The 215,891-nt window shown below is 56.1% G+C and carries 216 protein-coding genes, 3 tRNA genes and 2 pseudogenes (1 of these 221 cut by a window edge); 120 read left to right on the forward strand and 101 right to left on the reverse strand.

Translation table 11 applies throughout. The annotated features are described in order from the left end of the window. A protein-coding gene (locus tag D6851_RS07305) for a winged helix-turn-helix domain-containing protein (protein ID WP_120324226.1) crosses the window boundary here: on the forward strand, positions 1 to 34 show its end. Its footprint begins 344 nt before the window's first position; 34 of the gene's 378 nt are visible here — the last part of the coding sequence; its start codon lies off the left edge, out of view; the stop codon is at positions 32 to 34. A 2-nt stretch (positions 35 to 36) separates the two neighbouring features. Here D6851_RS07305 and D6851_RS07310 read toward each other — a convergent pair whose 3' ends face one another. Further along, positions 37 to 576 (reverse strand): hypothetical protein, encoded by a 540-nt coding sequence (locus tag D6851_RS07310; RefSeq protein ID WP_147395443.1) that lies wholly within the window; start codon positions 574 to 576, stop codon positions 37 to 39. Between the two features lie 92 nt (positions 577 to 668). Here D6851_RS07310 and D6851_RS07315 point away from each other — a divergent pair, with 92 nt between their 5' ends. Beyond that, the gene (locus tag D6851_RS07315; protein WP_120324228.1) at positions 669 to 2,714 is read left to right on the forward strand and encodes a TonB-dependent receptor plug domain-containing protein; all 2,046 of its coding nucleotides are present in this window, start codon (positions 669 to 671) and stop codon (positions 2,712 to 2,714) included. On the opposite strand, the gene D6851_RS07320 is transcribed toward D6851_RS07315, so the two are convergent. The 7 genes from D6851_RS07320 to mgtE all read right to left on the reverse strand — a co-directional run bounded on the left by D6851_RS07320 (position 2,689) and on the right by mgtE (position 11,238). Next, a complete protein-coding gene (locus tag D6851_RS07320; protein ID WP_120324229.1) occupies positions 2,689 to 4,197 on the reverse strand; it encodes a PepSY-associated TM helix domain-containing protein in 1,509 nt (502 codons plus the stop codon). The two genes, D6851_RS07315 and D6851_RS07320, sit on opposite strands and share 26 nt — an antisense overlap. Continuing rightward, a complete protein-coding gene (locus tag D6851_RS07325) occupies positions 4,194 to 4,757 on the reverse strand; it encodes a hypothetical protein (protein WP_338014742.1) in 564 nt (187 codons plus the stop codon). Before D6851_RS07325 ends, D6851_RS07320 begins: the two co-directional genes overlap by 4 nt. Further along, complete coding sequence (locus D6851_RS07330; RefSeq protein ID WP_120324231.1) at positions 4,754 to 7,039, reverse strand: TonB-dependent receptor; 2,286 nt, start codon at positions 7,037 to 7,039, stop codon at positions 4,754 to 4,756. Before D6851_RS07330 ends, D6851_RS07325 begins: the two co-directional genes overlap by 4 nt. A gap of 108 nt (positions 7,040 to 7,147) precedes the next feature. Beyond that, positions 7,148 to 8,452, reverse strand: a complete 1,305-nt coding sequence (gene pncB, locus D6851_RS07335) for a nicotinate phosphoribosyltransferase (protein ID WP_120324232.1) — start codon at positions 8,450 to 8,452, stop codon at positions 7,148 to 7,150. A gap of 50 nt (positions 8,453 to 8,502) precedes the next feature. Further along, positions 8,503 to 9,129 carry an ATP-binding cassette domain-containing protein gene (locus D6851_RS07340; protein ID WP_120324233.1) on the reverse strand — a complete coding sequence of 209 codons (627 nt, stop codon included), beginning with the start codon at positions 9,127 to 9,129 and terminating at the stop codon, positions 8,503 to 8,505. After that, positions 9,119 to 9,817, reverse strand: a complete 699-nt coding sequence (gene modB, locus D6851_RS07345; RefSeq protein WP_120324234.1) for a molybdate ABC transporter permease subunit — start codon at positions 9,815 to 9,817, stop codon at positions 9,119 to 9,121. Before modB ends, D6851_RS07340 begins: the two co-directional genes overlap by 11 nt. Then, positions 9,817 to 11,238, reverse strand: coding sequence for a magnesium transporter (gene mgtE / locus D6851_RS07350; RefSeq protein ID WP_120324235.1), 1,422 nt, complete (start codon positions 11,236 to 11,238; stop codon positions 9,817 to 9,819). The genes modB and mgtE overlap by 1 nt, the downstream gene beginning before the upstream one ends. 116 nt (positions 11,239 to 11,354) lie before the next feature. Between mgtE and D6851_RS07355 the strand changes: the two genes are divergently transcribed. Then, entirely contained in the window at positions 11,355 to 11,819 is a 465-nt protein-coding gene (locus D6851_RS07355) for a peptidylprolyl isomerase (protein ID WP_120324236.1), read from the forward strand. Positions 11,820 to 11,881: 62 nt separating this feature from the next. Here the strand turns inward: D6851_RS07355 and D6851_RS07360 are convergent, their stop codons facing one another. The 4 genes from D6851_RS07360 to D6851_RS07375 form a co-directional block, all read right to left on the reverse strand. Continuing rightward, positions 11,882 to 12,760: a LysR family transcriptional regulator gene (locus tag D6851_RS07360; protein WP_120324237.1), complete on the reverse strand. Its 879-nt coding sequence runs from the start codon at positions 12,758 to 12,760 to the stop codon at positions 11,882 to 11,884. Between the two features lie 145 nt (positions 12,761 to 12,905). Next, a complete protein-coding gene (locus D6851_RS07365) occupies positions 12,906 to 13,841 on the reverse strand; it encodes a hemolysin family protein (protein ID WP_120324238.1) in 936 nt (311 codons plus the stop codon). Positions 13,842 to 13,860: 19 nt separating this feature from the next. Next, a complete protein-coding gene (ybeY, locus tag D6851_RS07370; protein ID WP_120324239.1) occupies positions 13,861 to 14,352 on the reverse strand; it encodes an rRNA maturation RNase YbeY in 492 nt (163 codons plus the stop codon). A 33-nt stretch (positions 14,353 to 14,385) separates the two neighbouring features. Further along, the gene (locus D6851_RS07375) at positions 14,386 to 15,420 is read right to left on the reverse strand and encodes a PhoH family protein (protein ID WP_120324240.1); all 1,035 of its coding nucleotides are present in this window, start codon (positions 15,418 to 15,420) and stop codon (positions 14,386 to 14,388) included. A 210-nt stretch (positions 15,421 to 15,630) separates the two neighbouring features. Between D6851_RS07375 and D6851_RS07380 the strand changes: the two genes are divergently transcribed. Next, positions 15,631 to 18,102, forward strand: a complete 2,472-nt coding sequence (locus D6851_RS07380; protein WP_120324241.1) for a plasma-membrane proton-efflux P-type ATPase — start codon at positions 15,631 to 15,633, stop codon at positions 18,100 to 18,102. 183 nt (positions 18,103 to 18,285) lie between these two features. On the opposite strand, the gene miaB is transcribed toward D6851_RS07380, so the two are convergent. The 8 genes from miaB to D6851_RS07420 all read right to left on the reverse strand — a co-directional run bounded on the left by miaB (position 18,286) and on the right by D6851_RS07420 (position 23,999). Beyond that, the gene (gene miaB, locus D6851_RS07385; RefSeq protein ID WP_120324242.1) at positions 18,286 to 19,617 is read right to left on the reverse strand and encodes a tRNA (N6-isopentenyl adenosine(37)-C2)-methylthiotransferase MiaB; all 1,332 of its coding nucleotides are present in this window, start codon (positions 19,615 to 19,617) and stop codon (positions 18,286 to 18,288) included. A 74-nt stretch (positions 19,618 to 19,691) separates the two neighbouring features. Further along, positions 19,692 to 20,345 (reverse strand): lysophospholipid acyltransferase family protein, encoded by a 654-nt coding sequence (locus tag D6851_RS07390; RefSeq protein WP_183030023.1) that lies wholly within the window; start codon positions 20,343 to 20,345, stop codon positions 19,692 to 19,694. Positions 20,346 to 20,450: 105 nt separating this feature from the next. Then, positions 20,451 to 20,873: a Fur family transcriptional regulator gene (locus D6851_RS07395; protein ID WP_120324244.1), complete on the reverse strand. Its 423-nt coding sequence runs from the start codon at positions 20,871 to 20,873 to the stop codon at positions 20,451 to 20,453. 77 nt (positions 20,874 to 20,950) lie between these two features. Continuing rightward, a complete protein-coding gene (locus tag D6851_RS07400; RefSeq protein ID WP_120324245.1) occupies positions 20,951 to 21,388 on the reverse strand; it encodes a Ros/MucR family transcriptional regulator in 438 nt (145 codons plus the stop codon). 146 nt (positions 21,389 to 21,534) lie between these two features. Beyond that, positions 21,535 to 21,996 (reverse strand): GNAT family N-acetyltransferase, encoded by a 462-nt coding sequence (locus D6851_RS07405; RefSeq protein WP_238473984.1) that lies wholly within the window; start codon positions 21,994 to 21,996, stop codon positions 21,535 to 21,537. Beyond that, the gene (gene tsaB, locus D6851_RS07410; protein WP_120324247.1) at positions 21,993 to 22,631 is read right to left on the reverse strand and encodes a tRNA (adenosine(37)-N6)-threonylcarbamoyltransferase complex dimerization subunit type 1 TsaB; all 639 of its coding nucleotides are present in this window, start codon (positions 22,629 to 22,631) and stop codon (positions 21,993 to 21,995) included. Before tsaB ends, D6851_RS07405 begins: the two co-directional genes overlap by 4 nt. 182 nt (positions 22,632 to 22,813) lie before the next feature. Next, positions 22,814 to 23,407 (reverse strand): malonic semialdehyde reductase, encoded by a 594-nt coding sequence (locus tag D6851_RS07415; RefSeq protein WP_120324248.1) that lies wholly within the window; start codon positions 23,405 to 23,407, stop codon positions 22,814 to 22,816. A gap of 13 nt (positions 23,408 to 23,420) precedes the next feature. After that, positions 23,421 to 23,999 (reverse strand): NifU family protein, encoded by a 579-nt coding sequence (locus D6851_RS07420; RefSeq protein WP_120324440.1) that lies wholly within the window; start codon positions 23,997 to 23,999, stop codon positions 23,421 to 23,423. A gap of 117 nt (positions 24,000 to 24,116) precedes the next feature. Here D6851_RS07420 and D6851_RS07425 point away from each other — a divergent pair, with 117 nt between their 5' ends. The 8 genes from D6851_RS07425 (at position 24,117) to D6851_RS07460 (ending at position 36,588) form a co-directional block, all read left to right on the forward strand. Beyond that, complete coding sequence (locus D6851_RS07425; protein ID WP_120324441.1) at positions 24,117 to 27,053, forward strand: M16 family metallopeptidase; 2,937 nt, start codon at positions 24,117 to 24,119, stop codon at positions 27,051 to 27,053. A gap of 89 nt (positions 27,054 to 27,142) precedes the next feature. Continuing rightward, positions 27,143 to 28,516 carry a class II 3-deoxy-7-phosphoheptulonate synthase gene (locus D6851_RS07430; RefSeq protein ID WP_120324249.1) on the forward strand — a complete coding sequence of 458 codons (1,374 nt, stop codon included), beginning with the start codon at positions 27,143 to 27,145 and terminating at the stop codon, positions 28,514 to 28,516. A 96-nt stretch (positions 28,517 to 28,612) separates the two neighbouring features. Then, the gene (locus D6851_RS07435; protein WP_120324250.1) at positions 28,613 to 30,427 is read left to right on the forward strand and encodes a sensor domain-containing diguanylate cyclase; all 1,815 of its coding nucleotides are present in this window, start codon (positions 28,613 to 28,615) and stop codon (positions 30,425 to 30,427) included. A 98-nt stretch (positions 30,428 to 30,525) separates the two neighbouring features. Further along, positions 30,526 to 31,776 (forward strand): ergothioneine biosynthesis protein EgtB, encoded by a 1,251-nt coding sequence (gene egtB / locus D6851_RS07440; protein ID WP_183030024.1) that lies wholly within the window; start codon positions 30,526 to 30,528, stop codon positions 31,774 to 31,776. Positions 31,777 to 31,779: 3 nt separating this feature from the next. After that, positions 31,780 to 32,766: an L-histidine N(alpha)-methyltransferase gene (gene egtD, locus D6851_RS07445; RefSeq protein ID WP_120324252.1), complete on the forward strand. Its 987-nt coding sequence runs from the start codon at positions 31,780 to 31,782 to the stop codon at positions 32,764 to 32,766. 39 nt (positions 32,767 to 32,805) lie between these two features. Then, positions 32,806 to 33,519: a retropepsin-like aspartic protease family protein gene (locus D6851_RS07450; protein WP_238473985.1), complete on the forward strand. Its 714-nt coding sequence runs from the start codon at positions 32,806 to 32,808 to the stop codon at positions 33,517 to 33,519. Positions 33,520 to 33,658: 139 nt separating this feature from the next. After that, positions 33,659 to 36,070, forward strand: a complete 2,412-nt coding sequence (locus tag D6851_RS07455; protein WP_120324253.1) for a TonB-dependent receptor — start codon at positions 33,659 to 33,661, stop codon at positions 36,068 to 36,070. 170 nt (positions 36,071 to 36,240) lie between these two features. Continuing rightward, the gene (locus D6851_RS07460; protein ID WP_120324254.1) at positions 36,241 to 36,588 is read left to right on the forward strand and encodes a hypothetical protein; all 348 of its coding nucleotides are present in this window, start codon (positions 36,241 to 36,243) and stop codon (positions 36,586 to 36,588) included. Between the two features lie 52 nt (positions 36,589 to 36,640). On the opposite strand, the gene D6851_RS07465 is transcribed toward D6851_RS07460, so the two are convergent. Beyond that, positions 36,641 to 38,050, reverse strand: coding sequence for a sulfatase family protein (locus D6851_RS07465; RefSeq protein WP_120324255.1), 1,410 nt, complete (start codon positions 38,048 to 38,050; stop codon positions 36,641 to 36,643). A 60-nt stretch (positions 38,051 to 38,110) separates the two neighbouring features. Continuing rightward, entirely contained in the window at positions 38,111 to 40,663 is a 2,553-nt protein-coding gene (locus D6851_RS07470) for a TonB-dependent receptor (RefSeq protein WP_120324256.1), read from the reverse strand. A 117-nt stretch (positions 40,664 to 40,780) separates the two neighbouring features. On the opposite strand from D6851_RS07470, the gene D6851_RS07475 reads away from it, so the two are divergent. Beyond that, positions 40,781 to 41,725 (forward strand): LysR family transcriptional regulator, encoded by a 945-nt coding sequence (locus D6851_RS07475; protein WP_120324257.1) that lies wholly within the window; start codon positions 40,781 to 40,783, stop codon positions 41,723 to 41,725. Between the two features lie 12 nt (positions 41,726 to 41,737). Here the strand turns inward: D6851_RS07475 and D6851_RS07480 are convergent, their stop codons facing one another. Next, positions 41,738 to 42,142: a VOC family protein gene (locus D6851_RS07480; RefSeq protein ID WP_183030025.1), complete on the reverse strand. Its 405-nt coding sequence runs from the start codon at positions 42,140 to 42,142 to the stop codon at positions 41,738 to 41,740. Between the two features lie 148 nt (positions 42,143 to 42,290). Here D6851_RS07480 and D6851_RS07485 point away from each other — a divergent pair, with 148 nt between their 5' ends. After that, positions 42,291 to 42,725: a DUF2231 domain-containing protein gene (locus D6851_RS07485; protein ID WP_120324259.1), complete on the forward strand. Its 435-nt coding sequence runs from the start codon at positions 42,291 to 42,293 to the stop codon at positions 42,723 to 42,725. Beyond that, the gene (locus D6851_RS07490; protein WP_120324260.1) at positions 42,722 to 44,065 is read left to right on the forward strand and encodes a PQQ-dependent sugar dehydrogenase; all 1,344 of its coding nucleotides are present in this window, start codon (positions 42,722 to 42,724) and stop codon (positions 44,063 to 44,065) included. The genes D6851_RS07485 and D6851_RS07490 overlap by 4 nt, the downstream gene beginning before the upstream one ends. 51 nt (positions 44,066 to 44,116) lie before the next feature. On the opposite strand, the gene D6851_RS07495 is transcribed toward D6851_RS07490, so the two are convergent. Both D6851_RS07495 and yghU read right to left on the reverse strand, forming a co-directional pair. Next, a tRNA-Gln gene (locus D6851_RS07495) sits at positions 44,117 to 44,191 on the reverse strand. A gap of 119 nt (positions 44,192 to 44,310) precedes the next feature. Beyond that, complete coding sequence (yghU, locus tag D6851_RS07500; RefSeq protein ID WP_120324443.1) at positions 44,311 to 45,180, reverse strand: glutathione-dependent disulfide-bond oxidoreductase; 870 nt, start codon at positions 45,178 to 45,180, stop codon at positions 44,311 to 44,313. A gap of 232 nt (positions 45,181 to 45,412) precedes the next feature. Here yghU and D6851_RS07505 point away from each other — a divergent pair, with 232 nt between their 5' ends. Next, the gene (locus D6851_RS07505; RefSeq protein WP_120324261.1) at positions 45,413 to 46,402 is read left to right on the forward strand and encodes a glutathione S-transferase family protein; all 990 of its coding nucleotides are present in this window, start codon (positions 45,413 to 45,415) and stop codon (positions 46,400 to 46,402) included. An 80-nt stretch (positions 46,403 to 46,482) separates the two neighbouring features. Here D6851_RS07505 and D6851_RS07510 read toward each other — a convergent pair whose 3' ends face one another. Further along, on the reverse strand, positions 46,483 to 47,352 hold the full coding sequence (locus D6851_RS07510) for a hypothetical protein (protein WP_120324262.1): 870 nt from the start codon (positions 47,350 to 47,352) through the stop codon (positions 46,483 to 46,485). Positions 47,353 to 47,633: 281 nt separating this feature from the next. Here D6851_RS07510 and D6851_RS07515 point away from each other — a divergent pair, with 281 nt between their 5' ends. Next, a complete protein-coding gene (locus D6851_RS07515) occupies positions 47,634 to 49,259 on the forward strand; it encodes a GMC family oxidoreductase (RefSeq protein WP_120324263.1) in 1,626 nt (541 codons plus the stop codon). Positions 49,260 to 49,508: 249 nt separating this feature from the next. Here the strand turns inward: D6851_RS07515 and D6851_RS07520 are convergent, their stop codons facing one another. Next, a complete protein-coding gene (locus D6851_RS07520; RefSeq protein WP_120324264.1) occupies positions 49,509 to 50,612 on the reverse strand; it encodes a branched-chain amino acid aminotransferase in 1,104 nt (367 codons plus the stop codon). A gap of 816 nt (positions 50,613 to 51,428) precedes the next feature. Next, the gene (locus D6851_RS07525) at positions 51,429 to 51,989 is read right to left on the reverse strand and encodes a hypothetical protein (protein ID WP_120324265.1); all 561 of its coding nucleotides are present in this window, start codon (positions 51,987 to 51,989) and stop codon (positions 51,429 to 51,431) included. A gap of 65 nt (positions 51,990 to 52,054) precedes the next feature. Here D6851_RS07525 and D6851_RS07530 point away from each other — a divergent pair, with 65 nt between their 5' ends. From D6851_RS07530 to D6851_RS07560, 7 genes are all read left to right on the forward strand, one after another. Next, positions 52,055 to 52,792 (forward strand): TlyA family RNA methyltransferase, encoded by a 738-nt coding sequence (locus D6851_RS07530; protein ID WP_120324444.1) that lies wholly within the window; start codon positions 52,055 to 52,057, stop codon positions 52,790 to 52,792. A gap of 251 nt (positions 52,793 to 53,043) precedes the next feature. Then, on the forward strand, positions 53,044 to 53,601 hold the full coding sequence (locus tag D6851_RS07535; RefSeq protein WP_120324266.1) for a TspO/MBR family protein: 558 nt from the start codon (positions 53,044 to 53,046) through the stop codon (positions 53,599 to 53,601). A 144-nt stretch (positions 53,602 to 53,745) separates the two neighbouring features. Further along, on the forward strand, positions 53,746 to 54,000 hold the full coding sequence (locus tag D6851_RS07540; RefSeq protein WP_120324267.1) for an accessory factor UbiK family protein: 255 nt from the start codon (positions 53,746 to 53,748) through the stop codon (positions 53,998 to 54,000). Between the two features lie 383 nt (positions 54,001 to 54,383). Further along, positions 54,384 to 54,863, forward strand: coding sequence for a nuclear transport factor 2 family protein (locus tag D6851_RS07545; protein ID WP_120324268.1), 480 nt, complete (start codon positions 54,384 to 54,386; stop codon positions 54,861 to 54,863). A 107-nt stretch (positions 54,864 to 54,970) separates the two neighbouring features. Next, complete coding sequence (recO, locus tag D6851_RS07550) at positions 54,971 to 55,570, forward strand: DNA repair protein RecO (protein ID WP_120324269.1); 600 nt, start codon at positions 54,971 to 54,973, stop codon at positions 55,568 to 55,570. A gap of 2 nt (positions 55,571 to 55,572) precedes the next feature. Then, positions 55,573 to 56,631 carry a 3-isopropylmalate dehydrogenase gene (leuB, locus tag D6851_RS07555; protein WP_120324270.1) on the forward strand — a complete coding sequence of 353 codons (1,059 nt, stop codon included), beginning with the start codon at positions 55,573 to 55,575 and terminating at the stop codon, positions 56,629 to 56,631. 72 nt (positions 56,632 to 56,703) lie between these two features. Beyond that, a complete protein-coding gene (locus D6851_RS07560; protein WP_120324271.1) occupies positions 56,704 to 57,870 on the forward strand; it encodes a glycosyltransferase family 2 protein in 1,167 nt (388 codons plus the stop codon). 16 nt (positions 57,871 to 57,886) lie between these two features. Here the strand turns inward: D6851_RS07560 and D6851_RS07565 are convergent, their stop codons facing one another. Together D6851_RS07565 and D6851_RS07570 are read right to left on the reverse strand one after the other, a co-directional pair. Next, positions 57,887 to 59,164 (reverse strand): phospholipid carrier-dependent glycosyltransferase, encoded by a 1,278-nt coding sequence (locus D6851_RS07565; RefSeq protein WP_120324272.1) that lies wholly within the window; start codon positions 59,162 to 59,164, stop codon positions 57,887 to 57,889. 249 nt (positions 59,165 to 59,413) lie between these two features. After that, positions 59,414 to 60,001, reverse strand: coding sequence for a hypothetical protein (locus D6851_RS07570; RefSeq protein WP_120324445.1), 588 nt, complete (start codon positions 59,999 to 60,001; stop codon positions 59,414 to 59,416). Between the two features lie 149 nt (positions 60,002 to 60,150). Between D6851_RS07570 and metZ the strand changes: the two genes are divergently transcribed. The 34 genes from metZ to D6851_RS07740 all read left to right on the forward strand — a co-directional run bounded on the left by metZ (position 60,151) and on the right by D6851_RS07740 (position 84,120). Beyond that, positions 60,151 to 61,356: an O-succinylhomoserine sulfhydrylase gene (gene metZ / locus D6851_RS07575; RefSeq protein WP_120324273.1), complete on the forward strand. Its 1,206-nt coding sequence runs from the start codon at positions 60,151 to 60,153 to the stop codon at positions 61,354 to 61,356. Between the two features lie 48 nt (positions 61,357 to 61,404). Next, entirely contained in the window at positions 61,405 to 62,739 is a 1,335-nt protein-coding gene (locus tag D6851_RS07580; RefSeq protein WP_120324274.1) for a sensor histidine kinase, read from the forward strand. Between the two features lie 72 nt (positions 62,740 to 62,811). Beyond that, complete coding sequence (gene apaG / locus D6851_RS07585; protein ID WP_120324446.1) at positions 62,812 to 63,213, forward strand: Co2+/Mg2+ efflux protein ApaG; 402 nt, start codon at positions 62,812 to 62,814, stop codon at positions 63,211 to 63,213. Positions 63,214 to 63,316: 103 nt separating this feature from the next. Continuing rightward, complete coding sequence (locus tag D6851_RS07590) at positions 63,317 to 64,108, forward strand: LysR family transcriptional regulator (RefSeq protein WP_120324275.1); 792 nt, start codon at positions 63,317 to 63,319, stop codon at positions 64,106 to 64,108. Next, complete coding sequence (locus D6851_RS07595; protein ID WP_120324276.1) at positions 64,105 to 64,674, forward strand: GNAT family N-acetyltransferase; 570 nt, start codon at positions 64,105 to 64,107, stop codon at positions 64,672 to 64,674. The genes D6851_RS07590 and D6851_RS07595 overlap by 4 nt, the downstream gene beginning before the upstream one ends. Positions 64,675 to 64,922: 248 nt before the next feature. Then, complete coding sequence (locus tag D6851_RS07600) at positions 64,923 to 65,627, forward strand: PilZ domain-containing protein (protein ID WP_120324277.1); 705 nt, start codon at positions 64,923 to 64,925, stop codon at positions 65,625 to 65,627. A gap of 806 nt (positions 65,628 to 66,433) precedes the next feature. Continuing rightward, positions 66,434 to 66,805 (forward strand): 30S ribosomal protein S12, encoded by a 372-nt coding sequence (gene rpsL / locus D6851_RS07605; RefSeq protein WP_047820267.1) that lies wholly within the window; start codon positions 66,434 to 66,436, stop codon positions 66,803 to 66,805. Positions 66,806 to 66,930: 125 nt separating this feature from the next. Beyond that, positions 66,931 to 67,401, forward strand: a complete 471-nt coding sequence (rpsG, locus tag D6851_RS07610; protein WP_120324278.1) for a 30S ribosomal protein S7 — start codon at positions 66,931 to 66,933, stop codon at positions 67,399 to 67,401. 169 nt (positions 67,402 to 67,570) lie between these two features. Then, on the forward strand, positions 67,571 to 69,664 hold the full coding sequence (fusA, locus tag D6851_RS07615; protein WP_120324279.1) for an elongation factor G: 2,094 nt from the start codon (positions 67,571 to 67,573) through the stop codon (positions 69,662 to 69,664). A 95-nt stretch (positions 69,665 to 69,759) separates the two neighbouring features. Continuing rightward, positions 69,760 to 70,950, forward strand: a complete 1,191-nt coding sequence (tuf, locus tag D6851_RS07620; RefSeq protein WP_120324280.1) for an elongation factor Tu — start codon at positions 69,760 to 69,762, stop codon at positions 70,948 to 70,950. A gap of 167 nt (positions 70,951 to 71,117) precedes the next feature. After that, positions 71,118 to 71,429: a 30S ribosomal protein S10 gene (gene rpsJ / locus D6851_RS07625; RefSeq protein ID WP_034905023.1), complete on the forward strand. Its 312-nt coding sequence runs from the start codon at positions 71,118 to 71,120 to the stop codon at positions 71,427 to 71,429. A gap of 263 nt (positions 71,430 to 71,692) precedes the next feature. Next, positions 71,693 to 72,472: a 50S ribosomal protein L3 gene (rplC, locus tag D6851_RS07630; RefSeq protein ID WP_120324281.1), complete on the forward strand. Its 780-nt coding sequence runs from the start codon at positions 71,693 to 71,695 to the stop codon at positions 72,470 to 72,472. A 3-nt stretch (positions 72,473 to 72,475) separates the two neighbouring features. After that, positions 72,476 to 73,099: a 50S ribosomal protein L4 gene (rplD, locus tag D6851_RS07635; protein ID WP_120324282.1), complete on the forward strand. Its 624-nt coding sequence runs from the start codon at positions 72,476 to 72,478 to the stop codon at positions 73,097 to 73,099. Beyond that, positions 73,092 to 73,400, forward strand: a complete 309-nt coding sequence (locus D6851_RS07640; protein WP_120324283.1) for a 50S ribosomal protein L23 — start codon at positions 73,092 to 73,094, stop codon at positions 73,398 to 73,400. The genes rplD and D6851_RS07640 overlap by 8 nt, the downstream gene beginning before the upstream one ends. A 12-nt stretch (positions 73,401 to 73,412) precedes the next feature. Continuing rightward, positions 73,413 to 74,249 carry a 50S ribosomal protein L2 gene (rplB, locus tag D6851_RS07645; RefSeq protein WP_120324284.1) on the forward strand — a complete coding sequence of 279 codons (837 nt, stop codon included), beginning with the start codon at positions 73,413 to 73,415 and terminating at the stop codon, positions 74,247 to 74,249. A gap of 6 nt (positions 74,250 to 74,255) precedes the next feature. After that, complete coding sequence (gene rpsS / locus D6851_RS07650; protein WP_120324285.1) at positions 74,256 to 74,531, forward strand: 30S ribosomal protein S19; 276 nt, start codon at positions 74,256 to 74,258, stop codon at positions 74,529 to 74,531. After that, positions 74,531 to 74,908, forward strand: a complete 378-nt coding sequence (gene rplV / locus D6851_RS07655) for a 50S ribosomal protein L22 (RefSeq protein WP_120324286.1) — start codon at positions 74,531 to 74,533, stop codon at positions 74,906 to 74,908. The genes rpsS and rplV overlap by 1 nt, the downstream gene beginning before the upstream one ends. A gap of 3 nt (positions 74,909 to 74,911) precedes the next feature. Further along, a complete protein-coding gene (gene rpsC / locus D6851_RS07660; RefSeq protein ID WP_120324287.1) occupies positions 74,912 to 75,607 on the forward strand; it encodes a 30S ribosomal protein S3 in 696 nt (231 codons plus the stop codon). A 20-nt stretch (positions 75,608 to 75,627) separates the two neighbouring features. Continuing rightward, entirely contained in the window at positions 75,628 to 76,062 is a 435-nt protein-coding gene (gene rplP, locus D6851_RS07665) for a 50S ribosomal protein L16 (protein ID WP_120324288.1), read from the forward strand. Continuing rightward, positions 76,062 to 76,262, forward strand: coding sequence for a 50S ribosomal protein L29 (gene rpmC, locus D6851_RS07670; protein ID WP_183030026.1), 201 nt, complete (start codon positions 76,062 to 76,064; stop codon positions 76,260 to 76,262). Before rplP ends, rpmC begins: the two co-directional genes overlap by 1 nt. Positions 76,263 to 76,272: 10 nt before the next feature. Further along, positions 76,273 to 76,542 (forward strand): 30S ribosomal protein S17, encoded by a 270-nt coding sequence (rpsQ, locus tag D6851_RS07675; protein WP_120324290.1) that lies wholly within the window; start codon positions 76,273 to 76,275, stop codon positions 76,540 to 76,542. A 167-nt stretch (positions 76,543 to 76,709) separates the two neighbouring features. Further along, complete coding sequence (rplN, locus tag D6851_RS07680) at positions 76,710 to 77,078, forward strand: 50S ribosomal protein L14 (RefSeq protein ID WP_120324291.1); 369 nt, start codon at positions 76,710 to 76,712, stop codon at positions 77,076 to 77,078. After that, positions 77,078 to 77,398 (forward strand): 50S ribosomal protein L24, encoded by a 321-nt coding sequence (rplX, locus tag D6851_RS07685; protein ID WP_120324292.1) that lies wholly within the window; start codon positions 77,078 to 77,080, stop codon positions 77,396 to 77,398. The genes rplN and rplX overlap by 1 nt, the downstream gene beginning before the upstream one ends. Then, complete coding sequence (rplE, locus tag D6851_RS07690) at positions 77,391 to 77,972, forward strand: 50S ribosomal protein L5 (RefSeq protein ID WP_120324293.1); 582 nt, start codon at positions 77,391 to 77,393, stop codon at positions 77,970 to 77,972. The genes rplX and rplE overlap by 8 nt, the downstream gene beginning before the upstream one ends. Positions 77,973 to 77,998: 26 nt before the next feature. After that, positions 77,999 to 78,304, forward strand: coding sequence for a 30S ribosomal protein S14 (gene rpsN, locus D6851_RS07695; protein ID WP_120324294.1), 306 nt, complete (start codon positions 77,999 to 78,001; stop codon positions 78,302 to 78,304). A gap of 11 nt (positions 78,305 to 78,315) precedes the next feature. Beyond that, positions 78,316 to 78,711: a 30S ribosomal protein S8 gene (rpsH, locus tag D6851_RS07700; protein ID WP_120324295.1), complete on the forward strand. Its 396-nt coding sequence runs from the start codon at positions 78,316 to 78,318 to the stop codon at positions 78,709 to 78,711. Further along, on the forward strand, positions 78,711 to 79,244 hold the full coding sequence (rplF, locus tag D6851_RS07705) for a 50S ribosomal protein L6 (protein ID WP_120324296.1): 534 nt from the start codon (positions 78,711 to 78,713) through the stop codon (positions 79,242 to 79,244). Before rpsH ends, rplF begins: the two co-directional genes overlap by 1 nt. Before the next feature lies 1 nt (position 79,245). After that, positions 79,246 to 79,590, forward strand: a complete 345-nt coding sequence (gene rplR / locus D6851_RS07710) for a 50S ribosomal protein L18 (RefSeq protein ID WP_120324297.1) — start codon at positions 79,246 to 79,248, stop codon at positions 79,588 to 79,590. A gap of 2 nt (positions 79,591 to 79,592) precedes the next feature. After that, positions 79,593 to 80,366: a 30S ribosomal protein S5 gene (gene rpsE, locus D6851_RS07715; RefSeq protein ID WP_420797102.1), complete on the forward strand. Its 774-nt coding sequence runs from the start codon at positions 79,593 to 79,595 to the stop codon at positions 80,364 to 80,366. Positions 80,367 to 80,372: 6 nt separating this feature from the next. Beyond that, positions 80,373 to 80,549: a 50S ribosomal protein L30 gene (gene rpmD / locus D6851_RS07720; protein ID WP_120324299.1), complete on the forward strand. Its 177-nt coding sequence runs from the start codon at positions 80,373 to 80,375 to the stop codon at positions 80,547 to 80,549. A gap of 173 nt (positions 80,550 to 80,722) precedes the next feature. Further along, positions 80,723 to 81,205 (forward strand): 50S ribosomal protein L15, encoded by a 483-nt coding sequence (rplO, locus tag D6851_RS07725; RefSeq protein WP_120324447.1) that lies wholly within the window; start codon positions 80,723 to 80,725, stop codon positions 81,203 to 81,205. Positions 81,206 to 81,324: 119 nt separating this feature from the next. Beyond that, positions 81,325 to 82,689 (forward strand): preprotein translocase subunit SecY, encoded by a 1,365-nt coding sequence (gene secY, locus D6851_RS07730; protein ID WP_120324300.1) that lies wholly within the window; start codon positions 81,325 to 81,327, stop codon positions 82,687 to 82,689. 24 nt (positions 82,690 to 82,713) lie between these two features. Further along, entirely contained in the window at positions 82,714 to 83,361 is a 648-nt protein-coding gene (locus tag D6851_RS07735) for an adenylate kinase (protein ID WP_120324301.1), read from the forward strand. A 123-nt stretch (positions 83,362 to 83,484) separates the two neighbouring features. Further along, positions 83,485 to 84,120, forward strand: a complete 636-nt coding sequence (locus D6851_RS07740; RefSeq protein ID WP_120324302.1) for a trimeric intracellular cation channel family protein — start codon at positions 83,485 to 83,487, stop codon at positions 84,118 to 84,120. 51 nt (positions 84,121 to 84,171) lie between these two features. Here the strand turns inward: D6851_RS07740 and D6851_RS07745 are convergent, their stop codons facing one another. The 15 genes from D6851_RS07745 to D6851_RS07815 form a co-directional block, all read right to left on the reverse strand. Then, complete coding sequence (locus tag D6851_RS07745; protein ID WP_238473986.1) at positions 84,172 to 84,696, reverse strand: hypothetical protein; 525 nt, start codon at positions 84,694 to 84,696, stop codon at positions 84,172 to 84,174. Between the two features lie 138 nt (positions 84,697 to 84,834). After that, a complete protein-coding gene (locus D6851_RS07750; RefSeq protein WP_120324304.1) occupies positions 84,835 to 86,997 on the reverse strand; it encodes a prolyl oligopeptidase family serine peptidase in 2,163 nt (720 codons plus the stop codon). A 154-nt stretch (positions 86,998 to 87,151) separates the two neighbouring features. Continuing rightward, complete coding sequence (gene rplQ, locus D6851_RS07755) at positions 87,152 to 87,574, reverse strand: 50S ribosomal protein L17 (protein WP_120324305.1); 423 nt, start codon at positions 87,572 to 87,574, stop codon at positions 87,152 to 87,154. 148 nt (positions 87,575 to 87,722) lie between these two features. Further along, entirely contained in the window at positions 87,723 to 88,778 is a 1,056-nt protein-coding gene (locus D6851_RS07760) for a DNA-directed RNA polymerase subunit alpha (RefSeq protein WP_120324306.1), read from the reverse strand. A 105-nt stretch (positions 88,779 to 88,883) separates the two neighbouring features. Then, on the reverse strand, positions 88,884 to 89,273 hold the full coding sequence (rpsK, locus tag D6851_RS07765; RefSeq protein WP_046902269.1) for a 30S ribosomal protein S11: 390 nt from the start codon (positions 89,271 to 89,273) through the stop codon (positions 88,884 to 88,886). Between the two features lie 58 nt (positions 89,274 to 89,331). Next, positions 89,332 to 89,700, reverse strand: coding sequence for a 30S ribosomal protein S13 (gene rpsM / locus D6851_RS07770; RefSeq protein ID WP_120324307.1), 369 nt, complete (start codon positions 89,698 to 89,700; stop codon positions 89,332 to 89,334). Positions 89,701 to 90,100: 400 nt separating this feature from the next. Continuing rightward, positions 90,101 to 91,510, reverse strand: a complete 1,410-nt coding sequence (gene lpdA / locus D6851_RS07775; protein WP_120324308.1) for a dihydrolipoyl dehydrogenase — start codon at positions 91,508 to 91,510, stop codon at positions 90,101 to 90,103. A gap of 84 nt (positions 91,511 to 91,594) precedes the next feature. Further along, on the reverse strand, positions 91,595 to 92,851 hold the full coding sequence (gene odhB / locus D6851_RS07780) for a 2-oxoglutarate dehydrogenase complex dihydrolipoyllysine-residue succinyltransferase (RefSeq protein ID WP_120324309.1): 1,257 nt from the start codon (positions 92,849 to 92,851) through the stop codon (positions 91,595 to 91,597). An 11-nt stretch (positions 92,852 to 92,862) separates the two neighbouring features. Then, the gene (locus tag D6851_RS07785; protein WP_120324310.1) at positions 92,863 to 95,718 is read right to left on the reverse strand and encodes a 2-oxoglutarate dehydrogenase E1 component; all 2,856 of its coding nucleotides are present in this window, start codon (positions 95,716 to 95,718) and stop codon (positions 92,863 to 92,865) included. Positions 95,719 to 95,808: 90 nt separating this feature from the next. Beyond that, complete coding sequence (gene sucD / locus D6851_RS07790; RefSeq protein WP_120324311.1) at positions 95,809 to 96,699, reverse strand: succinate--CoA ligase subunit alpha; 891 nt, start codon at positions 96,697 to 96,699, stop codon at positions 95,809 to 95,811. Then, positions 96,696 to 97,292 carry a hypothetical protein gene (locus D6851_RS07795; protein ID WP_120324312.1) on the reverse strand — a complete coding sequence of 199 codons (597 nt, stop codon included), beginning with the start codon at positions 97,290 to 97,292 and terminating at the stop codon, positions 96,696 to 96,698. The genes sucD and D6851_RS07795 overlap by 4 nt, the downstream gene beginning before the upstream one ends. Positions 97,293 to 97,321: 29 nt before the next feature. Further along, positions 97,322 to 98,284, reverse strand: coding sequence for a malate dehydrogenase (gene mdh, locus D6851_RS07800; RefSeq protein ID WP_120324313.1), 963 nt, complete (start codon positions 98,282 to 98,284; stop codon positions 97,322 to 97,324). Positions 98,285 to 98,566: 282 nt separating this feature from the next. Then, positions 98,567 to 100,528: a putative bifunctional diguanylate cyclase/phosphodiesterase gene (locus D6851_RS07805; protein WP_238473987.1), complete on the reverse strand. Its 1,962-nt coding sequence runs from the start codon at positions 100,526 to 100,528 to the stop codon at positions 98,567 to 98,569. A gap of 70 nt (positions 100,529 to 100,598) precedes the next feature. Further along, positions 100,599 to 100,916, reverse strand: a complete 318-nt coding sequence (locus tag D6851_RS07810; RefSeq protein ID WP_147395444.1) for a hypothetical protein — start codon at positions 100,914 to 100,916, stop codon at positions 100,599 to 100,601. A gap of 123 nt (positions 100,917 to 101,039) precedes the next feature. Further along, the gene (locus D6851_RS07815) at positions 101,040 to 102,212 is read right to left on the reverse strand and encodes a cell wall hydrolase (protein WP_238473988.1); all 1,173 of its coding nucleotides are present in this window, start codon (positions 102,210 to 102,212) and stop codon (positions 101,040 to 101,042) included. Between the two features lie 247 nt (positions 102,213 to 102,459). Between D6851_RS07815 and D6851_RS07820 the strand changes: the two genes are divergently transcribed. Both D6851_RS07820 and D6851_RS07825 read left to right on the forward strand, forming a co-directional pair. After that, entirely contained in the window at positions 102,460 to 103,875 is a 1,416-nt protein-coding gene (locus D6851_RS07820) for a DNA recombination protein RmuC (RefSeq protein WP_120324316.1), read from the forward strand. Positions 103,876 to 103,885: 10 nt separating this feature from the next. Beyond that, the gene (locus D6851_RS07825) at positions 103,886 to 104,590 is read left to right on the forward strand and encodes a hypothetical protein (RefSeq protein ID WP_120324317.1); all 705 of its coding nucleotides are present in this window, start codon (positions 103,886 to 103,888) and stop codon (positions 104,588 to 104,590) included. On the opposite strand, the gene D6851_RS07830 is transcribed toward D6851_RS07825, so the two are convergent. From D6851_RS07830 to D6851_RS07865, 8 genes are all read right to left on the reverse strand, one after another. Then, on the reverse strand, positions 104,574 to 104,981 hold the full coding sequence (locus D6851_RS07830; protein ID WP_120324318.1) for an META domain-containing protein: 408 nt from the start codon (positions 104,979 to 104,981) through the stop codon (positions 104,574 to 104,576). The two genes, D6851_RS07825 and D6851_RS07830, sit on opposite strands and share 17 nt — an antisense overlap. A gap of 109 nt (positions 104,982 to 105,090) precedes the next feature. Further along, entirely contained in the window at positions 105,091 to 105,894 is an 804-nt protein-coding gene (locus D6851_RS07835) for a TrmH family RNA methyltransferase (protein WP_183030027.1), read from the reverse strand. 8 nt (positions 105,895 to 105,902) lie between these two features. After that, a complete protein-coding gene (locus D6851_RS07840) occupies positions 105,903 to 106,178 on the reverse strand; it encodes an HPr family phosphocarrier protein (protein WP_120324320.1) in 276 nt (91 codons plus the stop codon). A 35-nt stretch (positions 106,179 to 106,213) separates the two neighbouring features. Then, positions 106,214 to 106,618, reverse strand: a complete 405-nt coding sequence (locus D6851_RS07845; RefSeq protein WP_120324321.1) for a PTS sugar transporter subunit IIA — start codon at positions 106,616 to 106,618, stop codon at positions 106,214 to 106,216. Positions 106,619 to 106,685: 67 nt separating this feature from the next. Further along, positions 106,686 to 107,642, reverse strand: a complete 957-nt coding sequence (gene rapZ, locus D6851_RS07850) for an RNase adapter RapZ (RefSeq protein ID WP_120324322.1) — start codon at positions 107,640 to 107,642, stop codon at positions 106,686 to 106,688. 80 nt (positions 107,643 to 107,722) lie between these two features. Then, on the reverse strand, positions 107,723 to 108,145 hold the full coding sequence (locus tag D6851_RS07855) for an HPr kinase/phosphorylase (RefSeq protein ID WP_120324449.1): 423 nt from the start codon (positions 108,143 to 108,145) through the stop codon (positions 107,723 to 107,725). Beyond that, a complete protein-coding gene (locus D6851_RS07860) occupies positions 108,145 to 109,701 on the reverse strand; it encodes a sensor histidine kinase (RefSeq protein ID WP_120324323.1) in 1,557 nt (518 codons plus the stop codon). Before D6851_RS07860 ends, D6851_RS07855 begins: the two co-directional genes overlap by 1 nt. Beyond that, on the reverse strand, positions 109,694 to 110,470 hold the full coding sequence (locus tag D6851_RS07865) for a response regulator transcription factor (protein WP_120324324.1): 777 nt from the start codon (positions 110,468 to 110,470) through the stop codon (positions 109,694 to 109,696). Before D6851_RS07865 ends, D6851_RS07860 begins: the two co-directional genes overlap by 8 nt. A gap of 294 nt (positions 110,471 to 110,764) precedes the next feature. On the opposite strand from D6851_RS07865, the gene D6851_RS07870 reads away from it, so the two are divergent. Together D6851_RS07870 and D6851_RS07875 are read left to right on the forward strand one after the other, a co-directional pair. Next, positions 110,765 to 112,360 (forward strand): phosphoenolpyruvate carboxykinase, encoded by a 1,596-nt coding sequence (locus tag D6851_RS07870; RefSeq protein ID WP_120324325.1) that lies wholly within the window; start codon positions 110,765 to 110,767, stop codon positions 112,358 to 112,360. 82 nt (positions 112,361 to 112,442) lie between these two features. Beyond that, positions 112,443 to 112,766 (forward strand): hypothetical protein, encoded by a 324-nt coding sequence (locus D6851_RS07875; protein ID WP_120324326.1) that lies wholly within the window; start codon positions 112,443 to 112,445, stop codon positions 112,764 to 112,766. 138 nt (positions 112,767 to 112,904) lie between these two features. Here the strand turns inward: D6851_RS07875 and D6851_RS07880 are convergent, their stop codons facing one another. Then, positions 112,905 to 114,743 carry a DUF885 domain-containing protein gene (locus D6851_RS07880; RefSeq protein ID WP_120324327.1) on the reverse strand — a complete coding sequence of 613 codons (1,839 nt, stop codon included), beginning with the start codon at positions 114,741 to 114,743 and terminating at the stop codon, positions 112,905 to 112,907. Positions 114,744 to 114,821: 78 nt separating this feature from the next. On the opposite strand from D6851_RS07880, the gene D6851_RS07885 reads away from it, so the two are divergent. Then, positions 114,822 to 115,022 carry a hypothetical protein gene (locus tag D6851_RS07885; RefSeq protein WP_120324328.1) on the forward strand — a complete coding sequence of 67 codons (201 nt, stop codon included), beginning with the start codon at positions 114,822 to 114,824 and terminating at the stop codon, positions 115,020 to 115,022. A gap of 142 nt (positions 115,023 to 115,164) precedes the next feature. On the opposite strand, the gene D6851_RS07890 is transcribed toward D6851_RS07885, so the two are convergent. Beyond that, positions 115,165 to 115,821: an alpha/beta hydrolase gene (locus D6851_RS07890; RefSeq protein WP_120324329.1), complete on the reverse strand. Its 657-nt coding sequence runs from the start codon at positions 115,819 to 115,821 to the stop codon at positions 115,165 to 115,167. Between the two features lie 128 nt (positions 115,822 to 115,949). On the opposite strand from D6851_RS07890, the gene D6851_RS07895 reads away from it, so the two are divergent. The 3 genes from D6851_RS07895 to D6851_RS07905 are packed head-to-tail and all read left to right on the forward strand — an operon-like array spanning position 115,950 to position 118,452. After that, complete coding sequence (locus D6851_RS07895; RefSeq protein WP_120324330.1) at positions 115,950 to 117,035, forward strand: cysteine desulfurase family protein; 1,086 nt, start codon at positions 115,950 to 115,952, stop codon at positions 117,033 to 117,035. Continuing rightward, the gene (locus D6851_RS07900; protein ID WP_120324331.1) at positions 117,032 to 118,117 is read left to right on the forward strand and encodes a cysteine desulfurase family protein; all 1,086 of its coding nucleotides are present in this window, start codon (positions 117,032 to 117,034) and stop codon (positions 118,115 to 118,117) included. The genes D6851_RS07895 and D6851_RS07900 overlap by 4 nt, the downstream gene beginning before the upstream one ends. Before the next feature lie 5 nt (positions 118,118 to 118,122). After that, on the forward strand, positions 118,123 to 118,452 hold the full coding sequence (locus tag D6851_RS07905; RefSeq protein ID WP_120324332.1) for a 2Fe-2S iron-sulfur cluster-binding protein: 330 nt from the start codon (positions 118,123 to 118,125) through the stop codon (positions 118,450 to 118,452). Positions 118,453 to 118,536: 84 nt separating this feature from the next. Here D6851_RS07905 and D6851_RS07910 read toward each other — a convergent pair whose 3' ends face one another. Further along, complete coding sequence (locus D6851_RS07910; RefSeq protein WP_120324333.1) at positions 118,537 to 119,082, reverse strand: type 1 glutamine amidotransferase domain-containing protein; 546 nt, start codon at positions 119,080 to 119,082, stop codon at positions 118,537 to 118,539. Positions 119,083 to 119,181: 99 nt separating this feature from the next. On the opposite strand from D6851_RS07910, the gene parC reads away from it, so the two are divergent. Next, positions 119,182 to 121,470 (forward strand): DNA topoisomerase IV subunit A, encoded by a 2,289-nt coding sequence (parC, locus tag D6851_RS07915; protein ID WP_120324334.1) that lies wholly within the window; start codon positions 119,182 to 119,184, stop codon positions 121,468 to 121,470. 63 nt (positions 121,471 to 121,533) lie between these two features. Here the strand turns inward: parC and D6851_RS07920 are convergent, their stop codons facing one another. From D6851_RS07920 to D6851_RS07950, 7 genes are all read right to left on the reverse strand, one after another. Further along, complete coding sequence (locus D6851_RS07920) at positions 121,534 to 122,124, reverse strand: hypothetical protein (protein ID WP_120324335.1); 591 nt, start codon at positions 122,122 to 122,124, stop codon at positions 121,534 to 121,536. Positions 122,125 to 122,370: 246 nt separating this feature from the next. Continuing rightward, positions 122,371 to 123,774 carry a DEAD/DEAH box helicase gene (locus D6851_RS07925; protein ID WP_120324336.1) on the reverse strand — a complete coding sequence of 468 codons (1,404 nt, stop codon included), beginning with the start codon at positions 123,772 to 123,774 and terminating at the stop codon, positions 122,371 to 122,373. Positions 123,775 to 124,075: 301 nt separating this feature from the next. Further along, on the reverse strand, positions 124,076 to 125,245 hold the full coding sequence (locus D6851_RS07930; protein ID WP_120324337.1) for a CCA tRNA nucleotidyltransferase: 1,170 nt from the start codon (positions 125,243 to 125,245) through the stop codon (positions 124,076 to 124,078). After that, positions 125,238 to 125,840, reverse strand: coding sequence for a CoA pyrophosphatase (locus D6851_RS07935; protein WP_120324338.1), 603 nt, complete (start codon positions 125,838 to 125,840; stop codon positions 125,238 to 125,240). The genes D6851_RS07930 and D6851_RS07935 overlap by 8 nt, the downstream gene beginning before the upstream one ends. Further along, entirely contained in the window at positions 125,837 to 126,388 is a 552-nt protein-coding gene (locus D6851_RS07940; RefSeq protein WP_120324339.1) for a DUF1285 domain-containing protein, read from the reverse strand. Before D6851_RS07940 ends, D6851_RS07935 begins: the two co-directional genes overlap by 4 nt. Before the next feature lie 25 nt (positions 126,389 to 126,413). Continuing rightward, positions 126,414 to 126,935, reverse strand: coding sequence for a GNAT family N-acetyltransferase (locus tag D6851_RS07945; RefSeq protein ID WP_120324340.1), 522 nt, complete (start codon positions 126,933 to 126,935; stop codon positions 126,414 to 126,416). 81 nt (positions 126,936 to 127,016) lie between these two features. Beyond that, on the reverse strand, positions 127,017 to 128,177 hold the full coding sequence (locus D6851_RS07950) for a PQQ-dependent sugar dehydrogenase (protein ID WP_120324341.1): 1,161 nt from the start codon (positions 128,175 to 128,177) through the stop codon (positions 127,017 to 127,019). On the opposite strand from D6851_RS07950, the gene D6851_RS07955 reads away from it, so the two are divergent. From D6851_RS07955 to folP, 3 genes are all read left to right on the forward strand, one after another. Next, the gene (locus D6851_RS07955; RefSeq protein ID WP_120324342.1) at positions 128,176 to 128,814 is read left to right on the forward strand and encodes a ribonuclease HII; all 639 of its coding nucleotides are present in this window, start codon (positions 128,176 to 128,178) and stop codon (positions 128,812 to 128,814) included. The two genes, D6851_RS07950 and D6851_RS07955, sit on opposite strands and share 2 nt — an antisense overlap. Positions 128,815 to 129,008: 194 nt before the next feature. After that, positions 129,009 to 130,127, forward strand: coding sequence for a site-specific DNA-methyltransferase (locus tag D6851_RS07960; RefSeq protein ID WP_120324343.1), 1,119 nt, complete (start codon positions 129,009 to 129,011; stop codon positions 130,125 to 130,127). Further along, positions 130,127 to 131,236, forward strand: a complete 1,110-nt coding sequence (gene folP, locus D6851_RS07965) for a dihydropteroate synthase (RefSeq protein ID WP_120324344.1) — start codon at positions 130,127 to 130,129, stop codon at positions 131,234 to 131,236. The genes D6851_RS07960 and folP overlap by 1 nt, the downstream gene beginning before the upstream one ends. Before the next feature lie 16 nt (positions 131,237 to 131,252). Here the strand turns inward: folP and D6851_RS07970 are convergent, their stop codons facing one another. Together D6851_RS07970 and D6851_RS07975 are read right to left on the reverse strand one after the other, a co-directional pair. After that, positions 131,253 to 131,879, reverse strand: a complete 627-nt coding sequence (locus tag D6851_RS07970) for a hypothetical protein (protein WP_120324345.1) — start codon at positions 131,877 to 131,879, stop codon at positions 131,253 to 131,255. A gap of 87 nt (positions 131,880 to 131,966) precedes the next feature. After that, positions 131,967 to 133,388 carry a sigma-54-dependent transcriptional regulator gene (locus D6851_RS07975; protein WP_120324346.1) on the reverse strand — a complete coding sequence of 474 codons (1,422 nt, stop codon included), beginning with the start codon at positions 133,386 to 133,388 and terminating at the stop codon, positions 131,967 to 131,969. 139 nt (positions 133,389 to 133,527) lie between these two features. On the opposite strand from D6851_RS07975, the gene D6851_RS18195 reads away from it, so the two are divergent. The 5 genes from D6851_RS18195 (at position 133,528) to D6851_RS07995 (ending at position 137,159) form a co-directional block, all read left to right on the forward strand. After that, on the forward strand, positions 133,528 to 133,650 hold the full coding sequence (locus D6851_RS18195) for a hypothetical protein (protein WP_274379049.1): 123 nt from the start codon (positions 133,528 to 133,530) through the stop codon (positions 133,648 to 133,650). A 283-nt stretch (positions 133,651 to 133,933) separates the two neighbouring features. Further along, the gene (locus D6851_RS07980; RefSeq protein ID WP_120324347.1) at positions 133,934 to 134,629 is read left to right on the forward strand and encodes an aspartate/glutamate racemase family protein; all 696 of its coding nucleotides are present in this window, start codon (positions 133,934 to 133,936) and stop codon (positions 134,627 to 134,629) included. A 79-nt stretch (positions 134,630 to 134,708) separates the two neighbouring features. Further along, positions 134,709 to 135,869 (forward strand): deoxyguanosinetriphosphate triphosphohydrolase, encoded by a 1,161-nt coding sequence (locus D6851_RS07985; RefSeq protein WP_120324348.1) that lies wholly within the window; start codon positions 134,709 to 134,711, stop codon positions 135,867 to 135,869. Further along, entirely contained in the window at positions 135,862 to 136,545 is a 684-nt protein-coding gene (locus tag D6851_RS07990; RefSeq protein ID WP_120324349.1) for an NAD(P)H-binding protein, read from the forward strand. Before D6851_RS07985 ends, D6851_RS07990 begins: the two co-directional genes overlap by 8 nt. 11 nt (positions 136,546 to 136,556) lie before the next feature. After that, on the forward strand, positions 136,557 to 137,159 hold the full coding sequence (locus tag D6851_RS07995; protein WP_120324350.1) for a DUF938 domain-containing protein: 603 nt from the start codon (positions 136,557 to 136,559) through the stop codon (positions 137,157 to 137,159). Positions 137,160 to 137,221: 62 nt separating this feature from the next. On the opposite strand, the gene D6851_RS18200 is transcribed toward D6851_RS07995, so the two are convergent. Both D6851_RS18200 and D6851_RS08000 read right to left on the reverse strand, forming a co-directional pair. Beyond that, entirely contained in the window at positions 137,222 to 137,350 is a 129-nt protein-coding gene (locus D6851_RS18200) for a hypothetical protein (protein ID WP_274379050.1), read from the reverse strand. 63 nt (positions 137,351 to 137,413) lie between these two features. Next, positions 137,414 to 138,319, reverse strand: coding sequence for a DMT family transporter (locus tag D6851_RS08000; protein WP_120324351.1), 906 nt, complete (start codon positions 138,317 to 138,319; stop codon positions 137,414 to 137,416). Positions 138,320 to 138,422: 103 nt separating this feature from the next. Between D6851_RS08000 and D6851_RS08005 the strand changes: the two genes are divergently transcribed. After that, entirely contained in the window at positions 138,423 to 138,656 is a 234-nt protein-coding gene (locus tag D6851_RS08005) for a hypothetical protein (RefSeq protein ID WP_120324352.1), read from the forward strand. 5 nt (positions 138,657 to 138,661) lie between these two features. On the opposite strand, the gene D6851_RS08010 is transcribed toward D6851_RS08005, so the two are convergent. Further along, on the reverse strand, positions 138,662 to 140,179 hold the full coding sequence (locus D6851_RS08010) for a TadA family conjugal transfer-associated ATPase (protein ID WP_120324353.1): 1,518 nt from the start codon (positions 140,177 to 140,179) through the stop codon (positions 138,662 to 138,664). A 244-nt stretch (positions 140,180 to 140,423) separates the two neighbouring features. Here D6851_RS08010 and D6851_RS08015 point away from each other — a divergent pair, with 244 nt between their 5' ends. Next, the gene (locus tag D6851_RS08015; RefSeq protein ID WP_238473989.1) at positions 140,424 to 141,323 is read left to right on the forward strand and encodes a DMT family transporter; all 900 of its coding nucleotides are present in this window, start codon (positions 140,424 to 140,426) and stop codon (positions 141,321 to 141,323) included. 36 nt (positions 141,324 to 141,359) lie between these two features. Here the strand turns inward: D6851_RS08015 and D6851_RS18275 are convergent, their stop codons facing one another. From D6851_RS18275 to D6851_RS08060, 9 genes are all read right to left on the reverse strand, one after another. After that, on the reverse strand, positions 141,360 to 141,587 hold the full coding sequence (locus D6851_RS18275; RefSeq protein ID WP_183030028.1) for a hypothetical protein: 228 nt from the start codon (positions 141,585 to 141,587) through the stop codon (positions 141,360 to 141,362). A gap of 452 nt (positions 141,588 to 142,039) precedes the next feature. Beyond that, positions 142,040 to 142,615, reverse strand: a complete 576-nt coding sequence (locus D6851_RS08025; protein ID WP_120324354.1) for a hypothetical protein — start codon at positions 142,613 to 142,615, stop codon at positions 142,040 to 142,042. A gap of 118 nt (positions 142,616 to 142,733) precedes the next feature. After that, positions 142,734 to 142,991 (reverse strand): ATP synthase F1 subunit epsilon, encoded by a 258-nt coding sequence (locus D6851_RS08030; RefSeq protein WP_120324355.1) that lies wholly within the window; start codon positions 142,989 to 142,991, stop codon positions 142,734 to 142,736. 5 nt (positions 142,992 to 142,996) lie between these two features. After that, on the reverse strand, positions 142,997 to 144,454 hold the full coding sequence (gene atpD / locus D6851_RS08035; protein ID WP_120324356.1) for a F0F1 ATP synthase subunit beta: 1,458 nt from the start codon (positions 144,452 to 144,454) through the stop codon (positions 142,997 to 142,999). 23 nt (positions 144,455 to 144,477) lie between these two features. Then, positions 144,478 to 145,353: a F0F1 ATP synthase subunit gamma gene (locus D6851_RS08040; RefSeq protein WP_120324357.1), complete on the reverse strand. Its 876-nt coding sequence runs from the start codon at positions 145,351 to 145,353 to the stop codon at positions 144,478 to 144,480. 1 nt (position 145,354) lies between these two features. Then, positions 145,355 to 145,648, reverse strand: coding sequence for a putative quinol monooxygenase (locus D6851_RS08045; RefSeq protein WP_120324358.1), 294 nt, complete (start codon positions 145,646 to 145,648; stop codon positions 145,355 to 145,357). Then, a complete protein-coding gene (gene atpA, locus D6851_RS08050) occupies positions 145,648 to 147,177 on the reverse strand; it encodes a F0F1 ATP synthase subunit alpha (RefSeq protein ID WP_120324359.1) in 1,530 nt (509 codons plus the stop codon). Before atpA ends, D6851_RS08045 begins: the two co-directional genes overlap by 1 nt. A 13-nt stretch (positions 147,178 to 147,190) precedes the next feature. Continuing rightward, on the reverse strand, positions 147,191 to 147,745 hold the full coding sequence (locus tag D6851_RS08055; protein WP_120324360.1) for a F0F1 ATP synthase subunit delta: 555 nt from the start codon (positions 147,743 to 147,745) through the stop codon (positions 147,191 to 147,193). Positions 147,746 to 147,930: 185 nt separating this feature from the next. Then, entirely contained in the window at positions 147,931 to 149,511 is a 1,581-nt protein-coding gene (locus D6851_RS08060) for a S1C family serine protease (RefSeq protein ID WP_238473991.1), read from the reverse strand. 113 nt (positions 149,512 to 149,624) lie between these two features. Between D6851_RS08060 and D6851_RS18280 the strand changes: the two are divergent. Beyond that, positions 149,625 to 149,804, forward strand: a pseudogene (locus tag D6851_RS18280) (Ada metal-binding domain-containing protein); the annotation flags it as partial. An 18-nt stretch (positions 149,805 to 149,822) separates the two neighbouring features. Beyond that, a complete protein-coding gene (locus tag D6851_RS08065; protein ID WP_338014743.1) occupies positions 149,823 to 150,626 on the forward strand; it encodes a bifunctional transcriptional activator/DNA repair enzyme AdaA in 804 nt (267 codons plus the stop codon). A gap of 29 nt (positions 150,627 to 150,655) precedes the next feature. Here the strand turns inward: D6851_RS08065 and D6851_RS08070 are convergent, their stop codons facing one another. Continuing rightward, positions 150,656 to 152,359: an amidohydrolase gene (locus D6851_RS08070; RefSeq protein ID WP_120324362.1), complete on the reverse strand. Its 1,704-nt coding sequence runs from the start codon at positions 152,357 to 152,359 to the stop codon at positions 150,656 to 150,658. Next, positions 152,359 to 153,258 (reverse strand): NAD(P)-dependent oxidoreductase, encoded by a 900-nt coding sequence (locus D6851_RS08075; RefSeq protein ID WP_120324363.1) that lies wholly within the window; start codon positions 153,256 to 153,258, stop codon positions 152,359 to 152,361. The genes D6851_RS08070 and D6851_RS08075 overlap by 1 nt, the downstream gene beginning before the upstream one ends. A 94-nt stretch (positions 153,259 to 153,352) precedes the next feature. Between D6851_RS08075 and D6851_RS08080 the strand changes: the two genes are divergently transcribed. From D6851_RS08080 to D6851_RS08095, 4 genes are all read left to right on the forward strand, one after another. After that, positions 153,353 to 154,588, forward strand: a complete 1,236-nt coding sequence (locus D6851_RS08080; RefSeq protein WP_120324453.1) for a threonine ammonia-lyase — start codon at positions 153,353 to 153,355, stop codon at positions 154,586 to 154,588. Positions 154,589 to 154,738: 150 nt separating this feature from the next. Continuing rightward, positions 154,739 to 155,590, forward strand: a complete 852-nt coding sequence (locus D6851_RS08085) for an arginyltransferase (protein ID WP_120324454.1) — start codon at positions 154,739 to 154,741, stop codon at positions 155,588 to 155,590. Positions 155,591 to 155,597: 7 nt separating this feature from the next. After that, on the forward strand, positions 155,598 to 157,733 hold the full coding sequence (locus D6851_RS08090; protein ID WP_183030035.1) for an autotransporter assembly complex protein TamA: 2,136 nt from the start codon (positions 155,598 to 155,600) through the stop codon (positions 157,731 to 157,733). Continuing rightward, complete coding sequence (locus D6851_RS08095; RefSeq protein WP_120324365.1) at positions 157,733 to 161,959, forward strand: translocation/assembly module TamB domain-containing protein; 4,227 nt, start codon at positions 157,733 to 157,735, stop codon at positions 161,957 to 161,959. Before D6851_RS08090 ends, D6851_RS08095 begins: the two co-directional genes overlap by 1 nt. 78 nt (positions 161,960 to 162,037) lie before the next feature. On the opposite strand, the gene D6851_RS08100 is transcribed toward D6851_RS08095, so the two are convergent. The 8 genes from D6851_RS08100 to D6851_RS08135 form a co-directional block, all read right to left on the reverse strand. Next, positions 162,038 to 162,604, reverse strand: coding sequence for a fasciclin domain-containing protein (locus tag D6851_RS08100; RefSeq protein ID WP_120324366.1), 567 nt, complete (start codon positions 162,602 to 162,604; stop codon positions 162,038 to 162,040). Positions 162,605 to 162,617: 13 nt separating this feature from the next. Next, the gene (locus D6851_RS08105; RefSeq protein WP_120324367.1) at positions 162,618 to 163,733 is read right to left on the reverse strand and encodes a hypothetical protein; all 1,116 of its coding nucleotides are present in this window, start codon (positions 163,731 to 163,733) and stop codon (positions 162,618 to 162,620) included. Between the two features lie 112 nt (positions 163,734 to 163,845). Continuing rightward, a complete protein-coding gene (locus D6851_RS08110; protein WP_120324368.1) occupies positions 163,846 to 164,436 on the reverse strand; it encodes a lysozyme in 591 nt (196 codons plus the stop codon). Positions 164,437 to 164,586: 150 nt separating this feature from the next. Next, entirely contained in the window at positions 164,587 to 165,996 is a 1,410-nt protein-coding gene (gene glnA, locus D6851_RS08115) for a type I glutamate--ammonia ligase (protein ID WP_120324369.1), read from the reverse strand. An 83-nt stretch (positions 165,997 to 166,079) separates the two neighbouring features. Then, positions 166,080 to 166,418, reverse strand: a complete 339-nt coding sequence (locus tag D6851_RS08120; RefSeq protein ID WP_120324370.1) for a P-II family nitrogen regulator — start codon at positions 166,416 to 166,418, stop codon at positions 166,080 to 166,082. Positions 166,419 to 166,673: 255 nt separating this feature from the next. Beyond that, positions 166,674 to 167,606, reverse strand: coding sequence for an N-acetyl-gamma-glutamyl-phosphate reductase (argC, locus tag D6851_RS08125; RefSeq protein WP_120324371.1), 933 nt, complete (start codon positions 167,604 to 167,606; stop codon positions 166,674 to 166,676). Further along, positions 167,606 to 167,965: a hypothetical protein gene (locus tag D6851_RS08130; protein ID WP_120324372.1), complete on the reverse strand. Its 360-nt coding sequence runs from the start codon at positions 167,963 to 167,965 to the stop codon at positions 167,606 to 167,608. The genes argC and D6851_RS08130 overlap by 1 nt, the downstream gene beginning before the upstream one ends. 92 nt (positions 167,966 to 168,057) lie before the next feature. After that, positions 168,058 to 169,434, reverse strand: a complete 1,377-nt coding sequence (locus tag D6851_RS08135; protein ID WP_120324373.1) for a leucyl aminopeptidase family protein — start codon at positions 169,432 to 169,434, stop codon at positions 168,058 to 168,060. A 70-nt stretch (positions 169,435 to 169,504) separates the two neighbouring features. Here D6851_RS08135 and D6851_RS08140 point away from each other — a divergent pair, with 70 nt between their 5' ends. The 5 genes from D6851_RS08140 (at position 169,505) to D6851_RS08160 (ending at position 174,075) form a co-directional block, all read left to right on the forward strand. Then, the gene (locus tag D6851_RS08140) at positions 169,505 to 170,341 is read left to right on the forward strand and encodes a DUF4163 domain-containing protein (RefSeq protein ID WP_120324374.1); all 837 of its coding nucleotides are present in this window, start codon (positions 169,505 to 169,507) and stop codon (positions 170,339 to 170,341) included. A 38-nt stretch (positions 170,342 to 170,379) separates the two neighbouring features. Then, on the forward strand, positions 170,380 to 171,207 hold the full coding sequence (map, locus tag D6851_RS08145; protein WP_120324375.1) for a type I methionyl aminopeptidase: 828 nt from the start codon (positions 170,380 to 170,382) through the stop codon (positions 171,205 to 171,207). Positions 171,208 to 171,301: 94 nt separating this feature from the next. Next, on the forward strand, positions 171,302 to 172,375 hold the full coding sequence (locus D6851_RS08150) for an alpha/beta fold hydrolase (protein ID WP_120324376.1): 1,074 nt from the start codon (positions 171,302 to 171,304) through the stop codon (positions 172,373 to 172,375). A 111-nt stretch (positions 172,376 to 172,486) separates the two neighbouring features. Next, the gene (locus tag D6851_RS08155) at positions 172,487 to 173,239 is read left to right on the forward strand and encodes a phosphatidylserine decarboxylase (RefSeq protein ID WP_120324455.1); all 753 of its coding nucleotides are present in this window, start codon (positions 172,487 to 172,489) and stop codon (positions 173,237 to 173,239) included. 23 nt (positions 173,240 to 173,262) lie between these two features. Then, positions 173,263 to 174,075 carry a CDP-alcohol phosphatidyltransferase family protein gene (locus tag D6851_RS08160; protein WP_120324456.1) on the forward strand — a complete coding sequence of 271 codons (813 nt, stop codon included), beginning with the start codon at positions 173,263 to 173,265 and terminating at the stop codon, positions 174,073 to 174,075. On the opposite strand, the gene D6851_RS17545 is transcribed toward D6851_RS08160, so the two are convergent. Further along, entirely contained in the window at positions 174,032 to 174,331 is a 300-nt protein-coding gene (locus D6851_RS17545; protein ID WP_147395445.1) for a hypothetical protein, read from the reverse strand. The two genes, D6851_RS08160 and D6851_RS17545, sit on opposite strands and share 44 nt — an antisense overlap. 395 nt (positions 174,332 to 174,726) lie before the next feature. Between D6851_RS17545 and rpsB the strand changes: the two genes are divergently transcribed. The 3 genes from rpsB (at position 174,727) to D6851_RS08175 (ending at position 177,767) form a co-directional block, all read left to right on the forward strand. Further along, a complete protein-coding gene (gene rpsB, locus D6851_RS08165; protein ID WP_120324377.1) occupies positions 174,727 to 175,500 on the forward strand; it encodes a 30S ribosomal protein S2 in 774 nt (257 codons plus the stop codon). Positions 175,501 to 175,591: 91 nt separating this feature from the next. Continuing rightward, positions 175,592 to 176,518 (forward strand): translation elongation factor Ts, encoded by a 927-nt coding sequence (tsf, locus tag D6851_RS08170; protein WP_120324378.1) that lies wholly within the window; start codon positions 175,592 to 175,594, stop codon positions 176,516 to 176,518. Between the two features lie 169 nt (positions 176,519 to 176,687). Then, positions 176,688 to 177,767 (forward strand): glycoside hydrolase family 43 protein, encoded by a 1,080-nt coding sequence (locus tag D6851_RS08175; RefSeq protein WP_120324379.1) that lies wholly within the window; start codon positions 176,688 to 176,690, stop codon positions 177,765 to 177,767. Positions 177,768 to 177,840: 73 nt separating this feature from the next. Here the strand turns inward: D6851_RS08175 and D6851_RS08180 are convergent, their stop codons facing one another. Further along, entirely contained in the window at positions 177,841 to 178,248 is a 408-nt protein-coding gene (locus D6851_RS08180) for a putative quinol monooxygenase (RefSeq protein WP_238473992.1), read from the reverse strand. A gap of 86 nt (positions 178,249 to 178,334) precedes the next feature. On the opposite strand from D6851_RS08180, the gene pyrH reads away from it, so the two are divergent. From pyrH to D6851_RS08235, 11 genes are all read left to right on the forward strand, one after another. Beyond that, positions 178,335 to 179,060 carry a UMP kinase gene (gene pyrH, locus D6851_RS08185; protein ID WP_120324381.1) on the forward strand — a complete coding sequence of 242 codons (726 nt, stop codon included), beginning with the start codon at positions 178,335 to 178,337 and terminating at the stop codon, positions 179,058 to 179,060. Then, positions 179,060 to 179,617, forward strand: coding sequence for a ribosome recycling factor (gene frr / locus D6851_RS08190; protein WP_120324382.1), 558 nt, complete (start codon positions 179,060 to 179,062; stop codon positions 179,615 to 179,617). Before pyrH ends, frr begins: the two co-directional genes overlap by 1 nt. An 83-nt stretch (positions 179,618 to 179,700) precedes the next feature. Beyond that, positions 179,701 to 180,387, forward strand: coding sequence for a polyprenyl diphosphate synthase (gene uppS, locus D6851_RS08195; protein WP_120324457.1), 687 nt, complete (start codon positions 179,701 to 179,703; stop codon positions 180,385 to 180,387). 139 nt (positions 180,388 to 180,526) lie between these two features. Beyond that, a complete protein-coding gene (locus D6851_RS08200; protein WP_238473993.1) occupies positions 180,527 to 181,147 on the forward strand; it encodes a phosphatidate cytidylyltransferase in 621 nt (206 codons plus the stop codon). A 2-nt stretch (positions 181,148 to 181,149) separates the two neighbouring features. Beyond that, entirely contained in the window at positions 181,150 to 182,301 is a 1,152-nt protein-coding gene (locus D6851_RS08205) for a 1-deoxy-D-xylulose-5-phosphate reductoisomerase (protein WP_120324383.1), read from the forward strand. Then, a complete protein-coding gene (rseP, locus tag D6851_RS08210) occupies positions 182,273 to 183,418 on the forward strand; it encodes an RIP metalloprotease RseP (protein ID WP_238473994.1) in 1,146 nt (381 codons plus the stop codon). The genes D6851_RS08205 and rseP overlap by 29 nt, the downstream gene beginning before the upstream one ends. Before the next feature lie 193 nt (positions 183,419 to 183,611). Continuing rightward, positions 183,612 to 186,317, forward strand: coding sequence for an outer membrane protein assembly factor BamA (gene bamA / locus D6851_RS08215; RefSeq protein ID WP_120324384.1), 2,706 nt, complete (start codon positions 183,612 to 183,614; stop codon positions 186,315 to 186,317). After that, the gene (locus D6851_RS08220; RefSeq protein ID WP_120324385.1) at positions 186,317 to 186,991 is read left to right on the forward strand and encodes an OmpH family outer membrane protein; all 675 of its coding nucleotides are present in this window, start codon (positions 186,317 to 186,319) and stop codon (positions 186,989 to 186,991) included. Before bamA ends, D6851_RS08220 begins: the two co-directional genes overlap by 1 nt. Before the next feature lie 44 nt (positions 186,992 to 187,035). Beyond that, positions 187,036 to 187,506: a 3-hydroxyacyl-ACP dehydratase FabZ gene (gene fabZ, locus D6851_RS08225; protein WP_120324386.1), complete on the forward strand. Its 471-nt coding sequence runs from the start codon at positions 187,036 to 187,038 to the stop codon at positions 187,504 to 187,506. A gap of 98 nt (positions 187,507 to 187,604) precedes the next feature. Further along, a complete protein-coding gene (gene rpmE, locus D6851_RS08230) occupies positions 187,605 to 187,835 on the forward strand; it encodes a 50S ribosomal protein L31 (protein ID WP_120324387.1) in 231 nt (76 codons plus the stop codon). Between the two features lie 407 nt (positions 187,836 to 188,242). Continuing rightward, positions 188,243 to 188,905 carry a PAS domain-containing protein gene (locus tag D6851_RS08235; protein WP_120324388.1) on the forward strand — a complete coding sequence of 221 codons (663 nt, stop codon included), beginning with the start codon at positions 188,243 to 188,245 and terminating at the stop codon, positions 188,903 to 188,905. Between the two features lie 81 nt (positions 188,906 to 188,986). Here D6851_RS08235 and D6851_RS08240 read toward each other — a convergent pair whose 3' ends face one another. Further along, positions 188,987 to 189,406 carry a GFA family protein gene (locus D6851_RS08240; RefSeq protein ID WP_120324389.1) on the reverse strand — a complete coding sequence of 140 codons (420 nt, stop codon included), beginning with the start codon at positions 189,404 to 189,406 and terminating at the stop codon, positions 188,987 to 188,989. A gap of 3 nt (positions 189,407 to 189,409) precedes the next feature. Continuing rightward, entirely contained in the window at positions 189,410 to 190,042 is a 633-nt protein-coding gene (locus D6851_RS08245) for a prolyl hydroxylase family protein (RefSeq protein ID WP_120324390.1), read from the reverse strand. A gap of 203 nt (positions 190,043 to 190,245) precedes the next feature. Here D6851_RS08245 and D6851_RS08250 point away from each other — a divergent pair. The 10 genes from D6851_RS08250 to D6851_RS08290 all read left to right on the forward strand — a co-directional run bounded on the left by D6851_RS08250 (position 190,246) and on the right by D6851_RS08290 (position 198,436). After that, a tRNA-His gene (locus D6851_RS08250) sits at positions 190,246 to 190,322 on the forward strand. 52 nt (positions 190,323 to 190,374) lie between these two features. Continuing rightward, on the forward strand, positions 190,375 to 191,439 hold the full coding sequence (locus D6851_RS08255; protein WP_120324460.1) for a Glu/Leu/Phe/Val family dehydrogenase: 1,065 nt from the start codon (positions 190,375 to 190,377) through the stop codon (positions 191,437 to 191,439). 101 nt (positions 191,440 to 191,540) lie between these two features. Then, positions 191,541 to 192,260 carry a heme ABC transporter permease CcmC gene (ccmC, locus tag D6851_RS08260; RefSeq protein WP_120324391.1) on the forward strand — a complete coding sequence of 240 codons (720 nt, stop codon included), beginning with the start codon at positions 191,541 to 191,543 and terminating at the stop codon, positions 192,258 to 192,260. Between the two features lie 9 nt (positions 192,261 to 192,269). Further along, positions 192,270 to 192,410: a hypothetical protein gene (locus tag D6851_RS17745; protein WP_183030029.1), complete on the forward strand. Its 141-nt coding sequence runs from the start codon at positions 192,270 to 192,272 to the stop codon at positions 192,408 to 192,410. A 5-nt stretch (positions 192,411 to 192,415) separates the two neighbouring features. Beyond that, a complete protein-coding gene (gene ccmE, locus D6851_RS08265) occupies positions 192,416 to 192,865 on the forward strand; it encodes a cytochrome c maturation protein CcmE (protein ID WP_183030034.1) in 450 nt (149 codons plus the stop codon). After that, on the forward strand, positions 192,862 to 194,808 hold the full coding sequence (locus tag D6851_RS08270) for a heme lyase CcmF/NrfE family subunit (RefSeq protein ID WP_120324393.1): 1,947 nt from the start codon (positions 192,862 to 192,864) through the stop codon (positions 194,806 to 194,808). The genes ccmE and D6851_RS08270 overlap by 4 nt, the downstream gene beginning before the upstream one ends. Beyond that, complete coding sequence (locus D6851_RS08275; RefSeq protein ID WP_120324394.1) at positions 194,805 to 195,341, forward strand: DsbE family thiol:disulfide interchange protein; 537 nt, start codon at positions 194,805 to 194,807, stop codon at positions 195,339 to 195,341. The genes D6851_RS08270 and D6851_RS08275 overlap by 4 nt, the downstream gene beginning before the upstream one ends. A gap of 29 nt (positions 195,342 to 195,370) precedes the next feature. After that, the gene (locus D6851_RS08280) at positions 195,371 to 195,775 is read left to right on the forward strand and encodes a cytochrome c-type biogenesis protein (protein ID WP_420797103.1); all 405 of its coding nucleotides are present in this window, start codon (positions 195,371 to 195,373) and stop codon (positions 195,773 to 195,775) included. Next, complete coding sequence (locus tag D6851_RS08285; protein ID WP_120324395.1) at positions 195,772 to 196,425, forward strand: tetratricopeptide repeat protein; 654 nt, start codon at positions 195,772 to 195,774, stop codon at positions 196,423 to 196,425. The genes D6851_RS08280 and D6851_RS08285 overlap by 4 nt, the downstream gene beginning before the upstream one ends. Positions 196,426 to 196,516: 91 nt before the next feature. Then, entirely contained in the window at positions 196,517 to 198,436 is a 1,920-nt protein-coding gene (locus D6851_RS08290; RefSeq protein WP_120324396.1) for a potassium transporter Kup, read from the forward strand. A 424-nt stretch (positions 198,437 to 198,860) separates the two neighbouring features. On the opposite strand, the gene D6851_RS08295 is transcribed toward D6851_RS08290, so the two are convergent. From D6851_RS08295 to D6851_RS17550, 5 genes are all read right to left on the reverse strand, one after another. Then, entirely contained in the window at positions 198,861 to 199,511 is a 651-nt protein-coding gene (locus D6851_RS08295) for an inner membrane-spanning protein YciB (RefSeq protein WP_120324397.1), read from the reverse strand. Between the two features lies 1 nt (position 199,512). Then, positions 199,513 to 200,436: a signal recognition particle-docking protein FtsY gene (gene ftsY, locus D6851_RS08300; RefSeq protein ID WP_120324398.1), complete on the reverse strand. Its 924-nt coding sequence runs from the start codon at positions 200,434 to 200,436 to the stop codon at positions 199,513 to 199,515. Then, entirely contained in the window at positions 200,433 to 201,626 is a 1,194-nt protein-coding gene (gene mtaB, locus D6851_RS08305; RefSeq protein WP_120324399.1) for a tRNA (N(6)-L-threonylcarbamoyladenosine(37)-C(2))-methylthiotransferase MtaB, read from the reverse strand. The genes ftsY and mtaB overlap by 4 nt, the downstream gene beginning before the upstream one ends. Then, entirely contained in the window at positions 201,623 to 202,432 is an 810-nt protein-coding gene (dapF, locus tag D6851_RS08310) for a diaminopimelate epimerase (protein WP_120324400.1), read from the reverse strand. Before dapF ends, mtaB begins: the two co-directional genes overlap by 4 nt. Positions 202,433 to 202,753: 321 nt before the next feature. Then, positions 202,754 to 203,062, reverse strand: a complete 309-nt coding sequence (locus tag D6851_RS17550; RefSeq protein WP_147395446.1) for an EAL domain-containing protein — start codon at positions 203,060 to 203,062, stop codon at positions 202,754 to 202,756. Between D6851_RS17550 and D6851_RS18030 the strand changes: the two are divergent. Further along, positions 203,049 to 203,932, forward strand: a pseudogene (locus tag D6851_RS18030) (IS3 family transposase); the annotation flags it as partial. The gene D6851_RS17550 and the pseudogene D6851_RS18030 overlap by 14 nt on opposite strands. Before the next feature lie 49 nt (positions 203,933 to 203,981). Here D6851_RS18030 and D6851_RS08330 read toward each other — a convergent pair. Then, complete coding sequence (locus tag D6851_RS08330; protein ID WP_120324404.1) at positions 203,982 to 205,292, reverse strand: MFS transporter; 1,311 nt, start codon at positions 205,290 to 205,292, stop codon at positions 203,982 to 203,984. 113 nt (positions 205,293 to 205,405) lie between these two features. Between D6851_RS08330 and pgsA the strand changes: the two genes are divergently transcribed. After that, positions 205,406 to 205,957, forward strand: coding sequence for a CDP-diacylglycerol--glycerol-3-phosphate 3-phosphatidyltransferase (gene pgsA, locus D6851_RS08335; protein WP_120324462.1), 552 nt, complete (start codon positions 205,406 to 205,408; stop codon positions 205,955 to 205,957). 13 nt (positions 205,958 to 205,970) lie between these two features. Here the strand turns inward: pgsA and D6851_RS08340 are convergent, their stop codons facing one another. Then, positions 205,971 to 206,384: a DUF983 domain-containing protein gene (locus D6851_RS08340; RefSeq protein WP_238473996.1), complete on the reverse strand. Its 414-nt coding sequence runs from the start codon at positions 206,382 to 206,384 to the stop codon at positions 205,971 to 205,973. 100 nt (positions 206,385 to 206,484) lie between these two features. Between D6851_RS08340 and D6851_RS08345 the strand changes: the two genes are divergently transcribed. Continuing rightward, positions 206,485 to 207,807: a GGDEF domain-containing protein gene (locus D6851_RS08345; RefSeq protein WP_147395447.1), complete on the forward strand. Its 1,323-nt coding sequence runs from the start codon at positions 206,485 to 206,487 to the stop codon at positions 207,805 to 207,807. Here the strand turns inward: D6851_RS08345 and D6851_RS08350 are convergent, their stop codons facing one another. Together D6851_RS08350 and rnd are read right to left on the reverse strand one after the other, a co-directional pair. Further along, positions 207,808 to 208,722 carry a hydrogen peroxide-inducible genes activator gene (locus D6851_RS08350; protein ID WP_120324406.1) on the reverse strand — a complete coding sequence of 305 codons (915 nt, stop codon included), beginning with the start codon at positions 208,720 to 208,722 and terminating at the stop codon, positions 207,808 to 207,810. It lies immediately after the preceding gene. Further along, the gene (gene rnd, locus D6851_RS08355) at positions 208,719 to 209,933 is read right to left on the reverse strand and encodes a ribonuclease D (protein ID WP_120324407.1); all 1,215 of its coding nucleotides are present in this window, start codon (positions 209,931 to 209,933) and stop codon (positions 208,719 to 208,721) included. The genes D6851_RS08350 and rnd overlap by 4 nt, the downstream gene beginning before the upstream one ends. Before the next feature lie 121 nt (positions 209,934 to 210,054). On the opposite strand from rnd, the gene aspS reads away from it, so the two are divergent. The 5 genes from aspS (at position 210,055) to D6851_RS08380 (ending at position 215,271) form a co-directional block, all read left to right on the forward strand. Then, complete coding sequence (gene aspS / locus D6851_RS08360) at positions 210,055 to 211,872, forward strand: aspartate--tRNA ligase (protein WP_120324408.1); 1,818 nt, start codon at positions 210,055 to 210,057, stop codon at positions 211,870 to 211,872. Positions 211,873 to 211,983: 111 nt separating this feature from the next. Further along, the gene (locus D6851_RS08365; protein ID WP_120324409.1) at positions 211,984 to 212,220 is read left to right on the forward strand and encodes an acyl carrier protein; all 237 of its coding nucleotides are present in this window, start codon (positions 211,984 to 211,986) and stop codon (positions 212,218 to 212,220) included. Positions 212,221 to 212,331: 111 nt separating this feature from the next. Beyond that, positions 212,332 to 213,591 carry a beta-ketoacyl-ACP synthase II gene (gene fabF, locus D6851_RS08370; protein WP_120324410.1) on the forward strand — a complete coding sequence of 420 codons (1,260 nt, stop codon included), beginning with the start codon at positions 212,332 to 212,334 and terminating at the stop codon, positions 213,589 to 213,591. A 10-nt stretch (positions 213,592 to 213,601) separates the two neighbouring features. After that, positions 213,602 to 214,573, forward strand: a complete 972-nt coding sequence (mltG, locus tag D6851_RS08375) for an endolytic transglycosylase MltG (protein WP_120324411.1) — start codon at positions 213,602 to 213,604, stop codon at positions 214,571 to 214,573. A 621-nt stretch (positions 214,574 to 215,194) separates the two neighbouring features. Next, positions 215,195 to 215,271, forward strand: a tRNA-Met gene (locus tag D6851_RS08380). Positions 215,272 to 215,328: 57 nt separating this feature from the next. Here D6851_RS08380 and D6851_RS17910 read toward each other — a convergent pair. After that, the gene (locus D6851_RS17910) at positions 215,329 to 215,631 is read right to left on the reverse strand and encodes a hypothetical protein (RefSeq protein ID WP_210210337.1); all 303 of its coding nucleotides are present in this window, start codon (positions 215,629 to 215,631) and stop codon (positions 215,329 to 215,331) included. Positions 215,632 to 215,891: the final 260 nt, after the last annotated feature.

Below are 215,891 nucleotides of genomic sequence, written 5' to 3' on the forward strand. Positions count from 1 at the left end.
GCGAAGCCTGCCGCTTCCCAGCCAGCGCGACTGACCCTAAGGAAGGCGCGTAACAAGCACGGGCATCTTGTCTGTCGGGCTGCCAGCAAGCTGAAGAATATAGTGCCCGGGCACGAGTTGGAAATCGACCATTTTGTGGATCGTCGAGCAGGCCGGCCCATGTGCGTGCGCGCTGGAAGGAAGCGCTTTGCCTTCGCTGATAATATCAATCCATGCATCGTCACCCAGTGCGACACGATAGGTGCCGGCTTTTTTGACCGTTATCTTGGCCAGTCCGCCAAAATCCTCATTCGTTCCAGGCTTTTCTGCCGCCACCGGGAAATCCATTTCCGGAGTCGGATGGAGCGTTGCATCCGCTGTCTGACCTAGCGTTACAGGCACATCCTGTGCGTTCGACAGGTCTGTGGCGCTGGTCCATGCATTACCCTGATAAGTCCAGGCAGCGAGTTCCGAAGGCAGGGCAGACATGGTGTCGCCGCAATTCTCGGTGGTTTCCCGTGCGGTGGCGGTTTCTGTTTCATGGCAGGCGCTGAGCGTGACTAATGCAAGAATGCTGCAGGCAAGGGCTGGTCGCAAGTTCGATATCCTTTTGTTCTCAGCGAATCACTATATACGACTGAATATAGTGATTCGCTGAGGTTGGCGATGCCATAAATAAGGGGAAATGAATGCGTCTGGGATTGGTGTACGGAGCGGCTATCGGGAGCATTGTGACATTGCCAGCTCATGCCCGGGCCGATGAGGACGTGTCGCGGGATCAGGATGCGTTCACTCTTGGCCAGATTGTCGTCAGCGCGTCTCCTGATGCTGAGCCTCTGATTGGCAGTTCTACCCTCAGCTCGAAAGCTATCCGGTTGTTTCAGCGTGATCGACTGGACGATGCGGTCAACCTTATTCCGGGTGTGACTTCGTCGAACAGTGGCGGGTCGCGTAATGAGAAGCTCGTCGATATACGAGGTTTCGGGCGATATCAGGTGCCGCTCTCCATCGATGGTATTCGGGTCTATCTCCCGGCTGACGGCCGGCTGGATTACGGCCGGTTTCTGACCGGAGATATTGCACAGATTCAGGTGGCCAAGGGCTATGCTTCCGTCCTTGACGGACCGGGGGCCATGGGTGGAGCCATCAATCTGGTGACTCGCAAGCCTGCTCAGCCATTGGAAGCGGAAGCCAGCGCATCACTCAATCTCGACAGGGACGGCGATTATGCGGGTTATAATGGTTTTGCCCTGCTCGGAACGCGACAGGATAACTGGTACGCGCAACTCAGCTATACGCGCAACTTTCAGAACCACTGGGATTTGCCGGGGAGCTATGAGCCCGCAGAAGGGTCCGCCGAAGACGGTGGAAAGCGCGACTTCTCGCGCAGCACCGACTGGCGGCTCAATACCAAGATCGGCTTTACGCCTCGTGAAGGCGATGAATATTCGCTTAGCTATACCAGACAGGAAGGATCGAAGAATGCGCCGCTTCATGTTACCGATCCGGCTTCACGCCAGCGCAACTGGACCTGGCCCTACTGGAATATAGACAGTCTGTATTTTCTATCGACGACATCGCTGAATGACAGACTGACGCTCAAGACCCGGCTTTACCGCAATGGTTTCGATAATCTCCTGCGTGCGTTCGACGATGCGACCCAAACCAGCCAGACACGTGGGCGGGCGTTTAATAGCTATTATGCGGACACAGCATGGGGTGGTTCGGCTGAACTTGCTGCGCAGGTAAGCAGTGCGGATAGGTTCAGTGTCGCCATGCATTACCGGCGCGATAAGCATAAGGAATGGCAGCAGGGGTTCCCCTCGGGAGAGACTGAGCCGAAGCAGACGAGTATCGAGGATGTCTACAGTCTTGCGGCGGAGAACCGTCTGACCATTTCTCCTGCTTTGCAACTGACCGCCGGCCTTAGCTATAACTGGCGAGATTTGCGCCGGGCTGAGGATTATGCGGATAATGCGGTTCTCGAATACCGGCTGGCAGATGATCATGCACTGGGTGGGCAGGCCCGGCTGGTATGGTCACCCGATAGCAAAACGCATTTACACGCCAGTATCTCTTCCCGCTCTCGTTTCCCGACCCTGTTCGAGCGGTTCAGTTCTCGCTTCGGCGGTGCTGTTTCCAACCCGGATCTGCAGGCCGAACGTGCAGTAAATTACGAAATAGGAGGTGCCCGCGATTTCAATACGCTTCATCTGGAGGGAGCTGTCTTCTATTCCGATATTTCGGATGCCATCGAGTCTTTCCCGTTTTTATATGATGGCCAGACGGTCAGCCAGAGCCGGAACGTGGGAGACGGCCATTATTACGGAGCCGAACTGTCTCTATCCGCGCGTATCGATGACAGGCTAAGTATTGGCGGTAATTACACCTATACGCATAGGCATTTGAACGATCCGTCAGACCAGGCATTCGAGCCCACCGGGGTGCCAACCCATAAGGCATTCATCTGGGCGGACTGGCAGCCGGTAAAGGCGATGCATATCCTGCCTAATCTCGACATTGCGTCGAACCGGTGGACCGTAAACACTGCCGGTACGGAGTATTATCGCATCGGCAATTACGTGCTTGCCAATCTGACAATGAGTTATGAGCTGAGCGATGGTGTCGAACTCTCGGCCGGTGCGCGCAACCTGTTCGATGAATATTATCTTCTGACCGATGGTTTCCCGGAAAGAGGCCGCAGCTTCTTCACGCGGCTGCGCTTTCGCTATTGAAGAATTTCTGCCTGAGGAACGGCCAGAAAAGAACAATGGCCGTTCCCAGTAAAATGGCATCCACTAGTGTCACACTCGGCTGACCCTGGCTGAAAGTAGCCACGGCGTGGGCAATCAGCAGCGCCGCACTGAGTATAGCCAGCGTAACGCGCAGGCCACGCGCCAATATGCTTCCGGAGAAGCGCCGAAGCATCGCTGCCAGCAGAATTGAAAGCGCAGTGAGTATGAACCACAGTAACGGTAGTTTTTCTCCGAGCCGGGCGGGAAACAGGAAAGCGGCCCATAAGGTCGCCAAAAAGATGACAGGCTGGCCCCAGGCAATCATGGCCCATATCCGTTCCCAGTGCGGCACGGCGCGGCCCTTATCGCGCCGGCGTGCCATCCAGATAGTCACACCAGTCGAAGTAACGAGGCAAAGCGCCAGACCGAGCAGACCGTAAACGATCCGCACAGGAACACCGCCGAACCAGCCAAAATGGAGCTGGCCGATACCGTTCAATATACGCATGCCGGTGACGAGACTGTCCGGATGCTCGTCTTTGAGCACTGCCCCCTTCGCGTCGAACTTGGTTTGGTCCTGCATGGCGATCATATTATCGCGCCCCGAAGACACAGAGATACGCATATCCGCGCGACCGGGATGCTCGATCATGATCGCTTGCGGCGTGGCGCCGGGAGCATGCTGGCGTGCTTCAGCTATAAGGGTTTCGAGATCGGGCATTTCAACCTGCTGCGTATTTTCGGGCAGCGGCGTGTCTAGAAACAGGTCATAAACCTTATTCATGTCGCCCTGATAGAGAAGCAGGGACAATACGGCGACGATGATCGTGCTGAGGCCCAGTAGCGCACCGGTCAATGCGAGCGTGAAATGGAACGGCAGAGCCCAGACGCCCAGACGGTTGTGAATATCCGCTTCCTGCAAGCGCCGAGAACCACCCAATCGAAGATGGAAAGCGTCGCGAATAATTCGAGGATGGGCAAGAATACCTGACAGCAGAGACGATAGCAGCGCGACACCGCTCATGCCGACAATGAAGTCTCCCCAACTGCGCGGCAAATGGAGATTGATATGCAGGTGGATCAGGAACTCAGACCACACGGCGGTCATCTCGGTGAGTGCGCCCTGAGCATTTACTGCCCATTCCCGGTCGAAAGTGGTGTTATAGGCATGCAGTGTGGCACCCTGACGGGCCTCGGTGGGCAGGCTGAGATAGATAGTAATGTCCTGCGGAACCTGCGGCAAAGCAGTCTGTACAGCCCGGGCTGCCGCTTTGTCGGAAAGCTCTTTCGCAACCGGTGCGGCGGGTTGCTCCCACTGTTCGATATCCGGCACAAAAACCGCTAAAGTGCCTGTCAGACAGACAAGATAGATGATCGCTGCGAAAGCCAGTCCAAGAATGGAATGCCCGCTCAGAACGGCACGGACAGTGGCAGGAGAAAGTGGCCAACGATTGTTTTTAGGAGATGTGCGGTTGCTGCTCATGCGCTTCCTGCCAGTGCTGCGAGAGTGAAACTGATCAGTGCGGTGCCGGTCAACACGGCCGTTGCACGCAGCAGTTTCTGATCCGCCAGTGTCCACGTCATGGCGAGACCCCAGAGAATCGGCAAAAGCAAGCCGCCGATCACGATCCGGGTTTGCGGGGCACCTGGAGACAGTGCTGTGTAACAAAAGGCCAGCCCCATCGCGGCAACCATGCCCAGCGGCCCGGCCAGCAGAGTCTTGAGGATTCCACGCCAGATTTTGGAAGGTCCGGCCAGCGGCTCGGGAGCAGCATCGAATTCACGTTTTGTTACGGCCCGGCGCCGGACATGGCCGGTAATAATCACTGCAATTGCGCCCAGCGCTTCCATGGCCAGGGCTGTGGCCAGCCCTTTGACCGGGCCGATGAGCCACATGCTTGCCAGAGCAAGACCTGTCGCCACCGCCCAGCCAAAAATGACAAATGCTGTTCCATCGCTTTTCCTGTCTTGCCAGGAGCGGCGCAACAGGGAAGCGGCAAACGCTCCCCCGCTCAGCAGAAAAGGCGTGAGAAGCGCAATCACCAGTGCATTTCCATACCAATACCGAATGTTTGCGGTTTCCCGAGAATGGACTGATTGCGGGAAGCGAATGTATATTGTTTGTATTCTTCGTCGAAGAGGTTGCGGGCAAAGCCGAAGATCGACCAGTGTTCCATTTCATAGCCGATTTTGGCATTGACGACAGTGCGGCCGCCGACGGCAAAATTGCTCTGATCGGAACCAATGCCGGTGAAGACCTTGCTGCGATAACTGGCGTTGAGATTGGCGATGATACCATTGTCGAAATGCGCATTCATGCCGCCTGCAAGTGTCCAGCGCGGTGCATAAGGAAATTGTGTATCGGTCAGATCATCTGTTGTGGTTGAGTTGTCAGGCAGGATGAAATCGTCGAATTTGGTGCGGACATGACCAACCGAAGCATATAGGTCGAACACCGAATTCAATTCACCCGTAGCCTCCACTTCGAAACCATAAAGGTGAGATTCGCCTGCATTAACGGTGTTGTAGTCATATTGCCCACCGCTGAAATAGGCCGTAACCTGCTGATCTTTCCACTCCATATAAAAAGCGTTGGCGTTGAGCGTCAGTCGGCCATCGAGCCACTGAGAGCGCAGCGACGCTTCATAATTCCAGCTATATTCCGGATCGTAAGGAATAAGCTCGGCGCGAGCCGGATTCTGACTCGATCCACCGGAGCGGTAAGCTCGCTGAACGGTAAAAGAGGTTGTCAGGTCTGGAGTCCAGTCCATGCTGATGCCCATTTTAGGCAGAAAGGCATCGAACGTACGACTGTTACTAGCTCTCGCAGATGAGGCATCGGCTACCAGACCCAACACGCCCTGATTGATGACGCTGACGACAGGTGCATAAGCATCCCCAAGGGCATTCGGGGCAGGTAAAGTGCCGGTAAAGGCAGCCAGAGTTTCTGCTGTGTACCGGTTCTTTTCATGATCGAAACGGAATCCGCCAAGAATTGAGAAACGGTCGGTCACATGGAAGCGACCATCGGCAAATATCGCCATTGTTTCGACTTTTTCAGGTGCATCGGATTCATAATGCAGCGGTATAGCAGGCAATTGTGCAGCATAAGCATTGCTGAGTTGCTGCGCTGCTTCCTCGCTCATCAGGCCACTATTGAATAACAGGTTGCTGATTGTGCCTGTAGGGGTGTTCATGGTGAGATTGCTATTTGCTTCGGTGTCGCCTTTTCGGCGGTAATACCATGCCCCAAGAACACCGCTCAGGCGATCGCCGTCATAATTGAGGCGGACTTCCTGTGTCAGCGTTTTGTAATGATAGAAGTTGGCGATATTCTGGAGATCTTCAGGTGTGCCGTCCGTGTCGACAACTGACCGCACATCTACCTTATTCCATGAGGTGACGCTGGAGAGCGTCAGCGGGCCGGAAAGGTCATAGGAAAGATTCAGGACGGCAATATCGCTGTCGATATTGCCTTCGCTTTCCCGGTTACCTTTCGCAATACGATTGTCGTAAAAATCTTCAGTGTCGGTGCGGGTATATTCATAAACATAGCCGCCATCGCGACGCACACGATTATAGCTCAGCACTGCCGTCAGATCCGGCACGGCTTGCGGTGTCCACTTCAGCTTGCCGCGCAGATTGAGTGCTTTCAGTTCGTCATTATATTCGTCGCGCGTGACGTTTTTAATAATTCCGCGATCGGCCCGGCGTTCAGCGGACAGGCGCAGACCCAGTTCATCCTGAATCAGCGGGCCGCCAATAGCAGCTGAGAAAGTCCGGTCATTATGCTCGGTCCACTGAACCCGTGCATCGCCGCCCCATGTCGTGGTGGAAGGGTCTTTCGTGGTGATGACGACGCCGCCGGCCAGAGCGTTAAGGCCCTGAATGGTGGATTGCGGACCACGCAGAACTTCCACCTGCTGCACATCCCAAAGGTCTGTCGGTCCGCCATAAAGTGCGCGGCTGGGAATGGGCGCGCCATCGATATAGACTGTTGCTGTGGCCGCATTTCCTCCAGACCCGACACCGTTATTGTTAATGCCGCGAATGGTGAAGCCTGTGGAACCATAGGTTTCCGAGAGGTTGGCCGTGCGGTTATAGACATCCTGAATTGTGATCAGATTTTCGTCTTTGATCCGCTGTGTCGTAACCACTGCTACACTGGTTACGGTCTCCTGAAGCGTACGGCTGGATTTTTCGCCGGTAACGATGATTTCTTCGGCAGGACTGCCAGCATTTGCCGGCGCAGCTTCTTCGGCCAGAGCCGGTGCAGACAGGGCTGTAACGGCCGCTCCGGCCATGAGCATGGTAGTACGTTTCATAAATTCCCCTTTTGACGGGGCCTCTAGGGAAGCGCGCTACTGCAAGTCAATCGCATTATTGCGAATTTGGGCAAGTTTTTATTCTGCGAAATCCGTTTCGCATCCGCCTCAGACCGAGAGGGGTGAAAGAACATGCCCCGTTTCGCCAAAGATTCGCAGATAACGGGCAATTTCCTGCGGATCTCCGGTTGCTTTGGCCGGGTTGTCGGATAATTTGACAGCAGGCCTGCCATTAGCCTCGGTCACCTTGCAGACGAGCGAAATCGGTTCAAGCCCGGCTTCACCATCTGGTTCGCAATCCCGAAAATCATTGGTGAGATTGGTCCCCCAGCCGAAGCTCATCCGCACGCGGCCATGGAAATGGTGATAAATTCGCTCGATCGTGTCTACATCGAGTCCATCGGAGAAGATCAGCAATTTTTGTTTGGGGTCACGACCCTGTTCCTCCCACCAGCGCATAATTTGTTCTCCCGCTTCGACAGGCGGCGCGCTGTCAGGCCGGAATCCAGTCCAGTTTGCCAGCCAGGACGGTGCGTGTTCGAGAAAGGCCGCCGTGCCATAGGCATCAGGCAGAGCGATCAGGAGATTGCCGCCATAATGCTGGCGCCATTCTTCAAGCACGCGATAGGGCGCTTCTGCCAGTTCTGCATCGTTGTCCGACAGGGCCGCCTCGACCATAGGCAATTCATGTGCGTTGGTCCCTATGGCTTCAAGATCGGCATCCATGGCCAGCAGCACATTGGATGTGCCGATGAAGCGCTCCCCCAGGCCCTCTTTCAGGGCTTCCACACACCAGCGCTGCCACAGAAAGCCATGGCGGCGGCGTGTGCCGAAATCGCTGATGACCAGATCGGGAAAGGCGCGCAGCCTTTCCACCTTTTCCCATAATTTTGCCTTGGCACGAGCATAGAGCACATCGAGTGCAAAACGCCCTTTATTCTGCAAGGAAGCACGGGATCGCAGCTCGTTAATGATGGCGAGGGCAGGAATTTCCCACATGGTCGTGTGCGTCCATGGCCCATCGAAATGCAGTTCGTATTGTCCGTCGGCCTTGCGCAATTCATATTCCGGCAGGCGGAAATCGGCGAGCCAGGCCATGAAATCGGGTTTGAACATCTGCTGTTTGCCGTAAAAACTGTTCCCGGCCAGCCAGATCAGCTCCTTATTGGTGAAGCGCAATGTACGAGCATAGTCGAGTTGCGTCCGGAGTTCTTCTTCGTCGATAATATCGGCCAGCCGCACCGTCTGCGAACGGTTGATAAGCGAGAAAGTGGCACGCACGTCAGCATGCTCGCGCCAGATCATTTGCAGCATCAGCAGCTTATAGAAATCGGTATCCAGCAAGCTGCGCACGATCGGATCGAGCCGGAAATTGTGATTATAAGCGCGTGTTGCAATATCGGTAACAGCCATGGCGATACTCTATCGTCTGATTAGGCAAAAGGAACATGCAGTTCGGCGTATCAGTGTTCCAATTCGATGATCCGTCCGGCCAGCCGGTCCATTTCGCTTCTGTCATGTGAGACATAGAGGATTGGCAAATGCAGTTCGTCGCGAATCCGTTCAATTACGGCCATGATTTCCTGTCGCCGGTTGCTGTCCAGAGAAGAAAGCGGCTCATCCATCAGCAGAAAGCGCGGGGCAGACAGCAAGGCACGACCAATGGCGACACGCTGAGCTTCACCGCCCGATAATGTGCGTGGCTGACGATCGAGCAGATGGGCAATATCGAGAAAGTCTGTCGCTTCTTCGAGCCTCATCCAGCGCTTCTTTACCGGGGCGAGATGATAGCCGAACAGAAGATTGTCCCGCACATTGCGATGCGGAAACAAGCGGATGTCCTGAAAGACATAGCCGCAGGAACGGGCTTCGGGAGGCAGGTCGATATTCTTCTCGGCGTCGAACAGCATTTTGTCTGATACGTTGATATGACCTCTGACAGGACGCAGCAGGCCGGCTATCGCATCGAGCAGACTGGTTTTTCCCACACCCGAAGGTCCGAACAGGCCGGTTAGTCCGGCCTCGCTGGAGAAGCATATGTCTATACGCCGGGAGGCGCGTTCGAGCGACACGTCCACGTTAAAGGACATGGCTTTTCCCTCCGCTCATGCGGCGAGCGAGCCATTCGGAGATCACCAGCGCACCGAGCGACAGAATTACCGAAACGCAGGCCAGACGAAAAACTTCCGCGTCCTGTCCCGGAATTTGCAAAGAGGAATAGATGGCGAGCGGTAAAGTACGGGTCTGGCCCGGAATATTGGAAGCGAAGGTAATCGTTGCGCCGAACTCTCCGATAGACCGGGCGAAGCCAAGCATAGCTCCGGCCAGAATGCCGGGGGTTACAAGAGGCAGGGTGATGGTGCGAAAGGTACGCCAGCGGTTTGCACCCAGGGTTCTTGCGGCCTGTTCCAGCCGGGGGTCGACCGTTTCGAAGGACAGCCGCATAGCCCGGACCATCAGGGGAAGCGCCATGATGGCGGAAGCCAGCGCCGCCCCTGTCCAGTGGAATACGAAACCCAGTCCGATCGTTCGTTCGAAGAAACGTCCTATCGGGCCATTTGCACCAAACGCCATTAGCAGCAGCCAGCCGGTAACCACGGGTGGCAGAACAAGGGGCAGATGAACCAGTGCATCGACCAGCAATTTGCCAGGGAATTGTCGCCTTGCAAGCAACCAGGCGAGTGCGAGCGCAAGAGGCAATACAGCGCAAATGGCCACAAGACTGACTCTGAGCGACAGGGTGACAATCGCCCATTCGCTTGCCGAAAGCGGTTGCATCAACCGGTGAGGCCGCTCGCCACAGCGAGGCCCAGAAAAGCGAAAAAGCCCATGGAATCGGTAATCATCGTTACGAAGACCGAACTGGCAACAGCCGGGTCCTGGCCCATCCGGTCGAATAGAACAGGCACAGCAACGCCTGCCAGGCCGGCTGTACAGATATTGATGATGACTGCGCTTGCTATGACGATCCCGAGTAAAGGCGAAAAAATCACTGCTGTGGCGAGGCCTATCAAGGTGGCCACGGTTACGCCGTTGAGCAGGGCAACGCGCATTTCGCGCCAGAGAATACGCCGGGTGTTGGACCGGGTGAGCTGATTAGTCGCCAGCGCGCGGACAGAGACGGCCATGGTTTGCGTGCCTGCATTACCGCCGATCGAAGCAACGATCGGCATGAGGACAGCCAGTGCCACCAGCTTTTCGATCGCTGCGCCGAATGCGGCAATGATAAGGCTTGCCACGAGTGCAGTGCCCAGATTGGCGACCAGCCAGCGCACACGCGCGGAATAGGCATCGCGGATCGGTTCGTTAATATCGCCTTCGCCGGCCCCCGACATGAGCAGAGCATCTTCACCGGCTTCTTCGGAAATGATGTGGACGATATCGTCGACCGTGAGCTGACCGACCAGCCGGCCATTCTCATCGACGACCGCGGCCGAGATCAATGCGTATTTCTGGAAGCGCAACGCCACTTCTTCCTGATCCATGATAACCGGGATCAGTGTCTGATCGCGCTGCATCACATCGGTCAGCGCAATATGGCGAGGACAGCGCAGAATCCAGGAAAGACGGCATGTGCCGAGCGGACGATGCCGGTGATCGACGATGAAGACTTCCCAGAAGTCGGTCGGCAGATCATCCTGCTCGCGCATATAGTCGATAAGGTCGCCTACCGTCAGATGTTCGGGCACCGCGATCAGTTCGCGCTGCATCAGGCGGCCGGCGGTTTCTTCCGGGTAAGAAAGCGCACTTTCGATGACCGCGCGATTTTCCGGGTCGAGCTCGTCCAGAATCGCTCGCTGATCTTTCGGATCGAGATCCTCGATCAGCTGGACTGCGTCGTCGGTTTCGAGCTGTTCGGCTATCACCGCCACGGCAGCGGCGGGCAGCGCTTCGATCATGTGGTCGCGCACATAATCGTTCAGTTCGGAAATGACTTCGCCGCTCATCAGGTCAGTGATGGCGGCGGCCAGTTCCCCGCGCCGGTCAGGTTCGAGCAATTCGAAAAGGTCGGCAATATCGGCCGGATGCAGCGGTTCGACCAGATCGTAGGTCCGTCCTTCATCACCTTCTTCAAGTGACTCGCGGACCGCATCGATAAATTCGGGTTTCAGTCGATTCTCTTCGTCGAGTTGCTCGCCTTCTTCCGCTTCACTGGCGGGGAAGGGCACTTTCGCCTCGTCGAGTTCTGTATCGGCCATGCGGCTCGTCCTATGCGTGTGCGCTGCAAAATCAAGCGCCTGATAGTGCGGCAGAGGGTGACATTGCGCAGAGCATCCCTATACCGGCGGTCAGAACGCAATATGGAGATACCCGCATGGCGGACGAGAAACTTACCTTCACAATCGACACAGGCAATGGTGAAACGAATGATGTCGTCATCAAATTGCGCCCCGATCTGGCGCCCGGCCATGTTGAACGCATTACCGGCCTTGCCAAAGATGGCTTTTATGACGGGGTCGTTTTCCATCGCGTGATTCCCGGCTTCATGGCGCAGGGCGGCGATCCGACCGGCACCGGCATGGGCGGTTCCGACAAGCCCGATCTCAAGGCTGAGTTCAATTCCGAACCGCATGTGCGCGGCACGTGCTCGATGGCTCGCACGCAGGTTCCCGACAGTGCGAACAGCCAGTTTTTCATCTGCTTCGATGATGCCCATTTCCTTGACGGTCAGTATACCGTCTGGGGTCAGGTCGAAAGCGGTATGGACCATATCGATGCGCTGCCTAAAGGTGAGCCGCCGGCAAACCCGGGCAAGATCGTGAAGGCTACCGTAGCCTAAGCGTCAGCGGGACGAATGACAAAAAGGGAGCGAATGGGTCTCAGGCCGATTCGCTCCCTTTGTTATAGGCCCGCTTCGACTACCCAATCATGGAATATGCGGACCGCACGCTGATCCAGATCGGCACGGCGGCACATGAACCAGTAACTGTACGGGCTTTCCACTTCGATATCGTAAAGTTTGGCCAGACGCTGGTCATTGGCGCGCTTCAGATGGTCGTCATGCATTACCGCTATGCCCAGACCCTGCGCTGCTGCTTCGAGAATAAGCTGACCGGAATCGTAATGGTCGATGGCATTGGGCTGCAAGTCGGGAAAGCCGATGGCTTTGCGCCAGGCATCGAAGCTGAGCGGAACATCGCTATTGATGAGAAAAGTCTGCTGACTCAGTGCTTCCTCGCTCGGATTTTCGCCGATTTCAGCGGCGAGTTCACGACTGCAAATGGCGTGAATCCGGTTCTGATCGAGCTGGAAGGAGTGAAATTGCGGGCCCGGCTTGGTGGTGAGCAGAATCGCTGCATCGAGCGTTTCGCCTACCCGGTCTTTAAGATTGGACCCTGTATCGATGTCGATATGAAGGCGGGGATATTTTTTGCGCAATTCAGGGAGGCGAGGGAACAGTCTTTGCGTGCCGAACAAAGGCAAAACCCCCAGGCGCAGGCGCAAAAGCTGGATATTTTCCGACTGCCCTTCCACCGCCACTGCAAGGGCTTCGAGATGGGGGGCCACGGCATCGTAGAAGCTGCGCCCTTCATCGGTGAGCTTCATTGCCTGCTGTGAGCGCGAAAACAATTTCTTGCCGGCAAAATCCTCCAGATTCGTAACCCGGCGGGATAAAGCCGAAGGGCTGAGGCCCAGCTCATTGGCTGCCGCGCGAGCAGATCCAAGCCGTACAATGCGGACAAAAGCTTCAAGAGCACGGAGAGGAGGAAGGCGGCGCATAGTCTTTTTTGTTCACATTTTTGCAATTAAGTCGAGGATTGATTGCAAAAAAATGCATGATCACAGGGAGGAGAGCAACAAATTCCCATCAGGAAGACAAAATGCCTTTCCTGTCTGTAGCGCTAGGGCAAGCGGTCGGAGGTTTCTAGTCTGAATTCGACCTTATGTCCCGTTCCGGTTCATGCAGGCGCAGCCGCGTGACATGGGTTTCGTCACCATCCGTCACTTCGATGCGCCAGCCACTCGGATGAGTGAGAATAGCGCCCACTTCGGGAACCTGTTCGGCCAGAACAAAAGCAAGGCCGCCCAGCGTATCGACCGATTCTTCGATTTCGGCGATTCGCGGATCGTCGAGCCTTTCGGCCACATCGTCCAGTTCGGCGCGGGCATCGGCATCCCACATACCATCACCGATAGGAACCAGTAGTTCCTCCGGCGTTTCGTCATGCTCATCTTCGATCTCGCCGACAATTTCCTCGACCAGATCTTCAATCGTGATGATTCCGTCTACGCCTGAATATTCATCCAGAACGACCGCCAGATGAACATGCCGTAGCCGCATATCGGCCAGCACGTCCAGTGCGCTGCGGGCTTGCGGCACGAAAAGGGGCTGGCGCATCAATGTCGTCCAGTCGCGCGGGGCTTCCTTACCATTGGCGAGAAAAGGAAACACATCCTTGATATGGATCATGCCGATCACCTGATCGAGCGTGTCCCGATAGACCGGCAGGCGCGAATGGCCGTGTTCGGAAAAAGCTTCTATCAGTTCATCCCATTCTGCCTCAGCAGAAATCGCAATGATTTCACCGCGGGGAATGGCTACATCATCGGCATCGTGTTCGCTGAAATGAAGCAGGTTGCGCACCATGGCGACTTCGACGCTGGAGAGGTCTCCATTGATCGATGAATGCCGCCCGTCGCCGCTTTCCTCTTCATGCTCGTCAATAGCTTCTTCGAGTTGGGCACGAAGGGAGGTTTCACTTTCCCCGGCATCGAACAGTTTGCGAATTATGCTCCACAATCCGCTGCTACTGTCTGCGTCTCCCTGACTGGAGTCGCTCAATCTGGAACTGTCGGGCATCGCCCTTTTGCCTTCTCCCTTAAAGAATCCGATCCCCATATGGGTCTGCAATGGCCAGAATCGCAAGCGTCTTTATTTCGAGCGCTTCCATGGCCTCAGCATCGGCTTCGGAAATTTCGTGATCATGCCCGGCCAGATGGAGCAGGCCATGCACGATCAGATGTGTCGCATGATCTTGAAGAGAAACACTTTTTTCTTCCGCTTCGCGAGCGCAGGTTTCAAAAGCGAGAGCAATGTCGCCGAGCATTTCAGGAGGGCCATCCGTATCCAGTGCAAGCAATTCCTCGCGCTTGAGCATAGGAAAAGACAGCACATTGGTAGGCTTGTCCCGTTCCCGCCATTCGCGATTCAGCGCATGGACTTCCGCATCCGAGGTGAAAAGCAGGCTGGTGGAAAGGCGCTCATTGTTCAGCTCGGGAACAAAACGCTGCAAGGCACCCAGTGCCTTTTCAGCAAGATGCTCCCAGTCACCTTCTGGCCAGGGTTCTTCCACGGCGATATCGAGTTCCACAATTTTCCTTCAAAATCTGGCTGTTTTGCCGTGTCAGGCAGAAGTGCCTTCATAAGCTTCGACAATCCGTCCGACGATCGGATGGCGCACGACGTCGGCCGCCGAAAAGCGGGTAACACCGATACCTTCCACACCTTCCAGCCGTCCGACGGCATCCGCGAGCCCGCTGAAACTGTCGCCGCCGGGTATGTCGACCTGCTTCGGATCTCCGCAAATCACCATACGGCTGTTTTGCCCGAAACGCGTGAGGAACATCTTCATTTGCTCACGCGTGGTGTTCTGCGCTTCGTCGAGAATCACGAACGCATCGGACAAGGTCCGTCCGCGCATGAAAGCGATGGGGGCGATTTCGATTTCGCCGCTCGCAATGCGCCGGTCCACCTGTTCGGGCGGCATACAGTCATAGAGCGCATCGTAAAGCGGGCGCAGATAAGGATCGACCTTCTCTTTCATATCTCCGGGCAGAAAGCCGAGCCGTTCGCCCGCTTCGACAGCCGGACGAGACAGGATCAGGCGTTGTACGGAGCCGGTAATAAGCTGGCTGACAGCCTGTGCGACAGCCAGATAGGTCTTGCCGGTGCCAGCCGGGCCAAGCGCGAAGATGATATCTTCACGCTGTAATTGCTGCATATATTCCGCCTGCATGGCCGAGCGCGGAACGATTGTTTTGCGGCGCGTCCGGATCATCACCGAAGGCGCATTGGGCTTGCCGGTGATGATACCTTCCAGCGTGGGTTCATTCGACATGGCAATGAGGGATTCGATCACACCGGCGTCCATGGCCTGCCCGGTCAGCAGTTTTTCATGCATCGATTTGAGCACGTCGCGTGCCCGTGCGACATTATCTTCCGGCCCTTCGATTGCCACACGGTTGCCGCGTGCGCCGATATAGACGCCAAGGCGGTTTTCGATCTGAACAAGATTGGCGTCAAACTCTCCGAACAACGCACCGAGAACGGCCTGTTCGTCAAATTCGACTTCGGTTCTGGCCCGCCTTGCATGATTGTGGCGGTCTTCGGGATGGGTCAACGCGGCTTGTGCGTCGGCGCGATCGGGTTTGCGTGCCATGCGCTCCTTTCAGCAAATGATGGCTGTGCGGCCATGCGATTCGAAAGATAGGCGCCTTGTAGCCGGAGACAAGCACGCGTTTTCATCTGGCAGTGGATAGTTGGGTTCTTTTTCATTTCAGCCGTTTGCCGGGTTTGTTCATTTCGCATTTGCACAATCGGCAATAAAGTATCATGCATAGGACCCCACCAACGGTACCGGAGTGTTTCGATGTCGGAAACAACCGCGATCTCGCAGGATTTGGGCGCCAATAAACAGCCGGGCGGTAATCGACCGGAGACAGCCTTATCGCCTCACGGACTGAGTAGTGACGACGCTGCGAACCTTCTTGCGCAATATGGTGAGAATGTTCTTGCCGAAAAGCAGACCAGTCTGCTGAAAAAGCTGGCCGGCTTCTTCTGGGGGCCGATCCCGTGGATGATCGAGGTTGCTGCGCTGCTGAGCGCCATTGTCGGTCATTGGGAAGATTTTGCCGTTATTGTTACCATGTTGCTGGTGAATGCCGGGGTGGGTTTCTGGCAGGAATATAAAGCGGATAATGCTATTGCATTGCTGCGCCAGCGCCTTGCGCCCTCCGCGCGCGTACTGCGTGACGGGACCTGGCAGGACATCGCTGCCCGATTGCTGGTGCCCGGTGATGTCGTTGCTCTCAAGCTCGGCAGTATCGTTCCTGCCGATGTGGAGCTGGCGGGTGGGGACTATCTCAGCGTCGACCAGTCGGCGCTGACCGGGGAATCGCTGCCTGTCGATAAAGCACCCGGAGACAGCGCCTATTCGGGTTCTATTGTTAAACTCGGGGAAATGACCGGGCAGGTCACGGCTACCGGGATGAATACCTATTTCGGCAAAACCGCCCGGTTGGTGGATGAGGCGAAGAGCCAGTCCCATTTCCAGCGCGCTGTCTTGCGGATCGGTAATTTTCTGATTTTGCTGACGGTCGGGCTGGTTACGCTGATCGCCATGGTGGCGCTTTTCCGGCAGGACCCGTTGATGGAAACGGCGCAATTTGCGTTGATTCTGACGGTGGCATCTATCCCCGTCGCTTTGCCGGCAGTGCTTTCGGTGACCATGGCCGTCGGGGCTGAGCGTCTGGCGCGGATGAAGGCGATTGTCTCCCGGCTTGTGGCGATCGAGGAAATGGCAGGCATGGACCTGCTCTGCACCGACAAGACCGGTACGCTCACACAAAATCGCCTGTCGCTTGGCGAGCCATGGCTGGCGAAAGGCGTTACCGGAGACCAGCTCGTTCTGATGGCGGCGCTCGCCTGCCGGCGCGATGCGCCTGATGCTATCGATGCGGCTGTGCTCGAAAAAGCCGATAAAACGCGTTTGAACCGCTGGACAGTCGGCCATTTCCAGCCCTTCGATCCGGTCATTAAACGTGCCGAAGCTCAGGCGTCGCAGAGTGGCGATATCGTCATGGCGACAAAGGGCGCACCGCAGGTTGTCGCCGATCTGTGCGCTTTGCAGGGAGGCGCCCGCGAAGCCATGGAGCGGGAAGTGATCGCTCATGCGGATAAAGGATTTCGCACGCTCGCCGTGGCGCGGAAGAGCGGGGAGGAGCCATGGCAGTTTCTGGGCCTTCTTTCTCTCTCCGATCCTCCGCGTGAAGACAGTGCCGAAACGATAGCTGAAGCGCGCTCCATGGGGCTCGACTTCAAGATGGTCACCGGAGATCATGAAGCGATAGGCCGGCATATTGCCGGGCAACTGGGCATGGGGTCCAACATTGTCGTGGCGGATTCGGTGTTCGGCAAAGATGCACCGCCGGACCGGTTGGCGGCTATCGAAAGTGCCGATGGCTTCGCACGCGTTTTCCCCGAGCATAAATTCGAAATCGTCAAAACATTGCAGGGCGCCGGGCATATTGTTGGCATGACCGGCGATGGTGTGAATGATGCTCCGGCGTTGAAACAGGCCGATGTCGGCATCGCAGTGAGCGGTGCGACCGATGCAGCGGCTGCGGCCGCCGATCTGGTCCTGACGGCGCCGGGCCTGTCGGTTATCAATCGGGCGATCGAAGAAGCGCGGCAGATTTTCGAACGAATGACAGCTTATGCGATCTTCCGCATCGCTGAAACCACCCGTATTTTGCTGTTTATGACGGCCAGCATTCTGGCATTCGACTTTTATCCCGTCACAGCGATCATGGTAGTCTTACTGGCATTGCTCAATGACATACCGATTATGGCGATTGCCTATGACAATGCAGCCATAGCCCGCAAACCGTTGCGATGGGACATGCGGCGGGTGTTGATGGTGGCGACGACTCTCGGTGTCTATGGTGTTTTCACCAGCTTCGGACTGTTCTGGTTTGTGCGCGAATATCTGCAACTGCCGTCCGAGCAGGTGCAATCGCTCGTCTTCCTTAAACTGCTCGTGGCCGGGCATATGACGATCTATGTCACGCGCAATAAAGGTGGCGTGTGGACACGGCCATGGCCAAGCTGGAAACTGATCCTGCCTTGCGAGCTGACCCAGCTTCTGGGCACGCTTGGCGTGGTCTATGGTGTCTTTATGGCCCCCGTAGGCTGGGCTATGGCCCTGTTCGTCTGGGCTTATGCGCTGGTGGCTTTTATCGTGGCAAGCCTGATCGTTGTCGGGCTTTACCGGTTGCTCGAACACCGTGTCGCACATCAGCAGCGTCATCTGACCCGGGTGGAAACGAGCCAGCATAGCTAACGCCCGGTACAATATGAAAAGCGCCGCTGCGCTGACTTGCTTTGTACTCAGCGATGAGGAGTCTTCGCCCCTGGACCCATTATCAGGCAAATGGCGGATAACAGGCCTGGGAGAGATCTTCGCATATGGCCACCTTGCGTTTATAATAAACGTAGGTGGCCATTTCGATGTATAAGATACCGATCAGGCCGCGATTTTTTCGAGCAATCGTCCGCGAATGGAATTGGGGCCGGCTTCGGCCAGTTCTACCTGCACCAGATCGCCAATCTGCGCCTCACCTTCGAAGAAGACCGATTGCAGCCAGGGCGATTTGCCCAGCCACTGACCGGGATGTTTGCCCTTGCGCTCTACCAGTACATCGCAGATTTTGCCTTCGCTGGCTCTGTTGAAGGCGAGCTGGTCCCGATTAAGGGCGGCCTGCAGGCGCTGCAGGCGCTCATCCATCACTTCGCGGGCAATCTGGCCTTCCATACCTGCCGCCGGTGTGCCGGGGCGCGGAGAATATTTGAAGCTGAAAGCCTGCGCATAACGCACTTCGTCGACCAGTTTCAGCGTGTCTTCAAACTCGGCATCGCTTTCGCCCGGGAAACCAACGATGAAATCGCCCGAAAGGGCAATATCGGGGCGAACTTCGCGGAAGCGTTCCAGCAGTTTGAGATAGCTTTCTGCCGTATGGCTCCGGTTCATGGCTTTCAGCACACGGTCGGACCCGCTTTGAACCGGCAAATGCAGATAGGGCATCAGCTTTTCGACTTCGCCATGTGCCGCGATCAGAGCATCGGACATATCGTTCGGATGGCTTGTCGTATAACGAATGCGCTGAAGGTCGGGCAGCGCGGCGAGCGCTTTGATAAGGCCTTCCAGCCCGGTGCTGTTGCCTTTGGCATCTTCACCCGACCAGGCATTCACATTCTGTCCGAGCAGAGTAATCTCGCGTGCACCACTTGCCACGAGCCGTTCGGCTTCGGTCACCAGATCTGCAAAGGGGCGGGAGATTTCCGCGCCGCGTGTATAAGGCACTACGCAATAGGTGCAGAATTTGTCGCAGCCTTCCTGAATAGTCAGAAAGGCGCTCGGGCCGACTTTGCGGCGGCGGGGCAAGGCGTCGAATTTGGTCTCTGCGGGCATATCCGTGTCGGTGGCCCGTTCGCCTCTGGCTGCCTTGTCGATCATGTCGGGCAGGCGGTGATATGCCTGCGGACCGACAACCATGCCAACCGCCGGAGAGCGCTTCATAATCTCCTCGCCCTCAGCCTGCGCTACACAGCCGGCCACGGCGATCATCGGTTGTTTGCCATTCTTGGTCAGACGGCCAATATCCGAATAGACCTTTTCGGCGGCTTTTTCGCGAATATGGCAGGTGTTGAGCACGATGAGATCGGCATCTTCGCCTTCGGCAGCCGGTGTCATGCCTTTATCGCCCAGCAATTCGCCCATGCGTTCACCGTCATAGACATTCATCTGGCAACCGAAGCTCTTGACCCGATAGGTCTTGGGAGGGGCACTTTGTCGCATAGGGCGCCTTTACGGGATTTGGCCTGAAATTCCTAGGCCTTCAATGGAGAGCAGAATGTGCGAATTTGTTGCGGTCAGCTGGTAAGGCTCTGTGCAATCGCGCGTTGCGCCGCCGCTGCCATGGATTTCCGATCCGCACAGTCAGGTCCTTCAAGCGGGGGCAGGAAATGAATCGTCAGATGAACGGATTTGCGGCGGGATAGTACCATGCGGACATTGGTGGCGCCCTCTCCGACCCAGGCAATATCTGTCGCTTCCTCATAGAGCAGGGCAACCGGTTGAACACGGGTAGTCTGGCTTTTGAGCGGATCGATGGCGGCCAGCAAGGCGCTTTTGAAGGGCAGAATGCCTGTTCCGTCGCTGGTTGTGCCTTCGGGAAAGATCGTTAGCGGCCGTTTACCCAGCGCTTGCCTGATAGCGCCGGTTTGTTCGGTGAGAGTGGAACGGTGATGGCGGGCAATGAAAATCGTCTCATTCTGTTCGCATAGCCATTTAAGCAACTTCTGCCCTGCAAGGCCATCATGCGCGACAAAGGCACTCCGAGCGGCCCCGGCCAGCGCCAGAATATCCAGCCAGCTCACATGATTGGCGAGCAGGAGCGCATTCTTTTCCGGCTGTCCTCTAACCTGCACACGCAACCCAGCAATATGGCCGACGACATGCAGGAAGAAGGGTGGGATAAGCCGTGGCTTGCCCAGTAATCTACAGATCAGATGCAATGGAATCATGCAAACGGACCACGCCAGTATCAGGGCGATCCGAAGGATAAGGCGTAAGTGGGGCATCATGCTTCAGGCCCGGTACGAACCACCGGTAGCAGGCATGCAGGGCAATCAGTCTTCCCGGTCAAGCCGGACGCCATACAGCTCCATCCTGTGATCGACCAGGCGATAGCCCAGCTTCTCGGCAATCTGGCGCTGCAACGCTTCCAGCTCGGGATCGACGAATTCAACGACCTTGCCGGTTTCCACGTCAATCAGGTGATCGTGATGGGCTTCGGGGGCAGCTTCGTAGCGGGCGCGGCCGTCGCCGAAATCGTGGCGGTCAAGAATGCCGGCTTCTTCGAACAGGCGAACCGTGCGGTACACGGTAGCAATCGAGATTTTCGGATCCACGGCAGAAGCGCGCTGATGCAACAGCTCCACATCGGGGTGATCATCGCTTTCGGACAAGACCTTGGCAATGATACGCCGTTGTTCCGTAATTCTCAGCCCACGCTCTGCACAGAGCTGCTCAAGATCGATACCTTGCTGCAAAACTATCCCCGCAAATCAAAATGCCCCGCTACTATGGGAGCGGCGGGGCACTTTTTCAACATAATGAAGCAAACAACTCAGGCGGTTTTTTTCTTCCGTCCGCGGCGCTGGCCGGGCTGGCGGCCAAGGCCGATCTTTTTTGCCAGTTCGCGGCGCTTTTCCGCATAGTTGGGGGCAACCATGGGATAGTCGGCGGGCAGATCCCAGCGCGCACGATATTCTTCCGGTGTCATACCGTGATCGGTCATCAGGTGGCGTTTGAGCATCTTCATTTTCTTGCCATCTTCCAGGCAAACGAGATGATCGGGCTTCACCGATGCGCGAACAGATACGGCTGGTTCGGGGCGTTCTTCTTCAACTTCCTGAGTTCCGAGGCCCGAAAGAGCGCCGAATACATTCTGAATAAGCGAAGGGACATCCTCAACCGCAACATTATTGTTGCTGACATGGGCAGCGACGATGTCGGACGTCAGTGTAATAAGCGTTTCCGACATATCCGTTTCAAAATTATCCATTTAAACCTCAATTTTTGCGACATTGTTCTAAGGAATTATTGGAGCATTACGCTCTGTCACGAATGAAGCGCCTATTGGAACAATTGCAGATTGATTACAAGCAAACTCTTTCAGTAAATGCAATACGGGTAAAACTACAGATCAAATCAATCGATACAGTTAAGGCTGAATGTCAGGGCATCGATAGGTCCGGCCGATGTATTTCTGTAGTAATTGATACGTCTGCCGATTTGAGTGAAGCCGCAGGCTCTGTATAATTTTTCCGCAGGGTTGCCGTCACGCATTTCAAGAAAAACACGATTTATACCACGTTCGCGGCAGTTTATAATAAATCTGCCGAGTAATGCTCTGCCGATTCCGCAGCGACGAAAGTCAGGATGAACGGCAAGTAACAGCAATTCTTCTTCATCCACCGCGCATCGGCTCATGGCAAAACCGGTTATCGGATCGCTGTCTCCCGGTTCCCGGCCGTCGGGGCCGGCGATCCAGTAATATGTATTTGGCATAAGCAGCGAATCCGAAACCTGCCGGCGAGTCCACGCTTCGCCGAAAGCCGGGTCGAAAGCGACTTCCATCACGTCCATGATTTGATCGATGTGATCTCTCAAGCCGCGCCTTTCCTGTTGGTTTTTTGCGGCAATTTGGCATCCGGTCCACGCCCGTAAAGAGGGGACAGGCGGTCGCTCAGCAAGCTCCGGGGCAAAAGTAACGCGCAACGCGCATCGGGCCGCAGTGGCAAAGCCTTGCCATTACCGCGCAGGGATACGAGCGCATCTGCCTGAGATCCGGCGACATAAGCATGGCGGGCTGCCTGTGCGGCTTCTTCCGGGCCAAGCGAAACCAGTTCGCTTTCCGGCAGTCCATCCCTGGCAAAATCCTGCACGAACCATTCGCCATGGCCGCCGGTCACAGCAACGCTGACCGGTTTGTCGACGCCCGCTTCGGTGCGGGCCATGGCGGCGATCAAAGCCAGTGTTGGATAGCCCGCCACCGGCACTTGCCAGGCAAGGCCGAGTGCGCGGGCTGCGGCCAGCCCTATCCGAACGCCGGTAAAACTGCCGGGGCCGAGCGAGACGAGAATGCGATCCGCGCGCCCTCTGTCGGGCAACTCGCCAATCATCGGTACAAGTCTTTCGGCATGGCCACGGCCGAGTATTTCGAAAAAGCCGTCCACCACCTTGCCGCCGTCAAACAAGGCAGCGGAACAGGCTTCGCTGGCGCTGTCTATTGCGAGTATTCGCAAGATTTCCGTCCTGTTTTAAGCTGAAGTTTCATAAAGCGAGTGGCTGATGCATCCCGAAAGATGCGCGTGCCAACAGACTGCCGTGGCGTCAAGAAGGCAGGCAATAAAGGCCTGTTTCTTGACTGCTTCTTCGCAAATGATGAAAGGAGGCAGCCGCACATCTGTCTATGCTGCCCGATTGTTTAAAGAATGCTGTTGAAGGTATCGAAATCGGGGCGCGGGCTGCGCTGAAAGATGCTGCTCCTGTCGCCATAGCCGATCGTGCAGAGAAAATTGGATTTCCATCGCGGATGGTCGGCAAGAAAGTCTTTATCTACCGCTTCATTGTCAAAACCGGACATGGGGCCGCAATCGAGACCCAGAGCCCGTGCGGCAAGAATTAAATAAGCGCCCTGCAAAGTGGAATTTCGTAATGCGGAAAGCTTGCGCAGTTCTTCGTCATTGGCGAACCAGCTTTTTGCATCGGCATGCGGAAAGAGCCAGGGCAATTGCTCGTGGAAGTCGATATCCATGGCAACGATTGCACAAACCGGGGCGCTGTGCAGCTTGGGTTTATTGCTGGCCGAAACATGCGCGGCCAGCCTTTCCCTCGCTTCCGGCGATGTGCACCAGATGATCCGGGCAGGAAGCTGGTTGGCCGATGTCGGCCCCATTTTTAGCAAATCCCACAGCTGATGAAGCTGCTCTTCGTTCACCGGACGGTCGAGATATCCGTTATAGGTACGTGCTTCGCGAAAGAGCTGATCGAGAGCTGCGTCGGAAAGAGGCGTGGACACGGGATGGCTCCTGTCAGGCGGCGCGGACTTCGCTGACTTCCGGCACGTAATGTTTCAGCAGGCTTTCAATACCATGTTTGAGCGTTGCCGTGGAGCTGGGGCAGCCCGCGCAGGCGCCCTGCATGATAAGATAAACGACACCGTCCCGGAAGCCGCGATAACGGATATCGCCGCCATCGCCTGCCACGGCCGGGCGCACGCGGGTTTCGATCAGATCCTTGATCTGTGCCACCACATCGGCATCGGCGGGATCATCCTCGACATCGCCTTCATCTTCTGCCGGAACCGCGAAGCCCGAAGCATCGCCACCGGTAAAGAGCGGAGCCTGACTGACGAAATGATCCAGCAGGATGGCCACGACCTGCGGTTTAAGAGCCGACCAGTCGACACCCGGTGCGGCTGTGACCGAAACGAAGTCCCCGCCGAAAAAGACGCCGGTAACTTCACCCGTATCGAACAAGGTCGCCGCCAGTGGCGAGGCTTCGGCTTCTTCCGGCGATGCGAAGTCGCGTGTGCCTGCCGGCATCACTGCCTGACCGGGCAGGAATTTCAGTGTTGCAGGGTTGGGCGTGGTTTCGGTCTCTATAAACATAGGCCGGATGTAGGAAGTTGCTGCCATCGCGACAAGCATTGCTGCGGCTAGATTTTCTCGTCGCCCACGTAATTTATTCACTATTGCTTCATGATCACAGCCCCTATGACCGGGTGCATGACGATTTTCTCGCGTATAGCCCGTAATCTTGCTTCCGTTGCTACGCTCGGCCTGCTTCTTTCTTCTCCGACAGCGGTGCAGGCGCAGGATGCTGCCGCTGCATCGGCAGCGAAACAAAGCGTCCCGACAGCGCCACAGCCGCGCTATCTCAAGCCCGATGATCCGTGGATTTATCGCAAGACGGACATTCCGGTCGACAAGGAATGGCTCTTCGGGGAAATGCCTAATGGTTTGCGCTATGCGGTGCGGCGCAATGGCGTTCCGCCGGGGCAGGTTTCTATCCGTATCCGGATCGATGCGGGCTCTCTTTACGAAAAAGCCGATGAGCGCGGTTATGCGCATCTGATCGAGCATCTCACATTTCGGCAATCGAAATATCTCGAATCGGGTGCTGCCATTCCCACCTGGCAGCGGCTGGGTGCGACTTTCGGCAGCGATACCAATGCGGAAACCACGCCGACGCAGACAGTCTACAAGCTCGATCTGCCCAATGCGACGCCCGATCATCTGGCCGAAAGCATGAAATTGCTGTCCGGTATGATCCGCGAGCCGGCTCTCAGTCAGGCCAATCTCAATGCCGACCTTCCGATCGTTCTGGCTGAAAGGCGTGAGAATGCCGGGCCCAATATGCGCGTGGCCGAAGCGACACGCTCCGTCCTGTTCGATGGCCAGCCTTTGTCCGACCGTTCCCCCATCGGCACGGTGAAAACCTTGAAAGCGGCGACCCCGCAAAAGGTGAGAGCGTTCCATGATCGCTGGTACCGGCCGGAAAATACGGTGATTGTGGCGGTTGGCGATGCCGACCCGAAATTGCTCGCCAAGCTGATCGAAGATCGCTTCGCTGACTGGAAAGGCAAGGGTAAGCCTCAGCCTCAGCCCGATTTCGGTACGCCCAAAGCACCTGCGGACGGGAAAGACCCCAATCCGGTCGGCAAGACAGACATTCTGGTCGAACCCAGTCTGCCTCGCGGTATTACCTATGCGATTTTGCGGCCCTGGGAACAGGTCAATGACAATATCGAATATAATCGCGGCCTTCTGATCGATGCTATCGCTCAGGCAATTATCAATCGGCGGCTGGAAGCCAGAGCGCGCGCCGGCGGCAGTTATCTGTTTGCCGGTGTCGAGCAGCAGGATGTCAGCCGCAGTGCCGATGCCACTTTTGTAACGGTGACGCCGTTGGGCGATGACTGGAAAGCCGCTTTGGATGATGTCCGCTCAGTGATCGCCGATGCGCTTGCCGAACCGCCGACCAAAGAAGAAATCCAGCGCGAAGTGGATGAATATCGCGTCGTGTTTGCCAATCAGGTCGAGCAGCGCGATTTGCAGGCGGGCGCTCAACTTGCCGATACGATCGTCAATGCAGTTGATATCCGTGAAGCCGTGGCAGCGCCTGAAGTAGTGCAGCAGGTTTTCACTGGCATGCAGGATCGCTTGACACCTGAAGCTGTGTTCGAAAGCACCAAACGCCTGTTTAGCGGCACTGTGACACGCGCATTGATGCTGACACCCAAGGCGCAGGAAGCAACAGCGGAAGATCTGCGATCTGCCATGAAGGAGAAGGTCGAAGCTTCCGGGGATTCGCGGATTGCTGCGCAGACGATTTCCTTTGCTGATCTGCCGCCCATCGGGACGCCGCAACAGCCGGAAATCCGCGCACCGATGGGCGTTTTCAATATTGAAGGGGTTAAATTCCCCAACGGGGTCACCGGCATGGTCTGGCGTACCACCAATGAGCCGGGGCGTGTGACTGTGCGGGTGCGTTTTGGTAGCGGATATCGCGCTTTTACGGCCAAGGATGCGCCCTATATTCCGCTTGGCGAAATGGCGCTGGTAGGATCGGGCCTGGGCGATCTGGGCGAAGAGGAGCTTGACCGTATTTCGACCGGGCGCAAGCTGGGTTTCGATTTCCGGATCGAAGACGGCACTTTCGTTCTGGAAGGCCGGACCCGCCCGCAGGATGTGGCGGATCAGCTTTATCTGTTCGCCGCCAAGCTTGCCATGCCGCGCTGGAATCCCAATCCGGTCAATCGCGCCAAAGCGGCTATCAGCATGCAATATAATGGCTTCGATGCGAATCCGACCGGGATCATCAATCGTGATCTCGAATGGCTGCTGCATGACAAAGACCCGCGTTTTGCGACGCCAACCCCTGAACAAATCGATCAGACTACGCCGGAAGGCTTTCGCAAAGTGTGGGAACCGCTGCTGAAGCAGGGGCCGGTAGAAGTCATGGTGTTCGGTGATATCGATCCCGACCAAACTGTGGCAGCATTGTCGCGTACCTTCGGGGCTCTCGATCCGCGCGACCCGATTCCGGCAGCGGCCGAGCAGCGGACAACCTCATTCCCGGCGTCCAATGACAAGCCGCTGGTTATCACTCACCAGGGCGAAGCCGATCAGGCGGCGGCCGTCATGGCCTGGCCGACAGGTGGCGGATCGGCCGGTCTGCCCGAATCGCGCAAGCTGGAAGTGTTGAGCCAGCTTTTCTCGAACCGTCTGCTCGACGCAGTGCGTGAAGGCACAGGGTCAAGCTATGCGCCATCGGTCAGTTCCAACTGGCCGCTCGATACCGATAGCGGTGGCTATATTTTGGCCATGGCACAATTGCCGCCCGAAGCTGTGCCGGTCTTCTTTATCGAAGCGCAGAAGATTGCCGAGGATCTGGCTGCGAATGGCCCGGATGCGGATGAACTGGCCCGCGTGACAGAGCCTTTCCGCCAGTTGCTGATGCGCGTTCAGACCGGCCATGCTTTCTGGATGGACGAGCTGGAAGGGGCCACACGCGACCCTAATCGTCTGTCCAATCTGAACAGCATGATGACGGATTACACCAAGGTTACGCCTGAGGAGATCAAAGCGCTCGCAGCGAAATATCTGACCTCGCATGGGGGGTGGCGTCTGGCAATTATGCCGGAAAAGCGATCACAGTGAACAAAAAGATAACCGATGTAACCTTTGCATCTCACCATTCGAGACAGTAAGGCTCCACGGTTTTCCAGAGAAATGTAAAGAGTTTTGTTGTGGCTAGGAATTGGACACCCGAGAGTTGGAAGCAGCAGGAAGCAAAGCACCTGCCGCATTATGAAGATGCTGCGGAGCTTGCCGCGGCTGAGGAGACGCTCGCCCATTTTCCGCCGCTGGTCTTTGCAGGGGAAGCGCGTGAGCTGAAGCGGCAGCTTGCCGGCGTTTCCGACGGAAACGGTTTTCTGCTCCAGGGTGGCGATTGCGCGGAAAGTTTCGCTGAATTCCATCCCAACAATATTCGCGATACATTCCGCGTCATTCTGCAAATGGCGGTGGTGCTCACTTTCGCCAGCAAACAACCCGTGGTGAAGGTTGGCCGGATGGCTGGCCAGTTCGCCAAGCCGCGCAGCGCGCCTACCGAGAAAAAGGGCGATATGGAGCTGCCGAGCTATTTCGGCGATATTATCAACGGGATTGAATTCGATCCGGCCACCCGGCGCAACGATCCGCAGCGCATGATCCGTGCTTACAGTCAGGCGGCGGCCACACTTAATCTGCTGCGCGCCTTTGCCGGAGGCGGTTATGCCAATCTGCGGCAGGTTCATCAGTGGACGCTGGATTTCATGGGACGCAGCCCCTGGGCGGACCGTTTCTCCGACGTGGCCGACCGGATCAGCGAAGCGCTGGATTTCATGGAAGCCTGCGGTGTCGATCCGCAGTCGGTGCCGCGTCTTCAGAGTACTGATTTCTTCACCAGCCATGAAGCGCTGCTGCTGCCTTACGAACAGGCGCTCACCCGCCAGGATTCGCTGACGGGTGACTGGTTCGATACCAGCGCGCACATGTTGTGGATCGGGGATCGCACCCGTTTCGAAGGTAGTGCGCATGTCGAATATCTGCGCGGCGTCGGCAACCCGATCGGGATGAAATGCGGCCCCAGCCTTGAGCCCGATGCTTTGCTGCGTCTGCTCGATGTACTCAATCCTTCCCGTGAGGCGGGTCGGATGACGCTTATCAGCCGCTTTGGTCATGAAAAGGTCGAAGCGGGTCTGGCGCCGCTGGTTCGTGCCGTGAAGCGTGAAGGCCACCCGGTCGTATGGAGCTGCGACCCGATGCATGGCAATGTCATTAAGTCGGATAGTGGTTACAAGACCCGTCCGTTCGACCGTATTCTGGCCGAAGTGGAAGGCTTCTTCCAGGTTCATCGCGCCGAAGGCACCCATGCGGGTGGCATTCATATCGAGATGACCGGGCAGGATGTGACCGAATGCACCGGTGGGGCCGTGGCGATTACCGATGCCGGGCTGGCCGATCGCTACCATACCCATTGCGATCCGCGTCTCAATGCAGCGCAATCGCTGGAACTGGCTTTCATGCTGGCCGAAAGGCTCAATCAGGAAACCGGGCAGCAACACAGGGACGCTGCCTGATAAGAGTGGTGCCGGGCCGGTTTGATGGCCCGGTCCACATGATCCCATCTATTTGTTAAGGTTTGGCTTTTACACTCACTCCGTTCGGGAGGGAATGTGGTGCTGAAACTTATCGATCTGCGTTGGCCGCTTTTGTGGTCACTGGCGTGGCTCATCTGGGTTACTGCGTCCCTCTTTGTTTCTCGTTCGGCAGAGGTGATCATGATCATCTGGCCGGGCGCGGGCATTATGGTGGCGGCTTTTCATGCCACGCCCTTTCGGAAATGGCCGCCATTGGCACTGGCGATGATCGGCGCCAATATTCTGGCCTTTTCGACTGCCCAGATCCTGCCCCTGACGATTATCGGATTTACCACGGCCAATATGGCGCAGGCTTTTTTATGCGCCGGGATGGGCAAGTTGGTGCTCGGCGATCCACGCAAGAAAGGACGCGCCAGTGATATTGTCGGTCTGTTTTTCGCGGCATTTTTGGGCAGCGTTACAGCAGCGCTGATTGCCTTACCGTTCCGCTATTCGAGCGGGATTACGCCGTTTCTGTGGTGGGGGCTGGGTAGTATTCTGGGTATTTTCGGCGTCGCTCCGATTATTCTCGCGGCTATCGATAGGTTGAGAGGGCCCGATAAAGATCGGGTATTTATCGAGATGCCGCACGGGCACCCCTGGCTCCTATGGCCGGTCTTTCTTGCTGCTTCATGGTTGGTGCTTACGATCCACCAGGTGCCATTATTCTGGGTACTGGTGGTGGCGCTGGTTTTCGCCATTCTTTATTATGGGTTGCTGAGTGTCTCGGTGGCGCTGACCAGCTTTGCACTGGCGATAATCATGCGCGGGGTGGCCGGCAGCCCGATTGAACCTTTCCCCGGCATGAACAATCTGGAAACAGCCGTTGTTCTGCAGTTTTTCCTGCTCTCTATGCTGGCCTGCATCTTTCCGCTGGCAGCTATTCTGCTTAATCGCGAACAGCTTCAGAAACAGATCGGGGAGCAGAACGAAAAGCTCAAAGCCAGTCTGACCATTCTCAATCTGGCCGAAACGCTCGGCGGAATCGGGCGGTGGTCCTATAACTGGCGTACCGGGGAGCAGGAATGGTCGAAGCAGATGTTTGTGATGCATGGCCTCGATCCGGCGCTGGGGCCGGATCCCGGCAATCAGCGCCATCTGATTTTCAATAATGGCAATGACGTGTTTGCAGAGCTGAATCGTCGCAGGGAAGAACATGCACCCTTCCGGATCGAATATCGCATCCGCCGGGCCGATGGGGAAATGCGCACGCTATATATGGATGCGATGAATCAGTTCGACGATAACGGAGAAAGGGTCAGCACTTTCGCTGTGACGATCGACGTGACCGAATATCGCCAGCGTGAAGAATTGCTCGAAATCGAACGCAGGCGTGCAGTCGAACTGGCTGCCGAGGCGCAGCGTCTGGCTAATACCGATCCGCTAACCGGCCTCGCCAATCGGCGCCGGATTATGCAAAGGTTGCGTGAAACGGTGAGTGAGGCGCGAAGGGAGCGGCGCGTAATGGCGCTGGTGATTTTCGATATCGATCACTTCAAACGCATCAATGATAATTTCGGCCATCAGATGGGTGACGATGTGCTGGTGAGGGTGGCACAGATTGCGTCGGGTCAGGTGCGCGCATCCGATATTGTCGGCCGGATCGGCGGGGAAGAGTTCGTCTGGCTGATTTGCGGCGCGCTGGAAAGCGAAGTGGATATGCTGGCCGAAAGGCTGCGCCGGTCGATCGAGGAGTGCAGTTTCCTGAATAATATGCCGCCTGTAACGGTGAGTGTGGGCGTGGCACTGTTTCGGGAAAACGACAATGCAGAGAGCATGTTCGCCCGTGCAGATCGGGCTCTTTATGCCGCCAAGGCCGATGGACGAAACTGCATTCAACACGCTGCCTGAGCGGCACTTTTTGCGCCGCCGCGCATTGAAAGGGAAAGCCCGAATTCTGGCAGACGATCCGTTTCGACCATTCGGACCGGACGAAGAGGGAGACGATCTTGGCCGAAGCGATTGCCCGTGTGCCCAGCGATACCGCCGACACTCTGGCGGAGAATTATCATAAAACCCGAGGACTGACTGTTGCTCTGGCAGAGCCTTTATCCGAAGCGGATGCCACGATTCAGTCGATGGAGGATGCGTCCCCCGCCAAATGGCATCTGGGGCATACGACATGGTTTTTCGAAAGTTTTCTGCTGCGCGATCACCTGCCGGACTATCGGCTCTATGATGAGCGATGGCCGTTCCTGTTCAATTCCTATTACGAAGCCGAAGGGGACAGATTGCTGCGTGCGCGCCGGGGTATGCTGTCGCGTCCTTCGGTCAGCGAAATTCTTGACTGGCGGGCGCATGTCGATGCGGCGATCGAGCCCTTATTCGACGATCCGGCCTGCCGCGATCTGCTGGCGCTGGGCCTGGCGCATGAACAGCAGCATCAGGAGCTGCTGCTGACCGATATCAAACATGCGCTGGCGCTCAATCCGCTGGGCGCGGCGATGTGGAGCAATGCAGCGCCGCAGCCTGAAGAACCGGCCGCACCTGTCGGCTGGCACGATCATCCGGGTGGCATCGCGATGATCGGCCATCAGGAGCAGGGCTTTGCCTTCGACAATGAAGGGCCCGCGCATCGCGCTTTGCTCGAACCCTTCGCTCTGGCCGACCGGCTGGTGACGAATGCCGAGTGGGACGCTTTCATTGCCGATGGCGGCTATCGCGATCCGGCCCTGTGGCTTTCCGATGGATGGGCCTGGGTGCAGCGAGAGGGAATCGATAAACCGTTATACTGGCGCGAGGGCGACAGCTTTACCCATTCGGGCTGGCAGCCGCGCCATCCCGATGCACCGGTTACGCATATCTCTTATTACGAAGCCGATGCTTATGCGAGCTGGGCGGGGTGTCGTTTGCCGACCGAATTCGAATGGGAAGCCATCGCCAGAACGGATAATCCGTCACTCGATTCCGATGGCGGCAATCAGCTGGACGCTGCCGTGTCGCCCTTGCCGCGCGGCGGGCAGTCCCTTTTTGGCGATTGCTGGCAGTTTACCCGTTCGGCCTATCTGCCCTATCCTCGCTTCCGGCCGGCTGAAGGTGCGGTGGGCGAATATAACGGCAAATTCATGTCCGGGCAGGTCGTGCTGAAGGGGGCCAGCTGTGCGACAGTGCGCGGCCATTCGCGTGCCAGTTACCGTAATTTTTTCTATCCCCATCAGCGCTGGCAATTCACCGGCCTCCGGCTTGCGAAGGATCTTTGAACCATGGCTTCACAGGATATGATGGCGCTGGTCGATCTGGACGATGAGGGTGTGAACCGTGCGTTTCGAAGCGATGTGCTCGATGGCATGTCGGGCGACCCGAAAGCCATTCCCGCCCGCTGGCTTTATGACGATGCCGGGTCGCAGCTTTTCGAAGATATCACGCAGGTGGAGGAGTATTATCCGACACGCTGCGAAAGAGAAATTCTCGAAACACGCGGGGACGAATTTGCCGAGCTGATCGGCCCGGGCCGGGCCGTCGTCGAATTCGGTTCCGGTTCTTCGGTCAAGACGCCCCTCCTGCTGCAGGCGATCGATCCGGCAGCCTATGTTCCGCTCGATATTGCGGGGGACTTCCTGCGTGCAGCCGCTGCAGATCTGAGCCGGAAATTTCCCGATTTGCCGGTCTATCCGGTGGAAGCCGATTTCATGAAGACCGTGCAGCTTCCCAAAGACGTGACGGCGATGCCCAAACTCGGTTTCTTTCCCGGTTCGACCATCGGCAATATGGTTGCGCGCAGTGCGGTGGATTTGCTGCGTTCCATGCGGGAGACACTGGGGCCGGATTCGCAGCTTCTGATCGGCATGGATCTTATCAAGAATGTGGCAGTGCTCGAAGCGGCTTATGACGATGCGGCGGGGGTGACGGCGCAGTTCAATCTCAATCTTGCGCGGCGGATCAACCGGGAGCTGGGCGGCACCATCCCGGTCGATAAATTGCAGCATTCAGCACGGTGGAACGATGTTTTTGCGCGGGTCGAGATGCATCTCGAAGCGGTCGAGGATATCGCTTTCGATGTCGCAGGCCGGTCCTTCACTATGCGCAAAGGAGAAACCATTCATACCGAAAACAGCCATAAATTCGACCTTCGCAGCCAGTCCACTTTGCTGCTGGCAGGGGGCTGGACACCGGTAAAGCGCTGGACCGACCGGGAAGAGTGTTTCTCACTGATCCTCGCCGATGCGACAATCCCGCGTAAGGCGCCCTGACGCGGGCGTTCCGTCTGCCTTGCATTTGGGGCAGGGGCAATGTTCATCGCAATACAGGAAAGCGTGCCCTATATAAGGTTTATGGAAATCGCGCCTGTCTGGGACCAACTGACCCATATCATTTCGCAACTTCCCCAATCCGGCCTGCTGATGGCTGCTGTGGGGGCGATGCTGCTGGGCGTTTTCGGTACAATGCTGCTGCGCCCTGCGCCGGTGTTCGGGCGATTGCTGCGCACGTTGAGCACTTTTGCGCTGATGGGGATTCTGGTTCTCGTGGTGTTGCAGATCTCGCGAATGGACCCGCGTTTCGAGATCGCTGTTCCTGAAATCGGCCTGCCCGAACAGGTGGTGGAAGGCGGGGAAACCCGGATTCCGCTCTCTGCCGACGGCCATTTCTGGCTGACAGCCAATGTGAATGGTGAACCGGCCCGTTTTCTGGTCGATACCGGTGCCACGCTGACGGCGGTTTCGGAAGAGACTGCGCAGCGTGCCGGGCTGGAGCCTCGTCAGGGAGGCATTCCTGTGCGGATGCAGACGGCTAACGGCGCTATCGGGGCGCAGCTCACTTCGATCGAGGATTTGCGTTTCGGCAATGTCAGGGCGCATGGCATCGATGCGCTGATCGCGCCGGGTCTGGGCAAGACCAATGTTCTGGGCATGAATCTCCTGTCCCGTCTCGCTTCCTGGAGAGTGGAGGACAACACCCTCATCATCGTCCCGCAAACGCCGGAAAAGCTCGAAAATATCACCTGAGCGAGTGTGGCGTGACAGTCACGTTCGTTATTGTTTTGTCACGATCGTTACGATTAGTCTTGCATCTGCCTGCGGTCACTCGCTAAAGCGGGCTCGTTTCGCGCCCCGCAAATAGGGGGTGGTCCAAGGGAGAGGTTTGATGGGATTTCGCAATTCTGCGAATTATTTACGCTATTCATGTTTCCTTGCAGCTTCGAGTGCGCTGACGCTGGGCGTTGCCGCGCCGGCTTTCGCTCAGGACGCTGAAAGCACGACTGCACAGGCTGAGACGGCACCGACGCATGGCGGCAATGAAATTGTCGTGACCGCGCAGTTCCGCGAGCAGAATCTGCAGGAAACACCGATTGCGATTACCGCAGTCGATGCCGGTACACTGGAGGCGCGCAGTCAGGAAAGCGTGGCCGATCTGGGCAATTATGCACCCAATGTCAGCCTGTCTCAGGCGAGCAGCATTCAGGGTAACGCTGTCGCGGCCTTCATTCGCGGTGTCGGTCAGTCCGATTCCAGCTTCGCGCTCGAACCGGGCGTGGGGATCTATATCGATGATATCTATTACGGCACCACTTTCGGTGCGGTGATGGATCTGACCGACCTGGAACGGGTCGAAGTGCTGCGCGGTCCGCAGGGCACGCTGTCGGGCAAGAACTCGGTCGGCGGTGCGGTGAAGCTCTACACCAAGGAGCCCGACGGCGATGGTGGCGGCTTTATCGATGCCAAATATGGCAGTTTCGACCGGGTCGAACTGCGCGGCAGTGCCGGTTTCACCATCACAGACGGTCTGTATGCGCGCGTTTCCGGCGTTTCGAAAACTTCCGACGGTTATTTCACGCGGCTCGATTATGGCTGTATGAACCCCGGTTCGGGCATTCCTGCCAATGTTAGCACGACCGATAATTGCAAGATCGGCACCGAAGGCGGGCAGGACATGCAGGCAGTACGCCTTGCCCTGCGCTATGCTCCTTATGGTTCGCCGGTCGAGGTCAATCTGCGGGCCGATTATTCGACCGACAAATCGGAAACGGTGCCGACCAAGCTGATTTATGCCGATAATCCGCAGGCCCGTTCCTATGTGGCGGATAATCCTGCCGGCGGCATTCCGTTCGACAGCCGCTTCCTCACCGGACCGGAAAGCTATTCAAGCTATGCCACCTATGCACAGGGCGGCAATTATACGACCGATTTCGGTACGCTGAAACAGTATCAGCCAGGCGGTTTCCAGGCCGATCCGCATAACTCCATCGAAAGCTGGGGCGTGTCGGGCAAGGTCGATGTCGATCTGGCGGATAATCTGTCCATGACTTCGATCACCGGCTATCGCGTAGCCGACGGTACCAGCGGCATCGATTATGACGGATCGCCGATTTCTCTGATTCAGGCCGAATTCGGCTATCGCCATGAACAGTTCACACAGGAACTGCGCCTGTCTGCGCAATTATTCGACGGGCTGATCGACACCACTGTGGGCGGTTTCTATTACCACGCCAAGGACCGGCTCAACGGCCGCCAGCATATCCCGACTCTGCTGTTCGATTTCATTCAGGACGACCACGTCAAGAATCGCAGCATTTCGGGTTTCGCTCATCTGGAAATGCACCTTACCGACCGTCTGAACCTGATCGGCGGTCTGCGTTATACCGATGACAAGAAGACCTATAATTACGACCGTTACAATATTGACGGCACCGTGCCGAGCGGTGTTCCGCTGACCGACAACTTCCTGCTGGCCGGGCTGAACGGCATGTCCGATACATTCTCGGGCAGTCAGGTCGATTATCGTATCGGGGCGAATTACGATCTGACCGACGATCTGATGCTCTATGCGCAGGTCTCCACCGGCTTCAAGGGCGGCGGCGTCAATCCGACTCCCTCCGTGCCCGACCAGATCCAGACATTCGGCCCGGAAAAGGTCACTACCTATGAAGGCGGCTTCAAGAGCGAGTTGCTCGATCGCCGCGTGACGCTGAACGGCGCTGTCTTCCTCAACGACTACAACGATATTCAGCTCGTTCGCTATCAATGCCCGGAAAGCGCAGTGCTGGCCTGCACTGTGCCCTCCAATGCAGGTGATGCGAAGATTTTCGGCTTCGAGCTGGAAGGTATGCTGGAACCGGTTGATGGTTTCACCATCGACAGTTCGCTCGGCTATCTCGATTTCGATTATAAGTCGATCAAGAACCCGGCCACCATGGTGACCAAGGATATGATCGCGCCTTACATTTCGAAATGGCAGCTTTCGGCGGGTATGCAGTATGTTGCCGAATTCGAGAGCGGTGCCAAGCTGACGCCGCGGATCGACTGGAATAACCGCTCCAGCTTTTACACCATGTCGATCAACAATCCGGGCAACAAGATCGATGGGTATAGCCTCGTCAATGCCCGCCTGACCTTCGACAGCGCCGATGGCGACTGGTCGGTCAGCGGCGGGGTGACCAATCTGTTCGACAAGTTCTATTACATGGCGCTGGCCGAAAATGTGAACAGCTATGGCGTCATCACAGGCAATCCGGGGCGTCCGCGCGAATGGACGGTATCGGTTCGCCGCCGTTTCTGATTTTTCACTGGAGAGTGAAGGGGCGCCTGTTGAAAGGCAGGCGTCCCTTTTCTGTTTGTAAATCAAACTATTGCAGTAGTTAATATAACTATTTTGCCAGATATAGAATTCATGTAAAATTCATGGTTAATATTCGATAATTGTTCTATGGAATCATCATGGAGAGCTGCATGTATAAATATTCGCTAGCCCTGTTGATGGTTCTGACTGCTCCTGTCCATGCGCAAACGGTCTCGACGGATTCTGTCGGGACAAGTGAAGAGGACAGAGCCACTTCGGTCGTATATTCTACAAATGACGCTCGGGACGAAATCGAGAAAGGTCGCGATACGGGTACTTTGTCGAAAGAACAGGCGCGGGTTCTGAAAAAACAGGCGACGCGCATCGACAATGTCAGAGATCGTTATGCGGTGGATGGCCTGTCCGATTCCGAACGGCGCGATCTTGATTTTCAAAGCCGGGCGCTGGAAAGCATCACGAAGGCGCAGCGTTTCCAGATTCCGGACAAGCGCCCCTGAACGGTGAAGCACGGGTGAAGCGCGGCAGCGCTTCACCCGTTTCCCGTCTTAGTCAGCTGTCGACGCCGAAATGATCGGCCAGTGCCTTCCCGGTAAAGCCATAGCTGGGTGCTGTGGGATCGTGCAGCATGGTTTCGTCCCATGCCGCCCAGGCTTTTTTGAGATTGTCGTAGCGGGCAGGGTCCCGGTCTTTGAGATTGGCCCGCTCCAGCGGATCGGCGACCACATCGAACAGGAAACTGTTGCCGGCAATCTGAAGATATTTATAGCGCCCGTGCCGCGCAGCCTGCTGCCCGTGATTGGAAAACCGCCAGAACAGCGTGCGGTCCGGCAATGATGCACCGCGGAGCGCCGGGCGAATATCGATGCCGTCTGTCGGATAAGCGGGATCGGGCGCTCCGCCTGCTGCAGCGAGGAAGGTCGGCAGCCAGTCCATCGATATGACCGGGACATCGCTTTCGCTACCCGGTGTCGTCAGGCCCGGCCAGCGCACGATCAGAGGAATACGCAAGCCGCCCTCCAGCAATTCTGTCTTTTTGCCGGTAAAGGGCCATGTATCGGAAAAACGCTCCCCGCCATTGTCGCTGGTAAAGACGACAACCGTATTGTCGGCCAGCCCGAGCTGCTCCAGACGGTCGAGCACCCGGCCAATCTGTCGGTCCATTGAAGTGACCATGGCGGCATAGGTATCCATATCGCCGCCATCATAATCCATCATGGCTGCAGGGTTTTCACTTCGGGCCAGACGGTCGGATTCGGCTTTGTCCTCCGGCCCCTCCCAGGGCCAGTGCGGCGCGGTGAGATGCAGGCTGATGAAGAAGGGCTGGTGATCTTCGGCCCGCCGGTCGAGCGTGTCCATCGTCCGTTCGGCCAGCAATTCGGTGAGATAGCCGGTTTCTTCTATCGGCGTGGTGCCGTCCCACAGATCGGGGCGCCCGAAAGAGGCATGGGTGAAATAATCGACCCCGCCGCTGCGAATGCCCCAGAATTCGTCATAGCCCGATTTCAGAGGGCCGTATTTGGGCAGACTGCCCATATGCCATTTGCCGATCAGGCTGGTGCGATAGCCCTGATTGCGCAACAATGAAGCGATGGTAGGGTGACCGGGTTCGAGCCCGACATCGCGCAGCCCGAGCGGTTCTTCGAGCCCGATCGGCGTACGATACTGATAACGCCCTGTTATCAGCGCTACGCGGGTAGCGGTGCAGACAGCGCTATTGGCATAGGCATGAGTGCATTTCATGCCGTCGCGGGCCAGCCCGTCCAGCACCGGCGTTTCATATTCTGCGCGGCCATAGCAGGACAGGTCGGCATAGCCGAGATCGTCAGCCATGATGAACAGGATATTGGGCCTGTTGCCGGGGCGGGCTGAAAAGACCGGCGATGCAGCGGCGAGGGCGGCTGTACTCAATGCGCCGGAAACCGCATGGCGGCGAGTTATCGAAAAGGGGCCTGAGGCCATTATTGTCTCCTGAAAATAGCCCGGAGAAGAGCATGCGCTTTCGCCGGGCTCGGTGGGAAATCAGAATGTCTTTTTGAGCGTTACCGCCCATTCGCGCGGCCGTGCCGGAGCGCCGGTAATCACCCCCGATCCTGCACCGGTCAGGTCGAATATCTGGTAATAGTAATATTCATCGAACAGGTTGGTCACTTCGAAGGCCGCTTCCAGATCCTCTGCCCTGTTGCGCCAGGTAAGGCGCAGATTGGTCAGCGTGTAGGACGGGACGGTACCGAATTGGGCAGAGGGCGTGCCGGGCTGGGGGGCGGTATTATTCCCGGCCATTTCTCCCTGATGGGAGACATCGACACGCGGTGTCAGCGAACCGAGACGATCAAGTCCGATGCGATATTGCGCACCGATGCTCCACTGAACTTTCGCACTGCCGCGCGGCGGAGCGGATAATTTCCCGGTATATTGCTTGTCGGCCGAACAGCCGAGATCGGAAGGGGCGGTCGAATCCACCACGGTCGGCACCACGCAGTCCCAGCTCCAGTCGAGGTAAGAGAGCGATCCGTTGAGCGTGAAACCCTCTGCCGGCTCGGCATTCATCTCGACTTCGAATCCCTTGATCGTGGCGTCGCCCGCATTTTGCGGCAGTGCGCAGGGGCCGGGGCCGCCAAATTGCGGGCAGGACAGCAAAGTGAGCTGGGCGTCCTTGAAGTCGTTGATATAGCCCGACAGGTTGAGCCGCAAACGGCGGTCGAAGAAATCGGTTTTCAGGCCGATTTCATAAGCGGTCAGCTCTTCCGGGCCGAAAGGCTGGACCTGTGCGGCGTTGAAAGGCCGCGGGCCGATACCACCGCCCTTGAAGCCGGTCGAAACCGTGGCATAGACAAGGATATTCTCGCTAAAGCGGTAATCGGCGCTGGCCCGGTAATCGAGCCGGTCGCCCGCATAAGACCCGACCAGACCGTTCAGCGCGGTGACGGTTTCGCTGGTATTTCCGTCCCCATCCGTATCGAGCGTATCCGGCCCCGAATAGCCCGCACCATAGGCCGCCCCGACCGGATCGACGAAAGGATTGACCGTGCCGTCATAGCTCAGGCGGCCCAGCGTCACCGATTTGCTTTCATCTGTATAGCGTAAACCCAGCGTCAGGGTCAGCGCTTCGGCCGGGCTGAGAATGAGGGTGCCGAACGCTGCTTTGCTCTCGGTCGAGACCGGATTGAAGCCGCGGGTCTGCAAGGGATAGATCGGCAGATCGCCCGCCGCGATATAGCGGATATCGATCTGTGAATTATTATGCGTCATTTCGTCGGAATAATATCCGCCGAGAGTCAGTTCCGCCCAGTCTGCAAGATCGGCATTGAGGCGAATTTCCTGACTGAAAAAGTCGCTGTTCATGAAGCTTTTGGTCAGATTGGTCCGCGTCGGAGAGGCATCGGCATCGTTCTGAAAGTCGGATTTGAATTCGCGATAGGCGGTGATGGAGGTCAGGATCAGCGAATCCGACAAGCCTATTTCCGCATTCAGCGCGAGGCCCCAGCCGCGATAATAGGATGCGTTGGCAATGCTGGTGCCCGCCAGCGGCAGACCCTGCAACGCGGGTATCAGCCCGGCTTCCCATGTATCGGCGGCATAGCCGAAATCGGTATAGCTGCAGTAACGCCCGCAAATAAAATCATTGCTCAGCGGCAGACCGTTGGGAGTGGCGACATTGGGATTGTCATTATCGCCATAGAGCAACACTTCGCCGGTCTGGTTCTTGTCATCGACATTATAGTCGGCGCTCAGGCTGATATCGATCCGCTCGCTCGGGTTCCAGCGCAGCGTACCGCGCAAAGCGTGGTAATGGACATCGCTGAAATCGAGTGTCTTGCATTCGCTGTCGCCGATCGTGACCGGCACGCCGCTTTCCGGGAACAGGCAGCCGTAATCGTAACCCTGCACATAGCCGTCCTGTTGTCCATATGTGCCCGAGACGCGGCCCGCCAGCGTATCGGTGAGCGGGAAGCTCAGTGCGCCGCGCAGGTTGATGCGATCCCGGCTGCCATAGGTGCCCGAAACGAAGCCGCCCCACTGGCCGTCGGGTTTCTTGGAGATGAAGCGAATAGCGCCGCCTTCGGAATTGCGGCCGGTCAGCGTGCCTTGCGGACCGCGCAGAATCTCCACTCGCTGGACATCGAGCAGTTCGAAATTCGCTCCGGTCAGGCGTGGATAATAGACGTCGTCAATATAAAGGCCGACCCCTGGCTCGACGAGCGGATTGAAATCATATTGCCCCATACCGCGGATCGAGGCGCTGATAGACGGGCCGAACGAAGCGGTCTGTGGCCGCAGGGTTACGCTGGGTGCCTGATTGGTGACTTCGGAGAGATTGGTCTGGCTGCGCGCTTCGAGCAGCGCATCGTCCACCGCGGTGATGGCGATGGGCGTATCCTGTAAATTCTGTTCCCGAAACTGCGCGGTGACGACGATTTCGCGCAATGCCGGAGCCGGTTCGGTCCGCTGCGCACTGCTTTGTGCTGCATTTTCCTGTGCCGGTTTATCCTGTGCGATAGCCGGGCTGGCCATGCTCCCCAAAGAGATCGCGAACAGGCTGACGCTCCGGGCTTTTACCCTGGTATAGTCCATCAGACATTCTCCCCTTTTTTATCAGGGAGGGATTGTCATGCGGAAAAACCTCGCAGGCAAGACATGCCGGGGTTATGGATAAGATAATCATAAGATTATGTTTGGGAGAGCGTAATCATGCAAAATATGCCTTTTACCTTGCGGCAATTGCAGGTTTTTTCGAGCCTGTGCGACACGCTGAGTTTCCGCAAAAGCGCTGAATCCATGGGGATTTCGCAAGCTTCCATCAGCGCGCAGCTCAAAACGCTGGAGCAGCAGCTCGGGGTGATGCTGTTCCACCGCACACCCGGAAAACGGCCGGAATTAACCGGCGAAGGGGAAGCCTTTCTGCTCGATTTCCGCCGCTTCGCGCAATCTGCCGAGGCGCTGGCCGGGCATCGCCGCCGGACGGCGGGAACGTGCGGGCTGCAATGCAATATCTATATCGGGCGTTCGCTGTTCGACGATTATGTGCGGCCCAAAATGGACGGCTTTCTGATCGAGCATCCGGAGATCGGCCTGTCTTTCGAGGTAGGGCTGCCGGGTGAATGCCATGCCGATTATATAGAGAACGGGCGGTTCGATTTCGCTCTGTTCCATCAGCGGGATGACTGGCGGCCCTCTACCCATATGGATGTGCTGGCCTGCATGAAGAGCGGGATTTACGGCCATCGCAAATTCCTGCCGGCCAATGGTGCCGCGCCCGATACCCGGGCGCTGGAAACGATGCCTTTCATCCTGCCCGAGGCTGGCAGCGCGCCGGAACGAATGCAATTGCGGGTCCTGCGCAACCGGGGCATTCGCCCGCGCCGCATCGTTTGCCGTACGCCCTATTTCGATGTGATGGCATCGATGGTGGAACGCGGGCTGGGCATTGCCTGTCTGGTCGAAAACCAGATCAGTCATCTCTCCCGGCAGGAAATCTGCCTGTTATACGAGATGGGGCGCTGGAACCTTATCGCCTATCGCAAGCCTTGCCCGCCCGACGCCCGGCTCGACCGGGTGCGTGACTTTCTGCTGGCCAGCGTGCTGGACGATCCCGGCTACCCTGTCACCCGGGCCATGGTGCAGAACATGATGTAACGACCGCTGATTCTAGCGGACATCTTCGGCCGGTACGGGCTGAACCAGCTCGATTTCATGACCTTCCGGATCCTGCAATGTGGCGACGCGTGTGCCGTCCATCACAAAGGGTTCGAGCAGCGCGGTGCCGCCCGCTTCGAGAGCGGCCTGATAGGTGGCGTCCATATCCTCCACCATAAAGCCGACCGGCCCGTAGGCATTTCCGGGTATGGTGTGGCGACCATCCTTATACTGGAGCAGCAACAGGTTGGGCCCGGCTTCCTGTCCCGGCAAAGCCATAATATGTTCGATAAAGTCAGGCTCATCGAAAGTCATTTTTACCGAAAAGCCGAAAGCTTCCTGATAAAAGGCGAGCGCCTTTTCCATATTGCTGACGCCAAGCTTGAAGAAAGCGAGCCGGATGGCAGGTGCGGACATGATATTCTCTCCCTCGTAACAGCTCCGGCAGACTATCCTTCCATCCGCCCTTTGGCGAGGTGCTGCGCGGTTTCGGGAAACAAAAGCCATCCCGGACAATTGCAAAAGAAAGCCTGCCCCACGATCTGCCCGCAGGAGGAGAGACCCAATGGCTATTCCGCCCGCTCATGCACGGCCGATGCTGCATCCGCTGCATGCGATTTTGCTCGCCTTTCCGCTGGCCCTTTTTACCGCCGCCTTGCTGAGCGATATCACCTATCTCAACACCGCGCAGATTCAGTGGACCAACTTTTCCTCCTGGCTGATCGCCGGGGCGGAGCTGACGGGCGCTCTGGTCGTGCTGTGGGCGCTGATTGCCTTGATCCGACATAGAAAGGGCGCCGCCAGTCTGCGTTATCTGCTCTATCTGGCGGTAGTGGCGGTGATGTGGATTGCCGGCCTTATCAATGCGTTCCAGCATAGTCACGATGCCTGGAGTTCGGTGGGTACTTTCGGGCTGATCCTGTCCATACTCAGTGCGATACTGGCCTGGTGTGCCGGGCTGATCGGCTATTCCAGCTATCCGCTCCGGGAGGTTTCATGATGCGCCTGCATTTTTGCACTCTTGTCGCAGCCAGCCTGACGCTCACTGCCTGCGGGATGGATCAGGGCGATCCTGACCAGAACGGCCCCGATCCTGCCTTGCCCGAACAGAATGAGACATTGTTGCCGCCGATGCATATTGCCACGCCTGCAGGGTGGGGCGATGCGCGGCCTGCGGTGCCCGAAGGATTTACCGTTCAGCCGATTGCGACCGGGCTGAAAATCCCCCGGCAGACTCTTGTCCTGCCCAATGGCGACATATTGGTGGCCGAAGGTTCAGGCGGAAATCGTCCGACGGTACGCCCCAAGGATCTGGTGGCGGATTTCATTAAAAGCCTGGGCAAGAGCGATGTGAAAGGCGGAGATCGGATCACCTTGCTGCGCGATGAGGATGGCGATGGCCTGCCCGATTTGCGCAAGGTTTTTATCGGCAATCTCAATGCGCCTTACGGGCTCGCTTATTATGACGGCAATCTTTATGTCGCCGATCAGGATGCCTTGCTGCGTTTCCCTTATGAGGACGGGCAGACGCAGATCACGGCTAAAGGGGAGGCGCTCACCCCGCTGCCTTCGAAGATCAATCATCACTGGACCAAGTCGCTGACCATCAGCCCCGATGGCTCGACGCTGTATGTCGGGATCGGCTCGAACAGCAATGTCGGGGAACGCGGTATGGCGGTGGAAGAAGACCGTGCCCGGATATGGGCTGTCGACCGCGAAACCGGCGCCCATCGCACCTATGCCAGCGGCATTCGCAATCCCACGGCGCTGGCGATGAATCCGGCCAGCGGCGATGTGTGGGCGGTGGCCAATGAACGCGACGAGCTGGGTGCGCGGCTGGTCCCCGATTACCTCACCTCGGTTCGCGAAGGTGCGTTTTACGGCTGGCCCTATTCCTATTGGGGCGATCATGTGGACCCGAGGGTCCGCCCGCAGAAACCGGAAAAAGTGGCTGAGGCTATCGCTCCCGATTATTCGCTCGGCTCGCATAAGGCGCCGCTCGGCCTCAGCTTCACCACCGGCAAGGGCTTTGGCGGCTCCTTTGCCAATGGCGCCTTTGTCGGCGAGCATGGGAGCTGGAACAGGCAGGATCTGGCAGGGTACAAGGTTGTCTATATACCGTTTCGCAACGGCCATCCGGCAGGCGATCCGGTGGATTTCGTCTCGGGCTTTCTCGATGGCGATGGCCATGCTCGCGGTCGCCCGGTCGGTGTGACCTTCGATTCGGTCAATGGTGCTTTGCTGGTGGCAGACGATCTGTCCAACACGCTCTGGCGGATAGCGCCGGCGAACGGCATGCCGCAGAGCGATGCGGAAGATGGCAGCGAGGCAGAAGGCTGATAATCCGGCGAAAGCGGATGTTTTGCGATTGCAATCGTCAATCGGGAAAAATGGCTGGGGTGGCAGGATTCGAACCTGCGCATGCCGATACCAAAAACCGGTGCCTTACCGCTTGGCTACACCCCAGCAACTCTGTGCGCGCCCATATAGCGTGACAGACACAGAAGGGAAGGGGGTGCTTTACGGATTATGACAAATTCTGTCCGGCCTGCCGTATGAAGCACCCCTCAAAATCTATGCGGGGCTCAGAAACCCTTGGTTACACCTTCGAGCAACTCTTTGGGTAGCGTATCGAAATCCTTTGCCGAATGGCGTTCTTCGAGCCCTATTTGCGAATTGACCAGCTTGCCGCGCCGCGCAGCGGGACGGGAATCGATTTCACCGACCCAGCGGCCGACATTTTCATATTCGTGCAGGCTCAGGAATTCGGCTGCATTGCCGTAAGCTTCGCCGCGATAAAGATTGCCGAGCCAGGTATAGGAGGCGATGTCGGCGATCGTGTAATCGTCCCCGGCCAGAAAGCGGGTTTTGGCAAGCTGCCGGTCCGCCACGTCGAACAGGCGTTTGGTTTCCATCGAATAACGGTCGATCGGATATTTATAGCGTTCGGGAGCGTAATTGTAGAAATGGCCGAAACCGCCGCCAATCGCCGGGGCTGAGCCGACCTGCCACATCAGCCAGCTAAAGCATTCGGCGCGGGCCGGGTTTTCTTTGGGCAGCAGATAATCGAATTTTTCCGCCAGATGAAGCAGGATCGCCCCGCTTTCGAAAACCCGGAAAGGCCTGGCACCGGAACGGTCGAGCAAAGCCGGAATCTTGGAATTGGGGTTCAGTTCGACGAAGCCCGATCCGAACTGGTCGCCATTGAAAATCTTGATGATCCAGGCGTCATATTCAGCATCGGAATAGCCCGCTTCGAGCAATTCCTCGAACATGATGGTGGCTTTCACGCCATTGGGCGTGCCCAGCGAATAAAGCTGGAAGGGATGTTCGCCCAGCGGCAGCTCTTTTTCTTCGCGCGCACCGGCGGTCGGGCGATTGATGCCGGCAAACTGGCCGCCATTTTCAGGGTCGAAGGTCCAGACCTTCGGTGGCGTGTAGCTGTCATCGGCCATTTGCATGTCTCCCTTATTGGTTGTGTCTGCAATTTCGCAATGCAAATGGGTCATTCCTGACACAAGCGCAAGAGCATGTTCGAGGAACTCCCTTTCGGTCAGGATGGTTTGTTGACCATCATGGCCTCTGTCTGCGGCAGCGATGGTTCGAAACCGGCAAAATCGCGTTTCAGCGTTTCCGGTATCGTATCGCCGGGGACTTGCGGAGAATCACTTACAGGAGACGCATGGAATGCCCGGATTGCTCAATGGACAATGGGTCGAAAATCTGCCCGAGCCCGATCAGACGGGGGAAGGTGCTTATGACCGTCCGGACAGTATTTTCCGTTCGACCATTTCGGCCGATCCCGATGCTCAATTTCCCGCCGAGCCGGGACGGTATCATTTGTGGGTGGCATGGCCATGCCCCTGGGCGGGCCGTACGCTGGCTCTGCGCGCTCTGAAGGATCTGGGCGATATTCTGTCCGTCTCGATTGCCATTCCCGAACGCGGGGAAGAAGGCTGGGCCTATGCTGAAGGACCGGGAGGAGAGGAAGGGCCTTACCCGCTTCACCAACTCTATACGCTGGCCGATCCGGGGTATACCGGCCGGGTCACTGTGCCGGTGCTGTGGGACAAGGTTACGCAGCAGATCGTCAATAATGAAAGCGCGGATATTATCCGCATTCTCAATCACGCTTTCGACGATGTTACCGGCAACCGGCTGGACCTTTATCCCGAGCCTTTACGGCCCGAGATCGAACGCTGGAACGAGACGCTTTATTCCGGCCTCAATAACGGTGTCTATCGCGCCGGCTTCGCAACTTCGCAGACCGCTTATGAAGAAGCGGCGCGCGGGGTGTTCGAAACGCTCGATCTGATGGAAGCTCATCTGGCGCAGCATCGCTATCTCACCGGTGAATATTGTACCGAGGCCGACTGGCGGGCCTTCGTGTCGCTCGTCCGGTTCGACATCGCCTATCACGGCGCCTTCAAATGCAATTTGCGGCGGATCGAGGATTATCCGGCGCTGCGCAATTATCTGCGCGAATTGTATCAGTGGCCGGGGATCGCTGCGACGATCCGGCGCGATGTTATCAAGGCGGATTATTATTCGATCCCGCGTGTTCCTTCGAACGGTCTTGTGCCGATCGGGCCGGCGCTGGATCTTTCGATACCCCATGATCGCGACAAGCTGGAAGGCAAAGGGATCTGGCATAAGGACCGGCAGGACCCAGCGTAAAGCGGTGAAAGTCTGCGAACCCCGATGCCGGATCGGGCGAGATACCCGGTCTGGATCCGCTCTTCGTCTTTCTGGCCCTGTTAGGGGCGCTTCTGGCCCTCTTCAGGGCTGTTCTGGCCCCCGTGTTTCTCGAGCTGCGGCATCAGGAAAATCTGTTTCGCCGGGCTGTCGATTGACAGCGTGAAGCCTCGCAAAATTCCCATGCCGATAATCCCGTCATAATCGGGAAAATCCTTGAATTCCGTGGAGATAGGTATGTGAAGCGTCATTTTGTCGAGCGTGACCGGTAGGTTTTCCGACCATTGCTTCGTGCCCAGATTGCCCATCGGATCGACTTGCGGAATAGCTTGCTCTTTCGCTTTGTCGGGGATCGCTTTGTCCCAGGAATCGGCGGATAATCTGACGGTCGAACTATTGGCGAGGCCGATCTTCAGCCGCATGGTTTTGCCATTGACGTCCGCTTCGATCACATCGCCTGCGGCAAGTGGCAGAGTATAAGAATTCCGGCCTTGTTTCGGACGGATGGCTCCGCTCAGGGCAAAGCCGATTTTCTCATGTTTTCGGTCTATGAAGTAGCTGATTTTGCTAAGATAATTCTTCCCGAGGACCATGCCGATATTCCGGCCCAGCATCTTCGAGTAACGGTCCAGACTGATGCTCAGCATTCCCCCTGTAGATGTAAACTGATGGTTTACTTTTAACGGAACATCAGTCACCAGTGTAATTTCAGAGCTTTCATAAGTTTTTGTTTCAGAACGAAAGTTTTTATCAAATGGCAAATCCAGCTCCCGGGCCAGACCCGTATCGATGAGTGAACTGCTTTGATTGTCGAGCAGAACCCAGATATCGCGATCCCCGACCTTTGCCTGAAACAGAACCAGTCCGTTGACACTTTCAAAAGCGATCGGTGCATAATCTTTTTTATAAAATGTCAGCTGAAAACGCCCCAATCCCTTCGCGCTCTCTGCCTGGGAAGGCGCTGCAAAGCACAATATTACTGGTACACAGAAAAGGGCTGTAAGCCGCATAAATCCATGCTTTGCCAGTAATCCCGTCATCTTTCGTGCTTTCTTGCTCAGTATGGTCGCAGAAATATGCAGGGAGCATATCCGGAGCCAAATGTCATCGGTGAAGCGCTGCTGACATCGCCTTTTCGTCATGTCTCAGAGCAACCAAATATTGCCACCTGCTCTCAGCGCTTTATAACGTGCGTTACTAATATATGGAGAGGATGATGGCTCAGCGACCCGATATTATCGTGATTGGCGGTGGAAGCGCAGGTGCGGCTTGCGCCAGCCGTCTGGCTGATGCGGGGCAGAAAGTGTTGCTGGTGGAAGCGGGTAAGTCCGACAAGGATATCCGTTCCCGTGTACCAGCTCTGATGGCCAATATTGTCCAGACCCCTGACTTTGACTGGTGCTACCGGGCCGAACCCGATCCATCTGTGGGCGGCCGCCCTGATGTCTGGCCGGCGGGCAAGCGGCTCGGTGGCGGCAGCGCAATCAACGGCATGATGTTTATTCGAGGCCATCAATGGGATTACGACCACTGGGCGGAGCTGGGCGCTACAGGGTGGGATTACGAATCCTGCCTCCCTTACTTCCGCCGGATGGAGGATAATGAGCGCGGACCGGACAAATGGCGAGGAACTGGCGGTCCGATTGCCGTATCCGAAATCCGCTCGCGTTACAGCGTAACCGAAGACTGGGTTTCAGCGGTGCAGGAAGCGGGCTTTCCGCGCTCCCCGGATCTTAACGGGGAGAAGGCTGAAGGGGTTGATTTTATCCAGCTTTCGCAGCGTTCCGGGCTGCGCTGGTCGGCGGCGCGTGGTTATCTGGAAAAGGCTTCTCCCAATCTGGAGATTATGCTGGAAGCGCAGGTTCAGCGGATCGTTATCGAAAATGGCCGGGCCACAGGCGTAAAGCTGCGCCATAACGGTCAGATTCGTACTCTTACCGCCCGGCATGGTGTGGTGTTAAGTGCCGGCGCCCTTAATACGCCGCGCTTGCTGATGCTGTCGGGTATCGGGCCGGGCGATGAGCTCAGGAAGCATGGAATCGATACGGTCATTGCATTGCCGGGTGTGGGCCAGAATTTGCAGGAACATTCCGCTACCCATCTGGTCAATGCTGTCGATACACATACGCTGAACGATGATTCTCGCGGTTTGTCCGCTGTGAAGCAATTGCTGGCGCTTGCGGTAAAACGATCCGGGGCGCTGACCACCGGAATTGGCCATGCTCAGGCCTTTGTGCGCAGCCGGGAAGGGCTTTCGGCTCCCAATATTCAACTTGCTTTTTCAGCCTTCGCCTTTGATGTCACCGAGAAGGGTAATCTGGCCTTACGCGGAGAAAGCTCCGTGTCCACATTGGTCGGTTTGATGCGGCCATCCTCGCGCGGAAGCGTAACATTGCGTTCCGGCAATCCTGATGCCGCACCCAAAATCGAGCATATCCTGCTTGGTGATGAGGATGATGTGCTGCAACTGGTCGAAGGATTGCAAATTGCCCGCGCAGTCATGGCGCAGCCCGCTATTGCGAAGGATGTTAGCGGAGAAGTGCGTCCCGGTGAGGAGCTTGAAAGCGCTGAAGCACTCTCCCATTATGTGCGTGCAGCGACTATTCCGATGTACCATCCGGTCGGTACCGCCAAGATTGGGTCAAAGGCCGATCCTATGGCAGTGGTCGATGCAGATCTGAAACTGTACGGTCTGGAAGGATTATGGGTGGCCGATGCTTCGGTGATGCCGACTATTCCTGCCGGGAACACTAATGCCACCGCTATTATGATCGGGGACAAGGCCAGCGACCATATCCTGAAAGCGGTCAAAGGGCGGGATATATCGCAGGCAGCATAAGCATCAGGCTGGTCATTATAGTATCGCACTTTAGAAGCGTGCCTTATCCGTTACGACAAATTGGCTCGTAGCAGCTGAGATTCAAGAGGTTCTGAGCAAGTCATCCACAGCGTTTTGCGCAAGCTTTCCACAAGTTTCACCACCTGTTGGCGTCCAATGGCATGACCGTTGTGAACTCGATATAAAACAGCCCGGTAGCGGCGAGCTACCGGGCTGTTTTATATAAGGTTGTGCCGATGAATGCGTGGATCAGTCGACCCGCTGGACCCATCCATGCGTATCTTCAACCGTACCGCGCTGAATGCCAACGAGCTTCTCCCGCAACTTTGTGGTGAGCTGACCCGGTCCGCCGGAACCGATGGTGAACTCTCCGTCGCGGCTCGCTACCCGGCCAACGGCGGTCACGACGGCTGCTGTGCCGCAGGCAAAGGTTTCGAGCAACCTGCCGCTTGCCGCATCGTCACGCCATTGATCGATGCTGTAGCGTTCTTCGCGAATGGTCAGTCCCTCCTCGCGGGCGAGGGTGATGAGGCTGTTGCGAGTGATACCCGGCAGAATTGTGCCGCCCAGCGGCGGAGTGATGATGGTGCCGTCATCCATGACGAAGAACAGGTTCATACCGCCTAGCTCCTCGATCCATTTATGTTCGGCAGCATCGAGGAACACCACCTGATCGTGCCCCCGTTCGATAGCTTCGGCCTGCGGGACGAGGCTGGCAGCATAATTGCCGCCGCATTTGGCCGCGCCCGTACCGCCTGGAGCAGCGCGCGTATAATCGCTGCTCACCCAGATCGAGACAGCCGGTGCGCCGGATTTGAAATAATTGCCCGCAGGGCTGGCAATGACGAGAAACTTGTATTGCTTGGCGGGCCGGACGCCGAGAAAAGGTTCGGAGGCGAACATGAAGGGCCGCAGATAGAGTGAGCCGCCTGCAAGGCTGGGGAACCAGTCACGGTCGGTTTTGACCAGTTCGAGGCAGGCTGCGATAAAGGTTTCTTCCGGCAGTTCGGGCATGGCGAGACGGCGGGCTGACTGATTGAACCGCCGGGCATTTTCCTCAGGACGGAACAGCGCCATGCTGCCATCGGCCAGCCGGTAGGCTTTCAGGCCTTCGAAGATCTCCTGCGCATAATGGAGCACCGCTGTCGCCGGATCGAGCGCCAGCGGTTCGCGCGGGCCGATCCGGGCATCGTGCCAGCCGGTTCCTTCATCCCAGTCGATTACCACCATGTGATCGGAGAAGACCGTTCCGAAACCGGGATCGGCCAGAGCCTGTTCGCGGGCGTCTTCAGGGACGGGTGCTGGGTGGGGCAGTCGGGTGAAAGTCAGCTTCGAATCGGCGGCGGTCGCCATGGGTCTATCCTCAATTAACTTCGGTTCGCCTGACGGAATATTTCGCATAAGGCAAGAGAAATGAAATAAATGGCAAGGCAACCTCGCGGTTTGCCACTAATTATGGGGGAGTAGCGCCCAAAAGGGGGCTGAGGCAAATATTTGATGGGGTCTATGGGGCGCTGAGCGCGACATAAAGGGGCCATAAAAGCGCTGAAGAGGGCCATAAAGACGAAGCCGGTGGCCAGACTCGCCGAAAATCGCGTATTTCGGCGCTGTTTTGCCTTCGCGCCGGCACGACCCGTTTCGCGGCAATATTGGCAAGCCGCTCTCGCTCTTTTCGCTCCCGGCCCTGCGCTGCCTCTCCGGCAAACGCGCCCTTTCAAAGCCAAAAGCCGGATATGAGAAAGGCCGCCCCCGGCCCGTAGCGGGGAACGGCCTTTCGCATGGTCAGCGGCCGGAAGTGCCGCTCACAAAGCCTTTATCGCCTCAATCACTTTTGACGATAATGCCTTGTGCGGAAACTAGCCGACCTCCCTGCTGAACCATGAGACATCGGATCACCTCCTTTCGCGCTTATGTGCCAAGATCCGCCGTTTCACCGGCGGCCAAGACCGCGTTCACCGCTGGCCCTGAAACGAATGTCCGCTTTCTGGAGCGCGAAGACAAGGCTTGAATTATTGTTTTTCCACGTCACAATCGTCGCTTCCGGCCAAATGATCGGCTGCCCTCCGGGAAATTACCTGTCATCCGCCCGCAAGATCACGAAGCGGACTCCGTAAGAGGCCGGAGCGCAGGAACCGCAAGGGGCCCCTGCTCTCAGCGGACCCGCTCTCTCTAGCGGCAATCCTCGATCACCCGCGTCACTTCGGGCCAGGCGGGGATGAAGAGCTGCGGCAAGCCGCTCACGCCCACGGCAAACCGTCCCTTGCTGAATGCCATCGCATCGAGAAACGGATCGCGCGCGGCCAGCCGGGCCTGCAGGCCATCGGCCACCGGCGCAGCGCGGAAGGACTTTTGCGCGGTTTCCGTCTGAATCTGCATCGGCACAGCCGTTCCCGCCTGCCCGGCACGGATCAGGCTGACCGTTTCGCTGGCCCGGTCGCAGCGCAGGGAGAAGACGGGCGCGGACGGATTTTCGCCGAAGGATGCCACACTGCCAGTGCCGCTCTGGCGATAGGACCAGTCGCCCGGCGTCTGCGGTGCATCCATCCAGTTATCATAGGTCGTTTGCCGCGGCGGTGGCTGCGGAATCGGCGTGCTGGAGGGCGGAGGGGGAGCCGGCGCGGGGGCGGGCGTCGGCGCCGGCGCCGGCGGCTCCACTTGCGGCACACAGGCGCCGAGCATGAGAAGCGGCAGTGCCAGCGGGAGAGTGAGGGAAAAGCTGCGTTTGTTCATGGGCTCCGTCTTTGCCGTTTCCTGGGTGCTGGCTCAAGCGCGCATTCATCGCTATGCGCATCGCCATGGCCAAACAACGTCTCGATCAGCTTCTTGTGTCCCGCGGTCTCGTCGAAAGCCGTTCGCGCGCGCAGGCGCTGGTGATGGCCGGGCTGGTCTATATCGGTGAAAAGAAGGCGGAAAAGCCGGGGCAGCAGGTGGCCGATGATGTGGCGCTGGATGTGCGCGGACGCGACCATCCGTGGGTTTCGCGCGGCGGAATCAAGCTCGCCCATGCGCTCGAAACCTTCGATCTCGATCCTGCGGGGGCTGTGGCGATGGATATCGGCAGCTCGACCGGCGGCTTCACCGACGTTTTGCTCCAGAACGGGGCGGACCATGTTTTCGCCGTGGATTCGGGCACCAATCAGCTTGCCTGGAAATTGCGGCAGGACCCGCGCGTGACGGTGCTGGAAAAGACCAGCGCCCGCATTCTCACGGCGGAGCAGATTGACCGGAGCTGCAACTGGGTGGTCTGCGATGCGAGCTTTATCTCGCTCGCCAAAGTGCTCGACACGCCTTTGCGGCTGGCGGCGCGCGCCTGTCGCCTCGTCGCGCTGATAAAACCGCAATTCGAAGTGGGCCGCGCCGAGGTGGGCAAAGGCGGCGTGGTGCGCGACCCTGCTCTGCATGAGCGGGTTTGCAATGAAACCCGCCAGTGGCTTGCGGATCTCGGCGGCTGGACCGTTCAGGGCATCACCCAAAGCCCGATCACCGGCCCGGAAGGCAATATCGAATTTCTGATTTCCGCTCACAGAGACTGAGCGGGGACACCGGGCAGCCCCAGGGTGCCGGGCATATTTCAGCGCGGGCGAGTGGCAATCATGTCCGGCCGGTGACAGGATGATCCATAATGGAACGGGATCGGAGCTAGTGGCCGTTGCGCGCTAGCTTGCCGGTCGCCAATATGCTCCAGTCCATGCGGACAGATCATATTACCGCCAACATCATATCGCAGCCAACACCATTTGCAGCCAACATCATATCGCAGCCAACAGGGGCAACAGGGATAGCCATGAATCGAATAGCTTCACCGGCGCAGCTTCGCGCCAGTTTCCTGCGCTGGGCTTTGTTTCTGGTGCCTGCCATCACGCTGGCGGGCTTCCTGTCCGGCCGGGCGGCAGGCAGCGGCCCCGGCAATCCGTGGTTTGACGGTCTGGTCAAGCCGGCCATTTTTCCGCCCCCGGCCACTTTCGGCATCGTCTGGACGGTTCTCTATATCATGATGGGTCTGTCGCTGGCGCTGATCTGCGCGGCGCGCGGTGCACGCGGGCGCGGCCTCGCCATCCTGCTCTTTATCCTGCAACTGGCGCTTAATCTTGCATGGTCGCCGGTCTTTTTCGGGGCGCATCAGATCACTTACGGGCTGGTGATTATCGGCCTGCTCGATGTGATGGTGCTGCTCACGATCTTCGCCGTATGGCGCGTGCGGCGTGCGGCGGCGGTGCTATTGCTGCCTTATCTGGCATGGGTGCTTTTCGCCACGGTGCTGAATTATCAGTTTCTTATCGCCAATCCCGATGCAGACGGGGCCGAAGGATCGCATAATGCCGTCCAGCGCATTACGCTGTAAGCGGCAGGAGGCGGCGCATCGGCCCCGGCGGGGCAGCGCCGTCTTTCGCCGGCACCCGCTTATGACTATATAGAGCGGGACAAGAGCGCGGGCCTGCCCATCGGGGGCTTGCCGGGCCGCTCATGAGAGACCAGAGAGAATTTCATGCAAAGCCAGAATCCCCGCATCGCCGATTTCGTCAAACTTGCCAACAGCGCCGCCGGTACATTCGCCGGCATGACCCGCGAAGCCCGTGAGGCCGCCCGCGAACGCATGAAGGAAACCTTCGGCGGCTTCGACTTCGTCAGCCGCGAAGAATTCGATGCGGTGAAGGAAATGGCTGCCAAAGCCCGCGAAGAAAACGAGAAGCTGTCAGAACGACTGGCTGCACTGGAAGCGAAACTGGCCGGGAAGGAGTAAGGCCACCCGGCGACATAAACTTCGCGGTTTCGAGCCCGGTTTTCTCCCCCGATAACAGCGTTTGGCAGCGCGGAAGACGGGCTCAAAATCCAGAACGTTCGGTACACGTAGTGATCGAGCGGTATAGTATTGTCGGAATGATCGAAAGAGAGCCTCTAAAGTTTAGGCTGGCAGCGGAAATGTCCGCAATGCTGGCGAGGACGGAAGGTCCATTTTCGGTACAAAGATCTCAAAAGCGAGCGTTCCGGGGACGAAATTTCCCCTGCGGTCTCATGATTCTTTTCGCCATTTTGGCATCCTTCCCGCATTTCCGCCCGTCCCAATAGACAAAACCCATCACACCCCGTCAGAATAGCTTTTCCGATCTGCATCGGGAGGCATGAATGCGTATGGGTCAACTTGGGACACAATGGCTGCTCACCGGGCTGCTGGCTCTGGCACCGGTGGCCGGGGTTTCGGCAGCTTCCGATGGCGCAGCGCAGGCGGATGAGGCGGCGGTTTTGCAGGTAGAGGCAGTTCGGCTCGAAGCCATGCGGGAGGGGGATATCGCCACGCTGGATCGTATTACCGGCGCGGATTACGTCCATATCGAAAGCACCGGGCAGCGCCGCAATAAGGCGGAATTTCTCGACGGATTCAGGAACCGCGAATATCGCTTCAAAAGCTTTGTGATCGAGGCCAATCATGTCCGGATGCTCGGCAATGTGGCAGTGGTCACAGGGCGCTACAGCAATATTATCGAAACGCCCGAAGGGGTGCAGCCGGTCAAACATGCGCGGCATATGCGCGTCTATGCTTTGCGCGAGGGCCGGTGGATCAATATCGCCCATCAGGCGACGGCGATTGCGGATGACACGCCCTGATCCAGCACGGGGATAGCTCTGCGCGGGCAAAGCGGGGCAGGTTTTAAGAGCGGCGCGGGGCAACGAAGCATCTTGCCCAAAGCTCTCCCGCAGGCCACATCGCGGCCATGCATATTCGCGCACCCGCTTTGCTGCTTGCGGCCCGTCCCCATGGGGAGACGGCGGCCATCGCGCGGGTGCTGACCGAGCGTTACGGGCTGGTCGCGGCTTATGTCGCCGGGGCGCGGGGGCGGCATTTGCGCCCGGTGATGATTCCCGGCAATGCGGTGGAGCTGCAACTGAGCGTGCGCTCCGAACATCAGCTTCCTTTCGCCAGGCTCGAACTGACCGAAAGCCGGGGGCCGTGGATGGTCGAACCGCTGCCCGCCGCGGCGATCGGCTGGGTATGCGCGCTCACCGCTACGGCGCTGCCCGAACGCCATCCCTATCCGGCGCTTTTCTCCGCGCTCGAGGCGCTGTTGCGGGCGATTTGCCATGCCCCCTCCGCTCGCGGCTGGGCGGGGGCACTGGTCGCCTATGAAACATTATTGTTGCGTGAACTGGGCTATGGCGAAAATCTCCGCCCGCCCGATGGCGATCTGCCGGAAATTATCGCTGCCATGGAGCGGATCGGGCCGATTCTCGACCACTACCTCCTTGCCGAGCGGCGCGGCGATGTTATGGCGGCGCGAATCCGCTTGAAAGAACGTCTGGAAAGAATGGTATAGCTATGAAAATTGCAATTCTGGCAGGGGACGGCATCGGCCCCGAAATCATGGGTGAAGCGCGCAAGGTGATGAATGCGCTCGACCTGCCCGATTGCACGATTATGGAAGGCGATGTCGGCGGGGCAGGGTATAAGAAACACGGCCACCCGCTGCCGCCCGAAACGCTGGATATGGCCAAAGCCGCCGATGCGGTGCTGTTCGGTGCCGTGGGCGATCCCGATTGCGACAATCTCGAACGCCATTTGCGGCCCGAACAGGCTATTCTCGGCCTGAGGCAGGCGCTCGGCCTGTTCGCCAATCTGCGCCCGGCGACTATGTTTCCGGGACTGGAAGATCTCTCCGCCCTGCGCCCCGAAGTCGCCCGCGCGATCGATCTGCTGATCGTGCGCGAGCTGAACGGGGATGTTTATTTCGGCGAAAAGGCTATCCGCACGCTGGAGGACGGGCGCCGTCAGGGGTACGATTTCATGTCCTATGCCGAGGATGAAGTGCGCCGCATCGCCCATGCCGGTTTCCGCGCCGCGCAGACCCGCAAGAAGCGTCTCACCAGCGTGGACAAGGCCAATGTGCTCGAAACCAGCCAGCTCTGGCGCGATGTGGTAATCGAAGTCGCCCGCGACTATCCCGATGTCGAGCTGAGCCATATGTATGTCGATAATGCCGCCATGCAGCTGGTGCGCGATCCGGGCCAGTTCGATGTGATCGTGACCGGCAATCTGTTCGGCGATATCCTGTCGGATCAGGCGAGCATGTGCGTCGGTTCCATCGGTTTGCTCGCTTCCGCGTCGCTGGGCGAAGAGCGGACCGAATGGGGCACAAAGGGCCTCTATGAGCCGATTCACGGCAGCGCGCCCGATATTGCCGGTCAGGGCAAGGCCAATCCGATGGCCACCATCCTCAGCCTCGCCATGATGCTGCGGCATAGTTTCGGGCGCGAAGCCGACGCTGCACGCGTGGAAAAAGCCGTGGCCAGAGTGCTGGAACAGGGCATCAAGGGCGCCGATCTCGGCGGAAGTGCCGGCACTGCGGAAATTGGCGATGCGGTTCTCGCCAGTCTGTAAAGCGCCCTTCGGCGAAGACTCTCGGGAACCGGGCAGGCATTTGGCAATATCTGTCCTGTAGGGCCGGATGCCATGGAGACCGTTACGCAGATTTTACCAGATCCCGATGCGGATAGCTGCCCGGCCGGGGAGAACCCTCCGGCCGGGGCGCTGCAACTGGCGGTTATCCTGCCCACACTCAATGAACGGGCCAATATCGCCCCGATGGTCGCCCGGCTCGATCAAGCGCTGGGTGCGGAAGGCTGGGAAGCGATTTTCGTCGACGATAACAGCCGCGACGGCACGGCGGACGAAATCCGCCGGATCGCCCGAACGGACCCGCGTATCCGGGTGATCCAGCGGATCGGCCGGCGCGGTCTGTCCGGCGCTGCGATAGAGGGAATGTGTGCCACTGCCGCCCCCTTCGTGGCGGTGATGGATGCGGACCATCAGCACGATCCGGCACTGCTGCGGCCCATGCTTCAGGCGGTGCGCAGCGGTGAGGCCGATATCGCCATCGCGTCGCGCTTTGCACAGGGCGGCACGGCGGCAGGTCTCGCCAGCGAAAGCCGGGAAGCAGGCTCACGCATTGCCAATGCGCTGGCCCGCAAGCTGACCGGCACCGAACTGAGCGATGCGATGAGCGGTTATTTCCTGCTGCGCACCGAGCAGTTGCGTGCGCAGGCGGGGCGCCTGTCGGGTATCGGTTTCAAAATCCTGCTCGATATTCTGGGAAGTGCGCCGAAGAGCTTGAAGGTGAAGGAATTTCCGCTGACATTCGCGGCAAGAGCCGCCGGAGAAAGCAAATTGGATAATGGTGTCGCACTGGATTTTCTGGCCGGATTGTATGAACGCTATCTCGGGCGGATCGTCCCCACGCGGTTTGCCCTGTTCGGCACGGTCGGGGCCATCGGGATCGGCGTGCATATGGCGGTGCTGTCGTTGCTTTATCTCGTTTTCGGCAGTGTTTTCGCGCTCGCCCAGAGCTGCGCCACGCTGGCGGCGATGACCTTCAATTTCTGGCTCAACAATTTCCTTACCTATCGCGATCAGAAGCTCAGCGGCTGGAAGCAATTGCTCACCGGCTGGGCCGGATTTTGCCTGACCTGCCTGATCGGTGCTGCCGCCAATATCGGCGTCGCCACGCTTTTGCAGGAGCGCGGCTTTCACTGGTGGGCTGCGGCGCTGATCGGCATTCTGCTGGGCTCGGTCTGGAATTACGCGCTGTCGAGCCGCTTTATTTGGGGACGTTACAAATAGAGTTTAATCTTCAGTGTCAGACCCAGCCGGGCAACCAGTTCCACAGGCGGAAGGATTGCTCGCCCGCCAGCGGCGCAGCGCTGAGAATCGGGTAAAAGAAGGCGAAAAGCGCCGCCGAGGCGGCTAGCACCGCCAGCGACACTTTGCGCCATCCCGCCTGCCACAGACGATCGAGCGCAATTGCGAGCGCGGCCAGCAGAAAACAGCCGGGTAACAGATAATGGAAATAAAACTGCACCGGCTTGGGGGCGATAACCCACAGGCCCAGACTGGCCGCATAGAGAATGCTGACGGCCAGCGCGGCACGATGATCGCGGAACAGGCCGGCCCATACGCACCAGAGCAGCGCCGGCAGGCCGATCAGCATGGTTAGCGGATTACCGACCATGAAAATACCGCGCTGGGCGCCGTCGGCTTCGCGGTAGAGATACCAGATTGGCTTCAGATTGAGCACCCATTGATACCACTCGCTGCGATAGGGGTGGGAGAGTTTGCCGGTGCTTTCCTGCAAAGCGATCATATGGCGATGCGTGCCGATGAAACCCCAGGGAGACACCGGATCGTAGGCCATCAGGAAAGCGGGCCAATAGGTGAGCCAGTAGACAGCAAGAGGCAGCAGGCCGAGCCACAGTGTGGCTTCGGCCAGGCTTATGCCCGGTATCGGTGCGCCGCGTGTGCTGAACAGGACACGCCATCCGGCATGTTTTGCGCGGATCGCCAGGAAAGCCACCCCCGGCAGAATGGCGACAGGGACGGCATTCCATTTCGACCCCATCGCGCAGCCAAGCGCGATCCCTGCAATGATGAGGCGCCAGCGGGCACGCTCGGCTTCGCGCATAGCCGCTGCGCACATCCACAAGGCGATCATCACGAAACAGACCATGAAGATATCGAGCATGGCGATACGCGACTGAACGAAGAGCATGAAACCGGTCGCCAGCAACCAGCCTCCGGCCAGTGTGGCAAACCGGGAAAGCGTAGCGAACCACAAGGCACGCATGGCTGCAAACAGGGCCAGCGTTCCGAACAAGGCGGGGAAGAAACGCCAGCCAAAGGCATTATTGCCGTAAAGCGCAATGCCTGCTGCGATCAGTTCCTTGCCGACCATGGGGTGTTCGGGATTGAGCTGGCGCGAAAGGTGAAGAATCGCCCGGGCCGCCGCGGGATAATAGGTCTCATCGAAATAGATCGTTGAGGGGGTGGCGAGGCGGACGAAGCATAAAAGGCCGAAGGCCAGAGTGAGGAGGAGGCTGGCGAGGACAGGGCCTCTTTCCCGCAGGGCTGATCGGTTCATGAGGTTGGGTCTGGACTCGGTGAGGGCGCCATCGGGGCGTTTCGCGGGGATCGGGCAGAAATGGCTGGCCGATATTTAGGAAGATATTGAAATATCGTCATATTTCTGTGCCTTCCCTTCCGGCGTTGTACCATTTTTCTGCCCCTTTCAAAAGCGCGGGCAACGGGCTCTGATGCCAGCGATAAGCGGCGCTGCGGGGCGAGGCAAGCCAATGGATCGACTGGCCTGTAACCGGTGCTCGCTCCCGGATCAGCCGTTTTGCCGGATATGGTGAAAGGCCGTTCCCATCAGGCGGTTTATCTCCTCGCTGCTCAGGACATATTGTGGTTCATAATCGAAACCGGTTTTGCCGGTTCGCGGCCAGCGATCGACATAAAGGGCTTTGTCGGGGCCGAAAGTGGCCAGCACATGCTGCGTCAGCCGCGCCGGGGCGGTGTCCGAACCGGCGATGCGAAACAAAGCGGCATCGACGATATAAGGGCCGGTCATGACCCATATATGGCCGTTCCATTCAGGCTGGTCTTTGCTGAAGATGGCCGGTCCGTCGAAGGTATCGTCTTGTTCGAAAACCGGTTCGCCATTCAGCCGGAGCGTGCCTGCCACCACATGAACGGGCGCATCCAGCTTGCTTTCGAGCCGCACCGCCAGGGCCGCGCTTATCAGCGCCGCCGTATCGGGCGTTTCGGGAAAGATTTTGAGCAACTCGACCGCGTGGTGCGCCAATATTGCACCGTCGCGATCTTCCATCCGATAGGATTTAAAGGTTTTGGCCGCTGGCCAGCCATGTCGGGCGGCAATCAATTGCCCCAACCGGGTCAGATTCTTGATGCTTGGCATGGGGGCCGCTTTAATCGGCCTGCCTTGCGGGCGCCAGTGAGAAGCACAGCGATTTTTGAACCCTGCCTGCGGGGTTGTCGCAAGATGGCATTTTTGCGCTTTCAACATGGCTTGCTCCCGGCGCAACGCAGTCGTAAGTGCAGCGCATCATGAAAAAGACTACCGGAACCGATCGCTCTATCACTGCCAACTGGCGCCCGCAGACCAAAGCTGTTCGTGCAGGCACGTGGCGCTCCGAACATGGGGAAACCAGCGAAGCGCTGTTTCTTACCTCGGGCTACACCTATGACGAAGCTGCGGTCGCCGCCGCACGCTTTGCCGGGGAAGCGGAAGGCATGACCTATTCGCGCCTGCAAAATCCTACGGTGCAGATGCTTGAAGAGCGGATTGCCGTGATGGAAGGGGCCGAGGCATGCCGCGTGCAGGCTTCGGGCATGGCGGCGATGACCGCCGCGCTGCTGTCTCAGCTTTCGGCGGGCGATCATATCGTTGCCGCACGTGCCGCTTTCGGTTCGTGCCGCTGGCTGGTGGATAGTTTGCTGCCGCGTTTCGGAGTCGAAACCACCGTGGTCGATGCGCGCGACAATGCGGCATGGGAAGCGGCGATCCGCCCGAACACCAAAGTCTTCTTTTTCGAAACGCCCGCCAATCCGACCATGGATGTGGCCGATCTCGAATATATTTGCGGACTGGCCCGCGCGCATGGCATCCGCACGGTGGTGGATAACGCCTTTTGCACGGCAGCGCTTCAGCGGCCGATGGAATTCGGCGCCGATGTCGTCGCCTATTCGGCAACCAAGCTGATGGACGGGCAGGGCCGTGTGCTGGCCGGGGCAGTCTGCGGCACGGAAGAATTCATCAACGATGTGCTGCTGCCTTTCCAGCGCAATACCGGGCCGAATTTGTCGCCCTTCAATGCCTGGGTGGTCCATAAGGGGCTGGAAACGCTGAGTCTGCGGGTCGAGCGGCAGAGTGCCAATTGCCTCGAAGTGGCCCGGATGCTGGAAGGCCGTGTAAAGCGCGTGCTGCACCCCTTTCTGGACAGCCATCCGCAGCAGGCGCTGGCGAAGAAACAGATGGATAATTGCGGCGCGATTTTCAGTTTTGAGGTGAATGATCGTGCGCAGGCGCACGCTTTGCTTGACGCGCTGCAACTTATTGATATTTCCAATAATATTGGTGATGCGCGATCGCTGATGTGCCATCCGGCCAGCACCACTCATGCCAATATGGGCGATGAAGGGCGGGCCGAGATGGGCATTTCGGAAGGGATGCTGCGTCTTAATGTGGGGCTGGAAGATGTTCGCGATCTCAAAGAGGATCTCGATCAGGCCCTGCATTCTATAGGTCTCTGACGATCCGGTCAGCCAGCCGAAAGGTGCGGCAGGCCAATGGGAAGAAATATGCTTGAACCCTTTGACCATTATGCTGCGCTGATTAACGGAACTGACGATGCGATTATTGCCAAAGACCTGACGGGCCGGGTTCTCGCCTGGAATCCGGCGGCCGAAAAGATGTTTGGGTATATGGCAGAGGAAATGGTCGGTCAGCCGGTCCATATTCTTCTGCCGCCCGAAGTCATGGATGAAGAAGACCGGATGATCGAGCGCGTCCGCACGGGCGAGAAAGTCGGGCATTTCTTCACCCGGCGGCTGCATAAGTCGGGCCGGCTGCTGCATATTTCCATGACCGCCGCGCCGATCCGCAATAGTGCCGGAGAGATTACCGGTGTCACCTCGATTATGCGCGATGCCACCGAATATCTGGCGCGCGACAATCGTTTGCGCGAGAGCGAAGCGCGGTTCCGCATGATGGCGGAAAATATCTCCCAACTCGCCTGGATCGCCGAAGCCGATGGCAACATCATCTGGTATAACCGGCGCTGGTACGATTATACCGGCACCAATATGTTCGAGATGCAGGGTGAAGAAAGCTGGGGGCCGTTCCTGCATCCCGATCATGCGCAGCGTGTGCGTGACGGGCTGAAAAATTGCTGGAAGAGCGGGGAGGAATGGGAAGACACATTCCCTATGCGCGGCGTGGCCGGGCATTACAGCTGGTTCCTGACCCGTGCCAAACCGATCCGCGATGGCGAAGACCGTGTGATCTACTGGTTCGGTACGCATACCGATATTACCGAGCAGCGCGAGCAGGAAGAGCAGATCCGCCTGCTTCTGATGGAAGTGAACCATCGCTCCAAGAATATGCTCACCACGGTGCAGGCGCTCGCACGGCGCAGTGCGAAAGACGATAAGGGCTTTATCGCCCGCTTCGAAGACCGGGTGCGGAGTCTTGCGGTTAATCAGGATATTCTGGTGCGCCGCGAATGGCGCGAAGTGCCGGTGGCCGAACTGGTGCGGCTGCAACTGAGCTTTATCGAAGGGGCGGCAGGCGAATTTACGTTCGACGGGCCGGAATGCGCGCTGTCTCCGCGTTCTGCCGAGGTGATCGGTATGGCGCTGCACGAACTGGCGACCAATTCGCTCAAATATGGCGCGTTGAGCGCTGATGGCGGGCATGTCACGATCCACTGGGAATGCGTGGACGGGGAGCCCGATTTCCTGATCCGCTGGGAAGAAAGCGGCGGTCCGCCGGTCACCATGCCGGAGCATCACGGTTTCGGAACCACGCTGATCTGCGATGTTCCGCGACATAATCTCGGCGCTGAAGTGGAACTGGATTACAGGCGTGAGGGCCTGTGCTGGTCGCTCAAGGGAAAATGCTGCCGGATCGACTGAGGATTTCCCCGAGGAGGGCAGGCAGGGGGTTGCAGGGCCGGTGAATAAGGCTAGGTTCGGAGCATGATCGATATGGTCCGCAGCCTCTTTCAGCATACTGCCATCACCCATGGCGTCGCCGTGCATGTCGCCGTCAATTTCATGCCGGAGCAGTCACGGATAGAGCAGGGCAAGTGGTTCTGGGTCTATCATATCCGGATCGAAAATAAGCGTGACGATGTCGTCCAGCTTCTCTCGCGCCACTGGCGGATTACCGATGCGCATGGCCTGGTGCATATCGTCGATGGTGAAGGCGTGGTTGGTGAAACGCCGGTGCTCGAACCCGGTGAGACGCATGATTATGTGTCGGGTTGCCCGCTCGGCACGCCGCACGGCTCGATGGAAGGGCATTACACATTCGGCCAGGAAGGCGGCGGCACATTCGAAGCGGCCATTCCCTTCTTCCCGCTTGCCGCACCGGCAACGGCTGGCTGACATCACCGGCGAGGTTTCCGCCAGCGAGGTTTCAGGCACTGTAACGCACGGATGACCCGTCCAGCCTCTTGCGCAGCGGTCCCCCCTTCCATAAGCAGACCGCATGAAGCGCACCCATCTTCCGCTCAACGCCCTGCGCGTTTTCGACGCTGCCGCCCGGCATTTGTCCTTCACCCGCGCTGCGGATGAGCTGGCGGTAACACCTGCCGCGGTCGGCCAGCAGATCAGAGCGCTTGAAGATGTGCTGGGAGTCGTGCTGTTCCGTCGTACCAGTAAAGGGCTGGAACTCACCGATGAAGCGATGATGGGGCTCGATTCGCTGCGCGAAGGGTTCCTCCGTTTCGAAGAAAGCGTGCAGGCCATGCAGGCCGGACAATCGAGCCATCGCTACACCATCGCCGCGCCTTCCGAATTCTATGCCCAGTGGCTGGCCCCGCGCCTGGCGCAGTTCCGCGCGACCAATCCGGAAATCCGTTACCAGCTCGTCGGTGGAGAAGAAGTGGATTTCACCGAAGCCAATCTGGATCTCGCCTTCCGCCTCACGGAAGGGCCGGGCGATCTGGAAGGTGTGCGGCTGGCCGAGCCGCGCAAGGTCACGGTCGCGATCGAGGGGGCGCCCGATGACTGGATCGTATGGCCCGGTGCGCCTTTACCCGAGGGGGCCGAACCCATGTTGCAGGTCAGCGATGCGGGCCATGCGCTCAATTCGGTGCTGGCGGGACTGGGCAAGGCCGTGCTGCCGCTGTTGCTGGTCGAAAAAGCGATCGGGGAAGGTCGGCTGACAGTGCTTGACGGTCCGACAGACGGGCAGCGCGCTTACTGGCTGGTCGCCCCCCGGCCGCAATGGCGCTCGGCCAAAGTCAGGGCGCTGCGCAGCTTTCTGGGCTTCGAATGAGCGGGGCCGGGGCGCCGCAGGATACGCCGACCATCCGGACGGACCGCTACATTCTGCGCAAGCTCGTCCGGGAAGATGCCGCGGCGCTATTTCCCAGTTTTTCCGACGATGCCATGATGCGCTGGTGGAGTTGCCCTCCTTTTGTCAGTCTTCAGGCGCTGGCCGACTGGCTGGTGCCGGCAAGCGGCTGGGAAGAGGGGCGAAGCTGGGCGATTATCGATGCCGACGATCCGGAGGGTCTTGCTATTGGACGTCTGGCGGCGATGGACCGGGGAGACGGGGTGAGCGAAATCGCTTATCTTGTGGCTGCTGAGCGGCAGGGAAGCGGTGTGGCGCGGGAGACGCTTGGCGCGCTGATTACCCATCTGTTCGCAGCGGAGCGGCGTCGCCGGCTCTATGCCGATGTCGATCCCGACAATGCGCCGTCCAACCGCCTGCTCGAAACGCTGGGCTTCACACTGGAGGGGCGGCTGCGCGAAGCCTGGACGACGCATCTGGGGCGGCGCGACAGCCTGATATGGGGGCTGCTCGATCATGAATGGCCGATAAGTCGAAATCAGGAATAGTCCTTAATTTCTCATTAAATGAATTTCAGGTCTACAAAGCTGATTTAAGAAAACAGCTATTCAGCGACTTTTTCGTGCAACGAATTGCCTTTTGACGTAGTATGTAAACGATTATCGGGTGTATACTCGATATTGTGGGTTGCGTATTTTGTCGGGAGAAAGCCGCATCAGGCTCCTCGGCAAGACAAGAGAATGATCGGCCGGGCAGTTCCGGCCGGTGTGGAGCGCAGCACGCAGGGGCATGTGTGATGGGGCAAGATGAAACGGGCGGGAAAGCAAGGCTTTCCCCGAATAACCGGCTTACCGGGCAGCCAGCCAACAGGCGGCCGGTTCTGGCAGGTGTTTCCGCGCCGGTGAGTACGGCGGGGAGTGTTGTCCCGGCGCCTCCAGCCAATGAACGGCGCGAACAACCGCGCCATGTTTCAATCTATCGTCCCTGCTGCGTGCAGACGGCCAGCGGCGCCTGTATCGGTATCATCCGCAATATTTCGGAAAGTGGTGCGCAGGTTGAAACGCCCTGTCATGCTGCAGTGGGTAGTGAAATCACTTATTATTGGGATGGCGGCCCGGTCATACGGGCTGAAGTTGTCTGGATGAAAAACGGACGGCTGGGGCTGCGCCACATTGCGGAAGAGCGTCAGGAAAATGGGCAGCCTTTTCCTCCGCGTGCTATTCGCATCCCAACCGATCTGCCGGCAATATTGTGGCAGGGTTATCGGCGTTGTACGGTTCGGGTGGCCAATATTTCGCAAAAAGGCGTGATGGTTACCGGTGTGCCTTCCAGTATGGATGATACGCTGCTGACCGTGGAAGTCGGTGACATGTCCTTTGCCAACGCCTCGATCCGCTGGCGTGACGGGTATTCGGCCGGAATCGGCTTCGACAAGGCAATTCCTCTGAAAGATCTGATGGTATTGCTCTCGGGCGATGGGCGCATCGCCTGTGCGGGGTGAGTGTGCGGACAGGCTTGCGGGGCAGGCATTCTCCCCGGAGGCAGGTGGCGTGGTGTATAGCGGGAGCCGGTCTGACTCCCTCCGGCAGAACAAAGCAGTCTCGCAAGCCGCGCCGCCTGCCTCGCTCCCCTCGCGATGAAAAGGCCGTCGGCAGTCTGCGACTCTGATCGATAAAGCCAGACAGGGTCTGTGGCCGGGGCGAAGACAATGCTGCATGGCATGTAAACCATTGTAACGCATCGGTAGCGGATCGCCTCTTCGCTTGACCGCGCGTGCCAAAAACCGTAAAGGCCCGCCAATCCGCAGCCAGTACGCTGATTGCGGTCAGATAGAGCTGAACATTGCCGGTATGTCCCGAAAGGGTTGCCCGCTCAGGCGGTGCGAACCCTTTTTACATTGGTAATCCATGGTTTTCTGCGGATTTGCCAATGTCTCTATTGGTCGGGTGAAGTATCATCCGGATGGGGCCGCCGTCAAAGTAACCCGGTGCCGCAAGGTCTGGGTGGAGTGATTCGGTTCGTTTCTTCTGGTGCATCTGTTTGTCCGGTGCTGCGCCTGACCGGGGCCTCGCTCCGGATTTCCGCCGAGGTGGAAGGGCGAAGGGAGGAAACGGCTTCGCCTTGTGAAAAAGGCGTCTTCTCCATCCATTGCTGACACGACACTGAACCGAAACGCGCTTTTTCCGGCATGTTTGCGAGCCTTGCTCGCCAGCGCGAGGGAGAAAGCGAATTTCGGTTTCCACCCGAACAGGGTGACACGGGCATGGCAATCCCGCCATGCCGGAACAACCAGGTGAAGAGTACTTCATGCCGACTATTAACCAGCTGGTCCGCAAGGGCCGCGTTCCGCAGAAGGCCAAAAGCAAGGTCCCTGCCATGGAACAGAACCCGCAGAAGCGCGGTGTTTGCACCCGCGTTTACACGACGACGCCGAAGAAGCCGAACTCGGCTCTGCGTAAAGTGGCCAAGGTGCGTCTCACCAATGGCCGCGAAGTCATTTCCTACATTCCCGGCGAAGGCCACAATCTTCAGGAACACTCCGTTGTTCTGATCCGTGGCGGCCGTGTGCGCGACCTTCCCGGTGTGCGTTACCACGTGCTTCGCGGCGTGCTCGATACGCAGGGCGTGAAGGACCGCAAGCAGAGCCGTTCCAAATACGGGGCGAAGCGTCCCAAGTAAGGTTTCAGAGGTCATGCCCGTTACATGGCCTGCCTCTCCGCCCGGTTGCCTCTCAAAAGGCGCTTTGCAGCGGTTGAGCGGGAAAACGGGCCGGATCGCTATGTTTTCCGGAAGGAAATTCGAAAATGTCACGTCGTCGTCGTCCCGAAAAGCGGGTCATCCTGCCCGATCCCAAATTTGGTGATCAGGTTCTGTCCAAGTTCATGAACAACCTCATGCTTGACGGTAAGAAATCCACTGCCGAACGTATCGTTTACGGCGCTCTCGACGCAGTCGAAGCCCGCGCCAAGGCCGATCCGGTGCAGATGTTCCACGAAGCGCTGAACAATGTGAAGCCGCAGGTGGAAGTCCGCAGCCGCCGCGTTGGCGGTGCGACCTATCAGGTTCCGGTCGAAGTTCGCCCCGAACGCGCTCAGGCGCTGGCCATTCGCTGGCTGATCGGTGCTGCTCGCGGCCGCGCCGAAACCACCATGGCTGCGCGCCTTTCGGGTGAACTGCTCGATGCTGCGAACAACCGTGGCAATGCGGTCAAGAAGCGTGAAGATACGCACCGTATGGCCGACGCCAACCGCGCCTTCTCGCATTACCGCTGGTAAGCTGGTAAAAGCGCCACAGAAGGCGTGGGCGCGACAAGGCTGCCCCTGCCGCTGGTCTGTGTATTTGCACGGGGCAGGGCAGGGCGGTCTTTAAGCGGTCATATTTTTCATTATATGGGGTCGGCTTCCACAGAACTGCTCCCCATTTCCATTTTTCGAGGAATTCATCATGGCCCGCAGCCATCCGATCGAACGCTATCGCAATATCGGTATTATGGCGCATATTGACGCCGGTAAGACCACCACGACCGAGCGTATCCTCTACTACACCGGCAAGTCCTACAAGATCGGCGAAGTGCACGATGGTGCCGCGACGATGGACTGGATGGAGCAGGAGCAGGAACGCGGCATCACCATCACCTCGGCTGCCACCACCACCTTCTGGAAGGCGGAAGACGGCCAGGGCGAAGAACACCGCGTCAACATCATCGACACTCCCGGACACGTCGACTTCACCATTGAAGTCGAACGTTCGCTCCGCGTGCTCGACGGCGCCGTTGCCGTGTTTGACGGTGTGGCCGGTGTGGAACCGCAGTCTGAAACCGTTTGGCGTCAGGCTGACAAGTACAAGGTTCCGCGCATGTGCTTCGTCAACAAGCTGGACCGTACCGGTGCCGATTTCTACTATTGCGTAGACAGCATTGTCGAACGTCTCGGTGCAACCCCGCTGGTGCTTTACCTGCCGATCGGCGCGGAAAGCAATCTTCAGGGTGTCGTCGATCTCGTGAACAATCGAGGCATCGTGTGGGAATCCGAAGGTCTGGGCGCCGAATTCAACTATGTCGACATTCCCGACGAGTTGAAGGACCGCGCTGCCGAATATCGTGAAAAGCTCATCGAAACCGTCGTCGAACAGGATGACGATGTGATGGAAGCCTATCTCGAAGGCAATGAGCCGGATGCCGCCACCCTCAAGCGTCTGATCCGCAAGGGCACGCTGGCGCGCGATTTCGTGCCGGTATTGTGCGGCTCGGCCTTCAAGAACAAGGGCGTTCAGCCGCTGCTCGACGCTGTTGTGGATTACATGCCGAGCCCGATCGACGTGCCGGCTATCCGCGGCGTGCTGCCCGACAGTGACGAAGAGCAGAGCCGTCCGTCTTCGGATGACGAACCGTTCTCCGCGCTGGCATTCAAGATCATGAACGACCCCTTCGTGGGCACGCTCACCTTCACCCGTATCTATTCGGGCAAGCTCTCCAAGGGTTCGGTTCTGAACTCGGTGAAGAACAAGAAGGAAAAGATCGGCCGTATGCTGCTGATGCACTCCAACAATCGTGAGGACATCGAAGAAGCATTTGCCGGTGACATCGTCGCCATTGCCGGCCTGAAGGAAACCACCACCGGGGATACGCTGTGTGCATCCAGCGCACCGATCATCCTCGAACGGATGGAATTTCCCGATCCCGTGATCGAACTGTCCGTGGAACCCAAGACCAAGGCCGACCAGGAAAAGATGGGCATTGCGCTCAATCGTCTGGCTGCCGAAGATCCGTCCTTCCGCGTCTCGACCGACCACGAATCGGGCCAGACGATCATCAAGGGCATGGGTGAACTTCACCTCGACATTCTCGTCGACCGCATGAAGCGCGAATTCAAGGTCGAAGCCAATGTCGGCGCGCCGCAGGTGGCCTATCGCGAATCGCTCGCGAAGGAAGTCGAAGTTACCTACACCCACAAGAAGCAGTCGGGTGGTTCGGGTCAGTTCGGTGAAGCCAAGGTTATCGTCACCCCGGGTGAACGCGGCCAGGGCATCGTCTTCGAAGACCAGATCAAGGGCGGTAATATTCCCCGCGAATATATTCCGTCGGTCGAAAAGGGCATGCGCGAGCAGGCCGAAAGCGGCTATCTGATCGGCTTCCCGATCATCGATTTCACCATCAAGCTGATCGACGGTAAGTATCACGACGTCGACTCCAGCACGGTGGCCTTCGAAATTACCGGTCGCGGCGCCATGCGCGAAGCGGCTCAAAAGGCCGGTATCAAGCTGCTTGAACCGACCATGAAGGTCGAAGTCATCACACCGGAAGAATATCTCGGCGATGTGATCGGGGATCTCAATTCCCGTCGTGGTCAGATCCAGGGCACCGACACGCGCGGTAACGCTCAGGCAGTAACGGCATTCGTGCCGCTGGCCAATATGTTCGGCTATGTGAATGAGCTGCGCTCCTTCACGCAGGGTCGCGCACAGTACAGCATGCAGTTCTCTCATTATGAGGAAGTGCCGGCCAATGTCGCGGCTGAAGTCAAGGAGAAGCTTGCCTAAGCGAGCGCAAGCGTTTAGGGGCGGCGCCTGTTTCAGCGGGTGCCGTCACTTTCCCGCAGAAATCTGATTCTGAAAGACAGAAGGTTAAAGAGAAAATGGCGAAGGAAAAATTCGAGCGGAATAAACCGCACTGCAACATCGGCACCATCGGTCACGTCGACCACGGCAAGACCACGCTGACTGCTGCAATCACCAAGGTGATGGCTGAAGTTTATGGCGGCGCTGCCGTCGATTTCGCCAACATCGACAAGGCTCCCGAAGAGCGCGAACGCGGTATCACGATTTCGACGGCTCACGTTGAGTACGAAACCGAAACCCGTCACTACGCTCACGTCGACTGCCCGGGTCACGCTGACTATGTGAAGAACATGATTACCGGTGCGGCTCAGATGGACGGCGCCATCCTCGTGGTGAACGCTGCTGACGGCCCCATGCCGCAGACCCGTGAGCACATCCTGCTCGCTCGTCAGGTCGGCGTGCCGGCTCTGGTGGTTTACCTGAACAAGGTTGACCAGGTCGACGACGAAGAAATTCTCGAACTCGTTGAACTCGAAGTTCGCGAACTGCTTTCGAGCTATGATTTCGACGGCGACGATATTCCGATCATCAAGGGTTCGGCTCTGGCAGCTCTTGAAGGTCGCGACGATGAAATCGGCAAGAACTCCATCATCGAACTGATGAAGGCTGTCGACGAATATATCCCGCAGCCCGATCGTCCGGTCGATAAGGACTTCCTGATGCCGATCGAAGACGTGTTCTCGATCTCCGGCCGTGGTACGGTTGTCACCGGCCGTGTCGAAACCGGCAAGGTCAATGTTGGCGACGAAGTCGAAATCGTCGGCATCAAGGACACCACCAAGACGACCGTGACCGGCGTCGAAATGTTCCGCAAGCTGCTCGACAGCGGTGAAGCCGGCGACAATATCGGTGCTCTGCTCCGTGGTGTTGCCCGCGACGATGTGGAACGTGGTCAGGTTCTGGCGAAGCCGGGTTCGGTTACGCCGCACACTGAATTCAGCGCGGAAGTCTATGTGCTTTCGAAGGATGAAGGTGGCCGTCACACGCCGTTCTTCGCCAACTATCGTCCGCAGTTCTACTTCCGTACGACGGACGTGACCGGCGAAGTGATCCTTCCCGAAGGCACCGAAATGGTCATGCCGGGCGACAACGTCACCATCGACGTCAAGCTCATTGCTCCGATCGCCATGGACGAAGGTCTCCGCTTCGCAATCCGCGAAGGTGGCCGCACCGTCGGTTCTGGGGTTGTCAGCAAGATCTCGAAGTAATATAGGCACCTCCACCGGGCGAGTCCTTTCGGATTCGCCCGGTCGGAATTATTGGGGCCGCCCCTTCCTGTTCACTCTGTAAAGAGGATCAGTGAGGCGGGGCGGTCTCTTGTTTTTATGGAAGGCCGTGAGGTCTTCCCGGCTCTTTCGCATCGGTAAAGTGGATTATGGAAGCTCAGAATATCCGTATTCGCCTCAAGGCGTTCGATCATCGCGTGCTTGACCAGGCAACTGGCGAAATCGCAGACACGGCCCGTCGCACGGGCGCTCTTATTCGGGGTCCTATTCCGCTCCCGACGCGTATCGAGAAATTCACCGTGAACCGCGGTCCGCACATCGACAAGAAGTCGCGGGAACAGTTCGAAGTTCGCACATACAAGCGTCTGCTTGATATCGTGCAGCCCAACGCTCAGACGGTCGACGCGCTGATGAAGCTGGACCTCGCTGCGGGCGTCAATGTTGAAATCAAGCTGGCCTGAGCCGGTTGATTTCCTCCCCATTTGGGAGTAACGGGCGGCCGTCCGATAACGGCCACGAGATTCCGCCGATTCATTTTCGGCTTCGCAGGTCGGACACAATGCGATTTGCGATATAGGGATACCGCCGGATTATCCGGGTCTGCGTCCCCCGTCTGTTCTCTTTGGAGAACGTGCAGCCCGGACGGGGCGATGTATCATATTTTGGGCTGAGCACGCCTATGCGGGATGGGCCCGTATAGGCCTCTGTTTGAGGAGATTGGATCATGCGCACTGGCGTGATCGTGAAGAAAGTCGGGATGACCCGCCTCTTCCAGGATGATGGCAAGCATGTGCCTGTCACCGTTCTGGCGCTGGAGGATTGCCAGGTCGTTTCGCAGCGGACCGCAGAGCGTGACGGTTATGTCGCGCTTCAGGTCGGTGCAGGTGCAGCGAAACAGAAGAACGTTGCGAAGCCGCAGCGCGAACATTTCGCCAAGGCCGAAGTGCCCCTGAAGATGAAGGTCGCTGAATTCCGGCTTGATAGCGAAGAAGCTTTCCTGCCTGTTGGGGCAACCATCAGCGCAGAACATTTCGTCACCGGTCAGAAGGTCGACATTACCGGCCATACCCAGGGTAAGGGCTTTGCCGGCGCGATGAAGCGCTGGGGTTTCGGTGGTCTTCGTGCATCGCATGGTGTGTCGATTTCACACCGTTCGCACGGTTCGACCGGTAATCGTCAGGATCCGGGCCGCGTCTTCAAGAACAAGAAGATGGCTGGTCACATGGGTGATCGTCAGCGCACGCAGCAGAACCTCGAAGTGGTTCGCACCGATGCAGAGCGCGGCCTGATTTTCGTGAAGGGCTCGGTGCCCGGTGCGAAGAATGGCTGGTTGCTGATGCGCGATGCCGTGAAGCTGTCGCAGCCGGAAGAACTGCCGTTCCCCGGTGCGGTTGTCGACACGAAGGGTCCGGCCAGTGCCGCTGCGGACGAAGCGCCCGCAGCAGATCAGAACAATGCGGCAGAAGCGACAGACGCTTCGGCCGACGCAGGCAAGGAGGGCTGATCCGTGAAGGTGAAGGTCCAGAAACTCGACGGGAAGGCCTCGGGCGATATCGAGCTCAATGACGCCGTTTTCGGTGTCGAGCCGCGCGCCGACATTCTCCATCGCGTTGTCACCTGGCAGCTCGAAAACCGTCGCGGCACAGCCCGTGCGGCACGCGAGCGCGGTGATGTGGCGCGTACCGGTAAAAAATGGGGCCGCCAGAAAGGCAGCGGCGGCGCTCGTCACGGCGATCGTGCAGCACCCATTTTCATCGGTGGTGGTAAAGCTCATGGCCCCCGCAAGCGGGACTTCAATGTCTCGCTGAACAAGAAGATTCGTGCTCTCGGCCTCAAGATGGCCCTTTCGAGCAAGGCCCAGGACGGCCTGTTCGTAGTGGACAGTCTTGAACTGAAGGATGCCAAGACCAAGGCCCTGGCTGCTGCATTCGGTGCAGCCGGCTACAATGGCAAGGTTCTGGTGATCGACGGGGACGCGGTTGAAGACGGTTTCCGTATGGCAGCCGGCAACCTCGCCAACGTCAATGTCATGCCCGCCGCCGGTGCGAATGTTTACGACATTCTCAAGCATGACACGCTGGTGCTGACCCGCGCAGCGGTCGAAAAACTGGAGGCGCGGTTCAATGGCTAAAAAGCAGGAAATCGACGCACGTCATTACGACGTGATCCTTGCTCCGCACATCACCGAAAAGGCAACGCTGCTTTCCGAGCACAATGCTGTGGTTTTCAAGGTCGCCAACACCGCGACCAAGCCGCAGATCAAGGAAGCGGTTGAAGCTCTGTTCGATGTGAAGGTCACGGGTGTGAACACCATCGTGCAGAAGGGCAAGTCGAAGCGCTGGCGGGGGCTTCCCTATAAGCGCACGGACGTCAAAAAGGCTGTTGTCACGCTGGCCGAAGGCCAGTCGATTGACATCACCAGCGGTATCTGAGGCTAGAAAAAGATGGCACTCAAGAACTATAAACCGACGAGCCCCGCACGCCGCGGCCTCATCCTCGTCGACAAGTCCGGGCTCTATAAGGGCAAACCGGTCAAGTCGCTGACGGAAGGTAAGCGCAAGACCGGTGGCCGTAACAATAAGGGCCATGTCACTTCGCGCGGCATTGGCGGCGGTCACAAGCAGAAATATCGCTATGTCGACTTCAAGCGTCGCAAATGGGACGTTGAAGGCACGATCGAGCGCATCGAATACGATCCCAACCGGACCGCATTCATCGCGCTGGTGAAGTATGATGACGGCGAACTGGCTTACATCATTGCACCGCAGCGCGTTCAGGCCGGCGACAAGGTCGTGGCCGGCGAGAAGGTCGATGTGAAACCGGGCAATGCGATGCTCCTGTCGCAGATGCCGGTCGGCACCATTTGCCACAATGTGGAAATGAAGCCGGGCAAGGGCGGCCAGATCGCTCGCTCCGCCGGCTCCTATGTCCAGTTGGTCGGCCGTGACCGCGGTCTGGTGATCGTTCGCCTGAACTCGGGTGAACAGCGTTACCTGCGTGGTGACTGCATGGGGACGGTTGGCGCCGTGTCCAATCCCGACAACACCAACACGACGCTGGCCAAGGCCGGTCGCCGCCGTTGGATGGGTAAGCGTCCGCTGACCCGCGGTGTTGCGAAAAACCCGGTCGATCACCCCCATGGTGGTGGTGAAGGCCGTACGTCCGGTGGTCGTCATCCTGTGACGCCATGGGGTAAGCCCACCAAGGGCGCCCGGACCCGCAACAACAAGCAGACGGACAAAATGATCATCCGTTCGCGCCACGCGAAGAAGAAGAGGTAATCGAACATGGCACGTTCCGTCTGGAAAGGTCCGTTCGTCGATCTCCACCTGCTGAAGAAAGCGCAGGAAGCGCAGGAAAATGGTGGGCGTGGTGCGATCAAGACATGGTCGCGTCGCTCGACGATATTGCCGGACTTTGTTGGTCTGACGTTCAGCGTCTATAATGGCCACAAATTCATCCCCGTTTCGGTCAGTGAAGAAATGGTCGGCCACAAGCTTGGTGAATTTGCGCCCACGCGCAGTTTCCCGGGCCACGCAGCCGACAAGAAGGGTAAGCGCTGATGAGTAAGCAGAAAGCACCCCGTCGCGTTGCCGACAATGAGGCGCTGGCTGTCGGAACCACGATTCGTGGTTCCGCACAGAAGCTGAACCTCGTCGCCGGTCTTATCCGTGGCAAGAAGGCTGAAGAAGCTTTGAACATCCTCAGCTTCTCCAAGCGGGCAATGGCCAAGGATGCGCATAAGGTTCTCGCCTCTGCCATCGCCAATGCCGAGAATAATCACAATCTCGATGTCGATGCCCTGGTCGTTGCCGAGGCAAGCGTCGGGAAGTCGATCACCATGAAGCGTTTCCACACGCGGGGCCGTGGTAAATCCACGCGCATCCTCAAGCCGTTCAGCCGGCTGCGCATCGTGGTTCGCGAAGTCGAGGAGGCCTGATCGATGGGTCAAAAGAGCAATCCGATCGGCCTGCGCCTGCAGATCAACCGTACCTGGGATAGCCGCTGGTATGCGGAAGGTCAGGATTATGGCCGTCTGCTGAAAGAAGATATCGAGATCCGCAAGCACATCATGAAGTCGGTGCCGCAGGCAGCGATTTCCAAGGTGGTGATCGAGCGTCCGGCCAAATTGTGCCGTATCTCGATCTATGCGGCCCGTCCCGGTGTCATCATCGGTAAGAAGGGTGCGGATATCGAAAAGCTTCGCAAGAAGCTCTCTTCGATGACGTCGAGCGAAGTGAAGCTGAACATCGTTGAAATCCGCAAGCCGGAAATCGATGCGAAGCTCGTCGCTCAGGGTGTGGCCGATCAGCTGATCCGCCGCGTGGCTTTCCGCCGTGCCATGAAGCGCGCTGTGCAGTCTGCACTTCGCCTTGGCGCGGAAGGCATCAAGATCGTTTGCGGCGGCCGTCTCGGCGGCGCTGAAATCGCTCGTGTCGAATGGTATCGCGAAGGTCGCGTTCCGCTTCACACGCTGCGTGCAAATGTCGATTATGCCGAAGCCGAAGCACTGACCGCCTACGGGATTATCGGTATCAAGGTCTGGATTTTCAAAGGTGAAATCCTCGGCCACGATCCGATGGCCCAGGATCGCCTCATGATGGAAGCCCAGACCTCTGGCGTCCGTCCGGCGCGTTGATCTGGAGCTGAGTAAGAGCAATGCTGCAACCGAAAAAAACCAAGTTCCGCAAGGCGTTCAAGGGTAAGATCCATGGCAACGCCAAAGGCGGTACGACACTCAATTTCGGTTCCTACGGCCTGAAGGCCCTGGAACCAGAACGTGTCACCTCGCGTCAGATCGAAGCGGCTCGCCGTGCGATCACGCGCCACATCAAGCGTCAGGGTCGTCTCTGGATCCGTGTCTTCCCGGATGTGCCGGTTTCCAAGAAACCTGCCGAAGTCCGTCAGGGTAAAGGCAAGGGTTCGGTCGAATACTGGGCCGCTCGGGTTAAGCCGGGTCGGATCATGTTCGAACTCGATGGCGTTCCCGGCCCGCTTGCTGCAGCCGCTTTCGAGCGTGCTGCCATGAAGCTGCCGATCAAAACCAAAGTTGTTGCCCGTCTCGGTGACAACTCGCATCGGGAGGGCGAATAATGTCCAAGGTGGAAGACCTGCGCGCCAAGACCGACGATCAGCTTAGCGCTGCTCTGGTCGAACTGAAGCGCGAACAGTTCAACCTTCGCTTCCAGGCCGCGACGAACCAGCTGGAACGTCCCGCCCGGATCAAGGAAGTCCGTCGCGAGATCGCCCGGATCAAGACTCTTGCGGGCGAGCGTGCCCGCAACAAGGCTTAAGGAGCACACGATGCCCAAGCGTATCCTTACCGGAACCGTGGTCTCCGACAAGACCGACAAAACCGTCACCGTGCTGGTGGAACGGAAGGTGAAGCACCCGCTTTACGGGAAGATCATCCGTCGTTCGAAAAAGTACCATGCGCATGACGAAGACAATGCCTATGCGGTAGGCGAAAAGGTTCGCATCGAGGAGACCAAACCGATCTCCAAGACCAAGACCTGGAAAGTACTCGACCGCATTCAGGGTGGAGAGATCGCAGCCGTCGAAGCCGACGTCTGAATCTTTCCGGGTCTATAGTGCGAAAAGGGGGTTCCCCTCCGGCTCGTGTCCGCTATAGGCCCACCCGATCAAAAACATGATGGGCATGCGCCCGTCATGTTTTGACGTAAGCGTTTTTGGAACTGCCGGACTGGTTCCGGCAAGCCTAACGAGAAGGAACCGGATCGATGATCCAGATGCAATCCAATCTCGACGTCGCGGATAATAGCGGCGCAAAGCGCGTCCAGTGCATCAAGGTACTGGGCGGGTCCAAGCGTCGCACCGCCAGCGTCGGTGACGTGATCGTCGTCTCCGTAAAGGAGGCGCAGCCACGCGCTCGCGTGAAGAAGGGTGACGTGCATCGCGCCGTTATCGTTCGCACGCGCAAGGATGTTCGCCGCCCCGATGGCAGCGTCATTCGTTTTGACAGCAATGCCGCAGTTCTCGTCAATAAGAACGAAGAACCGATCGGCACCCGTATCTTCGGCCCGGTGGTGCGCGAATTGCGCTCCAAGGGCTTCATGAAGATCATTTCGCTTGCTCCGGAGGTGCTGTAATGGCTGCCGCTAAGATCAAGAAGGGTGACCAGGTCGTCGTTCTGTCCGGCAAGGATAAGGGCCGCACCGGTACGGTGATGCAGGTTCTGCCCAAAGCGGGCAAGATCGTGGTGGATGGCGTTAATGTCGCTGCCCGTCATCGCAAGCCGACCCAGATGAACCCGCAGGGTGGCATCGATCGTGCACCCGCTCCGATGGCGATCTCCAAAGTGGCGGTCGCCGATCCGAAGGATGGCAAACCGACTCGCGTCCGCTTTGAAGAGCGTGATGGCAAGAAGATCCGTATTGCCGTGAAATCCGGGGAGGCCATCGATGGCTGATTCATATACTCCGCGTCTCAGGCAGCGCTATGACGAGGAAATCGTCAAGGCAATGACCGAGAAATTCGGTTACAAGAACCGTCTCGAAGTTCCCAAGCTGGAAAAGATCACGCTCAATATGGGTGTTGGTGAAGCCAGCCAGGACAAGAAGAAGGTTCAGACGGCTGCCGAGGAAATGGAACTGATCGCCGGTCAGAAGCCGGTTATCACTCGTGCAAAGAAGTCAATCGCGCAGTTCAAGCTGCGTGAAGGTATGCCGATCGGCTGCAAGGTGACCTTGCGTCGTGAGCGTATGTACGAATTCCTCGACCGTCTTGTGACCATCGCGATGCCCCGTATTCGCGACTTCCGCGGCCTCAATACGAAAAGCTTCGATGGCCGTGGCAATTATGCGATGGGTCTCAAGGAACAGATCATTTTTCCTGAGATCAGCTACGATCGTATCGAGAAAGTGCGTGGCATGGACATCATCGTCACCACCACCGCTAAAACCGATGAGGAAGCCCGCGAACTGCTTCGTCTGTTCGGTTTCCCGTTCCCTGCCGATGAGCAGGCCGAAAAGGAAGCGGCATAAGCCGCTAGGAAGAGAGCTTAAGTCCAATGGCGAAACTGAGTTCGATCAACAAGAACGAGCGCCGCAAGCAGCTCGTTAAGAAATACGCAGCGAAATACGCCAAGCTGAAGGCTATTGCCGACGATGAATCGCTCGACGAAACCGAGCGTCTTCTGGCACGCCTGAAGATGGCGGAAATCCCGCGTAATGCGAACCCGACCCGTGTGCGCAACCGTTGCGCCACCACCGGCCGTCCCCGCGGTTATTACCGCAAGTTCGGCTTGAACCGTATCGAACTGCGCGATCTGGCTAATAAAGGCCTGATCCCTGGCGTTACCAAGTCGAGCTGGTGAGGATCTGACAGATGGCTATGACCGATCCCCTGGGTGATATGCTCACCCGTATCCGCAACGGCCAGCAGGCAAAGAAGGACTCCGTCCTGTCGCCTGCCAGCAAGCTGCGTGCAAATGTGCTTGAAGTTCTGAAGCGTGAAGGCTTCATTCGTGGTTATTCGGAAGATGCCACCGGCAAGCATCCCGCACTGCGGATCGAACTGAAATATTTCGAGGGCGAACCTGCTATCAAGTATGTCGCCCGTGTCTCCAAGCCGGGGCGCCGTGTCTATTCGGGCAGTAAAGAACTCCCGAATGTGCGTGGCGGTCTTGGCATCACCATCGTCTCGACACCGCGTGGCGTGCTTTCCGATGCGGAAGCGCGTGCAAGCAATGTCGGTGGCGAAGTGCTGGCGGAGGTGTTCTGATGAGCCGCATCGGTAAAAAACCGGTAGCGATCCCCAATGGCGTGACCGCCAAGATCGAAAGCGGGATCCTGACCGTCAAAGGTCCGAAAGGTACGTTGACGCTGGGTTTGTCGGACGAAGTGACCTATGATTTGCAGGACGACAAGATCGCTGTGAATCCGCTGGATAATTCCAAGAAGGCCCGGTCCTTCTGGGGTATGCAGCGCACGCTCGTTGCCAATCTGGTTGACGGTGTGACCGAAGGCTACACGAAGACGCTGGAAATTTCCGGTGTTGGCTATCGTGCACAGCTCAAGGGTAAGGTGCTTAACCTTCAGCTCGGTTTCAGCCACGATGTCGATCTCGACATCCCGGAAGGCATCGACGTGAAGTGCCCGGATCAGACCACCGTTGAAATCAGCGGTATCGACAAGCAGGCCGTGGGCCAGTTTGCCGCCGAAATCCGGCGCTGGCGGACGCCCGAACCCTATAAGGGCAAGGGTATCAAATATCGCGGCGAGTATATCTTCCGCAAGGAAGGGAAGAAGAAGTAAGATGGCAAAGCTTTCTCTTTTCGAACGCCGTCGCCGTCGTGTGCGGACTGCCCTCAAGGCGCGCGGTTCCAACCGTCCCCGTCTGTCGGTGCATCGCACCGGCCGGCATATCTATGCTCAGGTGATCGACGATGCGGAAGGCCGCACTGTGGCCGCTGCTTCCACGCTCGGCGTGAAAAGCTCGGGCGCGAATGTCGATGCTGCGCAGCAGGTCGGCAAGGATATCGCCGAAGCCGCCAAGAAGGCGGGCGTAACCTCCGTCGTGTTCGATCGCGGCGGTTACCTCTTCCATGGTCGCGTCAAGGCGCTGGCCGACGCCGCTCGTGAAGGCGGGCTGGAGTTCTGATGATGGCTGACGAAAACAACACCCAGGAAACCCAGGTGGATAACGCCGGCTCCACGCCGACCCCCACCACCGCTTCGACCGAAGCTGCCGACAATCAGTCCGCAGCTGGTGGCGCACAGCCGCAGCAGCGTGAAAACAACAATCGCGGCGGCCGTGGCCGTGGCGGGCGTGACGATCGCGGTGGCCGTGGTCGTGGGCGTGGTCGCGACGATCGTCGCGGTCGCAACCAGGACGAGGACGGTGAAGAGCTGATCGAAAAGCTCGTTCACATCAACCGCGTTTCGAAGACTGTGAAGGGCGGTAAGCGCTTCGGTTTCGCAGCGCTGGTCGTCGTCGGCGATGGTAAGGGCCGCGTCGGTTTCGGTCATGGCAAGGCACGCGAAGTGCCTGAAGCGATCACCAAGGCGACTGCTTCTGCCAAGAAGAAGATGATGCGCGTTCCGCTGAAGGAAGGCCGCACCCTGCATCATGACGGCAAGGGCCGTTTCGGTGCCGGGAAGGTCAATGTCCGCACGGCCCCTCCGGGGACCGGTATTATTGCGGGTGGTCCGATGCGTGCCGTCTTCGAAAGCCTCGGCGTTGCCGATGTGGTGACCAAATCGGTCGGCACGTCCAACCCGTACAACATGATCCGCGCCACCTTCGACGCACTGGGCAATCAGACTTCTCCGAAATCGGTTGCACAGCGTCGCGGCAAGAAGGTCGCAGACCTGCTTGGTCGTGGCGGTGCGAATGAAGCCGAGGCGGAAGCCGAAGCGGCTGCGATCGCGGAGTAAATCATCATGGCGAAGATCAAGATCAAGCAAATCGGCTCGCCGATCCGTCGGCCCGAATCCCAGAAGAAGATTCTGGTCGGTCTGGGCCTGGGCAAGATGCACCGGGTTGTCGAAGTCGAAGATACGCCGGAAGTGCGTGGCGCCATCGCCAAGCTTCCGCACATGGTTGAAGTGGTCGGATAAGCCTCTTCTGCCGGATCAGATCAGGAAAGCCCCGGGTGCAGGTCCGGGGCTTTTCAGTTTAAGGAACGGGCGCAATTCGCTTTTCCTTATAACGGGGCTTCACAAGGGGTGCGAAACCTCTTATGCGGCCCACTTCCCAACAAGCGCGAACCAAAGCGAAAGCGAGTGCAATTATGAAACTGAATGATATCCGTGACAATTCCGGTGCCCGTAAATCCCGCATGCGTGTGGGCCGCGGTATCGGTTCGGGCAAAGGCAAGACCTCCGCACGCGGTCAGAAGGGCCAGAAGAGCCGTTCGGGCGTTGCTGTAAAGGGTTTCGAAGGCGGTCAGATGCCGCTTCACATGCGTCTGCCGAAGCGCGGTTTCAACAATCCGTTCGGCAAGGACTATGCCGAGGTGAATCTGGGCATGATCCAGAAGTTCATCGACTCGGGCAAGCTGGATGCCGGTCAAACGATCGATCACGACGCTTTGAAGGCCGCCGGCCTCGCTCGTGGTGGTAAGGATGGCGTCCGTCTTCTCGGTAAGGGTGAACTTACCGCCAAGGCTAATTTCAAGGTCGCCGGTGCGTCTAAAGGCGCCGTTGCTGCCGTTGAAAAGGCTGGTGGTTCGGTTGAAGTGACCGCACCCAAAAAGGCAGCTGCTGCCGAATAATCCCAAAATATCGGTGGGCGGGGGTTCGACATCTCCGCCCACTGCCTATATGGGCTGCACCCGGTAAAAGGGTCAGCGCCACTCTTGCGGTGGTCCTCCAAGCAAGGCATTAATAATCCATGGCATCACGCGCCGATAATATTGCGAGCAATCTCAGTCTCGCGAATTTCTCGAAAGCGACCGAGCTCAAGCAGCGTATCTGGTTTACGATCGGTGCGCTAATCGTGTTCCGTTTTTTGAGCTTTGTCCCCCTGCCGGGGGTTAATCCTCTGATTCTCGAGAGTCTCTACGCACAGACTCGCGGCGGGATCCTGGATCTTTTCAATACATTTTCGGGCGGCAGCCTTGAGCGCATGAGTCTCATCGCGCTCGGCGTCATGCCCTATATTACCGCGTCTATCGTGGTGCAGCTCGCCGCTTCGCTCCATCCATCGCTGATGGCGATGAAGAAGGAAGGCGAAAGCGGGCGTAAGAAACTTAACCAATATACGCGTTACGGCACGGTGTTTCTGTGCGCCATTCAGGGCTGGTTCCTCGCATCGGGTCTGGAAGCCTACGGCGCGCAGAGCGGGCTGCAGGCGGTCGTCGACCCTGGCTATATGTTCCGCATCGGCGCGGTTATCAGCCTCGTTGGTGGCACGATGTTCCTGCTGTGGCTGGGTGAACAGATCACCTCGCGCGGTATCGGCAATGGTGTGTCGCTTATTATTATGGCCGGCATTATCGCGCAGTTTCCAAGCTTTACCGCGAATATGTTCGAAGGGTTCCGCTCGGGTTCGATCAGCGCGTTTGTCGTGATCGGCTTTATCGCGATGATCGTCGGCCTGATCCTTTTCATCTGCTTTATGGAGCGCGCCCAGCGCCGCCTGCTGATTCAATATCCCAAGCGTGCGAGCCAGCGTGGCATGATGCAGGCCGATCGCAGCCATTTGCCGCTTAAGCTCAACACAGCTGGTGTGATCCCGCCTATCTTCGCCAGCTCGCTGCTGCTTCTGCCACTGACGATCAGCCAGTTCGCTGGTAACACGGTGCAGTCGGACAGTGCGCTGGGCGGTTTCGTTATCACGCTGAACCAGTATCTCCAGCATGGTCAGCCGATCTATATGGCGCTCTATGCGGCGGGCATCATCTTCTTCAGCTTCTTCTATACGGCGGTGGTCTTCAATCCCGAAGAAACGGCGGAGAACCTCAAGAAGAATGGCGGCTTCATTCCGGGCATTCGTCCGGGCAAGCGGACCATGGATTATCTCGATTACGTTCTGACACGCATCACCGTAATCGGCGCGATCTATCTGACGCTGGTCTGCGTTATTCCGGAATATGTTATCGCACAGACGGGCATTCCACTGTTCCTCGGCGGTACGAGCCTGTTGATCGTTGTGAATGTGACGGTTGACACGATCACGCAAATTCAGTCCCATCTTCTTGCGCACCAGTATGGTGACCTGATTAAGAAGGCAAAATTGAAAGGCCGGTTGCGCTAAGCAGCCAGGGCGGGGGAGTAAAACATGAATATTATTCTGCTTGGCCCCCCGGGAGCGGGGAAAGGGACACAGTCCGGACGCCTGGTGGAAAAGCACGGTATGCGCCAGCTTTCGACTGGCGACATGCTGCGCGCGGCTGTTGCAGCCGAAACCCCGGTCGGGCTGGAAGCCAAGGCGGTGATGGAACGCGGAGAGCTGGTTTCCGACGAGATCGTTTCCGCCCTTATCGATGCTGAGCTGAGCGCGATGGGCCCTTCGGTCGGCGCCATTTTCGATGGCTATCCGCGCACTGGCGATCAGGCGCGTCAGCTCGATGCCATCCTCGCTGGCCATGACCGCCAGCTTGACCATGTGATTGAGCTGGAAGTGGATCTGGAAGCGCTGATCGAACGTATCACCGGTCGCTTTTCATGCGCCAAATGCGGCGAAGGCTATCACGATACATTCAAGCGTCCGAAGGTTGAAGGGGTCTGCGACAAATGCGGCAGCACCGAATTCAAGCGCCGCAAGGATGATAATGAAGAAGCCGTGCGCACGCGCATGGAGGAATATCGCAAGAAAACGGCGCCGATCCTGCCTTATTATGAAGAGCGCGGTATTGTGACCCGTGTCGATGGTATGGCGGATATGAATGCCGTGTCCGCCGAAATTGAAAAAGTTCTGGCCGGATAAGAACGGAGCTTAGCCGAATAACGCTGCTCCGTCCGGAAGGGCGGGGCAGTTTGCGTTTGGGGGTGCGGGCTCTTGCGATGACACTGCACTTCATAGCCTGTTAAAAATCGATAGAGATAGGGCATGGCCGTTCCCGTCACTCCTCTCGTGCTTCCGCAGTCGCTCGATCTGCTGGGTACAGCGATTTTCGCCCTGACCGGTGCCTTGCTGGCTGCACGGTTGCGGCAGGATTTCGTGACTATGGCCTTTTTCGCGCTGATGACCGGCGTTGGGGGCGGGACCTTGCGCGATTTGATGATCGGGGCACCGGTTTTCTGGGTGCGCGATCCCTGGGTGGCACCGCTCTGTTTCGGTATGGCAGTTCTGGTCTGGGTGACGCCCAGGCAGCGTTGGGAAAATGAATTGCTGCTCTGGGCCGATGCTGCGGGTCTGGCGGCTTTTGCTGTTTTGGGGGCTGCCAAGGCGCTTGGATGGGGTGTGGCGCCTGTTCCCGCGATCCTGATGGGCATTCTGACCGGGAGCGCTGGTGGCATTATCCGCGATGTGGTGGCTGGCGTGCCTTCGATACTGATGCGGCGTGAGCTGTATATCACGCCCGCAGCCGTCGCGGCTGGCTTATGCGCGCTGGGTATGAGCTTTCATTTGGCAAATGAAGCGACGTGGATCATTGCAGCCCTGGGTGGCTTTGCGATCAGAGCAGCCGCTCTTTACTGGAACCTGCGCCTGCCCACTTATGCCCATGCAGATAAAGAGGGCTGAGCTCGGGTCAGCCCTCTCGATGATGATAGCCGATGAGCGTTTGCTCAGCAATTACAGGCCGCGAATACCGTGGAAGTCTATATCCACTACCCGACCGCGTTCGATGCGGCAGGTGAAGCGTCCTCGATCATAATTGTCGCGATAACCATAGTTGCGATGGCGACCATAATTCTCGCTGACGGTCAGATTGCCTTTGATCTTGAACCCGTCACGCTTGCGATCGACATCGCGAATTTCGGTCACATCGGCACGACTGCGCGTGTAACGGCTTGCGGTACTTTCGGCAGCGCGAACGCATCGTTCGATAGCGCCTCTCGCGGAATAGCCCCCACGGTAGCGATCGCGATAATGCCGGTCATTTCTGTCACGATAGCGCCGGTCGTAATAGCGGTTATCCTTGTCGTTATCCGAAGCCGCGATGACAGCGGCGATGCCGCCGAGGATCAAAGCGCCGGCAATCACTTCTCCGGTGCCGATTCCATTGCCGTCGTGATGGCGATGATCCCGGGCCATGGCAGGCGCTGCCGCAGATATGGTCATTGCGCCCGCTGCGGCAGTCCCGATCACAGTTTTCATAAGGGGTTTCATGGGCTGTCCTCCAACAGATCGAGACCCCATGTCCCGACCTGTCAAAAGGAATAGCAATGCCCTCGTGATGGCTGGCTGAACTGGCAGGACAGTCAGTGTTCATAAAAATATCATTTTATATGAACATCAATATCCCGGTGTCAGATGCGTCCAGTAAGCGAGGAAGGAGAGAATATCGGCAGCTTCCTCGATAGCCTTATCGGTCGGCTTGCCCGAGCCATGGCCGGCGCGGGTTTCCACACGGATCAGATGCGGTTTATCGCCAATATTGGCTGCCTGAAGTGCAGCGGTATATTTGAAGCTGTGGCCCGGTACGACGCGATCATCCGTATCGGCCGTGGTGACCAGCAGCGCGGGATAATCCTCGCCCGAATGGATATTGTGATAGGGCGAATAAGCGCGCAGCACTTTGAAATCCGCTTCCCTTTCAGGATAACCGTAATCGTCGACCCAGTAGCGACCGGCCGTCCAGCGGTCGAAGCGTAGCATGTCCATCACGCCCACAGCGGGGTTGCCTGCCGCAAAGAGGTCGGGGCGCTGATTGGTGACAGCGCCAATCAGCAGCCCACCATTGGACCGACCCTGAATGGCCAGCCCGTCAGGCGTAGCGATGCCTTCGCTTTTCAGATAGTCGCCCGCAGCGATGAAATCGTCGAACACATTCTGCTTGTTGGCGAGGCGCCCGCCATCGTGCCATGCTTTGCCATATTCGCCGCCGCCGCGAATATTGGCGACTGCGAAAGCGCCACCGGCCTGCATCCACGCCATATTGGCAGGTGAGTAGAAAGGCGTGATGGAGATATCGAACCCGCCATAGCCATAGAGCAGGGTAGGCACGGCGCGTCCGCTTTGTGCAATATCGTTCCGGCGGATGATGAAGATCGGAACCTGTGTGCCGTCCTTCGAGCTGTAGAAGCGCTGCTCGACCTTATAATCGTCTGGATCGAAAGCGAGATTGGGCTGCGCGAAAACGGAGCTTTCGCCGCTGGCGATGTCATAACGATAGATCGTCGCCGGGCGGTTGAAGCTGGTGAAGCTGTAGAAGGTTTCCTCATCGTCCGGGTCGCCATAGAAGCCGGATACGCTGCCCAGTCCGTCAAATGCGATTTCACGCTTCAGACGGCCTGTCAGATCGTAGACCATAGAGGTGGAGCTGGCATTCTTGAGATAGGACAGGATCAGCGAATGGCCGACCAGAGAGGCGCCATCGATCGGTTCCTGCTTCTCGCTTACAAGCGGAGTCCATTGCGGCTGAGCGGCTGCGAGATCGATCGACATGACCCGATAACGCGGTGCCGAATGGTTGGTTTTGAACCAGAGTGTGCTGCCGATCCCGTCTATCAGGCTCCAGTCATTGTCGAACCCCGTCACCAGATCGCGCACCTGCCAGCCCAGACTGTCACGCCGCGTGAGGTCGATGGCATGAACTTCATAGCGGGCATCGGTGCCCAGTGCGCTGGTGATGATCGCCCAGTGCCCATCGCTTGTAACCTGCGCGGTATGGCTCTGCTTGGGATGCTCCGGTGTGGCATAGACCAGTTCATCGGTCGATTGCGGTGTGCCCAGGCGGTGGAAATAGACTGCCTGATTATAATTCAGCGCCTGAAAATCCTCGCCCTCTTCGGGCTCGGGGAAGCGTGAATAGAAAAAGCCTTCGGACCCGATCCAGTCGAGATTGGTGAATTTGGCCCAGCGAATCTCGTCTTCAAGAATTTCGCCCGTATCGACATCGAGTACGCGCAGAATGCGCCAGTCCGTGCCGCCATCCTGCACACTGTAGAGCACATAGCGACCATCGGGCGAAACATCCCAGCCACTGAGCGCAGTGGCACCGTCTTCGGCCCAGTCATTAGGATCGATCAGCAGGCGTTCCCTGCCGTTCAGCCCATCCCGCACATAGAGCGGGGACTGATTCTGCAGGCCGCTATTATAGGTATAGAAATAGCGCTCCCCCGCTTTTACCGGCGTGGAATAGCGGGCGTAATCGTATAGTTCCCCGATCCTGCCTTCGAACCAGTTGCGGGCCGGTAGCTTGTCGAGATAGTTTTGGGTGACAGCATTTTCGCGTCTGACCCAATCGGCCACTTCCGTGCTTTCGCGCACATCCTGTTCGAGCCAGCGATAAGGATCGGCGACAGTTTCGCCGAACTGGGTTTCCACCACATCGCCGCGGCGGGTTTCGGGGTAATCGGGCGCGGTCATGTCCTGTGCTCCGGCGGGAAGGGAAATCACGATGGCGGCCATGCCTGCCAGCAGGCCGGCAAGGCCGGAGTGATGGGCTTTACGCATTGGAACGCTCTCCTCTGTTGCAGCGGAGAAAGTAGCGTATGAAACGAATGAGGCAATATCTGCCTGAAATAGGATCCGCATTCCGGTGTGCAGATACAAAAGCGGCCGGGGATCGCTCCCCGGCCGCTCTCATTATTCGCAATTGTCGAAGCGATCAGGCTTCGGCGTATTCGTTTTCCTCGGTCATCACAGGGCCGCTATCCTGGCCCTTGGCTTCGGTGTCACGATCCACCAGTTCGATCACAGCCATCTGGGCTGCGTCGGAGGAACGATAACCGGCCTTGATGATGCGGGTATAGCCGCCTTCACGACCCTTATAGCGTTCTGCCAGAACATCGAACAGCTTCTGAAGCTGCGCGTCGTCGAGCAGGCGGCTATGCGCCAGACGACGGTTCGACAGGCCACCGCGCTTGGCAAGCGTGATGAGCTTTTCGATATAGGGGCGAAGTTCCTTGGCCTTGGGCAGCGTGGTGGTGATCTGCTCATGCTTGATGAGAGCCGCCGCCATATTGCGGAACAGGGCCGTGCGATGGCCGCTCTTGCGACCGAGCTTACGCTGGGAAATACCGTGACGCATAATCAATACTCCGTTCGTAGGGGGCCCGTATGAGGTAGCCCGAAACCGGCAGCTCGTTTTAAGGGCGCTGCCATAACCCTTTTAAAGGCCCTGAGACCCTCAGTCAGCGAAAGGGGCCGGTGTCATGCCGGCCCCTTCCAGTGAAGGTTTAACCGAGAAGTTCCTGTTCGAGCTTCTTGGCCATTTCTTCGATATTTTCAGGCGGCCAGCCGGGAATGTCCATGCCGAGGCGCAGCCCCATGCTGGAAAGGACTTCCTTGATCTCGTTGAGCGACTTGCGGCCGAAATTCGGTGTGCGCAGCATCTCGGCTTCGGTCTTCTGGACCAGATCGCCGATATAGATGATGTTGTCGTTCTTGAGGCAGTTGGCCGAACGCACCGACAGTTCCAGTTCGTCCACCTTCTTGAGAAGGTAACGGTTGAGCTGGTTGGCATCGCTTTCTTCCGGCTGCGCCGCAACGCCGATCATCTGATTGGCAGGCTGCGGAATACCGTCTTCGAAATGGACGAAGAGGGTCAGCTGGTCCTGAAGAATACGGGCTGCATAGGCAATCGCATCTTCGGGGGTGACGGTGCCGTCGGTTTCGATCGTCAGCGAGAGCTTGTCATAATCGAGTTCCTGCCCGACACGGGCATTCTCGACCTTGTAGCTCACCTGATGAACCGGCGAGTAAAGCGAATCGACCGGGATCAGGCCGATCGGCGCATCGGCCGGACGGTTCTGAACGGCAGGGACATAGCCTTTGCCGGTATCTGCGGTCAGCTCCATGTTGAACGTGGCGCCTTCGTCAACGTGACAGATGACGAGATCCTTGTTCATCACTTCGATATCGCCCGTGACGGCAATATCCCCGGCGGTAACTTCGGCCGGGCCAGTTGCGGAAAGCTGCAGCCGCTTGGGGCCTTCGCCTTCCATTTTAAGAGCGATCTGCTTCACATTCAGCACGATGTCGGTGACGTCTTCGCGCACACCGGCCAGCGAGGAGAATTCGTGGAGCACATTTTCGATCTTGATCGACGTAATCGCAGCGCCCTGCAGCGAGGACAACAATACGCGACGCAGCGCGTTGCCGAGCGTGAGGCCGTAGCCCCGTTCCAGCGGTTCGGCGACGAAGGTCGCCTTCCGCTTGGCGTCGCCGCCCGCCTTGATATCGAGGCTGTTGGGTTTCTTAAGTTCCTGCCAATTCTTCATATTGACGGACATAGACTTCCCCTAAGGTAGTGTTCTGGCGACAAAGGCCGCGGGCACTTCAGAGCGCCGCGGCCGATGCGATTTTGCTATGCGGCGACATGCCGCGCGGCAGGTCGATCAGACGCGGCGGCGCTTGGACGGCCTCACGCCATTATGCGGGATCGGAGTCACGTCACGGATCGATGTGATCGTAAAACCGACAGCCTGAAGAGCGCGCAGAGCACTCTCACGGCCCGAACCCGGTCCCTTGATTTCGACTTCCAGCGTACGGACACCATGTTCCGCGGCTTTCTTGCCGGCATCGTCTGCCGCGACCTGAGCGGCATACGGGGTGGATTTACGGCTGCCCTTGAAGCCCATCATACCAGCGGAGGACCAGCTGATTGCATTGCCCTGCGCGTCGGTGATGGTGATCATGGTGTTATTGAAGCTGGCGTTAACATGCGCAACACCCGAGGAGATGTTCTTGCGCTCACGCCGGCGAATACGTTGCGGTTCGCGTGCCATGGATAATTCCTATCGTGCGAATATCTGGGAAAGCAATTCGAGCATTCAAGCCCGATGCTTACTTCTTCTTGCCGGCGATCGGCTTGGCCTTGCCCTTGCGGGTGCGCGCATTGGTATGCGTACGCTGACCGCGAACGGGGAGACCCTTACGGTGACGCAGGCCACGATAGCAGGCGAGGTCCATCAGACGCTTGATATTCATCGCGGTTTCACGACGAAGGTCGCCTTCCACGGTGTATTCGGCATCCAGCGTTTCACGAATCTGCACGACTTCGGCATCGGAAAGATCCTGCACGCGACGTGCATGATCGATACCGAGCTTATCGGCAATGGCCTTCGCGGTGGTCGGGCCGATTCCATGAATATAGGTGAGCGCAATAATTACGCGCTTATTTGTGGGGATATTGACCCCGGCAATACGAGCCACTTACTTCTCCATGCTCCACAGGGAGCCCCATTCACAAGAAAGGGACACCCCTATCTCATCGCGTTGATACTCCGCAGGCCACGGCTTTTGCCTTAACGGCAAAAAGTCCGGTTGAAGCAGCATGAACCTGCTCCATGCCGGACGGATCCGTGAATTACGATGTAAGCTTTGCGCTTAGGCAGATTCGCGCGACACGTCAACAGCATAGATGGCTGACTCCATGCAAAAGAGCATGAAGGCGTGTTACACGATGACTTTCGGTTAGCGTAATCGGGTGCGAAAGTCAAAGTTTTGTCATCCGGCGTCCTGCTCCGTACCGTAGGTGCAATGGAACGGGAACGCAAAAAGAGCGGCAAAAGCACTAGCCTTTGCCGCTCTTATTTTGTCCCTGCGGGGCCGGTCAGATATGAATCGGTTTGCCCTGCACGGCCATTGCAGCTTCCTTCACGGCTTCCGAATGCGTCGGATGGGCGTGGCAGGTATAGGCGATATCTTCCGAAGAGGCGCCGAATTCCATGGCCTGCACGGCCTGGGCGATCATCGTTCCGGCGACGCTGGCGATCATCCAGACGCCCAGCACGCGGTCGGTTTCCGCATCGGCAATGACTTTCACGAAGCCATCCGTATCGCGATTGGTCTTGGCGCGGCTATTGGCCATCATCGGAAATTTACCGGTTTTGACGGTATGGCCGGCTTCCTTAGCCGCTTCCTCGGTCAGACCGACACCGGCGATTTCCGGCATGGTATAAACCACGCTGGGGATCACGGCATGGTTCACGATACCTGTCTGACCGGCAATGTTCTCAGCGACGGCAATGCCTTCATCCTCGGCCTTATGGGCGAGCATGGGGCCGGGGATCACATCCCCGATGGCCCAGATGCTTTCGACCTTGGTGTTGAAGATCGAATCGGTTTCGATCTGGCCGCGCTCATTGGTTTCGATACCCACGGCATCGAGGCCGAGACCGTCCGTATTGGGCTTGCGACCGATCGACACCAGCACGCAGTCGGCTTCGAGCACTTCGCCATCGCCGCCGGAGGCCGGTTCGATCGAGACCCTGGCTTTGCCGCCGTCCACTTCGACGCCGGTGACCTTGGTGGAAAGCTTCAGCTCCATGCCCTGTTTCTTGAACAGCTTGCCCGCTTCCTTGCGGACTTCACTATCCATACCGGGCAGAAGCTGGTCGAGATATTCGACCACGGTGACGTCGGCTCCGAGACGACGCCAGACTGAACCCAGTTCCAGACCGATGACGCCGCCACCGATGACGACCATTTTTTCGGGCACCTTGGACAGCGCAAGGGCACCGGTGGAATCCACCACAACACCCTTGTCATTGTCGATTTCGACACCTGGAAGCGGTGTTACCGAAGAGCCGGTTGCGATTACGATGTCGCGGGCAGTGACGGTCTTGCCGTCCACTTCCACCGAATGCGCATCCTTGAAACCGGCACGGCCCTTGAGCCATTCCACCTTGTTCTTCTTGAAAAGATATTCGATGCCGCCGGTCAGTTCCTTGACCGCTGTGGCCTTTTCGCCCTGCAACGTATCGAGATCGAGGCTGACTGCATCGGTTTTCACCCCGAATTTGGCGAGCACGCCTTCATTGGCTTCTTCGAAAAGCTCGGAACCGTGCAGCAGAGCCTTGGAAGGAATGCAGCCCACATTGAGGCAGGTGCCGCCCAGCGTTTCGCGGCTTTCGGCGCAGGCCGTCTTGAGGCCCAGCTGCGCCGCCCGGATCGCCGCCACATAACCGCCCGGTCCGGCACCAATTACGAGAACATCGTAGTCGAAGGTCTGGTCTGCCATTCTTTGTCTCCCCCGGGGCCTGTCCCGGGATATTCTTGCAGCAAAGTAAGAGGCCCCGGCAAGCGCCGGGGCCGGTTTCGTGTCTTAGAGGTCGATCAGGATCCGCATCGGATCTTCGATCGCTTCCTTGATGATCTTGAGCGCGGTCACTGCTTCGCGGCCGTCAATGATACGGTGGTCATAGCTCAGAGCCATATACATCATCGGCTTGATCACGACCTGACCGTTCACGGCTACCGGACGTTCCTCGATCCGGTGAAGCCCCAGAACGGCGCTCTGCGGCGGGTTGATGATCGGGGTCGACATCAGTGAGCCGAACACACCGCCATTGGAGATGGTAAAGGTGCCGCCTTTCATATCGTCCATCGACAGCGTGCCGTCTTTCGCCTTCTTGCCGTAATTGGCGATGGCGAGTTCGACATCGGAGAAGCTCATGCTTTCGACATTGCGAACCACCGGAACGACGAGGCCATTGGGGGCGCTCACCGCGACCGAGAGATCGACGAAATCGTGATAGAGAATCTCATCGCCGTCGATCTGGGCATTGACCGCCGGAACGTCCTTCAGTGCAAGGCAGGCTGCCTTGGCAAAGAAGCTCATGAAACCGAGCCGGATATCATGCTTCTTGGCGAAGAGGTCCTTGTACTGGCTGCGGGCTTCGATCACCGCCGTCATGTCGACGTCGTTGAAAGTGGTGAGCAGGGCGGCTGTGTCCTGCGCGCTCTTCAAACGGGTAGCGATCGTCTTGCGCAGACGGGTCATTTTCACCCGTTCGACCTTGCGGCTCGGACCGGCTGAAGGCGCATCGGCCGAAGCGGCATCGGCCGGAGCGGCAGCGCCGCCGGAGTCTTTCTTCTTGGCCGCTTCGAGCACGTCTTCCTTGGTCAGGCGGCCATCCTTGCCGGTGCCCTTGATCGTGCTCGGGTCGATCCCGTGTTCGAGGATCGCACGGCGCACGGCGGGGGACAGCGTCGCCGAAGCATCGACCTTGCTGTCATCCGAAGAGGAGGCCGCCGGAGCGGGTGACGGAGAAGGCGCGGGGCTGCTTGCCTCGGGCTTTTCCTGCTTGCGTTCGGTCGGGCCTTCGGGGCCGGCATTGGGTGTGCCTTCCTCGATCGTCGCGATAATCGCGCCGACTTCCACCGTGTCACCGATTTCGGCCTTGTATTCGCCCATCACGCCGGCAACCGGCGCGGGAACTTCAACAGCGACCTTGTCGGTTTCGAGGCTGGCAATCGGCTCGTCCAGAGCGACCGCTTCACCCGGCTTCTTCAGCCATTCACCGATAGTAGCTTCGGTGACGGACTCACCGAGAGTGGGAACCTTGACTTCATTGGCCATAGTCTGTGTCCTCAGGCCTTCCTGCTTTGATTGCCATTACGTTGTGCCATCCCGCCATCGGCAAGGCCGAGCGCGATGGAGACGAGAGCTTCCTGCTGCACCTGGTGGCGCTTGGCGAAGCCGGTTGCCGGGGAAGCGGCTTCTTCGCGACCGGCATATTTCGGGCGTTTGCCCTGATGTCCGGCAGCGGTAAGCGCATCCTCGATACGGTCCTGCACGAAGAACCATGCCCCGTTATTCTTGGGCTCTTCCTGACACCACACGACATCTTCCAGATTGGGCATACGCTTCATCCGGACAGCGAGCGGTTCGCCGGGGAACGGGTAGAGCTGTTCGATCCGCACGATGGAGACATCGTCCAGCCCTTCGTGATCGCGCTTTTCGATGAGATCGTAAGCGACCTTGCCCGAGCACAGCACCAGACGCTTCACCTTCTCATCGGGAATGTCCTTTGTATCGGACATGATCCGGCGGAAGTGACTGTCCTCCAGGAATTCTTCCGCGGAAGATTTGGCCATCGGATGACGCAGCAGCGATTTCGGCGTCATGATGACCAGCGGCTTGCGGAAGGAACGCAGCATCTGGCGCCGCAGAACATGGAAATAGTTCGCGGGTGAAGTGATGTTGCAAACCTGGATATTATCGTTTGCGCAAAGCTGCAGGAAGCGTTCGAGCCGGGCGGAGCTGTGTTCCGGACCCTGGCCTTCATAACCATGCGGCAGCAGCAGCACGAGCCCGTTGGCACGCAGCCATTTCACTTCACCGGCCGCGATATACTGGTCGATGATGATCTGTGCGCCATTGGCGAAGTCACCAAACTGCGCTTCCCACAGGACCAGAGTCTTGGGGTCGGCAAGGGCGAAGCCATATTCGAAGCCGAGCACGCCATATTCGGAAAGCGGGCTGTCATAGACTTCGAACTTGCCGTGCGGCAGCGTGCAGAGCGGGATATATTTGCTCTCATCCTTCTGGTCGACCCAGATGGCGTGGCGCTGCGAGAATGTGCCGCGGCCCGAATCCTGTCCCGACAAGCGGACACCGAAGCCTTCGGTCACGAGGCTGCCGAAAGCCAGCGCTTCGGCAGTCGCCCAGTCGAAGCCTTCGCCGGTTTCGAACATCTTGCCCTTGGCCTTGAGCACGCGGCCGAGAGTCTTGTGAATTTCAAGCTCTTCGGGAACCGTTGTCAGTGTGCGGCCGAGACTGTCGAACAGTTTGCGTTCCACTGCGGAATGGATGTTGCGGCGGGCTGTTTCGGGGTCGGCCGGCTTGTGCAGACCGCTCCAGCGACCGGCAAACCAGTCCGCTTCATTTGGTTTGTAATCCTTGGCAGCATCGAATTCGTTGGTGAGCAGTGTTTCGAATTCGTCGCGTGCTCCGGCAGCATAACCGCTTTCGATCACGCCTTCTTTTTCGAGCCGTCCGGCGTAGAGTTCGCTGACCCGCGGATGCTGCTTTATCTGCGCATACATCATCGGCTGCGTGAAGCTCGGTTCATCGCCTTCATTATGGCCGAAGCGGCGATAGCACCACATATCGATCACGATATCGCGCTTGAAGCGCTGGCGATATTCGATGGCGAGCTTGCAGGCGAAAGTGACTGCTTCGGGATCATCGCCGTTCACATGCAGGATCGGCGCCTGCACACCCTTTGCCACATCGGACGGATAGGGCGAGGAGCGGGCGAATTTCGGGCTGGTGGTGAAGCCGATCTGGTTGTTGATGACGAAGTGGATGCAGCCACCCGTATTGTAACCATGCACGCCCGACAGGCCGAAGCATTCCCACACGATACCCTGACCGGCAAAGGCGGCATCGCCATGGATCAGAACCGGCAGAACCTGTTCATGCGTGTCCAGATCTTCGCGGAAAGCCTGCTGTGCGCGGACTTTACCGAGCACCACCGGATCGACCGTTTCGAGATGCGACGGGTTGGGGACCAGCGACATATGTACCTTGATCCCGTCAAATTCGCGATCGGTGCTGGTGCCGAGGTGATATTTCACATCGCCCGAACCGCCGACATCGTCGGGATTGGCCGAACCGCCGGAAAATTCGTGGAAGATCACACGATAGGGTTTGGCCATCACATTGGCGAGCACGTTCAGGCGGCCGCGATGGGCCATGCCATAAACGATGTCGCGCACGCCGTACTGGCCACCATATTTGATCACCGCTTCGAGTGCCGGGATCATGCTTTCGCCGCCATCGAGGCCGAAACGCTTGGTGCCGACATATTTTTTGCCGAGGAATTTCTCATATTCCTCGCCGCGGATCACGGCAGAGAGGATGGCGCGTTTGCCTTCCTGCGTGAATTCGATGACCTTGTCGGGCCCTTCGATCCGATCCTGAAGGAAGCGACGTTCCTCCACATCGGAAATATGCATATATTCGAGGCCGACCTTGCCGCAGTAATTCTTGCGGAGGATATTCACCAGCTCGCGCGGGGTTACCCAGTCGAGACCAAGCGTGCCGCCGATATAGACCGGGCGATCGAGTGCTTCGGCGGTAAAGCCGTGCCATTCGGGCTTAAGATCGTCGGGTAGCTTGCGCGTGCTGAGATTCAGTGGGTCGAGTTCGGAAACGAGATGGCCGCGCACCCGATAGGTGCGGATCAGCATCATTGCCTGAACGGAATCGGAGGCAGCCTGTTCGATCGTCTTGTTATCGATCGGCTTGCCGGCCTTCTTGGAGGCTTCTTTGACGGCGAGTTTCAGCGCAAAGGGATCGAGACCCTGCGTCAGATCGTCGCTATCGGCCGCATCGGAGAGCGGCCATTTGGCATTCTGCCAGCTTGGGCCGGGCTGGGGCCCTGCGTCCAGGTCATCCTGGTCGAATTCTGGTAGGAAGTCGTGCTTTTCATTACCCATTTGGGCCACCTTCAGCCGTCGGCTATCTGTGCCGGACATTCTAGTAATGTAAGGAGCCGGGCCCGAATATCAGGACCGGCTCCCAAAAAATCAGGCGAGTTCCTTGAGAACTTCGTTCAGCGTGGTGCCGAGTTCGCTGGGGGAAGCTGCAACGCGAATGCCGGCTTCTTCCATTGCAGCGATCTTGTCTTCGGCACCGCCCTGTCCGCCGGAGACGATCGCACCGGCATGGCCCATGCGGCGTCCCGGAGGCGCCGTGCGACCGGCGATGAAACCGGCCATCGGCTTCTTGCGCCCGCGCTTGGCTTCGTCCTTGAGGAACTGAGCGGCTTCTTCTTCGGCAGAGCCGCCGATTTCACCGATCATAATCATGCTTTCGGTTTCATCGTCGGCGAGGAACAGTTCCAGCACATCGATGAAATTGGTGCCGTTCACCGGGTCGCCGCCAATGCCCACAGCCGTGGTCTGGCCAAGGCCGATATTGGTGGTCTGGAACACGGCTTCGTAAGTCAGCGTGCCGGAGCGCGACACGACACCGACCGAACCCTTCTTGAAGATCGAGCCGGGCATGATGCCGATCTTGCATTCGCCGGGTGTCAGCACGCCGGGGCAGTTCGGGCCGATGAGGCGCGATTTGGAACCCTGCAGGGCACGCTTTACGCGGACCATGTCCATCACCGGAATACCCTCGGTGATAGCTACGATCAGTTCGACTTCGGCGTCGATCGCTTCGAGAATGGAATCGGCTGCGAAGGGCGGCGGAACGTAAATGACGCTGGCGGTCGCGCCGGTCTTGTCCTTGGCTTCGGCAACCGTGTCATAGACGGGAATGCCGATATGTTCGGTGCCGCCCTTTCCGGGGGTTACGCCGGCGACCATCTGGGTGCCATAGGCGAGGGCCTGTTCAGTGTGGAACGTGCCGGTAGCACCGGTCATCCCTTGCGTGATGACCTTGGTGTTCTTGTCGACGAGAATGCTCATTGATCGGTTAACTCCACGATGGAGGCAGAAAATACGAGGCCGCTTAAAGGCAGCTCTGCGAGAGGGCCGGGCAGATCTGCGTCCTGCTCGGCAAAAATGACTTCCATATCGGTATGATCGGGAGTGAGACCTGGTTCCCACCCATAAGACAGGATAGGAGAGTTTTCCGAAGGATCGGAAGACGGTTCACGCCCGGCCCATTCCGTCAGTTCGGCTTTGCCGATCGGCGCCGCCGCATCGAAGTCATAGATGCGACAGCCCCGGGATTCGAAACCGGCGCCACGGACGCCGGAAATAACCATATATAAATCGCGACCGGAAACCTCGCGGCGATAGGTACCGCCTTCGATGACTTCCATGTCCGTACCCATTCGCTCCATGGCGCGCCGTCCGAATGCGATCAGCTGGCCGACTTTCGAGTCGGGTACTGCATCGAAGGTTTTCCAGCCTGCCTTTTCCGCCAGAGCCGTAGCTTTGTCGAAATCGGCAATCGGCGTGCAGCTATGTTCGAACACGGAGAGCACATCCTGCGCCGGATAGGCGGCGGGTGTGCCCTGCGCTGTGGCTGCGGCCAGAAGAAGGCTGGAAAACATCGGGTCAGGCTGCCTTGGAGGGAGCGCGGTCAGCCAAGATTGCTATCGATGCCCTTGCAGGCTTCGATCAGCTCTTTGATCGTGCCGATCGACACGTTGAGATTGTCCTTGGCAGTATCGTCGAGAGCGATTTCGACGACTTCTTCAATGCCATTGGCGCCGATCATTGCGGGCACGCCGACATAGAGGCCGTCCACACCATATTCGCCGGTCAGATGTGCGGCGCAGGGCAGGATGCGCTTCTGGTCGCCAAGATAGGCTTCCGCCATGGAAATGGCCGAGGCGGCCGGGGCGTAGAAAGCGGAACCGGTTTTGAGCAGGCCGACGATTTCACCACCGCCCTTGCGGGTGCGGTCGACGATCTGGTCGATCTTTTCCTGGGTGGATTTGCCCATCTTGATGAGATCGGGAACGGGAATGCCTGAAACGGTCGAATATTCGACAACGGGCACCATCGTATCGCCATGGCCGCCGAGAACGAAAGCGTTCACATCACGCACGGATACGCCGAATTCCCAGGCGAGGAAGGTGGCGAAGCGGGCCGAGTCGAGTACACCGGCCATGCCGACGATCTTGTTATGCGGAAGGCCCGAATATTCGCGCAGCGCCCAGACCATCGCGTCGAGCGGGTTGGTGATGCAGATCACGAAAGCGTCGGGCGCGTTCTGTTTGATGCCTTCCCCGACCTGCTGCATGACCTTGAGGTTGATGCCGAGAAGATCGTCGCGGCTCATACCCGGCTTGCGGGGAACGCCTGCGGTAACGATGATGACATCGGCCCCTGCAATATCGGCATAATCATTGGTGCCGGTGACCTTGGCGTCGAAGCCCTGAACCGGACCGCACTGGCTGAGGTCGAGCGCTTTACCCTGAGGGATGCCTTCAGCGATGTCGAAGAGGACGACGTCGCCCAGTTCCTTCTGGGCTGCGAGATGGGCCAGCGTGCCGCCAATATTGCCGGCGCCGATAAGAGCAATTTTTTTGCGGGCCATGATTCTTCAGTATCCTTCCGCGATGCGGGAGCCGGTTGCCGTAATAAGGGCCTGCGTCCCTGCTTCCCGCGAAAGGGGCGTTGCAGGCCGTAACAAGGTTTCCGTAGGCAGGTGGGAACCCCATTGCAACCGTTAAAAGCATGAGGGTGCAACTTAGTATAGATAATGCGAACTAATAGCAATAGTGTTGCGAAAGGCTCGCAAACCCTTGGCTTAAGTATGGCTTCCAGGAATTTGTCTGACAAGAGCGGGCTTCGCGGGGAAACCCGAATAGCGCCCGGCTTATCCCGCCAGCCGGGCTGAAGGGGGCGTTTCCTGTTCCTGCGCCAGGAGCATGGCCGCGAGATAATCGGGTACGGCGCGGCTGAAATAATAGCCCTGTCCCAATGTGCAGCCGGCATTGCGCACGGTGCGGACCTGCTCGATCGTGTCCAGTCCCTCGGCCACGATATCCATTTCCAGCGTGGCGCCCATTTCGGCCACGGCGCGGATGATGGCATCGCTCTTCAGTCCGACATTGGGGCCGGACACGAAACTGCGATCCACCTTGATCTTTTTGAACGGGAACTTGTTGATATAGCCGAGCGATGAATAGCCGGTGCCGAAATCGTCCAGCGCAAAACGCACACCCTGAGCCGCCAGCTCGTCGATAAAGCGCGCCGTGTGCTGATTGTCGTCGAGGAACAGGCTTTCGGTCACTTCCAGTTCGAGCCGCGAGGGATCGAGATTGGCGTCGCGCAGAGCCGAGAGAATGCCCAGAGCCGCGCCCGGTGCACGGATCTGCACGGGGGAGAGATTGACCGCTATGGTCACATCCTCGGGCCACTGGGCGCAGGCGCGGGCGGCCTGGGCCGTGATCCAGTTGCCCAGTGTGATAATAACCCCGGTTTCCTCGGCTACCGGAATGAATTCGTCGGGGCGCAACTCGCCCTTTTCGGGGTGGAACCAGCGCACCAGTGCTTCGAAGGACCGGATATGGCCGGTTTCGAGATCGACGATCGGCTGGAAGAAAATCGACAATTCGTCCCGTTGCAGCGCCGCGCGCAATTCGGCCTCGATTTCCTTCTTGCGCACCAGATTGCGGGTCATGGATGCATCGAAGAAGCAGATCTGGTTCCGGCCGTTGATCTTGGCGTGATAAAGGGCGAGGTCGGCGCTTTGCATCAGCGTGTCGATATCGCCGCCATCGTCGGGCAGCAGAGCGACGCCCATGCTTGTAGCGGTTTCGATCCGTTCCCCGTCGAAACGCAGCGGACGGCGGATATCTTCCAGCACGGCGGCGGCAAGCCTTTCGCATGCCGCGCGATCATCCACTTCGCACACGACGATGAATTCATCCCCGCCGAAGCGTGAAATAGTGGCGTCCGCAGGCGCCCGGGCGCGCAGGCGGCTGGCCATTTCCGCCAGCACCCGGTCGCCGACCGGATGGCCGAGCGTGTCGTTCACTTCCTTGAATTTGTCGAGATCGAGCCATAGCAGCGCCAGACGCCGGCCATCGGGCAGGGCCATCAGCTTTTCGACAAGCTCGTGATTGAGCCCGGCACGATTGGTCAGGCCGGTCACGACATCGGTTCGAGCCAGATTGCGCATCTTGTCCGCCATCTCGGCGCTGGCTTCGGCCGCCATGATCTGTTCCTTCAGAACATTGAAGATGTTCATGGAAATCGAGGCCATGGCCACGGCCATGAACATCAGCAATATGCCGAGCGCGATCAGACCGATCGTCCCTATATAGAAGCTCACGGCGATGATTGGCAGAAGCGCCAGCAGAAGCTGCCCGATAGCGATCAGTGGCCGCCCGGCATTGCGCGAGGCTATCGCGACGCCGTAAGCGACGACATAGACGATAATCAGCACTTCGATATGGCGGTTGGTGTTTTCCAGCAGGGTGAACGCACCGACCAGACCCGAGGCGAAAGCGAAGCTGAAAGCCCCGATTTCGTAAAGCAGTTCCAGCGTTTTGGCATCGCGATCGAGATTGAAGCGCGCGACATGCGTTGCCATCAGCACCCGCATGATACCGATCAGCGCCAGCATGGCCGAGGCTGCAGCGAGCGGTATACTACGCGTTACATAGACAGCCGTCAGGCTGGCGCAGACGCCGCAAAACGCTCCCAGAGCCAGACTGACGGGCTGGGTATAGAGAGTCTCGACCAGTTTGTGGCGTACGCGCTCATTGCGCTCATCGCCGTCAAACATTCCGCCGAGCATATTATCCAGAATATGGGTCAGTCGGTATATCACATCGCTCCTCTTAGTAAGGAGGGATAAATCAAAGAGGTCACTGACTCGTTAAGATTGTTCGATTGGTTTTTCAGAGGGATTGCTGCCCGTCGTCTGAGTAGTGGTTAACTTCTGCTGCAACTTTGCGGTCGAGCGCCTGACAAACGGCGAACCACCAGCGATAGGCCTCGCGATCGGCGGCGAAGAAGGCGTCTTCCGCTTTATCGCGGGCGTGGCGGGCGGCGGACAGACCATGTTCGGCAAACAGACGCAGTGCCGCGCGCAGAATCGAGTCGCTGGGTGCTTCCGGATCGTTATCATTGCAGGCAGGACCGCAGACCGCGCTCGCGGCGAACCGGCGCCAAGGGCTGACAGATGTGTGTTCCGATGCGGAAAAGCGGATCGTCATGCGGGAATTTGCCTCTTCGATAAGCGACACCCATTCGTGCCGCGCGGCAAACCCCTAAAGCGGGAGACTGAAGCTAAGATTTTCGCTTATGGTAAACAGCGTATTAAGGGTGATGCGAGCGCCTCAGGGCTTGGCGATCCACTGGCCCGACGTCGCATATTCGGGCTTTACCTGCGAGGCGGACGGCAAATCGCCGACGAACAACCTGTCGCCCCCGCGCTCACGAATAGCCTGCGAATAAACCGGCGCGGCATTGCGCTCAGGAATGCCGTTGATACTTGTCGAAGCGGTGCTGTTCTGCCCCATCGAAGCAGAGTCTTCGCCAGCAGGCTGCGCCCATTCGCGGGCGAGTTCAGCGGGGTCGGGGGCCGGGGCGTTGGCAGCGGCAGCCGGTTTGCCAGGCAGCGGTTCATGTCCGCGATACAGTTCCGAAAAACTGGCCGGCCGGCCGGCAGCGCCCTGCCAGCGATAGAACTGATGCATCCCGATCGCACCGGCGGGGGTGAGCGACCCGGCCCAGTAAGGATGGACCTGCACCGTATGATAATGGGTGGCCAGACCCACCGGCGCATAGACCGTGCCTGCCAGAGCCTGTACCGCCACTTTCTCGGCCCGGTCCCACCACAGGCGCGCCGGTTTGCGGGCAAGCGATCCATCGCAGGTGAAGGTGAACTGGCAGCCCGTTCGCCGTTCCGATCCCTGAAAGACCACGCCGCATACCGTATCGGGATAGGCCGGATGGGCCACCCGGTTGAGAACCACCTGAGCCACGGCCCGCTGCCCGGAATCGGATTCGCTGGCCGCTTCGTAATAGACTGCCATGGTCAGACATTGCTGCGCTCTTGCACCCGAAAGCGCGGTTCCTGCCATATGGAACGGGCGTGCCGCCGGTCCGGCAAGTGCCGCAGCTTGATCGGGATTATGGCTGCTTGCAGCCTGATCGTCCCGCGCGGCAGAGGCTGTGCCTGAAGGCTGGACATAATAGAATGCCGATCCGGGAAAGCTTTGTCCGGGAATTTCGAAGCCGAAGCGCTCAGTGGCGGCAGCGGGTTTTTCGGGCTTCTCTGCTACGCCATACCAGGTGCCGGGTGCGGCCACAGCGGCCATAGTCGGCACGCCGACTGCCAGAATGAGCGCCAGACCGGCAGCTTGTTTTACTCGCCGCGTGCGGCGCGATTGCCTGCGCGCTTTTACCTGTGCCACCCAGTCATGCGCCGGCGCCGGGCTTGCGGCCGCGGCGGAGAGCTTCGTGGTCTCGCCGGATTGGCTGACGGGCTGGTGAAAATAATCGGGCAATGAGGCGATCCGGTCTGATTAATCGACTCGCCTGCAACATTTCGTTCAGGCAAAGCATGCAATAGGCGCTGTATTGCATAGAAACCCTTACCGGGAGCTTTCACGCCGTGTTGTACCAGTCTGGAACGAGATATGCCGCTGCCTTTGAGATGCGGCGCGCTCTTCCGGCGGCATATACGCCATATCACTGGTGGAAATCGCCATCCGGCTCTCTGGTGTTCCTGATGCGTTCCCGATAGGAAAAGATATGGATCCTATCGTTACTCTTATCGTCGTGCTGATAGCACTGGGGCTGGGCGCAGCAGGGGGCTGGTTCGCCGGATCGCGTCCTGTCGCGCAGTGGGAATCGCGCTTCCGCGCGCGCGATCAGGAAGCGCGCGAGATGAACGAAAAAATCGCCCGCATGGCGCCCGAACTTGCCACGATGAGCGACCGGGCCGCGCGGGCCGACCGGCTGTCCGAACAGCTCGACCAGGCGCGCGAAGAGCTGACCGCGCTGAAAACGCAGGCTGCCGGTTTCGAGGAGCAAAAGAAACTGCTGGTCGAAACGCGCGAAAATCTGCTCAAGGAATTTCAGAATACCGGTTCGCGCGTGCTCGGCGAAGCGCAGGAGGCTTTTCTGAAACGCGCCACGGAGCGTTTCGGCCATGCCGAGAAAAGCTCCGAGGAAAAAATCCGCGCATTGCTGCATCCGGTGGGCGAAAAGCTGAAAAATTATGAAGAACAGGTCGCACAGCTCGAAGCGAAACGAGTCGATGCTTTTGGTCAGCTGACCGGGCTGATCCAGTCCATGCGCGAAGGGCAGGAACAGGTGCGGGCCGAAGCGGCGCGGCTGGGCAATTCCTTGCGCAACGCCCCCAAGGCGCGCGGGCGCTGGGGGGAGCAGCAATTGCGCAATGTGCTCGAACAATGCGGTCTGTCCGAACATACCGATTTCCTGCTCGAACAGTCGATCGATACCGAGGATGGCCGGCTACGTCCCGATGCGATCGTCAATGTGCCGGGGCACAAGAAGCTGGTGATCGATGCCAAGGTCTCGCTTAACGCCTATCAGGATGCGTTCGACGCCGATACGGAGGAGCAGCGCGATGCAGCGCTGGCTGCCCATGCCAAGGCGATGCGCAATCATGTCCAGACTCTCGGGACCAAGAGCTATCAGAGCCAGTTCGAGGATGCGCCCGATTATGTAGTGATGTTCGTACCCGGAGAACATTTCGTCGCAGCGGCGCTTGAACAGGATCCCGGACTGTGGGATTTTGCATTCAAGAACAGAGTGTTGCTGGCAACACCGACCAATCTTGTGGCGATTGCCCGCACTGTGGCGCAGGTCTGGCGACAAGTCGGACTGGCGGAGGAAGCCAAGGAAATCGGTCGTCTGGGGGGTGAGCTGTATGACCGTCTGGCAAAAATTTCCGAAGATCTGGGCAAGATGGGAACTCATCTTGGCCGTGCGGTTAGCTCTTATAATGAATTTACCCGCAGCTTTGATACAAGAGTGCTGGTATCGGCCCGCAAATTGCGGGAAAAGCATATCGAGATTGGCAAGCGCGAAATCTCTGACGACATTTCTCTTGTCGAAGGCGCGCCGTTGCATGCCAGCCTTGCATCATCTTCCCAGGACGCTGCGCGGTCATTGACCGAAGGCGACAAAGATCAGGAGTAAAGGACGAAAAATGAAATGGCCTGTTGTGATCGCACTCGCCTTGTCTCTTCAGGCGTGCGACCGGCATGATGCGCCGGCAGACAAGGTCGTTAAGACGGCGGAAAATCTCACTCAGTTCAAAAAAGTGCCGGACCCTGCTCTCGCCAAGGGGCCTTATGCCCCGCGAGACGAATGTGGCGATGTGAAAGGGGCGGAGGAATTTCGCGCCAAGCTGGCTGAAGTGGTGAAGAATCGCGATGTTGACGGGCTGGTTGCCTTATCGGCAGAGGATATCAAGCTCGATTTCAACGGTGCTGCCGGAGCAGAAGAATTGCGCCGCAGACTGGAAGATGACGAATGGGATCTCTGGGAAGAACTGGATACTTTGCTGACGCTGGGTTGCTCGACCAATGGCCATGGCGGGATCACGATTCCCTGGTATTTCGAACAGAGCTTCGACACGGTCAATCCAGCCAATGGTATGCTGGTCACCGATGAAAATGTGCGGGTGATGACCGAGCCGCATCCCGATGCCGACACGCTGAAACGGATTTCCTGGGATGTGGTGCGGATCGACCGGCTGGTGCCAGACGATCGCTATCAGCCGGTTACTTTGCGTGATGGCGAAAAGGGTTATGTCGAGACGGACAAGCTGCGCAGCCTGCTCGATTATCGCCTGATGGCGTCGAGCCGGAACGGCAAATGGAGCATTACCAGCTTTATTGCCGGGGACTGATCTTCTGGAGAAGAGCCTGATGGCCGCTTGACCGGAGCGTCAGGCGGTCACCTTCCAGATCCATTTTCGGCCCCGCGACGAGCAGAGACTGAAGCGCCTGTTCCTGTTCGAACAGGCCGATATCGCGGCATTCCACGGTGGTTTGCCGGAATGGCCCGGCCAGCAGCCTTTGTTCCTCGACATGCCATGCGCCGCGCATCCTGTTGCAGCCGATGCTGGCCTGCACTTCGCTGCCTTTGAAAGACAGGCTGGCGGGTTTGTTGCCGGCCGGTGCCGCGCCGTCGAGCGTGGTGAGCCGCCATTCGCTATCCGCAAGCTGATGGTCCGCGGTGGGGCGGATGGCGCAGCCTGCAAGGCATAGCAGCAGAAAGGCGGGCAGAGCGCGAGGCATGAACCGGTTCTTACACGAGACAGGGTGAGCCTTATCTTAATGACCGGCTGAATATTTGTGCGGCGCGAAAAATATTTTCGGCCGCAGGCGTCAGCGAGCGGGCTTTAACTCAGGGTTTGTCGAGATTGTCCAGCACTTCATAAGCGAGCACCGCTCCGGCCACGGCGGCGTTGAGGCTGTCGGCCCGGCCGCGCATCGGCATGGTCACACGCAGATCGCAGGCCATTTCGTAGCTTTCGGGCAGGCCCTGCGATTCATTGCCGACCATCACGAAGCAGGGCGCCTGATAGGGTGCGCCACGATAGGGCCGGGCATCGCGCAGCGAAGCGGCGACAAGCTGCCCTTTGCCGGCGCGCAGCCAGGTGTGAAAATCTTCCCATTTTGCCTGTGCGACAGACTGGGTGAAGATGGCGCCCATACTGGCGCGCACCGCTTCGACCGAGAAGGGATCGGCGCAATCGTCGATCAGGATCAGACCGCCTGCGCCCACCGCATCGCCGGTGCGCAGCATGGTGCCCAGATTGCCCGGATCGCGCAGGGCCTGCGCCACCAGCCAGATCGCAGCGCTATCCCGGTCCAGCCTGTCGAGCGAGGTGTCGAACTCGGTGAAAATACCGGCAATCGCTTGCGGATTGTCCTTGCCGGTGATCTTGGCAAGAATATCCGGCGTGGTCTCGATGATTTCGCCCCCGGCCTGTTCCACCGCGCGTTCCAGCTCCGAGAGCAGAGGGTGGGGATCGCGGTTTTCGGCCATCACCAGCGTTTCGGGCAAAGTGCCGCATTCGCGCGCATCGGTCAGCAGGCGCAGCCCTTCGGCCAGAAACCGGCCTTCGCGCCTCCGGTGCTTCTTATCCCGCAGTGAGCGGAGATATTTGACGGTCGGGTTGGAAAAGCCGGTAATCGTGCGGCGCATGGAAATGGTCAGTCCTCGCCGAAACCGTTTTCGATCAGGGCCACCAGTTCGGCAAGCTGGCTTTCGGCATCGCGCCCTTCGACCGTGATGGTTATTTCATCGCCCTTGGCCGCGCCCAGCATCATCAGGCCGAGAATCGATCCGCCGGCGGCGCTGTTCTGATCCTTGGTCACCTGAACGCTGGCGCCTTCCATCGTGGCGACGGTTCCGACGAATTTGGCGCTGGCCCTTGCATGAAGGCCCCGTTTATTGACGATCAGTACCTGCGCGCTTGCCCTTTCCAAGCCGCTCCCTCCCGATTGTGGACCGTTGACCGGTCTCAGACTTCCTGCCCCAGCAGTTCCGAGGCAATGGTGATGTAATTCTGCCCGGCATCGCGGGCGGCGGCAACCGCCTTTGTCAGTTCCATCGTCTTGCGTGCGCCGGCCAGACGGATCAGCATGGGCAAATTGATACCGGCGATCACTTCCACCTTGCCCGCTTCCATCAGCGAAATGGCGAGATTGGAGGGGGTGCCGCCGAACAGATCGGTCAGGATAACTGCACCCTTCCCGCTATCCACCGAAAGAATGGCATCGGCAATTTCCTGACGCCGGACTTCCATATCGTCATTGGGGCCGATGCAGACCGTGGCGACTGCATCCTGTTCTCCAACGACATGCTCCATGGCACGGACGAATTCTTCGGCCAGCTGGCCATGAGTGACAAGAATTATGCCGATCATGCGATTGCACAACCCATCATGCCAAGGGCCACGACACGCCCGGAAGCGTGGGAAAGCAAAAATTCGGTCACGGCTGCTGTGGCCCTTCTATTATTTCGGCAGCGCGGGACGCCAGGTTGCGGTGCAGCACCGTGGGCGAAAAACCCGCTTCACGCAAGGTCTTCGCGATACGTTCTGCCATATTGACCGAACGGTGTCTCCCTCCGGTACAGCCGAAAGCGATGTTGACATAGCTTTTCCCCTGCGCGGCATAGAGCGGAAGCAGTTCGAGCAGCAGGTCGCGAATCTTGGGGAAAGTGGAAATGAAAGCGGGGTCGGTTTCGATATGGCGCCCGACAGGTTCGTCCAGCCCGGTGAGCGGACGCAATTCCGGGTCCCAGTGCGGATTATCGAGATAGCGCATGTCGAACACCAGATCGGCAATCGGCGGGACACCGCGCGAAAAGCCGAAACTCGAAATTGTCACCGTCATGGCATCGCCGGCGGAACCGGCGAATTTCTCGCGCACCGCCTGCTTCAGCTCATTGGTGGAAAAACCGCTCGTATCGACGAGCATATCGGCCCAGCGCCGCAGCGGGCTGAGCAATTCGCGCTCCGCCGCGATTCCGGTGCCGACCGGCATGTCGCGCGCCAGATGATGACGCCGGCGTGTCTCGTCGAAACGGCGCACCAGCTCATGCGCGGCGCAATCGAGGAACAGGGTAGTCACGACCAGATCGTCGCGTTCGGACAGGTCCTTTACCTGAGCGATCAGCTCCGCCGGGTCGAAACCCCGCGTGCGGCAATCGAAACCGATGGCGAGCGGTGGCGGGGCGGAATCGCCCGTATCGTTTTCCTCGGGCGGTGGCTGGACGAGCCGGTCGAGCAGGCGCACGGGGAAATTGTCGATCACTTCCCAGCCCAGATCTTCCAGTTCGCGCAGCGCGGTGGTTTTCCCGGCACCCAGCATGCCCGTGACGAGCAATATGCGTTGCCTTGTATCGCGTCCCGTATCGGGCCCTGTATCGAGTGACTCGCTGGCCATCAGCGCTGTGTGCGCCCAAGACCGGGAAATGTGAAGAGCCCGCAAGCTTTTCTTCACATGCTATCTGTTGCCGCCAGCTTTCAGGAGAGCGAAAGACCGTGCAGGGAGAGCGCCCATTCGCTGCGCAGCGGCAGGGTGGCACTGTCAGGATAGAGCTGGATCAGCGGCAGCAGAATGCCGGCCCTTTCGGTTCTCTCGGCTTCCTCGACATAGCGCGGCGCATCGGGATCGAGCTGGATGATGAGCGCCACCGGTGCGCTGGTCGTCGGCAGATCGATCAGCCCGACATTGCGGATCTCCAGTTTGCCCGCAATATTGGGTGGTGGCGAGGCGTGTAGCTGCCCCCCATGCGGACACAGAGCCACCCCGTCATCGCCGATCAGAACGGCGCCCCGGTCGATCAGATGAAGCGCCAGGCTGGATTTGCCGCTCCCCGGCATACCTTCGATCAGCACGGCCCGGCCGCCGATCGCAACGCAACTGGCCTGATGCAGAAAAGGGATCACAGGGCAGGCAGCTCCAGAATCAGGCAGGCACCCGCTTTGCCGTCCGTCCGGTCGGCAGCCTGCAATTTTCCGTCATGTGCTTCGGCAATGGTCCGCGCAATGGCAAGGCCCAGACCGCTATGGTCGCCGAAATTTTCGCTCTCCGGGCGGACCGAATGGAACCGCGTGAAAATATCCTCGCGCTGATTCGCAGGAATGCCCGGCCCTTCGTCGCAAATGGCTATTTCCACATGGCCGGTATCCTTATGCTGCAAGCCAATAGTGATGCAGCCGCCGGGCGGTGAAAAGGAGACGGCATTGTCGAGCAGATTGTCGATCACCCTTTCGAGCCGGGCTGCCACGCCCATCACCAGCGCGGAGCCGTCGCCATGATCGATCAGGATACGGCAATCGCGATTTTCACCGCGCCCTTCGCGAGCCTGCAGAACATGGCCGATCATTTCGCTGAGATCGATCTGTTCGAATGTGGCCCGGCTCAGCTCGGCATCGATCCGGCTGGCCTCGGCAATCTCGGTCACCAGCCGGTCGATCCGCCGCACATCATGCGCGGCAATATCGGTGAGCTGGGCGCGCAGGGCAGGGTCTTCCACCGAGGTCAGCGAGTCGATAGCGCTGCGCAGAGATGCGAGCGGATTCTTGATCTCATGCGCGACATCGGCGGCGAATGTTTCCACCGCATCGATCCGCTGGCGCAAAGTGGTGGTCATGTCCGACACCGCGCGGGCGAGCAGGCCGATCTCGTCGCGCCGCTCGCTCATCCGCGGCACTTCCACTTCACGGTCGCGCCCGCGCCGCACTCTCACCGCCGCGCGCACCAGCATCCGCAGCGGCTCGACAATAGTGCGGGCGAGATAGAGCGAAAGCTGGATCGAAATGAACAGCGCCACCGCCACGATGATGGCCAGAGTCTGCCGGGCATCGCGGACCGACTGGGTGATATCGAGCGCATTGCGCGTGGTGAGCAGAATCGTCCCCGAGGATAACGGTGTGGCCGCGGTGATAACCGGCGTGCGGTCGGGCGCATAGCGCAGCCGGGTCGTGGTTGTGGCATCGTTATGCGCTTCGGTGACTTCGGGCAGGGGCGGGGCATTTTCGCTGGCCGGGGCGGCATAATCGGGAACCTTTTCGGCCCGCACCAGCCAGTCTATCCCTCGGTCGAGCGCACGGGCAGCGTCCTGCAACCAGGGTTCGCTGTCCGGATCGATCAGCGTGAAAGTCGGCCCGGAAAGGATGAAATTGTCTTTCAGCAAATGCCCTTCCGCACTGTAAAGCTGGAGGCGCATATGCTGTTCGCGGCCGATTTTGGCGAGCAGTTCTTCCTGCCGTGTTTCGCTCACCCCGGTCAGCGCTTCGGCAGTGATCTGCGCCTCGGTGGAAGCGAGTTTGAAACGCTCTTCGAGCAATTGCCGGCGATAGGAATCGAGGAACAGCAGACTTCCGCCCAGCAGGGTCAGCGCGATGATATTCACCGCGAGAATGCGCGCTGTCAGCGAAGTGCTGAGCGGGAAGGCCAGCCTTTCGAGGCGCCGCCCGCGTGCGGAGCGCTCAGCCATCGGTGAAGCTGTAACCTGCCCCGTAAAGCGTTTCGATGGCACCGAAACCGGGATCGACTGCACGGAATTTACGCCGCAACCGCTTGATATGGCTGTCCACCGTCCGGTCATCGACAAAGGTGTCGTCGGGATAGGCTGCATCCATCAGCTGATTGCGGCTTTTGATGACCCCGGGATGCTGCGCCAGCGCTTCAAGGATCAGAAATTCGGTTACGGTCAGCCCCACCGGCTTGTCCTGCCAGGTGACCAGATGGCGCGCCGGGTCCATTTTCAGCCGACCGCGTTCCAGCATTCTGACCGGCTGGCCGGTCTCCGCAACGGGTTCCGTCCGCCCTGTTTCATTTTCGATAGCCGGCGCAGTGCGGCGCAGGATTGCCTGAATGCGGGCAATAACCAGACGCTGGCTGAAGGGTTTGGCGATATAGTCGTCCGCGCCCATCATCAGCCCGGCTTCCTCATCCTGCTCGTCATCCTTGCTGGTGAGAAAAATGACCGGAAGTGTCGTGGTCTCATGCAGGCGGCGCAGCAGCTCCATCCCGTCCATCCGCGGCATCTTGATGTCGAAAACGGCGAGATCGGGCGGGTTGTCGCGCAGCGCCTTCAGTGCGGTTTCGCCATCCGAATAGACGCGCGTGGCGAAGCCTTCGGCCCGCAGGGCGATAGACAGGGTGGTGAGAATGTTCCGGTCGTCATCGACCAGAGCGATGACACGCTGATCGGCCGGAAAGGGGCCATGGGTGCTGGGTAAAGGATCGATATCGGCAGCCATGGGAGGTGGATAGACTATCCTTTCAAGGGCTGCACGCAATATCCGGTGCAAATGATATGCAGAACGCCCTTGCATAATACATGGCTTGTCCAGCGTATTGGCTCACGCTGTCACCACTATTCCTGCGATGTTAACGAATTATGTTTATGCACGCTTTGGGTATAAAAGAGAAAAAAATATGCACAAATATGGCAAATTGACGCGGCGCGTAGTGCGGACTATTGCGGAAATAACAAGGGATATTCCTTAGAATTTCTATTTCGTGCCATATTCCAGGACTAGACGGAGACCGCAGTGACCGCTTCCCTTTCCAAGCCCCTTTCCGATCAGGGCATAAAAACCGACGCCGAGATTCTGGCCAATCTCGGTACGTCCGCCCTCGTCGAAAACGCTATCCGCAATGGTGAAGGTCGCCTTGCCAAGGATGGTCCCCTTGTGGTCGAAACCGGCCAGCATACCGGCCGTTCGGCCAAGGATAAATTCATCGTCCGCAATGCCGAAACCGAAGACACGGTGTGGTGGGGCAAGGTCAACGTGCCCATGACGCCCGAACATTTTGCGGCGCTCAAAGAGGATTTCCTTGCCGAAGTGGCGAAGAGGGACACGCTTTATGTCGCCGATCTGTTCGGCGGTTCGCAGCCCGAACATCGTGTAAAGGTACGGGTCATTAACGAGCTGGCATGGCATAATCTCTTCGTCCGGACGCTTCTGGTCCGTCCGTCGGCGGAAGAGCTGGAAGGGTTCGATCCCGAATATACCATTATCGATCTGCCCAGTTTTCAGGCTGACCCGGAACGGCATGGCACACGCACCGGAACGGTGGTCGCGGTCAATCTCGAAGAAAAGCTGATCCTGATCGGCGGCACCAAATATGCCGGTGAAATGAAGAAGAGCGTCTTCGGTATTCTCAACTATCTGCTGCCGGTGAAGGGCGTTATGCCGATGCACTGCTCGGCCAATATCGGCGACGATGGCAAAACGGCGGTCTTCTTCGGCCTGTCGGGCACCGGCAAGACCACCCTGTCCGCCGATGCCAGCCGCACGCTGATCGGTGACGATGAACATGGCTGGTCCGATACGGCGGTCTTCAATTTCGAAGGCGGCTGCTATGCTAAGATGATCCGTCTGTCGCCCGAAGCCGAACCGGAAATCTACGCCACCACCAAACGTTTCGGCACCGTGCTCGAAAATGTGGTGATGGATGAGGAAACCCGCACGCTCGATTTCGACGATAACACGCTCGCCGAAAACAGCCGCGGTGCCTATCCGATCGATTTCATTCCGAACTGTTCGGAAAAGAATCTCGGCCCGGTTCCGTCCAATGTCATCATGCTCACTGCCGATGCTTTCGGTGTGCTGCCTCCGATTGCGCGGCTGACGCCCGATCAGGCCATGTATCATTTCCTTTCGGGCTACACTGCCAAAGTGGCTGGCACGGAAATCGGCGTGACCGAACCCGAAGCGACCTTCTCGACCTGCTTCGGCGCCCCCTTCATGCCGCGCCACCCCAGCGTCTATGGCAATCTGCTCAAAGAACGCATCGCCAAGGGCGGTGTCTCCTGCTGGCTGGTCAATACCGGCTGGACCGGCGGCAAATATGGCGTGGGCAAGCGGATGCCGATCAAGGAAACCCGCGCGCTGCTCAATGCCGCGCTCGACGGGTCGCTCAACAATGCCGAATTCCGCAAGGATCCGAATTTCGGTTTCGAAGTGCCGGTCTCCGTCCCCGGTGTCGACGATTCCATTCTCGATCCGCGGGCGACCTGGGCGGATAAGGACGAATATGACGCCACGGCGCAAAAGCTGGTGCAGCTTTTCGTGGACAATTTCTCCGAATTCGAAGCGCATGTCGATGAAGGCGTGCGTCAGGCTGCGCCGCAAACCGCTTAAACGGCCTTTATTCCGCCAGACATCGCTTTTCAGAAAGCCTGTCTGGCGGTACTCTCCGGCATCGTTTGCAAGGAGAAACGGCATGAGCATTTTCGACAGTCTTCTGGGCGGCGGCGCGGGGGATAATCCCACCGTTGCCAATATGGCCGAAAAACTGGGTATCGATCCGGCGCTGGCGGAGAAGGCCATTGCCGCTCTGGCGAAGGCGCATCAGGCGCCGGGCGATACGGTGGAAACCGCAGCCGGCGAAACCGGTCTTTCGACCACTATCATCCGGCAGATTATGGAGCAGATCGGCGGCGAAGGATCGCTGACCGAATTTGCCAATATGCTCGATCGCGATGGCGATGGAAATCCGCTTAACGATGTGGCGGATCTGGCGAAGGGCTTCTTCGGTAAAAAGTAAGATTTATTGGAAAAACCCGTGCAAAAGGCCGCCAGATGCTCTGCGGAGCGGGTCTGGCGGCCTTTTGCGTATCTATGGCCCTGTTAGACCGGTTTATGGCCCTGTTCGGTGACGTTCAGCGCCCCGTTGAGGAGGGGGCTATATCAGGCCGTTTTGCCCGTCAATATAGCGCTGGATATTCTTCGCCAGAACGTCGAGCGGGACATTGCCGCCTTTCACCACAGCATCGTCGAAGCCTTTGATATCGTAGGAAGACCCCATGGCTTTTTGCGCGATATCCCGCTGATGGAGAATCTCGTTCTGTCCCACCTTGTAGCCGCAGGCCTGACCGGGCCAGCTGCAATAGCGCTCCACTTCGGGAACGATCTCTTCCGCCGGGTCGCCATTGCGTTCGACAAACAGCCGGATCGCTTTCTCCCGGGGCCAGCGCTTGGCATGGATGCCCGTATCGGCCACGAGGCGACATGCCCGAAAAGCCTGATCCTGTAGATAACCTAAGCGCCAGGCAGGGTGTTCCGTGTAAGCACCAAGCTCATCAGCAAGCTTTTCTGCATAAAGTGCCCAGCCTTCTGAATAGGCGTTAAAGGCCAGAATAGAGCGGATCAGCGGCAATTTATTGGCATATTCACCCTGCCAGATATGCCCCGGAATCGCCTCATGATGGACCAGAGTCGGCAGTGTATAGCGCCGGTGCAAATCGGTGGTCCGCAGATTGATCCACATACGGCCGGGGATCTTCCCATCTTTCGATCCGGCGCCGCCATAAGCCGTCGGCGCGCCCAGTTCCTCGGCCTTCGGAATGCGCCGGACTTCCAGATTGGGATCAACTAAAGTATTGAAAGCACGTGGCATTTGTGCCTTGATCCAGTCGATCCGTTCATAGATGAAATCCATGATTTCCTGACGGCCCGGATCGCCCTTCGCGAACTGAAAACGCGGGTCTTTACCCAGCTCGGTCATCCGTTCGCCGACGCTGCCGGAAGTATAGCCCAGATCGTGCAGGATAGGGTCCATTTCGGCATGGATTTCTTCAAGCTGACGCAGGCCCGTTTCATGCAGCTCATCAGCCGACTTCGTGGTCGTTGTGCTGGCGCGCAAGGCCCAGTCATACCACTCTTCGCCCTGCGGCTGAGCCCACATACCGGCTTCGTTACCGGCGGTTTCGCGTTCCTTTTTCAGCTCGGCAAGCTGAGCTTCGAGCGCTTCGGCAATCGGTCCGCTGACGATTTTACGGGCCTGTTCTGCCCAATTGCCGGGAATATCTTTTGTGCGTTCTGCCAGTGATTTGACATAGCTTTCACCGTTTTTCGCATCTTTTATGGATTGTTCCATCTGCGTTATAGCTTTGTCGAGCAAGAACGCAGGAGGCACCATGCCCATTTCGCGAGCTGAACGGATGCGGTCCAGCTCACCGGACAGCACCTGCGGAATCCGGGTAAGTCGCGCAATATAGGCTTCGGCATCGGCGGAGTTGCGAACCGGGTGATCTGCATCCATGAAGCGTGGCAGGTCGATATAGGCGCCGACATTCTGGATCACGACATAGGGCGTGTTCCGCCAGCCACCGACCGCGACATCGCCATAGGGCAGGGCAAAACCATCGAGCGCAGTGGAATAGGCGCTCTGGACGACTTCCAGACTGGTGCGCGTCTGCGCATCGAGCGATGACGTATCGACCGCTTTTACGCTGTCGAGATCGGCCTGCAATGTCGCAACCAGCCTGTCCTGTCCTGCAGGTGACGGATCGGAAAGCTCGCCGCGCAGAGCGGCATGTTCTCCCGTATCGATGCCTAGCGAAGTGGCGGTTCCCGGCATATGCTGTATAAGGTTCCACGCAACATTGCCGAGCAGGCTTGCGGCCGATCCGTTAGTGGCACTGGCAGTTCTGGTGCAAGCTGGAAGTGCGGTGAGTGACAGAGAAGCGCCGAACCCGGCAAGAGTCTGGCGGCGGGTGAGGTTCGATAGGGGGGAAGTCATGCCGGATGTTTGCTCGCCACCGGTCAAGCTGTCAAACGCTTGAGTATAAACATTTAAAAACAATTATTTAGAGATTATATGCTGGATGTTGCGCTTTCATTGCTGGCACTTTGCGCTGTGGCGCTGATCGTCGGAGCCATTCTGCTCTGGCGCAGGCAGGGTCTGTGCAGACCGGTCTGGCTGATGTTTATCCTTGCGCTGGTGATGCTTCTCAATCTCGGTATCTGGACAGTGCCGGACCAGCACGGAAAGAGTTTGGCAAAAGAGGCCGGACAATGATTATCGCTGAGCGGAAAAGGGTGGGGCACCCCTGAAAAGCGATAACTCGTTGCTGCAAGTAATGCTTGTTTTCACATCAAAAAATCCCGCTGAGAACCGGGGTTCCAGCGGGATTTAAATCAAGAAATGCACCAGGGGCCGATTATTTAATCGGGCAATCCGGAGAAAGACGGAAATCGAGATAATTGTCGACCGAGGTCATCAGTTCCTCCAGCTCGTTTTCGAAGAAGTGATTGGCGCGGGGAATCTCATCGTGATGGATCGTGATGTGTTTTTGAGTCCGCAGTTTGTCGACCAGTTTCTGTACCGCAGCGGGCTGCACAACCGTATCGGCCAGACCCTGAATCAGAATCCCTGAGGCCGGGCAGGGCGCGAGGAAGGAGAAGTCATACATGTTGGCTGGCGGAGCCACCGAGATGAAGCCGCGAATTTCCGGGCGACGCATCAGCAATTGCATGCCGATCAGCGCACCGAAACTAACTCCGGCGATCCAGGTGGTCTGTGCTTCGGGGTGAATCGACTGCACCCAGTCGAGCGCCGCTGCAGCATCGGAGAGTTCGCCGACGCCATTGTCGAAACTGCCCTGACTGCGGCCTACACCGCGGAAGTTGAAGCGAAGAGTGGCGAAGCCGCGATCGGCGAAGGTCTTGTAAAGACGCTGCACAATGCGATCATTCATTGTGCCACCACCCTGCGAATGCGGATGGAGAATCATCGCGACAGGTGCACGGGGGCGGGAAGCGGGTTTGAACCGGCCTTCCAGACGGCCTTCAGGACCGGGAAAGATGACGGAGGGCATGAATCGTCTCTCGAAAAAGAGGTTGATAAGGGGCGCAGGTGGCGCACCAAGAATTGCCAGCTATATAATAGGCTAGGCCAATTTCGCAATTCCATAAGGTTCGCAAGAGTAATCTTGCGGAAAATTTTGTGTCAGACCGTATCTATCTCGACCATGCCGCCACTACTCCTTTGCGTCCGGAAGCCGCTGCCGCGCTGGATCTGGGACGCTCTATCTGGGCTAATCCTTCCAGCCCCCATGCAGAGGGCCGAAAGGCGCGGCAGGCGCTGGAAGATGCTCGTCGCGAAGTCGCTGCAGCGCTGAACTGGACCGGAGAAGCGGTTTTTACTGCCGGTGCGAGCGAAGCCGCTTCGCTGTCTCTGGGGCAGGCCAAAGGCGGGGAACGATTCGTTAGCGCCGTTGAGCATGATGCCATTCTGAAAGCGGTGCCCGATGCCACCATTCTGCCGGTCGATGCCGATGGCAGTATTAATGCGCAGCGGCTTGCCGATATGTTGCTTGCTACTACACGGCCTGTCGTCGCTATTCAGAGCATAAATTCTGAAACCGGAAATCAACAGGATATCCCGGCTCTCTCGCAAATCGTTCATGAAGCGGGAGGAGTGTTGATTGTCGATGCGTCCCAAAGTGCTGGAAAAATGCCTTTGCCTGACGGTGCCGATGCGGTGATTGTTTCGGCTCACAAGCTGGGTGGCCCGATCGGCATCGGTGCGCTGCTGCTACGCGATTTTGCTTTGCTGGAACCGGTGGGAGGTCAGGAACGTGGCTATCGACGGGGCACTGAAAACCTTCCTGCTGCAATGGCTTTCGCTGCCGCTTTGAAAGCCTGTCGGGAGCCATATTGCGATCCGGCTATTCTCGCTCCGGTCCGGGAAAGACTTGCGCCTGCCTGTGCCGAATTCGGTGCCGTGAGGCTCGCAGACCGGCTGGCTCACCCCACGCCCTATATCGAAGCGCTGGCCATGCAGGGCATTTCGGGCAGTGCTCAGCTTATGCGTTTTGATATGCAGGGCTTCGCTATCAGTCAGGGCAGTGCCTGCTCTTCGGGAAGTCTGCGCGGCAGCCACGTGTTGCAGGCGATGGATCTCGATCCGGCAATTGCCGAGAATGTGATTCGAGTCAGTTTCGGCTGGAATACTACACGTGAAGAAGTGGAGCGTTTTTGCACAGTATGGATTGCCATGGCGCGCGAAGGGCGTGACAAAAGCGCATGATTTACTGCGATTATCAGGCAACAACGCCGCTGGCTCCCGAAGCCCGTGAAGCCATGCTGCGCTGGCTTGACGGGCCCGAAGGGACCGGTTTCGGGAATCCACACAGTCCGCATCGAATGGGGCGGCAGGCCGATGCCGCCGTGGAAGTTGCCCGCGACCGGGTGGCGGCGCTGTTTCCTCCCGGCGGACAGGTTATTTTTACCAGCGGGGCGACCGAAGCCATTAATCTTGCCCTTCGCGGTTCGGCGGAAAAGGATGATAAACGTCCTGTCGCTGTTTCTGCCATCGAGCATGCTGCCGTGCTCGATACTGCCAAGGCGCTGGGAGGGAGAGTGGACATTCTCCCCGTCAATCACGAAGGGCTGGTGAGTCAGGATGCGCTGCTGGCAGCCAATGTCCGGCTAGTGGCGGTGATGCAGGTTAATAATGAAATCGGAACCGTTCAGCCTTGCGATCGCGTCGCTCGCCGGGCTCGGGCAAACGATGCGTTGTTTTTATGCGATGCGGTTCAGGGGGCAGGTAAGATAGCGCCGCCCGATGCAGACCTGATCGCGGTATCTGCGCATAAGCTGCATGGGCCGAAGGGGATCGGAGCCTTATGGGTTCGCGACGGGGTTAAGCTTCATCCGGTGCAGACCGGAGGAGGACAGGAAGCGGGCTTACGTTCGGGGACGCTCAGTCCGGCTCTATGCGCCGGATTTGGTATGGCAGCAAAACTGGCTGTCGAGCAGCGGGACGATGATCTGCTTCATATTGAAAGGCTGTGGGAGGCTGCGCGAACATTATTCGCTGGCTGGACGCTGAATGGTAGTGCTTCGAACCGCTGGCACGGCAATCTCAATCTCAGGCGCGACGGGCTCGATGTGGCCCGTCTCATGAGCGAAGTAAGGCAAGTTGCATTTTCTGCCGGATCGGCCTGTGCAAGCGGTTCCGGCCGGCCCAGCCATGTTTTGCAGGCAATCGGTTTGTCCGAAGTGGAAGCCCGGCAATCGATCCGACTGGGCTTTGGACGTTACACGAAGATGACCGAACTTGAACAAGCTGCAAATATGATTAATGATGCTGCGGCGCAGCAAGGATAGGTCCCATTAAAGTCCTTTTTTTCACCAGCGATGACCGGAAAGTGGAAGCAGAGGCGAAGCCGGGTGATCGGCTGTTGGATGTCGGTCAGGGAATTGGAATGCCCCTTGAAGGCACTTGCGAAGGTCAGATGGCCTGTTCCACCTGTCACGTGATTCTTGGTGAAAAATGGTTCGCTAAACTGCCCGAGGCGAGCGAGGAAGAAGAAGATATGCTCGATCTCGCAGCTGGTGTGCAGCGTTTCAGCCGTCTTTCCTGCCAGATTGAACTGACTGAGGAGCTTGACGGTATAGAAGTGCATGTCCCGGCTGAGAGCCGCGACGCACAGCGTTATTGAGGGTTCTGATTTTCGGCAGGCAATATTGTCCCTGCCCTCTTTCTGAAAGAGAGCAGGGATAGAAGGCAAGATTCTAGCCTGTTATCAGGCTGCTTTGGATAGTTTCTCTTGGTTCAGCGTGTTTATCAGCGCTTCGGAGAAAGCCGGAATATCGTCAGGATTGCGGCTGGTGATGATGTTAGCATCCTGCTGAACTTCTTTATCCACCACATTGGCGCCTGCATTGCGCAAGTCAGTACGGATCGAAGGCCAGCTCGTAACTGTTTTTCCACGTATTACGTCCGCTTCGGCAAGCATCCATGGGCCGTGACAGATCGCAGCGACAGGCTTGTTGGATTCGGCGAAGCTGCGGACGAGCTTGACGGCCTCCTTGTTCATACGAAGCATATCGGGATTGATCTGCCCGCCAGGCAAAACGATGCCGGCAAAATCTTTTGAATTCACGTCATCAACAGTAGCGTCTACATTGACCGTGTCGCCCCAGTCTTTCTCATTCCAGCCCCTGATAGAGCCGCTTTCGAGGCTGACGACGGTGGTCTCGAATCCTGCCGCTTCCAGATTGGCTTTCGGTTTCATTAGCTCCGACTGTTCGAAACCATCGGTTGCGAGGATCATAATTGGCTTGGTCATAAGGATAACTCCTTGAATTTGCTTTGACCCTTTAACGAATGGGGACAGGATGGCGTTCCGCTATGGGCTATGAGGCGTGGCGGTGATAGGACTGATTACATGGCAACAACCATTGATGACGATAAGGACCCATTCGACGCGATCGTCGATGCTCCTTTCGATAGCGCTCTGTCGGAGCGTTACCTCGTTTATGCGCTGTCCACGATTACGGCGCGCTCGCTGCCAGACCTGCGCGACGGTCTGAAACCGGTCCATCGCCGGCTGCTCTGGGCGATGCGTCAGATGAAACTCGATTATAACAGTGCTTATAAGAAATCAGCGCGTGTTGTCGGGGATGTGATCGGTAAATATCACCCCCATGGCGATACTGCTGTTTATGACGCGATGGTTCGTCTCGCGCAGGATTTTACCTTGCGCTATCCGCTGGTCGAAGGGCAGGGCAACTTCGGCAATATCGACGGTGATAATGCGGCCGCTTATCGTTATACCGAGTGTCGTCTGACGCGCACATCCATGACGTTGATGGCTGGCCTTGACGAAGGCACAGTCGACTTCATTCCTACCTATAATGGTGAAGAGCAGGAACCGGAGATATTTCCCGGCCTGTTTCCCAATCTTCTGGCGAATGGAGCCAGCGGGATTGCTGTGGGGATGGCGACATCGATACCGAGCCACAATGTTGCCGAAGTAATCGATGCGACTCTGGAACTGATCGACAATCCTCAGGTCGGGCACAGCCGACTGATGGAATTATTCCATGGTCCCGATTTTGCCACCGGCGGCCTGATCGTGGATAGTCCGGAAGCGATTTCCAAAGCTTATGAAACCGGGCGTGGGGCTTTTCATGTGCGCGGTAGGTTCCATGCTGCGGAAGCGGCCGGCGATGCCGATCGCGACGCCGGGATCGAGCGTCTGGGTGGCGGGCAATATCAGCTCGTCATCTCGGAGATCCCTTATATGGTGCAGAAGGGCAAATTGATCGAGCAGATTGCCCAGCTCATTGCCGATAAGAAATTGCCTATTCTGGAAGATGTGCGCGATGAAAGCGATGAACAGGTCCGCATCGTGCTGGTGCCGCGTAGCCGCAATGTCGATCCCGAACTGCTGAAGGAAAGCCTCTATAAGCTGACCGATCTCGAAAACCGCTTCAGCCTCAATCTGAATGTGCTCGACGCAACGCGCACGCCCATGGTGATGGGGCTGAAAGAACTGCTCACCCATTGGGTAAGCGCACAAATTGAAATTCTTCAGCGCCGGACACAGCATCGGCTCGACAGGATCGCCGCTCGCCTGGAGCTGCTTGAAGGCTATATTATTGCCTATCTCAACCTCGACCGGGTGATAGAGATCATCCGCAACGAGGATGAGCCTAAGCCGATCATGATGAAAGAATTCGAGCTGACCGACCGTCAGGCCGAAGCCATTCTGAACATGCGGCTGCGTAGCTTGCGCAAGCTTGAAGAAATGGCATTGCGCAAGGAAAGGGATGAGCTTCTTGCCGAGCGGGATGAGCTGGAAAAACTTCTGGACAGTCCGGCCCGGCAGCGGACCCGGTTAAAACGGGATCTGCGTGCGTTGCAGAAGGAATATGGCAGCGATACCGATATCGGCCGTCGCCGTACCACAATTGCCGAAGCGGCCCCGACTGTTGAATTCAGCATGGAAGCTATGATCGAAAAAGAACCGATCACGGTTATTTTGTCGGAGAAAGGCTGGATCAAGGCTGCCAAAGGCCACGTTGCGCTCGATGGTGATTTCAAGTTCAAGGAAGGCGATGGATTTGCTTTTGCGATCCATGCACAAACGACCGATAAGCTCCTGCTCGCTACCGATACGGGGCGGTTCTATACGCTGGGGGCTGACAAGTTGCCCGGTGCCCGCGGGTTTGGTGAACCGGTTCGCAACACACTCGACATTGAGGCCGAAGCCAGAATTATTGCGTTGATCGCGCACAAACCGAAGTCGCAAATTCTTCTGGCGAGCACGGCAGGTAAAGGGTTCGCGGCAGTGACCGATGAATTGCTGGCGGAAACCCGCAAGGGACGCCAGGTTGTTAATCTCAAGCCGAAAATGAAACTCGCTGTAGTGCATGAAATCGCGGATGAGCACGATCATGTTGCAGTGGTTGGCGATAATCGCAAGCTGGTAGTGTTCAGCCTGGAAGAACTGCCGGTGATGACGCGCGGGCAAGGCGTCACCTTACAGCGTTATCGCGATGGCGGATTGTCCGATGCGACCACTTTCAAACTGGAGGATGGATTAAGCTGGACGATGGGGGGTGAGACAGGGCGCACTCGCACTGAAGAAGAGGTCTGGCAATGGAAAGTGGCACGTGGTGCTGCAGGACGTTTGCCGCCGCGTGGCTTTCCCAAGGATAATCGTTTTTGATACGAAATAGGGGCCGGGTTGGGGGACCCGACCCCTTTCAGGGACTTGCTCAGGAGGAGAGCTTCAGCCTTCGCTCGAAGCGGCGGCCTGGTCCCCGATAGCCTGTTCGATTTGGGCAGCGGTTGCGCGGACCATCAGTGTGCCGCTGGCATCAACGGCGAAATATTCTTTTGGCAGAGTGACCGGGCCTTCGGAACGCTCAACCACAACATTTTCCCCTTCGATTGACTGGATTGTCCCTAAGGGCTGATTGTCTGCCGTTTGAACTGCCGCACCTTCTTTAAGAGCCTGATCGCGCTGAGCATTAACTTGCGCCATCTGCTCTTCGACCTTGGCTTCAAGTTCCGTCTTGGTAATATTCAAAGTAGGGCCACTGGCTCCTTCAGCGAAGATCTGTGTTGGAAGCGGAATCTGATGTGCACCGGTGTTAAGCGTGACGACGCTGCTGGTGGCGGATTCGATTGTTCCGATCACATTGCCGTCAGAGCCATAAACGGTAGCCCCGGCGGTCAGGTTCGGCGTAGCCGTTGATGCGGTAGGAGCCGCCGGGGTTTCACTGGTAGAGGGTGTATTTGGAGCTGCATCCTGTGCGTGCGCCATAGCGGGGGCAAGAGCAAGGGCTGCTGCCGTTGCGGTCATTTGGGTAAACTTCATACCAAATTCCTTGTTCAACTTCAGTGCCTTACTGCGCGATCAAAGCCTCTGGAATATGAGGCAGAGACCTGTTGAATGCAGTGGCGTGACTACTAAACAGAAATGTTGGTTGCTGTTTCCTGAAAGGAAGGGAAAGCCGGGTAAAGCGTGCTATCCCTTCCATGAAGCGATATTTCAGTCTGAACAGTTACCTGGCATGGCCCGTGCAACGCGGGACGGAATGCCTTCCGTTACCCATGCTATCGCTTATCGCGATCCAGCGCTTTGATTGCGAGATGCCTGACGTTTCTGGCCGCTATTCTGGCTGGCATTTTGGCCCGCATTACGGCCTTTGCTATTATTCTTGCGTGGTTTGCCGTCACCGCGTGGCTTGGCCGAAATCTGGGCCTTCGGGCGCCGTGGCGGGCGCTGGCCACGTGGCTTGCGGGTTTCTGCGCCAGAGGATTCCGCACGTTCTGCCCCTGCGGGTTTACGCGAAGGCTTGGGAAGAGCCGCTGCCTGCTCGTTAAAATTAGCCGGCAGAGGAACGGAGCTTAACTGAACTCCGATGACACGCTGAATATCGCGCAAATAAGCTTTTTCGTCGGGAGACACATAGCTAATCGCCATGCCATCCCGTCCCGCGCGTGCGGTGCGGCCGATACGATGAACATATTGTTCGGGCACGTTGGGCAATTCGAAATTGAACACGGCGCTGACTCCCGGCACGTCAATTCCGCGCGCAGCAATATCCGTGGCGACTAAAACGGGCACTCTTCCTTCACGGAAGCCGTCAAGCGCGCGGGTGCGCTGTGCCTGTGTCTTGTTGCCATGAATGGCTGCAGCAACGATATTGGCAGCCGAAAGGTGTCGGACCAGACGATCTGCTCCATGCTTTGTGCGGGTAAAGACCAGACAGCGTTCGATCTCGCCACTTTCGATACCCTTGCGCAGAGAGATGGTAAGAAGCGCGGTTTTTTCCTTCTGATCGATGAAGGTCACATATTGATCCACCCGCTCTGCGGTGGTCGATTGTGGGGCGATTTCGACGCGCACCGGATTATTGATGAAGCGTTTACCGAGATCGGCAATGGCTTTGGGCATTGTGGCCGAAAAGAACAGGCTTTGCCGTTCCTTGGGAAGAAGATTGGCAATGCGAGTAAGAGGTTTGATGAAGCCGAGATCCATCATTTGATCGGCTTCGTCGAGCACGAAGATCTCCACATGACGCAAGGTTAGCGCCCGCTGATCGATCAGATCCAGCAGGCGGCCGGGGGTGGCGACCAGCACGTCGCAACCCGGCACGAGTTTCTTGGCTTGCTTGCCCACCGGCACACCGCCAAATACGCATTGCACGGAGAGATCGAGAAAACGCGCATAATGTCGCATATTTTCAGCGATCTGTGCAGCCAGCTCGCGTGTCGGAGACAGAACCAGCATGCGACATCCCGCCGGATGTCGACCTGTGGTTTCGGATGCGAGGCGGTGAAGGGACGGGAGTGAAAAAGCCGCTGTTTTGCCGGTTCCCGTCTGCGCTATACCCAGCAGATCACGGCCTTCCAGCAAAGAAGGGATGGCCTTGCGCTGGATTGGCGTGGGCTCTGAATAGCCCTTGCTGTTCAAAGCGCGCAAAATTGGTTCGGCAAGACCGAGTTCTTCAAAATACGACATGCAAATTCCTTATTCAGCGCCAATCGAACCTGATGGCCCGGACGCATGGGGTCGATCAGGCGACCCAGGCGTGAAAAGGGAAGCTTGCAGAGCTTTCCGCACATTGAATTGCTGTACTCATCCCATGAGGACGGGGCTCACGCTCACAATTCATTACGCATATCTTTATGCGCCGGAAGCGTTGCGCAAATAGGCTTGTTATGAAGGAAAGGCAATAAGGAAGACGAATACAACCTAATCAACACCTCTGGGACCGGTGCTTTGGAGCCGCGGTGGTATTCTCGGATGTTCGCTGAGGCAGTTAGGCCAGTTCTTCTTCAAGAATGGCTTGTACCCGTCTACGGTCTGGAAAACCCTCTTCCACCCAGCGATTTTGGACACTCTGAAGAATTCGCGCTACCTCCGGCCCGGCTGCCACACCACGCTGAACGATTTCACCGCCTTTGAGCGGAAATTGCGGAATGTCCCAATTTTTCAGAACCTCACAATCCGCACCGAGAAGCAGCAGGCGATCGATCGCGCAATCTCGTCCATGGCGATAGGCCAGGGCGCGTGGATTTTGCGCATCGTCGGTTTGGCGCTGTGCGATGCAGATTAGCCGTTTACGTTGTTCCCGAGAGAGGCGCAGGCGCGATCCGAGCATTTCGGCTGCCTTGCGTTCGGGAGGGAGCAGCGCGCCCAAGCGGCGCAGCGCAGCGGCAGGGATGGTGTTCTCGCGCTCTGCATCTATCAGTCTGTCGAAAGTGGTAAGTTCCATTTTGCCTGTTTCAGGTAATATAACACTCAATACGCCTTGCGCGAACATGCGGCGGATTGTGACGGAGGGATCGGGCAGACGCAGTAAACTGAGCAATTCCATCGCTACACGCTCCCGGCTCAGTCCTTTCAATGTTTGGGCCAGCTCGGTGCAGGCTTCTTCCGCTTCCTTATCGAGCTCGCTGCCGAAACGGGCCTGAAAACGATAATAGCGCAGGATCCGCAGATGATCCTCGCGAATGCGCTGGCGGGCATCGCCGATGAACCGTATCCGGCGTTGTTCCAGATCCTTCAATCCGCCGAAATAATCCGAGATTTCCCTTGTTTCAGGGTGGGCATAAAGTGCGTTTATGGTGAAATCGCGACGAGCAGCATCGTCCGCCCATTCGCTGGCAAAAGTGACTGTTGCACGCCGCCCGTCAGTGGCTACATCCTTGCGCAAAGTTGTGATCTCGACATTGCCAAGTGGCATAACAGCGGTAATGGTTCCATGTTCGATGCCCGTAGGGACCGCTCGAATACCGGCTGCTTTGAGATGGGCTAAAACATCCTCCGGCAAGAGCGTTGTAGCGCAATCGACATCTTCCACTTCGCTCCTCAGTAAAGTGTCGCGCACAGCGCCGCCGACATAGCGGATACGGTCTGGGCCAAGGCATGCAACCAGTTCGGCCAGATCGTGCCTTTGCGTCCAGTCGGCAGCGGGTAGTCTAGTCATTGAGCAGTTCTTCCCAGGCAAGGCGCCGCGAAAGATTCGCGATGATTGCTGCGGTTACGCCCCAGATACGATGCCCCTGCCAGTTGATTTCGAGATAATGGCGGTTGAGTCCACGAAACATGCCGTGCTTTTCGACATGATTGGCAGGATTAAAAATGAAATCCAAAGGTGCTTCGAACCATTCGGATACTTCGCGCGGATTCGGTGCCAGTGGAAGATCCGGGGGGACCAGGCCTAAAACTGGTGTGACGTCGAATCCCGAACCGGTGATGAAACGGTCGCTCGCTCCTATCACCGTGACGTCCTGCGGATTGATGGACAATTCTTCTTGGGCCTCTCGCAAAGCAGCTTCGATCGAATCTTCTCCGGGATCAAGTTTCCCTCCGGGAAAAGCAACCTGTCCCGGATGCGAGCGCATATGATCTGCGCGGTGAGTGAAGAGAATACCGGGCTTAGGGCGATTGGTTACTCCGATCAGAACGGCCGCCGGACGCAGCCTTTCGGGTGCGAATTTTCGATCCGAACGAAGATCGGAAATCTCTATGCCATGCCCTTCATCGAACAGGCGCTGCAAGCGCTGAAGCAAGGTGCTCATTTCGGTTGCAGTGAAAAGTGCGCGCCCATACTGGTCACGCTGAGATCGTCGCTTCGGTCAAGTGCCCAATGGGCCAGTTCCAGCCAGGTCGAACGGTTAAGCCGTGCCTCGCATCCATGGCGGACAGCAAGGTATATTGCGGGACAGTCGGGATCACCCTCAGCTCGTAGGGGATTCTCCGGTCCGGCAATTACAAATTCGTCCGTATTCAGACGAAAGGCCAAAGCGCTGTCCTTATGCTCCATCTGCACAGCGAGAAACGGTGCATCTTCCACGTCGATATGCTGGCGGCATTGCGGCGTGACGAGATAGTAGCGGCTATCTGCCGCGTCATGCATCAGTAATGAGGAAAAGGCCCGTATCATCGCGGAACGCCGGATAGGGCTACCCTCGTGATACCAGGTGCCGTCAGCGGATATCCGCATTTTGCTGTCGATCACTTCACCGGGATGCCATTGATCGACCGGCGGCAGACGCCGGGCCGCCACTGCTTCGGCAATGTCGAGCAGGGATAATTTCGCAAGATCGTCTGGCAAGTCGTAAGGCATCGTTTATTTGCGATGCCAGATCACCTCATCGACGCCAAGGGCCAAGCACCCCTTCATGTGGTAAAATCAGAGGATTGGTGCATTGAACCAGCAAACGATCCGGGTTCCACGGACCGGGCAGAGTCCAGCCACCAGTATGCTCGGCAGAGAAGCCAAATAACCGACCATAATAGTCATGATCACCGATCAGCACGAGCGGCAAAGGCGCTTCTGCGTTCATCGAGCCCATCATTCCCAGCATCAGTGCCTGACCAAAGCCTTCGCCCTGTCTTTCGGGCACCACGGCCACCGGCCCAACCATCAGCATGGGATGCGCGCGGCCCTGAGTATCCGTCAATGCAACTGGCCAGACCTGAATCGTGCCGACCAGATATCCTTCATCGTCCAGCGCGGCAAAGCTAAGCCCGGGTAACCAGTCCATACCTTCGCGTATCTTATAGGCCGTTCGCTCATGACGATCTTCACCGAAAGCGCGATCGAGCAATTGCTCGATCAGAACGGGATCGATATTTTCGAGCGGAATCAGTGTGGGTTCGACTTTGGCCATTATGGCGCGCGCCGATACGCCCACCTTGTGCTTAAGGCAATGAAATTGATTCTGACGCTTGGAAAACGTGCGTTGTGGGCACTATTTTGCAGGGGTCAGGTGAAGCAGCCGGCCATCTTCGCCATCTTCGATTACCCAAAGTGATCCGTCTTTCGTTTCGATGATATCTCGCAGACGATTGTCGAAGCTATAGCGGGCCAGTTCTTTTGCATTATCGGGATCTTGAACTGAAATGCGACTGATCGATTTGGTTTTGAGATTGGCGATCAGCGCTTCTCCTTCCCAGTCCCGCCACAGCTTGCCGCTGTAGAAAATGAAATCGCCCGGAGCGATAACCGGAGTCCAGCTTATCGCAGCCTTCTGCAGATCGGGCCGGGTCGACGGATCGGGAATCGGTTTGCCATCATAATGGTCGCCTCCCGAAACCAGAGGCCAGCCGTAATTCTTGCCCTTTTGAACTAGATTCAGTTCGTCTCCACCTGCGGGGCCATGTTCAAGATCCCACAATTGCCCGGCAGAATCGAATTGCAATCCCAATACATTGCGATGCCCGTAAGACCATATCTGCGCTGAAACCCCGCCTTTATCGGCAAAAGGATTGTCGGGGGCTGGAGAGCCATCAGGTAACAGGCGGACAATCGTACCCAGATTGTTGGAAATATCCTGAGCCGGTTCCTGTTTCTGTCGCTCCCCGGAAGAGATGAAGAGATAGCGTCCATCAGGCGAGAAAGCGATGCGATGGGAATAGTGGCCGCGTCCTGTAACTTTAGGTGTTTGCCGCCAGATCACTGTCAGCTTGTCGATTGCGCAGCTATCAGGCTGCTCACAGACCAGCTTGCCACGCCCCACGACTGCACCGCGCGTATCTCTATCGCCGGCCTCGGCCCAACTGAGGTAGATCAGGCCCGTCTGTTCGTAATCGGGAGCGAAGGCAAAATCACCCAGGCCACCCTGACCTCCATAATCGACTTCTGGAACACCCTGCTCGACTGAGCCCAAGCGATTGTTAGAGGGATCGAAAAATTGGATATTTCCCCCGCGCTCGGTGATGAAGAGACGTCCGCTGCCAGGTTCCAGTGCAAGCGCCCAGGGTTCAGCAAATTGTCCTTTGGTTTCGATGCTGAAAGGCTCGGTTTCATAAGATTGCCCAGTCTCTGTCTTGCGATTGCTGGCTTCGCTACAGCTTGCCATACTGAAGGCAGCGGTGAATAGGAGGGCTGAAACAAGGCGTAGTTTGGTCATGCTCTCAGGAACTCCCTATCAGCAATTTGGTCTCGACTTTCCCGATGACGGTGTCGTGTTCGGCGTCGACGAAGCCGGGCGCGGGCCATTAGCCGGGCCTGTTGTCGCTGCTGCCGTTCTTTTGTGCAAGCCTCGTCCGTCGGGTCTCGATGATTCGAAAAAGCTTTCCGAATCAAAGCGGGCGATACTCGAAGAGAAAATCAGACGGCGCTGCGCTTTCGGCATCGGTGTCGTGGGTCCCGAAGAGATAGACCGGCTCAATATTTTCGGTGCGACCATGCTGGCGATGACACTAGCTGTCGCGCGTCTATGCGATGTAGTGCAATGCGAACCTTCTGAAGTGCTGATCGATGGCAATACTACACCGCATGGGCGCCAGCGCGACTGGCGTTGGAAGGCTAAGGCTATCGTGGGTGGCGATGGACGTGAACCGGTTATCGGTGCAGCTTCTATCCTTGCTAAGGAATATCGAGACCGAATCATGCGTGATGCGGCCAGAACCTATCCGTCTTATGGTTGGGACCGAAACAAGGGATACGGAACCAAAGACCATATGAAGGCTCTGAGGTTGCACGGGCCGACGCCCTTGCATCGACGGAGTTTCGCGCCAGTGGCTCAACTCGACTTGTTTGGTTAACAAAGAGTCTTTCCCGTCACACCCCTATATATCGAGTCGTCTACCCTTGGCGGGACTCAATATGCTGTAAAGGACTCCTTTCGTTCTCATTCGCAAATATCTAAAAGTAAGCGACTCGCCAGAATCTCAGGGCTTGACGGGAAGGCCTGTTGGACTCATGCCTGTGGATAAATCACAAGGGGCATGACAGTCGCATGGGCGTTCTTACCAAAATTCGTGAAGTAACAGCAGAACCGGAAGTCTCACTGCCGGTAGGGCAGATTTTGAGTGGCGACTGTATCGAAGCAATGCGTTCGCTGCCCGATGCGAGCGTGGATCTGGTCTTTGCCGACCCGCCATATAATTTGCAGCTGGGCGGCGATCTGAATCGTCCTGATGGCAGTCATGTCGATGCGGTGACTGACGATTGGGACCGCTTTGACAGCTTTGCTGCCTATGACCGGTTTACACGGGACTGGCTCGCTGAAGCGCGCCGGGTTTTGAAGCCAGACGGCGCCCTGTGGGTGATTGGTTCTTACCACAATATCTATCGTGTAGGGGCTATTCTGCAGGATATTGGTTTCTGGTTGCTCAACGATATTGTCTGGCGCAAATCCAATCCCATGCCCAATTTTCGTGGCACGCGTTTCACCAATGCCCATGAAACACTGCTTTGGGCTTCCATGGGAGAAAAAGCGCGATACCAGTTCAATTATACGGCCATGAAAACGCTGAATGACGAGTTGCAAATGCGTTCCGACTGGGTAATTCCGATTTGCAGCGGTGGAGAGCGTCTTAAGCGGGATGGGCACAAGGTCCATCCGACACAGAAGCCTGAAGCACTGCTCTATCGTGTGTTGCTTGCCACGACCGAAAAGGGCGATGTTGTACTCGATCCGTTTTTCGGCACGGGTACAACTGGTGCAGTTGCCAAGCGTCTCGGGCGGCAATGGATCGGATGCGAACGTGATGCGGCTTACCGCGAGGCAGCCTGGGATCGAATTGAAAGCGCTTTGCCACTCGATGAAAGTTCGCTGACTACCATGCAGAGCCGCAAGAATGCGCCCCGTGTGGCTTTCGGTTCGTTGGTGGAAGCTGGGTTCATTGCACCGGGAACCGAACTGTTCGATAAAAAAAGGCGCTTTTCAGCCAAGGTTCGTGCAGATGGCTCACTGGAAAGTGGCGTGGAGAAGGGATCGATTCACGGTGTCGGTAAAGTGCTGCAAAATGCGCCGAGTTGTAATGGCTGGACCTTCTGGCATCTGGAGCATGAAGGAGCCGTGAAGCCGCTTGATGCCTTGCGTCAGCTTTATCTCCTCACCATTGAGGATTAATGCAAAGAGTTTATATTCGGCCCATCGGTTTTACCGCCAGCCCGCAAAGCGAAAATGGAAATGCCGTCCGTATTGCTGGCGGCATGGTTTATGCGTATCGGTTCGCCATTACCCTGCGGGAGGATGGCGAACTGGTACGGCGTGAAGTTGTGTCAGCGGATGGCATAACAGCGGCGCTTGGCGGACTCCCGGATGGGATGAGAGCTGAAGCGGAGACGCAATGGTCGAATCTGCGTAAGGTTCATTCTCCGATCACCTGTGGAGAGCGGTTCATACGGCTCGATCAGCCGCAGATTATGGGTATTTTGAACGTTACGCCCGATAGTTTTTCTGATGGTGGTCAATATCTCGATGCACCTGAGGCTATGCGGGATCGTGCCGCTGCGATGCTCGAAGCGGGTGCAGCAATTATTGACGTTGGAGGAGAATCGACCCGTCCTGGCGCTGATACTGTCTGGGAAGGAGAAGAAATTGAGCGGGTTGTCCCTGCGGTACAAACTTGTGCGGCTATGGGGGCTGCCATTAGTGTCGACACGCGTCGTCCGGCTGTGATGGAGGCGGCCATTGATGCCGGAGCGGATATTATCAACGATGTTTCCGCATTAACTCACGATCCCCGCAGTCTTGCTTATGCTGCATCGAGTGGCCGTCCGGTCGTGTTAATGCATGCACCGGGATCAGGTGCTAATCTTCATGCAAATGCTACCTACCACGATGTGGTAAGTGAGGTATTCGAATGGCTTCGAGAGAGGCGCGATGCTGCGCTTGAAGCAGGTATTGCTGCTGAGAAGATCATTCTCGATCCAGGGTTGGGATTCGGTAAGAGTCTGACGGAAAATCTTGCTCTGATGAATGCGCTTGCCCTATTCCATGCGTTAGGGCACCCGGTGCTGCTCGGCGTTAGCCGCAAACGGATGATTGGCGCTCTTTCACATGAAGCTCCTGCAGATAAGCGCCTTGCGGGATCTTTAACACTTGCCCAAGCAGGTATGGATGCCGGCGTGCAACTGTTGCGTGTGCATGATGTTACCGAGACGGTACAGGCGCGTGATGTATGGCGGGGCCTGCGTGATGCGGCCATTACGGATTTCTCCGAGGTTCCTGAATAAACCGGTTGGCGTCAGCTTATTCGGGTTTCAGGCTCCTGATTGTTTCTGCAATAGCGCGTGAACCGGCATCGTTGGTGCGGGAAAAACGACGGGCAATCAGCAAAGTGCGTCCATCAACAGGAATGAACCGATATTCGGTGCCACTCCCTTCGGCAGATGCAGTGAAAGCAAAACCGGTCTGCCCCATCAGATTTGTTCTGCGCAATTCATCTTCGGGAATCGTGGCACTTGTGAAAGCATCCCGGTAAAAAGGCAGCGGCCGTTCCAGCATAGCCATCTCTAAGCCGATTTCATGTTCAGCGTCGCAAAGTTGGGTCTGCCTGCTGTTCCCATAGATGCAATTTTCATTGCCGAGCATAGCTGCCCGGCTTGCGGGCAGTAATTTAATGCCCCAGATACTTTCATCATAAGCAGGAGGAACCGGAATTTCTATTTCCGCCGGTACCAGTCTCTGGCGGTCGAATTTATATGTGACAGGACCGATTGTCCCAAACCCCATATCGGGCCGTCCGGCCAGATCGCTGACGCCGGCAATATTGTCTTTATCGGAATTGGTTTGCGTCCCGATATTCTGGCTTTCCGAATTGCATGCAGAAACAGCCAGACATACGCCTATACACACTGCACGAGGAAACGGTTTCATATCGTCACAAAGGTCTGAAGCGGCAACGCGTTCCAAACGGTTGGATCACTGATCCGATTTGAAACACATATTGCGATGAACTGTGGGTCAAGCGGCGTTATCGATCCCGAGATCGGAGAGCTTGCGATAAAGAGTGGAGCGACCGATACCAAGGCGGCGCGCCACCTCGGTCATTCGGCCGCGATAATGGCCGATGGCGAGCCGTATAACATCTGCTTCGATTTCTTCTAGCGGGCGCAGATGACCATCCTCGGTATAGAGCATAATGCCAACGCCTTCCTGGCTTGGTTTATGCGCACTCTCTTCTTGCTCGCCCAGCATTCGGCTGAGTTGCGGAAAGTCTTGAGCAGTGAGGACATCACCGTCGCAAAAAACAGCGGCGCGGAATAAGACTGCCTGCAATTGCCGGACATTGCCCGGCCAGTCGAATGCTGCAAGCAATTGCAGTGCACTATCGGAAATACTCAAGGGTCGCAGGCCGGGCTGTTCGCCAATCCGATGCAGGAAGTGTCGAGTCAGTGCAGAGATATCGCCTGATCTTTCGCGCAACGGCGGCAAGATCACTTTGGTGTGAGAGAGTAATTCGTACAGGTCCTGTCGGAAATGGCCTGCATTCACCAATTCTTCCAGTGGCAGGTTACTAGCTGCAATAATGCGCACATCTACCCGGAAGGAGTGACGGGCGCCGATGGGGCGTATCTGATTATTAGTTAGCGCTTCGGCGAGCCGCTCCTGCAAATCTGGAGTCAGGCGATCTACCTCATCAAGTACTAAAGTTCCACCATCGTAATTTTCGAATGTCCCCGTCTGGCGTTGAAAAGCACCGGGAAAGGCACCTTTCTCATGCCCGAATAAGATAGATTCCAGAGAGTTGGCCGGCGCACCGGTAATATTAATGAGCTTGAACGGCATTTTGGTGCGAGGACTCGCAGCGTGAATTGCGCGTGAGAGCATTTCCTTGCCGGTGCCGCTTTCCCCCTCGATCAAAATCGAGCCATGGCCGCGTGCTGCCTTAGCTGCCTTGGCCAGCGCGTCGCGGAAAGGTGGTGCAGTCCCGATCATGGCATCGAAATCGAGCTCAGCGGGCATTTTTTCGGTCAGTGGCGTTAATTCGTCACGTCGGGTGTCGGGTGTCGCTGCGCTTCGCAGGGCCTGCATCAGCCGATCAGGCGAAGCCGGTTTGACGAGATAGTCGGTTGCGCCTGCGCGCATAGCCTCCACCGCCAGCAGCGGAGAGGTGCTGGTTGTCAGCATCAAAAGCGGCAGAGCCGGGCGATTGGTCTTAATTTCTGAAATGAGATCACAGGCATTATCACCTGGGACGCCCTGATCGAGGATGACAGCGGAAATCTGCATGCCCTGTTTGGTGCTGAAACTAGTCAGCGCAGATTTCGAGTCTTTAACCACCATGACACGCCAGCCTTCTCGGCCCGCCAAAGCCGTGATGAGGCGGGTTTGTGCCGGATCGCTATCGATCAGCATAAGTAAGCGGTGGTCGGTTTCGGCCATAGGGTAAGCTATTCCAATTTTTTCCTATAAAAGCGATTTAGGCGCTTGCGGTAAAGAGGGGATTAAGCTTTCTCTTGAGGGTTGAGTGAAAAGATGTTGCCCGATAGACTCATCAAGATGCTCATTATCAAAGGGATAAATGATGTCCGCGAATGATATGGATGCTGCAGTAAAGACGTATGACGCGTTTGTCGGTGTGCTTAAATGGGCCGTGCCGACCATTGCTGTTTTGGTTTTTGTGGTAGTGCTTCTGGTCGCCTAAGCGATTCTTTTCCTGTCCAAATGCGATTCTTGTTTTCAGGAGCATTAATTCGTCGCCCACAGACAGGATTTGTGTCGCGGTCCGGTTAATATGTGGTGGTGAACTGACTGGCCGCGATTGAAACGCTTCCGTGTATTTATGGCTGGTAAAACACTGGAAGAAAAGTTTGCCGAGATGTCCGGCTGGACGACAAAGTGTCATTACCGATAGACAGAGGAAAAGGCCGGATTTTCCGAACAGGTATTATGACGTCGGTCAGGCGAAGTAGCGAAGGAATTGTGCATTGCGTAAGCTGGGTCTGATTGGTGGAATGAGCTGGGTCTCCACCGGTACTTATTACACTCATATCAATCAGATCGTGCAGGCCAGAAAGGATCGGCGTTCCAGTGCACCATTACTGATTGAGAGTCTGGATTTCTCTCGACTCTATGCGATGGAATCGGATCAGGACTGGGAGAACGCAGCCGGTATTCTGACGGATTCAGCAAAACGCTTGGAGCAGGCAGGGGCAGAAGCTTTAATCATTGGAGCCAATTCCATGCACCGCGTTTATGATCGCATATGCGACGCAGTTGAGGTTCCGATCTTTCATATAGCCGATTGCGTTGGGGAAAGGATGAAGGCGGATGGCATTACCAATTCTGCCTTGATTGGCTCCAGTAATGTCATGACCGAGAGTTTCTTTCGTGAGAGGCTGGTGGCTCATGGTATAGATCTGGCGCCACCGAATCTCGAGAATCTCGAGCAGCTTGATCGTATCATTTATGAAGAACTGATGATCGGTAAAGTGACGCGCGATGCTGAGAGGCAGCTCAAGACGATGATTACTGTGAAAGAGCAGGAAGGCATCGAATCTATTGTGCTTGCCTGCACGGAACTGGAACAGATTGTTGATGTCGATGCTAATGTTCTGCCGATCTATGACAGTACACGCATCCATGCGGAAAAGGCAGCCGAGTGGCTTCTGGCCAGTGATTGATTTTCTCTGATGGCCGGTGTGGCTGCTGGGTTTCAAGTCTGGCATTGCCAAGCCGTCACCCAGCCTTTAGCGAACACGCATGAGTTCAGCGCCTTATGCCGCCGATCCTTCTCGCTCCCGCGGAAGGGAATTTCCTGAAAAACGGGGTGGAGCGCGCGGTCCGCGCAGCGAGTTTCAGCGTGACCGGGACCGGATTATTCATTCTATTGCGTTCCGGCGACTAGCGGGGAAAACGCAGGTTTTTATAGCCCCTGATGGCGATCATTATCGTGTGCGCCTTACCCATAGTCTTGAAGTCGCCCAGATTGGCCGCGTTATTGCGCGAACGCTGTGCCTTGATGAAGATCTCACTGAAGCTCTGTGTCTCGCTCACGATATCGGTCATCCTCCTTTTGGCCATGCTGGGGAGGATGCGCTCAATGAAGCAACAATAGATTTTGGCGGCTTTGATCACAATGCGCATTGTTTGCGAACATTGATGCGGCTTGAACGGCCTTATTGCGATCATGTCGGACTCAATCTCACATGGGAATTGTTGGAAGGTCTCGCGAAGCATAATGGACCGGTAAAACAGCCTGGGTGGGCGCTGGCTGAGCTGGACCGGGACTTTCCGCTTGAATTGCAGGAATGGAGCTCTCTCGAAGGGCAGGTGGCCGCGCTGGCGGATGACATAGCTTACGATAATCACGACATCGATGACGGGTTGCGGGCGGGTTTTCTCGAACTCGATCAGCTATTGGCACTCGATTTCGTTGCTGATCAGTGGCGCGATGTCGAAAGGCGTTTTCCGGATGCCCCGCGTGATACGCAACTGCGTGAACTGGTGCGCGGTCAGATCGGCCTCATGGTTAATGACCTAATTACACAGACTCGTCGTAATCTCGATGGACAGAACACGATATCAGACATTCGTGAAGCCGGTCGGCAGCTGGCCTGCTTCTCTCCTGAAATGGCAGTACAGGAGAGGCAGCTCAAGGCTTTCATGTATGAAAATCTGTATTATCATTCTGAGCAGCTGGCAACATCGCAACGCGCGAAAGATGTGATTGGCGGTCTCTTCGGTGCCTATCATGCCGATTCTTCGTTAATGCCAGCCGACTGGTCGAATAATGCTCCTGAACACGAGCCGGGTCGTAGCCGCCACATTCTTGATTTTATTGCAGGAATGACGGATCGGTATGCAATGAACCAATATGGAAAAATATTCGGCAAGACGCCGGAAGGGCTGTCAAATGTCTGACAGACCGCGCGTTTTGCTGGTCGGAGCCACTGGTCTGATCGGTAGATGCGTTATTTACGCTTTGTTGCAGCGTAATGAGTGGAATCTAGCAGCCCTGTGTCGGCGAGAAGCCCCATTGCCGAAGGGGGTACATATGGAAATGCGAATAGCCGATCCACTCCAATGGCCTGAAGTAATAGCCCGCACAGCACCCGATAGTATCATCTGCGCGTTAGGGACTACATGGACAAAAGCCGGGCGGAGTGAAGCGGAATTTCGCTCGGTCGATCAGGATATGGTTTTGAATGTCGCGAAAGCTGCCTGTGCTGCAGGGGCGCGGCAGTTTATCGTCATTTCCTCGGCTGGAGCGGATGCCCGGAGCAAAAATTTCTATTTGCGTGTAAAAGGTGAAGTGGAACAAACATTAAATCGCTTAAACTTTCAAAGGATTGACTGTATTCGTCCCGGTCTGTTGCGAGGCGCAAGAAGCCCCGAACGTCGTTTTGGCGAGAGGCTGGCCATAAGTTTGAGTCCTTTAAGCGATTTGTTCTGTCGAGGATTTGCACGCCGCTATCATTCGATAAAAGGTGAGCAAGTTGCCCACGCTGCTCTGCAACTGACTTGCGAGAAGGAAGCAGGTCGTTTCGTTCATGAGTATGATGCCATTTGCCGTCAGGCTCGAAATTTTGAAAAGTAAGAGATTCTGTCATGAAGAGGAACGCACCTGCTGTAGCTCGCAACAGGGAACCGCTTACTGCCATTCTGGCAGAAGAACTGCCCGACAGTGGAATGGTGCTGGAAGTTGCGAGCGGGACAGGTGAGCACGCCGTCTACTTTGCCGAGAGATTCCCAGAGCTTCATTGGCAACCAAGTGATCCGGATGCTGGAGCACGCGCTTCGATTGTTGCGTGGCAGAAGGAAAGCGAACTGGCCAACCTGGCATTACCGATTGCACTGGATGCCGGAGAAGAGGAATGGCCGGAATGCGCTCTGTCGGCCATGCTCTGCATTAATATGGTTCATATCAGCCGTTGGGCCGCGAGTGAGGGGCTCATGAAAGCGGCGGGGCGGCTGTTGCCACAAGGCGCTCCTCTTATTTTGTATGGCCCGTATCTTGAACCCGATGTAGAAACGGCACGCTCTAATCTGGAATTCGACGCCTCACTCAAGGCGCGGAACATGGAATGGGGATTGCGGCCTATCGGAGCAATGGATCGCCTGGCAGAACGAAATGGGCTGGAACGCACGAGAAGGGTGGCTATGCCAGCTAATAATTTGACCCTCATCTATCGTAAGCAGGGCACGAAATAGAAAGGCCTGCCGGCATTCATCATGCGCAGCAGACCTTTTCTATTATCGTGCTTGTTTAGCGCTCAGGTGGCATCATCAACGGAGTTCGCTGCGGATTCGAGATCCGCCCCGGCTCCCCGCACAGTATTGCAGGCGGTCGCCGTCAGGGCCATGAGGCCGGCTGTTACAGCCAGAATGATTTTACGCGACATGATCGAGATCCTTCGTCTGCTATTATCAGAAGAAAAACTGTCTTCAACGATTTAGGTTCCGCTTCAGGAAGATCTGGTGCGACGTCCGACTCGTGCCAGAAAGTGTTCACGCCACGCGATAACCATGCCAGCTGCGATGATCAGGGGGGCGCCGATCCAGGTGCTGGCCGGAGGCAGGGTTTGCCAGATCAACCAGCCATAGATTGTGGCCCAGAAAAGTGCGGAATAGTCCATCACGATGACGCTGGCGACCTTGCCGAAGCGCAGTGCAGAGGTGAGCAATATCTGGCCTGTCGTCCCTGAAATGCCGATACCGAGCAGAAGCAGCCATTCGAAAGTGCTGTGTTTCGTAAAGACGAAAAATAGCGGAAAAATCATAGCCACACTGCTGAATGTTGCAAACCAGAAGACGATGGTAAGCGGTTTTTCGGTCTTGTTGAGATCGGCGATCTGAATGGAGATCAACGCGACCATAAAAGCACCTGCGAGGGCCACAGCGGCACCAACGAGGGGCAGATGGCTTCCACCCGGCTGCGCAATGATGAGTACACCGGCAAAGCCGAAGATGACGGCAGCCCAACGGTAGAGGCCGATTTTTTCCTTGAGCAGAAGCATGGAAAGAATCACGGCCCAGATCGGCGCAGTGAAGCTCATCGTCGTCGCCTCGGCGAGCGGGAGCAGCATCACACCGCCGAAATTGAGCATCATGCCGATCAGACCGTAAACCGCGCGGCGGGCATGCTTCCCCGGATGGCTGGTAGCGAGGGCTGAAACCCCTGTTGTGGGAATGAGCCAGAGGAGAATGATCGGCAAAGCGATGAATTGCCGCCAGAACAGGATTTCCAGCAGATTGATATGATGTTCGCCCGCGACTTTGATGAGGGCTGACATCGTGGCCAGCGCGGCAATGGCGCCGAGCCGGATTATCAGGGCCAGAACCGGCCGATCACGGTTTTCGGAAAGGGTCATTAGGCTTTCCCTTAGGCAGAACAGGCAGGCAATCAAGCGCTGAGATGAATTGTCTCGTCAGCAAGACTTGCCGCATAGATAGCAAGCCGCCATATCGCCGAGCATGCCGCACGAACCGGACTTTCTGCTCTTTGCCAGCGATGCCACATTGCTGGCCGTATGGGGCGGGGCTTGCCTGTTTGTTGCCTTGATTGCGATGCTGGCTGAATGGCGCCGGCACAGACGCAAGGTGATCGACGCGGTGGGTTGGATGCCTTGGACTACGATCTTCGTTCTGATGGCCTTTTTAGGCACGGCCCTGCTGACGATGGCAGTAAAGAGCTGGTTCGCTCCCTGATGCGATCAGAGACAGGCTTCGAGATAGGCCTGATCGAAACCGAACTGGCGGGCTTTTTCGAGTGTGTAGGGGCGCAGGCCGGAAGACCGGAATTCGCCGATGATCTTCCCTTCCTCATCTTCATCGAGATATTCGAACTTGAAGAGTTCCTGCGTCACGATCACGTCGCCTTCCATGCCGATCACTTCGGTAATGTTGGTGGTGCGGCGCGAACCGTCGCGCAGGCGCTTGACCTGTACGATCAGATCGACACTTTCGGCAATCTGGCGGCTGATGGCTTCCTTGGGTATCTTAATATCCCCCATCATGATCATATTTTCCATACGTCCGAGGCATTCGCGCGGAGAGTTGGCGTGGAGCGTGCACATCGATCCGTCATGCCCTGTATTCATCGCAGCGAGCAGATCGAAACATTCTGCACCACGGATTTCTCCCAGAATAATCCGGTCCGGACGCATACGCAGCGCATTTTTCACCAGGTCGCCAATGGTGATTTCACCTTGTCCTTCGAGATTGGGCGGGCGGGTTTCGAGTGGCAGCCAGTGCGGCTGCTGAAGGCGCAGCTCGGCTGCGTCCTCAATCGTTAGCACGCGTTCCCCCGGATCGATCATCTTGGACAGAGCATTGAGCATCGTCGTTTTGCCAGAACCGGTCCCGCCCGAAATCACCACATTCATCCGGCAGGCTCCGGCAATCTTGAGCGCGGTGCACATTTTATCATCCATCGAGCCGAAACCCATCAGCATATCGAGCGTAATCGGCTTCTCGGAAAACTTGCGGATCGAAATGGCCGTGCCACGCAAGCTGAGCGGCGGGACAATGACATTTACACGGCTGCCATCTTTAAGGCGGGCATCGGCAAGCGGCGTGGTCTGATCTACCCGGCGACCTACCTGGTTGACGATACGCTGAGCAATCTGGAACAGGTGCTGTTCATCCCGGAAGCGAATGGGCGCGAGCTGCAACTTGCCCTTGCGCTCGACATAGGTCTGGTCCGGGCCATTGACCATGATGTCGGTGACATCAGGATCTTGCAGCAATTCCTCCAGCGGACCGAAACCAAGCAATTCATCGATCAGCACTTTTTCGAGTGCGAACTGTTCACGCCGGTTGAGCGTGATTTTCAGCTCGGTAAGCACTTCCATGATGATAGGCCGGAATTCTTCGGACAATTCCTCCTTGGAAAGTGTGGAAGCGGCTTCGGGATCGACTCTTTCGAGGAGACGGGGAAGAACCTGTTCTTTGATTCGGTGAACACTGGCTTCAAATCCACCGATTTCAGCGACACTTTCATCGGCCGCGTTGGCGCGCTCGGCCAGACGGGATAAAGCATCATTTACGGCAGGCGCCTGGTGAGGCTCACTTCCTGCGGCTCCGGGGCCACCGGGTGTCAGAGGGTCGCTTTCAGGCCGTTTTTCGCGTGATCCGGATGCAGGTTCCTTCATTGGTCGGGCAATGCCGAAATTCGGTCGCGAAGCCGGCTTTACCGTGCCTGTGCCGTTCTTGCGTCCGAAACCGTTCATTCACTCAAATCCTGATTGTTTCCAAGCTATTCAGCCATAAATATATGGCGTTCCTCTTTGAACGGTATGGCTTATATTCTCCTGAACAAAAGGGTGAATAAGGCAGAAACTTTGAAAGTTCCCTAATTTACCGTCATTTCAACTCAAGGGACAGGCAAGGCTTGTCGCGCTTGCGAATATGGTTAGGTCTGCCCAGTGAACCCTTTCCGCCAAGTGGGTCGGGCGTGGCAGAAAATAGAGGACAATGATGGCGCAACACTCCGAACGGGCCGGGCTGCTTTATGTGCTGGCCGGTTTTTCCCTGCTTGCAGTGGGTGATGCGATCATCAAGGGAATGGCCGGTATGTGGCCGCCAACCGCCATGGCTGCCACGCGATATGCTCTGGCGGCTATCGGAATGTCGGCTGTTCTGGTGCATCGCGAAGGGTGGAATGCGATATTGCATATGCCGCGCCCCGGGATGCAATGGCTGAGAGGTGGCGGCGTTGCTGTGGGAAGCATCGCTATATTTGCTGCCGTATGGGTGATGCCTCTGGGCGAAGCCATTACGATTACCTTTACACAACCCATGCTCACAGCTTTGCTGGCGGCATTGTGTCTGGGAGAGAGACTGCGCAAACCTGCCATCATTGCAACTCTTGTGGCTTTTACAGGGGTGGTCATTGTGCTGCGGCCCAACTTTCTCGTTCTCGGCATGGCCGCTTTGCTGCCGCTCGCTTCCGCTTTGGGAATGGCGGTACTGATCACCACCAATCGTGCCACAGCAGGTGCAGCAGGCACTTTTGCCATGCAGGTCTATCTCTCTATCACAGCTTCTGTCTTACTGATCGGCGCAACGCTGATCGGCCATTTCAGCGGATTGCCCGCGCTGCACATGCACTGGCCGGCCTGGCATGTCTTTGCCCGCTGCGCCTTTATCGCCTGCAGTGCGACAACAGCGCATCTGTTCATTTATCTCGGAACTACCAGGGCGGGCGCTGCGGCGGTTGCTCCGATGACTTATGGACAGCTTCTGACTGCTGTTCTGCTCGGCTGGATCTTCTTTGGCGATGTTCCCGATGCGCTGAGTTTACTCGGTGCAACTCTGATCGTTGGAGCTGGGCTCTATCTCTGGTGGAGCGGACGGCATAGCAAGAATAGCTGAGCTATGCCGGTTTCACCTGACATGCTAAAATGCTGGTTATGCGGCCGGGCCATCGGGACCCGGCTGCAATGGCATCATACCATTCCCAAGGCCAAGCGCGGCACTGTAACCGTCCCGCTTCACCCGATTTGCCATCGGACGATCCATATCCATTTCACGAATGCGCAACTGGCCCGGATAAAAGGGGCGCGGGAGCCCCTGCTTGAAAATACCGATATTCAGCGCTTTCTTCACTGGATTGCAGACAAACCGCCTGACTTCCATGCTCCTACACGGCGGAAGCGTTAGCAAACCGCACGTGTTGCAAAACGTGCAACACGATTTGCAGTTAAGTCGTTTGTACGAATCCCGCAATTCACCCATACGGAACGGGCCTTTCAGGCATCCTCTCCCAAACTTATTCAGCCCGGTCTTTTGGCCGGGCTTTCTTTTTACCTGCTATAAGCCGGCTTCATTTGTTGGGGGGGTGTGGGCAAGCCCTGTGATCGCTGTAATCTCTGTGAAAAACAGTTTCTTATATCGATTAGCTGCCGCAGCGGCTTAAAAATTTTTATTTTCAATATCTTATAAAATATGTTGCAAAACGTGCAACACTATTTGCAGTTAAGTCGTTTGTGCGAATCCCGCAGCTCACCCATACGGAATGGGCCTTTCAGGCATCCTCTCCCAACTTATTCAGCCCGGTCTTCCAGACCGGGCTTTCTTTTTGCCCTCACTCAGTTGGGAACGGCATATTGTGCCGAAGCGAGGACCTGAACGCGATCCAGGCTGCCACCGGATTCGCTGGGGTGGCTGACTGTGAGAGTAAAATTCGGATCGCTAACGGAACGATAGGTTATGCTGGTCATATCTCCTTCCCGTCGTTGATCGATCTTGCTCCACCGTTCCTGAAAATCAGCCGAAGTCAGCACCGATTTTACAACAGGGTACAGATCGTCCTTCCGTGCACCGCCGGTGATGTGGCAGATCGGAAGAGTGGTGGAGGTTACCAGTATATAACCGCCCGTGAGCGTGGAGTTGATCCGCCAATAGATGGTATTCTGTCGCCAGGAAGGCGGCGGCAGGGCAATATCGGGAACATCATCCACCATGCCCATTTCGGCGCCAAGGCCAGCTTGCTCGATGAGATTTTTAGGATTCTCTACCCATTGTTGAGGATCAAGAATCCAGTTCTCGCAGACGTGCAATGCTCCATCGAAGCCTCGCTCAAGCGGTGTGCGTTGATCTGTTCCCGCCGCGAACGAAAGGCTGGGCAGGGCGACGAGCGTAATTCCCAACAGCAAATATCTCATGGCTCTTCTTTCCGAGAATGGATGACTGGGCTCATGCCAGGCTCGATCCAAGCTCAAAATGAAAAGGGCCGCCCACAGAGGGGCAGCCCTTTTCCGAAACTCGACTGTCATCAGTCGATCAGTCTTCGACATGCTCGGCAAGAAGAGTGAGACCTTTGTCGCCCACTTCGGCAAAGCCGCCGCGAACCTGAATTTCTTCCGGCTGACCACCGGCGCTTTTGAAAATCTGCACCGTGCCGTCAGCGATGGTCGACATGAAAGGCGCGTGGCCTTCCAGCACCCCGAATTCGCCTTCCATGCCGGGGACAACCACCATGTGGACTTCCTCGGAACGGACCAGCTTGGCCGGGGTGACGAGTTCGAAGTGAAGAGCCATTGTGCTTAGGCTTCCTCGGCCAGCTTCTTGGCTTTTTCGACCGCTTCGTCGATGCCGCCCACCATGTAGAAAGCTGCTTCGGGAAGGTGATCATATTCACCTTCGACCACTGCCTTGAAGCTCTTGATCGTGTCTTCGAGCTGCACGAACTTACCGGGGATACCGGTAAAGACTTCGGCCACATGGAAAGGCTGCGACAGGAAGCGCTGGATTTTACGGGCGCGCTGCACGGTCAGCTTATCTTCTTCGCTCAGTTCATCCATGCCGAGAATGGCGATGATGTCCTGCAACGACTTATATTTCTGCAGCGTTTCCTGAACTTTACGAGCCGTCTCATAATGGTCGTTGCCGACCACACGCGGTTCAAGAACGCGGCTGGTAGAATCGAGCGGGTCAACCGCCGGATAGATGCCGAGTTCGGAAATCGCACGGTTAAGCACGGTCGTCGCATCGAGGTGGGCGAAGGAGGTTGCCGGTGCCGGGTCGGTCAAGTCATCGGCCGGCACGTAAATGGCCTGCACAGACGTGATCGAACCCTTGCTGGTCGACGTAATACGCTCCTGCAACTGCCCCATATCGGTGGCGAGAGTCGGCTGGTAGCCCACGGCCGAAGGAATACGGCCAAGCAGAGCGGACACTTCGGAACCGGCCTGCGTGAAGCGGAAGATGTTGTCCACGAAGAACAGGACGTCTTGGCCTTCCTGGTCGCGGAAATATTCCGCCATGGTCAGGCCCGACAGAGCAACGCGGGCACGAGCCCCCGGCGGTTCGTTCATCTGGCCGTAGACGAGAGCCACTTTCGACCCGTCGGAAATTGCATTGCCTTCCTCATCCTTGGCGATAACGCCGGCATCGAGGAATTCGTGATAAAGGTCGTTCCCTTCGCGGGTACGTTCACCAACACCGGCGAAAACCGAAACACCGCCGTGGCCCTTCGCGATGTTGTTGATGAGTTCCTGAATAAGAACGGTTTTGCCCACACCGGCGCCGCCGAACAGGCCGATCTTACCGCCGCGAGCGTAAGGGGCGAGAAGATCGATGACCTTGATGCCCGTCACAAGAATGGCGGCCTCGGTGGACTGTTCCACGAATTCCGGAGCTTCGGCATGGATCGGAGCGGTTTGTTCGGCACCCACCGGGCCGCGCTCGTCGATCGGTTCACCGACCACATTCATGATGCGGCCCAGTGTTTTGGGGCCGACCGGTACGGAAATCTGCTGACCGGTATTGCTGACTTTCTGGCCGCGGGTGAGGCCGTCAGTACCGTCCATGGCAATGCAGCGAACGGTGTTTTCACCGAGATGCTGTGCCACTTCGAGCACAAGGCGCTTGCCATTATTGTCGGTTTCGAGAGCCGACAGAATGGAGGGCAGTTCGCCTTCGAAAATCACGTCAACAACGGCGCCGATAACCTGGCTGATCGTGCCATTGGTAGTCTGGTTTAACACGGGGGCGGTAGCCATGGATTCTTCCTTAGGTTGATGCCTTAGAGCGCTTCGGCGCCCGCAATAATTTCGATCAGTTCAGTGGTGATCGCGGCCTGACGGCTGCGGTTATACTGAATGGTGAGGTCGTTTATGAGGTCGTCTGCATTGCGTGTGGCGTTGTCCATCGCGGTCATGGATGCACCCTGTTCCGATGCTGCAACTTCGAGCAGTCCGCCGAAAATCTGCGTGCGAATATAACGCGGCAGCAATTCTTCGAGGATTTCCTCTTCACCCGGTTCATATTCGACCACGGCATCGCCCGAACCGGTTTCCACTTCGGGAGTGGGAACGGGAACGAGTTGCTGAACCGTTGGGTCCTGCACCAGTGCCGATTTGAACGTCGGGTAAATCAGATGCGCAATATCGTATTTGCCGGCCTCGAACATTTCGAGCAGCTCGTCCGCAACCGCTTCGGCTTCTTCAAAACCGGGATCACGCACCGTGGATGTGTCGAAATGCTGACCGATACGATCCGGGAAATTGCGTTTCAGCGGCGCACGGCCTTTCTTGCCGACAAGATAGAATTCAACCTGCTTGCCGTCTTCTATCAGCTGGCGTGCCTTGGCTGACGCAGCGCGTACAATATTAGCGTTGAGACCGCCGCACAGGCCTTTGTCGGTGTTGACGACCACCAGCAGGTGTCGTTGATCCGAGCCGGTTCCGGCAAGCAGCTTGGGCGCGCCGTCCTGCCCGCCAACCTTTGCGGCGAGACTGCCCATCACCGTAGCCAGACGCTCGGCATAAGGGCGCGCCGCTTCGGCAGCCGCCTGCGCCTTGCGCAGCTTGGCCGCGGCGACCATCTGCTTGGCCTTGGTGATCTTCTGGGTCGATTTGACCGAGTTGATCCGACCTTTGAGTTCCTTGAGACTGGCCATGTCAGTCCTTAAGCTCCGTTACTTCGACCAGCTTTGGATCGTCCCGCAACCAGTTTTCATATTTGGTGAAAACGTCACGCGTATAATCCTGAGCATGGTGATAGTCGAAAGCTGCGCGATCTGCCCAACGTTCGAAAATGTAAATATTCGGCGACCCGTCCGCAGCGCGGCAAGGCTCGAAATGCTCACATCCCGTCTCTGCCTTTGTTTGCGACACAATCGCCGCAACCGCTTCCCGAGCATCATCAAGATGCTCGGGTTTAACGGGAATAGTGGCAAAGACGGTATAGCTCATCAGGCGAACTGCTTGGCGAAGGTATCGAGTGCCGCAACCGTGCGGTCCTTCACATCGCCTTCGAACTTCTTGCTTTCGCGAATATCGTTCAGAATATCGGCATGCTGAGCCCGCATGAAGCTGAGCATCTCTGCTTCATATTCCGTAACCTGATTAACGGGCAGGCTATCGAGATAACCATTGGTGCCGGCAAAGATCGATACGGTCTGCTCTTCGAAAGGCAGAGGCGAGAATTGCGGCTGCTTAAGCAGTTCGGTCAGGCGCGCACCGCGATTGAGCAGCTTCTGCGTAGCCGGATCGAGATCCGAACCGAACTGAGCGAAAGCGGCCATTTCACGATACTGAGCCAGTTCCAGCTTGATCGAACCGGCGACCTTTTTCATTGCCTTCGTCTGAGCCGAACCACCCACGCGGCTCACCGAGAGGCCGACATTAATAGCTGGGCGGATACCCTGATAGAACAGGTCAGTTTCCAGGAAGATCTGACCGTCGGTGATTGAGATCACATTGGTCGGAATATAAGCAGAAACGTCACCGGCCTGTGTTTCGATGATCGGCAGAGCCGTCATCGACCCCGAGCCATTGTCATCATTGAGCTTGGCGGCGCGTTCGAGCAGACGGCTGTGCAGATAGAAAACGTCACCCGGATAGGCTTCACGGCCCGGCGGACGGCGCAGCAACAGCGACATCTGGCGATAAGCATTGGCCTGTTTGGAAAGATCGTCATAAACGATCAGCGAATGCATACCGTTATCGCGGAAGAATTCGCCCATCGCGCAGCCGGTATAGGGGGCGAGATACTGGAGTGGAGCCGGTTCTGAAGCGGTTGCAGCAACGACGATGGAATATTCCATCGCGCCGTTTTCTTCGAGCTGGCGAACGATCTGGGCAACGGTGGAGCGCTTCTGGCCCACGGCAACATAGATACAGTAAAGTTTCTGATTTTCGTCATCGCCGGCATTCGGGCCCTTCTGGTTAATGAAGGTGTCGATGGCGACGGCGGTTTTACCGGTCTGACGGTCACCGATAATCAGCTCACGCTGACCGCGACCGACCGGAACCAGAGCATCAATGGCTTTAATGCCGGTCTGTACGGGCTCATGAACCGATTTACGCGGAATAATGCCCGGGGCTTTGACTTCGACACGGCTCCGCGTGTCGGATTCGATCGGGCCTTTGCCGTCGATCGGATTGCCGAGTGCGTCGACCACACGACCGAGCAGGCCACGACCCACGGGAACGTCCACAATGGTGCCCGTCCGCTTGACGCTGTCACCTTCTTTAATATCGGAGTCCGTACCAAAGATCACGACGCCGACATTGTCGGCTTCGAGGTTGAGGGCCATACCCTTAATGCCATTGGCGAATTCGACCATTTCACCGGCCTGGACATTGTCGAGACCGTGGATGCGGGCAATGCCGTCACCCACCGACAGCACCGAGCCGACTTCGCTGACTTGTGCATCGGTGCCGAAATTGGCGATCTGGTCCTTAATGACCTTGGAGATTTCTGCGGCGCGAATTTCCATGTTCAGCCTTTCATCAGCCCTTCATCGCATGGGCGAGAGTATTGAGACGGGTCCGGATCGAATTGTCGATCCGTTTGGAACCGATAGTGACGACGAGCCCGCCCAGAAGATCTGGATCAACGCTCGTGTGAATCTTTACTGTACGCCCTTCGCGCGCCTTCAGCTTTTGTTCGAGCGAGGCGATCTGTTCGTCGGTCAGTGGGTGGGCGCTTGCAACATCGGCGGTAACTTCACCGCGTTGCGCTGCTGCGATCGTTTGGAATGCACGAATCATGGCAGGCAATTCGGACAGGCGACGATTTTCAGCCAGTACGCCGAGAAAATTTTTGGTGAGGTTGGAAAGCGTCAGCAATTCGCCAAGGCCGTTCATAACCTTGCCCAGCTGGGCGCGACTGATTTCCGGATTGCGGATAAGTGCGCGAAGTTCAGCTGATTCGGTCAGCGCTTCCCGGAGTTTGACAAGATCGGATTCGACTGCAGTGACATGCCCGGCTTCTGAAGCAAGGTCGAACAATGCCATGGCATAACGCCCGGCTAGGCTGGCCTGAATACCGGCGGAAAGCTCCACGCAAAAACCCCTCTCAACTATCCGAAAGAAACGGAAAATCCAGCCACTGCAATACAGGCATGCCAAAGGCTCCCCGGCAGGGCTGGCGCGCGACTACCACCGAGGGGCAGGGGATGCAACCCGACTCGGATATCGATTTGCTGCATTGAAACAGGGTGTGGCTAAAATATTGCATAGTCACGCTCCTATTTTGCACTTGCTGTACAGGTATAAACCAGTCGCTCGTTAGGATTGGAAGGAAGCATTGATAATACAGTATTTTGCTGATTGCCAAAATCGGTAATCGCGGTTTCATCGCTTCCGCATTCCGGCGCTTTATATTCAGCGCGCGCGGACCGGGCTTTATCCATTGCCTGGTGGCCAAGCAGATAACGATCCACCCGATATTCACGGGAATTAGGACGGTAGCTCGCCACAGAGACATTCGCTTCGGTGTTCGGTACGAGAACGCGCGACCAGTTGCCATTGGCGAAGCCATATTGGGTGCGTGAGTTGACGCAACCATCCGCAGTCCAGGTGAAATCGACATGATCGTCTACGGAGCCAGTGACGCGGCTGCGCGACAGATCGATCGTGCAGGATAGTTTTTGGGCCCCTTCTGTCGCCGGTGTAAGAGTTTGGCCGGGAGCTTCAGCATCGGCTTCGGCATGCATTGCCCGTTCAACACGATCATCCAGTTCATCGAAATTCGGGCGTCCGGCCCAGGCTATGGCTGAACCAGCGAGAGCGACAATGGCGATACCGCCAGCGATATAGGCCGGCCGATGATTGTTGCGCTGGTAGGAAATCAGCCCGAAACCGCCCGCTCCAAAAGCAATCACCAGTAGAAATGTGGCAAGCGCCATACCATCATCGCGCTCCTGTATTAGCTCATATTGCATCCGGCGCTGAAGATCAGAACGTCTCCGTGAAAGAGCGGCGGCTTCGTCTTCTTGTGCAAGTCTTGCATTCATCTGTTCCTGACGAGCGCGTTCCTGTTCGGCCTGATCCAGATCGTCAAAGCTGCGGCACGGCAAGCCATTGACCTGCGGAGTGATATTGTTGGCTCGCAGAAAGGGCAGTAATTCGCGGTTGGATACAGCGAAGAAAAATTCGGCATCTGCGCCGCCGCTTTCGGCACCGAAGGAATTAACTCCTACTACCCGCCCGCAATTATCCAGAAGAGGCCCGCCGCTATTACCCCGGGCAATCGGGGCAGTGTGAAGCAATGTGTCGAAATCGCGTGTCGGGCGATCACCGGAAAGAAAGCCTGTGCTTTTAACGGGCGGCTGGGCCTTGAAAATATCGTTCATGTCCAGCCCCTGGGCCCGGTCGACATTCATGGGGTAGCCGACAGCCGTAACGGGGCCGGAATCATTGTCGGGGTTCCCGGAAAGGGTCAGTGGTGGCAGGTTGAGGGAGCTGGTTGTGGCAACAAGCGCAAGATCGTTGCGCTGAGAAACGGCAAGCAGGCGACCATAAACGGCCTTGCCACCGTCGGAAGGAACGATGCCGATGGCGAGGTCGGCATTATTGCGCGCTTCTTCGACTACATGGGCATTGGTTACAATTCGCTCGGGAGTGATCGCAAAGCCTGTGCCATGGGAAACCGGGTAAACCTCCTTCCCATCACGCTCGACAATAAGGATGCGCACCACACCACGCGCGGCTGCATTGATATCGGACGGTTCAGCACGGGCAGCCTGACCCGCCGGCAGAAAAAGACACACCAGAAACATGAAGCTGGCGAGCCAGAGCGTGGATTGAAGGAATTTTCTGTCGGTCATTGCGGCCTTTGTTGCCTGCCTTTGGTTTGAGCGCAAGAATCGGGACGCCATTCTTTCGCACTTTCTCTATAGTAGATGCCATGGTGAGCAGTGATCTTTTAACCGATTGCATGATGGAGGCCGCTTTTTTGTCTCGGGACAGAAAAGCGGACGGGCGATTCGTGGTTGGGGTCATGACAACGGGCATTTATTGTCGTCCCAGTTGTCCAGCCAGGCGTCCGAAACCTGAAAATATGTGTTTCTTTCCCAATGAGGACGAAGCGCGTGCGGCGGGGCTGCGGCCTTGTAAAAGATGTCGGCCGGATGAGGTGATGCGTGACCGGACTGCTGTCGAATATGTACTGAAATTATTGCATGATGATCCGGCGAAGCATGCGCTGGACGATCTGGCCCGGCAGGTGAACTATTCTCCATCGCATTTGCAAAAATTGTTCAAACGTATCGTAGGCCTGTCTCCGGCCGTGTATGCACGGGCTTTACGTCAGGCGAAGGCAGAACAAAGTTTGCAGACAGGCTGCGGCGTTACCGAGGCTATCTATAGGGCGGGTTTTGAGAGCCCGTCCCGATTCTATGCAGCAATGGAAGGCAGGCTGGGTATGACACCTTCGGTTTGGGCGAAAGGCGGCGAGGGCATGGTGATACAATGGGCGCTGGTCAAAACCTCCCTTGGGGATATGCTGGTGGCAGCGAGTGAAAAAGGGGTATGCCGCCTTGCATTCAACACTTCCTCGGATGATCTGGCCCGGACTTTTCCTCATGCAACGCTTGCGCGCGGCGGTGAGGCTTTTGCAGAGATTGTACGCAAGGTCGTTGCTGCAGTCGAGGAAGGGCGAAGCGTATCCGACATTCCTATCGATGTTCAGGGCACGGCTTTTCAGGAGAAGGTCTGGGCTGAATTGCGCAAGATTCCACATGGAGAAACGCGTAGTTATGCCGAACTGGCAGCAGCGGTCGGGAATCCGAAAGCGATGCGAGCTGCGGGTAGTGCGAATGGCGCCAATCCGGTCGCAGTGCTGATCCCCTGCCACCGTGTGATACGCGCGGATGGATCGATCGGCGGCTATGCGTTCGGCAGCCGGATTAAAGAGGAATTGCTACGCCGGGAAAGGGATTAATACCGTCTTATCTGACCGGAAAATGCGCTTTAACGTCCGCTATTATCGGCTTCCAGATCGTCTGTTTGACCTTCTTTCGCATCATAGACCTTATGCCCGCCGATCCAGGTCTGCAGTACGGTGATATTGCGAATGTCTTGTGCGCTGCTGAGCATCGGGTCGCGATCAAGAACGAGGAAATCGGCTCGTTCACCCTTTTCCAATTCCCCGAAACGGCCTTCGGCAAAACCGGCATAGGCACCGCCAGCCGTGTAAGCTGCAAGTGCCTTTTCGCGCGAAATCGTCTCTTCGGGGTGCCAGCCGCCGAAAGGCTGGCCCTGCTTGTCCTGACGGGTCATTGCCGCTGCCCAGCCGGCGAAGGGGTCCGGTGTCTCCACCGGTGCATCCGACCCGAAAACGAGCGGTGCGCCGGTTTTTTCGATGGAGCGCCAGGCATAGGCGCCGGCTAGCCGATCCGGGCCGAGACGTGTTTCGGCCATGACCCGGTCCGATGTCTGATGTGTGGGCTGCATGGAAGCGATTATGCCATGATCGCCAAAGCGGGAAATGTCGGCTGGATCAACGATCTGTGCATGTTCGATCCGCCAGCGCCGATCCCCCTTATATGTTTCTGACATTTCTTCGATGGCGTCGAGCACTTCCCCATTGGCGGCATCGCCAATGGCGTGAACGGCGACCTGAAAATGATCCATGGCAGCTCGACTCATCCAGTTGCGCAACTGTGTGCCATTGAGCAGTTGTAAGCCGGTATTGTCGGGCGCGTCAGCATAAGGGGCCTTCAGCCATGCACCGCGCGATCCAAGAGCGCCGTCGAGAAAAAGCTTCACCCCGTTGAGACGTAGACGGTCTTCATAAAGCCATGGGGTGGGGCCGGTGCCGCCGATCAGGATCATTTCCGGTACGCTGGCCGCGTAGGACATGATACGAATAGCAAGGCGGCCACTGTCTCCGGCACGGCGATAGGTCATCCAGTCTTCGATGGATGTACCCATATCCGCGACCGCGGTTATGCCATGACGAATGAAACTTTGCTGTGCTTTGTAAAATGCAAGGTCGCGGTCTTCCGGGCGGGGCGGTGGTACATCTTCACGAACCAGATCCATGGCCGCATCCACCAGAACGCCAGCGGGCTTTTGTGAAGCGGCGATCCGTTCGATCCGTCCGCCCGCCGGATCGGCGGTTTCGGCAGTTATGCTGGCAAGCGCCAGCGCCTTGCTGTTAGCCCAGCCGGCATGGCCATCTACCCGTTCGAGAAAGACAGGCCGATCGCTGACCGCCGCGTCCAGTTCTGCAGCGGTAGGAAAGCGTCCCAAGGCCCATGCTTCCTGATTCCAGCCGCGGCCGATAATCCATGGCCGGTCGGGATAGCGCGCGGCATAGGCCGCGATTTTTCGCTGTGCCTCTTCCAGTGAGCGTGTGTTCGACAGGTCGAGAGACAGGGCTGCAAGGCCAACGCCCATCAGATGGACGTGAGAATCGATCAGGCCGGGAATGACTGTCCGTCCATGCCCATCTTCGCGATATTCAACCTCTTTAGGCGGTTTGTCTTTTCGCTTGAGAATTTTGGCAATGCGCCCGTCATCATCAATAACCATGGCGGTGAATTGCGTCACATCGCCGTCGCGATCCACCGAAATGCCATTAATATTGTCGACCAGCGTATCGGCCAGCGCGACCGCAGGAAAAAAGGCGGGCAAAATTGCCGCCGTGCCGGCAAGCAGACGGGCAATCATCAGTCATTTGCCTCTGGCAGATGGCGAATGAGCGCACTGGTATCCTGTCGCTCACCGCCTTTAGCCTGAACCTGTGCATAAAACTGGTCGACCAGAGCCGTAACCGGCATGGAGAGGCCGCGAGCACCGCCTTCCGCAAGTGCAATTGCGAGATCCTTGCGCATCCAGTCTATGGCGAAACCGAAATCGAATTCGCCCGCTGCCATATTTTTCCAGCGATTCTCCATCTGCCAGCTTTGTGCAGCGCCGCCAGAAATCGCTTCGAGGACTTTGCCCATGTCGAGACTGCTGGCTTGCGCGAAGCGTACCGCTTCGGAGAGACCAGCAAGTGTTCCGGCAATACAGATCTGGTTGACCGCCTTGGTCGCCTGACCGGTTCCTGCTCCACCAATGTGAGTGATCCGGGCGGCATAGGCTTCCATAACCGGGATCGCTGCGGCCAGAGCTTCTTCCGTGCCGCCGCACATGATCGAGAGTTTGCCATTCTCTGCACCGGCCTGTCCTCCCGAGACGGGAGCGTCCACGGTCAGAACGCCGGTCTTCGCTCCTGTCTCGGCAAGTTGCCGTGCGATAGCGGGTGAGACAGTCGTGTGATCGATGAAGAGGGCATCCCGATCCATTGAGGCGAGGGCGCCCTGGTCGCCAAGCATCACTTCCGCAAGATCGCGATCATTGCCGACACAGGTGATGACTATATGCTGACCAATCGCTGCCTGCGCAGGGGTGGCCGCCATATGGACCGAAAGACCTTCTTCCAGATGACGTGTCAGCCAGTCTTCCGCCTTGTTTTCGGTTCGATTGTAAACCGTCACCTGATGTCCTGCGCGAGCGAGATGTCCGGCCATAGGGTATCCCATCACACCCAGCCCCAGAAAAGCGATGCGTTTGCTTTGCGTCATAGGGGCCATCTGACGTGTTGGAGAAAGGAAAGCAATCCTGCTACTGTTCTGAGGGTTTCCCTTGAACGCCATTTTAGGCTACGGGCCGCCGATCATGAGCCAGATAGATACAAAACAAGATGCGCTGACATATGAAGATGTCTGCGCCGCTGCAGATCGGATCGCGGGTGCTGTTATGCGCACTCCGACGCTTTATAGTCGTACCTTGTCGCAGATTACCGGTGCGAATATTTGGCTCAAATTTGAAAATCATCAGTTTACAGCAGCTTATAAGGAGCGTGGGGCGCTCAACAAGCTGTTGCTGATTGACCCTAAATCACTAGAAAAAGGTGTTATTACCGCATCGGCTGGCAATCATTCGCAGGGTCTCTCTTATCACGGCACACGTCTTGGGGCGCCGGTTACTATTGTAATGCCGCGTACGACTCCAACTGTGAAGGTGATGCAGACCGAGCAGGTGGGTGGTAATGTCGTGCTTGAGGGCGAGAATTTCGACGAAGCTTATGCTCATGCCCGTAAGCTGGAGCAGGAGTTGGGGCTGACTTTCGTGCATCCTTTTGACGATCCCGATGTCGCTGCCGGGCAGGGCACCGTAGCGCTGGAAATGCTGACCGATGCGCCGGATATCGATACGCTCGTGGTACCCATCGGTGGCGGCGGGCTGATGTCCGGCATGGCTACCGTGGCCCGCCATAGACGTCCAGATATGCGGATCATCGGCGTTCAGGCACAACTTTATCCTTCTATGTATGACCGCGTGAAGCATCAGGATTTACCCTGTGGCGGCGATACGCTGGCGGAAGGGATCGCAGTTAAGCAGCCGGGGGCTTTTACGTCACAGATCATTGAGAATCTGGTTGATGATATCGTGCTGGTCGAGGAGCCCGAACTCGAACGTGCCGTTTCTCTGTGTTTACAGATCGAAAAGACGGTGGTCGAGGGCGCTGGTGCGGCGGGTCTTGCCGCGGTTATGTCTTATCCCGAAATGTTTAAGGGCAAGAATGTCGGTCTTGTCCTGTGTGGCGGTAATATCGATACACGATTGCTGGCTAATGTGTTGCTGCGCGATCTTGCCCGTTCGGGGCGGCTGGCCCGTTTGCGCATTTCCCTGCAGGATCGTCCCGGCGCGCTGTTTAAGGTGATGCGCGAATTTGATAAGCACCAGGTCAACATTCTGGAAATCTACCACCAGCGGATTTTCACCAATTTGCCAGCCAAGGGGCTGGTAACCGATATTGAATGCGAGGCGCGCGATCACGACCAAATCGACGCTCTTATCGCATCGCTGGAAGCCAAGGGTTACTCGGTGACACAGCAGGAGCTGGATTAAGGGCAGCTTGTCCCAAATCTGGAAATTGATACAAATTAGTTCTGCAAACCGATCGATTAACAGGTAAGAGTCTGTGAGAAGGCCGATATGGACTCCCGGGATTTTATATCGGCGCTGATACGTGCCACTCATGGAGAGGACCGCCAAATCGTGACGGCCCCGACAAACTTTCCGCGTTTCTTTGTGACCAGTCCGGCGCCATGTCCTTATCTGGCGAACCGGACTGAGCGGAAGGTTTTTACAGAACTTAAAGGACCTCAGGCACAGGAGCTGAATGAAGCTCTGGGACGGATCGGTTTTCGTCGCAGTCAGACTGTTGCCTATCGCCCGAGCTGCCAGAATTGCCAAGCATGCATTTCGGTGCGCGTCGTGGCGGATGAGTTCAAGCCATCTTCCACTCAACGTCGCAATATACGCCGCAACAGCGATCTCATCGTTACCGAATGCCGGCCATGGGCAACAAGCGAGCAGTTTGAATTGCTGCGTCGTTATTTATGCACTCGTCATCCTGAAGGCGGCATGGCGACCATGGATGAGATTGATTTTGCTGATATGGTGGAACATACACCAGTCTCAACATTTGTTACGGAATATCGGGAGCCTGACGGTGAGGGAGGAGCAGGGCGCTTAATCGGCGCCTGCCTGACAGACCGGCAGGAGGACGGGTTGTCGATGATATATAGTTTCTACGACCCGGAACAACAGGATCGCAGCGGGCTTGGGAATTATATCATCCTCGATCACATCAGACGGACGGCGGAGGATGGCCTTCCCTATGTCTATCTCGGCTACTGGGTCGAAGGCTCGCGCCAGATGCAGTACAAGATTCGCTATCGCCCGCTTGAACGGCTTGGCCCTGACGGATGGCGCCGCTTTGGCGATGAAGAGCAATCAAGACTTATCAGCGCTGCTTCTTCCGGAGAACAAGGTAAGGCTCCTGCCATTAGCGGCGGAACCAAGGACGGTACGCCGGGCGGACAGAAGCAATACAAGCTTTCCTGAGTTTTCTTTGCGCCGTCTGACTGCCGCTCTCGTCGTTTCTGTCAGCATATTCGCTGTGCCGTTAAGTGCACAGGCGCAAAGCCTTGAAGATCTCATTCCTGATTCTGCTGTCGACAATCCTGATGGCTGGGCACAGCAGGGAGTCCCTGAAGATCAGCAGGTCGAACCCGGTCAGGAAGATCAGGCGCTGCCTTCGGAAGTGGAGCCGGATACACCTCTGAACGATATGCCGCTGGTCACGATTACCTGGCCTGATGAGGATGAAGTTCCGCCTGTCGAGCAACTGGAACCGGATCAGGACATCCAGTTTGCCGAGTTAAGGCGCGGCAGGCCGCGTGCGCGACCACTTCATGAAGTGCAGATTTCAGATGAATTGTCTCTCGCTTTTCCTCTCGCCGAACAGGAGAGTTTTCCCGAGCAGGATCAATTCGTAGATCGTTTCAAATCACTCTCCACGATTGTCGAGCTGGATGATGATGACAGTGTGGCTCGCCTCATTGCGCAGGCGCAGGAAGATCAGGAACTGATACAGCGCCTCATGCGCATTTACGGTTATTACAATGCAGAGGTTTTCCGAACAGCTGCGGGCGGGGCGGAAGCGGGAGAGCAGCCTTCAGACGCTGATCCCAGCGTGCGATTCGACATTTTACCTGGCACTCAATATGCCTTTGGCACCATTGATCTCGGTTCGCTCGACCAGACCGGTGATGATTATCCGACCTTGCGTGATGCTTTCGAAATCAAACCGGGTGATCCCGTTTTGCAGGATAAGATTGTGCAGGAAGTCAGTGATCTCAGCACGGCTTTGGGTGAAAATGGGTATGCTTTCGCCGAAGTCGGCGAACCTGATCTTCTTATCGACCATGAGCGGGAGGAAGGTGACCTTACGGTGCCGGTCGATCCGAAGGGCAAATATGTTTTTGGACATGTTACCAGTAGCCTGCCCGATTTTCTCTCTGGCCGGCATCTTGAAAAGATTGCCCGTTTCGAGATGGGAGAAACCTATAAATATAGCGATCAGGAAGATCTGCGGAGCGCTATTCAGTCTACCGGTCTTGTGTCCACAATTGAAATCAGCAAAGTCAGGAAGACCGAACCCCAAGGCGATCAGCCGGGTACTGTCGACTTAAATGTCGAGATGAACAAGGCTCCTTTACGGACCGTAGCAGGCTCCCTTGGTTATGGCACCGGGGAAGGGGCAAGGGTAGAGGCAAGCTGGGAGCATCGTAATCTTTTCCCACCTGAAGGCATGCTGCGTGTACGCGGTGTGGGAGGGACACAGGAGCAGTTGCTGGGGGTTACTTTCCGTCGCAACAATGTGAACGGACGCGATCGTATTTTGACAGTCGATGCTTATGCCTCGAACCTCAACCGTCAAGCATATGATGCGCATACTGCTGCGCTTCTGGCGACTTACGAACGCGTCAGTACGCTTCTTTTCCAGAAAGAGTTTAGCTGGTCGGCAGGTGTACAACTGATTGCGACCCGCGAGCGTGAGGCTTCTTCCGATGAAGTGAAGTTGCCGCGGCAGTCTTATTATATCGGTGCTGTGCCGCTTTACGCGCAGATGGATATGTCCAACGACCTGCTTAATCCAGATCGTGGTTTTCGTTTGGCCGCACGTATTTCACCGGAGATTTCTCGTACCGAAGGCAGCAATAGTTTCTATATTCGCAATCAGGTCGATGCGAGTTACTACAAGCGGGTCAGTGAAAGCGTTGTACTGGCCGGACGGGTGCGATTGGGTTCGATTCCCGGTGCATCGACAAGTGACATCGCACCATCGCGGCGTCTTTATGCCGGTGGCGGCGGGTCTGTCCGCGGCTATGGCTATCAGGCTATCGGGCCTCGCAATGCGGCCGGCGAAGCGGCCGGGGGGCGTTCTCTGACAGAACTATCTGCTGAGGCGCGTATTCGCACAGGCCTGTTCGATGGTGCACTTTCCGTTGTACCTTTTGTCGATGCCGGTGCAGTTGATCGGACGTCCACGCCGAAGTTCAGCGATATCAAGGTTGGTGCCGGTATAGGTATCCGCTATCACACGAGTTTCGGGCCTATCAGGGTCGATGTGGGCGTGCCGCTTAACCCTGAACCATCCGATGCACCCGTCGGAGTGTATGTGGCATTGGGGCAGGCTTTCTGATGAGTGAGGGCGAAACACCCGATATGCCTGACGGCGAAGGCGCTGCAGAAGATGAAGAAAGGGTGGTGGCTACACGCCGCACTAATCCTTTGCGGACAGCGTTACGCTGGTCGGCTCGCTTTCTGGTGGCAATTGTCGGTCTGCTCGCCCTCTTTGTTCTGTTTCTTCATACACCGCCCGGACGGCAGTTTATTGTTGATCAGATTTCCGGTTATGCACCGGCTTCCGGTCTCACTGTGCAGGTAGATGAAATCGATGGATCGGTCCTTTGGAGCAGTACGCTCAAGGGTGTTCGTTTCTATGACAAGAATGATGAACTGTTTCTTGATATTCCGGAAATTGAGCTAAACTGGCGTCCTTATAAGTTCCCCTTCACCGGATTGGATGTTCGTCACCTTATCTTGCATGACGGTACTCTCTATGCGGCACCTGAGCTAAAACCGGGTGACCCCGAAGCCCCGACTCTGCCAAGCTTCGATATCCGGGTGGACCGGCTGGTGGTGGATAATCTGCACGTCGCCAAGGAGCTAACCGGTGAAGAGCGCACCGTGAATCTGCGGGCGCAAACTGATATTCGCGACGGCCTGGTGTATCTCAAAGCCAATGGGGCACTTGGCGGAGGTGATCGCCTCAATGCGTTGATTCACGCCGAACCGGATGGAGACATATTCAAGGCCGACGTTGATATTGATGCACCAGCTGGCGGGCTGATTGCCGAATTACTGGGATCAGAAGACGGTTTTAACATCGATATTCTGGGTGACGGCACATGGCAGCGTTGGGACGGAGCGATTGTAGCTCGGCAAAAGGATACCAATCTGCTTGCCTTGCGGCTTTATAATCGCGGCGGGCAGTACAAACTAGTGGGGCAGATAAAACCCGATCGGTATCTTACTGGCTTACCGGCTCAGGCGATGGGCGACGTCATCTCGGTTGCCGCAATCGGTACGCTGAAACAAAGTGTCGTAAACGGAACTTTCGCTTTGCGTGCAGCTGCAGTGAATGTCGATGCGGACGGTGCGATAGACCTTAACGACAATATCTTTCGAAGCTTTACGGTAGATGCTGCGCTGACGGACCCTTCGCTGATTGGGCAAGGAATGAAACTCGGCGATGCTCGCATTTCGGCGACACTGGACGGCGCTTTCAACAACCTGTCCATAGCGCACCAAGTGCAGATTGGAGTGGTCGATCTGGGCGGCACCGGCGCACGTAATCTGGCGCAGCAGGGCACCGCCACTTACGATGGGTCAAACTGGGTTTTGCCGCTCGATTTGCAGGTTGATCGCGTTACGACAGGTGTCGATGCCATCGACCCTCGTCTTATCCATGGCCGCGTGTCAGGCACAGTTCGGTTGACCGGTGATCAGTTAAGCGCTGAGGGGCTGGCCATCGCATTCGACAATCTGCGTGCCACATTATCCGTAAAAGGCGATATTGCCCGATCGTCATACGAAGTTTCCGGTCCGGTTGAAGCCCGCGGTTTCGTGTTGGAAAATGTGGGCACACTCGATCTTGGGGCAAAATTTCGCTTCCGCTTCAATAATGGTCCTTGGAGACTGGCCGCCAATTTTAACGGCCGGATGCCCCAGATCACCAACGACGCTGTCACTACCTATGTCGGTACCGACATTCGTTTCAATGGCGGGGTGGCTCTGGGAAGCAGCGGGCCGATCAGTGTTGAAAACTTCAAACTGCAGTCAAGTAAGCTTCAGTTCAATATGAATGGCGAGTTGAATGACAATACCGCCACTCTTTCTGGTAGCGGGCGCCATGCCGATTATGGTCCCTTCACAATTGAAGCTGAGATGGCAGATGACGGCCCTCACGCTGTGCTTGTTCTTGAAGAGCCTTTGCCTGCAGCCGGGCTGAAGGATGTTCGTATCGGGCTTGCTCCCATTGAGCAGGGATATGCTATCGATACTGAAGGCCAGTCGACACTTGGCCCGTTTGAGGGTGTGATTGAACTCATCACCCCTGAAGAGGGACCGACACGCATCGAGGTCGATCATTTCAATATCTGGAAGACGTCAATGACTGGCGGGCTCAGACTTGAGGACGGGGGCGTTTCCGGTGCTTTAAATCTGTCTGGTGGCGGTCTGGATGGAAATATTTCCCTTGCGCCGCGAGATGGCGGGCAGGGGATCGACGTCAATCTTCAGGCACGCAATGCTGTTTTTGCCGGAACCACACCTCTGTCGATCGGCCGGGCCAGAGTGACTGCCGATGCCTGGATTGGGGATAGCAGTACTAATATTAGCGGTTCTGTTCGTGCTCGCGGGTTGGGTTATGGTTCGATCTTTATCGGAAGTTTGGCGGCGCAGGCAAAGGTGCGGGACGGAGCAGGAACATTCGATGCAGAACTGACAGGGCGGCGTGGCAGTCGGTTCGAATTACAGCTGCAGGGTAAGGTCACTCCTGATCAGATCGTAGCTGCTGCCAAGGGCGCCTATGGCAATAAGGCAATTGATATGCCGCGTCGGGCGGTGCTCGATAAACAAGAGGATGGAGGCTGGATTTTACGTAAGACGCAGCTTTCTTTCGGTGATGGTTTTGTCATTACGCAAGGCAGGTTTGGCGGCGATAAACCCATGCAGGTTTCGGTCAGGCTGGCAGACCTGTCGCTTTCTCTCCTGGATGTGGCAGTGTCCGATGTCGGGCTCGGGGGGACGATATCCGGTCTTGTGGAAATGACAGGCCGCAATGGCAGTCCGCCGACCGGCAATGCAAAGCTCATGATCAATAATCTTACGCGATCTGGCTTGACGCTATCTTCAAGGCCTATCGATCTGGCACTAGTGATGGATTTGTCACCTGAGCTCCTCCAGACCCGAGCCGTTATCAATGATGGTGCAGATACAAAGGGGCGGTTACAGGGACGCATCGCCAATCTTCCTGCAGAAGGCGGCCTGATCGAACGTCTTCAGGCTGGCGACCTTCTGGCTCAGCTTCGGTATAATGGTCCGGCAGAGTCTTTGTGGCGTCTGGCTGCGATTGAGGTTTTCGATATTACGGGCGAGCTGAAAGCAGCGGCTGATATACGTGGCACGCTTGCTAATCCTGAAGTGCAGGGCTCTCTCGAAGGAAACAACCTTCACCTTACCAGTGCTTTGACGGGTAGCGATGTCCGGAACATGCAGGCACGGGGCACTTTCCGAGGTTCGCGTCTCAATCTCACGAGATTTTCCGGTACCACTCCTAATGATGGAACAGTCACTGGAAGCGGCTTTGTGGATCTGTCGGGCATGGGTGATCGTGGTCCCAAGATCGACTTGCGCCTTTCTGCAAAAGATGCCGATTTGCTTGATCGCGAAGGCATGGGGGCTACTGTTACCGGTCCGATGCGGATCGTGTCAGATGGTGTTGGAGGCACGATTGCCGGTCGCCTGACTATCAATGCTGCCAATTGGGCTTTGGGTGGTGCCTCTGCAGAAGGTAATCTGCCCGATGTCAAAACACGGGAAATCAACATACCGTCTGATATTGAACCTGGTAGTCAGATATCGGCACCTTGGCGCTATATGATCAACGCTAAGGCTGACGATAACGTCGAAGTGCGCGGGATGGGGCTGGAGAGCGAATGGCGCGCTGATATTCAGCTTCGTGGAACCACGGATGATCCGCGTATCGGCGGATCGGCAACGGTTGTACCGCGTCAGGGCTTTTATTCTTTTGCCAGCACGCGGTTCGAGTTGACCCGGGGGCAGATTGATTTCGATGTGAATGGCCCGATTGATCCGCGAGTGGATATTGTTGCTTCAGCGGATGTCGCGGATCTCGACGTTACCGTGAAAGTAACCGGCAACGCTATGCAGCCAACGATTAGTTTCGAATCATCACCGCCTTTGCCGGAGGAAGAAATTCTCGCTCGGCTGCTCTTCGGCGGTTCCATTACCGATCTGTCGGCTACAGATGCACTTCAGCTCGGTGCTGCTTTGGCATCTCTACGCGGCGGCGGCGGTATGGATCCCATCAACAGTTTACGAAATGCAATCGGACTGGATCGCTTACGCATTGTCCCTGCAGATCCGGCGCTTGATAGGGAAACGGCGGTCGCTCTGGGTAAGAATTTCGGTAAGCGCTTTTATACCGAGATCATAACCGACGGTCAGGGCTATAACGCCACGGAACTTGAATTTCGTGTTACCAGCTGGCTCTCGTTACTTGGCACTGTGTCGTCTATCGGGCGTGAAAGTGTGTCAGCAGAGATTAGCAAAGACTATTGATGGCCTTTTGCATAACACGCTTTTGAATAAGAAAAGGCCATCTAAGAGTGCCTTTTCTTATTCTATAATCAGAGTGAGTTAATCTGAAGGTGACAGGTCTTTCAGGATCCCGTCAATGGGAAGAATAATGCCATTGCTCGCTTTTCGGGCCGGTCCTGCAATATTTGCGCGGCTGCCATCCGCTGCGGTAATATGAATCACGCCACCTTGCTGAGAGAAGGTGAGCTCATGCCCACTCATATTTCGCATCTTCACAGGTCTTTCACCGGCGCGAGCGATGGCGGCCTTGATATTTTCGACCGTCAGATATCCCGGCATGATATGGTCTCGTAGAATGGCCATCATTGCGGGAGCTTGCTCTTCTTGTTGAAGTAGCGCTCCGGCTTGACCTAGTTTTCCGAAAGCAGGATCGCGCGGAGCCAATAATGTATATGGCGCAGTCCCATCAAAAATAGGAGCGAGTCCGTTATCCTCGATCTCGGTAGCAATAATAGTTATGCCGGGAGCCTCTGCCAGACTCGCTGCCAGTGTGTTTTGAGAAACCCTGTCGCTTGAAGATTCTGCTGTTTTCGAATCCTTGTGGCATGCACATAGCAGTAAAGTTGCCAGAGTGACGCTCCAGAGCTTTTTCGATTTTGCTAGCATGTTACCGTCTTCCTCACGAAGCGATTAGCTCGATTACCGCAGTGATCAGACGGTTCTTGGGGTTCACTCGATATATATATCCGTCGCTATACCGATACAGCGCATTGTCGCTGTCCTGATAACGCGTTCGGTATCCGTTGGGGATATTATAAATATCATATCCGGAAGGCATGGGCTGGCCGATTGTAAAGCTACTGCCCGTCAGTAAAGCAGCAATAGAAGTAATCAGTTCGCTCTCTGGATCTGTGCGATAAACGATATTGTCGAGAAAACCATACGCCCCTTCGCTGCCCAGATTATAATAGGCGCGGTAATAGTCCGGTAAATTATGCGATTGGAAATTTTTCGGCCATGGGCGGCCAGGCGAAAGTGCGCCTCCCGGTAGCGGAAAATATCCGTCAATCGCGTGGTCATTCGCTGTATGAACCAGATAGCCTTTATCGTAGAAATAATGCCCTGTCTTCCGGCCTTTCAGGCCCCACCATTCCGGATGTGGGGAGAGAAAGCTATAAGGAGATGGTGCTTTTGTTTCTTCTAGCTTGCAGCTTTCTTCTCCGGATACGAAATAAGGTGGGCAACCGCTGATGAGTTTCGGATGCAGAGAAGAGCTGCTGATGGCTGTCGTGAACCCGTTGCGTGTATAATAGCGGCGATTACCGTGTTTTCCTGCGGGTTCCTCTTCATCTGCACTAACATGACGACTGGGAAGCGGGGTGGGCGGGTCAATATCACCCTTTGAATGTCGATTTGCTTCTAGGGCATTTTCAGTACCTGAGTCTTCTGTGCCCGGTAGAAAAGAAGGCTTTTCATGTATGCTTGGAGTAGAAGCAATTTTCGGCTGTTCGTTTATGTTGTCGAGTTGAGTAAGAGGCGCTTTATTGCCCAGCTTATCGAGAGGGGCGTTATCCTCAGCGGTTCTTGAGGGAGAAGCTTTGAGATCAGGTAAACCCTGTGCATCGGGTTTTGCATGCAGGGGAAGGGAAATGAAAGTGCCATTGAGTATTTTCGCACTATCGCCTGTCTCTTGAGAATCAGATGCCTGACCACTTACTTGTTCAGCAGGGGCTGCATTTAAGGCGGAACTTCCCATCGTTACGACCACGATCGCATTTAGCAGGCCTCGGCGCATAAACAGGACTCCCTTCACGGATCAAACCCGTGAAGGGCAGCGCAAGTTCCGCCATCAGCTTGAAAGTGAAAAAATCGAGAAGAGTTGTCTCTATCGTGTCACGTATATACGACTAGTGAAGCGACCTAAGATAAAGTTTTGCCTCTGCCGCGCGTCGTCTCACCAAGCCTTTCAATACCTTCCCTTGTGCCTGATTCCATCGGGCAAATTCCTTCGCAGCTCCTGCAAAGTTACCTGTACAATGCATGCGCGTAAGCGTTGCTCGGCCGATGGAGCCTGTGTTGTAGTGAAAAGATGTCAGAGCATCGAACTGGTTTTGCGTAGTAGGCGAAATGCCGATCGCTTCGGCGACCTCTGTTGCATAACGTATCAGATCATTTGCCAGTCGTGCATCGCATTGTTGCTGAGTCCATACTGTGGCAGGTCCGATCCCCTTTCCGGTTGATCCCCAGCCAATTGTCCAGGGAGCGCCGCCAGTGCCAGGATCTGGATAGGCTTCTATTAAACCATCCGGCCGTTTGTGGGCACAGCTCTCAAATTGTTTTATCAGCGCAATTCCGGCTTTCCCGATTTTTCTGGGATTGGAGGACAGGGGATTGCTTCTGTGGCTTTCCGGCATTGTGTCGATGTTTGCTATCTCAGAAGAAATGAGCCCGCGGGCGAATAAATTGCTAATTATCTGAAAGGGGGCGGGGAAACGCATTGCCAATCTCCATCGCGAAAAGAGCGAATAGAGTTAGCGAGGACAAAAAGCTGTAGGAAAGGCTTTCCTGTTTCGAAGTAATCTGGTGGATAAATAAAAGGCGCCCGGATCCGCTCCGGGCGCCTTCCCAATAAGTATGATCGAGAGTGATTAGGCGCTGTAATACATATCGAATTCAACAGCCGAAGGTGTCGTTTCGAAACGGATTACTTCTTCCCACTTCAGTTCCATATAGGCTTCGATCTGGTCCTTGGTGAAAACGTCACCGGACAGAAGGAATTCATTATCGGCTTCCAGGGCAAGCAGAGCTTCGCGTAGCGAGCCGCAAACTGTTGGAACCTTGGCGAGTTCTGCGGGTGGCAGATCGTAAAGGTTCTTGTCCATCGCATCGCCCGGGTGGATCTTGTTCTGAATGCCGTCCAGGCCAGCCATCAAAAGAGCGGAATAGGCCAGATAAGGATTGGCCATGGCATCAGGGAAGCGGAACTCAACGCGCTTCGACTTTTCACCCGAACCGTATGGAATGCGGCAGGAAGCCGAACGGTTACGAGCCGAATAGGCGAGCAGAACCGGAGCTTCAAAGCCAGGTACCAGACGCTTATAGCTGTTTGTGGTCGGATTGGTGAAAGCGTTCAGCGCCTTGGCGTGCTTGATGACACCGCCGATATAATAAAGGCAATTCTCGCTGAGACCGGCATAACCGTTGCCGGCAAAAGTCGGTACGCCATCGGCCCAGATCGACATGTGCGTATGCATACCCGAACCGTTATCGTCTTTGATTGGTTTTGGCATGAAAGTTGCCGTCTTTCCATAGGCATTGGCGACCTGATGGACGACGTATTTATAGATCTGCATGCGATCGGCAGTCTGTGTCAGTGTGCCGAAAGTGAGTCCGAGTTCGTGCTGGGCGGCAGCCACTTCATGATGATGCTTGTCGCAGGGTAAGCCGAGTTCAAGCATGGTCTCGACCATTTCACCACGAATATCGACAGCAGAGTCAACTGGAGCGACGGGAAAATAACCGCCTTTGGCTCTCGGACGATGCGCCATATTGCCGGTATCATAGGACCTGTTGGAATTGGTCGGCAGTTCGATGTCATCGATCTCGAAGCCCGAGCCATTATAACCGTCCTGGAAGCGAACATCGTCGAACATGAAGAATTCAGCTTCCGGACCGACAAAGACGGTGTCGCCAATTCCAGTGGACTTGAGATAAGCTTCGGCGCGTTTTGCAGTCGAACGCGGGTCGCGGCTGTACAGTTCGCCGGTAGATGGTTCTACGATGTCGCAGAAAACAACCAGCATTGGCGTGGCACTGAATGGATCAACATAGACTTCTTCAAGATCCGGCTTGAGGATCATGTCGGATTCATTGATGGTCTTCCATCCGGCGATAGAGGAGCCGTCAAACATCAGGCCTTCTTCAAGCTCATCCTCGCCCAGAGCAGAGGCGACCATCGACAGGTGCTGCCATTTGCCCTTCGGATCGGTGAAGCGAAGATCAACCCATTCGATCTCCTCATCTTTAATCCGTTTAACGATTTCAGATGCAGTGGCCATTTTCTTCCTTCCTTAGAATGGAACGGTGGAAAGAGGCACAATGACAGCTCGAAGAGCTGTCATTGTGCCTAATTGATTAAAAATCAGATTGCGTCTTTGCCCTTTTCGCCGGTGCGGATACGCAACGCAGTTTCAATTGGTGAAACGAAAATCTTGCCATCCCCGATACGACCTGTCTGCGCTGCAGAGGCAATGGCTTCGACTACCCGTTCAGCGATATCTTCATCGACAACGACTTCAAGTTTCACTTTGGGAAGGAAATCGACCACATATTCGGCACCGCGATAAAGCTCTGTATGGCCTTTTTGGCGGCCGAAGCCTTTAGCCTCGGTCACGGTAATGCCGGAGACACCCACTTCGTGCAGTGCTTCCTTAACCTCGTCGAGCTTGAACGGCTTGATAATCGCTTCGATTTTTTTCACGTGACCCCTGAACGACTTTCCGGCGCATCGGGCAAATGCGGTTTCCCGGTTCGACACATATCCTCGACCCAATCTTGCAGAAGAATTACTTCAAGAATCGTGCCAAGGCGCTCAAAAAGAGTCTAGACAATCATGCGCGAATGGGAAAGGGCTTATTCGTAAGGAATGCGAAGCAGAGCGCGGTTTTCCAACAAGAATCCTGCGCAGATTAGTGGGATTGGCTGCCTAAAATGCTGGCAGCTGCCTGCCGATATTTTAGGCAGTTAGTCTGAGGCCAACAGTCTCTTCAATGCCGGCCATGATGTTTAGAGATTGCACTGCAGCTCCACTGGCGCCCTTGCCGAGGTTGTCGAGCAAGGCAACGAGCCGAGCTTGACTGCCAGTTTCGTCAGAGAAAATATGCAACTCCAGCATATCGGAGGCTGCATGGGAATTGCGCATAAGCAATTCACCGTTTTCAGGCGTCGTTCCCATTTTGACTAGGGGACAATCAGCATAGAAAGCAGTCAGTGCTTGACGCATGGCTTCAGGCGTAGCCGCTGCCCTCATGGCTTCGAGCGGGAGGGGGACCTCGACCAACATCCCGCGGAACGCCGGAATGACAGAGGGCGCGAAAACCGGTGCATGTGTTAGCCCACCGTGACGCTGCATTTCTGGCAAATGCTTATGATTTTGGGTGAGGCCATAAGTGCGAAAAGCGATGTCACGATCCATTTCGAACCGTTCTATCATAGTCTTCCCACCGCCAGAATAACCGGAAACAGCGTTGACCGTGTATGGCCAGTCTTCCGGTAAGAGACCTTCGCGTACCAGAGGGGCTACAAGAGAAAGAAATCCGGTAGGATAACATCCCGGATTGGCAACCCGTTTAGCACTGGCAACAGCTTGCTGCCCCACAAGCTCAGGAAAGCCATACGTCCAGCCTCCGGCGACACGATGAGCTGTGGAGGCATCAATAACGCGTGTTTTATCATTCTCGATCATAGCCACCGCTTCTCGTGCTGCATCATCCGGCAAGCACAGAATGGTGAAATCTGATGTGTTCAATGCTTCCCGGCGAGCCTCAGGGTCCTTACGCTTTGTATCGTCGAGAATCACCAGCTCGAATTCACTGCGTCCTGATAGTCTGTCAGCAATTTCAAGACCTGTAGTGCCGGCAGCACCATCGATAAACACGGTCTGTGCCATCAGGAAAGTGGCTCCAAATGATCGAGATGAACATAGCCTACCGGCCCTTTGGGGCCAAGGCAGCCCCAGCCCCAGCCGGCAGAAATATCAAGAAGTTCGAAACTGTCACCCTCCATCAGAGTACAGATTTCGTCGGCAGTATTATCCGGTTCAGCCATCAGACGAGCTCCGCCAGGCATCACTATACGAGGTTGCGGTACAACGTAATGTGGCACAAAATGGCGGCCAGCCAATGCGATATGAGCGAGGTCTCCGCGCATGGGCACGCTTTGCGGATCGGGTTTCGTAACCGGGCCTGACAGCGCAAAAGGCCCTTGGGGAAACTGCGCGGAATGATTGTTGTTATCGCTGTAGCTCACCGTTTGGTCTCATGCCGAAATAGGGAAAGCGCGGCGCTTAGCGATGATGAAGGAGTTGAGCAAGTTTGCTCGCGCTTTTCCGTCATAAACCATCAACCGAACCGCGCCTGAAGCATACGCCATGCTGCGCGCAGGCCCAGTGCCTCGCCACCCTTGGGGCGGCCGGGCTTGGCCGTAGGGCGCCATGCGAATGTATCGAAATGCGCCCAGTCAATTCCTTCACCGACAAACTTGTCCAGGAAAAGTCCGGCGACCGTCGCTCCTGCAAAGGCGTTGCCATGGGCATTGTTCGTGTCGGCTGTATCGGACTGGAGCCATTCGCCATAGGCATCGTGCAAAGGGAGACGCCAAACGGGGTCGTCGCTTTCTTGTCCAGCCGATAGTAAAGCATCCGCAGTGCTGTCTTTTCGGGTAAATAAGGCGGGCAGATCTGGCCCGAGAGCAACGCGGGCAGCTCCTGTCAATGTTGCAAAATCTATGATGAGATCGGGCTTTTCTTCCGAGCAGCGGGTCAGTGCATCGCCCAGTATCAGACGGCCCTCTGCATCGGTATTGCCGATTTCAACCGACAAACCCTTACGGCTGCGCAAGATGTCGCCTGGACGAAAAGCATTGCCGGCGATGGCGTTTTCAACTGCAGGAATGCAGCAATGGAGGCGTACATTGAGACCGGCTCCCATAACTAGACCTGCCAGAGCGAGAGCATGGGCGCTGCCACCCATATCCTTCTTCATGAGCAGCATGCCGGAAGAGGGTTTGACATCGAGGCCACCGGAATCGAAGCAGACACCCTTGCCAACAATAGCCAAGTGCGGGGCGTCTTCATTACCCCATGTGATCTCTATCATACGTGGCGCATGGCTTCGAGCTGCGGCGCGTCCAACGGCGTAGACCATCGGAAATTCTTGCTGCAACGCGTCTCCACGCGTGACTTTCAGCATGGCGCCATGCATTTTGGCGAGAGCTTCGGCCTGTTCTTCCAGGGCAGAGGGGCCCATATCTTCTGCCGGCGTGTTGACAAGATCGCGTACCAAACAAACGGCCGAGGCCTCGGCAATAGCTGGCCCGATAGCCTTCACATCTTTCGTCAACAGAAGGCGCGGTCCTTCTTCATCTTTACTGTCTTTGTAACGGGTGAAGCGATATTGTGCTGTTTGCCAGCCATGTAGCGCAACGCCTGGTTCGCCGGAAGCAAGCCGATAGGTGCCCGCAGGTAAGTTTTCGGCGAGTTTTGCCATACACCAACTAGACAATTTTTCAGGATTAGCGACACCGCCCACCGCGAACCATTCATCACCATCAGGTACGATAGCAGTTTCATAGCTTTTGCCAGTGAATCTTTGTGCCGCCAGTGCAGCGCGTTGAGAGTTGTTTAACGTGAGGGTGAATTTCTCAATACTCTCTGTGTTGACGAGATGGATGGCAATTGCCTTCTGTCCGCGATCGGGTTGGATCAATTCTGCATTCATGGTCGTTATGTCTGTCTGCTGATTGCTATCGTATTGGTGCATTAAAGGACTGTGTAGGGAGGAATGACTGATGAAGCGACTTGTTTCGGTTTTTGCAATGGCGGCTTTGGTGGCTGCCTGTGCTGACGGAACCGAGAATAGCTCGGCAACGGCTTCGTCTGGAGAAAAGAGAAATAATAGTGCCAGTGCAACAAGCAAGGCCGAGGCAAACAATCTGAAACTTACCGATGCGAAGCCAAGGTCTATCGATGTCGAGACAGACCTTATGGAATTCAGCTATTCCTATCCCGCCTTAGTAGCCTCCATTCCCAAGCTCGCAAGCTTGATGGATAGCCGGCTGGATGACACTGGCAGTGCGTTGGAAAAGGACGCTCAGGCTGCCAAAGCCGAGGCAGAGAAGAACAATTATCCTTACCGTACCTATAGCACCCAGGTTGAATGGAAAGTGGTGAGAGATTTGCCGGACTGGCTGAGTCTTTCCGCCAACATCTATACCTATACTGGCGGGGCACATGGAATGCATGTCTTTGACAGTCTCGTCTGGGACAAGAAGGCGAACATTGCGCGCAACCCGCTGGATTTGTTTATTTCCGGCCCTTCATTGTCCAAAGTTACTGAAAAGGCTTTCTGCGATGCGCTGGATAAAGAACGTGAAAAGAAACGGGGCGAGCCGGTGAGGCGTGATCCGGACGCACTATTTTCTGAATGTATCGACCCGGTGGAAAATTCGACAATCATTTTGGGGTCGTCCGATGGTCAAAGCTTTGATCGCATCGGCTTTCTTGTCCCGCCTTACAATGCGGGCCCTTATGTAGAAGGGGAATATGAAGTCACGCTACCCGTTACTGCCGAAATCAAAACAATGGTGAAACCAGAATTCCGGAGCAGCTTTGTTCTGGGTAAATGACCCTCGCAATTGTCAGGTTTCGTCGCTACATGAAGTGAATGACCGAATATCAGCATGTCGATGGAACCGAGACCGTCCTGCGGGATGGAACGATTAAGCTTCATGGGCCGGAAGGCTTTGAAGGAATGCGCAAAGCTGGTCGTCTGGCCGCAGAAATCCTCGATGCCCTTGCCCCTATGGTGCAGCCGGGTGTGGCTACAGCCGAACTGGACCGAGTGGTGCGTGAAATGACGCTCGATGCTGGTGCGGTTCCTGCTACGCTTGGTTATCGTGGCTATACGCATAGCTGTTGTATTTCCATCAACCATGTAGTCTGTCACGGCATTCCTTCCAGCAAAGTTTTAAAAGAAGGGGACATTCTTAACATCGATGTCACCCCTCTGCTGGATGGCTGGCATGGTGATACAAGTCGTATGTATGTGGCAGGGGAGGCGTCTATCAAAGCAAGGCGTCTGATCGATGTGACATATGAATGTATGATGATTGGTGTGGATATGGCCAAACCGGGCATTCGTCTCGGGGATATTTCTGCTGCAATTCAAAAGCACGCTGAAAGCCATCGCTATGGTGTCGTGCGTGAGTTTTGCGGTCATGGATTAGGCCGTCTGTTCCATGATTCACCCGAGGTGGTGCATGCAGGGAAAGCTGGAACCGGGCCAGAACTCAAGTCTGGTATGTTCTTCACCATCGAGCCAATGATTAATCTCGGAAAACCCGCGGTAAAGTTGTTGAACGATGGGTGGACGGCGGTCACTCGCGATAAGTCGCTCACGGCCCAATTCGAACATTCGATTGGCATTACCGAAACAGGGCATGAGATTTTCACCGAAAGTCCTAAGGGTATGCACAAGCCGCCTTATGAATAGTTAAGGGGCTATTACGGTAGTAAAGCGAATTGTGCTTGAGTGCTAATTGAGTAGTTGGAAGTTTTTCTGAACCTTTCTGATTGGCCTGTTGTTAATGCATGAGAATATTGTTTCGAATGCTGTCGATGGGCTGTTTATGAAAATTATAAATCGAAAATTTTTGATGGTGATAACGGCAAGTATGCTTTTGTCGTTTCCTTCCATTGCACAGGCCCATGATAGCATCACCCCGTTAGGGGCAAATCTGGAAGGGTTCGACTATCCTTGGGTGGTCAGGCAAATGCCCGTCCAGATTGGCTCGCAGCAAGGCCAAATGTCCTACATGGCTCCGCAACCCGATCTATCGAACGGTGAAACTGTAGTGCTGTTGCATGGGAAGAACTTCTGTGGTGCTACGTGGGAGCATACAGCGAATAGGCTGTTACGCGATGGTTACCGGGTTCTCCTCCCCGATCAGGTGGGCTTCTGCAAAAGCTCCAAGCCGCAAGATGCCCAGTACACCTTTGCAATGTTGGCCAACTTTACGCGACAACTGATCGAGCAGAACAGCAATGGGCCGGTGACGCTGGTTGGTCATTCAACCGGTGGCATGCTGGCGATGCATATTACTTATATGTATCCAGAGCTGATTAGGCATCTGGTGCTCATCAACCCGCTTGGGCTGACCGACCGTATGGCTGAAGGTGTGCCGTATAAACCCCTATCAGAGCTGTATGCCGCGCAGAGAAAGGTGAATTATGATTCCATCCGCTCATACCAGCTGAACACTTATTATCACGGCCACTGGAAATCGCGTTATGATCGGTGGGTGAAAATGCTGGTAGGACAATATGCCGGTTCCGGCGGTGACAAAGTGGCGTTGGCACAAGCTAAGCTTAGCGAGATGATCTTGACGCAACCTATTTCACAGCATTTGGATCGGTTGACGATGCCAGTGACCTTGATGGTCGGGATGAAAGATACAACCACTTTCGGCAAAGGTCAGGCGCCAGCTGATGTACAAGAGCGTCTCAAACCGATTCCCGATCTTGTCGGGCAAGCGATTTCGCGAATGCCTGATGCAACATTGATTGCTTTTGAAGAATTGGGGCATTCTCCACAAGTGGAGGCACCCGAACGATTTGAAGCGGCTCTAACAGAAGCTTTGGTTTCTAGATCCGTCGAGTAAAATGGACCTCAGCGTTATAAACGCTTCGCAATCAGGCGTTTTTCAGCGCTTAACCCTGATAGGGTATGCTTTCGGCTTGTGACCGCGCGAGGGAAACTCTAGATGAGCGGAATGGCCGGAGATCTACTTGATAATAGGGGAAGAGGGGAGGCAGCTTGGAGCTGGCCTTCTATCCACCCTGAAGGACGCAAATTTGGACTGATCGCTATCGGTATCAGTCTGATCTTCCTTTTGCTGCTCGATTGGGAGATCGTCGGCTGGCCGTTATTGGTTCTGTCTGCGGGTGTGTTCGCTTTTTTTCGCGATCCAGAGAGGGTCGTTCCTCAAGGCGATGCCATGATCATCGCTCCTGCTGATGGATTGGTAACGCTGATCAGTCAGGTGCCGCCTCCGCTGGAATTGCAATCTCCTGATTCTAAAGGATTGCCGGGTTTGGGTACCGAACCAGTCACTCGTATTTCGATCTTCATGTCGGTTTTCGATGTGCACATCAACCGGGCTCCGGTTGGTGGTATCGTACGTCGGGTACATTATATTCCCGGTAAATTTATGAATGCCGATCTTGATAAGGCGAGCGAAGAAAATGAACGACAACATGTTTTGATCGAACGCTCGGATGGCGAATTGATTGGCTGTACGCAGATCGCTGGCCTTGTGGCCCGCCGAATTGTGCCGTTTGTTAAACCGGGCGATATTGTTGCAGTGGGACAACGTATCGGCTTGATTCGCTTTGGGAGTCGGGTGGACGTTTACCTTCCCAAAGGCACGGATTCGAAGATTTTACTGGGCCAAAAAGTCATTGCAGGAGAAACTGTGCTCGCGGAAATCGATCGGCAATGCCTGATTGAAGGTGTCAGCCAGTGAGCGTCGAACCCGAACAGGGGCCGCTGGGGCCAAGAGCAAGTGAGGATGAAATTTCGGTTGTGACTGATGGGAGACGCTTAGGAAGCGGGTTGTCCCTGCGCGCTGTTCTGCCCAATGCGATTACGGCCGCGGCTTTATGTTCGGGGCTTACCGGAATACGCTTCGCTATAATCGGTGATTGGGAGCGTTGCGTCTTTGCTATTATTCTTGCCGGCATGCTGGATGGTATCGATGGGCGCATCGCGCGCTTGTTAAAAGCCCAATCCCGTTTCGGTGCAGAATTGGATAGCCTTGCCGATTCACTGAGCTTTGGTATGGCGCCAGCATTGGTGCTTTTCTTGTGGTCTTTACAGGATCTGCCACGTTTTGGCTGGTTTGCTTCGCTTGCTTTTGCAATTTGTTGTGCGTTGCGTCTGGCACGTTTTAATGCGCAGATAGATATGGACGAACAACCGCATAAATCGGCTGGTTTCCTTACCGGTGTGCCAGCACCTATTGGGGCAGGACTGGCATTTTTACCCATGTACCTTTGGATCGCGAGTGGCGAACCAATTTTCCGCGAGCCAATCATCGTTGCTGTGTGGGTGGCTGTGATGGCTTTTTTGATGATCTCCAACCTGGCTACGTTAAGCTGGACTTCGATTCGTCCGCGGCGTTCTATTCGCCTGGAAGCAATTGCTGTGGCTGGGCTGGTCTTTGCCTCTTTGCTGACTGAGCCTTGGTGGACACTTGCTGTCTTATCGATCATTTATCTGCTGTTGATGCCTTATGGGGTATACAGCTATGCGAAAGTCAGGCGGCAGCGTAATGCCGCTTCTGCCAGCGAGATTTCCTGAAGTGTAGCCGTTTCCAGCGGCTTTTTCTCTCGGGCGTGCATGGGCGCAACGAATGGCCGTGGCTGCTGCGACATTCGGCAGGAAACTGTATGATACTTGTTTCTTTTAGATCGAGCTGTTTTGCAGCTTCGAGAAATGCCAGATCATGGCGGAGGAAGCGCGCGATTTCTATTGCTCGAGAGATGCTCTGAGTGATGATGATAATTGCCGCCATTCCGGAGGTAATGAAGAGCAGCCCAAGAAAAAATGCCGTCATTTGCCAAGTCTCCTGTAGCCCGCAAATCGGACTTGCTTCTTGATGTGGCCGGAGGAAAAATGAAGATGTTGAGGGAGTTCCGGTCCGAATGTTTCTTCGAGAACGAATGTTCCTTATTTGTTCTCGTCCGTCAAGCGCTATTTCCTCCGTTGTGGATCAGTGCCGGATAAGCTTGGGCTGGCGCTTACGCCCCCGGAGGTCTGAATAAAGGAATTTCATCTGGATTCTTCCGAGAGCTTTCGCTATGCGCGCAATGTCGCTTGATAGCCGATTCTGTGATCGGTTTGTCTAATGTGACAAATCCACATGGAAAGCACTTCACACCGGTGCTCCTGGCGGGATCTCCGCCTGGGTCCCAATGCTTTCCAGAGGCATAACCGGAAAGGAATTTATTTATGGCGGCACCTACCGTCACCATGCAGCAGCTCATTGAAGCTGGTGCTCATTTTGGCCACCAGACCCATCGCTGGAATCCGCGGATGAAGCCGTATATCTTCGGCGCGCGAAATGGTGTTCACATTATCGATCTGTCGCAGACGGTGCCACTTATGGCCCGGGCTCTCGATTTCGTGAATGCAACCGTTCGCGCTGGTGGTAAAGTTCTCTTCGTTGGTACCAAGCGCCAGGCTCAGGAGCCGATTGCTGAGGCTGCTCGTGCATCAGGACAGCACTTTGTGAATCACCGCTGGCTCGGTGGTATGTTGACCAACTGGAAAACCATTTCCCAGTCGATCAAGCGTCTTAAGACTATTGAGGAAAAGCTGGCCGGAGATACATCGGGCTTCACCAAGAAGGAAGTTCTTCAGATGACGCGCGAACGCGACAAGCTGGAACTTTCGCTTGGCGGTATTCGCGATATGGGCGGTATTCCGGACGTAATGTTCGTGATCGATGCCAACAAGGAAGAATTGGCTATTAAGGAAGCCAATGTGCTGGGTATTCCTGTTGTTGCCGTTCTGGATACCAACACCGACCCGACTGGCATTGCATTTCCGGTACCGGGTAACGACGACGCTAGCCGTGCTGTACGCCTTTATTGCGATGCTATTGCTCAGGCCGCCACTACAGGCGCCAGCGAAGGTGTCGCCGATTCGGGTGCTGACATCGGCGAAATGGAAACACCGCCGGAAGAAGCTGCTGTAGCTGAAACCGAAGCCGCTCAGGCGTAATCGCTTCGTCACCAACTGCTTTTAAGGCGCCGGGCGTTGCGAAAATCGAACGGCCCGGCGCCGTTACATCTATTCAAGAGGTATCAAACCGATGGCTGCTTATACTGCCGCTGACGTGAAGAACCTGCGCGAAAAAACCGGCGCGGGCATGATGGATTGCAAGAAGGCTCTCGATGAGTCCAATGGTGACGTTGAGGCCGCAGTCGATGCTTTGCGTGCCAAAGGCCTTGCTGCCGCTCAGAAAAAGTCTAGCCGTACGGCTGCTGAAGGCCTGGTGGGTGTCGCTGTGTCCGGCACCAAGGGTGTGGCCGTGGAAGTTAATTCCGAAACGGACTTCGTTGCCAAGAACGATCAGTTCCAGAGCTTTGTCAAGAATGTTACCGAAAAGGCGCTCGATGTCGCTGGTGACGATGTGGAGGCCCTGAAGGCTGCTGATTACCCCAAGGGCGGTACTGTTGCTGATGCGCTGACCAACAATGTGGCCACGATCGGTGAGAACCAGCAGATTCGCCGCATGAAGACGGTTGAGGTGTCCAAGGGTGTCATCGTCCCGTATATGCATAATGCGGTAACACCCGAGTTGGGCAAGATCGGTGTGCTCGTGGCTCTTGAAAGTGAAGCTCCGGCGGATGTTCTCGAACCGCTTGGCAAACAGCTTGCGATGCATATCGCTGCCGCTTTCCCGCAGGCGCTGAACGTTGAAGGGCTTGATCCTGCTCTGATCGAACGTGAGCGGGCTATTGCTTCTGAAAAGGCTGCCGAAAGCGGCAAACCTGAAAATGTGCAGGAAAAGATGGTCGAAGGCGCGGTGAACAAGTTCGCCAAGGAAAACGCCCTGCTGAGCCAGATATTCGTAATGGATAACAAAACACCCGTAGCACAGGTTGTTGAAAAGGCCGGCAAAGACGCAGGTGTGCCGATTGTGCTTAAGGATTATATCCGCTTCCAGCTCGGTGAAGGTATTGAGAAGGAAGAAAGCGATTTTGCGGCTGAAGTGGCCGCCGCAGTCAAAGGCTGAACGCATCATTTTATATATAGGCCGGAATTTTTTCCGGTTTCAAAAACCGTCGTTCCTCATATGAGGAGCGGCGGTTTTTTGTGCCCAATCGATCCTTTTGATTGTCGGAGTTGCCTTGTATTGTCTGAGTTATTATCAGGCTAATCTCAATCGTGAGAGGAAAGGCTGCATGAAAGACAATATTACAATTGAGCGCCGTAGATTTCTGGCGGCTAGCCTTGGCGTTCCTGTAGCGACCTCGCTGCCGCTGGCCGCTTGCAACAAAACCGATCCTGCAGCTGATACTAAAGCGGCTGAAGATGGTATTATTAATCCGCTGATTTTACAGCGCGCCGATCCATGGGTTTATCGGAAAGAGGGGGCGTATTATTTCACGGCATCTGTTCCTGAATATGACCGGATCATTCTACGGCAAGCGAACACCGTTGCCGGGCTGGGGGAAGCGAAGGAGCGTGTTCTTTGGCGGGCCCCAAAAAGCGGCCGGATGTCTGGAAATGTCTGGGCGCCGGAAATTCATTTTTTCGGTGGTAAATGGAATATTTATTTCGCTGCAGGCGAAGGTGATGGGGAAGACCCCTTCCGCATTCGTACTTATGTACTTCAGGCTGATGGCGATGATCCGATGGTCGCGGAATGGTCCATCCTTGGTGAACTGAACGCGCCATGGGACAGCTTCAATCTCGACGCAACGAGTTTCGAGCATAAGGGAACGCGCTATCTGTGCTGGGCGCAGCGCGAACCTGGCATCGATACTAATAGTAATCTTTACCTTGCCCCACTTGATACACCATTGACTTTCGCTGCTGAACCAGTGCGTCTGTCAATGCCGACACTGCCGTGGGAAATTCAGGGCTATAAGGTCAATGAAGGTGCGGCCTATCTAAACCGCAATGGGAAAGTTTTCCTCACCTACTCAGCCAGCGCAACCGATGCCCGATATTGCATGGGTATGCTGACAGCAGATGAAGACGCAGATCTGATGAATCCGGAAAGCTGGAGGAAGTCGCAGGAGCCTGTGTTCCAGACATCAGTAGACAATAAAGTTTATGGCCCGGGGCATAACAGCTTTACGGTAGATCAGCAGGGGCGCGATCTGCTCGTCTATCATGCACGTAACTACAAGGATATTGAAGGCGACCCGCTATTCGATCCCAACCGCCACACGCGGGTGCAACTGATTAAATATCGTGAAGATGGAACGCCGGATTTTGGCGAGCCGGTAAAAATTGGCCCGATGCCGAAAATTTGATTGCTGCCTGCGGAACTCAGAAAAGGGCCATTATACTTCATTTGAAGTGGTGGCTCTTTTCATGATGGATATTTTAGGTCTGGCGTGGTTCGTTAACCTCATAGACTTGCAAATTTCGATCTCCAATGCCTAGCTGAGGCCAAGTTTTACGCCATTCTGAAATGTGTTTACTGGCAAAATGCAAATCAAGTGCAGTTTGATCTCGCCATAATTCTCTTATGTGGATCAGGCCAGTGTCTAGCACATCCTGGCCATAGCTGTAGCTAAGACAACCATCTTCGTTACGGCTCGCTTCGATCATGGATCGCATAGCGGGTAACGCCCTGTCGAAATTCTCTGCAGGCAATCGAACTGTACCAACAATCAGTAGCATTCCCAAGGTTATAAGCCCTGCCGTGGTACGGGAAAAGAGAGATATTCGGTCTGGATAGAGGTTTGTTTTCCAGGTTCGCTGTGGCGCATTTAAAATAACGATTTGCACCGCATTTGCGTTCCCTTTCCCTTTGCGTGAGCTGACAGAGGCGCTAAGGACGCGGGCAGCCACCTTATAGCCGGAGCAAGGTCCTTATGCCGCAAACTCGCTTTAAGCGCATCCTTCTTAAATTGTCGGGTGAAGTTCTCATGGGCGAGCAGCAGTTCGGGATTGATCCGGCCTATGTTTCCCGACTCGCTGAGGAAGTGAAGGCGGCAAAAGATACCGGTTTCGAAGTCTGTCTCGTAATAGGTGGCGGCAATATTTTCCGAGGTATTTCGGGGGCGGCTAAAGGGCTTGATCGTACCACTGGCGATTACATGGGGATGCTTGCCACTGTGATGAACGCACTGGCAATGCAGAACGCGCTCGAAAAACTGGGTGTGCAGACACGCGTGCAATCGGCCATTCCGATGGCTTCGGTTTGCGAGCCTTATATTCGCCGCCGTGCAGAACGCCATCTGGAGAAGGGGCGTATCGTGATTTTTGCAGCAGGCACTGGCAATCCGTTCTTCACTACAGATACCGGTGCCGCCTTGCGCGCCGCTGAAATGGGATGTGATGGCCTGTTCAAGGGGACTAGTGTGGATGGTGTCTATGACTGCGATCCAAAGAAGTTTCCTGATGCGACTCGTTTTGAGACAATTACTTATTCAAAAGTACTATCTGACAATTTGAAGGTCATGGACGCAGCTGCTGTCGCATTGTGTCGTGAGAATAATATTCCAATCGTGGTTTTCTCGATTCGGGAAAAAGGTAATCTCGCGCGTGTGCTGGCTGGCGAAGGTGTGCAGACCGTTGTGCAAGAGGAAGCCGAATAATGGCGAAATATGACAAGGCCGATATCGAGCGCCGTATGACTGGCGCGGTGGATAGCCTCAAACATGATCTGACCGGTTTGCGTACCGGCCGTGCGAATACCGCATTACTCGATCCGGTGCAGGTCGAAGTGTATGGTTCGATGATGCCGATTTCACAAGTTGCGACCGTTTCTGCGCCAGAACCACGCATGCTTTCGGTGCAAGTGTGGGACAGAGCGAATGTGAATGCCGTCGAAAAAGGAATCGCCAAGTCGAATCTTGGCCTCAATCCTATGACGGACGGCCAAACCATCCGTTTGCCGCTTCCCGATCTGACCGAAGAGCGTCGCAAGGAACTGGCTAAACTGGCCGGCCAATATGCTGAAAAAGCACGTATTGCGATTCGCAATGTTCGCCGCGATGCCATGGAAGCTCTGAAGACCGACGAAAAGAAGAAGGAAATCAGCGAAGATGATCGGAAGCGGTCTGAGGAAGAGGTTCAGAAGCTGACCGACAAATATGTCGCCGAAGCCGATTCCGCTGCGGAAGCCAAGGAAAAGGAAATTTTGACGCAGTGAGTGATGAAGCACCCCCGTTTATGGATGAACTTGCCGAGGACGCTGATCGTGTCGGCAAGGCAGGACGGGGTGTGGATTTTACGATGGATCAAACTGTAAATCACGGTGCCCGGCATGTGGCCATTATCATGGATGGTAATGGCAGATGGGCAAAGAAACGCCATTTGCCCCGATTGATGGGGCATCAGCGCGGTGTCGAGGCCGTTCGAAAGCTGGTGCGCTCATTGCCGTCCAGCGGACTTGAATGTTTGACGCTATACGCCTTTTCGAGTGAAAACTGGAAACGGCCTGAAGAAGAAGTGTCGGATCTGATGAAACTGATGCGGCGCTTCATCAAAAGCGATCTTCCAGAATTCATTGCCAATAATGTCCGCCTGAAAATAATCGGCGATTATAAAGCTCTGGATGCGGATATTGTGGAAATGCTCGAAGATGCTTTGGAGCGGACAGCTGACGGTAAACGTACTGTTGCGGTGGCGCTGAACTATGGTTCACAGCAGGAAATCGCCCGCGCTGCTGCGAAGGCTGCACAAGAAGGTGCTGTAACGGTCGAAACCATTTCTGCCCATCTCGACACCGCAGATTTGCCGCCTCTCGATCTGGTGATTCGGACATCGGGTGAAGTGCGTTTGTCCAATTTTCTGCTCTGGCAGGTGGCTTACGCAGAAATGTGGTTTACACCTGTGTTATGGCCCGATTTTACGCCGGCTCACCTTGATGATGCTTTGAGCAGCTTTGCGGAACGGGAGCGACGTTTTGGCGGGCGCTGAAATTGAATCGGAAGCGATTAGGCAGCGTAAGCGGGACCGTTTGAAGCGATACATGTCGGTCCCCTTGGGGGTGCGGACATCCGATCTTCCGAAACGCGTGGCTTCGGCCATTGTGATGTTGGCTATAGCGGCTGGTGCCGTGGCTGCCGGCGGGTGGTGGCTCAAAGGCTTTATCGGCATTGTTGCTGTGATCGGCTTTGGTGAGTTCGTAAGGCTTATCATCAAGGCGACGGATAATATTCCTTACCGGTTGGCAGCGATCCTAGCCGCTACTTTTTATATCGGTATCGCCGCAATCCTTTTGATGAATATGGCACCCTTCATCCAGATCGTTACGGTGGTGACCGTCATTCTGACGGATACAGGAGCCTACTTTACCGGCCGCGCATTAGGAGGCCCTAAGATTGCACCGCGTATTAGCCCTTCGAAAACCTGGTCCGGACTGTTCGGAGGGATGATCGCTGCCGGTATTTGGCTGATGATCGTGGTTGGCTTTATCGGCCTTGCTTTAAGGGGGCTCGCTTCATCCACCGACACAACTCCGGAAGGCAAGACTCTACTGTTCGCCCTGGCTATTGGCGCGATGCTGGCGATTGCGGCACAAGCAGGCGATTTCCTTGAAAGCTGGCTTAAGCGCAAGGCTGGAGTGAAGGACAGCTCTAATCTTATTCCCGGCCATGGCGGGGTGTTGGACAGGGTGGATGGTTTGTTGCCAGTTGCAATCATTGTTGGCCTGCTGACCGGATGGGCCGGCGTATGACGATGCGATCTATCTCGATACTCGGAGCTACCGGATCAGTCGGCACGTCCACGCTCGATTTAATCCGGCGTGAGCCGAAAAGGTGGCGTGTAGTAGCGCTGACCGCCAATAGTCGTACCGATGAGCTGGCTGCATTAGCGCGTGAGTTTCGTGCTGAAATTGCTGTAGTGGCTGATGAAAGCAAACTGGCTGATTTGCGGCAGGCACTTGGAAATAGTGGTGTGAAGGCAGCGGCGGGCTCTGACGCTCTTTGCGAAGCAGCGTCGCGAAACGTCGATCTTGCCGTAGCAGCGATTGTAGGGTGTGCCGGGCTCAGGCCGACAATGGCGGCGATCGAGCAGGGAGGCACGATTGCTCTGGCAAATAAGGAAGCACTGGTCTCCGCAGGTTATGTGATGACCGAAGCCGTGCAGCGTCATGGGGCAACCCTTCTGCCTGTCGATTCGGAGCATAATGCGATTTTCCAATGCTTGCAGGGCAATGCTATGAGCGATGTGCGCTGGATCACTCTGACAGCTAGTGGCGGACCGTTCCGTACATGGAGTGCAGAGCAGATCGGAGCAGCGACACCCGCACAGGCGGTGGCGCATCCAAACTGGGATATGGGTGCTAAAATAAGTGTCGATAGCGCGACGATGATGAATAAGGGGCTCGAATTCATCGAAGCTCACCATCTCTTCCCGGTCGGTCTGGATCGGTTGCGAATTATTGTCCATCCGCAATCCATAGTGCATTCCATGGTCGAATATCGCGACGGGTCAACGTTGGCTCAACTGGGCCCTTCCGACATGCGCGTGCCGATTGCTTCAGCACTGGCGTGGCCGCGCCGCATGGAAACACCCTGTAATCCGCTGGATCTGGCAGGTATTGGCGAATTATCTTTTTTTGGACCCGATGAAAATCGGTTTCCGGCGACCCGTCTGGCGCGTGAGGCTGCACATACCGGTGGAGCTGCACCGGCAATTCTCAATGCAGCCAACGAAGTTGCCGTGGCAGCTTTCCTCGCCGGTCAGATAGAGTTCACCCGTATTGCTGCACTGGTAGAAGAGGTCCTCAATCGAAATGCATCGGCAGCGCCGATGTCACTGGAAGAGGTTCTGGCAGTAGATGCCGAAACGCGGGCTTATGCGGCCCGAATGCTGGAGCATGCCTGACTTGTTTGATTCCCCCCCTTTCTGGATGTGGATTGTCGGGTTCCTGCTGGTTCTCGGTCCATTGGTGACGTTGCATGAACTGGGCCATTATCTTGTTGGTCGGTTCTTTGGAGTGAAGGCGGACGCTTTTTCCATCGGATTTGGTAAGGAAATAGCTGGCTTTACCGATAAGCGCGGTACACGCTGGAAGCTCTCGGCGTTGCCATTGGGCGGCTATGTTCAATTTGCAGGTGATATGAACCCGGCAAGCGAACCCAGCCCGGAATGGCTGGCTTTGCCTGAGGAAGAACGGCAAAAAACCTTTCCGGCGCAACCTCTATGGCAAAAAGCTCTCATTGTCGCGGCCGGGCCGTTCACCAATTTTCTGATCGCGATCGCGATTCTTGCAACATTTAATCTGGTTTACGGCAAGCTGGAAATTCCTCCCGTCATTGCAGCTGTAAGTGAAAATAGCGCTGCGGCTGAAGCGGGCTTGCGCGAGGGGGACCGGATTGTATCTGCCGATGGTGCACCTATCGAGAATTTTGAAGCTCTGCGCAATCTGGTTGTCCCGAATCCGGGATCGAACCTCTCTCTTGAAGTTGAACGCGACGGCGAAACACTCAATTTTGATTTCACAATTCCAATGATTGTCGAACGAGACCGGTTCGGGAATGAATTTCGCATCGGGCGTTTGGGGGTGGCTTCGCCATCAGGGGAGGTCGTTCCTGTGGGGCCGCTTGAATCGGTAGGCCTCGCGACTGTCCAGACAGCGGGCATCATGAAAATGATGGTCAATGGTGTATGGCAGATCATCTCCGGTCGCCGTCCGGTGAGCGAGCTTGGCGGGCCGATCAAGATCGCCAAATATTCAGGGGAACAGTTGAGCCTTGGATGGCATCAGTTCGTGTCATTTGTGGCTCTTATCTCGATTAACTTGGCATTCATTAACATCCTGCCAATCCCAGTGCTCGACGGCGGGCATCTGGCTTTCTACGCGGCTGAGGCGGTTCGTCGTAAGCCAGTGGGGCAGCGTGGTCAGGAATGGGCGTTCCGCACCGGCATGGCATTTGTGCTCGCACTGATGCTGTTCGTCACGATCAACGATATCATCTCACTGCCGATTTTCGGCAGTTAGCTTTGGGAATAAGGACGGACCGCGCTGAACAATCCCTTGAATTGCATCATGGTTGCTTGATTGGCCTGTCAGCTTCAGGCACATGGCGACAGCTTGTCTTGCGAAGGAAATGTCCTGCGGCAGGGAAGTGAGAAGGGAAACAGTGTTGGCACGTTGCGCAACGAGACACGCAGTGTCAGAGATTGGACGGAATATGAGCCGTAAGGCGACGACAACCATTGCAGCCTCGCAATTCGCGGCAGCCCTGATGGGCTGCACAATGCTGGCCGGTGTTCCGGCCGCAGCTTATGCTCAGGACGAAGCGGCAGAGGGGAATCCTGCCGCACCGGAGGGAGCTTCCTCTCAGGACACGCCGGACCAGACTTCGTCCGAACAGGCCGGGCAGACGATCCGCTCGCTCACTGTGGTAGGAGCAGAGCGTCTCGAACCGGATACGGTACTAAGCTACATCCAGCTTCGTGTTGGGGGAGCCTATACAGCTGCAGCGGCCGACCAGGCGCTCAAGGACCTCTCCGCGACAGAGCTATTCTCCGATTTCTCGATTCGTAACGATAATGGCAATGTTGTGATCGAGGTGAAGGAAAACCCGATCATCAATCGGATCGTGCTGGAAGGGAATAAAAAGCTGAAGGATGACAAAATCCTTCCTGAAATCCATCTTGCTGCACGCCAGATATTTACGCGTTCAAAAGTCCGGGCCGATGTCGCCCGTATTATCGAGCTGTACAAGCGGCAGGGACGTTTCGCCGCAACGGTTGAGCCGAAAATGGTTATGCTCGACCAGAATCGTGTCGATATTATTTTTGAGATTACGGAAGGTCCGAAATCCAAAGTTCGTCAGATCAACATTATCGGAAATGATGCTTTTTCCGATGGGGATCTCAAAGGTGAGATGTACACCAAGGAAACTGGTTTCCTGAAAATATTTAGCTCTAATACGAGCTATGATCCCGACCGTATGGCGGCCGACCAGCAACAGTTGCGCCAGTTTTATCTGACTCAGGGTTATGCTGATTTCCGGGTTGTATCGGCTGTGGCGGAACTGACGCCGGATAAGAAGGACTTCATCATCACTTATGTGGTGGAGGAAGGCAAACGGTACAAATTCGGTGATGTGAAGGTCGAAAGCCAGTTGCGCGATTTCGACAGTGATCGCCTGACCTCCAGTTTGCCGATGCATAAGGGGGACTGGTATAACGCGAAAACAGTTGAAGATACGGTTGAAAGTCTGACCGAATCCGCTGGCGCTTATGGTTATGCTTTTGCGAATGTGCAGCCGCAATTTTCGCGTAATCGTGACGATCTCACTATGGATGTCACCTTTACGATTGCCGAAGCACCGCGCGTTTATATCCAGCGCATCGATGTGAATGGCAACACGCTTACGCAGGATAAAGTGGTTCGGCGCGAATTTCGTGTGGCGGAAGGCGATGCCTTTAATTCGCTGGCCGTCAAACGCTCCACGGCGCGCATTAATTCCCTGGGCTATTTCCAGGAGAATTTTGAAATCAATCAGGTGCAGGGTGATGATCCAGGCAGTATCGTGCTGGAAGCCAATGTGCAGGAGCAGCCTACCGGTGAACTAACGCTTTCGGCTGGTTTCTCCAGTCTTGAGAGTTTTATTCTCTCGGGGTCTATCCGTCAGCGGAACTTTCGAGGCCGAGGGCAAACAGTGGGCCTTAGTGCCAACTTCTCGAGCTATTCACGGAGCGCTTCAGTAAGTTTCACTGAGCCATATTTGTTTGATAAAAATATTTCTACGGGGATCGATATCTATCGCCGGGAATATGATAATGACTATTACAATAATGATAATGAGACATATTCCAGCGCGACAACCGGTTTTCAGGCTCGAGTTGGTGTCCCATTAACCGAATATCTTTCGGTACTTGGGCGTTACACGCTCAATTTTGATGATATTTCTCTCGATGAGAATACATTTTACACGGTCAATGGTGATGGGGATTTCACCTGTGATCCTATTCTGGCCGGCAGGTATTTGTGTGAAGCAGTAGGCAAACGCACGACATCTATGGTCGGTGCTTCGCTGATTTACAGCAATCTCGATAGCCGTGTTCGCCCGACACGCGGTGAGCGAGCGACGTTGAGTGCAGATTTCGCAGGGCTGGGTGGAGATGTCCGCTACGCCCGTATTCGCGGTGACGCTGCGAAATACTGGAATGTTGGCAGTGGCTTTATCTTCTCCGTCACTGGTGAGGGCGGGTATATTAAAGGCCTGAAAGATCGTGGTGAAGGCGAGAATGATGTTCTGCTAACTGACCGCTTTTTCCTTGGTGAACCTCAGATACGTGGCTTCGATATTCGCGGTATTGGCCCACGCGTTCTGCGCGTACCGTATTTGACGGATGAGGACGGCAATCAGTATCTCGCAGACTATGATGCAAATTCGGTAACCGATGATGCTCTGGGTGGTAACGCCTATTATATGGCGCGGGCTGAGCTGGAAATTCCACTCGGTTCCGGTGCGCGGGAAATGGGGCTGCGGCCGTCGATCTTTGTCGATGCAGGTTCTGTTTTTAGTCTGAAAGCTCCCAGGCCGCTGGTTGATCAGCCGGGCGGGTATTTCATCCCTACGCGCAATTCGGATGGTGCGGCTTTGTGTCAGCAAACGTCCGGCGATGAAAGCAGCGTTGTTACCTGCCCCAGTGTTCCTGACGGCGGTCAATTGCCCGATGGTGTGACGGCATTGGGACGAAATATAAGCCCGTTCAAGGAAGTGTTTGTCGGCAATACGGCCAAGCCGCGTGTTGCTGTTGGCTTCGGTGTGGACTGGAATTCACCCTTTGGGCCCTTCCGCATCAACGTTTCTTATCCACTTCTGAAATATGAAGGTGATGATACCAAAACCTTCTCCTTTAATGTGGGGACACAATTCTGATGAAGCATATTTTTAAACCTGCTTTTGCTGCGGGAATCGCCATCGCATCGCTTACTGCACCTATGGCTGTCGCTCCGGCGTCGGCGCAGGCTGCCCAGAGCATAGGTGTGGTCAATCCCGATGCTGTGGTGACGAACTCCGCTGCTTATCAGGCAGCCCAGCAGCAGCGTCAGACGACCTATCAGGCACAGATTCAACAGGCACAACAACGCCGAGATCAGATTCAGGCTGAGCTGGATCCACTGATCCAGAAACTTCAGGCTGACAGTCAGGCTGCTAACGCCAATCAACAGGCGTTGCAGCAGCAGGCTGCAACGATTCAGCAGAAGGAACAGGCCGGTCAGCGCGAATTGCAGCAAATTTTGGCACCTTACAGCCTTTCGCAGGCTTATGTTGAAGAACAGATCAACGATAAGCTTATGGAAGCGGTTCAAAATGCGGCCAAGAAGCGCAATGTGACTCTGGTTCTTGATGCCACTTCAGGTGCAGTCGCTTATGCTGAAGCCTCTTATAACATCACGCAGGATGCAGTGAATGAACTCAATGCGCTGCTTCCCAGCGTGCAGGTCGTTCCGCCTGAAGGCTGGTTGCCGCGCCGTATGCGTCAGCAGCAGGCACAACAGCAACAGGCTCAGCAGCAGCAAACCCAACCGGCAGCTGCGCCTGGCCGTTAAGGCTGGGTTCGGTTCCTGTTAGAAAATGAATGGAAAGTTCGGGCATGAGTGACAATCAGGGGGCGCCCGCCTACGACATTGGTAAGATCCTGAAGGCTTTGCCGCATCGCTATCCGCTGTTGCTGGTGGATCGGGTTCAAAGTCTCGAAGTGGGCGAAGAAATTCATGCTGTAAAAGCGGTGAGTTTCAACGAGCAATTCTTTCAGGGCCACTTCCCAGGGCGGCCGATCATGCCCGGAGTTTTGCAAATCGAAGCTCTCGCGCAGGCAGCTGCGATTCTCGCCATTGAAACACTGGAACTTTCGGATTCCGGTAAGCTTGTCTATTTCATGGCGATTGACGGCGCGAAATTTCGTAATCCTGTGGAGCCCGGCTGTTTGCTCGACCTTAATGTCGGCTTTGTTCAGAAGCGGGCGCGTGTGTGCAAGTTCTGGGGTAAAGCCAGCGTCGCCGGGAAGATAACGTGTGAGGTGGAATTTACTGCTATGGTTGCCGATCCGCCGGCAGAGAGTTGAAGACTTGCCAAATCAGCGCAGTGCAGCTAAGCGCCGCGCTTTCTTGAATTATCCGAAGCAGCCGGTCGGTACCGGCGCACAAAGACGGAGCATATGCCATGAAGGCCGATACACATCCCGATTACCACATGATTACTGTCAAGATGACGGACGGTACTGAATTTCAGACGCGCTCGACTTGGGGCAGTGAAGGCGATACGCTCACTCTTGAAATCGACCCGACAAGCCATCCGGCATGGACCGGTGGTAACCAGCGTCTTCTTCAGGAAGGTGGCCGTGTGGCACAGTTCAACAAGCGTTTCGGTGGTCTTTCGCTCAAAAAGAAATGAGCGACACCATATCGATGAAAAAAGGCGGCCCGTCGGGCCGCCTTTTTTATTGGTCAGACAGTATCAGTTGCAAAAGCCGCTTTGAGGCGGAGCAACATATATACTGCTATGCCGAACGGCATTTTCGCATAATTCAGAAAAAGACGGGGAGCCGGAAAAAGGAGGGAGTTACTCCTTATCTGGCTCCCCTGTTGCGACCCGAACTGCGGAACAGTCGGCCAATCCGAGGAACTCATTTGTGCATTTGAAGAGTTCTTTCGTCATAATTGAGTTATATGTCGCCAAAGTTCCGTTGTCAATGGATCAAATTGCATCATTATAAGTTTATATGTGAAAGAAATGGATCGTATTGATATAAAGTGCAAATATATGTGCACTTTTGTGCATCAGACGTTACAAGGCGCCCTATGAGCGGAACCGATATACCTGATGAATGGCTTGTTCGATTTATCAGAGGCACTGTTGCTGCAACTTTCTCGGTTACGGCAGAGGGCTACGTTGTCGATGTGCCCGAATGGACGCGACTGACAGGGCAAACGGCCGAACAGGCGCGCGGGGCAGGATGGATGTCGGCCCTGCATGAAAGTGATGCAGAGCGCGCCAAAGCAGCCTGGCAGACGGCGGTCATGCACGGCACCAATTATAACACCGATTACCGGGTCCGGTGCGCCGATGGCATCTATCGCTGGTTCAACGCTCGTGCAGTGCCTATTTTGAGCACTGACGGAGAAATTTTGCGATGGGTCGGAGCGATATTGTCCATCCCCGGATCATTCCGTTTCGGACAGCAGGAGCCGATTGCCGATACATTTGACGATATCAGCCCTGCGGCATTGCGGGCCGCTCGTGCCATGTTGGGCTGGTCGGCAGAGAAATTGGCGGAGGAAGCCGATATTTCCCGCTCTACGATCAGGCGGCTGGAGAGCGATGATTCGAATATCTCGGCACGTCGCACCAATATCGCACGCATTTTACACGCACTGTCGAATCATGGTCTGATCCTGCTGGGGCATAATGGGGTAGTGATGGGCGTTACTGAGGACTATTCCTCTCCCCATATACGTGGCTGATCGAAGCCAGGCTGAATGACTGGCCAAGGCAGGCTTAGCTTTCAGTGCCGGTAAAATTCTGAAGGCCAGTATCCATATGGTTCAATCTGCCTCAGCGGTAAATCGCAGCCAGCCGGCCAGCCGACGCTTTCCATCATTGTCCCGCGGATGATTCTTCCCGTCAGCGACGGGGATTTCGGTAAAGTCGAAGGGTGACACGTCGTCCAGGCAGGCTGCGTTGACGCCATAGAGATCGGGATCGCTTCGCGCCTGGTGAAAGCAGTGAATACCACAATTCTGGCAGAAGTAATGCCGGGCGACGCCGCTATGGAAACTGTACATGGCGAGATCATCTTCACCTTGTACAATTTGCAGGCTGGCAACAGGTGTATAGAGGGCAACATAGCCTTTCATGGAGCAGATTGAGCAATTGCATCGGCTTCCTGTAAGCCCTTTTGGGAAGATGACGGAAAAGCGAATGGCGCCACAATGGCACCCGCCCAGACGATCGCTTCCGTTCATATGTTACCCCCAGTGTTTCTCCCGATACCATTTTGTTATCACATATTTGAGACCCTTGCGGACTTTCATGGCGTGATGAAGTGAGGCGGGATTGAGGCTGCCATCGGCACGGTGATTGTTCCAGCAAACCAGCATGCCGCGTTGTGGCTGGAAGGTCTTTTTCAGAACCTTGAAACGGGTTCCACCTCCCGCTTCGACATTGTTGAGATAGACCATAAAGGTCCATGTGCGCTGTCCGGCCACTGAGCAGAAGCGCTGGAAATCTGCGCCGTTGGGTTCGAAATAATCGGTGTGAGCCTTAAATTCCTGCCCCACAGAATAACGCTGGCCCTGAACGGGCTCCCCATGCGCAGGGGCAATACCGTTGAGGGCATAGAGGCGCGATTCGAGAGCTTTCACGGATTCAGCTTCAGGATCGAGATCGCATGTTTCGCTGGTGCGGAAATAATTGTCACCATTGGGGTCGGCAATGGTCGAAGGTCGGCGATTCTGATCGATCAGTTCCATCAGCGAATCACACAAGGACAGCGAAAGAAAATCGGGCTGATAAAAAAGTTCGAGCCTGGGGGAGGGGACGCGTCTTACACCCGGCCGGGCCAGGAGAATCTCTGCCGAAGTTTCACCGGGATTTGTCATGAATGGCGTGATAATCGCATGCCGGAGCGATTCAAGGGAGGTTGGGCAGGAAATAATCTTGCCGAATTACAATTCTGATGAAGTTTTTGCTTTTCAACTAGGCCTTCTTGTGCAACAGGCACGGCCCCGCGCCAATCGGCTCTTGACCGGGCGGCGATGAAGCCTGAAAGCGCGCCTCACGGCAAGCATGTCAGGTAATTATGGCGACTATAGCTCAGCTGGTTAGAGCGCCGGTTTGTGGTACCGGAGGTCACGGGTTCGAACCCCGTTAGTCGCCCCACTTCCCTCACATCTTGTCGCAATGAATACCCTTTGTTTGGAGTATGGATGAGATGACGGCTTTCTGGACTGAAGCGGATTATGATGAGCATGAACGGATTGAGTTCGTCCATGATCGCGAATCCGGATTAACAGCCATTATCGCCGTCCATTCGACTCATCTGGGGCCGGCAGCGGGTGGCACACGCTTTTGGCATTATCCGCAGGCGGAAGCTGCCATGCATGATGCTTTGCGTCTGAGCCGCGGCATGAGTTACAAAAATGCCATGGCCGGTTTGCCGATGGGCGGTGGGAAAGCCGTGATGCTGCTGGACAGCAAGAACACCAAGACAATGGAAATGCTGCATGCCTTTGGCGACGCCATCGATGCGCTGTGCGGGGCGTATGTGACGGCTGAGGACGTAGGCGCGTCGGTACAGGATATGGTGACCATTTCCGAACGCACCCGCCATGTTTGTGGATTACCCGCCGCTGAAGGCGATGCAGGGGGTGATCCCAGTCCTTATACTGCCATGGGCATCTTTCTGGGTATCAAAGCGGCTGTATCGCATCGTCTGGGTAAGGATGACATTGAGGGCGTTCATGTCGCTTTGCAGGGTTGCGGTAATGTGGGCAGCGGTGTTGCGCGTTTGCTGGCAAGCGAAGGGGCGCGTTTGACGGTGGCCGATATCAACGCTGAACGAGCTAAGGCACTGGCTGCTGCACTTGGTGCAGACGCCGTTTCGACCGATGATATTCTTTCTGTCGAGTGCGATGTGTTGAGTCCCAACGCATTGGGCGCGATTCTCGATGATGAAAGTATTGCCAAACTGTCCACGTCTATCGTGGCAGGCGGGGCGAATAACCAGCTCAGAAATGGCAGGCATGGCGCAATGCTTGCCGAGCGGGACATCCTTTATGCACCCGATTATGTCATCAATGCAGGCGGGATTATCGATGTAGCGCTGGAATATCTCGCGCGTGAGCAAGGAAAACCTTGCGATATCGATGAAGTTCGTGAGCGGATCGAGCAGATTCCGGTTCGGCTCCGAGAGATATGGAATGAAAGCGAGGAAAGCGGCCTGTCCTCTGACATAGTAGCCGATAGAATGGCGCAAAAGCTGATCGGCCGTGGCTGAGATTTGGCAGAAAACCGTGTAATGGAGCCCGGCGATCCGGTTCAGCCCTTGCGGGAGGGGACAGGCCCTGCCAAAGGAGCCGCGGAGCGCGGTGTTTGATAATGCACATTTTTGCCAATCCTAAACGATTTCTGGGGCTCGCTACCTGGCTGACTCCGCTACTGCTGGTGGTTGGGCTTGTCCTTACCGCCGGGGCGCTGACCTATGGCTTGTTCTTCGCGCCTGCTGACCGGCTAATGGGCGATACCGTTCGCATCCTCTATATCCATGTGCCATCGGCATGGCTGGGGATGGGGGGGTGGACCACAATCGCGATTGCCAGTCTGGTGGAACTGGTCTGGCGGCATCCGCTGGCAACGATTGCTGCCCGTGCTGCGGCGCTGCCCGGCGCGGTTTTTACGGCGATTTGTCTGATTACCGGATCGATCTGGGGCAGACCCACATGGGGAACGTGGTGGGTCTGGGATGGTCGATTGACCTCGATGCTGATCCTGCTGTTTCTTTATTTCGGTTACATCGCACTTGCTGGTGCAGTAAATCGTGAAGGGGCTTCGAGCCGTATTCCGGCGATTTTCGGTATTGTCGGAGCGATCAATATTCCGATCATCAATCGCTCGGTGGTGTGGTGGAATTCGCTTCACCAGCCACCGAGTATCACAATGGGCAAATCGGCAATCGATCCCGCTTTTTTATGGCCGCTATTGATTGCCATGCTCGGCTTTTCCTGCATCTTCGGGGGAGTGATCCTGGCCCGGATGCGTGCCATTCTGGCGGATATTCAGACAGAAGCACGCTTGCGGCGCAAGGCTTTATCGGCCTAAGGCGGATTTATGCGCGAAGCACTCGATCAATGGCACTTCGTGGTCGCGGCCTATGTAGTGGGAATTATCGGTACGCTGGCTATGGTCGGCTGGAGCTGGCTATCCATGCGCCGCGCTGAGAAGCGCCGGGAAAAGGTGCGTCGTAAATGAGCGGAATGAAGCCGAAGCACCAGCGCCTGGTGTTGCTTGTGATCGCGGTGGCTGCCCTGATCGGTGCCGGATTGCTGGCGGCATGGGCGCTTCGCAATCAGGCAAGCTATTTCTATGTGCCTAGCGATATTGTGGCCGAGCCTCCTGCGCCGGATAAAGCTGTGCGCTTGGGGGGCATGGTACAGGTCGGATCGATAAAGACGGCCGATGATGGTGTGACGGTTCATTTTGTGGTCAGTGACGGGAAAGTGACGGTTCCTGTCGTTTATGCCGGTATTGTGCCGGATCTGTTCGTTGAAGGTTCCGGCGTGGTGGCAGAAGGCAAAATGGGAACCGACGGTACTTTCGTGGCCAGTAATCTTCTTGCCAAGCATGACGAGAATTATATGCCGCGTGAACTCGACGATATGACCGATGCACAGGCCAGGGCAACCGTTTCGGAAACCTCCGAATGATCGCTGAGTTCGGTCTCGCGGCGCTGTGGCTTGCAGCAGCACTGGCAGCACTGCAATTTCTGGCCGGGATTCTCGCTCTCGGGGAGAAGGGGGCCGGGCTCGAAGCGGTTGTGCGTCCGGTGGCGGTGGTTCAGGCTGTGCTTTGTGCGCTGGCGTTCGGCTCTTTGCTGCTGCTTTTTGCGCGAACCGATCTTTCGGTGCTCCTTGTGGCGATGAATTCGCATGCGGCCAAGCCGATGGTTTTTAAGATTGCCGGTGCATGGGGCAATCATGAAGGCTCGATGCTGCTTTGGGTGACGGTGATGTCGCTTGCTGGTGGCCTGATTGCCTTGATTGAGAAACGCTTGCCTGAACGGACCATGCTGGCGACCCTGGCATCGCAGGCTTTCGTGGGTCTCGGCTTTTACGCTTTTCTGCTGTTTAGCTCGAATCCGTTTGAGCGTCTTTCTCCACCGGCGCAGGAAGGAATGGGGCTCAATCCTCTGTTGCAGGATATCGGTCTCGCGTTTCATCCTCCAACGCTTTATCTCGGCTATGTGGGACTGTCGGTGGCATTCAGCTTTGCTGTCGGTGCTTTGTTGACACGCAATGTGACGCCTGAATTCGCTCGTGTGATGCGTCCATGGGTACTCGGGGCTTGGATATTTCTCACGGTTGGGATTACCGCCGGAAGTTATTGGGCTTATTATGAGCTGGGCTGGGGCGGATGGTGGTTCTGGGACCCGGTAGAAAATGCTTCGCTGATGCCATGGCTGGCCGCTACCGCTTTGCTTCATTCGGCCAGTGTTCTGGCTTCGCGAGATGCTTTGCGCACATGGACCATCATGCTCGGTGTGGTGGCTTTTTCTATGTCGATGATCGGTACATTTCTGGTCCGATCGGGTATTTTGACAAGCGTTCATGCCTTTGCCGTCGACCCGGAAAGGGGCGGCTTCATTCTGGCTCTGCTGGCGCTTTATATCGGTGCTGCCCTGATACTCTTTGCGCTGCGTGCCGGGACCGTGTCGGAAGGCAAACACTTCGCTGCTGTCAGCCGTGAAGGCGCGCTTGTTATCAATAATGTTGCCCTGTCTGCTATTCTTGGAATTGTTCTGCTGGGTACGCTCTACCCGCTGCTGACCGAGGCTTTCGGGGTTCGGGTTTCGGTTGGCCCACCTTATTTCAATCCGGTGAGTGCCATCTTTGCGGCTCCTATGCTGGTTGTGCTGGCAATAGGGCCTCTGCTGCGCTGGCGGCGGGATAGGCTCGCGCGTATTCAGAAGCCCATTATTGCAGTTTTCCTTGCCGGATTGGCGGGGGCGATTGGTGTTTTTGCCATTGGCGGTGTCGAGTTACTGCCTTTTCTCGGTCTGGTGCTTTCACTTGCCATAGCGGTTGGAAGCGTCATGCCGTTAAAGGGGCGCTCATTGCGTCGGCTTCCTCTTACTGTTTGGGGAATGGTGGTGGCGCATTTCGGCATCGCGGTCGCTTTGTTCGGCATGTCCGCCGATACGGCTTTTACGCAACAGACTCTCATTGCTGCCGCCCCGGGCGATAAGGCGGTAGTCGGCCCGTGGACCGTGACGCTGAATTCCGTGGATCCGGTAGCGGGCCCCAACTGGACAGCGCTGGAAGGCAAAATGTCAGCCTCCTATCGTGGAGGTGTTGAGCATCATATTGCTCCGCAATCGCGCACATTTTGGGCGCCGCCTCAGCAGACCAGTGAATCTGCATTGCTGACGCGCTGGAACGGACAATTATACGCGGTTATTGGCGGTGCAACTGAAGATGGCCGCTGGCAATTGCGGTTGTGGTGGAAGCCATTTGTTACTTTTATCTGGTACGGTGGCCTTCTGGTAGCTCTTGGAGGTTTTCTGGCCCTGTTGGGGCGCATTTCAACGGACCTTAGGCGTCGTTATGCGACCCGTCGAGTGGCTGAACGCAAGGCAGAAGGTGCGGTATGAGAAATCTCCGCATCGGCTTATGGGCACTTGTTGCCGTTGTGATTGGCCTGTTTGCGCTCTTTGCTATTCAGCTTTCGCGACCAAAGGATGATTCGGTGGAAAGCCGGATGATTGGCAAACCTGTTCCCGAATTCGCGCTAAAACCGATTGTGGCGGGACGGCCAGGTCTTACCAGTGCCGATTTAAAAGACGGCCAGCCCAAACTGTTGAATATCTTTGCAAGCTGGTGTGTCCCTTGCGCTGCGGAAGCGCCGCAACTGGCTGAGCTGGAAGCGCATGGTGCCGACATTGTGGGTGTGGCCATTCGGGATCGCCCCGAAGACGTGGCAAGATTTCTGGACTTTTACGGCGACCCATACAGCCGGATTGGCGGTGATGACCTGTCCGAAGTGCAGATCGATATTGGTTCTTCTGGCGTACCCGAAACCTTTATCGTCGATGGCAAAGGCACTATTCGTTACCAGCATATCGGCGATATCCGGGAAGACGATGTTCCCCTATTGCTGCAAAAGCTGAATGAGGCGGCCAAGTGAAAGCTTTGATCGCTATCGGGATGGTCATGATGGCTTTCTGTGCATTTCCTCTGTCGGTTTTCGCGCAGGATAATATGCCTCCAGCCCCTTACGCCTATCGTCAGCTTGACGATCCGCAACAGGAGCGCAAAGCGCGTGAGTTGATGGAGACGCTACGTTGCCTGACATGCCAAAGCCAATCTATAGCTGATAGCGATGCACCGATGGCTGGCGATATGCGTCATCAGGTTCGTACGCGAATTGCCGCTGGACAGGAACCTGCTCAAATACGCCAATGGCTGATGGATCGCTACGGAGATTATATCAGTTATACGCCACGCGTGAATTCTGTCACTTGGCCACTCTTTGCTATTCCGGCCATAGTGTTACTTCTCGCCGGTCTGGCTGTCTGGCGCAGAATCGGGCGTCGTCAAAACTATAAGGGGGATGAATGAGCTGGATTCTGGCCATTGGTCTGGCCCTGATGTCATTTGTGGCGATGATATTTCTGTTTCATTTGCCGCGTATGGTTTGGAGCGCAATTCTTGCGGCTCTGATGCTTGGTCTTGCCGGCTACGCATTTCAAGGACATCCCAATGAACGGGGCTATCCTTCTCCTTATCGCGACATTGCACCGGAAGATGGCTGGGCCTTAGTGGAAGCGCGTAAAGAGGTAATTGGTGAAGCCCATCAGTCTGCAAACAATCATATGCTGGTGGCTGATGCTTTGATGCGTAAGGGGCAGTACGCTAATGCCGCTGCGGTTCTTGAGCGGTTGGTTCAAGACAATCCGAATGATGTTGAAGGCTGGGTGGCGCTCGGCAATGCTTTGGTAGAACAGGCAGAAGGGCATTTGACGCCGGCAGCGATAGTCAGTTTCGAGCATGCACAGAAAGTTGATCCTGAAAACCTAGCTCCGGCGTTTTTTATCGGAGCAACCCATCTGAGACAAGGTGAGTTGATAGAGGGACGTAAAACCTGGGCTCAGGCACTTGAAAAAGCATCCGAAAAAACGTGGTGGCGTAACGAGTTGCAGATGCGGCTCGATCGGCTTGATGAACTCCTAAAACGCCTGGCTGATATGCCCGAAGGTGGTACAGAATGATGTGCTGCAATGCGACATGTTGCCCGGACACTGACACGTTGCTAAGCGCGCTGCTCTTGCTGGCAGTTGCAAGAAGGGACTTTTCTTCCCGATGAGTGACAATACCGAATATTCTCCGCATGGCCTTGATGCCGAACGCAGCCCGTCTGCGAAGGTGAAGCTGGCTGCTGCTGCTGTCGGCATCGTGTTTGGCGATATCGGCACGAGCCCGCTTTACGCCTTCCGGGAAACTTTTGTCGGGCCGCATCCCTTGGCGCTCGATGATCTGCACGTTCTCGGTGTGGTTAGTCTAATATTCTGGTCCATGACTTTGGTCGTGTCGATTCAGTATGTCGCTATTCTCATGCGTGCGGACAATAAAGGTCAGGGTGGCACGCTTGCACTTGTTGCGATGATTTCACGCTATATCAGGAAATCTAGCTACGGTTGGCTGACCGTGATGCTGGGCGTTTTTGCGACTGCATTGTTTTATGGCGACTCGATGATTACTCCTGCGGTGTCGGTGCTGTCAGCCGTGGAGGGCCTGACAGTGGTTGAATCACGGCTTTCCCCGCTTGTTATCCCGATCGCCTTGATTCTGCTGGTTTTGCTTTTTGTTCTGCAAAAACGAGGGACTGCGCGAATCAGCACTTTGTTTGCGCCGATAATGATCATTTATTTTGTTACGCTAGCGGTTCTGGGGATCATTCATATTTTCCAGATGCCGACTGTGCTGATCGCCCTAAATCCCTGGTATGCTATCCAGTTCTTCATGACCGACAAGGTGCTGGGCTTTCTGGCGTTGGGTTCCGTTGTGTTGGCAGTTACGGGTTCTGAAGCGCTTTATGCAGATATGGGGCATTTCGGTCGTGGGCCGTTACGGTTGTCCTGGTTCGGTTTCGTGATGCCTTGTCTGTTGCTCAACTATTTTGGGCAGGGAGCGATGATCCTTAGTCTCGGGGATGCCGGCGCAGCCGAAGCCATCGAAAATCCGTTTTTCTTTTTGGCTCCGGAAGCGATGCGACTGCCGCTGGTTCTGCTCGCGACAGCGGCTACATTCATTGCCAGTCAGGCGGTTATTACAGGAGCCTACTCGATCACGCACCAGGCGATTCAGCTTGGCTTCATTCCGCGCTTGTCGATTCTGCATACCTCTGAGACCGAGCAGGGGCAGATTTATATTCCTCTGATTAACTGGGCTTTGATGATTGCGGTCATCATTCTCGTTCTTTTCTTCCGTAACTCGTCCAACCTTGCATCGGCTTATGGTATCGCGGTGACAGGTGCGATGCTGATTGATACCTGTTTGATGGCTGTGCTGTTGATGGCCGTGTGGAAGTGGCGCTGGTGGTATGCAGTTCCTGTAATGCTGGTTTTCTTCATCGTGGACGGTGCTTATTTCGCTGCAAACTTCACTAAGGTACCCGATGGTGGCTGGTTTCCGCTTTTGGTCGGTGCGGTCGCATTTACGCTGCTTACGACTTGGGCCAAGGGCCGCAAACTGATGCGTGAACGAATGGCGGAAGTCGGGCTGCCGCTTGATATTTTTGCCAAATCAGGTCGGAACAGCACTGCACGTGTGCCAGGTACGGCAATTTTCATGAATTCCGGTTCCAGCGGTACGCCTTCTGCTCTGCTGCATAATATCAAACACAATAAAGTGTTGCATGAACGTGTGGTGGTGCTGACTGTTTCGATTGGCGATATTCCGTATGTCGATCCGAATAATCGTGTTGAGGTGAAGGATTATGGGGACGGGTTCTATCGCGTGATACTGCGCTATGGCTTCATGGAGGAAACCGATATTCCCGCAGCCTTGGCTCATATCGATATGTGTGGTGAGCCGTTCGACATGATGAACACCAGCTTCTTCCTGTCACGGCAGACTTTGCTTGCAGCTGAGAAACCGGGCATGATGATCTGGCGTGAAAAGCTCTTCGCGTGGATGATGCGAAACTCCGCTACACCGATGGATTTCTTCCGCTTGCCGACGAATCGTGTAGTGGAGCTGGGAAGCCAGATAGCGATCTAGATTTGTTCTAATGATCCGCTGTTCCCGAAGTGGTTTCCCATACCTGGGGGCAAGCGGGTTCGAGCAGTTGTCCGATGCGTTACGGCGGTTGCCTTACGCAGCAGTGACCGATCAGTGTGGCATGGTCACTGACAAGTTGCGGTCAGTCAGTTTTCAACAGTATCTGCTGGGACCACTTCAATACGCTCGTAATGCTTACGCCGAAAGTTGTGCCGCAACCTGTTGTTTCGACAACGCTGTCGTCACCGGCTACCCGCAAATAGTCAGGTAGGCTCGTGCTATCGCTGCCCCTTTCATCCCCATCCAGTTATTTGGATACTACTTACAATCGTTTGGGTATAGATAACGATTTGTGAGAACGGAATATAGAGTCCAATATGAAAAGAGCAGCTGAAAACCGCCGCCTTGCAATTGCTATCGCTGCTTAGTCAGTTGGTGGATTTTTCACCACTTCTTCTTCACTTGCAACGGATAGTCCATGTTTGAGCAGCATGGGCAATTGCGTGAAGGTAAAAAGGAAAGAAAGCGGCATAAAGACCCATAACTTTGTTGCCAGCCAGTCTCCAAAGGAGAGCTGGTGGCGCAGCACTTCGTTGAGCACGGCAAGGAACAGGAAAAAAAATCCCCAGTTGCGCGACAGTTTGAGCCAGCCTTCCTTGTTCAAACCTTCAAAGGCCGCTTCGAGCAGCCATTGCAGAAAAGCTTTTCTTTTCAGCCAACCGCCAAGCAGTACAACACCAAAAAAGATATAGAGAGCGGTAGGCTTGACCTGCACATAGAAGGGATCGCGTAGAAGAATAGTCAGTCCGCCAAAGCCGACAATAAGGATTGTGGAAAGCCACAGCATTCGGGAAATAGAGCCAAGGCGCCACTTGGAGATGATTAAAGCAACAAGAGCTGCAATGATAAAAGCTCCAGTGCTTTTGACGACGGCGACAATGGCTCCCACTCCTGACACATCATTGGATGGGGATGAGAGTTTATAGACAGCCAGAAAAACCAGTAGTGGCCCATAATCGACCAACAAGTTTATCCAGCTCGATCTGGCTTTCTTTGGGGCACCATCCTTGCCCATGTCAGGCTACTCCGGCAATAACACGTGCAACCAGATCAGGGTCGAAGGGGCGCAGGTCCTCAATCGTTTCACCCACTCCGATAGCATGGATTGGCAAACCATATTGCTCAGCAGCTGCTACCAACACGCCACCGCGTGCTGTGCCGTCAAGTTTGGTCATAATAAGTCCGGTCACTCCAGCGACTTCCTTGAATATCTCGATTTGTGACAAAGCATTCTGACCATTGGTGGCATCAAGAACCAGCACTACATCATGTGGCGCCTCAGGATTGAGACGGCCAAGCACACGACGAATTTTGGCTAGCTCATCCATCAGTTCGCGCTTATTTTGAAGGCGGCCTGCGGTGTCGACCACCAGAGCGTCAATGCCAGTCTCCGTGGCCGATTTGACCGCGTCGAATACAATGCTGGCCGGATCACCTTTTTCCGGTCCAGTCACAATTGGAACGCCTAACCGGTCTGCCCAAACTTTAAGCTGTCCGATAGCGGCCGCCCGGAATGTATCGCCTGCCGCGAGCATTACCCCGTAATCATCTTCCTGAAATAGATGCGCCAGCTTTGCAATCGTAGTGGTTTTGCCTGATCCGTTGACTCCGATTACCAACACTACCTGTGGTCGGGGGAATGCTGTGACTTCAAGCGGCTTGGCTACCGGACGCAGAATAGCAGCAATTTCCTCCGCTACGGCTTCTTTGAGTTCTTTTTCGGTAATGGTCAGGCCAAAGCGCTTTTCCGAGAGTTTTGCTCTGATACGCGCTGCGGCACTTGGGCCGAGATCAGAGAGGATCAGTGCATCCTCTACGTCGTCCAGTGTCTCGTCATCAAGTTTTGCCGTGCCAACTGCGCCGGTCAGATTATGCGACAGCCGCTCAGATGTTTTTCGAAAGCCGCCGAACAGCTTTTCAGACCAGCCAGTGTCGCTCATTTCAGCAACCCTTTTTCCAGTTTTTTCGGTTTAACGTTTAAAATGCGTCCCGCAGGTGTTCCTTCAGGAAGCTGTATACGCGCAAAAGAAGGCGCGTAACCCGTACCATCCTTTTCTGCGAGTACTTGCTGCTCTGTACCGATCAGGTTGATCAGCCAGCGATCACGGCACTTTTGCGTTTCAGCACGTAGTTCGGCCGCCCGTTGCTTGATAATCGCACGATCCACTTGAGGCATGCGTGCTGCGGGGGTGTCCGGTCTCGGTGAATAGGGAAATATGTGGCCATGCACGATACCAAGCTCAGTGATAATCGATTTATTTTGAGCGTGCATGTCCTCGGTTTCTGTAGGAAAACCGGCAATGATGTCTGCACCAATGGCAAGATCTGGGCGGTATTTGCGCAAACGCCTAACGAGATCAACAGCATCTTTACGACTGTGGCGACGTTTCATCCGCTTTAAGATAAGATCGTCGCCCGATTGGAGGGACAAATGCAGGTGAGGCATCACTCGTTCTTCGCCAGCAAACAGATCGAACAGATCGGTATCGATTTCGACTCCGTCGAGAGAAGACATACGCAGGCGAGAAAGCTCTGGAAAACGCTCCAGAATGGCGTGAACCAATTGTCCTAAAGAGGGTTGCCCCGGTAAATCATGGCCCCAGCTGGTTACATCCACACCGGTCAACACCACTTCTGCGGCACCTTGTGAGAGGTGATGCTCTACGTCGCTCAGAACCTCAGAAATCGTTAGGGATCGGCTACTTCCGCGGCCCTTAGGGATGATACAGAAGGTACATGCATGGTCACACCCGTTTTGAACTGTGACGAACGCTCGTGTATGCTGAGCCAGAACAGGTCTTGACGATGCCGGAACATTCCAGGCTCGACTGTCAAGCTTTTGCGTATTGGCGATCAGCCCGTCCACTTCTTGCATTGCACTAAGTTGTTCGCGTTCGATATCAGCGGCACACCCGGTCACAATAAGGCGAGCATCGGGGCGGTTGCGACGAGCGCGACGAATGGCTTGACGTGTTTGACGCACGGCTTCGCTGGTGACGGCACAGCTATTGATGACCACCACATTGTTCTCGTCGGCAAGCAGAGCGCGAATCTGTTCGCTCTCGGAAATATTTAGTCGACAGCCAAGGGAAATCACTTCTGCTTTGGAAGGAGCCGGCGCTACCTTCATGCAAACTGATCCCAGTCAAAGCTTCCCGTAAAAGCAATGGTAGCGGGGCCGGTCATCGTGATGCGATTATCCTCGCCCCATTCGATTGTAAGTGTGCCACCAGGAAGCGTAATATTGGCGGTACGATCAACGAGACCTCGGCGCATAGCTGCAATAGCCGTTGCGCAGGCACCTGTGCCACAGGCCCGTGTAAGTCCGGCTCCGCGCTCCCATACATGTAAACGAATTGCTGCGCGGCTTTCGACTGTCGCGACATTCACATTTACACGATTGGGAAAGACCGGATCGGTTTCAATCAGCGGGCCAAGGCGCGCTAGATCTACTGCATCGCAATTATCTACAAAAAAAACAGCATGCGGGTTTCCGACATTTACAGCAACCGGATTTTCAAGATACTCCCAGCCAACGGGCATCGAAAGCGTATCCATTGCAAAAGCCAGAGGAATGGCGTCCCACTCAAATTGTGGTTCACCCATATCTACTGCAACGTCCTGTCCGGAAAGATGAGCGGAAATCAGGCCTCCGCCGGTTTCGATACAAGCAGGTTTTCCATGAAGCAGGGCAACGGCGCGGCTGGCATTCCCGCAGGATTCCACTTCACTGCCATCAGAATTGAAAATCCGCATACGGAAATCGGCACAATCGGAATGGTTCAGTAGAATAAGCTGGTCACATCCGACGCCTGTGCGCCTGTCTGCGATTTGGCGGGCAAAGCAGGCATCGACTGGTGGCAGTTCAGCTTCACGTGCATCAAGCACAATGAAGTCATTGCCCAATCCGTGCATTTTGGTGAAAGAAACACGCATTCTCGTCACCTAGGCGCAGATGAAAGCAATCGCAACGCAGCAATCCGTTTATCCAATCCCTTTGATCGAAGAAATATCAGGCGGAACCGTATCCTCTGAAGCGCCGACCACGCTCGACATTAAATTGGAGGCTGAACCCTTATCGAAAGGGGCGGGTGTTAAGCCTATGCCCATTAGCATTTCATATGTAGGCCGCGCATCTTGCGGGCGACCATAGAGGAAACCCTGGCCCTCCATCGCTCCAAATGAACGGAAGGCCGCCTGTGTGGTTTCGTCTTCAATACCTTCCGCAACAATTGGAAGATTAAATCCAATATCAAGCTAAATAATTGCTTTGACCAGCTTTGAGCGACCTCCATTGTGAGCGATTTCCAGCACAAAACTCCGGTCAATTTTCAATCGATCAAAGGGCAGGGCGCGTAGTTGGGCATCCGCTTCAATCAGGATTTTAAAGCGGCGTACCAGCATCTCTTGAAAGCTGGAAAGGCGAAGAAAGTTGCGATTGCAGCTGTCATGCGACGCATGGTCATCTTGGCGAACACGTTGCTGCGAGAACAGCGTGATTGGCAGCCTGCACGCCCTTGACCAAGACGGACACTCGACCGCCATTTCGCAAATGATCGCCTTCATCGATGAAGATAGGGATGTTTATGAGGTTGAGCCGATCTACAGGGTTCATCCACCTACTGGGAACGTATAGCGCAACACGGTTATCCAGCGCGACTATCAGCTCGTATGAAGCGTAACCATGCGCTCAAGCCTGAAGGTTTGCGCGTGTTTTTGGAGAACTTTGGCGTCTACGATATCCGCAAGGATTGACGGTAAATGCAGCGCGAAAGCTATCTTGTTGCCCGATCGACGATGGCCAGGCTGATGCGCGACTTTTGGGTGTTCTGGGAGTGATCCGGGTAAGCTTGTTCGTACCACGATGAGCGATAAGTCTGGCCCCATGTCCGCTCGATCATGTGAACCGGTAGTTTTAGGGTCCTGCACCAAACATGCTGTGGGTTTCAGATTATGCCTAATGTGTTCACCTGGGCGGGTTTCGTCTATGTGGCTTTTGTCATCGACACCTACGGCCCGCCGGATTGTAGGTTGGCGAGTAAGTCGGACGGCCCACACAAGCTTCGTGCTGGACGCTTTGGAGCAGGCACTTCACGAAAAGTGCCCATATCATCGTAGCGGCTTCGTGCATCATAGCGACCGCGGCTCTCAATATGTGTCTAATCGCTACACCGAGCGTCTGATGGAAGCCGGAATCGAACCGTCGGTGGGTAGCGTGGGCGACAGTTACGACAACGCTTTGGCCGAGACCATTTATAGCCTCTAAAAGGCTGAGGTGATCCACAGGCGAGGTCCGTGACGGTCGTTCGGCCGCCAAATACGCCACGCTAATGGGCCGACTGGTTCAATAATGGCCGCCTGCTGGAACCTATCGGCAATATTCTGCCTGTTGGGGCTGAAGAGCAATATGATGCAATGCTGGATAACAGCCCATGACAGCATAACTTAAACTAAAAGGCCTCCGGCAAACGTGCGGCGGTTCAGCTTATTGTTTCGCGGCATGCTTTTCGGCCCGGTGCAGCAATGCGCCCAGCCACGCGGAGATCAGACACATACCGCCGCTCAGAAGCAATTGTTCGACTAGCGCAATGCCGGCAGCACTTAATCCGGCTGCTAGCAAAGAGCCGCCCACCATCGCACCTGAGTTGACTATATTATTTGCAGCAACCGTACGGGCGGCCTGGCCCGGATCAACTTTGGTTGTGAGAAATGCGTAAAGCGGGACAACGAACATCCCGCCGGAAATGGCGATCAACATCAAAGTGCCAAGTACAAGCGGGGCAAGGGGCTGAGCGAGAAATTCGCCTACGCCCATCAGATCGCCCGACACATTTTGCGACCACAATCGACATACGAAATAAAACAGTACGACAAATGCGCCCATAGCGAGAACAGAAATTGGACCATAACGCGCTGAGACCTTACCTTTTAGCAGCGTGTTGATCGATACTGAACCAATGGCAACACCGATGGAAAAGGTCACAAGGAACAAGCTTGCAACCTCTTTGCTTGCTAACAGAACATTTTTTGCAAGGGGCGGGAATTGGATGAATAACACCGCCCCAATCGTCCAGAAGAAGCTGATGGCCATGATCGCGTAAAAGACTTCACGGTCCTTCATTGTGTTGCGAATGAGGGTGATGGATGAACGGATGACATGCAGATCGATGACTTGTCCCGTTTCGAGCGGAGGGGCGGCAGGTACTTGTCGGCTGGTCAGAAAACCGACAACAGCCATAATCACAACGATTATCCCAGCCACTTCAACGGGCACCCAGCCAGCTAGAATTGTTCCTGCTAGAATTGCGATATAGGTTCCTGCCTCGACAAGCCCTGTCCCGGCGAGAACCTCCTCACGATCAAGGTGCTGAGGCAGAATTGCATATTTGATCGGACCAAAAAACGTTGAATGAATGCCCATCGCAAAAAGCGCCAGAAGCATGAGAGGAATAGCGAGCGACTCAATCAGCATTGCTCGCCATGCAAGATAAAGACCCGTTGCCCCGCAGGTCATAATAACGATTTCAGCCCCCTTGACCCATCGGATAATCTTCGCCTTGTCACGCATATCTGCCAGTTGTCCGGCAAGAGCGGAAAGAAGAAAGAAGGGCAAAATGAACAGGCCGGAGGCAACGGCACTAAATTGGGCCTCAGCTTCTGCTGAATTATAGACCTGATACACGACGAACAGGACCATCGCGTTCTTGTACAGGTTGTCGTTGAAGGCGTTAAGCAGTTGCGTGACAAACAGCGGCAGAAAGTTACGTTTCTTCAGCAATTGGATGGAAGTCAAAATTGTCGGCCTGTGCTGCCTTGGGTCTGGGTCAGACCATTAACGTGGCTTTTGTGCGGGACAAGGGCAGTAAGCGCTTTTTCCAATCGGTTTTCGGCGCTAGGGCATTGTTTGCCATGTTGACCCTGCCGAATATTCTCACTCTTTCGCGTATCGTCGCGCTTCCTTTGTTGATAGCCCTTCTGTGGTGGCCGCATTGGGATTGGGGCTACTTATTCGCTTTTGCGCTCTATTGTCTGATGGGTATCACCGACTATTTTGACGGTATGTTGGCACGAGCGAGTGGCACTGTTTCTAAGCTCGGTATTTTTCTCGATCCAATTGCTGATAAAATCATGGTGGCTGCTGTGGTTTTGATGCTTGTTGCCAATCGTGACATTGATAACTGGAATGTGATTGCAGGACTTATCATTTTGTTGCGTGAAATTGCCGTGTCGGGTTTGCGTGAATTCTTGGCGGGGGTTCAGGTTTCAGTGCCTGTATCAAAACTCGCAAAATGGAAGACCACTTTTCAGTTAATTGCGTTGGGTGCTCTCATTCTCGGCTCAGGTTTACCGCAATATACTTTTGTACATCTTGTCGGATTGCTTTGTTTGTGGGGAGCGGCTGTCCTTACGCTTATTACCGGCTGGGATTATTTGCGAGTTGGCATCAAGCATATGGACTGAGCGTGCCGGTTGTTCAATCGATCGAGTTGCGCAGTTTGCCTTCGCCCGCCTTGTAGAAATACTGGCTGCATGTCAGCCACCCTTTCAGTGGCCGCAATGGCGCTACGCAGGTGATAATTAGAATCGGTAAAGAAACGACCAGATGCACCCAGACGGGCGGATCAAACTTTACCTGCAAAATCAGCGCCAGAGCAATTGCCGGAATGCAGCCGAAACACGTTACGAAAAAGGCAGGGCCGTCTGCAGGGTCGGCGAATGCATAAGATAGTCCGCAATGGTCGCAATTTTTTCGCAAAGCCAAAAAGCCTTTGAAAAGCTGGCCCTGGCCACAGCGTGGACAATGGCCGCGAATACCGGTCTGCAGGGGGCTGAGGCGTGGCCATTGTCGATCCTGCGCAGTGTCGCCCTCAGTCATCGGATCGGCCATTTTTATTCCCTCTGTGTGGATGATGGAGCAGAGCTTACCTGTCGAATGATGTGTAAGCTCTGCAAGGCGGTTTAGCATTTGTCAAAAATACCGCGCAGAAGTGAGACATAATGAAGAGCCGCGCTGGCCAAGCATTCGCAATAATGCGTATGGGCTTAATGGTTTTTTCAGAAGGTCATCGCAAGTCAACCTCATGACGACGAGTTGGTACATCGATGTGGATTTCACCACACTTTATCTCGTCTCCTTTCTCGATTCGATCGCCCTGAGCGTAATCTGGGCCGTGATCGCTTGGAATTATCGCGATATGATAGCGGCTAGGCATTGGTGTTTGTCTGCTGTTTTCTGGCTAATAGGAGGACTGCTTCTCGCCGCCCAAAAACCTTTGCAATCTTATGCCGTCGGCTTGGCGGGTAACGCTTTCATGCTGGCCGGCTTTACCGAAATTTACATCGGTGTGCGGCTCTTTTACAAACTGCATTCTGTTTACCGAAATGCATTCATCTTCATGGCGGTCAGTCTTGCCTGCATGCTGGTGTCTTATCCTTTCTGGATGGGAAGAAATCCGGTCTATCTGGCTTCTTTTTCCGTACCGTTATGCGCTGCGGCGATTTTGTTGCTGAAGCGGGGGTCTGTATCCACGGGCAGTGTCATTGCCGCTGTAGGGATAGCTCTCAATCTGTTAGCGATCTTCGCTTGGTTCATTATGAATGTGCTTTATGTGGCCCATATTGAACGAGGGTCCTTGATCTATTTCATTGTGGCAGCCAATTCGCTGTTGGTGCAGCTTTTTAGTGCGATGGTTTGGAATTTTGGCCTGATCGTCATGGCGGTGGACCGACTGCGTGGAGAAGTCGCCAAGCTGGCGTATGAAGATACGTTAACTGGTCTGGCGAATCGCCGTTTTATCGTAGACGGTCTTAGCAATGGGCGTATCGTACCTCAGGAGGCTGCTGATGGCGCCAGCGTGTTGATGGTCGATGTCGACAAGTTCAAAATGGTCAATGACAATTATGGTCATGCGGCGGGAGATGTTTGTTTGCAGCATATCGCCGGGATTATCGGTTCACGTTTACGTCGCAGTGATGTCTTTGCGCGTATTGCCGGTGATGAATTTTGTATCTTTTTGCCAGACACAGATATCGCTGGAGCTTCCTTGCTGGCGGGCGATTTGGTCGAGCGAGTGGCTGAGACGCCTCTGAATTGGCGGGAAGAAGTGGTTTACATGTCAATCAGCGTTGGGCTTTCGGTGTGGAACAAGAATAACGCGGGTGATGTAATGACAGTCCTCGAAGAGGCTGACGCCGCTCTTTACGCTGTCAAGAAAAACGGACGGGGAGGACACCTTTCAGCTCGTCAACACCCTGATGTTTCAGCGGTCAATGTGGAAACGATAACTGGCAAGGAGTGCGAAGTTGCCTGATTAACGATCTGCGTCTGCTTTCTCTGCACGCAATTCATCTGCTAACATACGAAATTCTTCTTCACGAGGAGAGTTTTTGCGCCAGACGAGAGCGATTTCACGGCTTGCCTGAGTGGATTTCAGTGGTCGCGCAACCACATTGGTACCATCGAGAATACCAGCCTCAATGGCCATTTTGGGGAGCATTGTAAGACCAAGCCCGTTATCGACCATCTGAACCAGTGTGTGCAGGCTTGTGCCTATCATGGTCGCGCTGGCCCGCAATTCAGGCCGGTTACAGGCCGCCAAGGCGTGTTCCTTAAGGCAATGTCCATCTTCTAACAGGAGGAGGCGCCCTTCATCAATCATGGATGGTGGAATACGATCAGGCGGATTACGTGGATCATCTTTTGGAAAAGCCACGAATAATTCATCCTGAAAAATCGTTTCTTTTTCCACTTCTCCGGTAGCAAAAGGCAGGGCTAACAACACACAGTCAGCTCGACCGTGATGCAATGATTCAACAGCATCTTGGCTGATCTCTTCGCGTAGAAATAACTTTAGCTGGGGCCGGTCCTTACGCAGGCGTGGCAGAATGCGCGGGAGCAGGAAAGGTGCGATGGTTGGGATGACGCTCATCCGCAACTCGCCCGAAAGCGGTTTGCCAGCAGACTGCACCAGCTCTGAGAGTTCTTCGGCTTCCCGTAACAGGCGATGAGCCTTTTCAACCACCGCATTGCCGAGTGGCGTGAAGCGAACGACACGGCGGCTACGTTCAACCAGGATCACCCCAAGTAGTGATTCGAGTTCGCGAATCCCTGCGGAGAGCGTCGATTGCGAAACGAAACAAGCCTCAGCTGCTCGGCCGAAATGCCCATGTTCATGCAGTGCGACTAGATATTGCAGCTGCTTGATCGTAGGCAGATAGGTGCTCATCCTTCAGCCGGCTCCGCATTTATGGCCTGGACCACATCGCTATTTTCATCATCCATATGAGTCATTTTCAGGCGGCCATTCTCGACAGCGAAAGCAAGTTTACCTTCTACCAGATCGAGCGCGTCCTTGCCGAAAACATCATAACGCCAGCCTTGAAGGACTGGAAGGTCACGGATTCCGGCTGCCAGAGCTTCCAGTTCGTCCGAACGGGTGAGTAAGCGTGAAGCGATGTCGATCTCACGAGCGCGAATCTTAAGCAGTAGTTTCAGTAGATCAGCGACCAGCGCACCTTCTTTGCCCAGCGGAGCCCCGCGTTTGGGTTTTTCTGGCATTTCGCTTTTCGGCAAGGGTTTTGCTTCGTCGAGCACACGCATTAAGCGTTTGCCAATGTCATTATCCTTCCAAGCTTGAGACAGACCGCGTACTTTGGCGAGGTCTGGTTGTCTTTTTGGCGGATGCCCGGCAAGGTCAGCCAGTGTTTCATCGCGCATGATCCGACCGCGTGGAATGTTTTTGTCCTGTGCTTCCATTTCACGCCATGCTGCCAGTGCTTTTAAACGCCCCAGCACCTGGGCGTTACGCGAAGGTGCGCGGACTTTTTTCCATACCTGACTATGGTCATTACGATAATGCTCGGGATCGGCGAGCTTTTCCATTTCGGCATCGAGCCAGCTTCCTCGGCCCGTCTTAATGAGCTTTTTGAGAATTCTTGGAAAAATTTCGGCGAGATACGTAACATCCCCGATGGCATATTCGATCTGCCGGTCAGTTAACGGGCGGCGACTCCAGTCGGTAAAACGGGCACCTTTGTCGATTGTCTTGTTGAGCCAGCTTTCCACCAGATTGGCGTACCCGATCTGTTCAGACTGACTGATCGCCATCATTGCAATCTGAGTGTCGAAAATCGGATGAGGTGTTTTGCCGGTCAAGTTATAGATAATTTCGACATCCTGACCGCCAGCATGGAAGATTTTGAGGACGTCCTCATTTTCGGTCAGCAATTCAAGCAGTGGAGAAAGATCGATTCCCTCGGCCAGAGGGTCGATGGCTGCTGCCTCTTCCTGATTACCGATCTGCACCAAGCATAATAAAGGCCAATATGTGTTTTCCCGCATGAATTCAGTATCCACGCAGACATAATCGGAGCTTGCAAGGCGATCACACAGATCGACGAGTTCATCAGTTGAGGTAATTAGCGGGTGTATAATCATTCGTTTTTTTCGTATCGACCTTCAGGTGTCGTCATGGCACGGGCTTGACAATCTGGCAGTGTTACCGTGTTAGCGCGCCTTTTCTCAATGTCTCATAGCTCCCCTAATGGAAAGAGTCTCGATGCACGCTTACCGTACCCACAATTGCGCCGCACTCCGTAAGGCAAATGTCGGCGATATCGTCCGACTTTCCGGTTGGGTGCATCGCAAGCGCGATCATGGCGGAGTACTCTTCATCGATATGCGCGATCATTTTGGTATGACGCAAATCGTGGTGGATGAAGATTCCCCTGCTCTTGAAACCCTGGATCGCCTGCGGACCGAAAGTGTTGTCACTATCGACGGCGAAGTCAAAGCCCGATCAGACGCTACCGTCAATCCGAATCTTCCGACAGGTGATATCGAAGTTTATGCCCGTGTTGTTAGTGTTCAATCGGCTGCGGCCGAATTGCCTATGCCTGTGGCGGGTGAACAGGAGTATCCGGAAGATATCCGTCTGAAATATCGTTTTCTCGATCTGCGTCGTGAAACTATGCATCGTAACATTATATTGCGCAGTCAGGTGATTGCCTCGCTGCGGCAAAAGATGGTCGAACAGGGTTTTACCGAATTTCAGACGCCGATTCTTACGGCATCGAGTCCTGAGGGTGCACGCGACTTCCTTGTGCCCAGCCGCCTGCATGCAGGAAAGTTTTATGCACTTCCGCAGGCTCCGCAGATGTTCAAGCAGATGATGATGGTGGCGGGCTTTGATCGCTATTTTCAGATTGCTCCGTGCTTTCGCGACGAAGATCTGCGTGCTGATCGTAGTCTCGAATTCTATCAGCTCGATTTCGAAATGAGTTTTGTGACGCAGGAAGATGTGTTCCAGGCACTCGAACCTGTTCTGGCTGGAACTTTCGCAGAATTCGCCAATGGCAGGAGCGTTACGCCAGCAGGAGCGTTCCCGCGCATTCCTTACAAGGAAGCCATGCTTAAATATGGCAGCGACAAGCCAGATCTTCGCAACCCGTTAATCATCGCAGATGTTACCAGTCATTTCGAAAAATCCGGCTTTGGATTGTTCGAAAAGATTGTCGGTTCAGGCGGTGTCGTTCGTACAATTCCGGCACCCAAAACAGCAGATAAAAGCCGCAAGTTCTTTGACGACATGAACAGCTGGGCTCGTAATGAAGGATACGCCGGACTAGGTTACGTTACACGTAAGGGCGGCGAATTTGGTGGTCCGATAGCCAAGAATCACGGTCCCGAAAAAATGGCCGCGCTTTACGAGGAATTAGGGCTCGGCAATGATGATGGCCTGTTCTTTGCTGCAGGCAAGGAAACGGAAGCCGTTAAACTGGCTGGGGCTGCCCGGATCCGGGTTGGTCAGGAACTTGATCTGATCGAGCAGAATTGTTTCAAGTTCTGCTGGATTGTCGATTTTCCCATGTTTGAATATGATGAGGATCAGAAGAAGATCGACTTCAGCCATAATCCTTTCTCTATGCCGCAGGGTGAGATGGACGCGCTGGAAAATCAGGATCCACTCGACATTCTGGCCTGGCAATATGATATCGTCTGCAATGGCTACGAATTGTCTTCCGGTGCTATCCGGAATCATCGCCCGGATATTATGTATAAGGCTTTTGAAATTGCCGGTTACGGTAAGGAGGATGTCGACTCCAATTTTGGTGGAATGATTGAGGCCTTCAAGCTTGGCGCGCCGCCGCATGGCGGCTCCGCTCCGGGGATTGATCGTATTGTCATGTTGCTGGCCGATGAACCCAATATTCGTGAAGTCATCGCCTTCCCAATGAATCAAAAAGGCGAGGATTTGATGATGGGGGCGCCCTCTGTCGCAAGTCCTCAGCAGCTTCGTGAATTGCACATCCGGACAATTGAACCACCCAAAGTCAGCGGAGCAGAAAAAACACGCACGGACCAGATCGGCGATTGATGCATTAATAGGCTGGCTGGTGAGAGAGCTTCGTATTGCACTTGCCAGCTTGCCGACCATTGATTAGGGCGAAAGCCAATTTTGCTAACCCCCAAGTTTGAGAGGGAAAAGATGAGCGATACCGCCGAACGTGTTAAGAAGATCGTTGTTGAGCATCTCGGTGTAGAAGCTGACAAAGTTACACCTGACGCCAGCTTCATCGACGATCTTGGTGCCGATAGTCTCGACATCGTCGAACTTGTTATGGCATTTGAAGAGGAATTCGGTGTTGAGATTCCCGACGATGCAGCTGAAAAGATTGCGACTGTCGGCGATGCGATCAAGTATATTGAAGAGCACAAGGGCTAAGCCCACTAGCCCCGCCGCGACCGGCCCAGCCGCCAGCGCTGACTGGGCGGGGCAGGGCTATGAGAGGCTCAGCCATGGTGGCTGAGCCTTTCGTAATTTCGGAGAGTTAGTATGCGCCGTGTGGTCGTAACCGGACTGGGCCTCGTGACACCGCTGGGTGGTGATGTTGAAACGAGTTGGTCAAATCTTCTTGCCGGCAAGAGCGGAGCGGGTCCGATTACCCGATTCGATGCATCGGATCAGAAGTGCCAGATCGCCTGTGAAGTCAAACCGGCTGACCATGAATATGGTTTCGATCCGAATAAGCGGGTCGATGGGAAAATTCAGCGTCAAGTCGATCCATTCATTGTCTATGGTATAGATGCCGCCGGGCAGGCTCTTGAAGATGCTGGGCTCGATGACATGGACGATGATCTGAAATTACGCGCTGGTTGTTCGATCGGGTCGGGCATTGGCGGCTTGCCAGGCATCGAGAAAGAATCGATCGTATTGCACGAAAGAGGCCCGGGCCGTGTCAGCCCGCATTTTGTCCATGGTCGCCTGATCAATCTCATATCAGGTCAGGTTTCGATCAAATATGGCTTGATGGGGCCTAACCATGCTGTGGTGACGGCTTGTTCTACCGGGGCTCATTCGATCGGTGATGCAGCCCGCATGATAAAAGACGGTGATGCCGATGTGATGCTCGCCGGCGGCGCTGAAAGTACGATCAATCCGCTTGGTGTGGCGGGCTTCGCGCAGGCGCGCGCGCTTAATACCTCTTTTAATGATCGACCAGAACAGGCCAGTCGCCCTTATGACAAGGATCGTGACGGTTTCGTTATGGGAGATGGCTCGGGTGTGGTCGTGCTGGAAGAATATGAACATGCCAAAGCACGAGGCGCTAAAATTTACGCTGAGGTGGTGGGGTATGGCCTTTCAGGTGATGCCTATCATGTTACAGCACCGCATCCTGAAGGCTTTGGGGCCTATCGCGCGATGGAAATGGCGCTGAAAAAAGCTGGCATGACGCCGGACAATATCGATTATGTGAATGCACATGGCACATCGACTATGGCCGATACGATCGAGCTGGCTTCCGTACGTCGCTTATTTGGTGATGCCATTGGCACTATGTCGATGAGCTCAACTAAATCTGCCATCGGTCACCTTTTGGGTGGTGCCGGTGCTGTTGAAGCTATTTTCTGTATTCTTTCCATGCGTGATCAGATCGTGCCGCCAACTCTTAATCTGGACAACCCGGATGAAGGGACAGAAGGCGTTGATCTTGTCCCGCATAGGGCGCGGAAGCGCACCGTGAACGCTGTACTTAACAATAGTTTCGGTTTCGGCGGTACCAATGCCAGCCTTGTCATGAAGAAAGTCATCTGAGGACGATGTGATGCGCCGTCTCGGTTGCCTGCTGGTCGTCATTATCGGCCTTGTCGGCCTGGCAGCCACGGCGCTGTTCACCTATAGTTGGTGGGTACCTGCCAATCTGGAGGAGGACACACCTTTCATTGTTGCGTCGGGTTCAACTTTGACGGGTGTCGCGCACGAGCTGGAAAAACAGGGTGTGATCGATTCTGCGGATGGTTTTCTGGCCCGGGCGAAGTTTTTGGGTAGTCGTGATCCGATACAGGCAGGGGAATTTATGCTTCCGGCCGGAGCAAGTCCGGCCACTATTCTTGATACTTTCCAGCACGGCGATGTAATTCGGCGGTTTGTGACCATTCCGGAGGGAATGCCTTCTATCATGGTTTATGAGCGGCTCATGTCGGAAAAGTTGCTGACTGGAGATATCGATGTTCCTGCAGAGGGTTCGGTTCTGCCTGAGAGTTACGACTTTGAACGCGGAGAGGCGCGAGCAGATGTTCTCGCGCGCATGCAGCAGGCTATGACTGATACTCTGGCCGAACTTTGGCCAGAAAGAGCCAAAAATATCGCAGTTAAAGCTCCCGAAGAGGCAGTCATTCTGGCTTCTATTGTCGAGAAAGAAACTGGCATTTCCAAAGAGCGTAGAATGGTCGCAGGCCTCTATTCCAACCGTGTCAAACAGGGTATGTTGCTACAGGCCGACCCCACTATTATTTACCCTATCACCAAGGGTAAACCATTGGGCCGCCGTATTCGTCAGTCTGAAATTGCCGCAGTGAACGGTTATAATACCTACACACGTACGGGATTGCCCAGAGGGCCGATAACCAACCCTGGACGAGCATCGATTGAAGCTGTGCTTCATCCTGCGAATACAGATGCGCTTTATATGGTGGCTGACGGCAAGGGAGGGCATGTGTTTTCGACTACGCTTGAAGAACATAATCGCAATGTTGAGAAGTGGTTTGAAATACGTCGCAAGCGTGGCGAAATGTAACATATTAGTTCCACTCTTACTCGATCTGGAGGCAAGTTTGTGAACTCTCCCAGTGGAGTGGCTCCTATATAATAACAGCGTGTTTGCCTTCTGATCTACATTCCTGGGCGAATGACTTGCGTCGAACATACTTCCCGTTTTAGTGCGATTTCTTCGATGCCCACGTCACGCTTTTTACTTTTTGTCGCCTAGTGCTGAACCTGAAATCAGGAGTTGTCTGGCTCAATGTGCGACAGATAATTCGAAACCGATGGCACATCTCGATGGTGTGATGTCTTTGAGACAGGGAACTGCCTTAAAAATAATCAGCCCGGATATGTTGTCTATTCGGGACCGGCTGGCTGATCGTTTCATGGTTTGTTGACGGATCAGGATTGGCATAGGCCCAAGTTACATATCACTGTGCAAAATAAGGTTTCTACAAAAGAAGCACGGAGCTTTCAGACTCAGCTTAAACACCAGATGTGGCCTGTAAACTTTGCCTTCTCCGGACTCTGTCTTCACATCTATCGCGGTGGGCCGTGGCAGTTTGTAAAAAGTTGGTCGTTTCGAGGTTGACCAATTCGAAACCCCGCCGTAAATGCGCGCCTCACCAGCGCGAAAATGCGTTGCCCGAAACGGGGCGGAGTAGCTCAGGTGGTTAGAGCAGCGGAATCATAATCCGCGTGTCGGGGGTTCAAGTCCCTCCTCCGCTACCATTTTTCAATGACTTAGCGAGTGCGCCTCGGAACGGTTTGCAAACTGCTGTAAACTTTTCACGCGCTGAGCCGCTCGATAAGTGCAATCACCACTCTCGCTTCGTCAACATAGCGCGCTCGAATTGAGGCAACTCTTTTCGTGGTCCAGCCAATAATCCGGGCGATCTCGTCGTCTGTCAGTCCTTTGACGGCCATCAGCCGGCCAACCCGACGCTCGCCGACATCGAGACCAGCCTCCTTCAGTTCCATCGTCATGCGGGGGGGCATAGCTGCCAAGGGGCTCAGGCTGTACTGCTCCCGGATATGCGCCAGCACCTTCAGTCCGTTCGCTCCCGATGGCTGATCGGGCGCGAGCGACATAAACGATAACCACGCTCGCTGATCTGCAAGACACGGCACATCAATTCTATCGGCCAGTGGGCCGCAAGCTGTGCACGAAAGCGAACCTCACGGCTTTTGGCTTGCGAAGAACTGTGTGGCCTTTTTTAACACTTCCCTCTTGTCTTAAACTTCTCAAGCTCTGGTGCGATACTGGAGCTACTGCTCAGCACGGCATTAATGCCGTGCTGAGCAGGCGGCGGATGGATCGGTTCCCTCTGGGTCTTGAAGGACCGTGGAGG

Source organism: Altericroceibacterium spongiae (assembly GCF_003610805.1).
GTDB classification, from domain to species: Bacteria; Pseudomonadota; Alphaproteobacteria; order Sphingomonadales; family Sphingomonadaceae; genus Altericroceibacterium; species Altericroceibacterium spongiae.

What these genes read in the sequence shown, in the direction of transcription:
- D6851_RS07315 (WP_120324228.1), top strand. Translation starts at nt 669, where the DNA reads ATGCGTCTGGGATTGGTGTACGGAGCGGCTATCGGGAGCATTGTGACA.
- D6851_RS07320 (WP_120324229.1), bottom strand. Translation starts at nt 4,197, where the DNA reads ATGAGCAGCAACCGCACATCTCCTAAAAACAATCGTTGGCCACTTTCT.
- D6851_RS07330 (WP_120324231.1), bottom strand. Translation starts at nt 7,039, where the DNA reads ATGAAACGTACTACCATGCTCATGGCCGGAGCGGCCGTTACAGCCCTG.
- pncB (WP_120324232.1), bottom strand. Translation starts at nt 8,452, where the DNA reads ATGGCTGTTACCGATATTGCAACACGCGCTTATAATCACAATTTCCGG.
- D6851_RS07340 (WP_120324233.1), bottom strand. Translation starts at nt 9,129, where the DNA reads ATGTCCTTTAACGTGGACGTGTCGCTCGAACGCGCCTCCCGGCGTATA.
- modB (WP_120324234.1), bottom strand. Translation starts at nt 9,817, where the DNA reads ATGCAACCGCTTTCGGCAAGCGAATGGGCGATTGTCACCCTGTCGCTC.
- mgtE (WP_120324235.1), bottom strand. Translation starts at nt 11,238, where the DNA reads ATGGCCGATACAGAACTCGACGAGGCGAAAGTGCCCTTCCCCGCCAGT.
- D6851_RS07355 (WP_120324236.1), top strand. Translation starts at nt 11,355, where the DNA reads ATGGCGGACGAGAAACTTACCTTCACAATCGACACAGGCAATGGTGAA.
- D6851_RS07360 (WP_120324237.1), bottom strand. Translation starts at nt 12,760, where the DNA reads ATGCGCCGCCTTCCTCCTCTCCGTGCTCTTGAAGCTTTTGTCCGCATT.
- D6851_RS07365 (WP_120324238.1), bottom strand. Translation starts at nt 13,841, where the DNA reads ATGCCCGACAGTTCCAGATTGAGCGACTCCAGTCAGGGAGACGCAGAC.
- D6851_RS07375 (WP_120324240.1), bottom strand. Translation starts at nt 15,420, where the DNA reads ATGGCACGCAAACCCGATCGCGCCGACGCACAAGCCGCGTTGACCCAT.
- D6851_RS07380 (WP_120324241.1), top strand. Translation starts at nt 15,631, where the DNA reads ATGTCGGAAACAACCGCGATCTCGCAGGATTTGGGCGCCAATAAACAG.
- miaB (WP_120324242.1), bottom strand. Translation starts at nt 19,617, where the DNA reads ATGCGACAAAGTGCCCCTCCCAAGACCTATCGGGTCAAGAGCTTCGGT.
- D6851_RS07390 (WP_183030023.1), bottom strand. Translation starts at nt 20,345, where the DNA reads ATGATTCCATTGCATCTGATCTGTAGATTACTGGGCAAGCCACGGCTT.
- D6851_RS07400 (WP_120324245.1), bottom strand. Translation starts at nt 21,388, where the DNA reads ATGGATAATTTTGAAACGGATATGTCGGAAACGCTTATTACACTGACG.
- D6851_RS07420 (WP_120324440.1), bottom strand. Translation starts at nt 23,999, where the DNA reads ATGTTTATAGAGACCGAAACCACGCCCAACCCTGCAACACTGAAATTC.
- D6851_RS07425 (WP_120324441.1), top strand. Translation starts at nt 24,117, where the DNA reads ATGACGATTTTCTCGCGTATAGCCCGTAATCTTGCTTCCGTTGCTACG.
- egtD (WP_120324252.1), top strand. Translation starts at nt 31,780, where the DNA reads ATGGCTTCACAGGATATGATGGCGCTGGTCGATCTGGACGATGAGGGT.
- D6851_RS07450 (WP_238473985.1), top strand. Translation starts at nt 32,806, where the DNA reads ATGTTCATCGCAATACAGGAAAGCGTGCCCTATATAAGGTTTATGGAA.
- D6851_RS07455 (WP_120324253.1), top strand. Translation starts at nt 33,659, where the DNA reads ATGGGATTTCGCAATTCTGCGAATTATTTACGCTATTCATGTTTCCTT.
- D6851_RS07460 (WP_120324254.1), top strand. Translation starts at nt 36,241, where the DNA reads ATGTATAAATATTCGCTAGCCCTGTTGATGGTTCTGACTGCTCCTGTC.
- D6851_RS07465 (WP_120324255.1), bottom strand. Translation starts at nt 38,050, where the DNA reads ATGGCCTCAGGCCCCTTTTCGATAACTCGCCGCCATGCGGTTTCCGGC.
- D6851_RS07470 (WP_120324256.1), bottom strand. Translation starts at nt 40,663, where the DNA reads ATGGACTATACCAGGGTAAAAGCCCGGAGCGTCAGCCTGTTCGCGATC.
- D6851_RS07475 (WP_120324257.1), top strand. Translation starts at nt 40,781, where the DNA reads ATGCAAAATATGCCTTTTACCTTGCGGCAATTGCAGGTTTTTTCGAGC.
- D6851_RS07480 (WP_183030025.1), bottom strand. Translation starts at nt 42,142, where the DNA reads ATGTCCGCACCTGCCATCCGGCTCGCTTTCTTCAAGCTTGGCGTCAGC.
- D6851_RS07485 (WP_120324259.1), top strand. Translation starts at nt 42,291, where the DNA reads ATGGCTATTCCGCCCGCTCATGCACGGCCGATGCTGCATCCGCTGCAT.
- D6851_RS07490 (WP_120324260.1), top strand. Translation starts at nt 42,722, where the DNA reads ATGATGCGCCTGCATTTTTGCACTCTTGTCGCAGCCAGCCTGACGCTC.
- yghU (WP_120324443.1), bottom strand. Translation starts at nt 45,180, where the DNA reads ATGGCCGATGACAGCTACACGCCACCGAAGGTCTGGACCTTCGACCCT.
- D6851_RS07505 (WP_120324261.1), top strand. Translation starts at nt 45,413, where the DNA reads ATGCCCGGATTGCTCAATGGACAATGGGTCGAAAATCTGCCCGAGCCC.
- D6851_RS07515 (WP_120324263.1), top strand. Translation starts at nt 47,634, where the DNA reads ATGATGGCTCAGCGACCCGATATTATCGTGATTGGCGGTGGAAGCGCA.
- D6851_RS07520 (WP_120324264.1), bottom strand. Translation starts at nt 50,612, where the DNA reads ATGGCGACCGCCGCCGATTCGAAGCTGACTTTCACCCGACTGCCCCAC.
- D6851_RS07525 (WP_120324265.1), bottom strand. Translation starts at nt 51,989, where the DNA reads ATGAACAAACGCAGCTTTTCCCTCACTCTCCCGCTGGCACTGCCGCTT.
- D6851_RS07530 (WP_120324444.1), top strand. Translation starts at nt 52,055, where the DNA reads ATGGCCAAACAACGTCTCGATCAGCTTCTTGTGTCCCGCGGTCTCGTC.
- D6851_RS07535 (WP_120324266.1), top strand. Translation starts at nt 53,044, where the DNA reads ATGAATCGAATAGCTTCACCGGCGCAGCTTCGCGCCAGTTTCCTGCGC.
- D6851_RS07540 (WP_120324267.1), top strand. Translation starts at nt 53,746, where the DNA reads ATGCAAAGCCAGAATCCCCGCATCGCCGATTTCGTCAAACTTGCCAAC.
- D6851_RS07545 (WP_120324268.1), top strand. Translation starts at nt 54,384, where the DNA reads ATGCGTATGGGTCAACTTGGGACACAATGGCTGCTCACCGGGCTGCTG.
- recO (WP_120324269.1), top strand. Translation starts at nt 54,971, where the DNA reads ATGCATATTCGCGCACCCGCTTTGCTGCTTGCGGCCCGTCCCCATGGG.
- leuB (WP_120324270.1), top strand. Translation starts at nt 55,573, where the DNA reads ATGAAAATTGCAATTCTGGCAGGGGACGGCATCGGCCCCGAAATCATG.
- D6851_RS07560 (WP_120324271.1), top strand. Translation starts at nt 56,704, where the DNA reads ATGGAGACCGTTACGCAGATTTTACCAGATCCCGATGCGGATAGCTGC.
- D6851_RS07565 (WP_120324272.1), bottom strand. Translation starts at nt 59,164, where the DNA reads ATGAACCGATCAGCCCTGCGGGAAAGAGGCCCTGTCCTCGCCAGCCTC.
- D6851_RS07570 (WP_120324445.1), bottom strand. Translation starts at nt 60,001, where the DNA reads ATGCCAAGCATCAAGAATCTGACCCGGTTGGGGCAATTGATTGCCGCC.
- metZ (WP_120324273.1), top strand. Translation starts at nt 60,151, where the DNA reads ATGAAAAAGACTACCGGAACCGATCGCTCTATCACTGCCAACTGGCGC.
- D6851_RS07580 (WP_120324274.1), top strand. Translation starts at nt 61,405, where the DNA reads ATGCTTGAACCCTTTGACCATTATGCTGCGCTGATTAACGGAACTGAC.
- apaG (WP_120324446.1), top strand. Translation starts at nt 62,812, where the DNA reads ATGGTCCGCAGCCTCTTTCAGCATACTGCCATCACCCATGGCGTCGCC.
- D6851_RS07590 (WP_120324275.1), top strand. Translation starts at nt 63,317, where the DNA reads ATGAAGCGCACCCATCTTCCGCTCAACGCCCTGCGCGTTTTCGACGCT.
- D6851_RS07595 (WP_120324276.1), top strand. Translation starts at nt 64,105, where the DNA reads ATGAGCGGGGCCGGGGCGCCGCAGGATACGCCGACCATCCGGACGGAC.
- D6851_RS07600 (WP_120324277.1), top strand. Translation starts at nt 64,923, where the DNA reads ATGGGGCAAGATGAAACGGGCGGGAAAGCAAGGCTTTCCCCGAATAAC.
- rpsL (WP_047820267.1), top strand. Translation starts at nt 66,434, where the DNA reads ATGCCGACTATTAACCAGCTGGTCCGCAAGGGCCGCGTTCCGCAGAAG.
- rpsG (WP_120324278.1), top strand. Translation starts at nt 66,931, where the DNA reads ATGTCACGTCGTCGTCGTCCCGAAAAGCGGGTCATCCTGCCCGATCCC.
- fusA (WP_120324279.1), top strand. Translation starts at nt 67,571, where the DNA reads ATGGCCCGCAGCCATCCGATCGAACGCTATCGCAATATCGGTATTATG.
- tuf (WP_120324280.1), top strand. Translation starts at nt 69,760, where the DNA reads ATGGCGAAGGAAAAATTCGAGCGGAATAAACCGCACTGCAACATCGGC.
- rpsJ (WP_034905023.1), top strand. Translation starts at nt 71,118, where the DNA reads ATGGAAGCTCAGAATATCCGTATTCGCCTCAAGGCGTTCGATCATCGC.
- rplC (WP_120324281.1), top strand. Translation starts at nt 71,693, where the DNA reads ATGCGCACTGGCGTGATCGTGAAGAAAGTCGGGATGACCCGCCTCTTC.
- D6851_RS07640 (WP_120324283.1), top strand. Translation starts at nt 73,092, where the DNA reads ATGGCTAAAAAGCAGGAAATCGACGCACGTCATTACGACGTGATCCTT.
- rplB (WP_120324284.1), top strand. Translation starts at nt 73,413, where the DNA reads ATGGCACTCAAGAACTATAAACCGACGAGCCCCGCACGCCGCGGCCTC.
- rpsS (WP_120324285.1), top strand. Translation starts at nt 74,256, where the DNA reads ATGGCACGTTCCGTCTGGAAAGGTCCGTTCGTCGATCTCCACCTGCTG.
- rplV (WP_120324286.1), top strand. Translation starts at nt 74,531, where the DNA reads ATGAGTAAGCAGAAAGCACCCCGTCGCGTTGCCGACAATGAGGCGCTG.
- rpsC (WP_120324287.1), top strand. Translation starts at nt 74,912, where the DNA reads ATGGGTCAAAAGAGCAATCCGATCGGCCTGCGCCTGCAGATCAACCGT.
- rplP (WP_120324288.1), top strand. Translation starts at nt 75,628, where the DNA reads ATGCTGCAACCGAAAAAAACCAAGTTCCGCAAGGCGTTCAAGGGTAAG.
- rpmC (WP_183030026.1), top strand. Translation starts at nt 76,062, where the DNA reads ATGTCCAAGGTGGAAGACCTGCGCGCCAAGACCGACGATCAGCTTAGC.
- rpsQ (WP_120324290.1), top strand. Translation starts at nt 76,273, where the DNA reads ATGCCCAAGCGTATCCTTACCGGAACCGTGGTCTCCGACAAGACCGAC.
- rplN (WP_120324291.1), top strand. Translation starts at nt 76,710, where the DNA reads ATGATCCAGATGCAATCCAATCTCGACGTCGCGGATAATAGCGGCGCA.
- rplX (WP_120324292.1), top strand. Translation starts at nt 77,078, where the DNA reads ATGGCTGCCGCTAAGATCAAGAAGGGTGACCAGGTCGTCGTTCTGTCC.
- rplE (WP_120324293.1), top strand. Translation starts at nt 77,391, where the DNA reads ATGGCTGATTCATATACTCCGCGTCTCAGGCAGCGCTATGACGAGGAA.
- rpsN (WP_120324294.1), top strand. Translation starts at nt 77,999, where the DNA reads ATGGCGAAACTGAGTTCGATCAACAAGAACGAGCGCCGCAAGCAGCTC.
- rpsH (WP_120324295.1), top strand. Translation starts at nt 78,316, where the DNA reads ATGGCTATGACCGATCCCCTGGGTGATATGCTCACCCGTATCCGCAAC.
- rplF (WP_120324296.1), top strand. Translation starts at nt 78,711, where the DNA reads ATGAGCCGCATCGGTAAAAAACCGGTAGCGATCCCCAATGGCGTGACC.
- rplR (WP_120324297.1), top strand. Translation starts at nt 79,246, where the DNA reads ATGGCAAAGCTTTCTCTTTTCGAACGCCGTCGCCGTCGTGTGCGGACT.
- rpsE (WP_420797102.1), top strand. Translation starts at nt 79,593, where the DNA reads ATGGCTGACGAAAACAACACCCAGGAAACCCAGGTGGATAACGCCGGC.
- rpmD (WP_120324299.1), top strand. Translation starts at nt 80,373, where the DNA reads ATGGCGAAGATCAAGATCAAGCAAATCGGCTCGCCGATCCGTCGGCCC.
- rplO (WP_120324447.1), top strand. Translation starts at nt 80,723, where the DNA reads ATGAAACTGAATGATATCCGTGACAATTCCGGTGCCCGTAAATCCCGC.
- secY (WP_120324300.1), top strand. Translation starts at nt 81,325, where the DNA reads ATGGCATCACGCGCCGATAATATTGCGAGCAATCTCAGTCTCGCGAAT.
- D6851_RS07735 (WP_120324301.1), top strand. Translation starts at nt 82,714, where the DNA reads ATGAATATTATTCTGCTTGGCCCCCCGGGAGCGGGGAAAGGGACACAG.
- D6851_RS07740 (WP_120324302.1), top strand. Translation starts at nt 83,485, where the DNA reads ATGGCCGTTCCCGTCACTCCTCTCGTGCTTCCGCAGTCGCTCGATCTG.
- D6851_RS07745 (WP_238473986.1), bottom strand. Translation starts at nt 84,696, where the DNA reads ATGAAAACTGTGATCGGGACTGCCGCAGCGGGCGCAATGACCATATCT.
- D6851_RS07750 (WP_120324304.1), bottom strand. Translation starts at nt 86,997, where the DNA reads ATGCGTAAAGCCCATCACTCCGGCCTTGCCGGCCTGCTGGCAGGCATG.
- rplQ (WP_120324305.1), bottom strand. Translation starts at nt 87,574, where the DNA reads ATGCGTCACGGTATTTCCCAGCGTAAGCTCGGTCGCAAGAGCGGCCAT.
- D6851_RS07760 (WP_120324306.1), bottom strand. Translation starts at nt 88,778, where the DNA reads ATGTCCGTCAATATGAAGAATTGGCAGGAACTTAAGAAACCCAACAGC.
- rpsK (WP_046902269.1), bottom strand. Translation starts at nt 89,273, where the DNA reads ATGGCACGCGAACCGCAACGTATTCGCCGGCGTGAGCGCAAGAACATC.
- lpdA (WP_120324308.1), bottom strand. Translation starts at nt 91,510, where the DNA reads ATGGCAGACCAGACCTTCGACTACGATGTTCTCGTAATTGGTGCCGGA.
- odhB (WP_120324309.1), bottom strand. Translation starts at nt 92,851, where the DNA reads ATGGCCAATGAAGTCAAGGTTCCCACTCTCGGTGAGTCCGTCACCGAA.
- D6851_RS07785 (WP_120324310.1), bottom strand. Translation starts at nt 95,718, where the DNA reads ATGGGTAATGAAAAGCACGACTTCCTACCAGAATTCGACCAGGATGAC.
- sucD (WP_120324311.1), bottom strand. Translation starts at nt 96,699, where the DNA reads ATGAGCATTCTCGTCGACAAGAACACCAAGGTCATCACGCAAGGGATG.
- D6851_RS07795 (WP_120324312.1), bottom strand. Translation starts at nt 97,292, where the DNA reads ATGTTTTCCAGCCTTCTTCTGGCCGCAGCCACAGCGCAGGGCACACCC.
- mdh (WP_120324313.1), bottom strand. Translation starts at nt 98,284, where the DNA reads ATGGCCCGCAAAAAAATTGCTCTTATCGGCGCCGGCAATATTGGCGGC.
- D6851_RS07810 (WP_147395444.1), bottom strand. Translation starts at nt 100,916, where the DNA reads ATGACGATCCGCTTTTCCGCATCGGAACACACATCTGTCAGCCCTTGG.
- D6851_RS07820 (WP_120324316.1), top strand. Translation starts at nt 102,460, where the DNA reads ATGGATCCTATCGTTACTCTTATCGTCGTGCTGATAGCACTGGGGCTG.
- D6851_RS07825 (WP_120324317.1), top strand. Translation starts at nt 103,886, where the DNA reads ATGAAATGGCCTGTTGTGATCGCACTCGCCTTGTCTCTTCAGGCGTGC.
- D6851_RS07830 (WP_120324318.1), bottom strand. Translation starts at nt 104,981, where the DNA reads ATGCCTCGCGCTCTGCCCGCCTTTCTGCTGCTATGCCTTGCAGGCTGC.
- D6851_RS07835 (WP_183030027.1), bottom strand. Translation starts at nt 105,894, where the DNA reads ATGCGCCGCACGATTACCGGCTTTTCCAACCCGACCGTCAAATATCTC.
- D6851_RS07845 (WP_120324321.1), bottom strand. Translation starts at nt 106,618, where the DNA reads ATGATCGGCATAATTCTTGTCACTCATGGCCAGCTGGCCGAAGAATTC.
- rapZ (WP_120324322.1), bottom strand. Translation starts at nt 107,642, where the DNA reads ATGGCCAGCGAGTCACTCGATACAGGGCCCGATACGGGACGCGATACA.
- D6851_RS07860 (WP_120324323.1), bottom strand. Translation starts at nt 109,701, where the DNA reads ATGGCTGAGCGCTCCGCACGCGGGCGGCGCCTCGAAAGGCTGGCCTTC.
- D6851_RS07865 (WP_120324324.1), bottom strand. Translation starts at nt 110,470, where the DNA reads ATGGCTGCCGATATCGATCCTTTACCCAGCACCCATGGCCCCTTTCCG.
- D6851_RS07875 (WP_120324326.1), top strand. Translation starts at nt 112,443, where the DNA reads ATGAGCATTTTCGACAGTCTTCTGGGCGGCGGCGCGGGGGATAATCCC.
- D6851_RS07880 (WP_120324327.1), bottom strand. Translation starts at nt 114,743, where the DNA reads ATGACTTCCCCCCTATCGAACCTCACCCGCCGCCAGACTCTTGCCGGG.
- D6851_RS07885 (WP_120324328.1), top strand. Translation starts at nt 114,822, where the DNA reads ATGCTGGATGTTGCGCTTTCATTGCTGGCACTTTGCGCTGTGGCGCTG.
- D6851_RS07890 (WP_120324329.1), bottom strand. Translation starts at nt 115,821, where the DNA reads ATGCCCTCCGTCATCTTTCCCGGTCCTGAAGGCCGTCTGGAAGGCCGG.
- D6851_RS07900 (WP_120324331.1), top strand. Translation starts at nt 117,032, where the DNA reads ATGATTTACTGCGATTATCAGGCAACAACGCCGCTGGCTCCCGAAGCC.
- D6851_RS07910 (WP_120324333.1), bottom strand. Translation starts at nt 119,082, where the DNA reads ATGACCAAGCCAATTATGATCCTCGCAACCGATGGTTTCGAACAGTCG.
- parC (WP_120324334.1), top strand. Translation starts at nt 119,182, where the DNA reads ATGGCAACAACCATTGATGACGATAAGGACCCATTCGACGCGATCGTC.
- D6851_RS07920 (WP_120324335.1), bottom strand. Translation starts at nt 122,124, where the DNA reads ATGAAGTTTACCCAAATGACCGCAACGGCAGCAGCCCTTGCTCTTGCC.
- D6851_RS07925 (WP_120324336.1), bottom strand. Translation starts at nt 123,774, where the DNA reads ATGTCGTATTTTGAAGAACTCGGTCTTGCCGAACCAATTTTGCGCGCT.
- D6851_RS07930 (WP_120324337.1), bottom strand. Translation starts at nt 125,245, where the DNA reads ATGACTAGACTACCCGCTGCCGACTGGACGCAAAGGCACGATCTGGCC.
- D6851_RS07935 (WP_120324338.1), bottom strand. Translation starts at nt 125,840, where the DNA reads ATGAGCACCTTGCTTCAGCGCTTGCAGCGCCTGTTCGATGAAGGGCAT.
- D6851_RS07940 (WP_120324339.1), bottom strand. Translation starts at nt 126,388, where the DNA reads ATGCCTTACGACTTGCCAGACGATCTTGCGAAATTATCCCTGCTCGAC.
- D6851_RS07945 (WP_120324340.1), bottom strand. Translation starts at nt 126,935, where the DNA reads ATGGCCAAAGTCGAACCCACACTGATTCCGCTCGAAAATATCGATCCC.
- D6851_RS07955 (WP_120324342.1), top strand. Translation starts at nt 128,176, where the DNA reads ATGCTCTCAGGAACTCCCTATCAGCAATTTGGTCTCGACTTTCCCGAT.
- D6851_RS07950 (WP_120324341.1), bottom strand. Translation starts at nt 128,177, where the DNA reads ATGACCAAACTACGCCTTGTTTCAGCCCTCCTATTCACCGCTGCCTTC.
- D6851_RS07960 (WP_120324343.1), top strand. Translation starts at nt 129,009, where the DNA reads ATGGGCGTTCTTACCAAAATTCGTGAAGTAACAGCAGAACCGGAAGTC.
- folP (WP_120324344.1), top strand. Translation starts at nt 130,127, where the DNA reads ATGCAAAGAGTTTATATTCGGCCCATCGGTTTTACCGCCAGCCCGCAA.
- D6851_RS07970 (WP_120324345.1), bottom strand. Translation starts at nt 131,879, where the DNA reads ATGAAACCGTTTCCTCGTGCAGTGTGTATAGGCGTATGTCTGGCTGTT.
- D6851_RS07975 (WP_120324346.1), bottom strand. Translation starts at nt 133,388, where the DNA reads ATGGCCGAAACCGACCACCGCTTACTTATGCTGATCGATAGCGATCCG.
- D6851_RS18195 (WP_274379049.1), top strand. Translation starts at nt 133,528, where the DNA reads ATGATGTCCGCGAATGATATGGATGCTGCAGTAAAGACGTATGACGCG.
- D6851_RS07985 (WP_120324348.1), top strand. Translation starts at nt 134,709, where the DNA reads ATGAGTTCAGCGCCTTATGCCGCCGATCCTTCTCGCTCCCGCGGAAGG.
- D6851_RS07990 (WP_120324349.1), top strand. Translation starts at nt 135,862, where the DNA reads ATGTCTGACAGACCGCGCGTTTTGCTGGTCGGAGCCACTGGTCTGATC.
- D6851_RS07995 (WP_120324350.1), top strand. Translation starts at nt 136,557, where the DNA reads ATGAAGAGGAACGCACCTGCTGTAGCTCGCAACAGGGAACCGCTTACT.
- D6851_RS18200 (WP_274379050.1), bottom strand. Translation starts at nt 137,350, where the DNA reads ATGTCGCGTAAAATCATTCTGGCTGTAACAGCCGGCCTCATGGCCCTG.
- D6851_RS08000 (WP_120324351.1), bottom strand. Translation starts at nt 138,319, where the DNA reads ATGACCCTTTCCGAAAACCGTGATCGGCCGGTTCTGGCCCTGATAATC.
- D6851_RS08005 (WP_120324352.1), top strand. Translation starts at nt 138,423, where the DNA reads ATGCCGCACGAACCGGACTTTCTGCTCTTTGCCAGCGATGCCACATTG.
- D6851_RS08010 (WP_120324353.1), bottom strand. Translation starts at nt 140,179, where the DNA reads ATGAACGGTTTCGGACGCAAGAACGGCACAGGCACGGTAAAGCCGGCT.
- D6851_RS08015 (WP_238473989.1), top strand. Translation starts at nt 140,424, where the DNA reads ATGATGGCGCAACACTCCGAACGGGCCGGGCTGCTTTATGTGCTGGCC.
- D6851_RS18275 (WP_183030028.1), bottom strand. Translation starts at nt 141,587, where the DNA reads ATGGAAGTCAGGCGGTTTGTCTGCAATCCAGTGAAGAAAGCGCTGAAT.
- D6851_RS08025 (WP_120324354.1), bottom strand. Translation starts at nt 142,615, where the DNA reads ATGAGATATTTGCTGTTGGGAATTACGCTCGTCGCCCTGCCCAGCCTT.
- D6851_RS08030 (WP_120324355.1), bottom strand. Translation starts at nt 142,991, where the DNA reads ATGGCTCTTCACTTCGAACTCGTCACCCCGGCCAAGCTGGTCCGTTCC.
- atpD (WP_120324356.1), bottom strand. Translation starts at nt 144,454, where the DNA reads ATGGCTACCGCCCCCGTGTTAAACCAGACTACCAATGGCACGATCAGC.
- D6851_RS08040 (WP_120324357.1), bottom strand. Translation starts at nt 145,353, where the DNA reads ATGGCCAGTCTCAAGGAACTCAAAGGTCGGATCAACTCGGTCAAATCG.
- D6851_RS08045 (WP_120324358.1), bottom strand. Translation starts at nt 145,648, where the DNA reads ATGAGCTATACCGTCTTTGCCACTATTCCCGTTAAACCCGAGCATCTT.
- atpA (WP_120324359.1), bottom strand. Translation starts at nt 147,177, where the DNA reads ATGGAAATTCGCGCCGCAGAAATCTCCAAGGTCATTAAGGACCAGATC.
- D6851_RS08060 (WP_238473991.1), bottom strand. Translation starts at nt 149,511, where the DNA reads ATGACCGACAGAAAATTCCTTCAATCCACGCTCTGGCTCGCCAGCTTC.
- D6851_RS08065 (WP_338014743.1), top strand. Translation starts at nt 149,823, where the DNA reads ATGCGTGACCGGACTGCTGTCGAATATGTACTGAAATTATTGCATGAT.
- D6851_RS08070 (WP_120324362.1), bottom strand. Translation starts at nt 152,359, where the DNA reads ATGATTGCCCGTCTGCTTGCCGGCACGGCGGCAATTTTGCCCGCCTTT.
- D6851_RS08075 (WP_120324363.1), bottom strand. Translation starts at nt 153,258, where the DNA reads ATGACGCAAAGCAAACGCATCGCTTTTCTGGGGCTGGGTGTGATGGGA.
- D6851_RS08080 (WP_120324453.1), top strand. Translation starts at nt 153,353, where the DNA reads ATGAGCCAGATAGATACAAAACAAGATGCGCTGACATATGAAGATGTC.
- D6851_RS08095 (WP_120324365.1), top strand. Translation starts at nt 157,733, where the DNA reads ATGAGTGAGGGCGAAACACCCGATATGCCTGACGGCGAAGGCGCTGCA.
- D6851_RS08100 (WP_120324366.1), bottom strand. Translation starts at nt 162,604, where the DNA reads ATGCTAGCAAAATCGAAAAAGCTCTGGAGCGTCACTCTGGCAACTTTA.
- D6851_RS08105 (WP_120324367.1), bottom strand. Translation starts at nt 163,733, where the DNA reads ATGCGCCGAGGCCTGCTAAATGCGATCGTGGTCGTAACGATGGGAAGT.
- D6851_RS08110 (WP_120324368.1), bottom strand. Translation starts at nt 164,436, where the DNA reads ATGCGTTTCCCCGCCCCCTTTCAGATAATTAGCAATTTATTCGCCCGC.
- glnA (WP_120324369.1), bottom strand. Translation starts at nt 165,996, where the DNA reads ATGGCCACTGCATCTGAAATCGTTAAACGGATTAAAGATGAGGAGATC.
- argC (WP_120324371.1), bottom strand. Translation starts at nt 167,606, where the DNA reads ATGGCACAGACCGTGTTTATCGATGGTGCTGCCGGCACTACAGGTCTT.
- D6851_RS08135 (WP_120324373.1), bottom strand. Translation starts at nt 169,434, where the DNA reads ATGAATGCAGAATTGATCCAACCCGATCGCGGACAGAAGGCAATTGCC.
- D6851_RS08140 (WP_120324374.1), top strand. Translation starts at nt 169,505, where the DNA reads ATGAAGCGACTTGTTTCGGTTTTTGCAATGGCGGCTTTGGTGGCTGCC.
- map (WP_120324375.1), top strand. Translation starts at nt 170,380, where the DNA reads ATGACCGAATATCAGCATGTCGATGGAACCGAGACCGTCCTGCGGGAT.
- D6851_RS08150 (WP_120324376.1), top strand. Translation starts at nt 171,302, where the DNA reads ATGCATGAGAATATTGTTTCGAATGCTGTCGATGGGCTGTTTATGAAA.
- D6851_RS08155 (WP_120324455.1), top strand. Translation starts at nt 172,487, where the DNA reads ATGGCCGGAGATCTACTTGATAATAGGGGAAGAGGGGAGGCAGCTTGG.
- D6851_RS17545 (WP_147395445.1), bottom strand. Translation starts at nt 174,331, where the DNA reads ATGACGGCATTTTTTCTTGGGCTGCTCTTCATTACCTCCGGAATGGCG.
- rpsB (WP_120324377.1), top strand. Translation starts at nt 174,727, where the DNA reads ATGGCGGCACCTACCGTCACCATGCAGCAGCTCATTGAAGCTGGTGCT.
- tsf (WP_120324378.1), top strand. Translation starts at nt 175,592, where the DNA reads ATGGCTGCTTATACTGCCGCTGACGTGAAGAACCTGCGCGAAAAAACC.
- D6851_RS08175 (WP_120324379.1), top strand. Translation starts at nt 176,688, where the DNA reads ATGAAAGACAATATTACAATTGAGCGCCGTAGATTTCTGGCGGCTAGC.
- pyrH (WP_120324381.1), top strand. Translation starts at nt 178,335, where the DNA reads ATGCCGCAAACTCGCTTTAAGCGCATCCTTCTTAAATTGTCGGGTGAA.
- frr (WP_120324382.1), top strand. Translation starts at nt 179,060, where the DNA reads ATGGCGAAATATGACAAGGCCGATATCGAGCGCCGTATGACTGGCGCG.
- uppS (WP_120324457.1), top strand. Translation starts at nt 179,701, where the DNA reads ATGGATCAAACTGTAAATCACGGTGCCCGGCATGTGGCCATTATCATG.
- D6851_RS08205 (WP_120324383.1), top strand. Translation starts at nt 181,150, where the DNA reads ATGCGATCTATCTCGATACTCGGAGCTACCGGATCAGTCGGCACGTCC.
- rseP (WP_238473994.1), top strand. Translation starts at nt 182,273, where the DNA reads ATGCGGCCCGAATGCTGGAGCATGCCTGACTTGTTTGATTCCCCCCCT.
- bamA (WP_120324384.1), top strand. Translation starts at nt 183,612, where the DNA reads ATGAGCCGTAAGGCGACGACAACCATTGCAGCCTCGCAATTCGCGGCA.
- D6851_RS08220 (WP_120324385.1), top strand. Translation starts at nt 186,317, where the DNA reads ATGAAGCATATTTTTAAACCTGCTTTTGCTGCGGGAATCGCCATCGCA.
- fabZ (WP_120324386.1), top strand. Translation starts at nt 187,036, where the DNA reads ATGAGTGACAATCAGGGGGCGCCCGCCTACGACATTGGTAAGATCCTG.
- rpmE (WP_120324387.1), top strand. Translation starts at nt 187,605, where the DNA reads ATGAAGGCCGATACACATCCCGATTACCACATGATTACTGTCAAGATG.
- D6851_RS08235 (WP_120324388.1), top strand. Translation starts at nt 188,243, where the DNA reads ATGAGCGGAACCGATATACCTGATGAATGGCTTGTTCGATTTATCAGA.
- D6851_RS08240 (WP_120324389.1), bottom strand. Translation starts at nt 189,406, where the DNA reads ATGAACGGAAGCGATCGTCTGGGCGGGTGCCATTGTGGCGCCATTCGC.
- D6851_RS08245 (WP_120324390.1), bottom strand. Translation starts at nt 190,042, where the DNA reads ATGACAAATCCCGGTGAAACTTCGGCAGAGATTCTCCTGGCCCGGCCG.
- D6851_RS08255 (WP_120324460.1), top strand. Translation starts at nt 190,375, where the DNA reads ATGACGGCTTTCTGGACTGAAGCGGATTATGATGAGCATGAACGGATT.
- ccmC (WP_120324391.1), top strand. Translation starts at nt 191,541, where the DNA reads ATGCACATTTTTGCCAATCCTAAACGATTTCTGGGGCTCGCTACCTGG.
- D6851_RS17745 (WP_183030029.1), top strand. Translation starts at nt 192,270, where the DNA reads ATGCGCGAAGCACTCGATCAATGGCACTTCGTGGTCGCGGCCTATGTA.
- ccmE (WP_183030034.1), top strand. Translation starts at nt 192,416, where the DNA reads ATGAAGCCGAAGCACCAGCGCCTGGTGTTGCTTGTGATCGCGGTGGCT.
- D6851_RS08270 (WP_120324393.1), top strand. Translation starts at nt 192,862, where the DNA reads ATGATCGCTGAGTTCGGTCTCGCGGCGCTGTGGCTTGCAGCAGCACTG.
- D6851_RS08275 (WP_120324394.1), top strand. Translation starts at nt 194,805, where the DNA reads ATGAGAAATCTCCGCATCGGCTTATGGGCACTTGTTGCCGTTGTGATT.
- D6851_RS08280 (WP_420797103.1), top strand. Translation starts at nt 195,371, where the DNA reads ATGGCTTTCTGTGCATTTCCTCTGTCGGTTTTCGCGCAGGATAATATG.
- D6851_RS08285 (WP_120324395.1), top strand. Translation starts at nt 195,772, where the DNA reads ATGAGCTGGATTCTGGCCATTGGTCTGGCCCTGATGTCATTTGTGGCG.
- D6851_RS08290 (WP_120324396.1), top strand. Translation starts at nt 196,517, where the DNA reads ATGAGTGACAATACCGAATATTCTCCGCATGGCCTTGATGCCGAACGC.
- D6851_RS08295 (WP_120324397.1), bottom strand. Translation starts at nt 199,511, where the DNA reads ATGGGCAAGGATGGTGCCCCAAAGAAAGCCAGATCGAGCTGGATAAAC.
- ftsY (WP_120324398.1), bottom strand. Translation starts at nt 200,436, where the DNA reads ATGAGCGACACTGGCTGGTCTGAAAAGCTGTTCGGCGGCTTTCGAAAA.
- mtaB (WP_120324399.1), bottom strand. Translation starts at nt 201,626, where the DNA reads ATGAAGGTAGCGCCGGCTCCTTCCAAAGCAGAAGTGATTTCCCTTGGC.
- dapF (WP_120324400.1), bottom strand. Translation starts at nt 202,432, where the DNA reads ATGCGTGTTTCTTTCACCAAAATGCACGGATTGGGCAATGACTTCATT.
- D6851_RS17550 (WP_147395446.1), bottom strand. Translation starts at nt 203,062, where the DNA reads ATGAAGGCGATCATTTGCGAAATGGCGGTCGAGTGTCCGTCTTGGTCA.
- pgsA (WP_120324462.1), top strand. Translation starts at nt 205,406, where the DNA reads ATGTTGACCCTGCCGAATATTCTCACTCTTTCGCGTATCGTCGCGCTT.
- D6851_RS08340 (WP_238473996.1), bottom strand. Translation starts at nt 206,384, where the DNA reads ATGGCCGATCCGATGACTGAGGGCGACACTGCGCAGGATCGACAATGG.
- D6851_RS08350 (WP_120324406.1), bottom strand. Translation starts at nt 208,722, where the DNA reads ATGAGCACCTATCTGCCTACGATCAAGCAGCTGCAATATCTAGTCGCA.
- rnd (WP_120324407.1), bottom strand. Translation starts at nt 209,933, where the DNA reads ATGATTATACACCCGCTAATTACCTCAACTGATGAACTCGTCGATCTG.
- aspS (WP_120324408.1), top strand. Translation starts at nt 210,055, where the DNA reads ATGCACGCTTACCGTACCCACAATTGCGCCGCACTCCGTAAGGCAAAT.
- D6851_RS08365 (WP_120324409.1), top strand. Translation starts at nt 211,984, where the DNA reads ATGAGCGATACCGCCGAACGTGTTAAGAAGATCGTTGTTGAGCATCTC.
- fabF (WP_120324410.1), top strand. Translation starts at nt 212,332, where the DNA reads ATGCGCCGTGTGGTCGTAACCGGACTGGGCCTCGTGACACCGCTGGGT.
- mltG (WP_120324411.1), top strand. Translation starts at nt 213,602, where the DNA reads ATGCGCCGTCTCGGTTGCCTGCTGGTCGTCATTATCGGCCTTGTCGGC.
- D6851_RS17910 (WP_210210337.1), bottom strand. Translation starts at nt 215,631, where the DNA reads ATGTCGCTCGCGCCCGATCAGCCATCGGGAGCGAACGGACTGAAGGTG.